This is a genomic window from Chitinophaga tropicalis, assembly GCF_009758205.1.
Classification (GTDB): domain Bacteria; phylum Bacteroidota; class Bacteroidia; order Chitinophagales; family Chitinophagaceae; genus Chitinophaga; species Chitinophaga tropicalis.
Genome location: NZ_WRXN01000001.1, coordinates 1,038,084 through 1,268,769, shown reverse-complemented (window position 1 = coordinate 1,268,769; position 230,686 = coordinate 1,038,084). Strand labels below are relative to the sequence as shown.

General features: G+C 45.9%; 183 protein-coding genes and 3 tRNA genes (1 of these 186 running past the window's edge). 79 read left to right on the top strand and 107 right to left on the bottom strand.

The genetic code is table 11. From position 1 onward, the window contains the following. Positions 1 to 90 precede the first annotated feature (90 nt). Complete coding sequence (locus GO493_RS05360) at positions 91 to 327, top strand: helix-turn-helix domain-containing protein (protein WP_157305062.1); 237 nt, start codon at positions 91 to 93, stop codon at positions 325 to 327. 54 nt (positions 328 to 381) lie between these two features. Here the strand turns inward: GO493_RS05360 and GO493_RS05355 are convergent, their stop codons facing one another. Then, positions 382 to 633: a hypothetical protein gene (locus tag GO493_RS05355; protein ID WP_157305061.1), complete on the bottom strand. Its 252-nt coding sequence runs from the start codon at positions 631 to 633 to the stop codon at positions 382 to 384. 154 nt (positions 634 to 787) lie between these two features. Between GO493_RS05355 and GO493_RS05350 the strand changes: the two genes are divergently transcribed. The 4 genes from GO493_RS05350 to GO493_RS05335 all read left to right on the top strand — a co-directional run bounded on the left by GO493_RS05350 (position 788) and on the right by GO493_RS05335 (position 7,407). Continuing rightward, positions 788 to 1,315 (top strand): RNA polymerase sigma factor, encoded by a 528-nt coding sequence (locus tag GO493_RS05350; RefSeq protein ID WP_157305060.1) that lies wholly within the window; start codon positions 788 to 790, stop codon positions 1,313 to 1,315. Positions 1,316 to 1,391: 76 nt separating this feature from the next. Further along, positions 1,392 to 2,585, top strand: a complete 1,194-nt coding sequence (locus GO493_RS05345; RefSeq protein WP_157305059.1) for a FecR family protein — start codon at positions 1,392 to 1,394, stop codon at positions 2,583 to 2,585. 145 nt (positions 2,586 to 2,730) lie between these two features. Further along, positions 2,731 to 6,018, top strand: a complete 3,288-nt coding sequence (locus GO493_RS05340; RefSeq protein WP_157305058.1) for a SusC/RagA family TonB-linked outer membrane protein — start codon at positions 2,731 to 2,733, stop codon at positions 6,016 to 6,018. Positions 6,019 to 6,024: 6 nt separating this feature from the next. After that, on the top strand, positions 6,025 to 7,407 hold the full coding sequence (locus GO493_RS05335) for a RagB/SusD family nutrient uptake outer membrane protein (RefSeq protein WP_157305057.1): 1,383 nt from the start codon (positions 6,025 to 6,027) through the stop codon (positions 7,405 to 7,407). 33 nt (positions 7,408 to 7,440) lie between these two features. On the opposite strand, the gene GO493_RS05330 is transcribed toward GO493_RS05335, so the two are convergent. The 4 genes from GO493_RS05330 to GO493_RS05315 form a co-directional block, all read right to left on the bottom strand. Further along, positions 7,441 to 8,493: a hypothetical protein gene (locus GO493_RS05330; protein WP_157305056.1), complete on the bottom strand. Its 1,053-nt coding sequence runs from the start codon at positions 8,491 to 8,493 to the stop codon at positions 7,441 to 7,443. A 47-nt stretch (positions 8,494 to 8,540) separates the two neighbouring features. Beyond that, positions 8,541 to 8,786: a hypothetical protein gene (locus GO493_RS05325; RefSeq protein ID WP_157305055.1), complete on the bottom strand. Its 246-nt coding sequence runs from the start codon at positions 8,784 to 8,786 to the stop codon at positions 8,541 to 8,543. A gap of 36 nt (positions 8,787 to 8,822) precedes the next feature. Next, positions 8,823 to 9,266 carry a MauE/DoxX family redox-associated membrane protein gene (locus tag GO493_RS05320; RefSeq protein ID WP_157305054.1) on the bottom strand — a complete coding sequence of 148 codons (444 nt, stop codon included), beginning with the start codon at positions 9,264 to 9,266 and terminating at the stop codon, positions 8,823 to 8,825. 299 nt (positions 9,267 to 9,565) lie between these two features. Beyond that, complete coding sequence (locus GO493_RS05315) at positions 9,566 to 10,570, bottom strand: helix-turn-helix domain-containing protein (protein ID WP_157305053.1); 1,005 nt, start codon at positions 10,568 to 10,570, stop codon at positions 9,566 to 9,568. A 579-nt stretch (positions 10,571 to 11,149) separates the two neighbouring features. Here GO493_RS05315 and GO493_RS05310 point away from each other — a divergent pair. The 5 genes from GO493_RS05310 (at position 11,150) to GO493_RS05290 (ending at position 16,986) form a co-directional block, all read left to right on the top strand. Next, complete coding sequence (locus tag GO493_RS05310; RefSeq protein WP_157305052.1) at positions 11,150 to 11,911, top strand: hypothetical protein; 762 nt, start codon at positions 11,150 to 11,152, stop codon at positions 11,909 to 11,911. Next, positions 11,908 to 13,209 (top strand): glycosyltransferase family protein, encoded by a 1,302-nt coding sequence (locus GO493_RS05305; RefSeq protein ID WP_157305051.1) that lies wholly within the window; start codon positions 11,908 to 11,910, stop codon positions 13,207 to 13,209. Before GO493_RS05310 ends, GO493_RS05305 begins: the two co-directional genes overlap by 4 nt. Then, complete coding sequence (locus tag GO493_RS05300; RefSeq protein WP_157305050.1) at positions 13,199 to 15,805, top strand: protein kinase domain-containing protein; 2,607 nt, start codon at positions 13,199 to 13,201, stop codon at positions 15,803 to 15,805. The genes GO493_RS05305 and GO493_RS05300 overlap by 11 nt, the downstream gene beginning before the upstream one ends. Positions 15,806 to 15,814: 9 nt before the next feature. Further along, positions 15,815 to 16,258: a MauE/DoxX family redox-associated membrane protein gene (locus tag GO493_RS05295; protein WP_157305049.1), complete on the top strand. Its 444-nt coding sequence runs from the start codon at positions 15,815 to 15,817 to the stop codon at positions 16,256 to 16,258. Positions 16,259 to 16,692: 434 nt separating this feature from the next. Further along, complete coding sequence (locus GO493_RS05290; RefSeq protein WP_157305048.1) at positions 16,693 to 16,986, top strand: hypothetical protein; 294 nt, start codon at positions 16,693 to 16,695, stop codon at positions 16,984 to 16,986. Between the two features lie 56 nt (positions 16,987 to 17,042). Here GO493_RS05290 and GO493_RS05285 read toward each other — a convergent pair whose 3' ends face one another. From GO493_RS05285 to GO493_RS05245, 9 genes are all read right to left on the bottom strand, one after another. Continuing rightward, positions 17,043 to 18,494, bottom strand: coding sequence for a TlpA family protein disulfide reductase (locus GO493_RS05285; RefSeq protein ID WP_157305047.1), 1,452 nt, complete (start codon positions 18,492 to 18,494; stop codon positions 17,043 to 17,045). A 449-nt stretch (positions 18,495 to 18,943) separates the two neighbouring features. Then, positions 18,944 to 20,401 carry a RagB/SusD family nutrient uptake outer membrane protein gene (locus tag GO493_RS05280; protein WP_157305046.1) on the bottom strand — a complete coding sequence of 486 codons (1,458 nt, stop codon included), beginning with the start codon at positions 20,399 to 20,401 and terminating at the stop codon, positions 18,944 to 18,946. Between the two features lie 118 nt (positions 20,402 to 20,519). Then, the gene (locus tag GO493_RS05275) at positions 20,520 to 24,083 is read right to left on the bottom strand and encodes a SusC/RagA family TonB-linked outer membrane protein (protein ID WP_157305045.1); all 3,564 of its coding nucleotides are present in this window, start codon (positions 24,081 to 24,083) and stop codon (positions 20,520 to 20,522) included. 381 nt (positions 24,084 to 24,464) lie between these two features. Continuing rightward, positions 24,465 to 25,625 carry a FecR family protein gene (locus GO493_RS05270; protein WP_157305044.1) on the bottom strand — a complete coding sequence of 387 codons (1,161 nt, stop codon included), beginning with the start codon at positions 25,623 to 25,625 and terminating at the stop codon, positions 24,465 to 24,467. 133 nt (positions 25,626 to 25,758) lie between these two features. Continuing rightward, the gene (locus tag GO493_RS05265; protein ID WP_157305043.1) at positions 25,759 to 26,364 is read right to left on the bottom strand and encodes an RNA polymerase sigma factor; all 606 of its coding nucleotides are present in this window, start codon (positions 26,362 to 26,364) and stop codon (positions 25,759 to 25,761) included. A 388-nt stretch (positions 26,365 to 26,752) separates the two neighbouring features. Further along, a complete protein-coding gene (locus GO493_RS05260) occupies positions 26,753 to 27,190 on the bottom strand; it encodes a hypothetical protein (protein WP_157305042.1) in 438 nt (145 codons plus the stop codon). A 68-nt stretch (positions 27,191 to 27,258) separates the two neighbouring features. Beyond that, positions 27,259 to 27,657, bottom strand: coding sequence for a hypothetical protein (locus GO493_RS05255; RefSeq protein WP_157305041.1), 399 nt, complete (start codon positions 27,655 to 27,657; stop codon positions 27,259 to 27,261). A 143-nt stretch (positions 27,658 to 27,800) separates the two neighbouring features. After that, a tRNA-Ala gene (locus GO493_RS05250) sits at positions 27,801 to 27,874 on the bottom strand. Positions 27,875 to 28,018: 144 nt separating this feature from the next. Next, a tRNA-Ala gene (locus GO493_RS05245) sits at positions 28,019 to 28,092 on the bottom strand. Between the two features lie 391 nt (positions 28,093 to 28,483). On the opposite strand from GO493_RS05245, the gene GO493_RS05240 reads away from it, so the two are divergent. Beyond that, positions 28,484 to 31,705 (top strand): TonB-dependent receptor, encoded by a 3,222-nt coding sequence (locus GO493_RS05240; protein ID WP_232538740.1) that lies wholly within the window; start codon positions 28,484 to 28,486, stop codon positions 31,703 to 31,705. 85 nt (positions 31,706 to 31,790) lie between these two features. Here the strand turns inward: GO493_RS05240 and GO493_RS05235 are convergent, their stop codons facing one another. Further along, a complete protein-coding gene (locus tag GO493_RS05235) occupies positions 31,791 to 33,722 on the bottom strand; it encodes a gamma-glutamyltransferase family protein (protein ID WP_157305039.1) in 1,932 nt (643 codons plus the stop codon). Positions 33,723 to 33,882: 160 nt separating this feature from the next. On the opposite strand from GO493_RS05235, the gene GO493_RS05230 reads away from it, so the two are divergent. Then, positions 33,883 to 34,365, top strand: coding sequence for a DUF4240 domain-containing protein (locus GO493_RS05230; protein ID WP_157305038.1), 483 nt, complete (start codon positions 33,883 to 33,885; stop codon positions 34,363 to 34,365). Between the two features lie 283 nt (positions 34,366 to 34,648). Beyond that, the gene (locus GO493_RS05225; protein ID WP_157305037.1) at positions 34,649 to 35,218 is read left to right on the top strand and encodes a hypothetical protein; all 570 of its coding nucleotides are present in this window, start codon (positions 34,649 to 34,651) and stop codon (positions 35,216 to 35,218) included. A 225-nt stretch (positions 35,219 to 35,443) separates the two neighbouring features. On the opposite strand, the gene GO493_RS05220 is transcribed toward GO493_RS05225, so the two are convergent. Next, complete coding sequence (locus GO493_RS05220) at positions 35,444 to 35,710, bottom strand: hypothetical protein (RefSeq protein ID WP_157305036.1); 267 nt, start codon at positions 35,708 to 35,710, stop codon at positions 35,444 to 35,446. 280 nt (positions 35,711 to 35,990) lie between these two features. On the opposite strand from GO493_RS05220, the gene GO493_RS05215 reads away from it, so the two are divergent. Beyond that, positions 35,991 to 36,923, top strand: coding sequence for a TolB family protein (locus GO493_RS05215; protein WP_157305035.1), 933 nt, complete (start codon positions 35,991 to 35,993; stop codon positions 36,921 to 36,923). 3 nt (positions 36,924 to 36,926) lie between these two features. Here GO493_RS05215 and GO493_RS05210 read toward each other — a convergent pair whose 3' ends face one another. Next, positions 36,927 to 37,286, bottom strand: coding sequence for a nuclear transport factor 2 family protein (locus tag GO493_RS05210; RefSeq protein WP_157305034.1), 360 nt, complete (start codon positions 37,284 to 37,286; stop codon positions 36,927 to 36,929). A 186-nt stretch (positions 37,287 to 37,472) separates the two neighbouring features. Here GO493_RS05210 and GO493_RS05205 point away from each other — a divergent pair, with 186 nt between their 5' ends. The 6 genes from GO493_RS05205 (at position 37,473) to GO493_RS05180 (ending at position 43,962) form a co-directional block, all read left to right on the top strand. Next, positions 37,473 to 38,477 (top strand): helix-turn-helix domain-containing protein, encoded by a 1,005-nt coding sequence (locus GO493_RS05205; RefSeq protein ID WP_157305033.1) that lies wholly within the window; start codon positions 37,473 to 37,475, stop codon positions 38,475 to 38,477. 16 nt (positions 38,478 to 38,493) lie between these two features. Beyond that, the gene (locus GO493_RS05200; protein ID WP_157305032.1) at positions 38,494 to 39,663 is read left to right on the top strand and encodes a M20 metallopeptidase family protein; all 1,170 of its coding nucleotides are present in this window, start codon (positions 38,494 to 38,496) and stop codon (positions 39,661 to 39,663) included. Between the two features lie 45 nt (positions 39,664 to 39,708). Beyond that, the gene (locus GO493_RS05195; protein WP_198315490.1) at positions 39,709 to 40,902 is read left to right on the top strand and encodes an MFS transporter; all 1,194 of its coding nucleotides are present in this window, start codon (positions 39,709 to 39,711) and stop codon (positions 40,900 to 40,902) included. Positions 40,903 to 40,921: 19 nt separating this feature from the next. Continuing rightward, on the top strand, positions 40,922 to 41,833 hold the full coding sequence (locus tag GO493_RS05190) for an arginase family protein (protein ID WP_157305031.1): 912 nt from the start codon (positions 40,922 to 40,924) through the stop codon (positions 41,831 to 41,833). Positions 41,834 to 41,893: 60 nt separating this feature from the next. Further along, positions 41,894 to 41,975: transfer RNA gene (locus GO493_RS05185), tRNA-Leu, on the top strand. Positions 41,976 to 42,240: 265 nt separating this feature from the next. After that, positions 42,241 to 43,962: a beta-L-arabinofuranosidase domain-containing protein gene (locus tag GO493_RS05180; protein WP_198315488.1), complete on the top strand. Its 1,722-nt coding sequence runs from the start codon at positions 42,241 to 42,243 to the stop codon at positions 43,960 to 43,962. A 228-nt stretch (positions 43,963 to 44,190) separates the two neighbouring features. Here GO493_RS05180 and GO493_RS05175 read toward each other — a convergent pair whose 3' ends face one another. The 5 genes from GO493_RS05175 to GO493_RS05155 form a co-directional block, all read right to left on the bottom strand. Next, positions 44,191 to 47,439 (bottom strand): efflux RND transporter permease subunit, encoded by a 3,249-nt coding sequence (locus GO493_RS05175; protein WP_157305029.1) that lies wholly within the window; start codon positions 47,437 to 47,439, stop codon positions 44,191 to 44,193. Next, positions 47,436 to 50,696, bottom strand: a complete 3,261-nt coding sequence (locus tag GO493_RS05170) for an efflux RND transporter permease subunit (RefSeq protein ID WP_157305028.1) — start codon at positions 50,694 to 50,696, stop codon at positions 47,436 to 47,438. Before GO493_RS05170 ends, GO493_RS05175 begins: the two co-directional genes overlap by 4 nt. A gap of 45 nt (positions 50,697 to 50,741) precedes the next feature. Continuing rightward, positions 50,742 to 51,896 carry an efflux RND transporter periplasmic adaptor subunit gene (locus GO493_RS05165; protein WP_157305027.1) on the bottom strand — a complete coding sequence of 385 codons (1,155 nt, stop codon included), beginning with the start codon at positions 51,894 to 51,896 and terminating at the stop codon, positions 50,742 to 50,744. A gap of 28 nt (positions 51,897 to 51,924) precedes the next feature. Continuing rightward, complete coding sequence (locus GO493_RS05160) at positions 51,925 to 53,265, bottom strand: TolC family protein (protein ID WP_157305026.1); 1,341 nt, start codon at positions 53,263 to 53,265, stop codon at positions 51,925 to 51,927. A gap of 279 nt (positions 53,266 to 53,544) precedes the next feature. Continuing rightward, the gene (locus GO493_RS05155; RefSeq protein ID WP_157305025.1) at positions 53,545 to 54,804 is read right to left on the bottom strand and encodes an ATP-binding protein; all 1,260 of its coding nucleotides are present in this window, start codon (positions 54,802 to 54,804) and stop codon (positions 53,545 to 53,547) included. A 299-nt stretch (positions 54,805 to 55,103) separates the two neighbouring features. Between GO493_RS05155 and GO493_RS05150 the strand changes: the two genes are divergently transcribed. The 9 genes from GO493_RS05150 (at position 55,104) to clpX (ending at position 72,946) form a co-directional block, all read left to right on the top strand. After that, positions 55,104 to 56,465 carry an EndoS/ChiA family endoglycosidase gene (locus tag GO493_RS05150; RefSeq protein ID WP_157305024.1) on the top strand — a complete coding sequence of 454 codons (1,362 nt, stop codon included), beginning with the start codon at positions 55,104 to 55,106 and terminating at the stop codon, positions 56,463 to 56,465. Positions 56,466 to 56,763: 298 nt separating this feature from the next. Next, positions 56,764 to 57,279 (top strand): DUF4402 domain-containing protein, encoded by a 516-nt coding sequence (locus GO493_RS05145; protein WP_157305023.1) that lies wholly within the window; start codon positions 56,764 to 56,766, stop codon positions 57,277 to 57,279. A 26-nt stretch (positions 57,280 to 57,305) separates the two neighbouring features. Next, positions 57,306 to 58,148 (top strand): fimbrial biogenesis chaperone, encoded by an 843-nt coding sequence (locus GO493_RS05140; RefSeq protein WP_157305022.1) that lies wholly within the window; start codon positions 57,306 to 57,308, stop codon positions 58,146 to 58,148. Positions 58,149 to 58,158: 10 nt separating this feature from the next. Continuing rightward, complete coding sequence (locus GO493_RS05135; RefSeq protein ID WP_157305021.1) at positions 58,159 to 66,108, top strand: T9SS type A sorting domain-containing protein; 7,950 nt, start codon at positions 58,159 to 58,161, stop codon at positions 66,106 to 66,108. Then, positions 66,101 to 66,607, top strand: coding sequence for a DUF4402 domain-containing protein (locus GO493_RS05130; RefSeq protein WP_157305020.1), 507 nt, complete (start codon positions 66,101 to 66,103; stop codon positions 66,605 to 66,607). Before GO493_RS05135 ends, GO493_RS05130 begins: the two co-directional genes overlap by 8 nt. Before the next feature lie 6 nt (positions 66,608 to 66,613). Further along, positions 66,614 to 69,235 (top strand): hypothetical protein, encoded by a 2,622-nt coding sequence (locus GO493_RS05125; RefSeq protein WP_157305019.1) that lies wholly within the window; start codon positions 66,614 to 66,616, stop codon positions 69,233 to 69,235. A gap of 302 nt (positions 69,236 to 69,537) precedes the next feature. Next, on the top strand, positions 69,538 to 70,914 hold the full coding sequence (tig, locus tag GO493_RS05120; RefSeq protein WP_157305018.1) for a trigger factor: 1,377 nt from the start codon (positions 69,538 to 69,540) through the stop codon (positions 70,912 to 70,914). Then, positions 70,904 to 71,608, top strand: a complete 705-nt coding sequence (clpP, locus tag GO493_RS05115) for an ATP-dependent Clp endopeptidase proteolytic subunit ClpP (protein WP_157305017.1) — start codon at positions 70,904 to 70,906, stop codon at positions 71,606 to 71,608. The genes tig and clpP overlap by 11 nt, the downstream gene beginning before the upstream one ends. Positions 71,609 to 71,710: 102 nt before the next feature. Continuing rightward, positions 71,711 to 72,946: an ATP-dependent Clp protease ATP-binding subunit ClpX gene (gene clpX / locus GO493_RS05110; RefSeq protein ID WP_157305016.1), complete on the top strand. Its 1,236-nt coding sequence runs from the start codon at positions 71,711 to 71,713 to the stop codon at positions 72,944 to 72,946. A gap of 27 nt (positions 72,947 to 72,973) precedes the next feature. Here clpX and GO493_RS05105 read toward each other — a convergent pair whose 3' ends face one another. Beyond that, on the bottom strand, positions 72,974 to 73,933 hold the full coding sequence (locus GO493_RS05105) for a hypothetical protein (RefSeq protein ID WP_157305015.1): 960 nt from the start codon (positions 73,931 to 73,933) through the stop codon (positions 72,974 to 72,976). Positions 73,934 to 74,033: 100 nt separating this feature from the next. On the opposite strand from GO493_RS05105, the gene GO493_RS05100 reads away from it, so the two are divergent. Then, the gene (locus GO493_RS05100; RefSeq protein WP_157305014.1) at positions 74,034 to 74,234 is read left to right on the top strand and encodes a hypothetical protein; all 201 of its coding nucleotides are present in this window, start codon (positions 74,034 to 74,036) and stop codon (positions 74,232 to 74,234) included. A gap of 354 nt (positions 74,235 to 74,588) precedes the next feature. Here the strand turns inward: GO493_RS05100 and GO493_RS05095 are convergent, their stop codons facing one another. The 6 genes from GO493_RS05095 to porX form a co-directional block, all read right to left on the bottom strand. Beyond that, positions 74,589 to 76,214 carry an NADP-dependent glyceraldehyde-3-phosphate dehydrogenase gene (locus GO493_RS05095; RefSeq protein ID WP_157305013.1) on the bottom strand — a complete coding sequence of 542 codons (1,626 nt, stop codon included), beginning with the start codon at positions 76,212 to 76,214 and terminating at the stop codon, positions 74,589 to 74,591. A 137-nt stretch (positions 76,215 to 76,351) separates the two neighbouring features. Further along, positions 76,352 to 77,491: an acyl-CoA dehydrogenase family protein gene (locus tag GO493_RS05090; RefSeq protein WP_157305012.1), complete on the bottom strand. Its 1,140-nt coding sequence runs from the start codon at positions 77,489 to 77,491 to the stop codon at positions 76,352 to 76,354. Continuing rightward, a complete protein-coding gene (locus tag GO493_RS05085) occupies positions 77,488 to 78,123 on the bottom strand; it encodes a ComEA family DNA-binding protein (RefSeq protein ID WP_157305011.1) in 636 nt (211 codons plus the stop codon). The genes GO493_RS05090 and GO493_RS05085 overlap by 4 nt, the downstream gene beginning before the upstream one ends. 26 nt (positions 78,124 to 78,149) lie before the next feature. Continuing rightward, positions 78,150 to 78,917: an MBL fold metallo-hydrolase gene (locus GO493_RS05080; RefSeq protein ID WP_157305010.1), complete on the bottom strand. Its 768-nt coding sequence runs from the start codon at positions 78,915 to 78,917 to the stop codon at positions 78,150 to 78,152. Continuing rightward, the gene (locus GO493_RS05075) at positions 78,914 to 79,246 is read right to left on the bottom strand and encodes a hypothetical protein (RefSeq protein ID WP_157305009.1); all 333 of its coding nucleotides are present in this window, start codon (positions 79,244 to 79,246) and stop codon (positions 78,914 to 78,916) included. Before GO493_RS05075 ends, GO493_RS05080 begins: the two co-directional genes overlap by 4 nt. Before the next feature lie 17 nt (positions 79,247 to 79,263). Further along, positions 79,264 to 80,817: a T9SS response regulator signal transducer PorX gene (porX, locus tag GO493_RS05070; protein ID WP_157305008.1), complete on the bottom strand. Its 1,554-nt coding sequence runs from the start codon at positions 80,815 to 80,817 to the stop codon at positions 79,264 to 79,266. Positions 80,818 to 81,122: 305 nt separating this feature from the next. Between porX and GO493_RS05065 the strand changes: the two genes are divergently transcribed. The 10 genes from GO493_RS05065 (at position 81,123) to GO493_RS05020 (ending at position 91,682) form a co-directional block, all read left to right on the top strand. Continuing rightward, positions 81,123 to 82,349: an HD domain-containing protein gene (locus tag GO493_RS05065; protein WP_157305007.1), complete on the top strand. Its 1,227-nt coding sequence runs from the start codon at positions 81,123 to 81,125 to the stop codon at positions 82,347 to 82,349. 103 nt (positions 82,350 to 82,452) lie between these two features. Then, positions 82,453 to 83,502 (top strand): UDP-3-O-(3-hydroxymyristoyl)glucosamine N-acyltransferase, encoded by a 1,050-nt coding sequence (gene lpxD, locus GO493_RS05060; RefSeq protein ID WP_157305006.1) that lies wholly within the window; start codon positions 82,453 to 82,455, stop codon positions 83,500 to 83,502. A gap of 33 nt (positions 83,503 to 83,535) precedes the next feature. Next, on the top strand, positions 83,536 to 84,960 hold the full coding sequence (locus GO493_RS05055; RefSeq protein WP_232538739.1) for a bifunctional UDP-3-O-[3-hydroxymyristoyl] N-acetylglucosamine deacetylase/3-hydroxyacyl-ACP dehydratase: 1,425 nt from the start codon (positions 83,536 to 83,538) through the stop codon (positions 84,958 to 84,960). Between the two features lie 2 nt (positions 84,961 to 84,962). Next, positions 84,963 to 85,757: an acyl-ACP--UDP-N-acetylglucosamine O-acyltransferase gene (gene lpxA / locus GO493_RS05050; RefSeq protein ID WP_157305005.1), complete on the top strand. Its 795-nt coding sequence runs from the start codon at positions 84,963 to 84,965 to the stop codon at positions 85,755 to 85,757. After that, positions 85,754 to 86,374: an ABC transporter ATP-binding protein gene (locus GO493_RS05045; RefSeq protein WP_157305004.1), complete on the top strand. Its 621-nt coding sequence runs from the start codon at positions 85,754 to 85,756 to the stop codon at positions 86,372 to 86,374. The genes lpxA and GO493_RS05045 overlap by 4 nt, the downstream gene beginning before the upstream one ends. 19 nt (positions 86,375 to 86,393) lie before the next feature. Next, positions 86,394 to 87,683 carry an MFS transporter gene (locus GO493_RS05040; RefSeq protein WP_157305003.1) on the top strand — a complete coding sequence of 430 codons (1,290 nt, stop codon included), beginning with the start codon at positions 86,394 to 86,396 and terminating at the stop codon, positions 87,681 to 87,683. 23 nt (positions 87,684 to 87,706) lie between these two features. Continuing rightward, a complete protein-coding gene (locus GO493_RS05035) occupies positions 87,707 to 88,546 on the top strand; it encodes an MBL fold metallo-hydrolase (RefSeq protein ID WP_157305002.1) in 840 nt (279 codons plus the stop codon). Positions 88,547 to 88,646: 100 nt separating this feature from the next. Beyond that, positions 88,647 to 88,997, top strand: a complete 351-nt coding sequence (locus GO493_RS05030) for a co-chaperone GroES (protein ID WP_232538738.1) — start codon at positions 88,647 to 88,649, stop codon at positions 88,995 to 88,997. Between the two features lie 52 nt (positions 88,998 to 89,049). Continuing rightward, positions 89,050 to 90,609 carry a helicase HerA-like domain-containing protein gene (locus GO493_RS05025; RefSeq protein ID WP_157305000.1) on the top strand — a complete coding sequence of 520 codons (1,560 nt, stop codon included), beginning with the start codon at positions 89,050 to 89,052 and terminating at the stop codon, positions 90,607 to 90,609. A gap of 20 nt (positions 90,610 to 90,629) precedes the next feature. Continuing rightward, complete coding sequence (locus GO493_RS05020; RefSeq protein WP_157304999.1) at positions 90,630 to 91,682, top strand: Gfo/Idh/MocA family oxidoreductase; 1,053 nt, start codon at positions 90,630 to 90,632, stop codon at positions 91,680 to 91,682. Positions 91,683 to 91,716: 34 nt separating this feature from the next. On the opposite strand, the gene GO493_RS05015 is transcribed toward GO493_RS05020, so the two are convergent. Next, positions 91,717 to 93,627, bottom strand: a complete 1,911-nt coding sequence (locus GO493_RS05015; RefSeq protein ID WP_157304998.1) for a RecQ family ATP-dependent DNA helicase — start codon at positions 93,625 to 93,627, stop codon at positions 91,717 to 91,719. Positions 93,628 to 93,760: 133 nt separating this feature from the next. Next, a complete protein-coding gene (locus GO493_RS05010; RefSeq protein WP_157304997.1) occupies positions 93,761 to 95,866 on the bottom strand; it encodes a heavy metal translocating P-type ATPase in 2,106 nt (701 codons plus the stop codon). 221 nt (positions 95,867 to 96,087) lie between these two features. On the opposite strand from GO493_RS05010, the gene tsaE reads away from it, so the two are divergent. Both tsaE and GO493_RS05000 read left to right on the top strand, forming a co-directional pair. After that, positions 96,088 to 96,510, top strand: a complete 423-nt coding sequence (gene tsaE / locus GO493_RS05005; protein WP_157304996.1) for a tRNA (adenosine(37)-N6)-threonylcarbamoyltransferase complex ATPase subunit type 1 TsaE — start codon at positions 96,088 to 96,090, stop codon at positions 96,508 to 96,510. A gap of 67 nt (positions 96,511 to 96,577) precedes the next feature. Then, the gene (locus tag GO493_RS05000) at positions 96,578 to 97,795 is read left to right on the top strand and encodes an alanine dehydrogenase (protein WP_157304995.1); all 1,218 of its coding nucleotides are present in this window, start codon (positions 96,578 to 96,580) and stop codon (positions 97,793 to 97,795) included. Here the strand turns inward: GO493_RS05000 and GO493_RS04995 are convergent. The 4 genes from GO493_RS04995 to GO493_RS04980 all read right to left on the bottom strand — a co-directional run bounded on the left by GO493_RS04995 (position 97,792) and on the right by GO493_RS04980 (position 101,110). Next, positions 97,792 to 99,030, bottom strand: coding sequence for a porin family protein (locus tag GO493_RS04995; RefSeq protein WP_157304994.1), 1,239 nt, complete (start codon positions 99,028 to 99,030; stop codon positions 97,792 to 97,794). The two genes, GO493_RS05000 and GO493_RS04995, sit on opposite strands and share 4 nt — an antisense overlap. Positions 99,031 to 99,049: 19 nt before the next feature. After that, positions 99,050 to 99,850, bottom strand: a complete 801-nt coding sequence (locus GO493_RS04990; RefSeq protein ID WP_157304993.1) for an undecaprenyl-diphosphate phosphatase — start codon at positions 99,848 to 99,850, stop codon at positions 99,050 to 99,052. 102 nt (positions 99,851 to 99,952) lie between these two features. Beyond that, entirely contained in the window at positions 99,953 to 100,213 is a 261-nt protein-coding gene (locus GO493_RS04985; RefSeq protein ID WP_157304992.1) for a DUF3098 domain-containing protein, read from the bottom strand. Positions 100,214 to 100,234: 21 nt separating this feature from the next. After that, positions 100,235 to 101,110: a cell division protein FtsX gene (locus tag GO493_RS04980; protein WP_157304991.1), complete on the bottom strand. Its 876-nt coding sequence runs from the start codon at positions 101,108 to 101,110 to the stop codon at positions 100,235 to 100,237. A gap of 102 nt (positions 101,111 to 101,212) precedes the next feature. Here GO493_RS04980 and leuS point away from each other — a divergent pair, with 102 nt between their 5' ends. Both leuS and GO493_RS04970 read left to right on the top strand, forming a co-directional pair. After that, positions 101,213 to 103,981 (top strand): leucine--tRNA ligase, encoded by a 2,769-nt coding sequence (gene leuS, locus GO493_RS04975; RefSeq protein WP_157304990.1) that lies wholly within the window; start codon positions 101,213 to 101,215, stop codon positions 103,979 to 103,981. Positions 103,982 to 104,041: 60 nt separating this feature from the next. After that, a complete protein-coding gene (locus GO493_RS04970) occupies positions 104,042 to 104,716 on the top strand; it encodes a peptidoglycan DD-metalloendopeptidase family protein (protein ID WP_157304989.1) in 675 nt (224 codons plus the stop codon). A gap of 119 nt (positions 104,717 to 104,835) precedes the next feature. On the opposite strand, the gene GO493_RS04965 is transcribed toward GO493_RS04970, so the two are convergent. After that, positions 104,836 to 106,134 (bottom strand): M28 family metallopeptidase, encoded by a 1,299-nt coding sequence (locus GO493_RS04965; protein WP_157304988.1) that lies wholly within the window; start codon positions 106,132 to 106,134, stop codon positions 104,836 to 104,838. A gap of 116 nt (positions 106,135 to 106,250) precedes the next feature. On the opposite strand from GO493_RS04965, the gene ruvB reads away from it, so the two are divergent. Then, positions 106,251 to 107,276, top strand: a complete 1,026-nt coding sequence (gene ruvB / locus GO493_RS04960; RefSeq protein ID WP_157304987.1) for a Holliday junction branch migration DNA helicase RuvB — start codon at positions 106,251 to 106,253, stop codon at positions 107,274 to 107,276. Positions 107,277 to 107,541: 265 nt separating this feature from the next. Here the strand turns inward: ruvB and GO493_RS04955 are convergent, their stop codons facing one another. The 7 genes from GO493_RS04955 to GO493_RS04925 form a co-directional block, all read right to left on the bottom strand. Continuing rightward, the gene (locus GO493_RS04955; RefSeq protein WP_157304986.1) at positions 107,542 to 108,453 is read right to left on the bottom strand and encodes a bestrophin family protein; all 912 of its coding nucleotides are present in this window, start codon (positions 108,451 to 108,453) and stop codon (positions 107,542 to 107,544) included. Between the two features lie 21 nt (positions 108,454 to 108,474). After that, on the bottom strand, positions 108,475 to 108,954 hold the full coding sequence (locus GO493_RS04950; protein WP_157304985.1) for a hypothetical protein: 480 nt from the start codon (positions 108,952 to 108,954) through the stop codon (positions 108,475 to 108,477). 156 nt (positions 108,955 to 109,110) lie between these two features. Next, positions 109,111 to 110,493 (bottom strand): sensor histidine kinase, encoded by a 1,383-nt coding sequence (locus GO493_RS04945; RefSeq protein ID WP_157304984.1) that lies wholly within the window; start codon positions 110,491 to 110,493, stop codon positions 109,111 to 109,113. Continuing rightward, on the bottom strand, positions 110,490 to 111,197 hold the full coding sequence (locus GO493_RS04940; protein ID WP_157304983.1) for a response regulator transcription factor: 708 nt from the start codon (positions 111,195 to 111,197) through the stop codon (positions 110,490 to 110,492). The genes GO493_RS04945 and GO493_RS04940 overlap by 4 nt, the downstream gene beginning before the upstream one ends. Positions 111,198 to 111,318: 121 nt before the next feature. Further along, positions 111,319 to 112,020, bottom strand: a complete 702-nt coding sequence (locus GO493_RS04935) for a response regulator transcription factor (protein ID WP_157304982.1) — start codon at positions 112,018 to 112,020, stop codon at positions 111,319 to 111,321. A 107-nt stretch (positions 112,021 to 112,127) separates the two neighbouring features. Continuing rightward, complete coding sequence (locus GO493_RS04930) at positions 112,128 to 112,916, bottom strand: DUF3108 domain-containing protein (protein ID WP_157304981.1); 789 nt, start codon at positions 112,914 to 112,916, stop codon at positions 112,128 to 112,130. A gap of 7 nt (positions 112,917 to 112,923) precedes the next feature. Continuing rightward, entirely contained in the window at positions 112,924 to 113,880 is a 957-nt protein-coding gene (locus GO493_RS04925) for a lysylphosphatidylglycerol synthase domain-containing protein (RefSeq protein WP_232538773.1), read from the bottom strand. A gap of 67 nt (positions 113,881 to 113,947) precedes the next feature. Here GO493_RS04925 and ruvC point away from each other — a divergent pair, with 67 nt between their 5' ends. Then, positions 113,948 to 114,508 (top strand): crossover junction endodeoxyribonuclease RuvC, encoded by a 561-nt coding sequence (gene ruvC / locus GO493_RS04920; RefSeq protein ID WP_232538737.1) that lies wholly within the window; start codon positions 113,948 to 113,950, stop codon positions 114,506 to 114,508. Positions 114,509 to 114,653: 145 nt separating this feature from the next. Continuing rightward, positions 114,654 to 115,361: a response regulator transcription factor gene (locus GO493_RS04915; protein WP_157304978.1), complete on the top strand. Its 708-nt coding sequence runs from the start codon at positions 114,654 to 114,656 to the stop codon at positions 115,359 to 115,361. Here the strand turns inward: GO493_RS04915 and GO493_RS04910 are convergent. The 4 genes from GO493_RS04910 to rsmA form a co-directional block, all read right to left on the bottom strand. Continuing rightward, positions 115,339 to 115,734, bottom strand: coding sequence for an HIT family protein (locus GO493_RS04910; RefSeq protein WP_157304977.1), 396 nt, complete (start codon positions 115,732 to 115,734; stop codon positions 115,339 to 115,341). The two genes, GO493_RS04915 and GO493_RS04910, sit on opposite strands and share 23 nt — an antisense overlap. Before the next feature lie 153 nt (positions 115,735 to 115,887). Beyond that, positions 115,888 to 116,361, bottom strand: coding sequence for a transcription elongation factor GreA (gene greA, locus GO493_RS04905; RefSeq protein ID WP_157304976.1), 474 nt, complete (start codon positions 116,359 to 116,361; stop codon positions 115,888 to 115,890). 172 nt (positions 116,362 to 116,533) lie between these two features. Continuing rightward, the gene (locus tag GO493_RS04900) at positions 116,534 to 117,463 is read right to left on the bottom strand and encodes an NAD(P)-dependent oxidoreductase (RefSeq protein WP_157304975.1); all 930 of its coding nucleotides are present in this window, start codon (positions 117,461 to 117,463) and stop codon (positions 116,534 to 116,536) included. Next, positions 117,460 to 118,209: a 16S rRNA (adenine(1518)-N(6)/adenine(1519)-N(6))-dimethyltransferase RsmA gene (rsmA, locus tag GO493_RS04895; RefSeq protein ID WP_157304974.1), complete on the bottom strand. Its 750-nt coding sequence runs from the start codon at positions 118,207 to 118,209 to the stop codon at positions 117,460 to 117,462. The genes GO493_RS04900 and rsmA overlap by 4 nt, the downstream gene beginning before the upstream one ends. A 126-nt stretch (positions 118,210 to 118,335) precedes the next feature. On the opposite strand from rsmA, the gene pdxA reads away from it, so the two are divergent. Next, positions 118,336 to 119,400, top strand: coding sequence for a 4-hydroxythreonine-4-phosphate dehydrogenase PdxA (gene pdxA, locus GO493_RS04890; RefSeq protein ID WP_157304973.1), 1,065 nt, complete (start codon positions 118,336 to 118,338; stop codon positions 119,398 to 119,400). 34 nt (positions 119,401 to 119,434) lie between these two features. On the opposite strand, the gene GO493_RS04885 is transcribed toward pdxA, so the two are convergent. The 10 genes from GO493_RS04885 to GO493_RS04840 all read right to left on the bottom strand — a co-directional run bounded on the left by GO493_RS04885 (position 119,435) and on the right by GO493_RS04840 (position 132,033). Then, on the bottom strand, positions 119,435 to 120,280 hold the full coding sequence (locus GO493_RS04885) for a class I SAM-dependent methyltransferase (RefSeq protein WP_157304972.1): 846 nt from the start codon (positions 120,278 to 120,280) through the stop codon (positions 119,435 to 119,437). A gap of 159 nt (positions 120,281 to 120,439) precedes the next feature. Continuing rightward, positions 120,440 to 121,090 carry a hypothetical protein gene (locus GO493_RS04880; protein WP_157304971.1) on the bottom strand — a complete coding sequence of 217 codons (651 nt, stop codon included), beginning with the start codon at positions 121,088 to 121,090 and terminating at the stop codon, positions 120,440 to 120,442. 31 nt (positions 121,091 to 121,121) lie between these two features. After that, a complete protein-coding gene (locus GO493_RS04875) occupies positions 121,122 to 123,278 on the bottom strand; it encodes a TonB-dependent receptor (RefSeq protein WP_157304970.1) in 2,157 nt (718 codons plus the stop codon). 184 nt (positions 123,279 to 123,462) lie between these two features. After that, positions 123,463 to 125,040 carry a F0F1 ATP synthase subunit alpha gene (gene atpA, locus GO493_RS04870; protein ID WP_157304969.1) on the bottom strand — a complete coding sequence of 526 codons (1,578 nt, stop codon included), beginning with the start codon at positions 125,038 to 125,040 and terminating at the stop codon, positions 123,463 to 123,465. A gap of 86 nt (positions 125,041 to 125,126) precedes the next feature. Further along, positions 125,127 to 125,687, bottom strand: coding sequence for an ATP synthase F1 subunit delta (gene atpH, locus GO493_RS04865; RefSeq protein ID WP_157304968.1), 561 nt, complete (start codon positions 125,685 to 125,687; stop codon positions 125,127 to 125,129). A gap of 34 nt (positions 125,688 to 125,721) precedes the next feature. Further along, positions 125,722 to 126,216, bottom strand: a complete 495-nt coding sequence (gene atpF / locus GO493_RS04860) for a F0F1 ATP synthase subunit B (RefSeq protein ID WP_157304967.1) — start codon at positions 126,214 to 126,216, stop codon at positions 125,722 to 125,724. 115 nt (positions 126,217 to 126,331) lie between these two features. Then, positions 126,332 to 126,613 carry an ATP synthase F0 subunit C gene (atpE, locus tag GO493_RS04855; protein ID WP_198315482.1) on the bottom strand — a complete coding sequence of 94 codons (282 nt, stop codon included), beginning with the start codon at positions 126,611 to 126,613 and terminating at the stop codon, positions 126,332 to 126,334. A 64-nt stretch (positions 126,614 to 126,677) separates the two neighbouring features. Further along, positions 126,678 to 127,859 carry a F0F1 ATP synthase subunit A gene (gene atpB, locus GO493_RS04850; protein ID WP_157304966.1) on the bottom strand — a complete coding sequence of 394 codons (1,182 nt, stop codon included), beginning with the start codon at positions 127,857 to 127,859 and terminating at the stop codon, positions 126,678 to 126,680. A gap of 110 nt (positions 127,860 to 127,969) precedes the next feature. Further along, a complete protein-coding gene (locus tag GO493_RS04845; protein WP_232538736.1) occupies positions 127,970 to 129,637 on the bottom strand; it encodes an ABC transporter ATP-binding protein in 1,668 nt (555 codons plus the stop codon). A gap of 194 nt (positions 129,638 to 129,831) precedes the next feature. Continuing rightward, a complete protein-coding gene (locus GO493_RS04840) occupies positions 129,832 to 132,033 on the bottom strand; it encodes a hypothetical protein (RefSeq protein WP_157304965.1) in 2,202 nt (733 codons plus the stop codon). Between the two features lie 124 nt (positions 132,034 to 132,157). On the opposite strand from GO493_RS04840, the gene GO493_RS04835 reads away from it, so the two are divergent. From GO493_RS04835 to GO493_RS04825, 3 genes are all read left to right on the top strand, one after another. Then, complete coding sequence (locus tag GO493_RS04835; RefSeq protein ID WP_157304964.1) at positions 132,158 to 132,907, top strand: DUF1003 domain-containing protein; 750 nt, start codon at positions 132,158 to 132,160, stop codon at positions 132,905 to 132,907. Between the two features lie 225 nt (positions 132,908 to 133,132). Next, complete coding sequence (locus tag GO493_RS04830; protein WP_157304963.1) at positions 133,133 to 133,816, top strand: response regulator transcription factor; 684 nt, start codon at positions 133,133 to 133,135, stop codon at positions 133,814 to 133,816. 171 nt (positions 133,817 to 133,987) lie between these two features. Then, the gene (locus GO493_RS04825) at positions 133,988 to 135,034 is read left to right on the top strand and encodes a sensor histidine kinase (protein ID WP_232538735.1); all 1,047 of its coding nucleotides are present in this window, start codon (positions 133,988 to 133,990) and stop codon (positions 135,032 to 135,034) included. Here the strand turns inward: GO493_RS04825 and GO493_RS04820 are convergent, their stop codons facing one another. The 16 genes from GO493_RS04820 to GO493_RS31470 form a co-directional block, all read right to left on the bottom strand. Beyond that, positions 135,035 to 136,357 carry a porin gene (locus GO493_RS04820; RefSeq protein ID WP_232538734.1) on the bottom strand — a complete coding sequence of 441 codons (1,323 nt, stop codon included), beginning with the start codon at positions 136,355 to 136,357 and terminating at the stop codon, positions 135,035 to 135,037. A gap of 49 nt (positions 136,358 to 136,406) precedes the next feature. Further along, positions 136,407 to 136,586, bottom strand: a complete 180-nt coding sequence (locus GO493_RS04815) for a hypothetical protein (protein ID WP_157304961.1) — start codon at positions 136,584 to 136,586, stop codon at positions 136,407 to 136,409. Then, positions 136,586 to 138,070 (bottom strand): MBOAT family O-acyltransferase, encoded by a 1,485-nt coding sequence (locus GO493_RS04810; RefSeq protein ID WP_157304960.1) that lies wholly within the window; start codon positions 138,068 to 138,070, stop codon positions 136,586 to 136,588. The genes GO493_RS04815 and GO493_RS04810 overlap by 1 nt, the downstream gene beginning before the upstream one ends. Continuing rightward, complete coding sequence (locus tag GO493_RS04805) at positions 138,067 to 139,335, bottom strand: GDSL-type esterase/lipase family protein (protein WP_157304959.1); 1,269 nt, start codon at positions 139,333 to 139,335, stop codon at positions 138,067 to 138,069. The genes GO493_RS04810 and GO493_RS04805 overlap by 4 nt, the downstream gene beginning before the upstream one ends. Next, the gene (locus GO493_RS04800) at positions 139,307 to 140,680 is read right to left on the bottom strand and encodes an SGNH/GDSL hydrolase family protein (protein WP_157304958.1); all 1,374 of its coding nucleotides are present in this window, start codon (positions 140,678 to 140,680) and stop codon (positions 139,307 to 139,309) included. The genes GO493_RS04805 and GO493_RS04800 overlap by 29 nt, the downstream gene beginning before the upstream one ends. 96 nt (positions 140,681 to 140,776) lie before the next feature. Then, positions 140,777 to 141,307 (bottom strand): glucosaminidase domain-containing protein, encoded by a 531-nt coding sequence (locus GO493_RS04795; RefSeq protein WP_157304957.1) that lies wholly within the window; start codon positions 141,305 to 141,307, stop codon positions 140,777 to 140,779. Between the two features lie 206 nt (positions 141,308 to 141,513). Beyond that, complete coding sequence (aspS, locus tag GO493_RS04790) at positions 141,514 to 143,262, bottom strand: aspartate--tRNA ligase (RefSeq protein ID WP_157304956.1); 1,749 nt, start codon at positions 143,260 to 143,262, stop codon at positions 141,514 to 141,516. 83 nt (positions 143,263 to 143,345) lie between these two features. Next, complete coding sequence (locus GO493_RS04785) at positions 143,346 to 144,401, bottom strand: NAD(P)/FAD-dependent oxidoreductase (protein ID WP_157304955.1); 1,056 nt, start codon at positions 144,399 to 144,401, stop codon at positions 143,346 to 143,348. A 21-nt stretch (positions 144,402 to 144,422) separates the two neighbouring features. Continuing rightward, positions 144,423 to 146,801, bottom strand: a complete 2,379-nt coding sequence (locus GO493_RS04780; RefSeq protein ID WP_157304954.1) for an ABC transporter permease — start codon at positions 146,799 to 146,801, stop codon at positions 144,423 to 144,425. A gap of 7 nt (positions 146,802 to 146,808) precedes the next feature. Beyond that, entirely contained in the window at positions 146,809 to 148,188 is a 1,380-nt protein-coding gene (locus tag GO493_RS04775; protein WP_157304953.1) for an alpha/beta hydrolase-fold protein, read from the bottom strand. A gap of 148 nt (positions 148,189 to 148,336) precedes the next feature. Then, on the bottom strand, positions 148,337 to 154,411 hold the full coding sequence (locus tag GO493_RS04770) for an alpha-2-macroglobulin family protein (RefSeq protein WP_232538733.1): 6,075 nt from the start codon (positions 154,409 to 154,411) through the stop codon (positions 148,337 to 148,339). 221 nt (positions 154,412 to 154,632) lie between these two features. After that, on the bottom strand, positions 154,633 to 155,514 hold the full coding sequence (gene sucD / locus GO493_RS04765) for a succinate--CoA ligase subunit alpha (protein WP_157304951.1): 882 nt from the start codon (positions 155,512 to 155,514) through the stop codon (positions 154,633 to 154,635). 139 nt (positions 155,515 to 155,653) lie between these two features. Next, positions 155,654 to 156,457, bottom strand: coding sequence for an ABC transporter ATP-binding protein (locus tag GO493_RS04760; RefSeq protein WP_157304950.1), 804 nt, complete (start codon positions 156,455 to 156,457; stop codon positions 155,654 to 155,656). Positions 156,458 to 156,476: 19 nt separating this feature from the next. Continuing rightward, on the bottom strand, positions 156,477 to 157,220 hold the full coding sequence (locus GO493_RS04755; protein ID WP_157304949.1) for an MlaE family ABC transporter permease: 744 nt from the start codon (positions 157,218 to 157,220) through the stop codon (positions 156,477 to 156,479). A gap of 56 nt (positions 157,221 to 157,276) precedes the next feature. Then, entirely contained in the window at positions 157,277 to 158,308 is a 1,032-nt protein-coding gene (locus tag GO493_RS04750) for a hypothetical protein (RefSeq protein WP_157304948.1), read from the bottom strand. An 83-nt stretch (positions 158,309 to 158,391) separates the two neighbouring features. Beyond that, positions 158,392 to 160,704, bottom strand: a complete 2,313-nt coding sequence (locus GO493_RS31470; RefSeq protein ID WP_157304947.1) for an NADP-dependent malic enzyme — start codon at positions 160,702 to 160,704, stop codon at positions 158,392 to 158,394. Between the two features lie 123 nt (positions 160,705 to 160,827). On the opposite strand from GO493_RS31470, the gene GO493_RS04740 reads away from it, so the two are divergent. After that, positions 160,828 to 161,268 carry a DUF4293 domain-containing protein gene (locus GO493_RS04740; protein WP_157304946.1) on the top strand — a complete coding sequence of 147 codons (441 nt, stop codon included), beginning with the start codon at positions 160,828 to 160,830 and terminating at the stop codon, positions 161,266 to 161,268. A 123-nt stretch (positions 161,269 to 161,391) separates the two neighbouring features. Here GO493_RS04740 and uvrA read toward each other — a convergent pair whose 3' ends face one another. Then, entirely contained in the window at positions 161,392 to 164,208 is a 2,817-nt protein-coding gene (gene uvrA, locus GO493_RS04735) for an excinuclease ABC subunit UvrA (RefSeq protein ID WP_157304945.1), read from the bottom strand. A gap of 320 nt (positions 164,209 to 164,528) precedes the next feature. Between uvrA and GO493_RS04730 the strand changes: the two genes are divergently transcribed. Continuing rightward, positions 164,529 to 165,101 (top strand): RNA polymerase sigma factor, encoded by a 573-nt coding sequence (locus GO493_RS04730; protein ID WP_157304944.1) that lies wholly within the window; start codon positions 164,529 to 164,531, stop codon positions 165,099 to 165,101. Positions 165,102 to 165,267: 166 nt separating this feature from the next. Here GO493_RS04730 and GO493_RS04725 read toward each other — a convergent pair whose 3' ends face one another. Further along, positions 165,268 to 166,467 carry a thiolase family protein gene (locus GO493_RS04725; protein WP_157304943.1) on the bottom strand — a complete coding sequence of 400 codons (1,200 nt, stop codon included), beginning with the start codon at positions 166,465 to 166,467 and terminating at the stop codon, positions 165,268 to 165,270. A 270-nt stretch (positions 166,468 to 166,737) separates the two neighbouring features. Here GO493_RS04725 and rlmN point away from each other — a divergent pair, with 270 nt between their 5' ends. From rlmN to GO493_RS04710, 3 genes are read left to right on the top strand one after another with little or no spacing between them, the layout of a single operon-like run. Continuing rightward, positions 166,738 to 167,781, top strand: coding sequence for a 23S rRNA (adenine(2503)-C(2))-methyltransferase RlmN (rlmN, locus tag GO493_RS04720; RefSeq protein WP_157304942.1), 1,044 nt, complete (start codon positions 166,738 to 166,740; stop codon positions 167,779 to 167,781). A 39-nt stretch (positions 167,782 to 167,820) separates the two neighbouring features. Further along, positions 167,821 to 169,068, top strand: coding sequence for a pseudouridine synthase (locus GO493_RS30990; protein ID WP_232538732.1), 1,248 nt, complete (start codon positions 167,821 to 167,823; stop codon positions 169,066 to 169,068). Positions 169,069 to 169,071: 3 nt separating this feature from the next. Beyond that, entirely contained in the window at positions 169,072 to 169,815 is a 744-nt protein-coding gene (locus tag GO493_RS04710; protein WP_157304941.1) for an RluA family pseudouridine synthase, read from the top strand. Positions 169,816 to 170,020: 205 nt separating this feature from the next. Here the strand turns inward: GO493_RS04710 and GO493_RS04705 are convergent, their stop codons facing one another. Then, entirely contained in the window at positions 170,021 to 170,656 is a 636-nt protein-coding gene (locus tag GO493_RS04705; protein ID WP_157304940.1) for a peroxiredoxin, read from the bottom strand. 311 nt (positions 170,657 to 170,967) lie between these two features. Further along, a complete protein-coding gene (locus tag GO493_RS04700) occupies positions 170,968 to 171,543 on the bottom strand; it encodes a hypothetical protein (protein WP_157304939.1) in 576 nt (191 codons plus the stop codon). Between the two features lie 98 nt (positions 171,544 to 171,641). On the opposite strand from GO493_RS04700, the gene GO493_RS04695 reads away from it, so the two are divergent. Together GO493_RS04695 and ade are read left to right on the top strand one after the other, a co-directional pair. Further along, a complete protein-coding gene (locus GO493_RS04695; RefSeq protein ID WP_157304938.1) occupies positions 171,642 to 172,643 on the top strand; it encodes a helix-turn-helix transcriptional regulator in 1,002 nt (333 codons plus the stop codon). A gap of 22 nt (positions 172,644 to 172,665) precedes the next feature. Next, positions 172,666 to 174,300 (top strand): adenine deaminase, encoded by a 1,635-nt coding sequence (ade, locus tag GO493_RS04690; RefSeq protein ID WP_157304937.1) that lies wholly within the window; start codon positions 172,666 to 172,668, stop codon positions 174,298 to 174,300. 49 nt (positions 174,301 to 174,349) lie between these two features. Here ade and GO493_RS04685 read toward each other — a convergent pair whose 3' ends face one another. Beyond that, on the bottom strand, positions 174,350 to 175,441 hold the full coding sequence (locus GO493_RS04685; RefSeq protein WP_157304936.1) for an anhydro-N-acetylmuramic acid kinase: 1,092 nt from the start codon (positions 175,439 to 175,441) through the stop codon (positions 174,350 to 174,352). Between the two features lie 115 nt (positions 175,442 to 175,556). On the opposite strand from GO493_RS04685, the gene GO493_RS04680 reads away from it, so the two are divergent. The 5 genes from GO493_RS04680 (at position 175,557) to GO493_RS04660 (ending at position 181,131) form a co-directional block, all read left to right on the top strand. After that, a complete protein-coding gene (locus GO493_RS04680; protein WP_157304935.1) occupies positions 175,557 to 177,446 on the top strand; it encodes a YfbK domain-containing protein in 1,890 nt (629 codons plus the stop codon). 186 nt (positions 177,447 to 177,632) lie between these two features. Continuing rightward, positions 177,633 to 178,286, top strand: a complete 654-nt coding sequence (gene upp, locus GO493_RS04675; RefSeq protein WP_157304934.1) for a uracil phosphoribosyltransferase — start codon at positions 177,633 to 177,635, stop codon at positions 178,284 to 178,286. 202 nt (positions 178,287 to 178,488) lie between these two features. After that, positions 178,489 to 179,505: a PorP/SprF family type IX secretion system membrane protein gene (locus GO493_RS04670; protein WP_157304933.1), complete on the top strand. Its 1,017-nt coding sequence runs from the start codon at positions 178,489 to 178,491 to the stop codon at positions 179,503 to 179,505. A 158-nt stretch (positions 179,506 to 179,663) separates the two neighbouring features. Beyond that, the gene (locus GO493_RS04665) at positions 179,664 to 180,443 is read left to right on the top strand and encodes an EI24 domain-containing protein (protein WP_157304932.1); all 780 of its coding nucleotides are present in this window, start codon (positions 179,664 to 179,666) and stop codon (positions 180,441 to 180,443) included. Further along, the gene (locus GO493_RS04660; protein WP_157304931.1) at positions 180,427 to 181,131 is read left to right on the top strand and encodes an SAM-dependent methyltransferase; all 705 of its coding nucleotides are present in this window, start codon (positions 180,427 to 180,429) and stop codon (positions 181,129 to 181,131) included. The genes GO493_RS04665 and GO493_RS04660 overlap by 17 nt, the downstream gene beginning before the upstream one ends. Before the next feature lie 38 nt (positions 181,132 to 181,169). Here GO493_RS04660 and GO493_RS04655 read toward each other — a convergent pair whose 3' ends face one another. Next, the gene (locus GO493_RS04655) at positions 181,170 to 181,547 is read right to left on the bottom strand and encodes a hypothetical protein (protein ID WP_157304930.1); all 378 of its coding nucleotides are present in this window, start codon (positions 181,545 to 181,547) and stop codon (positions 181,170 to 181,172) included. Between the two features lie 21 nt (positions 181,548 to 181,568). Further along, the gene (locus GO493_RS04650; protein WP_157304929.1) at positions 181,569 to 182,942 is read right to left on the bottom strand and encodes a M20/M25/M40 family metallo-hydrolase; all 1,374 of its coding nucleotides are present in this window, start codon (positions 182,940 to 182,942) and stop codon (positions 181,569 to 181,571) included. Positions 182,943 to 183,124: 182 nt separating this feature from the next. Between GO493_RS04650 and bshA the strand changes: the two genes are divergently transcribed. Further along, complete coding sequence (gene bshA / locus GO493_RS04645; protein WP_157304928.1) at positions 183,125 to 184,267, top strand: N-acetyl-alpha-D-glucosaminyl L-malate synthase BshA; 1,143 nt, start codon at positions 183,125 to 183,127, stop codon at positions 184,265 to 184,267. Between the two features lie 171 nt (positions 184,268 to 184,438). Here the strand turns inward: bshA and GO493_RS04640 are convergent, their stop codons facing one another. From GO493_RS04640 to porU, 7 genes are all read right to left on the bottom strand, one after another. Further along, complete coding sequence (locus GO493_RS04640) at positions 184,439 to 185,878, bottom strand: murein hydrolase activator EnvC family protein (RefSeq protein WP_157304927.1); 1,440 nt, start codon at positions 185,876 to 185,878, stop codon at positions 184,439 to 184,441. Positions 185,879 to 185,956: 78 nt separating this feature from the next. Next, the gene (locus GO493_RS04635) at positions 185,957 to 186,796 is read right to left on the bottom strand and encodes a DUF4292 domain-containing protein (RefSeq protein ID WP_157304926.1); all 840 of its coding nucleotides are present in this window, start codon (positions 186,794 to 186,796) and stop codon (positions 185,957 to 185,959) included. Between the two features lie 47 nt (positions 186,797 to 186,843). Further along, on the bottom strand, positions 186,844 to 188,670 hold the full coding sequence (locus tag GO493_RS04630) for a tetratricopeptide repeat protein (protein ID WP_157304925.1): 1,827 nt from the start codon (positions 188,668 to 188,670) through the stop codon (positions 186,844 to 186,846). A 3-nt stretch (positions 188,671 to 188,673) separates the two neighbouring features. After that, a complete protein-coding gene (gene dut, locus GO493_RS04625; RefSeq protein ID WP_157304924.1) occupies positions 188,674 to 189,114 on the bottom strand; it encodes a dUTP diphosphatase in 441 nt (146 codons plus the stop codon). Positions 189,115 to 189,178: 64 nt separating this feature from the next. Further along, complete coding sequence (gene ispF, locus GO493_RS04620; RefSeq protein WP_157304923.1) at positions 189,179 to 189,661, bottom strand: 2-C-methyl-D-erythritol 2,4-cyclodiphosphate synthase; 483 nt, start codon at positions 189,659 to 189,661, stop codon at positions 189,179 to 189,181. A 137-nt stretch (positions 189,662 to 189,798) separates the two neighbouring features. After that, positions 189,799 to 190,995: a type IX secretion system outer membrane channel protein PorV gene (gene porV, locus GO493_RS04615; RefSeq protein ID WP_157304922.1), complete on the bottom strand. Its 1,197-nt coding sequence runs from the start codon at positions 190,993 to 190,995 to the stop codon at positions 189,799 to 189,801. A gap of 108 nt (positions 190,996 to 191,103) precedes the next feature. Further along, on the bottom strand, positions 191,104 to 194,451 hold the full coding sequence (porU, locus tag GO493_RS04610) for a type IX secretion system sortase PorU (protein ID WP_157304921.1): 3,348 nt from the start codon (positions 194,449 to 194,451) through the stop codon (positions 191,104 to 191,106). Positions 194,452 to 194,873: 422 nt separating this feature from the next. Between porU and GO493_RS04605 the strand changes: the two genes are divergently transcribed. Then, positions 194,874 to 196,424: an SUMF1/EgtB/PvdO family nonheme iron enzyme gene (locus GO493_RS04605; RefSeq protein ID WP_157304920.1), complete on the top strand. Its 1,551-nt coding sequence runs from the start codon at positions 194,874 to 194,876 to the stop codon at positions 196,422 to 196,424. A gap of 74 nt (positions 196,425 to 196,498) precedes the next feature. On the opposite strand, the gene bcp is transcribed toward GO493_RS04605, so the two are convergent. Beyond that, positions 196,499 to 196,960: a thioredoxin-dependent thiol peroxidase gene (gene bcp / locus GO493_RS04600; RefSeq protein ID WP_157304919.1), complete on the bottom strand. Its 462-nt coding sequence runs from the start codon at positions 196,958 to 196,960 to the stop codon at positions 196,499 to 196,501. A 1-nt stretch (position 196,961) separates the two neighbouring features. Continuing rightward, a complete protein-coding gene (locus GO493_RS04595; protein WP_157304918.1) occupies positions 196,962 to 198,653 on the bottom strand; it encodes a peptidoglycan DD-metalloendopeptidase family protein in 1,692 nt (563 codons plus the stop codon). A 71-nt stretch (positions 198,654 to 198,724) separates the two neighbouring features. Here GO493_RS04595 and GO493_RS04590 point away from each other — a divergent pair, with 71 nt between their 5' ends. Both GO493_RS04590 and GO493_RS04585 read left to right on the top strand, forming a co-directional pair. After that, entirely contained in the window at positions 198,725 to 199,831 is a 1,107-nt protein-coding gene (locus GO493_RS04590) for a sensor histidine kinase (protein WP_157304917.1), read from the top strand. Then, positions 199,828 to 200,514: a LytR/AlgR family response regulator transcription factor gene (locus tag GO493_RS04585; protein WP_157304916.1), complete on the top strand. Its 687-nt coding sequence runs from the start codon at positions 199,828 to 199,830 to the stop codon at positions 200,512 to 200,514. Before GO493_RS04590 ends, GO493_RS04585 begins: the two co-directional genes overlap by 4 nt. 169 nt (positions 200,515 to 200,683) lie before the next feature. Here GO493_RS04585 and GO493_RS04580 read toward each other — a convergent pair whose 3' ends face one another. Genes GO493_RS04580 through GO493_RS04525 form a run of 12 tightly spaced genes read right to left on the bottom strand, consistent with a single transcriptional unit; the run spans position 200,684 to position 210,524 of the window. Continuing rightward, complete coding sequence (locus GO493_RS04580) at positions 200,684 to 201,493, bottom strand: TerC family protein (protein WP_157304915.1); 810 nt, start codon at positions 201,491 to 201,493, stop codon at positions 200,684 to 200,686. Between the two features lie 34 nt (positions 201,494 to 201,527). Next, positions 201,528 to 203,045, bottom strand: coding sequence for a helix-hairpin-helix domain-containing protein (locus GO493_RS04575; RefSeq protein WP_157304914.1), 1,518 nt, complete (start codon positions 203,043 to 203,045; stop codon positions 201,528 to 201,530). Positions 203,046 to 203,057: 12 nt separating this feature from the next. Further along, positions 203,058 to 204,467, bottom strand: a complete 1,410-nt coding sequence (locus GO493_RS04570; protein WP_157304913.1) for a PP2C family serine/threonine-protein phosphatase — start codon at positions 204,465 to 204,467, stop codon at positions 203,058 to 203,060. A 5-nt stretch (positions 204,468 to 204,472) separates the two neighbouring features. Next, positions 204,473 to 205,534, bottom strand: a complete 1,062-nt coding sequence (locus tag GO493_RS04565) for a TerY-C metal binding domain-containing protein (protein ID WP_157304912.1) — start codon at positions 205,532 to 205,534, stop codon at positions 204,473 to 204,475. Further along, positions 205,534 to 205,794 carry a hypothetical protein gene (locus GO493_RS04560; protein ID WP_157304911.1) on the bottom strand — a complete coding sequence of 87 codons (261 nt, stop codon included), beginning with the start codon at positions 205,792 to 205,794 and terminating at the stop codon, positions 205,534 to 205,536. The genes GO493_RS04565 and GO493_RS04560 overlap by 1 nt, the downstream gene beginning before the upstream one ends. Positions 205,795 to 205,823: 29 nt before the next feature. Then, positions 205,824 to 206,459 (bottom strand): vWA domain-containing protein, encoded by a 636-nt coding sequence (locus tag GO493_RS04555; RefSeq protein WP_157304910.1) that lies wholly within the window; start codon positions 206,457 to 206,459, stop codon positions 205,824 to 205,826. Between the two features lie 45 nt (positions 206,460 to 206,504). Then, the gene (locus GO493_RS04550; RefSeq protein WP_157304909.1) at positions 206,505 to 207,059 is read right to left on the bottom strand and encodes a TerD family protein; all 555 of its coding nucleotides are present in this window, start codon (positions 207,057 to 207,059) and stop codon (positions 206,505 to 206,507) included. After that, a complete protein-coding gene (locus GO493_RS04545) occupies positions 206,993 to 207,883 on the bottom strand; it encodes a phosphoribosyltransferase family protein (protein ID WP_157304908.1) in 891 nt (296 codons plus the stop codon). Before GO493_RS04545 ends, GO493_RS04550 begins: the two co-directional genes overlap by 67 nt. Next, positions 207,858 to 208,568 (bottom strand): HAD family hydrolase, encoded by a 711-nt coding sequence (locus GO493_RS04540; RefSeq protein ID WP_157304907.1) that lies wholly within the window; start codon positions 208,566 to 208,568, stop codon positions 207,858 to 207,860. Before GO493_RS04540 ends, GO493_RS04545 begins: the two co-directional genes overlap by 26 nt. Position 208,569: 1 nt before the next feature. Then, positions 208,570 to 209,208, bottom strand: a complete 639-nt coding sequence (locus GO493_RS04535; protein ID WP_157304906.1) for a vWA domain-containing protein — start codon at positions 209,206 to 209,208, stop codon at positions 208,570 to 208,572. Between the two features lie 24 nt (positions 209,209 to 209,232). After that, positions 209,233 to 209,901 carry a TerD family protein gene (locus GO493_RS04530; RefSeq protein ID WP_157304905.1) on the bottom strand — a complete coding sequence of 223 codons (669 nt, stop codon included), beginning with the start codon at positions 209,899 to 209,901 and terminating at the stop codon, positions 209,233 to 209,235. A gap of 47 nt (positions 209,902 to 209,948) precedes the next feature. Beyond that, on the bottom strand, positions 209,949 to 210,524 hold the full coding sequence (locus GO493_RS04525) for a TerD family protein (RefSeq protein WP_157304904.1): 576 nt from the start codon (positions 210,522 to 210,524) through the stop codon (positions 209,949 to 209,951). 286 nt (positions 210,525 to 210,810) lie between these two features. Here GO493_RS04525 and gldA point away from each other — a divergent pair, with 286 nt between their 5' ends. The 7 genes from gldA to GO493_RS04490 all read left to right on the top strand — a co-directional run bounded on the left by gldA (position 210,811) and on the right by GO493_RS04490 (position 217,322). Continuing rightward, entirely contained in the window at positions 210,811 to 211,734 is a 924-nt protein-coding gene (gene gldA / locus GO493_RS04520) for a gliding motility-associated ABC transporter ATP-binding subunit GldA (protein ID WP_157304903.1), read from the top strand. A 65-nt stretch (positions 211,735 to 211,799) separates the two neighbouring features. Continuing rightward, complete coding sequence (gene eno / locus GO493_RS04515) at positions 211,800 to 213,092, top strand: phosphopyruvate hydratase (protein ID WP_157304902.1); 1,293 nt, start codon at positions 211,800 to 211,802, stop codon at positions 213,090 to 213,092. Between the two features lie 166 nt (positions 213,093 to 213,258). Then, complete coding sequence (locus tag GO493_RS04510) at positions 213,259 to 213,528, top strand: FtsB family cell division protein (protein WP_317165402.1); 270 nt, start codon at positions 213,259 to 213,261, stop codon at positions 213,526 to 213,528. A gap of 187 nt (positions 213,529 to 213,715) precedes the next feature. After that, positions 213,716 to 213,934, top strand: coding sequence for a hypothetical protein (locus GO493_RS04505; RefSeq protein ID WP_157304900.1), 219 nt, complete (start codon positions 213,716 to 213,718; stop codon positions 213,932 to 213,934). 55 nt (positions 213,935 to 213,989) lie between these two features. Beyond that, the gene (gene nth, locus GO493_RS04500; RefSeq protein WP_157304899.1) at positions 213,990 to 214,637 is read left to right on the top strand and encodes an endonuclease III; all 648 of its coding nucleotides are present in this window, start codon (positions 213,990 to 213,992) and stop codon (positions 214,635 to 214,637) included. Positions 214,638 to 214,762: 125 nt separating this feature from the next. Beyond that, the gene (locus GO493_RS04495; protein ID WP_157304898.1) at positions 214,763 to 216,013 is read left to right on the top strand and encodes a nucleoside permease; all 1,251 of its coding nucleotides are present in this window, start codon (positions 214,763 to 214,765) and stop codon (positions 216,011 to 216,013) included. A gap of 118 nt (positions 216,014 to 216,131) precedes the next feature. Further along, positions 216,132 to 217,322 (top strand): Gfo/Idh/MocA family protein, encoded by a 1,191-nt coding sequence (locus GO493_RS04490; protein ID WP_157304897.1) that lies wholly within the window; start codon positions 216,132 to 216,134, stop codon positions 217,320 to 217,322. A gap of 132 nt (positions 217,323 to 217,454) precedes the next feature. Here the strand turns inward: GO493_RS04490 and GO493_RS04485 are convergent, their stop codons facing one another. Both GO493_RS04485 and GO493_RS04480 read right to left on the bottom strand, forming a co-directional pair. After that, the gene (locus GO493_RS04485; RefSeq protein ID WP_157304896.1) at positions 217,455 to 218,048 is read right to left on the bottom strand and encodes a DUF6134 family protein; all 594 of its coding nucleotides are present in this window, start codon (positions 218,046 to 218,048) and stop codon (positions 217,455 to 217,457) included. A gap of 143 nt (positions 218,049 to 218,191) precedes the next feature. Next, positions 218,192 to 220,045, bottom strand: a complete 1,854-nt coding sequence (locus GO493_RS04480; protein ID WP_157304895.1) for a 2-oxoacid:acceptor oxidoreductase subunit alpha — start codon at positions 220,043 to 220,045, stop codon at positions 218,192 to 218,194. A 257-nt stretch (positions 220,046 to 220,302) separates the two neighbouring features. Here GO493_RS04480 and GO493_RS04475 point away from each other — a divergent pair, with 257 nt between their 5' ends. The 5 genes from GO493_RS04475 to GO493_RS04455 all read left to right on the top strand — a co-directional run bounded on the left by GO493_RS04475 (position 220,303) and on the right by GO493_RS04455 (position 223,636). Further along, positions 220,303 to 221,043: a Bax inhibitor-1/YccA family protein gene (locus GO493_RS04475; RefSeq protein WP_157304894.1), complete on the top strand. Its 741-nt coding sequence runs from the start codon at positions 220,303 to 220,305 to the stop codon at positions 221,041 to 221,043. Positions 221,044 to 221,312: 269 nt separating this feature from the next. Then, a complete protein-coding gene (locus tag GO493_RS04470; protein WP_157304893.1) occupies positions 221,313 to 221,630 on the top strand; it encodes a peptidase associated/transthyretin-like domain-containing protein in 318 nt (105 codons plus the stop codon). A 151-nt stretch (positions 221,631 to 221,781) separates the two neighbouring features. Continuing rightward, positions 221,782 to 221,946: a hypothetical protein gene (locus GO493_RS04465; protein WP_157304892.1), complete on the top strand. Its 165-nt coding sequence runs from the start codon at positions 221,782 to 221,784 to the stop codon at positions 221,944 to 221,946. Positions 221,947 to 221,975: 29 nt separating this feature from the next. Beyond that, positions 221,976 to 222,644 (top strand): RNA polymerase sigma factor, encoded by a 669-nt coding sequence (locus GO493_RS04460; RefSeq protein ID WP_232538772.1) that lies wholly within the window; start codon positions 221,976 to 221,978, stop codon positions 222,642 to 222,644. A gap of 5 nt (positions 222,645 to 222,649) precedes the next feature. Beyond that, a complete protein-coding gene (locus GO493_RS04455; protein WP_157304890.1) occupies positions 222,650 to 223,636 on the top strand; it encodes a FecR family protein in 987 nt (328 codons plus the stop codon). 99 nt (positions 223,637 to 223,735) lie between these two features. Here the strand turns inward: GO493_RS04455 and GO493_RS30985 are convergent, their stop codons facing one another. The 4 genes from GO493_RS30985 to GO493_RS04430 form a co-directional block, all read right to left on the bottom strand. After that, a complete protein-coding gene (locus tag GO493_RS30985) occupies positions 223,736 to 225,040 on the bottom strand; it encodes a 2'-5' RNA ligase family protein (RefSeq protein WP_232538731.1) in 1,305 nt (434 codons plus the stop codon). 9 nt (positions 225,041 to 225,049) lie between these two features. Further along, entirely contained in the window at positions 225,050 to 226,315 is a 1,266-nt protein-coding gene (gene kynU, locus GO493_RS04440) for a kynureninase (protein ID WP_157304889.1), read from the bottom strand. Positions 226,316 to 226,435: 120 nt separating this feature from the next. Then, positions 226,436 to 227,221 (bottom strand): TIGR00266 family protein, encoded by a 786-nt coding sequence (locus tag GO493_RS04435; protein ID WP_157304888.1) that lies wholly within the window; start codon positions 227,219 to 227,221, stop codon positions 226,436 to 226,438. Between the two features lie 169 nt (positions 227,222 to 227,390). Beyond that, a protein-coding gene (locus GO493_RS04430) for an efflux RND transporter permease subunit (protein WP_157304887.1) crosses the window boundary here: on the bottom strand, positions 227,391 to 230,686 show its 3' portion. The gene runs 235 nt beyond the window's last position; the window shows 3,296 of its 3,531 coding nt (coding positions 236-3,531); the start codon falls outside the window, past its right edge; its stop codon occupies positions 227,391 to 227,393.

Sequence of the window (230,686 nt, the reverse complement as noted above, 5' to 3'; positions counted from 1 at the left end):
ACTTTTATTGTTTCAAACTATACTTTTTTTGTATCGTTTGAACATAAACTATTCTCGCAATAGTCTGTTTTTCGTATTCCTAATTTATATATGTGTAACGAGAATGAAGAGCTGGCACTTTTCCTGAAAATACTCGGAGAGAATATCCGGCAATTAAGGCTTCGGGCAGGCAAGGACATCAGAACAGTAGCAACGGAAACAGATATACCGATACAGGATTTGATTGAGATTGAGGCGGGAAGATCGGCCCGCCAAAACGCCCGGTATCTGGTGATTTTCTGCAAATACTATGGTGTTGAATTTCCCAGCCTGTTTAAAGGATGGTGATTAAGCAACTTAAAAAAACGGATAGTTGCGCAAGGGACATCTGCCGGCAGATCACTATGACTGGATAATCGCTGCTTCAAACTCATTCTCTAACTCAAGAATATGAGCCGGTACCTGGTCTTTAGCCGCGATTTCAAACCGCCCCTGGTCATTTTTCTGCATATGAATCCGGTATGGCTTACCGGCAAGGGGAATATAAATCTGGTATAGCTGTTTATAGGCGGTATTAACAGGATGAAACTCGACGAGTTGTTCCGTCTCTTCAATGATAAACGATTTGGAGAAGCGGGTTACCTTTGGGCTCATTTATCGAAGATAAAAAATATTCATCCTTCATCGGCAGAGATAACGTTCTTGCTCAGGCGGGATACTAAGTGAGTCTGAGATTAAAATTAGAATGGCTTTCAACGGCAATATGTTTTTCTTTGTAAATTGAGTATACAACCAAAAAGGTGCAACCTTGTCCCCATCTCAGCAACTAAATTCGGTCTTTAAGGAGATTTATAGAAAGTATTATCCCCGGGTCTATGCGACCGCATACTCTCTGCTGCGACAACATGAAAAAGCCCAGGACATCTCACAATCTGTATTCCTTCGGTTGTGGGAAGGCTGGGATACGATCACACCGGAAAACCTTGAAAGCTACCTGGTGACCATGGCCAAACACGCCGTATTGAATGAATTTCGCAAAAATGCTGTACAGGCCAGGTACAAGACCTATTTAAAGGAACGTTTCCAGGAATCTACTGACAATGTAGAAGAACAGGCAATACTGCGGCAACAACTCTCCTTATTGGAAGAAGCTGTACAACAATTACCTACACGCCAACAGGAAGCATGGCGGCTTTCAAGAGAGAAAGGAATGACCTACAAGGAAATAGGAGAAGCCATGCATATTTCAAAAACTTCTGTAAAGGAACTTTTACAAAAAGCGGTGCAGGCATTAAAGTCTGCTTTACAATCTTTTCGGTCCTACCTGCTTGTTTAATAAACTTTTTTTTCGAGGCCCACCCTCCCTCCGCCTGTACAAAAGTGTCTACTTTATCTGAAAGTCACCCAAAGTCATGACAACCGAAAAGTTCCAGTTGTTGCTGGAAGGGTATTTGAATGGACAATTATCCAACCATGAATTGGACAGGTTCCTCTCTGCCCTTGACGAGCCAGTACATCAGGAACAGGTGCTGCAATTTCTGGAATCAAAACTGCGGGAAACCACCACCATGTCAAACCCGGAATTTATAGACAGGGGTTATGAAGGACTGATAGAATTGATCAGCCATGGGACAAATGATCCAGGTTCCAGCGTTTTACCATTGCCTCCAGCAAGGCGTCTCGGTAGGCAGTTATTAAAATACGCAGCAATAGTTATTACCAGCACCCTTATTATCAGCGGAATATGGTATCAGCTGGCCAATAGGCAGCGCCGTTCTGCACCACCGGACGGGAAAGCAAAGGCGACACAACAGGTAGACGCTCTCCACCATCCATATATAGCTTTTGCAGATGGGGATATCATTGTGTTAGATAGCCTTGCAGAAAAAAGCGAACGCTTGCGGCAGTTGGGAGCGGCTATTGATTTAAAGAACAGGAGGGTCACCCTCCCAACTCACGGCCAGCCTTCTGGTACCACATCTGAGCCCGCAACACTGGTTACTCCACGGGGATGCCAATATAGCATTACACTTTCTGACGGTAGTACAGTGTGGTTGAATGCGTTATCCAAATTGCAGTTTCCCCTTCAATTCCCTAACAGTGGGCGTCAGGTGGCTTTAATCGGGGAAGGGTTCTTTGATATAAGCCCCAATCCTACCCTCCCATTCCGAGTGGGCATTGGATCCGTTGCCATAACTGTGTTGGGCACCCAATTTAACATCCAGGCTTATACTGGCAATTCCGCCTTGCGGACCACGTTATTGCAGGGGAAGGTGAAGGTGTCAGACGAAAAAAGGCATTTTGCACTTGCTGCCGGCCAGGTACTGCTGATCTCGGGCGCCAAATGGAATGTGTCCCGCGCGGTTGATACCTCACAGGTAGTGGCATGGAAACAGCAGCTTTTTGATTTCAGGAAAGCAGACCTGCGAACAATCCTCCCTGAACTGGCAAGGTGGTATGATATTACTTATGAAATTCCTCCGAAGGTCAAAAAAACCTTCAGTGGCAGAATACCCAGGACGGCGGATATTTCAACTGTCCTGCAGATCCTGAAAGAAAGTGATATCCGTTACCGTCAGGAAGGGAAAAAAATCGTATTTTACTGATAATAGGTTAACTCCGGTCCGTCCTCTTTCTATTCTCCTTTCACATCGACAAGTACCCAAAAAATGGCGGAAACTGTCATTACCAGCCTCCGCCTTTCGACTACAAAAGATGGCTCATTTGTAGATCAGGCACAAAATTATGAATATGCGTCCTGGCTGCAAAACATTTATCCTATACACGGCAAACCTTTTGCTATGTACGAAACACTATGGCGTTCTTACGGGGAAGCACTTTTTTATCGTGATCACGATATCACTTTTTTGTAATGCTGCATCTGCGCAGCATCGTGTCTCCCTCTCTGCCCGGCAAATCACCATTGAGGAAGCTCTGCGTAAAATTGAAGCACAAACCGGCTATCACGCGTGGACGGAAGATGGTGTACTGGAGAAAGCGCACAAAATAGATATCGACGTAAATAACTTAGGGCTTGAACAGGTATTGGAGATTGTTTTCCGTAATCAGCCGCTGGCTTATAAAGTGATCGGACAGACGATTGTTGTTAAACTGAATAAAGAAAATCCGGCTTTACTCTACATCAAGGGCATAGTGGTTTCAGAAGGCCAACCGGTGGAAAGCGCTTCAGTGCAGCTCAAGGGATCTGCGAGAGGAGTTATCACTGGAACGAAAGGAGAATTCTCGTTAGCCAGAATTCCCACCGACACAATACTGATCGTTTCCTATGTCGGCTATCAAACTCGCGAAGTAATTGTTGGCGATGAAAAAGTATTGCAGATTGAATTATTCAAAGCAGCCCAACAGTTAGACGAACCCGTTGTAATAGGTTATGGCACAACGTCCAAAAGAACCAATCCCGGGTCAGTGGGGATTTTGGATAGCAGGCAAATTGGCATCCAACCTGTCACAAATCCATTATTAGCTCTTCAAGGGCGAATACCTGGATTATTTATCCAACAAGCAACTGGTGTAACAGATGGTGAAGTTAAAGTTAGCATCGGTGGTCAAAATAGTATTGCCAGCGGCAATGAACCATTTTATGTTATTGATGGGGTTCCCTTTCCTTCGGCAACACTGATACAGGCTGGTGGTAGAATTCTTGTCAATGGTAGTCCACTCGTTTATCTAAACCCACAGGATATTGAAAGTATTTCAATATTAAAGGATGCTGATGCCACAGCTATCTATGGATCCCGTGGAGCAAATGGCGTGATATTGATTACAACAAAAAAAGGAAATTTTGGGAATACCAAAATTACAGGATACTCTGTAATAGGCATCGCCCGTGTAGCATCTAAAATGAAATTGCTTTCCACTCCTGAATACCTAACGATGCGTCGAGAAGCTTTTAAAAATGATCAGACGGAACCTGATCCTACTGTAGACTATGATCTGTTATCTTGGGATACTACTCGAAATATTGACTGGCAAAAGGAGCTCATCGGCAGAACCGCTTATATTTTCCAGGAAAGATTGTCAATTTCTGGTAGAAACAAGCAGACAACCTATTATGTGTCTGGTGGATACCGCAGAGAGACTACGGTTTTTCCAGGAACCTTTTATAACAGCAAAGGTTCTTTACATGCCAGTTTTAACACCATAGGGGAAAACAGGAAATTAGCTTTAAATTTGAGTGTAAATGCAGCATTGGATACAAAAACGTTACCAGCTCTAGAACCTACGGCCAAGTCATTAACACTTCCACCCAATGCACCTTCTGGCTATAATACTGATGGAACTTTCAACTGGGCGCCTGGCTATGATAATCCTAATGCAAAATTGCACCAGTTATATAAAGCCTGTGGCAATAACTTAATTGCAGACGTAAATCTAGCATATAACCCTCTAAAAGGCTTAAAGGTTAAGGCGAACTTTGGAATTACCTCTACAGTTTTAAAAGAAATAACTCCTGTACCCGTAAATACAATTAATCCGGTTTTAGGCATCACAACCAGCTCTAGCCTCTTTGCCAATAAAGTGGTTCGATCCTGGATTGCAGAACCTCAGTTCGAGTATATTTATTATCTGGGGCCAGGAAAACTGACTTTGCTTACGGGTTTTACATTTCAGGACATATCTACCAATAATGATAACCTAGTTGCCTCAGGATATATCGATCCCTCACAGTTGGAGACAACGAATGGCGCAGCCAATATAGATATACTAGATAAAAACTCTTCTCAGTACCGATATTTTGGCGCTTTTACCCGTCTAAGATACGATCTTAAAAACAGGTACATTATGGAAGTAACTGGCCGGCGGGACGGAAGTAGCAGATTTGCGCCAAATCGCCAGTTTGCAACTTTTGGTGCTTTGGGTTTTGCCTGGCTTATGATGGAAGAACCTTGGTTGAAAAGTAAATTATCAAAGGTTTTTAATTTTGCTAAGTTACGATCTAGCTATGGTATCACTGGCAACGATCAAATAGGAGATTACCAATTTGTTGATACCTGGCAGCCTACAACTTACCCATATGACAATCGTATAGGCCTAAATCCGCTTAGACTTTACAATAGTGAGTATGGCTGGGAAAGTAATAGAAAGTTAAATGTTGGTTTTGACGCAGCTCTTTTGAAAAATAGAATTCAATTTGTGATCAGCTATTACCTTTCTCATTCTTCTAATCAACTTATAGAATATCCCCTTTCTGGTATCACGGGCTTTCCCTACGTTCAAGGTAATCTAGGGGTAATTGTAATGAATAGGGCCGTTGAGTGGGAGATTAATACGCTGAATATTAAGTCAGCCTCTACTAAATGGACAACAAGCCTTAATTTGACAATACCTCGAAACAAGTTGAGAGCATTTCCCAAACTGTTAGGTAGTAACTATGCCTATCAATATATTATCGGAAGAAGCTTAAATGTGTTTAAGGCGTTTCATTTTTTAGGGGTAAATGGGAATACAGGGATATATATCTTTGAAGATGTCGATAAGGATGGCCATATTTCATTTCCCAATGACCTAGCAGCTAATAAAAATGTAGGTCAGAAGTTCTATGGAGGTATGCTAAATACTGTTTCTTATAAGCAGTTAAGCATGGACATTTTTATCCAGTTTATCAAGCAAACTGGTTATAACTATCTATATGGCATTAGCTCAATGCCTGGTATGCTAGCAAATCAACCTAAATACGTATTATCCCGTTGGCAAAATCTACAAAGCCCTGGAGACGTGGAACGATTTAGTCAGCAAGTAAATGGTGTTACCTACACCGCCTATAGTAATTTAATTGCAAGTGACGCAGTTGTTAGTGATGCTTCTTACATACGTGTTAAAAATATTTCGCTTGCCTACTGCTTCTCAGGAAGGATACTAAGAAGAATAAGAACTACACAGGCCAAGTTATTTCTCCAGGGTCAAAACGTATTTACTATTAGCAGTTACAAGGGAGTAGACCCTGAGAATCAGAGCATAAACAATACCCTTCCTCCTCTCCGAATATACATTTTTGGAGTAGAAATCACCTTTAATTAAAAGTCTATGTTTCGAAGAATCGTGCATTTTGCTTTTGTCATCTCACTTATTTTCCTAACAAATACTAGTTGCAAGAAATTTTTATCTGTACGACCACCGAACGGACAACTTACAACTTCAGCTATTTTTGCAAACGATTCCACTGCAACAGCCGCAATTCTAGGTATATATGAAGGATTGTCTTCCGAAAGTGAAGCTTTTCCATCTGGCAGAAAGAGTCTTTCCGTCCTATGCGGACTCAGTGCTGATGAATTAGATAACTATTCAGGCATCCCAGATGCAAAGCAATTTTACTTCAATGATATAAGTCCTGATAATGGTTTGAATAGCGGTATCTGGGATCAGCTTTATGAATCGATATATCGTTGCAACAGCTTGCTGGACGGGCTTAGTGCTTCTTCCAAAATTACATTTCAGGTTCGTCAACAACTATCAGGAGAAGCACTCTTTTTAAGAGCATATTTTTATTTCTACCTGATTAATCTATATGGATCTGTACCTTTATCCACAACGACGACTTATCAAGAGAACGATAAGCTTCAGCGCAGTCCGATTAAAACTGTTTACAATTATATAAAAAATGATCTTATAACGGCTCGTCAATTATTAACAGAGGAATACGCATCTGGCAGAGAGCGGATTCGGGCCAATCGGTCTGCTGTGAATGCGCTGCTTGCTAGAATATACCTTTATACCCATAATTGGGAACAATGTATAACAAGTGCTACAGCAATTATAGGTCGTAAAAATCAATACCAACTCTGCGGCAACTTGACTGATGTTTTTTTAAAAAATAGTTCAGAGGCTATACTACAACTTCAACCTACTGTACCAAGGTATAATACTTTTGATGCAGAGGTGTTCATTCTAAATTCTATTCCAACAGTTGTCGCTTTTCGTCCTGAATTTCTGTCCGTATTCGAGACTGCCGACAAACGCATGACATCATGGATTAGTAGTATTTCGATTGACAATACTACCTTTTATTTTCCATATAAGTATAAAGCCAAATCGGGCGAATCTATCAAGGAGTACCTAATGATGCTCCGGCTGAGTGAACAGTATTTGATACGAGCAGAAGCTTATGCTCAGTTAGGAAGAGTTGATAATGCCAATACCGATATAAATACAATAAGAGAAAGAGCAGGACTATCCCCACTATCGTTAACATCCATTGATAGCACTTTGCAGGCTATTTATAAAGAACGACAAGTAGAGCTTTTCACAGAATGGGCACACCGGTGGCTAGACCTCAAAAGAACATGTCGGGCAGACTATACACTAGGATTTCTTAAATCACCGGGATGGAGATCGGAAGATACCTTATACCCCATACCGCGATCAGAAATAACCCTGAATCCAAACTTGACCCAGAATGCGGGATACTAAAGTTTCCCGACATTGTTTTGTTATGCAGTTTCTTTAGCGACCAATTAAGGGGCTTAAATGCAAGTTATAGACGGACATCTCACGCCCTCTTAAGGCGACAAGTTTATCGTTCCAAACTGCCATATCCCCAATACCATTACCGTCATAATTGGGTACATAAAAACTACCCAAGTATTTAAAGTCATTTACTCTGTATATATCAATTGGAGAAGAGTTAAATGCCAGTTTTCCTTTTTCATTATCTCCCCGTAGTCCACTGTAAACAAATAGCATTCCATTAGATGCACAAGCACGCTTATTTACCTTCAATGGGGGAGCAGAAAATTTAATACTATGCTCACTCTTAACAGCATGTATTTCAATTTTTGAATGGGTTATTGTATCTATTGTCTTGCCATACAATTCATTCTTAAGATTCTTATCGAATGAAATTAATTGATTGCGATAGTAATAGACATATATTAATCTTTCAGTAAGACTATCAAAAAGCAACATGCCATCTGTTGAAAAGACACCATCCTGCTGGTCTTTTAGCAAAGTTGGTCGACTAATGGCCTCCTGGCCATATCTGGCAACTGCCAGGTAATTTCTGTGCATGATGGTATCATAAGTCCGGAAAACAAACATGCTGTCCAGCGGAATGATAAGGTTAAAGTGACATTGCTTGGAGCTCAATGCTATTCCCTTCTTATCTGCTTGTGAAAATGCGAAAATGTTTGGCGTCACTCCTTCGGCTAAGTAGAACCGATCACCATGTTTATAAATTGTAGCGGCCCCCCACCCAAACCGGATTGAATCTGACAGACTCAACCACGAAGTATCTACTTTATCTACATTGTATGATAATTCCAGTATTCGCCCGGATTGAGAATGGTCGCCTAAATAAACCCGATCAACAGAGATACCAATGATATAACAAGATCTTGTACCCAAGTTTTTAATTGCCAGCGGCTCAATATTTTTTTTTAATACTGTTCTGGTAAATCCGTTAGGCGTTCGTTCTCGATGGCTGGCATACTGCAGTAAGAAGGCAACCGATAAAATCCCGGTAAATAACGTCCAGAAAATTTTCATACCTGTTTTCATGTATGATGAGCTTTTAAAGGACCGGATTTACCGGCCCTTTATATGGTTCAACTACCCGGTTTAGCATATCTGATACTTAAATACTGCGTAGTACAATTGATAAGAGCATAATATTTACCGTCATCAGAACCCACAGTACAAATGTTGCTCACTGTTGTTCCACAAAGAGCCTGACATTGCCCCTGCACTTTACCGTAAATATAATCACCGATAGGACGATATCCCTTCATAGAAAAAGCAGCAATACCGGTCATAACTAACAAGCCCGTCATCGCAATTTTTTGAACCTTCATAAAGATTGGATTTTTGATGTATAACTATGCCCACATTCAGGTTGCAGGCGTTACCTTTTTATTAATTGCAGATGGAATAGTCTCAGCGAAAAGCACGCCTAAAAGTGCCAGCCCCGTATATACAATATTAAAGGCCAAGTGTTGTTGCCAATTCATTTCTGAAAGTATGCCACCGCAAGAACATGGCACATATGATGCAAAGCGTATTATAGCAATGACATAGGCCGTAAAAGCGGTCATTAAAAAGAGACTGAGATACAATCCCAGAAGTCTTGTTGCCTCAAAATACAAGAGGGCAACAATACCTAGTTCAAACGCTGGCACACCAATTGATACAGGCTGGACGAAATATGTAAGTACGGGAGACTGCCCAACTTCCGTTCGGAATTTCTCCATATCAGACACTTTGCTCACGGCAGCATATAGAAATAGAACTTGCAGCAGCACTGCAATTATAAACACAATTCGATCCTTTTTCATAACACGTCAATACATGGAAGTTGTGGCTAAAAGTTGGTAAGATTGTTTCCCCCTGAAAGATCATGCTTTATATAACAAAGGCAAACATTAATATGCAACCAGGACTTGACTCCATTTCATAGAAGGGGAAAAGGCATTTCCTTCTACTCCTGAATGCGGATGGCTTTAATCTACAAGATTAAAACCTTTCTAACAAAGTTAGATTCCTTTCTTATAGTTTCAGTTAGGAGTAAATGCTGTAATAGTTGTGATCAATCGTATGAAAACTTAGGAACGGTCGTAATTCGGTGCGTAAAACATTAGCAGCTATTCTGTAACATAAACAGACCATTACGGAGATCCCTCGGGCCTCTCCCCCACTTCCTTTTCACTGCAGCAGAAAATGTCGAATAGTCCTCATAATTAAAGCCATCCGCAATATCACGTAGACACTTATTCCGATCATGCAGCGCCCGGTATATCGCCTCCATTCGAGCTTCATGGTAAAAATCCAACATGCTGGTATTACAATACTGCTTGAAAATAGTTTCCAACTTCCTTGTGTTCATGCCAACCATTCTCGATAGCCCTTCCAAAGATGGAAGCCGTCCTTCATGCAGATGGGTTAGTATCACTGACCTTGCGACTTGCACGGCAGCTTTATAATTAGAAGGCATCCAGATTTCGCTGAAGAATGGAAAGAGCTGGTCCAAGGCTGCAATAATGAGTTTCTCCACCAGCATGTTAGATTGATCTTCTCCCATCACTACTCCTGCCAGGACAAGTTGTGCTATCAATTGATTAACCCGGCCATCATCTTGTATGTCGCGCTCATTGAGTGCAACCAAATCCTGTTCATTAGTCCACGACAATAATGGGGAAATCACCGGGAAAGTATGTTTGTAGCCATTTAACATTTCCACCGGGATGAAAAGAAAAAACAACTCGCTGTTTTCTCTTATGAGGAACTCATGGTCAATTGCTGGGAGTAAATTTATATTACCACGAGCTGCCGCGATATGTTGCATTCTGTTGCGGTACTCGATACTCCCCTGCATTACATAATAAAATATTATACACCTTTCTTTGGATTTAACAAAGCAGTTGTAAGGTTTCCCTCCAGTTAAGAAATGATTAATCCATGCCAGTGTCTGGTTTCGAAATAACTGCCTAGCGACTACATGCGCAGTACGATTTAACCCGAGATAATAGGTGGATTGGTTGGGGAGCCTATAACTAGTTAATGCTTCGGGTAAACTTTTTCCCCATACTGCCGGAGGCGATTTTTTTGATAGAGAGATTTCAATTGGCAAAACGCTGTTCATAGAAATTCACTTTTAAAACCAAAATATGCCAAAAGGCTTTTTGTAGGAACTAAAAAAGTGAGGGCTCTAAGACAAGCAAGCACCTTAAAATTAAGCAATTGTTTTTAAAAAAAGTACTTTAAACCATGGCATATTCATGTTAATGCGATAAACAATATTGCAATATTTTTATCTGATAGGCTACCTTAATCCCCTTTCTGCTTTGTTATTTTTTTCCTGTACTACCCTCCCTCTACTAGTACAATGGTGTCTATTTATAAGAAAGCCATCCAATATCAAGGCAACTGATAAGTCTGGCAGTTACCGGAAAACATTAAATAGACGGTTATGCAGTCAAAAATTGAACAGATTTTCTGCAAACCGAACACAAAGGCTATAACCGAACTTGTTGGGGTCCCGGTTTCCCTTTGCAGATTTAATAATGATAGAATAGCCTTTCTTTGTCGAATGACAGATCCATTCATGACTGATTAATAATAATATTAGCTATTTGCGGAATTTCACAAACGTCCGCCCTACTGGAATCAGAATATACTAGAAAGATATATACCCTAATATTTATAACCTTAGTATTATTTTATGGAACCACTAGTCACTGCAGATACCTTATCTGACGGCATCGTTCAACTTACGCCTGAACAACTTCCTGTACTGACCAATTTTATGACCAGGGCAGACGCATTAGCCATTAACGCAAAACTATTGGAAGAAACTTCCTTTCAGCAATTTCTTACGCTTTGGAACCAACTCCATTGTAAAACAGCTAACCAACAATCACTTATTTCTCTATATGGAGGATATTATTGCCAACAGGCGGCGGAATATTGTGAAAATGGAATAAGCCGGCAAGATTTGCTAATTCATGCGCAGGATCACTATATGACCTTCCTGGAAGATGACAAAATGGAAAAGGAAGTCAGATACTTCGCCCAGTGGCAGCTTGGACTCACCAAAGAGCTGCAAGGAAAAGATTGGGGAGAAGTAGAGGAAACACTCCTAAGTGCCAGTAACTACCACAATGGCCGTGGAGAAGCCATGCGACATGTAATTCAATATTATCGTAACTCTAAGCAATACGGGCTCGGGTATATCTACTCATCTATAGCGAAAGAACAATATCTCGGAAAGGTGCCCGAAGAAATAGGATGGTTCGGAGACGTTCTGTTCTATCAGTGGAAAATATTGTACTATCATACCTCCATTTGCGGTCATATTAAATTTTCCAAGGAGGCAGAAGATACCTTCTACGAGTTATGGAGAATATCTCAGATACATCCTGAATATTTCACTTCTGAACAACTACAGTCTCTCTTCCAAAACATGAAATCTTATAAGTCATGAACAAAGTTGCGCTCAATTTTATTTGCAAAAATGAAGCACACATAATCGGTAGAATGCTTACATCTTCACTTCCAATTATTGAAATGATTGTGGGAGTAGATACAGGCTCAAGTGATGATACAATCAGTATCATTAGTCAATTTGGCATGAATCACAATATACCCACTTTTATTTTTCAAAGGCCATTTGACAATTTTTGCAATTCAAGGAATTATGCCCTAAAAATGCTAAAAGAGAAGGCTAGTGAACTCGGCTGGGATTTGAATACTTCATGGGGTTTTACGGTTGATTGTGACGAACTTGTAAAAATCGAGCCTTCCTTTAAAAAAGATGACCTCACAGCGGACTACTATGCAGTACGTCAACGGATTGGCAGAGAAACATTCACCAGACACGGCTTATACCGATTATCCAAAGATATCTATTGGGAAAGCCCGATTCATGAAACATTAGTTTATACCGATCCTAAAATTGTAAAGCAGTACGAGTTTAAAATTGAAATCATTGAGGAACCCCTTGGCGCCTCCTGGAAGGGTGATGTAGTTGGTAAATTTCTGGGCTACGCAAGTATGCTTGATAAGCACATTAGAGAGGGACACCGAAACTTCCGCGCCGTTTACTTCTTGGGGGACAGCTATAACGCAGCAGCATATTATTGCAAAGACCAGTTGGAGGCTACCAGGCTATATAAGTTGGCCGAAAAACATTTCAATGAAGCACTAACTCTTGAAGCCAAAAATCCAGAGGTCCGATTCATGCTCTTTAAAAAGATAGCAGAAAACAAACAAGCATTGCATTACCCCTGGCATAATGTAAAACGAGAATACATTAATGCGTTTCTTGAGTATCCATTAAAGGCAGAATCCTTAGCTCCTGTAATAGAGCACTACATTGATTATAAAGAGTGGGAACTAGCATATTATTATAGTCGGTTTTGCTATAAATATTTTGTTCAAAACCCCAAGCCGGACATTCGTGTTCATTATAACGATGAATCATTGTATCAATGGCGCTTATTATTCTGTTACTATTTTACCGCCTATAAAAGTGGCAGGATTAAAGAGGCGCAGATGCTATTCTCGCATCTTTTAAATATAAAGAAAGAACATCCTGAATACTTTTCAGATGAAGACCTTATACTAATAAAGCTTCATACTCCCATAGCACTAAAGATTACAGGAGTGCGACAAAGGATTCGAGCGATGTTACAAAGCTTGAATCTCTTGAATAACGAAAACACGAAATTCAGTGCTTCCCCTTTAACAGAAAAGTCAAAAAAGATCCATTATGCTGCGTGAGATTGTAAATAAAAAATCGCCTGCTGGTATTCCAAGCGTCTTAAAATTGGAAACTCAAAACATGCAATATGCGGATATTCTGGATGAGTTCGACCTAAAGTACGAGTACGACGAACCATACCTCCAGGTAGGAGAAAGTAATACTGAAGGCTGGATCTTGGATATATCAATTATGTTTTTTGATATATCCTATGTCCTTAAAAAATTGGTTCCTGTCTTAAAAAAAGAACACATACCTTTTAAAGTTGCAATTGATCAAGAAACTGCTATTCAACTTTATTCTGCCACTTATGGTTATGAGCAGTTGGGAAAAATAATTTGTATTTACCCCATCTCAGAAAAACAAGCACAAGAACTTGCTACAACAATAATAGAATTCACAAGTGGCTTGCGTGGAGCTGCTATTCCAACCGATGCCTACCTTGGTGGTACCTTATACACCAGGTATGGAAATCAAATTAATATTCCATTTAAATATCCTAAAGGGGGGAAATGGCCATTTGCGGGCATTAAAAAGCCACAAAAGAATCGTCGAATATTAAACGGTAGCTACCTGAAAATTGATATGCTTAAAAGTGACATAAAAGGTAATGTCTACCTGGGAATTAACATTAAAAATTGGTGGAAATTCAAATTTGAGCTTTGCGTCATAAAGGAAGGGAAAAAAGATATGTACTTCGATCCTTCAGGACGTACAGTTAAGGATAGGATTGCATTTCAATATAGAATTCAAACCAAATTGCAAAGCCATGTTCCGGTTGCCTCAATCATTGATCACTTTGACCAGGATGACAATGCCTACCTCGTTATGGAGTATATTAATGGAATTCAATTGCAGCAATACAGAGGCGAGCTTTCCCAGTGTCGGTGCTGGTGGGACTTAAACCTTGAAATACAATTGAAGATACTAGGATATCTCCAACAAATTATCACAATTATAGATCTGCTTCACAAGATGGGGTACATTCATCGGGATATTACGCCAGTTAATTTTTTGATACAGAAATCGGGAGAGATAAGAATGATAGACCTGGAATTATGTTACTCAAAGGTTGATTTTAAGGAGGATCCACCATTTAATTTCGGCACCCCAGGATTTATGTCGCCAGAACAGGTAAAAACCAACGACCCAACAATCAAAGAGGATATCTTCGCCATCGGGGCTTTGATGATAACGTTAATCCCTGGATTACACCCCACTCGATTCAGTACAAAATCGTTAAATACACTATCGGAAAGAATAAAATTCTTTACTAAAGATGATTACATAGGAAATTTGATTGCTACCTGTCTGAATTCGGATCCAAATAAACGTCCGACTTTAACTGAAGTACAAAACGATGTTCAAAAGTATATCACCTTCCTTACCAAACATCGCACGCCTCCGGTAGAATCCATTGAAAATCCAATCCCAAGCACCTATATCCAGCGTCACATTCATGCCTATTGTTCCGGCAAGCTTGCAAACTCCCTCGGATTGTGGTATTCACCTAACGTAGACAAACCAACATATGTGGCGAACCGATCAGCAGTCTGCGAGATTAATAGCGGGTGGTATAGAGGAATTGCAGGAGTACAATACGTATTATGTCTCCTAAAAGAAAACGGCTATGACACTTCCTTATTAAAGAAAGAAATCGAAGCGGGCTGGGACTGGTTGCAGATGGAATATCTTGACCAACCCTCGCGGATATCACCAGGATTATATCACGGAAGCTACGGGCTGGCGGTTAGTCTTGCTATCGGCATACGTACCGGATCAATTATTCATGGTGAAAAAGTGCTTGGATATATCCATGCGCTGTTAAGTCAAACCACAAAAGAATTAAGCCTTGGGAAAGGTATAGCTGGGTTAGGATTAACAACAATGTTTGTGGGAAATTATCTGGACACCTCCTTTAAAAATAAAATTCTAGAATACTGTTCCAATGAAATCATATCTCGCCAACAGAAAGATGGATCCTGGAACTTTCCAAAAGAGGGAAGTCCAAGTCAAACACGTTCCTATACAGGATTTTCATGGGGAGCTGCGGGCATAATATTCTTTCTCTGCGAGTATTATCACTATTCAAAGAATGTACGGGTAAAAGAATCCGCTATTAAGGGCATGGATTGGCTAATCACTACAAGTTTTAGGGTTGGTGAAAGAATAGAATGGCCAATGCATCCGAAATCAAAAACAACGGATTACTTTTTAGACTTAGGCAATACCGGCATCATACTATGCCTTCTGAAAGCATATGAAAGATTCAAAATTTCCAGATTTATTGAATTAGCTGAAGCATCTCTGGAAGCATTTCCAAAATATATTATCTCTGAACAACTTAGTTTAGGCAGTGGCTTACCTGGCATTGGATTAACATATCTCCATGCTTATCGCCTCACCCAAAAATCAATATGGCACGATAGAGCAAAGCACATTTGCCAAGTAATTCTTAACACGTACGCAGAAGAAGAGGACGGAGATTCCATAAAATGGTACACGATCAACTCCAGTATGCCAAGTGCAGACTTTCTTGCCGGAAATGCAGGTATAGATTATTTCCTACTCCATTATGAAAAACCACATCTACTAAATGAATCCTTCATTTTATAAACCTTAAATATGAAAAAAGAAACAGTTATTACTATATGTAGAGGCTTACTTATATTACTGTTTATCTACGCGAGCTTTAGCAAAATTTTTGACCCTGCCCTTTCTAAAAGGCAAATGATGGCGCAACCATTTCCAACATTTTTGTCATGGGGATTACTTTTTCTAATACCAGCCTCAGAAATAGTACTATCAGTTCTGTTAATGATTGAGTCAAAAAGTAAAAAGGCATTGTTAGCATCTGTCATTCTAATGGGAATGTTCACAGTATATATTACAACGATCTTACTAAATTTCTTCAACCGTGTGCCCTGCTCCTGTGGCGGAGTAATAGAAAAACTTACCTGGGGTCAGCACTTGGTATTCAATTTATTCTTCTTGGGGGTCGCTTTAACAGGGTATTTGATGTCGAAATCTAAAACGATCAGAAGCAACCTTCCGCAGCATTATACATGAAACAAAGTAAGATCAGACTGTTGGTGTCTATATGTAATTATAAAAACTATTAAACTCAATTTATGAAAACGTTTAAAAATATGCTTATTTACCCTTTGTAATATTTTAGGATTTGCCACGTCCTATTCAAATATCTCACAAAAGAGTCTTGGCCAGACCTGGTAAGTAGTAACAGACCTTACTTGTGGATACTGTTACAGGGCTGATTGTAGGAAATACAGTATGCCGAACACCAAGACTATGTAGTACGTCACCTTATTGAACAGTTCAAACAGTCGGAGGATATGCGCCTCAATGGAATACACCTATCCCAGCAAATAAAACAACGTCTTTTACCCAGGCTGGAAAAATGTATAGATAACTTATTTCACGCGTGAATGATATCCTATAAAAACCTTTAAGTATTATTATTTGTTAATCAAAAACATTAAAAAATGAAAAACGCAAAATTAGGATTCTTTGCATTACTTGGCTTGGTTGGGCTTGCCAGTGCATTTTCAAATGCTCCGAACAAATCTCTAGGATCTACTTACTATGTAATAACAGATGGAGCAAATGGCTATACCTATACCCTTTCTACCAGTTTGCTCTGCAGGGCACCCAAAGCAGGTGTAACCTCTCCCTATTGTACAGTGCAAACAACAGGAGGGTATACACCGATTGCTAACACGCCTATTCCACCTGCCAATGTTGCATCATTCACTCATCCTAACGATATTCATCGCTAGGTCGTTTTAGTGGATTATTGATTTTACAAGTGCCAGATATACTTGGCACTTGTATATTACTTATCCTTTTTCTCCTTCAACGCGAGATTGATCATCGAAATCATCCCAACACCATTATCCAATCTCGGATCCCTAGGTGTTCCCATAACTTTTCCATCTTTGTCAATTAATAATAAAGTTGGATAAGCATTTATGTTAAAAAAAGTAATGATCGGATCCAACTGCCCATTACCACTAGTATAAAGATTAATATTTTCCGGCGATGTATATTTTCCCTTTTTTAAACTTTCCAACCAAATACTTCTATTTTTATCCACACTAATGCTCACAACCTTAAATGGCAATCCTTTATATAAATCGCGTATACTATCTAATAACGGGTGAATTTCTCTACAGCCACCACATGAAGTAAACCAAAAGTCTAATAATAAAACTGTCCCTCTTAGTTGCGACAACCTAATAGCTCTGCCACTTGATCCGGTCAAGTAAAACTCGGGCAATTTTCCCCCTGGTAACTTTGCCTTTAGCATCTTTCTAAAATATTCCAATATAATTTCATCTCTTAAATATGTATGAGCATCATTAGACAAGGCAACAAGTTCATCCGCAACAATATACAACTCGTACTCGCTCAATAAAGCTGCAATTAACTTCTCTCTTACTTCACCAGTGAAATGTTCTGTTACATATTTGTAGCAGCTAAACACAGAAAAGTCTTTACCAATGAAGGTACAAGAATCAAATCGATACTTTTCAATAACATATTTTACGAAATACTCAGAACTAATCAAGCAAGGATCCCCTAATGATGCCTCCTCTATTGTCCGTCGGCCACCATAATAATACTTATTTAACAGCGCTATTCGATTCTCATAATTTAAATTCTTACGAGAGGTTGAAAGATTTAACAACAAATAAATATTTGTCTTAGATGTCAAAATGCTTTGGGCTTTATAGTAGTCTGCAACATTTTGTGGAATAGCACTATGAAGCGAGTCAATAATCTCTAGCTTTTTCTTTCTGACAGTCTCTTCCTTTTTAAATAACTCGTCCAAGTTATTATCATTTAAAATAAAACGCCCTTTAATCTGATTCGAAATCTCCTTTAGCCTATTTGCCAAATAAAATTTCGTTGCACCTGTCCCTTTGAAAGAATACATTGCATCCTCCTCTTTTATTATAACATTATCTCCAGGAGTAACAAGATAAACTAACGAGCTTTTGTCATAGTGAGAAGGAAACCGTATACAGATAGTCGCGGATTTCCTTTGTATTGGCAGATTAATTTGGAAATTTCCATTTTGTGTTCGAATAACATGCTCTTTATACGAAATATCCGACAAGGCATAACCTAAAGGATATTCATAAATAATTACAGTGTCAACTTTCTTTAAAAATGAAAACAGTCCCGAAATCCTGACTGAATCAAGCCCTGTAATTGTGCTCCCCTTGATTTGAAAAGGAATTAAAAATAGCCCAATAAAAATCTTTACTGCAAGAGTTTGCATATGTTTTACTTTTTAGAAATAACTAGTTTATTGAAAGCGAGGTTTCAAATCTTCGCACTTCTTTTTGCAATCCATTTCCTAATAAATTGCTCTCAATGAATTTTAAAAATCGAGGCTAACGTGATTAACATTATTAGCAAGTAAATGAAAACTAGAATAGCTCAAATAATTCTTTAGTTAATTCTAACTACAATGAAATATCGGAAAATGGCAACGAAACAAAAACCCCAGATTACAACAATGATGTCTATTATTCGGCGCAGCACTATTGAACATGCTAATAGCTAAGCAATCCAACTTCATAGAATCCTAACTTTTTCGTCATCCAGCGTTAGTTGATACTATATCCATTAGAAACACCTCGTTGCTTAAGCATTACAACTACACTCTAACTCTCATAAATTAAGAATCAATCGCCAGTTTTAATCTCAAACATATTCATATTTGAATTACCTGGGGTTTTGTTCCAAACCGCTTATTTGGATTTCTTGATCAGGAATAGCAAAAGTATATCTAGGATCATTGGGAGGCAAAGTATAGACTTGGCCATTAATCTTCCTAGTCAAGGTCACGGCGAACCTGGGATCTTTATTCAACCTTCTTAAATCGGTCCAACGTACACCTCTAAAAAATAATTCCTTCTTCCTTTCTAATAGCACCAATTTTAGAGCTTCATCTGCGTCAACGGCGGTAAATTTTACAAAGGTCCCCGCTTTCCACCGCTTTTCAAGTAATGTATTTAAGTCATTCATTGCTGAAGAATAGTCCCCCCTTCTGGCATAAATTTCAGCTCTAATTAAGAAGAGCTCATCAATTGCTACACCATCAAATAGATATCCAGGCTTTAGCAATTGGTAATTTCCCTTAAATCTTGGAACATCTGATGATTCGTAAAAGAAAGATGTTTTACGTAGATCGTTAGAACCATATGAATTATACAATACAGAATCTACCGCTGCAACTGTGCGGAAATTAAAATAATAGTTCACCATCGTAGTTAAATATAGCATCTCTGGAAGTGGAAATTGGCTTCCGGAGGTCAAACGAGTAGGATCTGGCAGTAAGTTATTGTAGTCAAAAAGTGAATTCTTCTTAGCCAAGACTAAGTTAGCGTATACAAAAGCACTGTCAAATCGCCCCATTGTAAGATAAACCCTGGCAAGCAAAGCCTGGGCAGCAAAAATACTCGGCATTTCAATATTAACGGCTTCAATCGGCAGCAACTGAATTGCTTCAACTAAATCATTTATCACTTGGTCATAACATTGTTGGACAGTGGCTCTAGTTGATTTTTTTACAAGATCAGCCGTAAGCCTCAATGGGACACCAAGGTCTGTTTGTGCAGTTGCACTATCATATTGTTTAGCAAAATGCTGCAGCAAGTTGTAGTGCGACAAAGCACGAAAAAAAAGCGCAGATCCCTTTACGGCATTTGCTTGAGAAATATCAGATGGTGATATATTAATTACTTCCAATGCATCTAAAATAACATTCGCATTATAAATTTCCGCATATGGATAATTCCAGTCATTTATTCTTTGCGTTGCCGGATAAATATCTTTTGCCCAGATATACACATTCTGATCCAAACCAGGATTATCTATAAAATCAAAATCAGAAACATAGAATTCATCAGTTGATGCTTGTCCAATTCCAGGATTGGTCTGATTAAATATAGCATCGTTTTGAAGCAATTTCTGGAGATCCCCTAAGGACCTTGGGATTACCAAGGCATCATTTGGTACTTCCCGTAAGAACTCATTCTGCTTTTTACAACTAACCATCGTAACAGAAGCTGCAAACACTGTGGATACTGCAATTCCAACAACCAAAACACTTCTTGTGCTTTTTGATACTTGCCATTGTTTCGTCTTCCGACAAACAATTTCTAAAAAACTTGACTTCATAATATCTTTTTATAATATATTTTGATGAAATATATTGTACCAATTGAGATGCTATTGGCACTGTTTTACGTTCGTTCCTATTCTCGAATATTGATACGAAAATTGATCTCAATCCGTGTTAAAACGATGCCTTAAATCCAATTGAATAGCTCCTTGGAGATGCATAATCACCGGCAAAAACATCTGGATCAACACGGTGATTACTTGCCTTCCAAATAATACCTACGTTGCTTACATATCCGTATATTGTAAGTGTGCGAAAACCCTTAACGATTTTGTTATTTAATTCATAACTTAATGAAATATCCTGAAGCCGAATATGATCGCCTTTTTCAACTAAACTTTCCGAAAATCGGTAAAACGCATCTCTTGAGGCATTCAAATTTGATACGTTTACTGGCATCGACGGCACAGTTGTTGTCCGTTCATCTCCAGGGTTCACCCATCTCCGGAAATAGTCTTCATGACCAGTCCATTGAGTAAATAGGCTGTTATAAAAAATCGAAGATCGTCGGAAATAGTATTTTAATTTATAAACAACGTTAAATGATAGCGATAAAGACCTGAAGTAAATTGAATTTCTTAGGGATCCAAAATAAACAGGTCTTGAAGAACCCATATACTTGAGACTATCTACCGACTTCATAGCTGAAATAATAGCATTGTAATTGGTGCTTAATTTCCCATTTAAATATCCTTGAGGATCACCGGCTTCGTTCGATAGTGGGCCAGTCTTATAACTATATATAGAAAAAATCGGTTTCCCAACGCTTGGTGTGATTGATGCACCGTCTGCCGATGCAAACAGGTATTGGCTTGGTGTAGATTTAACATCATAGCTGGCAACCTTATCGATTGCGTAGCTTGGAAGGAAGTTCAATTTCCACTTGAAACATTTGCTATTAATAATAGAAAAGTTCAATGTAATGTCAAAACCATGACCTTTCGTGCTTGCTGTATTTCCAAAAAAAGTTGAATTGCCGGTTGATGGTGCCAACGGAGATGATCCAAAAAGGTCAAGTCCTCTCTTAAAATAAAACTCTATACTCCCAGCAACTAAATTCCGTTTAGTCGCAAAGTCAACACCTAAATTGACAATGCGAATTTTTTCCCATTTTAAAAAACGATTTCCGGGACTTGCCACAAAGTTATATGGGATACCTAAAAACTGATTGTTACTAGCTTGCCTAATTGTTGTAACAGCTGTAGCAATTTTATTAATATTTCCGTTGTAACCATAACTTCCTCTTAAACTGAGAATTTGAAGCCAGGAAACATTATAAAAATGCTCCTTTGTCACATCCCACAAAAGTCCTAAAGAATAAAGAGGGACAGATTGTTGGTTAGTTTTCACCCCAAATAAATTAGATTTATCTATTCGACCGCTTGCGTATATCGTATATTTCTTGGCAAGCGTATAAGCGGCATTTCCAAAATATGAGACAAACCTGTCTGTAGTCCTACCAATCGACAAAGCATTGGGAATCAAATTATAATTACCACTCGGGAAGTTAACATAATAATCTACAAAATTCACAAGTTGCGAACTTCCACTCGCCTTATTGTAACCATATACCGTACTCGGATTTTCGTATTTATTTACTGTCTGATTTATTTCAGCACCTATAATTGTGGTTAAATTGTTCACTTCATTCCACGTTGCATTATAATCCATTTCTGCACGAAGACGATGAGAGTAAATTTCATTATTACTCTGATTCATAATTCCACCAATTGGTATAGGATAAACGGTACGTTGTGGATTTGAACGCCTAAAATCCGTATACCTATTTATTAAATTACGGGCATAATATGTAGAGTCGCTAAAATATTTCTCGGAAGAAGAAACAACCTTTTCGTATTGGTATTTAGCTTGAACAACAAATCCCCAAGGCAATTTATAGGCAAGACCTATATTCAATCGGTTATCTAACAATTGAGATGTATTATCTGCGAATTTTAATTCATCTAAGGGTCTATATTTCCAATCTAATAATCCGTTTTGGGCTAAAGGGTCCGTAATCCATGAATAATTGTAATCTTTAACAATAGATAAAGCATCACCACTAGAACTAACCAACTTGGCATAGGGATAAATTGACGAATTATACTGCCCACCAGTCGAGATATTTCCTATCGGACTATTTGAGGTAACATGTGTTTGGCTGAAATTATACCCGGTATAAATTGACAAATTCTTAATCGGATAAAAACTAAGATTTGAGTTAAGTGTAACCCGATCACTTTTGTTACCAACCAGCCCTAATTTATTATTATCATAGCCAACAGACAATGCATATTCATTATTATTGCCCCCCCCTCTAACACCAATCGAATATTGCTGAGCAAATGATTTTCGATAAAAAAAATCAGATATATCACTTCTTACATCAATATCCCTAAAAGCATCGATTCGATTTCTAGCTTCTGCTTGTGAAATTAATCCCTTCCTTAGATCATCTAAAATTTGAACGACAGGAGAGACCGGCGGCTTTAACGTACTTGATAATTGTGCATCATAAAAGTGCTGATCAAAAAGTCTTTGCTCGATATCTATAAATGCTGAAGCAGGTAGAAAATTAGGTGTAAAAATATTTATCTTCTGAGCAATGGAGGTATTGGCGTTCACCTCAATTAGTGGTGCCTGGTTCTTTCTTCCCTTCTTTGTCGTTATTACAATAACTCCGTTCCCTGATTTCACTCCCCAAATTGACGCCGCAGCTGCATCCTTCAAGACAGTTACAGATTCGATGTCATTCGGATTCAAACTGTTGATATCGCCGTCGTATGGAAAGTTATCAACTACAATTAAAGGACTTGCATCAGAAAACAATGTACTGTGTCCCCGGATCGTTATTTCGTTTGTGGAAGTGTTCCTGTTAAAAAGCATGCCTGAAACGTTTCCCTCTAAGCGGCTGATGATATCTCCACTGACCCGCTTATTAAATAACTCATTATTTACGATGCTAAAAGAACCAGTCACCCTTTCCTTCGGCAATTTTTGATAACCAGTGGAAACGGAAATCACGGCCTCTCCGAGTTGAGCAATCTTCAATTTAAGTCGAACAAGCAATTCTGTCCTTCCACCTAAATGTAATGTTGTATCATTGAATCCAATACTTCGAACAGTTATAGTAGCATCAGGACTTACTCCTTTAAGTGTAAATTGACCGTTTTCATCCGCTGTGGTCATTTTCTTCGTCCCATTGACGAAAACTGATGCACCTGGAACAGGTTCGTTTTTTTCGTTCAGAATCTGACCATTGATATCTACTGACGGCGGAAGAAAAGGAGTGCCAGGTGAGGGAGACCTGGCTGGTTCCTTTGTTTTGATCAGGATGGTGTGGGTTTTCTTGGATACGGTGAACGTCAGTGGTTGGTTTTTAAAGCATTCAGCTAAAACATCTTCCAAGCTGGCCCCACGCATATTAATAGTTACTTTGCGCGTTAACTGTTTGCTATTATCATAATACATATAGTTAAACCCCGATTGGCGCGACACCTCTGCGAGTACGTCTTCCAGATTGGCATTTGTAAAAGTAATGGTAATCTTATCCTGGCTTAGGACTCGGGCATTTACCTGGAGACAGGCAATAAGGAGAATAATGGACAATTTCATACCAAGTAGTTTTGGTGTTGCGCTCGGTGCAAAGAACATTTGCACCAGTTGGTTGATTTGCATAACTTTAACTCGTGTTTGTTGAGGTTCTGAAATGAAGCAGTGTCAAGCAGTTTTTGCCGTTACATTGTAGTCCTCACAACATAATAGCCGGCCCGCCGCCCCACGCGAGGGCCGGTTTTTGTCATGAAGCCATAAATACATTTGTTTTATTGTTGGGAATAATTCGCTACAAAGAATGATCCTCTCATTTGACAATGATTATATACTCTTAGAATCGGTATAATATGGAAGTCATACTACCCCGTTACTACCATCCGAAAAAGATAAAACGTAAATTAAAATAACAATCAGAAGGGAAGAACAATCTGCCGCATCACTAACAGCCAGACAGTGAGGACTTTCCGTTAATTTTGAAATTCCAATGTAATCGCCCAACCATTGTCACGGCAATACAGTAATAGTTCTGTTTTCTACTTTTAAATTAACACCACTCATTTTAAGTAATTCCAGCAGGTCATCCGCATTTTTCATCCGGCTGACCCTAGCGGATAATTGCTTTTCAGGTATAGCGCCTTCGTACTTTACTTCTAAATCATACCAACGGGAAATATCAGCCATAACGCGGCGAATGTCTGCATGTTTGTATTCAAAATAACCCGCCTTCCAGGCCATCACCTGGGCTGTATCTGCTGTCGTAACTGATATGGTCCTTCCTATTTCCGCCTGTTGTCCTGGTCTGAGTAGGATGGCGCCGGCAGGAGAGCTGACTTTCACAGCTCCCTGCATCAGCGTCGTGCTTGCAGGCTCTGAGCCCTCGTAAAAGTTTATATTAAATCGCGTACCCAATACTTGTATCTGGCTGTTACCAAAATCCACCATGAAGGGTTTGGTTTGATCTTTTGCCACTTCAAAATATGCTTCTCCAGTTACCCTTACCTGGCGGGAGGATCCTGGAAATGTGGTGGGAAACCTGATGGAAGATGCCGCATTGAGCCACACTCCTGTTCCATCGCTGAGCATGATGTGGTATTGTCCCCCAGCTGGTGTCACCACTGTATTAAATATGGTCCGGCCCTCCCTGCCAGCAGCTGGCTTGTAATCCAGCCTGCCTTGATCCGATTTTATCAACTGTGCACCACCTTGCGAAACCAAGTTACCATTGGGTGCTTTTTCCAGGTCCAGATGGCTACCATCATTGAGGACAACATATGCCCTATTGCCACCAGGAGAGAGCACCACCTGGGAGGAAGCAGGCGATAGCTTTTTATCATCGAATTGCCGATGATAAAAAAGGAAGATGATAGCCGCAGCAGATATAGCGACAGCTGCTACGGCGTACCACCTGATTTTAATGGTCGACCTAAAGACTGATGTATTTATATTTAAGCGCTCAAAAGCTGCCTGTTGCAACTGTTCTCCACGCTCTAACATTTCAACCGCACTGAGAATGCTTTCGGCATTTGTTCTTTTTTCAAAGGCAGCCATATGCGTAGGCTCCTCCAACCACCTGTCCAATTCCAACTGTTCGTCAGCGGTAATGGTACCAGCAGTATGTTTGATCATGAGATCTCTTATCCTAAGTAACAATTTATCTTCCTCCATGTTAGGATCTGATGTGCATCATTTAATAAGAACAAATGCTTTTACCGTTTATACAGTATTAAAACGCCTCAGCGAAAAAAAAGTAGACACCAAATCCCAACTTTTTTTGTTTTTTTTTGGATTGTGTATGGAGTCAGGTAAAATAGAGGCTGACAATGTAAGGGACCAGTGTTAGCCCTTCAATAAAGGAGGACGACTTTAAAATTTCCCGTAAACGATGCAGGGCACGGTGTCGGTGTTGTTTAATGGCGCTAACTGTGACGGACATTTTATCTGCTACTTCCTGCAGACTATGATCTTGTATGAATAATAGGTCAATAACCTCCTGCTGTTTTTCGGGCAATTGCTTCAGGTAATTATGTAACAATGTGCGCAGCGCCTCATAATAGAGACCATCCAGAATATCTTCTGTGGTTTGTTCGACAGGTAGCGTTGGCAGTATCTTCATCTTATGTGTATGCGCCCGCTTGGATTTTCGGAAATAACTCATGCAACTATTCCGGGCAGAGATGTAAAGAAAAGCACGGATCGCATACACGGATGTAAAGTCTTTTCGCTTTTGATACAGCTTGAACATTGTATCAGATGCAATGTCCTCTGCTTCCTGCTCATTTTCCAGCAGGTTCTTACAAAAGCGGAAAAGTTCGGGGAAAAATACCTTATGTAGCTGTTGAAAGGCCTCTTTGTCACCCTGCCGAAAGGCAGTTACTACTTCTTCAAGATCCAACTTTGCACACATACTTCAAATTTTAGGTGGCGGATGGTAAGGACTATTTAAATTGTTTCGTAACGTTCTATCGTTTATTATCCAATACTTCCAGGGAAGCAATTCTGCCAATGCTTCGTCTTATAACTAATAAGAATATTTTGAAGGAAAAAACTTATCAGAAAAGAGATATGAAGGTCAATTGTAATGAGGATGAAAGACAGAATATCACCTTAATTCCAAAGTTAAAGCTTTTTTGGCATCATGTCCAAAAGGGGAGTTGTCACTGACATGAATCCACCGCTATTTCATTCGTGGCATAATTTCTCTTTAGCATCTATGGCTTGCCTTTCCCACTCTTGGATATGTTTTTACTAACTCCTAAATACATGCGCAACTGGGTGATACAAGCAGTATTAAATTATCCTTTTTTATCAACTATTGAAATTGCCACGCCATAACTTAAACATCCAGCACGAACACTGTTATCGGTAACGCCTCGCTCAAATATAAGTTTAACACCGGAAATGTCTATGAGCGGATAACCTGCAGGTATGATATCGTACCATTCTTCAGGGAATAAATAGAGGTGTTTATCGGTGCCTGTATGCAACGCGACTTTCTCCTTGTGCTTGTGATATATTTCCGGTAGCGTATCATAACATATGAATCCAAACCCTTCGAGGATATGGGGTGGCGCAGCCAATAAAAAGGTGCGAAACTCTTCCTCGCTTTCTGGTCGCCATTCATAGGAAAGCTCCTGCATTCTTGATAATGGTAGCAGCGCATTTTCCTCATCAGCTAATAGGGTTGTTTTTAAAAATCTATGCCAGTCGTGATCATTGTCAATGAAAGTCATATTATCGCTTTGGTGTAAAAAAAGGATTGTTCAGACGCCATTGATTAAAACAGCTATTGGACACCTTCTTATATATAGGAGTAAATGGTGCGTTCCACGATCACCACATAAACCGGTTCATCCGGTGTGAAATCACTTTCCTGGATATCCTTCGGGTGAAAATGGCCCGAGGCTTCATCGGGCAATAAGTCCTGTAGCCCGTGTATGAACTGATAGGCTTCATCGATGCCATTCACCAGGAAAGGCAGGATCTGCACCTGGTCACCGAATTGTTGCTGGATCCGGAATTTAAAGTCTCTAAAGGCGCCGTAATCATACTGAGGGTTGCCGGACACAAAATGCAAAGACCACTCGTGGTGGAGGACGGTCGGCTTTTGCTCAAAAATAGGGTTAGACCGTAGTTCTATATGGGCGTCGGCCTCCTCGATCTTTTTCTTTAGCAACGCAGTATAACGGGGTATATCCATATGGCGGTTTAAAGTTCCAAATGTAAAGGAATTCGGCGCGCAATCTGGTTCGAGCAAGCAGGGATTTTTCCGGTAAATAATACGTCGAATATTCTTTGCAATTGTGCCTATGCAGTAATGGACAGGTATTAAGAGAGAAAAAGTGGAGCATATCGGAGTCGAACCGATGACCTCTACCATGCCATGGTAGCGCTCTAGCCAGCTGAGCTAATGCCCCGGATTTGTTAGTAACGAAAAAGGAAAAGAGCTGACAAATGTAACCCAAATTGGATCAGATTGGCTTTGTTAGTTTTTTGTTAGTGAAAACAAAAAACGCCCACATTATATTTAATCATACAATGTAAGCGTTAGAATGTCAGCGTGGAGAATACCGGAGTCGAACCGGTGACCTCTTGCATGCCATGCAAGCGCTCTAGCCAACTGAGCTAATCCCCCTTATTGCAGGGGCTCCTGCCTTTAGCGAGGTGCAAATTTATACTTTTTCCGGTAATTGCAAATATTTTTTTGGGAGGGGGGAGTCTTTCCCAAAGTCTGTTTAAAGGCCCACCTACTATAACAAGGAATCCAATCTTAAAATCAGCTTAATCTGCCTCCTGCCGCCGACATACTTTCTTATTTCGCAGATTACTCATATAAGCATTAAAAACTATGAGTACCTTCGCCGTTTAACATCCCATAGATGCTTATCTGTCAAGCAAAATCTAAATAATTTGTTAACGTAACAAAATGACTTTTGTGCGTTTTTTTTAGCTATTTCGAACCAAATTCTAAATACATGTTTTTAAAGCAATGTCTGTCATTCCTGACCGGATTGATATGTCTCCCTATGTTTCTACTCGCCCAGGAAACCACTTCCGAAATTCACGGGCAAGTTACAGACGGAACTACCGGCATACCCGGCGCAGCCATCATCGCACTCCACACTCCTACAGGGACAAAGTACATGACCACCACCCGTAAAGACGGGCGCTACAACGTTCCCAACGTACGCGTTGGCGGCCCTTACACAATCACTGTTTCCTACATCGGGTACAAAGAACAAAAGATCGAGAACATAGTTCTCTCCCTGGGACAAGAGTTTACCGGCGACTTCAACCTGGTGCCAGACACCAAACAACTCCATGAGATAGTTGTAAAATCCGGCAAACAGGACAAAACATTCAACAACAACCGCACGGGCGCACAGGAGATCATCAGCCGTGATCAACTGGAAAAACTGCCTACCATCAACCGCTCCGCCCAGGACTTCACCAGGCTGGAACCTACTGCCAGCAGCACAATAGGCGGACAAAGCTTTGGTGGCCGCAGCAACCAGTACAACAACTTTACCGTAGACGGCGCCAACTTCAACAACTCATTTGGTTTGTCAGGTAGTCTCGGCGGACAAACAAGCGCCCAGCCTATCAGCCTTGACGCGATAGACCAGATCCAGGTGAACGTATCTCCCTATGACGTACGCCAGGGCGGCTTTTCCGGTGCAGGTATCAATACCGTGACCAAAAGCGGTACCAACCAGCTGAAAGCTACTGTGTACACCTACTTCAAAAATGAAAACACCCAGGGGTACAGAGTAGGTACCACAGAAGTAGCCAAGACCGACCTTTCATTCAACATCCGCGGTGCATCTATAGGCGGTCCCATCATCAAAAACAAAGTATTCTTCTTTGTAAACGGTGAAACCTCCCGTCAAACTGCACCTGCTACCAGCTGGCAACCATCCAGCAGCAGCCAGGCCCCAAACAGTGCAGGTGGTGTTTCCCTGGCTAATGCCGATACCCTGGCAGCACTTGCCACCTTCCTGAAAGATCATTTCAATTATGATCCGGGCGCTTACTCAGGTTATTCCTTTAAGACCAACAGTGATAAGATCACTGCCAAAATAGACTGGAACATCAACTCCAGCAACACCCTGACCCTGAAATACAACTACCTGAGATCGTTCTCAGACCAGTTTGCCAGCACCAGCAGGCCAGCAGGCATCACCGGCGGTCAGCCCGGTTACAACTCCATGCCCTTCTATGGCAGCGGTTATGTGATCAATAACGACTTCAACATCTTCATTGCAGAGCTGAACACCCGTTTTGGCAACTCAGCATCCAATAAACTGCAGGTAGGTTATACCGCCCTGCGCGACTACCGTACTACACACTCTACTTCCAGCACTTTCCCGCTGGTAGATATCCTGTATAACGGTAACATCTATACTTCTTTCGGATATGAGCCTTACACTTATAACAACAAGCTCAACACCGACGTATTCCAGTTCTCTGATATCTTCACCTTCTATAAAGGTGCACACGAGATAACTGCAGGTACACAGAACTATTACAGGAAGTATCAGAACGCATTTGCTCCGGGTTACCAGGGCGCTTACCAGTTCAACAGCCTGTCAGATTTCTACAGCAGCGTAACTAACGGTACAGCTAATGCCAGGAACTACTATCTGCAGTATTCTGCGCTGAAAGACGGCAGCTTCCCATGGGCTAATGCAGGATCGACAGAACTGGGCGTTTTTGCACAGGATAAATGGCGCGTTACCAACAACTTTACCCTGACCTACGGTCTGCGCCTGGATATGACCATCTATAAACAGGATTTCCAGGATAACCCTGATTTCAACGCTCTCAAGTTCAAAGACGGCGTTAGCTATAACATCGGAAAGGCTCCGGGCAATGCACTGCTGATCTCTCCGCGTATTGGATTTAACTGGGACGTGCTGGGCGATCATACCTTACAGGTACGTGGTGGTGCAGGCATATTCTCTGGTCCGCCGCCATTTGTATGGATCAGCAACCAGGCATCCAACAACGGTGTGCAATGGGGTTCTTTCACCAGGAACAACGTAGCTTTCAGTGCAGATCCTAACACTTACCGTCCAACAGAAGGCGCTGCCAACACAGCTTACAGCGTAGCGCTGACTGACAAGAACTTTAAATATCCTTCCGTTATCAAATCCGGACTGGCGGTTGATAAGAAAGTAGATGACTGGGTATTTACCGTTGAAGGTTCTTATTCAAAAGATGTTAATGCAGTATACTACTCCAACATCAACCTGAATGAGACCAATGCCTATGCGCTGACAAACGGTTCAGATCATCGTCTGCGTTATAATACATCGCTGACCACTTCCCTGAACACCAGCAATAAATACTATTACGGCGGTACTTCCCTGGCAGATCCGAACATTGGTACGGGTATCCTGATGAAAAATACCAGCAAAGGATATTCCTACTACCTGACAGGAAGGATACAGAAAACCATCGGCAACCTGTATATGAGTGTTGCCTATACACATGCTGACGCCCGCAACACGGCTGAAACCGGCAGTACTGCCTCTTCTCTGTGGAGTGCACGTGCAGTAAGCGCAGATCCTAATTCACCGAACCTGGCATATGCTTCTTACAGAACGCCAAACCGTGTGATAGCCATGGCTTCCTACAAAGTTTCTTATGCTAAATACTTCAGCACTACCTTCGGTCTGATCTTTGAAGCACAGCCTGCAGGCGTTACTTCTTACATCTATAATGGCGATCTGAATGGCGATGGATACAGCAATGACCTGATCTATGTTCCAAAAGATGCAACTGATATCTCCCTGGTTAAATCCGGTGCTGCAGATACCAGGACAACTGCACAGATATGGGCACAGCTGAATAACTTCATTAACCAGGACAGCTACCTGTCCAAGCACCGTGGTGAGGTTACCAAAGCGAACGCTGTAGTGTTGCCATTCTACAAAAAAGCAGATGTGAACATTACCCAGGATATCTCTGTAAAGACCGGTGAAAACCGTCATACACTGCGTTTAACTCTGGATGTTATCAACGTAGGGAACCTGCTGAACAGGAACTGGGGTATTGTTAAAGCGGCAAGTGTTAACAACTTCCTGAAGTTTGAGGGTATAGGTTCAGATGGTAAAACGCCTAACTTCTCTTTCCCTTATGCTAACTCAGACGGGCAGATACCTTATACCAACAGCTTCGTGAATAATACAGCTATTACTTCACGCTGGCAGATGCAGTTTGGTGTGAGATATCTGTTTAACTAAGACAGTCTTCACATAAAAAAAACGCTTTCGTCCTGTGACGAAAGCGTTTTTTTTATGTGGCCTGGGGCCGGCTTTTAAAAGTGTATTACCATCCTATACCATAATCCTCACCATGGTTACTGCTTCCACCCCATAAAGAACCATGTTCCCGGTCAAGATAAATGGCATTTACCGGTCCGCTGGTACGCTCGCTGAAGGTGGGGATATATCCCATATTCTTCAGCTCTGTTCTCACTTTCTCTGGTGTATTGCTGTTCAGCAGGACGCTTCCCGGACGTGGTTTACGGTCGTTCATGGAACTACCACCAAGTGATAGCCATAACTGGTTGGAGTTGATGTTGGCAGCCTCGGTGGCCTGTTGAACCGTCATCCCGAATTCTACCATGTTCAGGAAGAACTGTAACAGGTTCTGGTCCTGCGTATCTCCCCCCTGTACGGCGAAGGACAGGTAAGGTTTGCCGTTCTTCAGCGCCATGGAAGGCGTTAATGTTACCCTGGGACGTTTACCTGGTGCAATTACATTAAAGGGGCAAACGGCGGAATCCAGTACAAAGCTTTGTAAGCGCTGGCTCATACCAACACCTGTATGACCTGCAATACATGCCGGCGTCCATCCTCCGCTGGGAGTGATTGATACTACCCATCCGTCTGCATCGGCAGCTTCCACGCTGGTGGTACCTCTCCACAGGCGGTCCATGTAGGCGCTGTCAACATCGTTGGCAGCATACATGTTTGCATCAGGGGTTGATTGCAGGATGCCTGCGGCATCATGTTTAGGTACGAACCGGTCCTGTTTCTTTTCTGCGGCAGTATCAGTCAGTGCGTTATGTTGTTTTAGAAGGGACAGGAAGGGGTTTTTCTTTCCTTCAAAAGGATAAGGATCGCCGGGAGTGGGATTTGGATCATTATGGTCAGGGTTGATCAGCTTTGCGCGCTCTTTTGCGTAGGTTTTGCTGAGTAATCCGTTGATGGGCGACTTGGGCGAGAAGTAAGGATCGCCATAGTAGAAGTCCCTGTCGGCAAAGGCCAGGTTCATGGTCTGGTAGAGGGTGTGGATGTATTTTGTGGAGTTGTACCCCATTGCCTTGAGATCGAAGTTTTCCAGGATGTTCAGGCTTTGCAGCAGCATGGGCCCTTGTGTCCACTGTTGCAGTTTGTATACTTCTATTCCTTTGTAATTAACGTGTAAAGGCTCTTCTTCTATTGGTTTCCAGTTAGCCAGGTCTTCTTTGGTGATCAGTCCTCCCTGTTCCTGGCAGCCCCGTACAAATTCCTGCGCAATATCTCCTTTGTAGAAACGGTCATAAGCGGCCATTATAGCCTCTTTACGGCTCTTTTTGTTGTGCAGGGCCTCTTGCTCTGCCTCCACCATTTTGGTGAGGGTAGCCAGCAGGTCTTTCTGTACGAAGATCTCCCCTGCTTCGGGGGCTTCTCTTTTTTCTCCGGGGTGGGTCAGGAATACCGCTTTGCTGTAGGGCCATTCTTTCAGCCGGTCTTTGCTGCGTTCCATACTGTTGGCAGTCTGTGCTTCAATAGGGTATCCTTCCGCCATTTCCATGGCCGGGGCCAGCACTTCTTTCAGGCTCATGGTGCCATATTCCGCCAGCATGTAGCATAGTCCGCCGGGAGTACCGGGCGTCACTGCCGCCAGCGGGCCGTATTCAGGGGGAAAATTGTATCCTTTGCCTTTGAAGAATGCCGGGGTGGCGCCTGTAGGGGCTACTCCCAATGCATTGATAGCTATTACTTTCCCTGTTTTAGGGTTGTATATGAGCGCCTGGGTTTCGCCGCCCCAGCTCAGCACGTCCCACATGGTGCAGGTAGCTGCCAGCATGGCACAGGCCGCGTCTACGGCATTGCCGCCTTTCTGGAATATCATGGAACCGGCTGTAGCTGCCAGCGGCTTGCCAGTCACTGCCATCCAGTGTTTGCCGTGCAAGGGCGGTTTCTGGGTCTGCTGAGCCCTTGCTGCCGGCAGCAAGGAAATAGATATGGCCAGGAGGATCAAATGTTTCATAAGCGAACGAGAGATTTAGATTCGATTTTTAACAAAATAATGCAGATACTTTTACCAGGAAAGATGAACTTTACCAACGGTTGTTTGTTATAAGAAATTGGTCCACGTACATTCATTTTGTTATTCCCCGTCTTCTTTCATTGCTAAAACAGCTTTTTTTATGAACGCCACTAAGTTCTGGGAGATGATTGAGCTTGCCTGGAAGGCTGACCAGGAGGCATTCAATCTAAGAGAAAGGGCGCTTGCCACCCAAAGCGAAATGCTGTTCCGTACACTGGCCCGTATTATTTCCGGTTCTATCATTGCAAATATCACGAAACAATTGATGTTCCTGGAGCAAAGTGAGCTGACCAAGTTCATACATGTACTGGAAGACAAACTCTTCCATATTGACCGGGAAGATATTCATGAGTATACCGGCGGATCTGATGAAGGCTTCCTTTTCAGCAGGTGTTTCATTGTTGGTATGGGAGAAGTTTATTATAACAGGATAGATAATAATCCGTCTATGGCTACGATGTATGCTACCGTAGGAGCGTTGTCAACTGTAGGGTATGAGGTATATGAATACCGGTTCGGGGAGCATTTTGAGAGGAATTCGATTCATTGTATTGAGTCGGGGTCGAATTCGAGGTGCTGGTAGGGGTTGGGCTGGTTTAGCCGGATAGCTAACGTGCGCAACTACTTACGCTAAGCTACACTTTCCTTTATCCATTTCGCTTTATAAAAATTTCTTACAACAAGATAAAAGCAACTATTTATTAACGGAATTTCGAAATCCGGGATTGAGATAAAATTTGCGTATATCCACCTTCATACGCAAGTTGAAGGGTCTATCAAAATGCCCCAAAAACTTCTTTATTTAATTTAGATTTCATTAATTTTATTATGACCTATAGACTCAGTAACAATGTCAAACATGTTCGATGTTAACCAAATACCGTCCGTTACTTTTTTTAATATTCTTCTTTTTTAGTCAGGGAATTATCGTTGCCCAAGATATCAAACAGGATGCCGACGCCGCCGAAAATCTTCACCGGCTGCTAAAAAGATCTATTGACGAAGTTCGCTATGATAAACAGGAATTGGTTGATAAATCCCGATACCGTCATTATATCTACTCACCGCTTGACAGAAAAGCTTATCGCCTGAATGATGGTGACAGATTTCATTTCTTTGGGATTCCCGTTCGGGAAACACTTCTCCTGACTGACAGCAGTGCACGCGTGATGGCTGTCCTCCTGGCTGTTGACAAGACTCCTAAACTGGATAGCATTATTTACTGTCACCTGGGCGACGAACAACCTCCCACCTGGACCGTATGGACTACGCTATCAAAAGAACCGATCAGGAAGGATGCTTCGCTCCATGTTTGGAAATGGAACAATTGCCTACTTTCTTTCAACGAAAAAACCGTATTCACTTCAATCGACAAGTCTGATAAAGAGCATGAGACGGTAATCGTCATGCTTCGACCTGTATGGGATAATAATTGAGCACAATCTACCAGGAGAGGCCTTATTGGGCCAGTCTCTTTGAGATTGTAACTATGTCATACAAAGAACTGAAATCGCATTCCCCTTATGTTGAAAATTCGAACAAGCAATTCTAATTACAGAAAAGCGGGTTTCCAACATGGAAGTATTATTCATTTTTGAGTCTCTTTTATTTTTCCGAAGCCCCTTCTAAAAGCGTATAAAAAAGACCTGAATCTGTCTTTCCTATTGGCTCTCCGCAAGCAAATATGGCTTATAAATTTTCATCACCGCTTCTGCCAACTGAGTCATTAGCTTGCAGAAGAAGATAGCATCTGCACGTTCTTCTCTGGTCCAGCTGTCTGCCTGCGGACTGGTCATAGCTGTATCAATGATCTCCTGCATAATTCTCCTTACATCCTCCATATCATTATAACAAGCCAGAAATTGATTAATTAAATTAATAGGCGGTTGGGAATAACTGACATTGCTGAACAATTTTACTGTCGACATTTTTATAAATATTATTTGGTTAACAAAAAAAGTGGAACTTTCTGCTGCCGCCAGGAACCTGCTGGAAAAAGGATGAACACGACGAACAAGAAACCCACGCTGTTAAAGCAAAAATAAGATGCTTAATCAGTCTCCTCAAGTGTCATTCTGTTCAGTTCATACACATTATTCACTTTGTTCACGGTATAATTTGCTTCCTATCTTTTTTGATAGCGCAGGTTTGTATTCAACTATTCCAGTTAATAGTAGTAAATTATAGCTATCTAAACCCGTTCACGTTATGGTTAACCTATATTCCACGAAAGAGGTCATCTATCTTTCATGCATCTTTTTGCTTCTTTGTTCACCTTATGCTGTAGCACAGGATACAACCAGTTACATCCAGACATTAAATATCCGGACAGCAAAGATCGATACTGTACTTACTATCAAAGCACTTTTCGAAGCGCCGAACTGGCATCCGGATAATTATCTGATTGTAAACAGCAAAGGGAAGATCTATACGCTGGACCTGGGTTCTAAAAAACTAACAGTACTCAACACAGGATTTGCTACTGAATGCAATAACGACCACGGAATATCCCCCGATAAAAAATGGCTGACCATCAGTCACAATGACAAAAGCGATCCTTCAGAAAAACCCTATAAATCTGCCATTTACATTCTTCCTGTTACAGGCGGGCAGCCCAGAAGGATTACGCCACAGGTACCTTCTTTCTGGCATGGCTGGACCCCGGACGGCAAAACATTGGCCTATTGCGCAGAACGGAACGGTAATTTTGATATTTACACTATCAGCGTAGATGGTGGTACGGAAAAAAGGCTAACGGATAATGAAGGACTGGATGACGGGCCTGATTACTCTCCGGATGGTAAATACATTTATTTCAACTCATACCGAACAGGCCATATGCAGATATGGCGGATGCTGGCAGATGGTTCAAAGCCGGAGCAGTTAACGTTTGATGAAAACTCAAACTGGTTCCCGCATCCTTCACCCGACAATAAGTGGATTGTTTACATTGCTTATACATCGGATGAAGGGCAGAACCATTTGTTTGGCAAGGACGTTAAATTACGGTTGATGAATACTGCCACCAAAGTTGTTAAGGACATCACACCTGTGTTCTATGGTGGCCAGGGCACTATTAACGTTCCTTCCTGGAGTCCGGACAGTCAGAAAATAGCCTTTGTCAGCTATTCTGTTGACTGAAAATTACATGAAGAACTGCTCAGAAACGATCTTACCGTCTTTCACCACATACACACATAGTTCACTCATGTTCATCCGTCCTCTTTCTTTCATGGTCATATCCATGTTCAATACCATGGCAATGGCATTACCACCTATAAGTGGCTCAGAAACGCTGATGTTGTGCACTTCTTCTACCATAGAATCGAATTTCTTTCCTTTTTCGATAATGGCAGTCAGTCCTTTCGTTTCTTTGGCAAATGCAGGTGATTCTTCCGGTTCTATGCTGATAGCATCCTCAGCATATAATTCTCTCTGAGCTTTTTCCCAGTCGCCTTTAGCACAAAATCCGGCCAGGCGGGTAGCGATTTCTTGTGTAGTCATGACAATGGGGATTTGGTGGAGATGTAATTTACGAGAAATCAGATTGAGAAATTCAGGGATAAGTATATGATTTTCATAATAACCGGCAGGAAGTACTGTCGCAGTATCAGGGCATAAATTAGCAATACTAACTCAAAACGAAGCAACCAGAATAATTTTACCAGTCACCGGTTTAAATGCCTGAACATGACGTCCAGCCAACATCCCCCTGTGCTGCACTTTGGGATCCCTGAAAAAATGCAGTCACTCATCAGGGTATCTGCCAACCTACCAGACAACTACCTGCAATACCGCCTTGCACATTCCTCGGCAACCACGTTTGTAGAAGCGCCTTTTGGCCAGTTTATCACCCAGGAGATCAGGGACCCCGGATGGGTGATCTGCTGGCAGCAGTATTTTGTCAACGAGAAGATCCGGTTACGGCCTACTTCCAATCAGCCTATGCTGGCCATGTATTGCGTATTACAGGGCAATGTATCCTGCCGCCTGCAGGGCCAGGGCAAGCTGATGCTGATAGAGAAAGAGTTTGGGCTTTACTATATCCCTTCTCATTCACAAAATACAGCAGACCTCCGTGCGGGCAATTATGAGATGCTGTACATTTCCTTCTCTGCTTCCTACCTCCGGCAATTCCTGTCCCGGCATCCTTCTTTTGAGGACATTTACCTTCAGCAGCAGCGGCAGTCCCGCAAGGGCGCGACCCTGCCGGCTATCCGTATGGATGTGGCAGATCTGAAAGTGCTGAACGATATCCGTACTTCCCTTCTCCCGGAAGAAGAAAGGAAAGCGTTTATAGAGGCCCGGCTCAACGACCTGCTTACCCTTTACTTCAATGCCCTTACTCCCAAATACCTGCAGAACGGGGAACAGGCACAGAAGCTTCGCCAGGTGTGTATCTACATCCAAAGTCATTATCACCTGCCACTCAGCATTGCCGAACTGAGCAAAAGAGCAGGCATGCATATCAATACTTTTGAGCGGGCTTTTAAAGAGCTGCTGCATGTTTCTCCACGGGGATATATTGAACATCTGCGGATGAAAAAAGCCGCCTCCCTCCTATCCCAGACCAGCCTCAGTATTAAGGAGATCAGTTTCAGCACAGGCTATCGCGGCGCCAACTACTTTACTGCTGTTTTCAGGAAGCGTTACCGTTGTTCTCCCAGAGAATATCGGAAAAACCGCTTAACTTGATGGCAAATGCAGAGAGATGGACAATAAACTGGCAGAAAGGCTTGTCAACATCAGAAGACAGATACATGCCTGCCCTGAATTAGGATATGAGGAAGAGAACACTTCAGGACTGGTACGCGGGGAACTTGATCAACTGGGTATAGATTATATCTCCCATATAGCCGGCACCGGCGTTATTGCAACACTATCCAAAGGTACAGGTCCTACCGTAGCCATACGGGCAGATATGGACGCATTGCCCATGCAGGAAGAAACAGGACTGCCCTTTGCTTCAGCAGTAAAAGGGAAGATGCACGCCTGCGGACATGATGTTCATACCACCATGCTCATAGGCGCGGCTCACCTGCTCAGGGACATGCCTTTCCAGGGTACTGTCAAATTCCTCTTTCAGCCATCAGAAGAAGGGCCTAACAAAGACCCTGACCGTAAAACAGGCGCCCGCCGCTTTGTGGAGGATGGTCACCTGGATGACGTTTCAGCCGCGCTGGGACTTCATGTAGATCCTTCCCTGCCCGTAGGCAATATCACCTATGCCCTGGGACCAGCACTTGCCTGTACCGGCTTCTTCAAAATAGAAATACTGGGGAAGGCCGCTCATGCAGGCGCCGCCCCGCAGCTGGGCATAGATGCTATCATTGTAGCCACACAGCTTGTACAGTCTGCACAGACCATCATATCAAGACATACCCCTCCGCTGGAGACGGCAGTCCTTTCCTTTACGAAGATCAACGGAGGTGTAGCGCCTAATGTTATTGCAGATAAAGTAGTGCTGGAAGGTACTATCCGGTCTCTCAGCCTGGAAACCTATGAAGAGGTGATAAGCAGGCTGAACAGGATCATCGATGGACTTAAGCTCACTCACGGCGCGGTTATCACCTTCGATCTCTACTTCGACATACCCAGTGTGCTGAACAACCCGCAGGTACATACCAAACTGGAGCAACCGCTGGCAGAAGTGTTTGGGCAACCTGCCGTAAAAGAGGTTATTCCCCTGCTGGCGGGAGAAGATTTTTCCTACTACTCAAGGAAGGTGCCATCCATGTTTTACCTGCTGGGGGCACAGGACCCGACATCCCCCGGCTACTATCTTCATCATCCTAAAGTGATCTTTAATGAAAGCTGCATTCCTTATGGCGCCACTTTCCTTGCCAAAGGAGCAGTGTCCCTGCTGGAAGGCTACCGCTAAAAGTAAATGCTTTAACTTTGCGGCGTCATAGACTAATCAGGGATTATGGAAAGGAAACAACTGGGAAAAGGTGACACTGCCTTTATGGCTGCCTGTACGGGATTGATCGTTGCCAACATTTACTACTGCCAACCACTTATCGTATTAATAGGAAAAGAGTTTGGATTGCATGAAAGCATAGCCGGACGGGTAACCTACCTGACACAGATAGGTTATGCACTGGGATTATTACTCCTGGTGCCCCTGGGAGATATCCTGGAACGCCGTAAACAGATCATTGTCACTACCGCCATATCTGTTCTGGCATTGCTACTGGCAGCCAAAGCGCCGTCTTTCCTGGTATTGCAGATTGCCAGCGTACTTATAGGTATCTCTTCTGTTGTTCCACAGCTTATATTGCCGCTGGCTGCCAGTCTGACGGCCGACAATAAACGGGGCTCTACCATTGGCACCATTATGGGCGGCCTGCTGGTAGGTATCCTTGCTTCCCGATCGCTTAGCGGAGCTGTAGGCTCCCTTTACGGCTGGCGGGAAATGTATCTCATCGCTGCCGGTATATGTGTGGTATTATTAGGGTTGATGTGGTGGCGCTTCCCTAAAAGCGAACCTGCCTTTAATGGCAACTATGGTCAGCTGATGCGTTCTGTAGCTCACTATGCCGTTACCCAGCCTGCATTACGGCAGGCGGCTATCACCAATGCACTTTCCTTTGCTGTAGTCAGCGCGTTCTGGGTAACTATGGTGCTGTTTCTTTCTGCAGCGCCTTTCAACTATGAATCTTTTGAGATAGGCTTCTTTGCCCTGGCCGGCGCTGCCGGTGCTCTTGCCGCTCCGCTGGTAGGTAAGATCAGCGACGGACGGGATACTTCCAATAATATCATTATCGGCCTGGCGCTGGAGCTGATCAGCTTTATAGGCTTTTACTTCACAGGGAGCGGCATCTTCCTCCTTCTGGCAGGGATCATTACCCTGGATGTTGGTCATCAGTCAGTACAGGTCACTAATCAGACCATTATCTATTCCATTTTACCGGAAGCCAGGAACCGTTTCAATACTGTTTTCATGACATCTACTTTCATTGGCGGCGCTACCGGTTCTGCACTGGGGCTTTTTCTCTGGAGTGTAGGTAACTGGGCAGGCGTTTGTGCAGGATGTTCTGTAGTAGTGCTGATCAATATTTTTCTTTTCTTCAGGAACAGGTCTAAAATTGCGAAACTGGGCCTGCGACCGGTTAAATAATTGACTATATTTCCATTGTATGCATAACTTCATCCTCATAGAAGCCCCTACCAACCTGGGTCTGAAACAACTGCAACCTGACAGGGAGCCTGGCGTTAATCTCCTGCCGCAGGCGCTCCGGGAAACGGGACTGGCAGAACAGGCGGGTATCAGCCGGAGCATTAATATTCCTGCTCCCCCTTACAGTATGGAACTGGACCCTGAAAGTCATGTACGCAATGCTGACGCCATTGCAGCGTATAGCCGTACCTTAGGCGCCAGGGTAAAAGAGGCCGTAGAACGCGGTACAGTGCCTGTAGTAATTGGCGGCGATTGCAGTATCATCGTCGGAAATATGCTGGGGCTGAAAAGTACCGGTGGAAAGTATGCCTTGTTCTCTATGGATGGGCATACAGATTATGTGCCTCCGGGGAAGTCAGGCACTGCCGGCGCCGCAGGTATGGGCCTGGCGCTGATAACAGGACACGGGCATCCCAAACTAACGGATATAGATAACCTGGGGCCATACATACAGGAAGAACATATTTATTCCTTCGGCAACCGTGAGCTGTATTATGAAGATTATGTAGAACTGATCCTGGATAGTGCTGTCAATTATTATGACCTGCCTTCTATCCGCGAACAGGGCATTGATACTATCACTGCCAGCTTCCTGAATATGATAAAGGCAGAGCAGCTGGATGGCTTCTGGATACACCTGGATGTAGATATACTGGATAATGAGGTGATGCCTTGTGTAGATTCTCCTAATGAAGGAGGGCTTTCTTATGATGAGTGGAGGCAGACATTGACTCCGCTGCTGGCATCGCCTTATTTCAGAGGTATAAATATTACTATACTGGATCCTACTATGGATCCGGATAGAAGGTATACAAAGGAATTTTCCCGGCAGCTGGTTGCTGTATTAAGGCCATTATCTGCTGAAGTATAAAGATTTGTTTCTTTGATAAAAAAGAATACCTTTGCAGTCCTCTTTTACAATATGTAAAAAGCGGGTGTGGTGAAATTGGTAGACACGCCAGACTTAGGATCTGGTGCTTCACGGCATGGGGGTTCGAGTCCCTCCACCCGCACTCTGACGGGAGCTTTTGCTCCCGTTTTTATTTTATCCAATTCTAACCATCCTTTTTCTTTTATAATCTATTTGTTGCGGGTGAACGGTTCCATTATCCACGGGGGCCATTACGATCAAAATTCAATACTTATAAAATGCAACCCAAGCTGTTACTGGTATTCTTAATGCTGTGTTTTGCTGATTGCAGCGTATTTGGCCAGAATGAACCTTACAGGCTTACGAACGCAAAAGTTTCACCGTTTCCTGATCAATCAGTTATATTAATGCCGTCCTGGATAAAACAAAGGGAAGAGTTGAATACGGTGTATTTGTTATCACTCGATCCGGACAGGTTACTGCACAACTTCCGGGTTAATGCAGGGTTGCCTTCGGCGGCCAGGCCGTTAGCCGGATGGGAAGCTCCGGATGTTGGTATCAGGGGACATTTTGCCGGGCATTACCTGTCTGCCGTTTCAATGCTGGTGGAAAGGAACAGGGATACTGCATTAACGCGCCGTCTTATCTACATTACAGACGAGTTGTATAAATGCCAGCAGGCCCTGGGCAATGGTTATCTCAGTGCGTTTCCTGAAAAAGATTTTGATACGCTGGAAGTAAAGTTTGGAGGTGTCTGGGCGCCTTATTATACTTTTCATAAGCTCATGCAGGGGCTTTTGGATGTTTACGTCCGTACAGGCAATGTAAGAGCATATAAAATGGTGAATGATATGGCGTCATACGTAGAGAAAAGGATGAACAGGCTGAGCCCTGAAACCATTGAAAAAGTACTTTATACACCAGACGCTAACCCGGCAAACGAAGCGGGCGCAATGAACGAGGTATTGTACAAGCTTTACCAGGTTTCGCATAATCCGAAACACCTTGCTCTTGCCAGGATTTTTGACCGGGATTGGTTTCTCATTCCTTTATCAAACAACAAGGACATTCTTTCAGGCCTGCATTCAAACACGCACCTGGTGCTGGTGAACGGGTTTGCGCAAAGGTATGCCATCACCAGGGAAGCGCTTTATTATCATGCTGTGCAGAACTTCTGGAATATGCTTACCTGTCATCATGCATATGCCAATGGATCCAGCAGCGGTCCACGGCCCAATGTCGTTACACCAACTTCTCTTACTTCAGAACACTGGGGTGTGCCCGACCATCTGAGCAGTACGATGACGAAAGAGATTGCAGAGTCATGTGTTTCGCATAATACGCAGAAACTGGCAGCAGCGCTATTTTGCTGGGAGGGTGATCCCAGGTATGCCGACGCCTATATGAACACTTTTTACAATTCGACGATGGCATTGCAAAATGCTAATACCGGGGCTGTTGTTTATCATTTGCCATTGGGCTCGCCACAGACCAAAAAGTTTTTAAAAGAGGATGATTTCCGTTGCTGCAATGGGACTTCCATTGAAGCATTTGCCGCTTTGAATACCGGTATCTATTACCATAACGATTCAACCTTATGGGTGAATATGTATATTCCGTCTAAAGTAAACTGGCAGGCAAAGTCACTCTCTCTGGAACAAGTGGGAAACTTTCCTGCTGATTCTGTTGTTGAATTTACGCTGAAGACGGCGAAAAAGTCCGGAATGACCCTGAACTTCCTGATACCTGATTGGTCGAACAAAAGTGAAGTATATGTAAATAACCAGAAACAAGCGCTGGATACCCGACCTGGCTCTTATTTGTCTCTTCGCCGTGAGTGGAAGGACAATGACAGGATCAGGTTAGTTTTTCACTATGATTTTTATTTCAAGGCAATGCCGGACGATGAAAATGTCTTCGCCATCTTTTACGGCCCGGTAATGCTGGCGGCTGAAACTGATTCAGAATTTATATTAAAAGGGCAGCGGGATGAAATTTTAAAAAACCTGACTGTTAGCGGCAGCAATGTATTCCAGTTAAAGAACGGAGGAAAAACGTTTGTTCTGCGGCCTCTGTATGATATAAACGCGCAATCGTATGGTGTGTATGCGACGATCAGGGATTATTAACTATTAATAAATGTACTTTAAGCCATAATGATAATCTCATTATGGCTTTTTTGTTTTTACACTTCACGATCCATCCTCCTATTTACATTTATCAACGCTTTTTTTGCCAACTAATAAATTCATGTCTTTTTATTGTTGCTTCTTACATGCTTTTTGCTGATTTTATAATTCTTGCTACCTTTATAGTACCCACATGGCTTAGTAACTCCTCTTACATTTGTAATGAAACTAAGCTTTTTTTATTTTCGCCTGTGCTATATCATATTCCAACTCCGGATCAATGCTCTGGGATTCCACCTTTCTTTCCTTTTCCATTAACAGTTCATGATTTGCCCGGAGCCACGCTAATTTCTTTTTGCCATAGCTTACTCTCGTAAATAATACAAACAACACAGGTACAATGAAGATAGCAATGCAGGATGACGCTACCATGCCTCCCTGTACTGTAACGCCGATGGTTTTGCGGGATTGGGCGCCGGCGCCTGATGCAAGCACCATAGGCATTACACCAAATATAAAGGCAAGAGAGGTCATGATAATAGGCCGTAACCGCAACCTCACGGCTTCAAGGGTAGACTGGATCAGATCTTCTCCCCTGTCCACGCGGACCTTGGCAAATTCCACGATCAGTATGGCATTCTTTGCAGACAGGCCTATCAATGTGATCAACCCTATCTGGGCATACACATTATTGGATAATGACGGCATAGTAGTAAGGGCAAAAATAGCCCCGAAAGCGCTGATAGGAACAGCAAGCATTACAGAGAACGGTACCGACCAGCTTTCATACAACGCTGCCAGGAAAAGGAAAACGAAGATGATGGAAAAGAGAAAAATATAGACTGTCATTGATCCCGCCTTTATTTCCTGGTAGCTTAATCCTGAAAACTCATAAGTATACCCCCGTGGCAAAACCTTTGCTGCCACCCGTTTCAGCGTTTCAATACTTTGCCCGGTGCTGTAGCCTGCCGGCGTAGAGCCATCTACCTCTGCCGACCGGAAGATATTGAAATGCGTAATTAATGGCGCTGTGGAAATAGGTTTATAATTGACAAGGGTGCTCAAAGGAAGCATTTGTCCGCCGGTGTTCCGTACATAATATTTTTCCAGGTCGGAGATCAGGGCGCGGGTAGAAGTGTCTGACTGCACTATTGCCCGGTAAGTGCGGTTGTACAGGGTAAAATTACCTACCAGCCTGCTGCTCATATACCCCTGTAATGTGCTGAACACATCTGCCACATTTACGCCCTGCTTCTGGCATTTCTCCCTGTCAAGCCAAAGTTCAAACGCAGGCGTATGCGCCGCATAATTGCAATATGCTGTTGAAGTAGCGGGTTCTTTTTTCAATGCTGCCACAAACCTGTTCATCACTGCTTCGAATTCATGAATATCGTCGCTGGTGCTGCCCTGTTCTACCTGCATGCTGAAGCCTGAAGCGGTTCCCAAGCCTCTTATAGCCGGCGAGGCGTTTACGGTTATGCCTGCATTCTTAATTCCTGCAGCGGCTATTCTCTTTTTGATCACGCCCATTATACCCGGTATCTGTGTTTCGGGTGTGGTACGCTCATCCCAGGGTTTCAGCATGCAGAAGATGCTGGCGCCGTTGGAAGTAGCGCCACCGCTCAGTACATTCATCCCTGAAATGGCGTTATAGTGTAGTACTCCGGGCGTTTCATCCACTATCTTCATGATCTTGCGCAATACCTCTTCTGTCTGGATGGTAGCGGTACCTTCAGGCAACTGGATGCCGATCAGCACCCTTCCACCGTCTTCTGAAGGAATAAAACCGGAAGGCTTTTGTTTGAAAAGGAATACAGCGCCAAAACATATGCAAACAAGCAGGACTACAACAAGCTTTGACTTTTTAATACAGTTCCTTACACCATCAGAATACCTGCCTGTAACTTTCTCAAACCAGGTATTGAAACAAAAGAAAAAGCGGTTTATGTTTTTCGACTTCTTATCAATATGCGAAGGCCGCAGTAATAAGGTACATAATGCCGGCGTAAGAGACAGGGCAACGAAGGCAGACAGGATCACCGATATAGCAATGGTAATAGCAAACTGCTGGTACAGCTTCCCGGTAATCCCTGGAATGAAGCCAACGGGGATAAATACGGATGCAAGAATAAGCGCGATAGTCACCACCGGCGCTGATATTTCTTTCATGGCGTAATAAGTGGCCTCTTTGGGCGACATATGCTCATGGTCAATAAAATGCTGTACTGCCTCCACAACAATAATAGCATCATCCACCACTATACCTATTGCCAGGACAAAACCGAACAACGTCAGTGTATTGATAGTAAAGCCAAGAGGAATAAATAAAATAAATGTGCTGATGATAGATACAGGTATGGCAATAACGGGAATAAGCGTAGAACGCCAGTTTTGCAGGAACAGGAATACGACTATAACCACCAGCGCCAGCGCTTCGAACAAAGTTTTTATCACCTCGCTAACAGATACCCTGATGATGGTTACGTTCTCAAAAGGTACTGTATAATCCACATCCGGGGGAAAGGACTTCTTCAGCTCTGCCAGCGCCGCATAGACATTTTCTGCCGTCTGCATGGCATTGCTGGTGGGCGACTGGTAAACCATCACCGTAGTGGCCAGCTTCCCATCTGCATAACTTTTATTGCCATAGTTGAACTTGCCCAGTTCCACCCTGGCAATATCTTTCAGGTAAACCAGCTGGCCGGTGGCCGGTATAGATTTGACAATTACTTTTTCGTATTCTGCAGGCTTGCTTAACAGGCTGTTTACAACGATGGTATATTCATTGGCCTGTGTTGAAGGCTGTGGCGGAGCGCCCACTGCACCACCCGCTATATACATGTTTTGTCTCTGCAGAGCGGTTATTACATCTGATGGCATTAAACCATAAGACGCCATCTTCTTCGGGTCCATCCAGATACGCATGCTGAATGGATTACCGCGGGACTGTACATCTCCCACCCCCGGCACACGCAGCAGGGCATCTACAATAAATGTGTTGGTATAGTTGTCCAGGAAGGTAATATCGTGCGTTCCTTTGGGCGAATAAATAGCCAGGTTCATCAGCTGGTCGGGGTTGCGCGCGCGCACTGTTACGCCCAGCTGTCCTACAACAGAAGGCAATACGGGCGATGCCAGTCCTACCCTGTTCTGCACATTCAACGTAGCCACATTTACATTGGTACCTACGTCAAACGTAACACTGATACCTGCCGAGCCGGTCTGGGTATTGGTGCTTTGCATATACATCATTCCCGGCACACCATTTACCTGCTCTTCTATGGGAATGGTCACTGTCTGTTCTACCGTTTGCGCATCGGCACCGGTGTAGTTTGCGGAGATGCTGACACCTGGCGGGGTGATTTTTGGGAACTGGTCCAGCGGAAGATTAACCATGCAGATAAGGCCTGAGATTGTAAGTACTATAGATACTACAATGGCAGTAACAGGCCTCTTTATGAATGTGCTGGCAATCATCCGTTATCGTGTTTGTTAAAATCGCGGGACCGCTGTATCTCAAATTCCAGTTCCGGATCAATATTCTGCTGTTCTATTTTCTCTGCCTTCTTCATCAGGCTTTCATGATGTTCTTTCAACCAGGCCAGTTTCTCTTTACCATAGGATAATTTTGTAATGACCACGAACAATACGGGTACAATAAAAATGGCTATGGTAGAAGCGGCTATCATCCCCCCAAGCACCGTAAAGCCAATGGTCCTTCTTGACACTGCGCCGGCGCCGGTTGCCAGTACCAATGGCAGGACTCCCAGGATGAAGGCCATGGAGGTCATGACGATAGGGCGCAGACGTAACTTCACGGCTTCCAAAGTGGATTGTACAAGGTCTTCTCCCCTGTCTACACGTACCTTGGCAAATTCCACAATGAGGATAGCATTCTTGGCAGCAAGCCCTACAAGCGTTATCATTCCTATCTGCGCATAAACGTTATTAGTGAGAGAGGGCACAAAAAATAAAGTGAGTATAGCTCCAAAAACACCTATGGGAACGGCAAACAAGACCGAAAAAGGTACTGACCAGCTCTCGTATAATGCTGATAAAAAGAGGAAAACGAAAGTAATGGAAAAGATAAAAATGTAAGCAGTTGTAGATCCGGCCTTTATCTCCTCATAACTAAGTCCAGAAAATTCATAGGCATAACCCTGCGGTAATACTTTTGCAGCAACATCTTCCAACGCGCTGATGGTTTGTGCAGAGCTGTATCCTGTACCGGAAGTACCGTCTATTTCTGCCGACCGGAAAATATTGAAATGTGAAATAAGAGGAGATGTTTCTACCGGCTTATAGCTTATCAATGTACCCAGCGGCAGCATCTGCCCCGCCTGGTTACGGACATAGTATTTGTTCATGTCGGTAATAACATTGCGGTAAGCCGTATCAGCCTGTACTACCACATGGAAAGTGCGGTTATAGGTGGTAAAATCGTTGATGTACATACTGCCCATAAACGCCTGTATGGTTGTAAATACATCACCGGGATCGACACCCATCTTTCCACACTTTTCACGGTCTACCGTAACACTGAAGCTGGGCGTATGCGCATTATAAAAACTATAGGCGCCTGATATGGCTGGGTTTTTATTGGCCTCTGTTACAAACCTGTTTACAACGTTTTCGAACGCATGCAGGTCGTCATTTGTATTACGTTGCTCTATCTGGAAGCTAAAGCCCACAGTAGCCCCTACCCCCGGCAATGGTGATGGCTGTACCACTTCCACGTTTGCATCGTTAATACCTGCCGCTGCTATCCTGTTACGCAATTCTGTAATGATGCCGGGCACCTGTTCGCTTTCCCTGTTCCGCTCATCCCATGGGTTAAGCTGTAAGTAGATAGTGCCGCAGTTGGAGTTGGAAGCATTGCTGATCACGTTCAATCCGGACAATGCGGCATAATGCCCTACGCCCGGTGTTTCTGCCACTACTTTCATCAGCCTGTTCATTACCTGTACAGAGCGCGTGGTAGAAGCTGCCGGCGGCAACTGGAAGGTAACGTACAGGTTGCCGTCATCTTCCGAAGGAATAAAGCCTGTTGGCTTTTTCATGAATAAACCTATTGCGGTAACGCATATAATGACCAGCAGTATGATCATATATCTTGCTGCGTTAATACTCTTATCTACTCCCTTTACATACCTTCCGGTAATACGGTCAAACCAGGCATTGAACTTTGTGAATATCCTGTTTATACCTTTTTCTTTCTTAGTATGGTCTGTTGGCTTTAAGAGCAGGGTACAAAGAGCAGGCGTCAGTGACAAGGCAACGAATGCGGAAATAATTACTGAGATGGCAATGGTAATTGCAAACTGCTGATATAGCCGGCCTATAATACCTGGAATAAATCCTACCGGAACAAATACTGCTGCAAGGATGAGTGCAATGGCAACTACCGGTGCAGAAATATCTTTCATGGCATAGTAGGTCGCTTCCCTGGGCGACATGCCCTTCTCATCCATATAATGTTGTACCGCCTCTACTACAATGATGGCATCATCCACCACGATGCCTATTGCCAGCACAAAGCCAAACATGGTAAGTGTATTGATAGTAAAGCCCAGCGGTATAAAAAAGCAGAAGGTGCCAAAAATGGAAACGGGTATGGCCAGCACGGGAATAAGTGTGGAGCGGAAGTTCTGGAGGAACACAAATACCACCACCGCTACCAGCGCAAGGGTCATTAATAAGGTTACTACCACATCGCTCATGGAAACCTTTACCACCGTAACAGATTCAAACGGCACTTTATATGCTACGTCAGAAGGGAAAAATTGCTTTAGCTGTGCCAGTTCTTTATAAATACCCTCAGCGGTTTTCAGGGCATTGCTGCCCGGCGCCTGGTAAATGCGCAGGTATGATGCACGATGACCGTCTACGAAGGAGTTGCTGGAAAAGCTGAATTTACCCAGCTCAACTCTCGCTACGTCTTTCAGGTAAACCAGTGCGCCGGTTGACGGCATTGCTTTTATAATGATGTTTTCAAACTCCGACACCTTACTTAGTCTTCCATTTACCAGTATGCCCAGTTCAAAGGTCTGTTGCCTGGATTGTGGCGGCACACCGGCAGAACCTGCTGCCACCTGAACGTTCTGTGCATTTAACGCGTTGATGATATCCTGCGGGGTAAGGCCGTATGAAGCCATTTTATCCGGGTTCATCCAGACGCGCATGCTGAAATTATCGGCAAAGCTATTGATGGTGCCTACACCGGGTACGCGAAGCAGGGCGTCCTGTATGAATATGTTGGTGTAGTTGTCAAGGAAAGTAATATCGTGTGTGTCATGGGGCGAGTAGATAGCCACCATCATCAGCATACTCGGGTTTACAGCGCGGACGGTCACTCCAAGGCGGGTAGCGGCGCCTGGCACCAATGGAGCAGCAATGCTTACACGGTTCTGCACATCCAGCGTTGCAATGTCAATATCTGTTCCGATGTTATAGGTAACATTTGTCTGCATGCCGCCATTGCTGGTGCTGTTGCTTTGCATGTACTCCATACCGGGAGTACCATTTACCTGTTCTTCTATAGGGGTGGCAACGGTCTGCTCTACTGTCTGCGCATCAGCGCCAATAAACTGTCCGTTTATCTGTACAACGGGAGGGGTGATATCCGGGTATTGATCAACAGGTAAATTGAGAATGCAAACACTGCCCGTTAATATCAATACAATAGATATTACTATTGCGGTTACGGGTCTTTTAATAAATGTATTTGCAATCATGCCATCTTTATATTGAATAAATATGAATTCCGGAAAGCCGGGTTATCATCTCATATCCTTATGCTTCCCTGACTTTTTATTTCCTGTGGAAACAGCAGAGCCGTCATGAATAGACTGTATGCCATCTACTATTATGTGGTCTCCATCATTAACGCCAGACAATACAATAACATCGCCCCCGATGGTTTGTCCCAGGTGTACTTTTCTTTGCACAGCGTGCAGCGATGGGGTATTACTATTTATTACCGTGTCTTTCGCCACGTAGAGGAAATACTCTCCCATCTGCTCTACCACGGCTTTGCCTGGCACAACCATTTGTGGAGTATTATCCTGGTTACGCACACGCACAACGCAGCTCATACCTACCTTCAGCATATTCCGGGAATTAGGAAAAACAAGACGTACGCGGATAGTTCCTGTTTGTGGGTCTACCGCACGGTCTATTGCTGCGATCTTCCCCGGAAAAGGGTAAAGAGAGTTATCCGGCAGCTGCAGGGTGAACAACGAATCTGGCATGGCCTTGTTATCATCTTTGAACCGTTCAAATGCAAGCATTTGTTTTTCGTTCACCAGGAAATCGACCGCTATCGGGTCGTTGGTGGAAATAGTATTCAGTACGGTCTGGCCTGCAACTACTACAGTTCCCAGCTTTACGGCGCTGAAGCCTATTGTACCGTCAAAGGGTGCATAAATGCGGGAGAAGCCCAGGTTGGCCTTTGCTGTTTTTAAAGTTTCCTGTGCTGCCTTCGTCTGGCTTTTCGCTGTTTCCAGGGCGATCACCGCATGGTCGTACGCCTGTTTTGCAACGGCATGGTACTGGTTCAGGTATACGTAACGGTCGGCATCCTGTTGTTGCTGCAGCTGGTTATCTTCTGCTGCTTTAACGTTTGCCGCCGCCTGGTCGTACGCAGCCTGGTAGATCCTTTTATCTATTTCATACAGCAGTTGTCCTTTGTGCACCTGACTTCCGTCAGGAGCAAAGATGCCGGTCACATATCCCTGAACGTTGGCAGGAATAATATCTACCTGGTTCAGCGCCTGTGTTGTTGAAGGGTACTGATCGTAATACTTTACATCCCTGCTTTCTACCGTATATAGATTTACAGGTATGGACTCCTGCTTGTCAGGCGGTTTCTGTTTGCAGGAAAAAAATGTCATTCCTGCTGTTATTGAAACAATGTATTTTGTTACTCTATTCATAGAGCCGGTTCTTTTTTCAGAGATGATCTTAATAGGGAATAGCCCCCATTGATTGTTGCCAGTCAATTTTGCTGGAAAGCGTCTGAAATAATGCATTCAGATATGTCAGTTCAGCCGTTCTCAGGTTTGACTCGGCAGTAATTACGTTCAGGTAGGGAATTAAGCCCTGCTTATATTGCAGGTCAACAACAAAATACACGCGCCTTGCCATCGCTGCATTGTCTTTCGTCTGGTGCATGTTGTATATATTGCTTCTATAGCTTGCCAGGGCTGTAGCGTATTGTGAATAAATAGCAGACTTCAGATTGGTTTCACTTCTGTCAAGCACCTGTTCCTGGAGCTTTGAACGGCGCACATTCTGTACACGTGAAAACCCTGTAAATACCGGCAGGCTTACCGTCAATCCTATGATAGAGTTTGGATAAACAGTATTGTACAGTTTCGAGAATTCATTATTCTGATAAGCGTAATTGTAATTATAGAAGGCAGATAATGATGGCAGGAAATAAAGCTTCTGATAATAGTTGGTCAGCCGATGCTGCATGTCTTTTTGTACAAGCAATTGCTTCAGCTCTATGCGGTTTTCGTATTGCAATTGTCTGGTAGTATCTATCTCAATGTCTTTCAACATTTCTGTACTGTCGTAGCTGACATTGAATTGCTGTTCCTGCGGATATCCCATCAATTGCTTTAACGCTGCATACTGCGGCCATACACTTTCGTTTGCCTGTACCAGTTGTACCTTAGATGTATTAAGCGTGATAGTTGCCTGTTCATAATCGGTTTCGTCCACAATACCTCCTACATACTGGTGATAGGCAGTACGCATGCTTTCTCCCAGCCGGGCAGTATCTTCCTTAAGTACATCGATCTGCTGTAATGTAAGCAGCAAGCTGTAGAATGATTTGCTTACATTGGCCACCAGTTCGATCTTAGTGCTGTCCCTGCTTTGCCGGGCAGACTTTAAGTTAAGCGGTGCAATCCTGGCAGCATATACAAGACCGGGATTAAAAATAGCCTGCGTAACACCTATACCAGGCGTGGAAGTATTGGTAACGCTTGTTTTTACAGGCGTTTCAACACCGTTTATATTAGAGAGGGAAGTGGGTCGTTGAATGTAGTGATTAAGGTTACCTGTAACAGCTGCCTGCGGATACCATCCTGACAGGTTAACAGCATTGGTGGCTTTGGCAATGTCTGTTCTCAGCTGCGATTGTTGTAATGCAGGCTGGTTCTGTAGTGCATAACTGATACATTGCTCAAGCGATAAAGATGAGATTGTGTTATGCTCATTCTGACTGTAAGCCGGGAGAACCGCAGTAAGACAGAACAGGAATATGACCGATATATAACTTTTATGGGCTACCACTCTGTTTATTTATTGACCAAGGAAGTTTTTTTCACACTTCAACCATATGTTTCTTTGGACAACAGAGTAAGCAATAAGTTTAAATGAATTTGAGAAAATTTAGTGGCCAAACCCGGTTCCATCAAGGGAAGAGCGTAATTTACCGGCTATCATTCCACAGGTCCTCTGAACAATTTTAATGGTTTTTTAAGCTTCTTCTGTACATCTTCCGACGTTGATTTGCCGAACCTTGTAATGGCTGAAAGCCTTTAAGCTTTACACGAATTGGTCAGATTGAATTTATTGCCATAATATGTGAAAGGGAACAGCCCAGAGATTTTTGCCAAAGGGCACAACTTCTTTTCCTGAATACAAAACTATCCCACCAATAAATTCTTTCTCTGTAAGCTCTGCAAGTGTTTTAATGCCTTTGAAATCCTGAATATTGACTGATTCCGATTTTTTGATTTCTATAGCAAATACTGATCCGTCCGGTCTTTCCAGCACAAAATCCACTTCCTTACCATCACTTGTCCTGAAATGTAAAAGTTTTGCTCTTGTTTCGCTAAAAGTTAACAACTTAGTGAGTTCCGTGGCAATATAATTTTCCAGGATATGCCCGAAAAGATCTGGTTTGTTTTTTTCAATATCCTCCAGGTTCAAATCCAGTACATGACAGAGCAGCAATGTATCGGTCAGATAACCTTTGGGCGCTTTCACCAGACGCTTGCCTATGTTGCGATACCAGGGTTCAACATCGAAATTCAGGAACATCATCTTTAGAATGTTGCGGTAAAATTTCGAGGTTACAGGATTAAGGCCAAGATCACGGGCAATGTCCGCATCATTCAACAAGTTGCCGGCACGTGTTGCCAGAACACGCAGTAGATTAGGTAAGACAGATATTTTTTCGAGTTCTGCCAAAAGCCGCACATCACGTTGCAGGATAGTTGCTAAATACCCGTCGAACCAGATCCCACGCTCTGCCGCACTTTTATCAGCAATCTCAGGAAAGGTAGCAAGTTTCATGGCATCAACAACCCGTAACCCGCGATTACTGATATTAGTAAAATCAAAATTAAAAAGTCGGTCCAGACCATTGCCTTTACCCTGGGAAGCTTCCGCAGTGGAGAATGGGTAAAGTGTAAGCACTGTCATACGGCCAACAAGGGGATCGGATAATTTAGGTAAGGCCAAAATATTAGCGGACCCTGTTAATAAGTAACGACCATTTGCATTTGCCTTATCCTGTAGGCGTAATTCATCAACAACAACCTTAAGCGCACGGAATAATTCGGGGACAAGCTGCACCTCATCGATAATTAAGGTTTCTTTATAAGAGGATAAGAAATTTTCCGGCTCAGATGAAGCTGCTGCCATTTGTGTAGGACGGTCAAATGATACATAAGCTGCCGGTTCATCCTTGCTGCCGATTTGCTCCCGCAGCTTTTGGACAAGGGTGCTTTTGCCGGATTGTCTTGCTCCATTCATGAAAACCACAGGGCTGACTTTTAAAGCCTGTAGTAATCGGGGAGTGATATGGCGAGGCAATGTTTTCATAATTGCAAAAATAAAGACAACATTTATAATTTCAAAAGGCAATCTTTATCTTTGCAAGAAATAACGCAAAAGCTTTCCCCCCTCGGTCGACAGCGTCCTGTCTCATTTTGTATTTATAAGATTTGCCCTTACTTTGCACTTAATCTTTTTGTAATATTATAACTGTACACTAAACCTGGATTTATTACAGCAAACTGTCGCCATCAACAACCTGGCATTTAGATAAGCACTAAGATATCCTCCCCTCTTCTTTTTTCAGTTGAACAAAAACTCATTTTCCAAGCTCAAACGCAATTGTTATGAAGATCCAGTATTATGCCTTTTTAATATCTGTCACTTTAATGGGAGCATTAAACTCCTGTACCAAAAAAGAGAACCAGGTTATTCCGTTAGCATTACAGGACAGGCTGACTGCCGATGTTGTTGCAGCAGCTTTACCTGCCACGGGACAAAACCGGGTAGCCTACTATGCCTTTGATGCCACCCCGGTAAACCAGGGCATTCTGCCGCTCACCACTTTTACAGATAAAGCCAACATTGTAGTTGTTTTTGAAGGTACCTTATGGGAACTGGCCGATACCGTACATTATAACACGGGCTGGATGCAGAATGCCTACTACAAGAATAAAAAGCAGGTCCTGGATGACATCCAGACGCTCCGCTCCCGCGGCATAAAAGTACTGATGAACGTAGATGATGCCGCCTCATGGAGCACCGCTACTCCATTTACCACTTACAATGGAACTGCTTACAACTATGTGCAGTTTGCCTCCTTTATTAATACCTGTGTTAATACGGTGGGGTTTGACGGTATTTCACTGGATGTAGAGCATGGGGCTACTGACAATACAAACTACAGGAACCTGATAAAAGAGCTGGGAAAGTATTTCGGTCCGCTGTCGTCCGCCAGTGATTCGAAGATCTATACAGGCGCCTTTTATTCGGGGGGAGCGCCGGGCCCTATCTTCAGGGAGACCGCCCTTAGCCAGTACCTGAATTTTGTAATGGACATGGCCTATTTCAGTGATAATATGACCCGGTTCAATTACTGGGCGGCAACCCTTGGTAATTCGAAGGTCATGGATGGTATGTCTTATCAATACAACAGTCAAAGCAGCGCGGTTTCGCATGCCCAGTGGCACCCATCGCCAGATAAGGCAGGGATCATGGTATTTGCTGCCAATGTCAACAAAGCATATACCGATGCTATTTTTGATGCCCTGGGTACTGGTACCGGCGGGTCAGCAGATATTACCGACAATGGTGGCAGCATATTATCACAGTACACAGACTGGCCGGCCGGAGAAGATATTGCCAAACTTATTGACAACAGCACAAGTACAAAATACCTGACCTCCCATTCGGCAGCATGGGTACAGTTTCATGCCAACAGCGCTGCTGTAGCAAAAAGTTATACCATCACATCTGCCAATGATGTGCCTAACCGGGACCCAAGGAACTGGACGCTGCAGGGTTCAAATAACGGTACGTCCTGGACTACACTGGATACCCGTACAGGTCAAAGCTTTGCCAGCAGGTTCCTGAAAAAGACCTATACGTTCACCAATTCAACTGCATATTCCTATTACCGCCTGAATGTTACTGCGGTTCAAAGCGGGTCTGTTATGCAGATGTCTGAATGGGAATTACTGACAAATTAGGTAAGTAAAAGGGGGAGATATAATAAACAATTGAAATACAATAGTTTCAAAATAAGAGGGCCGCAAATAATTGCGGCCTTCCCTGTTTCAGGGTCAAAATGTAATTATTGTTGATATTGGCCAATTTTTGTATTTTTATGGCGCTGATTCTGCCCTATAGCTATAAAAATAATATTAATATATTCCAAAAGCAGATTTAGCCACAACATAACCTATCCATCTTCTGCAGTTAACATAACCTATCTCATCGTAAAGAGCCGGACTTTTTCCAATCCCATTACTATTAAATAATAGTGTCATGAAAAAAATGCTTATCACCTTCGGTGTTACGATGGTATTCTCAGTTTGCCTGAACAGGGCCTTTGCGCAGGAAACAGCTACAGCCACGGCTACAGCTACCATTGTAACCCCCATTGCCATTACCAAAACGGCAGACATGAACTTTGGGAACGTAGCTGTACAGTCAACTACCGGAGGAACTGTAGTATTACCCCCTTCAGCTACCCCAACCCGTACTACTACAAGTGGTGTTACACTTCCTGCCACAGTGGGAACAGTGACTGCTGCTGCTTTTGATGTAACAGGGGAAGATGGCTATACTTACAGTATAACTCTTCCTTCTTCCGTTACAATCACCAGCAATTCCAACAGCATGACTGTAAACGCTTTTACAAGCAGCCCTTCAGGCACCGGTACACTGACATCAGGCGCTCAAACCCTGTATGTAGGAGCCACCCTTGTTGTAGGTGCAGCACAGGCGGCAGGCACATATGTTTCCACCACGCCTTTTAATGTGACTGTCAATTACAACTGAGAACCGCACCCGTTAAATTGTCAACTATGAGAATAGCATCACTGCTGATGTACAATCTGTGCATCATCCAGGGATTATTTGTCCTTACCTGCCAGCCGGCAACGGCTCAGGGTAACCTGCTTATTACCCCCAGAAGAGTAGTATTTGACGGTTCGCAGCGTACCCAGGAACTGAACCTTGCCAATACAGGACAGGATACTGCCCGTTACCTTATTTCATTGATAGAGATCAGGATGAAGGAAGATGGCACTTTTGAGAACATTACCCAACCGGACTCAGGTCAGCGCTTTGCCAGCGGGCATATCCGCTTCTTTCCGCGGAGCGTGGTCCTGGGTCCCGGAGAAGCACAAATGGTTAAAGTACAAATAGAGAAAGCCGGAGAACTGCAACCTGGAGAATACCGTTCGCATATCTATTTCAGAGCAGCGCCGGATGAAAAACCGCTTGGAGAAGAGGCCCCTAAAGATGCGGTAGCTATTGCGGTTAAGCTTATTCCGCTATTTGGCATCAGTATACCGGTCATTATACAGGTAGGAGCTTCCAATGCAAAAGTACAGGTAACAGATCTCTCACTCTCCCACTCTAACGATACTATATCTAAACTCAGTTTAAACCTGCAACGGGAAGGAGATATGTCTGTGTATGGAGATATTACCGTCCGCTCTATTTCCGATCAGGGAAAAGCCATGCAGGTAGGATATGTAAAAGGAGTAGCCGTATATACACCCTGCCGGGTAAGACAGCTGAACATTCCTCTTTCAACAGGAAAGAAAGCGGATTACCGCAACGGAAAGCTACAGGTTACCTACACAGCAATGGTAAAAGGCAAACCGGTTGTTTTATCTGAAGCAGAACTGATGTTGCATTAACTGTATACTTATGAAGTCCGGAAGTAACAAAGGCCCCCTCATAACAGCAGTGATCTCTCTCCTGCTGTGGACCTTTGCTGCGCAGGCACAGACCAGCTGGAAAGGCACTGTCAGCACTGCCTGGAGTAATGCCGACAACTGGACAGCGGGGGTGCCCACTTCCTCCATAGATGCAGTTATAGGCGATGCCAGTTTTACCGGTGCTTTTCAACCTACCGTTAACCACTCAGCCGCCTGCAAGTCGCTCACCATCAGTGCTACAGGCTCACCAACGTTAACGATCAGCAAGAGCCTGACGGTGAACGGAGATGTTACCATTAATACCGGTGGCACTATTTCTCACAGGGGGGTGTCACTTACGGTTAAAGGTAACTGGAACAATGCAGGAACTTATACCACCAACTCTACCAATGCGAGGGTAAACTTTGCCGGCGTTACCCAAAGCATTAACGGTTCCGGCGCCAATCCTTTCCGGAAGGTTGCTATTAATGCGGGCAGTACGGTAACGTTAAACACGAATATTTCTGCTACCACTTCCGTTACGGTAGACGGTACTTTCATTCCTGCAGAAAGCGGTACTCCACCACAGGTATCAGGCAACGGAACCCTGAGTGTGGGAGCCAATGCCATACTGAAAGTGAATGCCTCTACTTTCAGCGCCAATTACAGTCTTTCAGGAGCAATAACACTCAGTGCAGGCAGCAGGGTGGAATACAGCGCCACGCTGGTAAACCAGACCATCCGCGAAAACCTCACCTATTCAACTCTTGCAATCAGCGGTTCGGGGACAAAAACTCCTGCCGGTAACCTGAATGCACTCAACTCCACCACGGCAAATACCGGCAATATCATTGTCAGTGCAGGTACGCTGGACCTGTCCACTTTCACTGCCAGCAGAGGTACAACAGTAGCCGGAGGTGCTCTTTCCGTCGCAAACGGCGCCACAATGAAAATCGGAGGTACCAACACCTTCCCGGCCAACTATGCTACACGCTCTCTCAGCCTGACCAGTACAGTAGAATATTCGGGTACCAACCAGACTGTTTCTGCGCAGACCTACGGTAATCTTACCCTTTCCAGCAGCAGCGGCGCAGCTGTAAAAACCATGCCCGGCACAGACTTTACCGTAGCAGGTAACCTGAGCAGCACTATAGGCGCCGGTACGTCTGTCAGTTATACTGCTGCTTCCAATATCACAGTAAGCGGAAATGTAAGCATAGGTGCTTCCACCACATTTAACGGCAGCAGCTTCACACATAATATTGCGGGCAACTGGGTCAATAACGGCACTTTTACCGGTAGTACAAGTAGTATCAACATGACCGGCGGTGGTTCGTCTATCAGTGGTACCGGTACACATAATTTCAATAATCTTTCCATACAGGCTTCCAATATTACCGCTGCAGCTACCAGCAGTCTTACAATAGGCGGCAACCTGGCTACCAGCGGCCCGGGAACTTTCACACACTCTTCAGGAGGCACCACTACTTTATCCGGCAGCACAAAGACCATTACAGGCTCGGGGATAGTATTCGATAATCTGACCGTTTCCGGCTCTGTCAGCACCAGCACCAGCTTTAATATTACCGGCAACCTGTCTGTAAGCGGTAGTTTAACCGCCAGCGGCGGACAGATCACCATGAGCGGAACATCCAAAACCATTTCAGGAGCGGGTACTATCAGTTTCAGCGGACTATCATTGACGGGAAGCATTACCACTACTGCTAATTTCTCTATAGCCTCATCTCTTGACGTGAGCGGCAGCTTCAGCGCATCTGCCGGTACCGCTACCTTTACAGGAACAAGTACGCTGAATGGTACCGCCAACCTGTTCAATGTAACATTGAACGGCACATCATTGCAACTGTCTACCAATGCTGTATTAGGCATTGCCGGTGCATATACCATTACCAGCGGCTCATTGAACGTTACGGCCACCACGCCGAATACCGTCAATTTCAACGGCACCGGAGCGCAAACTGTTACCAGCAGTTCTTATGGTCACCTGATCCTGTCTAACGGCAATACCAAAACTGCCGGTGGCGCCATTACCGTGAACGGAGATATTACCATTGCATCCTCCACAACATTCAACGCCTCTACCTTTACACATACTGTTCTGGGCAACTGGATCAATTCCGGCACTTTTACCGCTTCGTCCGGCACTATTGCATTTACCGGTACAAATAATGTTTCCATCAGCGGCGCCACCACATTCAATAACCTGACCATTAACAAATCTTCTTCCAGCGCTGAGGTAAGCCTGCTGAGCAATGTAAGCGTGGGTACGGTGAATATGACCACCGGCACCATCACTACAGGAAGCAATACACTGACTATGACCGTAACCCGCACAGGTAACGGCATCATCCTGGGTAATATACAACGCTCTCATAATTTCGGGATTGGCAGCTATGCTTTCGAAAGCCCGAATAATACCATTAACATTACCGGAATTGGCCTGGCTACGGGCTCTATCACCGTATCGGTCACCAAAGGTTCTATCAGTGATTTTCCCCGTCAGGCTTCTATCAACAGGCAGTATACCATAACCACCGGAGGGCTCCTGGTAATCCTCGGCGCTACATTACGTTTACACTATGAGGATGATGAACTGAATGGTAACAATGAAACAACTATGCAGCTATGGCGCAATACCAGTGGTAGCTGGAGCGCTACCAGCGGAAATACCAACAACGCAACATCCAACTATGTTGAGGTGGGTGTAGTGGGTAATGTTGACGGCCGGTGGACAATATCAGACGCCTCAAATGTAGCCAGGTGGAATGGTTCTGTAAGCAGTGACTGGTTCAATGCCGCCAACTGGACCAGCGTAACGGGAGCCCCTTCCCTGCCCCCCGGAACAAACGATATAGTGGAAATAGGCACTGCCGCCTTTACCAACGCACCGGTTATTAACAACAGCGCTACTGTAAAGAGTATCCTGTTCGGAAGCGCACAGGCAGCAACCCTTTCCCTGACCACAGGCGGCTCTCTCACCGTACGGGGAAACGTGAACGGCACGTGGAGCGGCAACGCTGCGCATACCATACAACTGAATGGCCTGCCCCTTACCGTTAACGGAGATATAGCACTGAGCGATGGCACCAGTGGCCATACCATCGGCCTCAACGCGGGCAGCAGCACTGTAAACATAACAGGATCACTTACACAAACAGGAGGCGCCAATATTACTTTCAGCGGAACAGGCGCACTCAATATAGGCAGCAACTTCAATTATACCAGCGGCACTTTTACTGCCGGCAATAGTACGGTTACTTACAATGGTACAGGCGCACAAACAGTTGCCGGATTGAGTTATTATAATCTTACTGTCAACAAAGCCACTGGTATTGCCGCTATCAACAGCAGCGCCACTATAAACGGACAAGCTGCAGTAACCGCCGGAGAGCTGGATATTAATGCTGCTACAACCATAACCGGAGATGTGACCATCAGTTCCGGGGCCATTCTGAATGGGGATGGAGTTGTTACCACAGTAGGCGGTAACTGGAACAACAGCGGGTCTTTCATTTCCCTGAGCGGTACTGTAGCTTTAAATGGTACAGGTACTCAGAATGTGTCAGCCACCACGTTCAATAACCTGACTGTCAATAAAACTTCGGGCAACGCTGTTCTTACCGGCAATGTGACTATCAATGGTAACCTGACAATTACCGCCGGTACGCTGAACCTGGCCTCATTTACGGCCAACCGCAGCTCTACAGGAGGTACACTTTCCCTGGCCAGCGGCACTACCCTCCTGGCAGGAGGAAGCAATAATTTCCCGTCTAACTATGTTACGTACACGCTAAACACAGGCAGTACAGTAAATTATAATAGCGCCGGGGCACAGTCTGTTGCAGGGGTGTCTTACGGACAGCTTATTCTCAGCAACGGCAATACCAAAACACTGGCTGCATCCGCTACGGTTAACGGAGATCTTACTATCGGCAGCGGGACTACATTCAGCGCTTCCAGCTTTACCATTAACCTGGGCGGCAACTGGTCTAACAGCGGCACCTTTGCCCCTGGCACCGGAACCCTTGTTCTGAACGGCAGTAGTAAAACCATCAGCGGCGCTACTACCTTTAACAAAGTAACTGTATATGGCAGCTATGCCGTAAGCGGCAGTGATATTATTTATAATGGTTTGCTGCTCGTTACCCCGTCAGGCTCTTATGATGGTGGGTCCGGACTGGCAACGCTGAACGGAGATCTTACCAACCAGGGAGTGCTGGTCAGTAACGGCACCACCACTTTTTCCGGCACTGCCGTACAGACCATCCGTTTTATCAATGCTGTAACATCAAATTCCAGCGGTATTATTAACTTCAACGGTACTGTTGCACCGGTACTTAATTCTACCAGCACCCCCACCTATGCGACCCTTAACATCAACAATACCGGGGGCGTGACCGCCAGTGTGAACTGGATTGTAGGGGTAGCTTTCAACATCAGCAGCGGCGCCACTTTTAACGGGGGGCCTTCAACACATACCATTTTCGGAAGTTTTACCAACAATGGTACCGTTACCAGCAGCGGCACACTCAACTTTACTCCTTTTACCCCTAAAACCATTCAACTGGCAGGCACCTCCTTTTCCAGTACAGGTACAGTAAATTTCGGTGGCACAGGAGCTATTACCGTTACCGGTACTCCGGCCACGCTCACCAATGTCTTCATTACCAACAGCAGTGGCGTTACACCTGGCGCCAACTGGAACATCGGGGGTAATTTCGTTATAAGCAGTATTGGTATTTTCAATGCAGGCAGCAATACATTTACCGTAGGCGGCGATCTTACTTCCGATGGTATGCTGAACGGAGGCACATCCTCCTTTACCATGAGCAGCGCTACAGGACAGTTGTCCGGCAGCGCCGGTACCACCTTTTATGATTTCATTGTAACAGGCACTATTACCGTCAACTCAGACTTCAATATCTCTCATAATTTTACCAACAATAATGCGATCGACGCCTCTATCGGCGCACCCAATTTTACCGGCAGCACTTCTTCCACCATTACCGGCAGCGCTTCATCTTTCACGCTGGCGCAGTTCACCATTACTAAAACCAATGCTACCGCTACACTGGCTAAGAGTATTACGGGCGTTACAGATATGCATCTTGAAAGCGGTACGCTGGACGATGGAGCACAGGTCATTACCCAGGATGCAGGCGGAGGCACACTTACAATAGAGGATAATGCTACTTTCAGGGTAACAGGCACCAACTCTTTGCCGGCGTTCGACGCTTACGCACTGGATACCCTCAGTACGGTTGAATACGCAGGTAGTACGCAGGCAATATCCACAGCCACAGCTTATGGCAATCTTACTGTTTCTACCACGGGCACCAAATCTGCCAGCGCTATCCTTCGCATCCTTAATAACTTTACACTCAGCAATGGTACTTTCTCTCCCGGCAGTTTTGCAGATACATTAGGCGGTAACTGGAGCATGACCAGCGGTACATTTACCAATACCGGTAATACCATTGTACTGGCAGGCGCCGGCACACAAACGATCACATCTACAGGAGCATTCAATAACCTTACGCTGAACAAAACTACAGGAACAACCACACTGTCTTCCAATATAACGGTGAACGGTATACTGAATTTTCTTAAAGGTGTTATTCAAACCAGCAGCAATACGGTGATATTGCCCTCCAGCGGTTCAGTGAGCGGCGCATCGCAATCAACAGGATGGGTGAACGGACGGCTGCAAAAGAACGTAGTCACAGGCACCAACGTAAGCCGTACTTTTGAAACCGGTGATGCTACCAACTATACGCCAGCTACATTGCTGTTTGCCAGTGTAAGCACTGCCGGCAATGTACTGACCAATGTAACAGCAACAGATCATCCCAGCGTGACATCATCCGGGATAGATGCAAGTAAAAGTGTGAACAGGTACTGGTCTTTCACTAACAGCGCTACTGTTTTCACCACTACAAGTATCACTGTCAACTGGAAAGCTGCAGATGTAGATGCAGGAGCTAATACTGCCAATTTCAAGGTAGGTGTTTATAATGGCAGCACATGGTCACTGCCTTCAGTAACTTCGCCGTTATCTACTTCTATACAGGCAACAGGCGTTGCTGTGCTGGGCGATGTTGCCATTGGCGAGTTACAAAATGTGGCTGTGTGGACCGGAGCAGTAAGCAGCAACTGGTATGTAGGAGGCAACTGGTCAACCGGCGCCGCTCCTCTCACATCCACCTCCGTGACCATTCCTTCTTCCCTTTCAACCTATCCTATTATTTCAACAGGCACGGCAGCCTGCAACAATATCACCATACAGTCCGGCGCTTCTGTTACAGTCAGCAATGCCACCCTGCAGATAGGCGGTGTTATTACCAATAGCGGCAGTATGGCTTCCGGCAGTGGTACTATAGAAATGAATGGTACGGTAGCGCAGACCATTCCTGCCGCATTGTTTACCGGCAACAGTATTCTCAATCTTACAATCAATAACAGCGCAGGTGTTACGCTGAGCGGCACGCTGTCTCTCAGTGGCATACTTTCCCCGCTTAGCGGCAGTTTCAATACAGGCGGTAATCTTACATTACTCTCTACCGCAAGTCAGACAGCATTGATCAGTGGTAGCGGTACAGGCAGTGTGCTGGGAAATGTGACCATGCAACGTTACCTGCCCAGCGCATTCGGCTACCGTTATATCAGCTCTCCTTTCCAGGCTGCTACTGTGAACCAGCTGGCTAATGACATTAATCTGAGCGCTACTTTTCCCACGCTTTATTACTATGATGAGAACCTGACCTCGCTGGGCTGGGTGCGTTATACCACCACTACCAATGTACTGAACCCCATGCAGGGGTATGCCGCCAATTTCGGATCATCTGCCGTTGTAAAAACAATGGATATTACCGGCGTGGTTAACAATGGTAACCAGTCTGCTACATTATATAACCGCAACCGTACCTATACGCTGGGCTTTAACCTGGTGGGAAATCCTTATCCGTCGCCGGTGGACTGGGACGCTGCCACCGGCTGGAGCCGCACCAATATTGACAATGCAGTATACTACTTCAATCCGGGTACTACAGATCAATATACTGGTACTTACAGTACCTACATCAATGGTGTTTCCAGCGATGGTGTTGCCAATAACATTATACCTGCCATGCAGGGCTTCTTTGTGCATGTAACGAATGGGACTTTCCCGGTAACAGGCACACTGGCTGTCAATAACAATGCACGGGTCAATAACCTGGGCCCCTCCTACCACCGTATGCCCGGCGCCGATGCACCGCTACTGCGGCTGGAAGCAGGTCTTAACGATGACGGTTATGCACCGGACCCTATGGTGGTCTACTTCCAGGAAACAGCCAGCAAGGGGTTTGAAGAGCATCTGGATGCCCTGAAGCTGATGAACACTGACCAGGTAACACCAGATCTATATACGGCGGCTGATGACGGGCAGCCGCTTTCCATCAATGCCCTGCCTTATCTGCAGGATAGCAGTACGGTCATCACCCTCTTTCTGAACAATAAAAAAAGAGGATGGATCACCTTTTATGCCCGCAGTATAGCCAGGCTACCGGATGGCTGGCATATTTACCTGAAAGACGATGTTGCCGGTGTACAACAGGACATACAGCACAATGCCAGGTACCGGGTATATCTGGATGCAGGTAAATATGATCAGCGGTTCAAGCTGGTATTCAGCCGTTATCCGTCAGAGCCACCTGCCGGCGCTGATGCCTTCCGCGCCTATAGCGCAGGTGGCAGACTGCATGTATACCTGCCGCTGCCCCCGGGAGAAAAAGGACAGGTTTCTGTCACCAACCTGCTGGGACAGGTATTATACCAGCAAACATTTACCACAGGCGGGAACTATGAGCTGGCGACAGGCTGGAGCAGCGGTATCTATATGGTAAACTATTTCTCAAAACAGGGCGTGCGCTCCAAAAAATTGCTGATAACAAATGAATAGATATTACCAGGGAATATTGTGCTGTTGCTTATCGCTGTTGTTATACGGGCATGCAGCCGCCCAGTCGCCGCCGCAACCGCCACGACCCATTGCCATTTATGTCAACCCCTCCCAGGGGTTGATATTCGGTGCATTTTTCCAGGGCATTGCAGGAGGTACGGTGATCGTTTATCCTGATGGCTCACGTTCAGTTACCGGCGATATTGTGCAGGCTAATCTTGGAATGCCTTATTCTCCTGCCATTTTCGAAATAGAGGCTCAGTCCGGCACCCTCATATCTATATTGAACGGTCCGGACGTGACCCTGCATGGCAGCAACGGAGGCGCTATTATCCTGCATGTAGGCACTTCCAGTACAGGGTCACCTTTCATCACAACTGTTGCTCCACCGGGACGCACCCAGGTCCGGGTGGGCGGAACACTTACCATAGGAAGTCCGCTGGCTAACCCTCCCGGCGCCTATAGCGGTACATTCTCTGTAACGTTTATACAGGAATAGAACGGAATGGAGAGACAGAATGCACATATTACCCATAGGGCTATACGCTACCTGTTATGCATGCTCATCTGTGTAATGGCAATGGCATCCGTTTCCCGGGCAGGCCCGGAAGATCCTGAGTACGATGAAACTTCCATTTACCTGATGGTGCAGGATATAGGCGGTATTGAGGTGACCGCCCTTATTAACGGAGAGAATTTATATCTGCCTGTTGCAGATCTCTTTGAGTTCCTGAAAATAAGAAATACGCTTTCTGTAAACCGGGATTCTGTGACCGGCACTTTCATCCGGCAGGAAGCCGCCTACCTGGTTGACTATACACAGCAACGTATACTTTATGAGGGAAAGGTATTTAAATTACAACCCCAGGATATTATCCGTACCAATTCCAACCTGTACCTGAAGCTGCCTTATTTTGACCAGGTATTTGGCCTTAGCGGCAAATTCAATTTCCGCAGCCTTTCTGCTACTATCACCTCCAAAGTGGAATTGCCAGCCATACGGGAACGGCGGCTGGAAGAAATGCGGCGCAACATCAGCCGGTTGAAAGGGGAGTTAAAGGCCGATACCAGCTTTGGAAGCAAACGGCCGCTATTCCATTTTGGTATGGCTGACTGGTCGGTGATAGCCACACAACGCATTAACAGTACCAACGATACCCGTGTTAACCTTTCTTTGGGTGGTATAGTAGCAGGGGGAGAAACTACCGTATCATTGAATTATAACAATTACTACAGCAGCAGCAATCTGCCCGATATTTATAAAGAAAGCGGTATCAGCCATCCGTTTGATGAAAGATTACAGTTCTACCGCTGGCGCTATGTAAACAATGACTGGAAAGCAGTGAGGCAGATACTGGCAGGGAAAATATATGCTAATTCCACCTCCACCATTTATGCCCCGATAGTAGGTATGCAGCTCACCAATACGCCCAGTACCTTCCGCCGCTCCTACGGGTCCTATACGCTGAGCAATTACACCAATCCCGGGTGGACGGTAGAGCTTTACATCAACGGTATACTGGTAGACTATACAGTAGCCGATGCTGCCGGTTTTTATACCTTCCAGGTGCCGCTGGTATATGGCAATACCCAGGTCCGCCTGCGGTTTTATAGTCCCTGGGGAGAAGAGCGCAGCAGCGAAATGCTGATGAATGTCCCCTTTAATTTCCTGCCCGCAGGTACTTTCGAATATACCGTCAGCGGAGGCATTGTCCAGGACGGGCATCAGACCAAATTTGCAAGAACGGAGGGCAACTATGGCGTGAACCGCTACCTGGCCCTGGGTGCAGGTACAGAATACCTTTCCTCTATTGTACGGGACAATCATATGCCATTTGTGACCGCTTCCCTCCGCCTGGCCAATAATCTGCTGCTAAGCGGAGAATATACCCATGGGGTACGGGGAAATGGTATTTTCAGTTACCGGCACCGCTCACAACTGGAGGTGGAAGCCCGTTACACCCGTTATAAAAGAGGGCAGCAGGCCATTAACTTCAATTACCTGGAAGAGCGGAGGCTAACGCTTGCAAGGCCTTTTACTACTAAAACCTTCTCCCTGTTCACCCGGGTTATGCTGAACCAGATAATTTTACCCGGCACCAGGTATACGACAGCAGAGGGTATGGTATCCGGCGCATTGGGAGGCATTGGCGCCAATTTCTCTACCTATGGTCTTTTTGCGAAGGACCAGCGTCCTTATGTTTACAGCACTCTTTCCCTTTCCATTCCTGTGCCGTCACAGCGGGCGCTGATAACGCCTCAGGTACAGTATGAATACAATAAATCACGTGTTATCTCGATAAGATGTGAGATAGGCAAATACATATTTTACCGTGGTTACCTGAACCTCTTCTACGAGCAGAATTACCGTAGTGATATAAATAACATAGGGCTCAGCCTGCGTTATGACCTCTCATTCGGCCAGATTGCCATTTCTGCCCTGCGGGGCAACAGGAACAGCACCCTGGTACAGGCTGTCCGGGGCGGGTTCATATATGATGCCGGCACTCATTTCTTTACCGCCAATAACCGGATCAATACGGGTACCGGCGGGATAGTGCTGCAACCTTTCCTGGACCTGAACAGTAACGGGCGCTGGGATAAGGGGGAGATAAAAGTATCCGGTATAAAAGTAAATATTAATACCGGCCGTATTATAACGGACGACCGGGACACTACCGTCCGGATACTGGAACTTACTCCCTATACTACTTATTATGTAGACCTGGGCCGCAGTAATTTTGACAATATTGCATGGAAACTGGCCTGGAGCTCAATGAATGTGACTATAGATCCACACCGGTTAAAGCCTATCCAGGTACCTGTACTGGTAATGGGAGAAGTATCGGGTAAGGTATACCTGCAGACTAAAGACGAACGGAAGGAGATGGCCCGTGTTACTGTCTGTTTTTACCGGAAAAACGGCAGTCTGGCGGCCAAAACGCTGAGCCAGGCAGATGGGTATTTCAGTTTCCTGGGCCTGGCCCCTGGTAGATATACCGCCCGTATAGATGCCGATCAGTTGCAGAAACTGCGTCTGAAAGCAGAGCCGGCAAGCATACCTTTTAGTATAAAGCCCAAAATGGACGGAGACATAGTAGAAGGGCTTGAGTTTGTGCTGCATTGACCCGCTATTCTGCAAACAATTAATTACCAGTTTGAAAGTTACAGATTCCCAAATTAATAAATATGTTGGCTTGCGGCCAAACTTCAGCTGTTTTTTCAAAATATACATTACCTTTGCCGTCCTTAAACTTTTTGGAAACCAATTCTAAAAAGCTTAAGGGCTGAAAGATTGCCATTAAGGCGCTAAGTCACCAAGCAACCTCCTCAACAACTGCCATTCCTTCGTGCCTTTGTGACTTCATGGCAGAAATTCAAACAAGGAATTATTATTGCTTCATACAAGAAATTTTATTTTAAACTATTATGGCAACCGTTACCAGAGAAAACATCGGTTTATTGAATGATAAGATCACTGTGAAAGTGAGCCAGGAAGATTACCTTCCCAATTTTGACAAAGCAGTAAAGCAGCTCAGTAAAACCGCCAATATACCAGGCTTCCGTAAAGGAATGGTACCTGCGGGCATGGTAAAGAAAATGCACGGTCAGGCCATTTTTGCTGATGAGATACTGAAAACTGTGGAGAAAGAGCTCATGGGATACATTCAGAATGAAAAACTGGAGATCTTTGCACAGCCGCTTTCCCTGGATAAAGAGGCCAAAAACTTTGACCACAACAGCCCTGCTGAATATGACTTCGCTTTCGAAGTAGGTTTAAAACCAAATTTCAGCGTTACTCCCCTGGAGGATGGTAAAACATCCCTGGTCCGTTACAGGATCAAAGCTACCCCTGAAATGGTAAACGAAGAAGTTGAGCGTTTACAGCTGAGAGGCGGTAAATCCAACGAAGTTGAGGCTGTTACCGAAGATGACAACGTTCTGTATCTGACAGCTGAAGAAGCAGATGCTCAGGGTAATGTGATTGAAGGTGGCCATACAAAAGAAACTTCTTTCCTGTTTAAGAACTTTACTGCTGCTGCTCAGGCACAGCTGAAAGGCAAGAAAAAGGATGACAGCATCGTGATCAAAGCTGCGGATGCGGTAGATGCTGACAAACTGAACTGGTTCCTGCATGATGTACTGGGCCTGCATGGTGATTCAGCTGAGAAATACTTTAAGCTGACCATCACTAAAATAGAACTGATAGAAAAAAGAGAACTGAACGAAGAGTTCTTCAAGGAAGTATTCCCTGCTGAAACTATTGCTACGGAAGAAGCTTTCCGTGACAAACTCCGTTCTGAAATAGAAAAATCCTGGGACGCAGAAAGCCGTAACCACCTGCACAACGAATTATTTGAAGTGCTGGTTCACGAGACACCTATTGAACTGCCCAAAGATTTTCTGAAACGTTGGCTGCAGACCGGCGGTGAGAAACCAAAGACTGCTGAAGAAGCTGACAAAGAATATCCTGGTTTTGATCATCAGTTACGCTGGACACTGATCAGCGATAAACTGATCCGCGAAAATAAGCTGGACGTATCTTTCGAAGAAGTGAAAGAGAGCGCCAAACAGAAAGTAATGGGCTATTTTGGTGGCGCTGCCGCTACAGATGGTGCAGACTGGCTGGACAGCTACCTGGAGCGCCTGCTGCAGGACGAGAAATTTGTGGACCAGACCTACCGCGAGATGGTGACCCAGAAACTGTTTGATTGGGCAGAAAATAAGGTAAATGTGAAGGAAGAGGAAATTACAGCCGAAGAATTTGCTAAATTACCTAATAAACATCACCATCATGAACATTAATAACGAATTCAGGAAATATGCCATCCAGCATAGAGGGATCAGCAGCCTGGTAGTAGATAGCTATACCCGTCATCAGATCAATGCCTTAACGCCCAATATCATCGAGGAACGCCCGATGAACATGGCGATAATGGACGTGTTTTCCCGTTTAATGATGGACCGCATCATTTTTATGGGAGATCCTGTAAATGACTACGTAGCTAATATTATCACAGCCCAGCTGTTGTTCCTTGAATCTACAGACCGTACCCGTGATATCCAGATGTATATCAACAGCCCCGGTGGTAGTGTTTATGCAGGTTTAGGTATATACGACACCATGCAGATCATCGCTCCTGATGTAGCTACTATCTGTACCGGTATGGCAGCCTCTTTCGGCGCTGTACTGCTGGTAGCTGGTACAAAAGGTAAGCGTACTGCCCTGAAACATGCCAGGGTAATGATACACCAGCCTCATGGTGGCGCTGAAGGCCAGACCTCCGATATCGAAATCACTGCACGTGAGTTCGTTAAGCTGAAAAAAGAGCTGAACGAGATCATTGCCGGCCATTGCGGTCAGCCAGTGAAGAAAGTAGAAAAAGATTCTGACCGTGACTACTGGATGACTGCCGATGAAGCTAAAGAATATGGTATCATTGACGACGTTCTTACCAGGAATCCGAGAAAACAGGATAATACTACCCCTCAGCAGTAACAAGAGGGATGTTTTTTAAATTTATATACTACTGAAAACGTAGTAGTAAGGAAAAGGGTGCAAACAACAACTTTGCACCCTTTTTACGTACCTTTGTAAGCTATGAAAGAGTCCAAAATACGTTGCTCATTCTGCAACCGTTCCAAAGAAGAAGTGCAGATACTGATTGCTGGTGCAGATGGCCATATTTGTGAGAACTGTGTAGCCAACGCACAGGAGATCATAGAACAGGAGCTGTTCCATCAGCAGGGCAAAAAAACGCCTTCTCACTTCGTGCCTAAAGTGGCAAAACCGGTAGAGATCAAGAAATTCCTGGACGAATATGTGATTGGACAGGATGATGCAAAGAAAATACTGGCTGTGGCCGTTTATAACCACTATAAACGCCTCAACCAACAGGTAGGAGATGATGATGTGGAGATCGAGAAATCAAACATTATCATGGTAGGTGAAACCGGTACCGGCAAAACCCTGCTGGCCAAGTCAATTGCCCGCCTTCTCAATGTACCCTTTACCATTGTAGACGCTACCGTATTTACGGAAGCCGGCTATGTAGGTGAAGACGTTGAAAGCATACTGACCCGCCTGCTGCAGGTATGTAACTATGATGTAGAGGCCGCTGAACGCGGAATCGTGTACATAGATGAGATCGATAAAATTGCCCGTAAAAGCGATAATCCTTCCATCACCCGCGACGTTAGCGGCGAAGGCGTACAACAGGGCCTCCTGAAGCTCCTGGAAGGTACAGAAGCGCTGGTTCCCCCACAGGGCGGCCGTAAACACCCTGAACAGAAACTGATCAAGGTAAATACCCAGAACATCCTGTTCATCTGTGGTGGTGCTTTTGATGGTGTTGATAAGATCATCAGCCGCAGGGTACAGACACATTCTATCGGCTTCACTGTCAACAAAGAAAAAGAAGAAGAGAACAAGAAACACATACTTCGCTACATCAATTCACAGGACCTGAAAGCATTTGGCCTCATTCCAGAATTGCTGGGACGTTTGCCGGTAGTAACCTACCTCAACTCCCTGGATAATGAAGCGCTGAAAGCGATCCTGACAGAACCGAAGAACGCACTGGTAAAACAATACAAGAAACTCTTCAAAGTAGAAGGAATTGACCTGGTAGTAGAAGATGACGCTGTGGATTATATCGTTGAAAAAGCAATGGAATATAAACTGGGCGCGCGTGGTCTCCGTTCTATCTGTGAAGTGGTACTCAGCGATGCTATGTTTAACCTGCCTTCTTCCGATGCAAGTACATTTGTACTGTCAAGGGCCTATGCCGAAGAAAAGCTTGATAAGTCTACCCTGGTAACACTGAAAGTTGCCTAAGGGAATTATCGATATTAAAAAGGCGGATCAGTGATGATCCGCCTTTTTTATTGATTCGTTAACCCTGTATGTAAATTTCTTACCGGCAATATCCTCACAGAACAGGTCAAACCTGTAGCTACTCTCAGCATCATCCCCTTTTACCTGAAATAAAGCGATTCCCCCTCTTCCCAGTATAATAGGAAATGGCTCAGAGAATTTAATATTATGAAGGCTGTCATTCATATCAAGGATCTTTACCGAGTTTTTAGTACACACCTTGTAAAGTATATATCCAGGTCCATATCCTTCTGTTTTGACAGATAGGTAATGTTTTAACTCTCCTCCTGTAACAGTCATTATTTCCTCAAGCCATTTACTCTCTTCACCCTTCAGCATCCCCTTCAGCTTTTGTTTGCTGAACCATAAGGAATCTCTCTCCGCAGCAGGCTCTGCAAACTCAGTCAGGACATCGGCCGTATCAGGCCTTTCCGGAAAAAAATTCCTCATTACAGAAAGCCGTAGTGAATCACCCTTTATGGCAATTACTTTTGCAGCTTTCCGCCCATCCCAAAAGAGCATATAATAGTCATTCAGCGTAGCATGCTGAATACGTTCCCATTTCTGGTCACGTTCCTCTTCCTTCTGCTTATCACTCAGGTAACGTGAATAACTTTCTTCGATCTTCACAACGATCATATTAATTATAACAACCATCATGGCCGCTATCAATATCAATGACCCTGTATACGCCCATAGAGACATTTTCGGATTACCGCCAATCCGCACCAGCTCTGCCTCCCTCTGTGGAGAAACATGATATAACTTGTCATCCTTCTTCCTCACATACCATCCTTTGTCAGTACCAATAAAGGGGATCCAGAAAAGGTGAAAATACTCCTGAATAAACTCGAAATATTTTATGTCCGGGTTGGGTGGGTTGATACCAAGCTCCTGCTGGGTTACAATCTTCCGGGCAAAATTTCCTCTGCCGTAAACGATAAACATAGATATAGGTATAGGTATTGAAACGAAGCTCAAATTACCATTATTTACAATATCTCTTACTGCAATATTTTCTCTTTACCTTTAAACAAAGTAAATAAATATGGACCTCTTAAAAGAACTAAAAGAAAAAGCAGGACTTACCAATGAGCAGGCATTAAAAACCTTCGAGATCCTGAAAGAATATGTAAGTGGTAAAGTGCCTGTCTTTCTTGCAGGTACTGTAGAGAAATGGTTTAACGATATTGAGAAAAGAGCCGGACAGGCAGAAGATAAGAAAGAAGATGATTTCCTGGAACACTAACGGTGTGAACAAACAAATAATTCAAAAGCCGCTCCGGTCAACTGACTGAAGCGGCTTTTCCATTTCAACTTACAGAAGAAAAAAAGCATCCGCTGATAGCGGATGCCCTTTCCTTGGGTTGCGTAAAGTTGTTTCGATTGTCTTTCTTTTTTGTTGAAGGTTGATAAATGGTAAAGAGTGATGAATTAACCCAAATTTAACGTTCTTAATTCACAATTCCATCACCCTAATATGCTAATACTCATTTTTTTGCAAAATAATTTGAGCACTTATCACACATTACCATTTTATCACATAACTAAACAACTCGCTTTTAACACGGTAACCGTCTTTTTGTCAGTAATACGATTTTGTTTAGAATATATATTTTGTTGACAAAAAATTTGAAGTCTGCTCTGTTACTATCTGATTTATCAGTTTTTTATTCTCTTCCGTCTGTTTTGTTGCCACCATTGTGCGGATAGAAAATGCACGCAGCGCATCCGGGATGCTCAATGTACCTTCTGCAGAATCCTTGCGTCCTGTAAACGGATATACATCCGGACCACGCTGACACTGACAGTTGATATTTACCCGGCTTACCTGGTTCACCAGCGGATCTATCAGGGAAGCAAGCTCTCCGGCGTCGTTAGAGAAGAGACTTACCTGCTGACCATGATCTGATTCTATCAGGTATTCTATCGGCGTTTCAATATCGTCAAACGGTAATACCGGGATCAACGGACCAAACTGTTCTTCCCTGTACAGCTTCATCTTCTCATTTACCGGGTATAACACCGCCGGGTAAACGAACGATTCAAAGGCAGCACCTCCGTTCTCATTAACGATCTTAGCGCCGTTAGCCAGCGCATCCTCTATACATTCTTTCAGATAGGCCGGCTTCTGAGGCTCAGGCAGCGGGGTCAGGAACACATCCTTCTCCCATGGCATACCCACTTTCAGCTTGCTGATAGCGTCGCTGAGCTTCTGCAGGAAAGCATCCGCCACTTTACTGTGCACAAACAGTATCTTCAATGCGGTACAACGCTGGCCGTTGAAAGAAAGAGAGCCTAATACACATTCCTTCACTGCCAGGTCCAGGTCTGCCTTGTCTGTGATGATAGCTGCATTCTTTGCGTCCAGCCCAAGTATTGCTCTCAGCCTGTTCACTTTCGGATGGCTCTTCTTCAGCTGGTTAGCTACCTTGCTGCTGCCTATCAGGGTCAATACGTTGATCTTGCCTGATTCCATCAGTGGCGCCACTATTACATTGCCACGGCCGTAAATGGTATTTACCACTCCTTTCGGGAAACAGCTGCCAAATGCTTCCAGCAGCGGGTAGTGTAATAAGGTACCGTGTTTCGGAGGTTTGAACAGCAGGGTATTACCCATGATCAGGGCAGGAATAAGCGTGGTGAAGGTCTCATTCAGCGGATAGTTGAACGGTCCCATACAGAGCACCACTCCCAGCGGGGAACGGCGTATCTGCCCTATAATGCCCTGTTCTATTTCAAAACGGCTGGAGTTACGGTCCAGGTCTTTCAGTGCATCTATAGTAGCGTTGATGTATTCTACAGTGCGGTCAAACTCTTTTATGGAATCTGCCCAGGACTTTCCTATCTCCCACATGATGAGCTTCACGATCTCATCTTTCCTGGCTATCATTTTGCCGGTGAACTTCTCCATACAGGCAATCCTTTCTGATACCGGCATGGTAGGCCATTCTCCCCTGCCGTCATCATATGCTTCTACGGCGGCGTTCAGGGCGGCTATCGCTTCTGCCTGTCCGCAGAGAGGGTAAGACCCTATCACTTTCCTTTCCAGTCCGTTTGGGGTCTGTATACAGATGGGCGACAGCACCGTATGTACGTCTCCGTTCCAGGGTTTCATTTCACCGTCTGAGAGATATTCCCGCTGATGCAGCTCTCCTTCCAGCTGGTACTGGGCGGGAATAGCGTCTGCGGTGGGGAATATCTGGTGTAGTTTTTCTTCGAAATTCATGACATAGTTAATTTGGAGACTGAAGTTAATAAAAGGGAAGGATAGCTTTATTAAATAAAAAAATCCCTTTTGCCTTCGGCAAAAGGGATTTTTTTTGCGGGGCCTGCGGCCGCTTAAAAAGAGAAGTATTTCTGTTTTTATTTCAATGCCTCACGCGCTATTACCATTTTCTGTATTTCAGAAGTACCTTCTCCTATAGTACACAGCTTCGCATCACGATAGAATTTCTCTACAGGAAAATCTTTGGTATAACCATAACCGCCAAACACCTGTACTGCTTCATTAGCTGTTTTCACCGCTACTTCAGAAGCATAGTATTTAGCCATTGCCGCCTGCTTTGTCACTACTTGACCACGGGTCTTGCCATCTGCAGCCTGCATGGTAAGCAGCTCTGCCGCCATGATCTCGGTAGCCATATCTGCCAGTTTAAAGGAAATACCCTGGAAGCTGGCAATAGGCTTATCAAACTGATGACGTTCCTGTGCGTATTTCAGCGCCGCTTCATAAGCGCCTTTGGCAATACCGAGAGATAGTGCGGCAATAGAGATCCTTCCGCCATCCAGCACTTTCATGGACTGGATAAATCCTTCTCCCGGCTGTCCAAGTATATTGGAGGCTGGGATACGGCAATTGTCGAAGATCATCTCCGCTGTTTCTGAAGCCCGCATGCCCAGCTTATTCTCTTTCTTTCCTCCGCTGAAACCCGGAGTACCTCTTTCCACTACAAAAGCCGTCATACCATGACTATCGCGCACATTTCCGGTACGGGCTATCACTACAGCCACGTCTCCGCTTTTACCATGGGTGATCCAGCATTTGGTACCGTTAATGACCCATTCGTCACCATCCTGCTGTGCTACACATTTCATGTTCATAGCATCAGAACCGGTGTTGGGCTCTGTCAGTCCCCATGCACCTATCCATTCTCCACTGGCAAGACGGGGTAAATAACGTTGTTTCTGCTCTTCTGATCCAAACTGGAGGATATGCCCGGTACAAAGAGAATTGTGTGCTGCCAGGCTCAGGCCGATAGCGCCGCAGAATCTGGCTACTTCGCTGATAACGGTCACGTATTCCAGGTACCCCAGTCCGCTGCCGCCATACTGTTGAGGTACCAGCACTCCCATGAGGCCCAGCTCTCCCATTTGTTTAAACAGATGAGCGGGGAAGGTCTGGTTTTCGTCCCACTCCAGGACATGGGGCTGAATGTTTGTTTTTCCAAAGTTGCGAATCATTTCCGTAATCTGCTGCTGCATTTCGGTAGGCTCAAAGTTCATAATGGGGAATTTTCTGTTTTGATGTAATGTTCAAGTTTACGATAAATACTGTCATCTACCAATGGTAGCTCCAGAAGCTGCTCCGGCAGCCTGAAAGGCCCGTTGTTACTACGATACAGCACAATTACCCTGGCCAGTTTATAACGTATGTACGGGTGTTGGGCCAAAGTTTTTTCATCTGTCTGGTTGATATCCAGTTTTTTTAGTGAAACCTTATGCAATTGCAGGGAAGCTTGAATTTTTTTAAATGTGCTATCTGGTAAACCATAAGTTTCTCCTACCTGGGCAATAGAGTAAAAGCCTCCCAGTTTGTCCCGGAAGCGTACGATACGCGCCGCCAGTACCGGCCCTATTCCCGGCAATGCTTCCCAGGCAGCTGAATCAGCCTTGTTAATATCTAAAGTATAGACTTTACGCACATACGCAGGTGCTGCCTTCTTTTTAACGGGCTCTCTGAAAGTCTTCATTTCCTTCAGTGAAGCCGGCGCCTGTGTTATTACAGCGGGATGGTATTGCGGCCGGGATACAGGCAGGGCAAAGCATACTACTGATAAAAGTAGCAGTATAAGGATGCCTGATCTTTCTTTCCGTGAAAAGCGGAAGTATTCCTTCCATACTGGATGCTGGGTCATGGGTCAACAAATCAATTACCCGGAAGTTACGACAAATCTACTTCCAATCCGTCATAGGCGAGTGACATTCCCGGGGGCAGTTCCCGGATCACGTCAGCATGCTTTCCCATCTGGTGACTGATATGCGTGAAGTACACCTGTGGCACTTTCAGCTCCTGTGCTACTGCAATGGCTTCATCCAGCGTAAAATGAGAAATATGTTTCTCCCGGCGCAGCGCATTCAGCACCAGTACTTTGGAGCCTCTGATCTTTTCTTTCTCCTCGTCTGCAATGAAATTGGCGTCGGTTATATAGGTAAAATCCCCCACGCGGAAGCCCAGTACGGGCATCTGGTGGTGCATGACATTGATGGGCACAACGTTTTGTCCGTTCACCTCAAATGGTTCACTATGAATGGTACGGAGGTTCAGTTCAGGTATGCCGGGATATTTATGTTCGGTAAAGGCATAGGAAAACTCCCGTTTTATCACCTGCTGGGTAAACTCTGTGGCAAAGATGTCTATAGCTCTTTGCTGGAAGTAGTTGAAGGCGCGGATATCGTCCATGCCGGCAATATGATCTTTATGGGAATGGGTTACCAGTACGGCCTCCATATGTTTTACGTTGGCTCTCAGCATCTGTGAACGGAAGTCAGGCGTGGTATCTACCACTATGTTGCCGGCGGGGATACCGGTAAACATGATGCTGCTGCGCAACCGCTTGTCCCGCGGGTCGGCAGAGGTACATACTTCACAGCCGCATGCAATAACCGGTACGCCTTGCGAAGTGCCTGTTCCAAGAAAGGTTACTTTCAATTTTCTGTAGGTTGTTCTGGTGAAGGTGGTAATGGTTCCTCTCCTGCATCTGCTGCAGTGGCGGCCTTGTTGCTGACGATCTGTTTATACAGCTTCAGCGATTCCGGCGTAAGCACCGATTCATCCAGCTGCATGGAAGCAAGGATATCCAGCAGGGTGTTGATGCGGCCTTCAAGGTTCAGGAATTTATTGACTACAACCACCTTTTTGTGTTCCAGTACACAATAGCCGGAGTTGAACGTTCCTTTTTCGAAACGCAACTCATACTTTGCCTCTCCGAAGATCTTTTCGAGACGGGTCAGGTTATTGGGCGTAACTTTAAAATTCATGCGGCAAAAATAAGGATTTACTTACTCACCAGCCTCGCTACGGGCACAATCACTTCTTCCAGTGAAATTCCCCCATGCTGGAAAGTATTCCTGTAAAAGTTTACGAAGTAATTATAATTGTTAGGATAACACAGGTAACCGTCCTCTTTCGCAAAAATATAGGAAGAGTTCACATTTGGCTTGGGTAAACCGGCCTCTCTCGGGTCACGGAAAGCCAGCACTTCCTTCGTGTCATAATTCAGGTTACGGCCGTGTTTGTAACGCAGGTTAGTAGTGGTCTGCTTATCCCCTATTACTTTTACCGGCGTTTTCACCCTTACGTTACCATGGTCTGTAGCCACGATCAGGTTGATCTTCTTTTCGGAAAGCTTTCTCAGCGCCTGGTGCAGGGGAGAATGTTCAAACCAGCTGGCCGTGATAGACCTGTAGGAGGTCTCATCTCCTGCCAGTTCTTTCAGCACTTCCATTTCTGTGCGGGCATGGCTGAGCATATCCACAAAGTTGTAAACGATGACGTTCAGCGGATAATCCATCAGGTTATGGATATTGTTAACAAGATGCTGTCCGTCGTGATGGGTAGTTATCTTGGTATATGAAAAGCGGGAGTCCATTTTGAGCCGGTACAGCTGATCTGCCAGGAAGGTCTCTTCATAGAGGTTCTTCCCGCCTTCTTCATCATCGTTCTTCCATTCTTCCGGGAACCGGTGCTCAATATCTACCGGCAGCATCCCTGCAAAGATGGCATTGCGGCTGTACTGTGTGGAAGTGGGCAGAATACTGTAGAAAGTGTCTTCCTGCACCAGCCTGAAAGATTCCAGGAAAATGGGCAGTATTGCTTTCCACTGGTCAAACCGCAGGTTATCTATTATTATAACGAAGTTGGATACTTCACTGTCCAGGGCTGGTACTATCTTTTCCCTGAACAGGGTATGTGACATAATGGGGGCATCCTTTGCTTTGGGATGCACCCAGCTGGCATAGTTCCGGCTGATGAACTTGGCAAACTCCGTATTGGCTTCTGCTTTCTGTGTATTTAATACTTCCAGCATTTCCGGGCTGTTGGTCTTGGCCATTTCCATTTCCCAGTACACCAGTTTCTTATAGATATCCATCCATTCATTATGGTCCGGGTTGGAATTGAGGGCCATAAACAGTTCCCTGAACTGCTGCTGGTAGGCGATGGTGGTCTTTTCGGCCACCAGCCGTTTATTGTCAATGATCTTTTTCAGGGATAGCAGCACCTGGTTCGGATTTACCGGTTTGATCAGGTAATCTGTGATCTGGGAGCCGATGGCGTCGTCCATTACATTTTCCGCTTCGTTCTTTGTGATCATCACCACCGGTATCTGCTGATCTATCTCTTTTATTTTACTGAGTGTTTCAAGTCCTGTTATACCGGGCATGGATTCATCCAGCAGCACCACGTCCACCACCTGGTCTTTCAGAAATTCCAGGGCATCATAGCCGTTTGTAAGTGCTGATACTTTATATCCTTTGTTTTCAAGGAATATGATCTGCGATTTCAGCGATTCGATCTCATCATCAACCCAAAGTATATTTATTTGACTCATTCAAATATATTATTATATGTTTTACAGAAATAGTTTACTGTGGCAACTATCTTTCTCAAGGTAAGATTCTATTTTGTCAAAAACCGTTCCCTGTATTGGCTGTGCCCCCAATAAATTGTTAAAAAACAGGCAGTTCCATTTAATATCGTCCAGATATTAATTATTTTAGTCATAAAAATAGAAAAAACGTGTTAAACCGGTGTGTTGCAGTAGGGGGAAAACCGGCTTTCCACGTCTATACATTAGAAAAAGTTACAGATAATAATTCCTTAACGTAGCTTTGTCTAGCTAAAGGATAACGGTAAATGGCAGAACGCAAGCGTAAAATTGTAAACGATCCGGTATATGGCTTCATTACGATAGATCATCCGCTGATCTTTGCACTGATTTCCCATCCTTACTACCAGAGGCTGCGCAGGATCCATCAGATGGCTTTGGCCCACCTGGTCTACCCGGGAGCCATGCATACCCGTTTTCACCACAGTATGGGCGCGTATCACCTGATGAGCTGTGCTTTACAGGAACTGAAGAGCAAGGGGGTAGATATTACCGCAGAGGAAGAGGTTGCTGCAAAGATGGCCATACTTTTGCATGATGTGGGACATGGGCCCTATTCTCATGCACTGGAGAATGGCATCATAGAAGGGGTATCCCACGAAAAGATCAGTCACTGGCTGATGGAGGAGCTGAATAAGGAGATGAAGGGCGCCCTGACGCTGACAATAGAAATCTTTAACGGCCGTTATCATAAGACGTTCCTGCATCAGCTGGTTTCCAGCCAGCTGGATGTAGACAGGATGGATTACCTTAACCGTGACAGCTTCTATACCGGCGTTTCGGAAGGGGTAATAGGATATGACAGGATCATAAAAATGCTCACCGTGCACCGTGGAGAGCTGATGGTAGAAGAGAAAGGCATCTATTCAATAGAAAAATTCATTGTAGCGCGCCGCCTCATGTACTGGCAGGTATACCTGCATAAAACAGTGCTGAGCGCGGAGAATATGCTTGTGAAAATACTACGCAGAGCTAAAGAGCTGGCATTAAAGGGTGTTTCCCTCTACGCCTCTCCTGCCCTGGAGTATTTCCTTTATCATAAGATATCTGACGCCAACTTTGAACAGGAGCCAGCCTGTTTGCAACAGTTCTGTCTGCTGGATGACTATGACATACTGAGCGCTATCAAGGTATGGGCCCAACACTCTGACAAAGTGCTGGCACTTCTGTGTAAGTGGCTCACTAACAGGGAGTTATTCAAATGCGTATTGAGCAACGAATCGTTTGATATGGTGAGTATCAACACGTTAAGAGAAAAGGTGCAAAAACAATACGGCATTACCGGAAAGGAACTGGACTACTTTGTTTTTACGGGAACAGCCAGTCTCAGTACCTATAATGACCAGGATGAAAAGATTAATATTCTTTTCAAAGACGGAACTGTAAAAGACATTTCGTCTATTGATAATGCACTGGTAAGTCACACACTGGCTATACCCGTAAAAAAATTCTACATTTGTCATCCAAAAATCTAAGCAACACTGTATTACAAATGATTACTTGTAAATTATGTCATATGTTTTATAATAATCGTTTGTTGGTTAGTATCGCCTTGGATAACATCATTAATTATTAACTATGCAGTTTAGCGCATTACAATTGGCTACCATGCTGGATGGTAAGCTGGAAGGCAACCCGGACGTAAAAGTGAGCAACATCGCCAAGATTGAGGAGGCCGGTGAAGGGATGCTCAGTTTCATTGCCAATCCAAAATATGAAGAGTTCATCTATACAACCAATGCTTCCATACTGATAGTGAATGAGAGCCTTGTAACAGAGCGGCCTGTAAAGTCCACCCTCATCAGGGTAAAAGACGCTTACAGCAGCTTTGCACTTCTCCTGGAGAAATACAAGCAGATGGTAGGCAACAAAACAGGCATACAACAACCTTCACATATACCTGACTCTGTAACAAAAGGCCAGAACATCTTTATAGGCGCTTTTGCCTACCTGGGAGAGAATGTGGTACTTGGCAACAACGTTAAGATCTATCCCGGCGTATATCTGGGAGACAATGTTACCGTTGGCGATGACAGCGTTATTTATCCAGGAGTGAAAGTATATGACAACTGTATACTGGGTAAGCGTGTTATACTGCATGCCGGCTGTGTAATAGGTGGAGATGGCTTCGGATTTGCCCCTCAGCCGGATGGCACCTACAAAAAGGTACCCCAGATCGGTAACGTTATCATTCATGATGATGTAGAGATCGGAGCAAACACAACAATAGACCGCGCTACCATGGGCTCTACAGTGATACGCCAGGGCGTTAAACTGGATAACCTGATCCAGGTGGCACACAACGTAGATGTAGATACCAATACAGTGATCGCTGCACAGACCGGGGTTTCCGGCAGTACCAAAATAGGTAAGAACTGTGTGATAGGCGGACAGGTAGGGCTTGTAGGACATATTCAACTGGCAGACGGCACCAAGATCAATGCCCAGAGCGGTTTGTCCAAATCTATTACAGAACCTAATACAGCCCTGATGGGTTCACCGGCTTTTGATTATAAAAGTTCATTAAAAAGTCAGGCAATTTTTAGAAATTTGCCCGACCTCGAAAAACGTGTTAAGGAACTGGAAGATATGGTTAAACAACTGCTTTCCATACGGGAAGGGGTTTGAGAAGATTAAAGTTGGACAAACAGTTATAAAAATATGATGGATAATCAACAGTCGTCGAACCAACACACGATCAAAGCCCCTGTTACAATATCAGGTGTTGGTTTGCACACAGGTGCTCATGTGAATATGACGCTGAAACCGGCTATCCCCGGTTACGGTATCAAATTTCAACGTGTAGATCTGCCTGAACAACCTGTAGTTAAAGCCGATGTGGATTTCGTAGTAGACACTGCACGTAGTACTACCCTTGAATACAACGGCGCCCGTGTAAGCACTATTGAGCATATTATGGCAGCCCTGGTAGGTACCGGCGTAGATAATGTGCATATTGAAGTAGACGGACCTGAAATTCCTATTATGGATGGCAGCTCCTACCCTTTTATCGAGATCATAGAAAAAGCCGGTATAGAAGAACAGGATGCAAAAAAGATCTACTATTCTATAGATACCAACATCAGTTTTTATGACGATAAGAAAAATGTGGAAATGGTAGCCCTGCCTGCGGTAGACTACAGGATCACCTGCCTTATCGACTTCAACTCACCGGTTTTAGGTACCCAGCACGCTAATCTTAACAGCATCGCAGATTTCAGGAAAGAAGTGGCTTCCTGCCGTACTTTCGTGTTCCTGCATGAACTTGAATACCTCATCTCCAACAACCTGATCAAAGGCGGCGATATCAACAACGCCATCGTAATAGTAGACAGAGTAGTAAGCGAAGAACAGCTGACCCACCTGGCAAAAGTATTTGAACGCGATAACATCAGCGTACAACAGCGGGAAGGCATTCTGAACAATATCCAGCTGCATTTCCCTAACGAACCGGCACGTCACAAACTGCTGGACGTAGTGGGAGACCTGGCCCTGGTAGGTGTGCCCATCAAGGCGCATATCATTGCCAACCGCCCCGGTCATGCTTCCAACGTGGAGTTTGCCCGCAAGATCAAACAATATATCAAGAAGAATAAACACATTAAAGATGTACCCGTTTATGATCCTAATAAACCGGCCATCTTTGATCTGCCGCGTATAGAAAGAACGCTGCCTCACCGCTACCCGATGCTGCTGGTAGATAAGATCATCGATCTTGCAGACACACAGGTAGTGGGTATTAAAAACGTCACCTACAACGAACATTTCTTCCAGGGGCACTTTCCCCAGAACCCGGTAATGCCCGGCGTATTGCAGGTTGAAGCCCTGGCTCAATGCGGCGGTATACTGGCCCTGAACACTGTGCCCGATCCCGAAAATTACGATACCTATTTTATTAAGATCGATAACTGTAAGTTCAAGCAAAAAGTAGTTCCCGGAGACACTATGATACTGAAGATGGAATTGCTGAGCCCTATCAGAAGAGGCATAGTAGAAATGAGAGGGACCGTATTTGTAGGTAACAAGGTCATGACAGAAGGTGATTTCACCGCACAAATAATTAAAACCAGAGACGCTAAACAATAGCAATGATCCATCCGCTTACTTACATTCACCCGGACGCCAAAGTAGCGCCAAATGTGAAGATCGATCCTTTCACTGTAATTCACAAAAATGTTGAGATAGGAGATGGCACCTGGATCGGTTCCAACGTTACTATCATGGAAGGCGCCCGTATCGGCAAGAACTGCCGTATCTTCCCGGGCGCTGTAATATCCGCCATTCCGCAGGACCTTAAATTTGCGGGAGAGGATACCCTTACAGAAATAGGCGACAACACCACCATCAGGGAATATGTAACCATCAACAGAGGTACCAAGGACAAGTGGAAAACCAGCATCGGCAGCAACTGCCTGATCATGGCCTACAGCCATATTGCGCATGATTGCGAAGTAGGTAACTACTGCGTATTCTCCAACAGCACCACCCTGGCAGGCCATATACACGTGGGAGATCACGTAGTACTGGCAGGCATGGTAGCCGTTCAGCAGTTCTGTAAAATAGGCGCCCACGCCTTTGTAACCGGTGGTTCCCTGGTAAGAAAAGACGTTCCTCCCTATGTGAAAGCTGCCCGCGAACCCCTGTCTTACGTTGGCGTCAATTCCATAGGACTGAAAAGAAGAGGCTTCTCTCTCGAAAAGATCAATCACATACTGGACATATACCGCGTGATATTTGTAAAAGGATACAAGCTGTCAAAAGCTATCAGTATCATTGAAGCGGAATATCCTGCCACCGACGAAAGGGACGAAATACTGTCCTTTATCCGTGAATCCGGCAGAGGTATCATGAAAGGGTATACGTCCCTGGCCGGAGACGAATGAAAATAACGTTACACCAAACAGGCAAACGCTTTAACTACGACTGGATATTCCGTCGGGTGTCAGCCACCTTCTCAGAAGGCGGGCGTTATGCCATTCTTGGCCCTAACGGGTCCGGCAAATCCACACTATTACAGGTTATCAGCGGTCACCTTCATCACAATGAAGGGACCGTTACCTATAGCACAATGCCGGAAGAACTGCTCCCTCCTGACCAGTTCTTCCGGCATTGTGCCATCGCCGCTCCCTACCTGGAGCTGGTAGAAGAATTCACACTGGCAGAGAGCATACAGTTCCATCTGCAATTCAAAAGATTCATTCCCGAAATTTCTCCGCAGGAAGCTATAGCCCTGGTTGGCCTGGAAAAGTCTATGGACAAACAGATCCGCTATTTCTCCTCCGGTATGAAACAGCGCCTCAAACTGGCCCTGTCTATCTTCTCTGACGTGCCCGTGCTCTTACTGGACGAGCCCTGCACCAATCTTGACACTGCAGGCATAAAACTGTATCAGCAGCTGATCACCAATTATGGAGGCAACCGCCTGATCATTGTTAGTTCCAACGATGAACAGGAATACTTTATGTGCCCCAACCGTATCAGCATACAGGATTACAAATAAATCAACTTACTATCTCAATATGCAAACTGCCGGTAAAAAAGTAATTAATGGCTGGGCAATGTATGACTGGGCAAACTCTGTCTACAACCTCGTGATCACCACTACTTTCTTTCCCATTTATTTTACAAGCGCTACAAAGACCGAAGCCAATGGCAATAACATTTCCTTCTTCGGCAAAACCTTTGTGAACAGCGCATTGTATGATTACTCAATGGCCGTTGCCTTTCTTTTTGCAGCGCTGCTATCCCCCATACTCTCTTCTATTGCAGATACCAGGGGTAATAAAAAACGCTACCTGATGATGTTCACCTGGCTGGGTGGCATCAGCTGCTCGGCATTATATTTCTTCAACGGCCAGAACGTTGAATATGGCGTTATCTTCTTCGTGCTGGCTACGCTCGGCTATTGCGGCGGACTGGTATTCTATAACTCTTACCTGCCTGAAATTGCCGCTCCGGAAGACAGGGACCGCATAAGCGCCCGCGGATTTGCCATGGGTTATATAGGCGGCGTACTCCTGCAGCTGGTAGGCTTTGCCCTGGTTGTTATCCGCCCCTTTGGCATTACCGAAGGCCATGCCGTACTGCTCACATTCCTGCTTACAGGTATCTGGTGGATAGGGTTTGCCCAGATCACCTTCCTGCGCTTACCCGCCTCAAAAGCCTCTATACAGGAACATACCGCCAGCGCTCTGGCAGAAGGATTCCGGGAAATCAGGAAAGTATATGCACAGGTAAAACAAATGCCTGTACTGAAAAGGTTCCTTCGCGGCTTTTTCTTTTACAGCATGGGCGTACAGACCGTTATGATGGCGGCAACCGTTTTTGGCAGCCAGGAACTGGGACTGCCATCCAGCACTCTTATTATCACCGTAGTGGTTATACAACTGGTAGCTATACTTGGCGCATGGAGCATAGCAAGGCTTTCCGGCCGCTATGGCAACCTGCCGGTACTGATGGTAGTTGTAATACTCTGGATGGGTATCTGCATGGCAGGATATAAAATGCAGACCGCTACACATTTCTATATGCTGGCTACAGCCGTAGGCCTGGTTATGGGTGGTGTGCAATCCCTCAGTCGCTCTACATACGCCAAGCTGATGCCCGAAACAGAAGACACCGCTTCCTTCTTCAGCTACTACGATGTAGTGGAGAAGTTGTCTATTTTCATTGGCCTCCTTACATTTGGTTATATACATGAGTTGACCGGCAGTATGCGCAACTCTGTTATTGCCCTGGTGTTTTTCTTCGTGACAGGTCTTATATGGCTGATCTCTGCAAGGAAAAAACAGCTGTCAGGCGCAAAGTAAATACCCTTAAAAGAAGCATAACCATGAAACTATACAGCATTGAGACAGGCTTTTTCAAACTGGACGGCGGCGCTATGTTTGGCGTAGTGCCCAAAAGCATATGGAACAAACTCAACCCTGCAGATGAGAACAATCTCTGCACCTGGGCCATGCGCTGCCTGCTGATAGAAGACGGCAACCGCCTCATCCTGGTAGATAACGGCATAGGAGATAAACAGGATGAAAAATTCTTTCGCCACTATTACCTGCATGGCAACGATACCCTGGATGGTTCGCTGGCAAAACTCGGCTTTCACCGGGATGACATCACAGATGTTTTCCTTACACACCTTCACTTCGATCATTGCGGCGGCTGTATTGTAAGAGAAGGAGATAAACTGGTGCCTGCATTTAAGAACGCAAAATTCTGGAGTAACGCAGATCACTGGAAATGGGCCACACAACCTAATGAACGTGAAAAAGCCTCTTTCCTGAAAGAAAATATACTTCCCATCCAGGAAAGCGGTCAGCTGGAATTCATTGGAAAAAAAGAAGGCATTACCTTCATCGATAACTTCAATGTGCGCTTCGTTCATGGCCATACAGACGCCATGATGCTGCCGCAGCTGCGTTATAAGGACAAGACCATTATCTACATGGCAGACCTGCTGCCCAGCACAGGCCATATTCCCATTCCATACGTAATGGCTTACGATATGTTCCCTCTTACAACACTGCAGGAGAAGAAAGGTTTCCTGCAGGAAGCAGTGGACAATCAATACATTCTTTTCTTCGAACATGATCCTGCTGTAGAATGCTGCACCCTTCAGCAGACGGAAAAAGGTATCCGCGCAGGCAACACTTTCCGGTTGGCTGATGTATAATGACATATTGGCACCGTTTGCCCTTGCTGCACACATTTTGTAATACCTTCCCAAGAAGGATTTTTTTATCATGGCGGTACATCTGACACAAGACAATAAATTGAAGAAGCTAATAGTAGTAGGAGACCGTGTGCTGATCAAACCAGCCACTCCAAATGAACGCACAGAAAGCGGTCTTTATCTTCCTCCCGGCTTACAGGAAAGAGAGAAGGTACAACAGGGCTATGTTATCAAAACAGGCCCGGGATACGCTCTTCCTCTTCCATCAGAAGAAGATGAAGCATGGAAACCGGAAGAAGAAAAAGTGAAATACATTCCCCTCCAGGCTAAAGAAGGCGATCTTGCCATCTTCCTGGTAAGCGGGTCTACAGAAGTATCCTACCAGGGAGAAAAGTATTTCATTGTGCCACAGGGAGCTATCCTGATGCTGGAACGGGAAGAAGAACTATAACGTTTCTACATGGTGCATTTTTGCCTATATTGGTGGCAAAAACAGATATACCATGGCTACTAAAGAAGCGTTCCTGGAATACATCAAAAGCGGCTATACATTTAAAGGTGAACATCTGAAGCTGGGATGCGCCATGCTGGACGGTGAAGTAGTGACCGGCGCAGATGTGCTGCTGCCACTGAAAACGCTGAACCGTCACGGGCTTATTGCCGGCGCCACAGGTACCGGTAAAACCAAGACCCTGCAGGTTATTGCCGAAGGCCTCAGCGATGCCAGTGTACCTGTACTGCTGATGGACATCAAAGGAGACCTTAGCGGTATTGCCGCTGCAGGTGTCAGCAATGCAAAGATCGAAGAACGCTATCAGAAAATAGGCGGTACATGGTCACCCGCTGCCTATCCTACAGAATTACTTTCCCTGAGCAATGAAAAAGGCGTCCGCCTGCGCGCTACCGTAAGCGAATTTGGCCCTGTACTGCTCTCCAAGATACTTGAGCTGAACGATACCCAGGAAGGCCTGGTATCTATGATATTCAAATACTGCGACGATCAGAAACTGCCCCTCCTTGACCTGAAAGACTTCAAGAAAGTACTTCAGTATGTAAGCGATGAAGGCAAGGCAGAACTGGAGAAAGACTACGGTAAGATCTCTACCACATCAGCAGGCACCATCCTCCGTAAAGTAATAGCACTGGAACAACAGGGCGCAGACATCTTCTTCGGAGAAACCTCCTTCCAGGTAGAGGATCTCATGCGCATCAGCGACGATGGCAGAGGCATGATATCTATAGTAAGGGTGGCTGACATACAGGACAGGCCCAAGCTATTTTCCACTTTCATGTTAAGCCTGCTGGCAGAGCTCTATGCAACATTACCTGAAGAAGGAGATCTGGAGAAACCCAAGCTCATCATGTTCATAGATGAGGCGCATCTCATTTTCCAGGAAGCCAGCTCCGCCCTGCTGCAACAGATAGAGACCATCATAAAACTGATCCGCTCCAAAGGCGTAGGCATTTTCTTCTGTACCCAGAACCCTATGGATATTCCTCCTTCCGTACTGGGACAATTAGGCCTGAAAGTACAGCATGCCCTGCGCGCCTTTACAGCAAACGATCGTAAAGCCATCAAACAGACGGCGGAAAACTATCCTCTTTCTGAATACTATAAAACTGAAGACCTGCTTACACAGATCGGTATCGGTGAAGCCCTGGTAACATGCCTGAACGAAAAAGGCAGTCCCACTCCGCTGGCAGCCACCATGCTGACATCTCCGCGCTCCCGCATGGATATCCTCACTGCCGCAGAACTCGATGCTATTGTCAACGCTTCAAAACTTGTAAAGAAATACAACCAGGAAATAGATAGTAACAGTGCTTACGAGATACTGACAGCAAAACTGGAAGAAGCGGCTGAAAAAACAGCGAAAGAAGAAGAAGAAAAACCTGCAGCAAAAGGTGGCAGGCAGAAAGAAGAAAAGAGTATGCTTGAAACAGTGCTGAGCAGCTCTGCTGCCCGCCAGGTAGGACGTACAGCTGCCAATATCATTACCCGCAGCCTGCTCGGCGCATTAGGCCTGGGAGGTAAAAGCAGTAAAAAGAGTAGTTGGTTTTAGTAATATTTTAAAACGCACTTATGGAAAAAATAATTAAAACAGGCATCTGCTCTTACGGCATGTCCGGCCATATCTTCCACGCACCCTTTATACACGTACATCCCGGCTTTGCCTTCACCGCTGTAGTAGAAAGAAGCAAACACTCAGCACAGCAACGCTACCCTGATGTAAAAGTATATGCCAGCGTTGAAGAGATGTTACAGGATGCCTCACTTGAACTGGTTGTCGTTAACACACCCAATTACACCCACTACGAATATGCCAAAGCCGCATTACAGGCAGGCAAACATGTGATAGTGGAAAAGCCCTTTACCGTAGCTTCCGCAGAAGGAGAAGAACTCACTGCCCTGGCTAAGTCAAAAGGACTTGTGCTGAGCGTATATCACAACAGGCGCTTTGACAGCGACTTCAAAATAGTAAGACAGGTAATACAGAGCGGCGACCTGGGAGACCTGCTGGAAGCAGAGATCCATTATGACCGCTTCAAGGAAGAACTGAGCTATAAAAAACATAAAGAGACCTCTCTGCCAGGTACTGGCTGCCTGTATGACCTGGGCTCACACCTGGTAGACCAGGCCCTGCAACTGTTCGGTATGCCGGACGCTGTATGGGCAGACATCCGCATTATCAGGAAAGAATCTGTAGTGGATGACTACTTCGAACTGGTCATGTATTATGATAAACTTCGCGTAAGACTGAAAAGCAACTACCTGGTAAGAGAACCTTTACCTTCCTACCAGTTCCACGGCCGTAAAGGCTCTTTCATTAAAACGAAAGCAGATACCCAGGAGAATATGCTGCTGCAGGGGCTCATGCCCGGCGCTCCGGGATGGGGTGAAGAAGGTATACATGAATGGGGATTGCTGCACACAGAGAAAGATGGAAAAGTGATCAGGCAATACCTGCCTTCTCCTAAAGGCAACTATCTTGAATATTTTGACGGGGTACATAAAGCTATTGCAACAGGCGCGCCTGTACCGGTACAACCGGCAGATGCTGTCAATGTGATCCGTATTATTGAAACTGCCTTTGCCAGCAGTAAAGCAGGCCAGGTAATACCAGTAAAGAAATAACTGTTACAGTTAACCGGGAAGCACTGCTTCCTGGTTAACCTTTCCCTTTAAACACCCTGCCGTCTTTATCACGGCCGGCCCTCCCCTCAGCAATTAAATATTGCATCACCTCCAGCAAATGACTCTCCTTTTCATCGGCTAACTGCTCATACACCTGGTTCCAGTGCTTGGGCTCCATATCCAGCTGTTCAAACAACAACTCTGCCAGTCGCGCCATAGCGATTCCATCCAGCGGCTTTTCCTTTTTCTGCAAACAGACATCGCATTTCCCACAGGCTGGCGTATCCTTCTCTCCGAAGTACTTTACCAGCGCCTGCGTCCTGCAGATATCCGTATTCCTTGCATAGTTTATCACAGCATCCAGCCGCAGCTTATATACTTTCATCCTTGCCTTCACACGTTCCATATCTATACGCAGCTGCCGGGCAGAAAGCCTTTCCTGCAGGAAACATAGCTGTGGCTCATCTTTACGCTGACTATACCTGATAATACGTTGCTGATGCAGTAACAGCAACGCCTCTACCACAGCAGATTCCTTCCATCTTATTAAACGCGCTATCTGCTTCTCATAAATTACAGTAGGTGTATCAAAGATGCCTTCATAGGTACGCAGTAAACAGCTGATAAGCGGCTCCATTGCAGGCTGCATGCTTTCATAGTCATACAGCGTTTCCTTATTGGTCACAAACTCCACACGGGAAGGCAGGAATACACTTTCACTGAGCTGCAGGATACCTTCCTGTTCCATTATTCTCAGTGAGCTATAGGCGGTAGTAATATTCAGTTTGAACCTGCTTACAAAATCGTTGATATCGAAATCAAAGTACACCCCTTCTGCGCTGCCTACAGGTACCTGCAGGTAATTGACAAGCGCCTGGTAAACGTCCCTGATCTCTTCCAGCTCAGGAAATTGCAAGGCAATGTTGTCTGTCATTCCCTCCAGTTCTGCTTCCTGGTACAGCAATACAGCATATGCTTTCTGCTCGTCCCTGCCGGCGCGCCCGGCCTCCTGGTAGTAAGCTTCCAGTCCGTCGGGTACGTCATAATGTATTACCAGTCTTACATCCGGTTTATCTATACCCATGCCGAATGCGTTGGTACAGGCCATTACCCTTATCCTGCCTTTCAGCCACAGGTCCTGTCTTGTACTCCGTTCATCTCCCGTAAGCCCGGCATGATAATAAGTAGCAGCAATGCCGTTCTGCTCCAGCATATCGGCTATTTCCCGGGTACGCTTGCGGTTGCGGCAGTAAACAATAGCAGTGCCGGGCACCCGCTGTATGATGTGCAGCAGCTTCTCCGGTTTATTATCTTCTTTTATAACGCTGTAGGAAAGATTATGACGGGCAAAACTCTTTGTAAAGACCGCCGGTTGCTGCATCAGCAACTTCCCGCAGATGTCCCGCTGTACCCGCGGAGTAGCGGATGCTGTCAGCGCCAGTACAGGCACCCCGGGAAAATAACTGCGGATATTGGCTATTTCAAGATAGGCAGGCCTGAAATCATACCCCCATTGGGAAATACAGTGCGCCTCGTCTATAGCCAGCAGGTTGACAGGCATGCCGTCGCAATATTCAAGAAAGCGTTTGCTCTGCAAACGTTCGGGTGAGATGTAAAGGAATTTGTATTTACCCCTGCGCACTTCCTCCAGCAACCGTTCCACATCCTGGTAGAACATACCGGCATAGATAGCTACAGCGGGTATGTCACGGCGCTTCAGGTTAGCTACCTGGTCTTTCATCAGGGCTATCAGCGGCGTTACCACCACACATACTCCCGGCTTCATGAGCGCCGGCACCTGGAAGCAGACTGACTTTCCCCCTCCTGTTGGCAGGAGGGCGAGAGTGTCCTGCCCGTTGCTTACAGAACGGATAATGTCTTCCTGTAAGGGCCGGAATTGGTCATAACCCCAGTATTGTTTGAGTATTGTTGTTGGACTGGACATATCTGGTGCAGCTGTAAAAGTAAAGAAAGGATTTGTATAACAGCTTTAAGCCGGCTGCAGGCCACTTTCTTCTTCATCAAAAATCCCTTTCGTCTTCGGCGAAAGGGATTTTTGATGAGCAATTCTTTTACGCTTAATTTACTTTCTTATACCGCAATCTCACAGAGTTCACAGCCAGCACGATGTCAGATAATGCCATAATACCTGCTCCGGTAACAGGGCTCAATACACCGGATACTGCAAAAGGAATAGCAATAATATTGTACAGGAATGCCCAGAAAAGGTTCTGCTTAATGGTCAGATAAGTATGTTTACCCAATCCCAGTGCCAGCGGCAGGTTGGATAAGCGGCTGTTCAGCAGGATCACATTGGCGCTCTGCATAGCAACATGGGTAGCATCGCTCAGGGAAATACCGATATTGGCCTTAGCCAGCGCAGGAGCATCATTGATCCCATCTCCCACCATCGCCACTGCCCCTTTCTGCATCAGTACATCTATCTGTTGCAGCTTCTGTTCCGGCGTCTGCCCGGAAAAGACTTCCGTGATACCTACCTGCTGCGCCAGTTCCCGGCATTTGCGTTCAGTATCCCCGCTCAGCAATACCGGCACAATACCTCTCTGCTTTAGCTGCTGCACCATTTGTACGGCATCAGGCCTGATCTCATCGCTGAAATCAACCCAACCTGCCAGTACGCCGTTCTTCAGGAGGTAGATATTGTGACTGTCATCTGTAGTAGCCTCTGTTGCCATGGCATAAGATCCCAGCTTCCATTCATTGCCTTCTTTATCTTTTGCCTGCATTCCCCTGCCTTTTATTTCCCTTACCTGTTGCAAAGACACTTCCCCCTCTCCTTTCCATAACCCGGAAAGGGAGCGGGCAATAGGATGGGAAGAATATTTCTCCAGGCTGTATACGGTAGCTTTGAATACCTGTTCAGACATGCCTTCTGCATGGAAATTTCCCACTTTAAGCTTGCCGGTGGTAAGTGTACCGGTTTTATCCAGCACCACGTATTTAATGTCTTTAAATGCTTCCAGTGTGTTGGCTCCTTTGATCAGGATGCCATTATGAGCTGCACGCCCCAATCCTACCATTACGGCTGCAGGAGTAGCCAGTCCCATGGCGCAGGGACAGGCAATTACCAGAACGGCAATGCTGCGCATAATAGCGCCGCCGGTACTTACATTGCCAAACAACAGCCAGCCCAGGAAAGTGCAGATGGAAATGCCCAGTACCAGCGGTACAAAAATGGCGCTGATACGGTCTGCCAGTTTCTGCATGGGAGGTTTGTTGCCCTGGGCCTGTTTTACCAGTTCAATGATATAAGATAATATGGTGTCTTTGCCGGTAGCGGTAATGAACATTTTGATGCTGCCGTCTTCCATGATGGTGCCCCCGATGGCTTTGTCTTTCTCTCTCTTGGCAACAGGCTCACTTTCCCCGGTTATCATGGATTCATTGATATGTCCGCTCCCCCAGTAAATGGTACCGTCCATCGGGACCTGATCTCCTGTGTTCACCAGCACTTTATCGCCCGGTTTGAGGGTACGGTTATCTACTATGTGAATATGTTCATGTCCGCCATGATCGTCAGCTATAAGACGGGCGGTGGTCACCTGCATTTTAGCCAGTGCGGTAATGGCAGTGGTGGTTTGTTTAACGGAACGTTCTTCCAGCAGGTTGCCCAGGAATACCAGTGTGATGATAGCGGCGGCTGTTTCGTAGAACATATAGTCGCTCCCCATATTTCCCAGGGTGCCGGTAAGGCTGTAACCATAGGCAGCTACAGCTCCCAGTGTGATCAGGACATCCATATTGGCCATCCTGTTTACGAGCGATCTCCATGCGCTGCGGCCAAAATGCCAGAGCCCTGTCAGGAATACGGGAGTGGCTAATGCAAGCTGAACATATGGATTGTGCAGCCATGCCCAGTTTACCCACATATGTAAAAGCAACGGGGCGGTAAAGATGGCGCAGAAAATGAATTTAAAGAGAAGGGTATTGAGGAAGGCCAGTTTGGGAGGAGCTTCATCAGGTTGCAATACCTGGTAGCCCAGCTGGTTAATGCCATTCAGCATTTCTCTGGCAGAACCGCCGGCAGGTAGTGTAAAGCTCAGGTCGCCCGTAGCAAAGCTTACATTCACATCCTGCATTCCCTTATTTTCCAGGAAGCGGGATACTGTTTGTGCACAATTGGTACAATGCAGGCCTATCACTTTACAACTGATCGTTTCCATCTTTCAATGATTATGATTAATATCAAAATACCTATACAAAGGTATCATGCGGGTATTTATGTGAATAAAATATTATTGCAACCGGGTTTCCCATCATACATCTATATTACACATTATCAATCAGTTCTGAAGGATCTCATTATTAATGCAACTCCGTATGAATTTTCAGCCGGCTGCCGTCCCTCCCTCATTTAAAAAATCAAATTCTTTAAATTTACCGCATGGAATGGACCTTTTCTGAAAACGAGCTGGAAGTAACCGCTAAAAGCTTCTGGCAGCATTATAACGCACAACACATATTTACACTGGAAGGCCCCATGGGCGCAGGTAAAACCACCTTCGTAAAGGCTTTATGCGCTGCAAAAGGCGTAGAAGATGCTACTGCCAGCCCTACATTTTCTATTATTAACGAATACGCTTACAGGCAGAATGGCGCATTGCACAGCATCTATCACCTGGACCTGTACCGCCTGCGTGATGAAGACGAAGCTATTGCTGCTGGTGTAGAAGACACCATCTACAAAGAGAACGCCATCTGTTTTGTGGAATGGCCTGACATCGTTGCTCATCTTCTGCCACCTGACACGGTCAGGCTGCAACTATCTGTTCTGCCGGATAAAAAAAGGCTATTACGCGCCGGATAAAGCTTTGAACAAATGACGTATCTTTGGATACCCGGAAAAATTCACCCGGACCAATCTTGATAATCATATGGAGCAAAGGCAAAAACCTGTTGTGAGTGCTGGTTTTACATATTCACCGCTGGAAGAGACGCTGGATATTCCACAAAAAAATTCCCGTTTATTTATCGGTATTCCCAAAGAAACTTCTTTCCAGGAAAACCGTATCGCATTAACACCGGATGCGGTAAGCATCCTGGCCAGCAACGGGCACCATATCGTGGTAGAACACAAAGCAGGCGATGGCTCTCATTTCTATGATACAGATTTCTCAGAGGCCGGTGCTGAAATACTCTATGATAAAAAGGAAGTATATAAGGCGGAGATCATTGTAAAATCAGCTCCGCTGAGCGACGAAGAAATAGAGCTCCTGCATCCCCATCAGATAGTGATCTCCCCTATTCACCTGGCTGCCCTTAAAATAGAACAGGTACAGAAAATGATGGAGAAGCGGATCACCCTCCTTTCTTTCGAGAACCTGAAAGATGATGCAGGCACTTACCCTATTGTAAGAGCGATGAGTGAAATTGCCGGTGGCGCAGTAATGCTCCTGGCGGGCCAGTACCTCAGCAACAGCAACCGCGGTAAAGGCATTCTGCTGGGTGGCGTAACAGGTATCCCCCCTACCAAAGTAGTGATCATAGGCGCCGGTATAGTAGGTGAATTTGCCGCACGTACGGCAATGGCGCTGGGCGCCTCCGTAAAAGTGTTCGACAATAACATCTATAAGCTGAAAAGGCTGCAGAATAATATCGGCGTGCGTGTGTTCACTTCCGTTATACAGCCAAAAGTACTGGCAGAACAGTTAAAGAATGCAGATGTAGCTGTAGGAGCGCTTTCATCACAGAGCGGACGTACTCCCATTGTAGTAACAGAAGCAATGGTAAGTAACATGAAAGCAGGTTCCGTAATAGTAGATGTAAGTATAGACAGGGGCGGCTGCTTCGAAACCTCAGAGATCACCAGCCACGAAAACCCTGTGTTCAAGAAATATGATGTAGTGCATTACTGTGTGCCTAATATACCTTCAGGCTTTGCCCGCACAGCATCAGAAGCTATCAGTAATGTACTGATGCCCCTGTTGCTGGAAGCGGCGGATGATGGCGGCTTTGAAAACCTGGTATGGATCAAGCGCGGTGTACGCAATGGTATCTATCTCTACAAAGGCGCGCTCACCAATTATCATCTGAGTGAGAAATTCAAACTGAAATATACTGACCTGGAGCTGCTGCTGGCAGTGAAAGGTTAAAGACGGCAGGTAGCTATGAGCTGAAAGCTTCTTATTCCAATGCCGGAACCTCCATATGGAGAGAACCCGGTGCTGCCCACGTACCTGCATTCAATTCCCAACCGGCTTGCAGTAGCGCCAATACCGGCTATTATTGATTGTTCATGCTTACGCGGCCCATCTATCGCTTCTGACCAGTTAGCACCACCATTAGTGGATTTCTCATTCTGCTTGATCTTTATCATAAAGGCATTTCCCATACCAATATTGGCATATGGCCTGATAAATCCTTTCGGATAAGTATACCTGGCCATCACGTTCACCTGCACATAATCAAAGGCAAATCTCGTCAGTATACCATTGTACAGGTCTATCTTTCCATTGGTCTTTACACCTTTATAATGTGCCTCTATGGGAATAGAAAAACGTCTTCTGTTCCTTCCCGTAGGGATATCCACCCAAACACCCCAGATAGACGATACAGAACCATCGTATTTACTGTTCTTAAAGTACGATGCTTCACCACCGGGGTGATAGCTGCTGGATGATATGCCGGCCATTACGCCAAAGTATACCTTGTACTTTGTTCGCTTATTCTCTTCTACAGCTACAAAAGAAGGGTCCTTATAACTGTTATAGGCGATGAAGATATTCTTCAGCGGCCTCTCTTCATAAGCAGCAGAACGGCCTTTCCTGCTTATCCCGGAATTGTCTGCAAACAATTCCTCCAGCTGCCGCTGATACGCTTTATCTTCAAATACACCACTTCCCCTGCTGTTGGTAACATATGCCTTTTGCATAAGCAGCTCCTGTGGAGTCTCTCCCTCCTTTTCATAAACGTAATGTACCCTGCTGTTAATGTCTGTATAGTCATACAGGGTATAATAACCTTTCACAAGACGGGACAGGAAAACAACAGAGTCCTGCAGGTCTCTTGCGGAAGTTTCCATCAGGTTGGAGAGAGTATGACGGGTTATGTCCAGCAACACCTGCTTGCTTACATATACTTCCTCTTCCTGCGGTAAACTGATCACAAACCCGTTAACATCAGCCGGTTTGTAATGCTCTTCCTCTGCATTTTCAAGTTGTTTCTTAAAACGTATCTCTCCTGGCGAGATACTCCAGTTCTGATAGTCAATAAACCCTTTCAGGGAATCGCTCTGATGTGTGATGACAGTGCCCGGCACATAATTGCGCTGTGCAACAGCAGTACCTGCTACAAGTGCAGCTGAGATTAACAGGGATAAATGTTTCATTTAATGCTACGACAATTTTTTACACTGATAATTTGTACCCCATAGCGATTGCAATAAGAATAGCAATCCCTACTATAATGCGGTAATACCCCCACACCCTGAAGCCATATTTTTTCAGTGCGTTAATGAAGAATTTGATAGCCAGCATGGCTACTACAAAAGCAACGATGTTTCCTATTAATAAAAGCTTAAGGTTATCCATATTAGACATCAGCAGGTCCTTTCCTTTCAGCAGTTTATAGCCGGTAGCCGCCGCCATGGTAGGCACAGCCAGGAAAAAGGAAAATTCTGCCGCTACGTTCCTGGTCAGCTTCTGCTGCATACCGCCAATGATAGTGGCAGCGCTGCGGCTTATCCCTGGTATCATTGCCACACATTGCCAGAAACCAATGCGTAAAGCTTTGAACAGGTTCATCTGCTCATCACTCTCTATCTCAGGTTTTTTAAACCAGTCATCTACAAACAGCAATACAACACCTCCGGCCAGCAGGGTAATGCCCACTACCAGCGGGCTTTCCAGCAGTGCATCTATCTTATCTGCGAACAGCGCGCCAAAGGCAAGTGCAGGAATAACCGCTACGATCAGTTTTATATAAAAGTTGACCCTGTTCTTATCAAACACCAGGAATTTCTTCCAGTATAACACTACTACGGCAAGAATAGCACCCAGCTGTATACATACTTCAAACAGCTTGGTAAACTCATCTTTGTTAATGCCCAGCAAAGCACTTGTGATGATCATATGACCGGTAGAAGATACCGGTAAAAACTCTGTTAACCCTTCAACTATTGCAATAATGATCGCTTCCCAGATGTTCATGTTCTGCTTACTGATTTAATCACGGAGTATTGCTCCCATTCAAAAAAAAGGCGATGAATGCTCATCGCCCGGATTTATAAATTACGTTCCTGATAATTCCGATTATTTAGGCTTACGCATAATGGCATAGATCTCCACTATCAGCCCCAGCACAATAACGATGGGCGCCAGTGTAATACGGCGGAAGCTGTACACTTCTTCAGGTTTGAAAGAGTTGGGATCATTGCTGTTACCACCCAGCATCAGCAAAAATCCTACTACAATGACTGCAAGTCCTGCAATCATAATTTTGGAGTTGTCTTTTGCAAAAACAGCGCGGCTGTCACCCTCATTCTTTTCTACGTGTTTGAATGCTTTACTCATAGTATGGTGAAATTATCAAAATCAATATAGATCGTCCAGTTTTAAACGCAGGTATTTCATCACTGAACGGTGTGTGCTGACCAGTGAGATGCAGATACCTATTACTATCATTCCTACAAACAGCACGGTTATCATCAGGTAGTCCCGCATGCTGCTCAGTTCCGGCAGCAGCTGGTCTGCACCGTAAAGAATGCCTATCAACCCGGCAATAGCAAGGAAAGCGCTCAGGGCGCCATTAATAATGCTCCTGATATCAAATGGTTTGGCAATGAACCAGCGGGTAGCGCCTACCATCTGCATGGTCTTGATCAGGAAACGGTTGCTGAACATGGCCAGACGGATGGTATTGTCTATCAATACTATCACTACAACGGCCAGCAGCACACAGATACCCAGTATAACCAGGCCTATCTTCCTTACATTCTCATTCAGCTTACTTACCAGGCCACGCTGATAAGAGATCTCCCTCACTATATTCTGCTGCGTTAAGCTGGCCTCTATCACCCTCAGGCTGTCAGGGTTCACATAACGCGCATTACCTTTTATATTGATACTGGCATACAAGGGATTATACTGCAGCAGATTAATAAAATCTTCCCCGAACTCTTTCTTGAAACGCTCTGCCGCCATATCCTTGGATACGTACTCGATAGACTTCACATAAGGCCTGCTGGCAATGGAATCTTTCAGGGCTATAGCCTGTTCTTCCTTTACATTGTCCCTCAGAATCACCTGGATCTCAATACTTTCCTTGAAAAACTCACTCAGCTTATTGGCATGGATCACAATAAGGCCCAGGGTTCCCAGCAGGAACAGGACAAGTGCCACCCCAATAATAGAATACAGATAGGAAGGTTTAGACTTTTTCGATGATGATTTCCCGGGTTGCTGCGCCATTAATCTACCGTTTATTGGCGAAAATAATAAAAATTAGGAGTTATGTTTACTTTTGTCATCCTTTAACGTTATTTTAAACAGGATCAGACAGATTATTTTTATATGGAATACAATTTCAGGGCGATTGAGAAAAAGTGGCAGGCACACTGGACAAGCACAAAAGCTTACCGTGTAAGCAATGACAGCTCCAAACCCAAATGTTATGTACTGGATATGTTCCCTTATCCTTCAGGAACGGGTCTTCACGTCGGGCACCCGCTGGGATATATCTCATCAGATATCTATGCGCGTTATAAAAGACTGAAAGGCTTTAATGTACTCCATCCCATGGGATGGGACGCATTCGGCCTGCCGGCAGAACAATATGCACTGGAAACCGGGCAACACCCGGCCATCACCACTGCCCAGAACATCAAAGCTTTCCGTAACCAGCTGGATAACATTGGTTTCTGCTTTGACTGGGAAAGAGAAGTGAACACCAGCGATCCCGGGTATTATAAATGGACCCAATGGATCTTCCTCCAGCTCTTCAACAGCTGGTTCAACCGCTCCCTGCAGAAAGCAGAACATATCGATACCCTCCTGGCCGCTTTCGAAAAGAATGGTAACGCAGGCATTGAATGCCCCGGCGACCGTGCCATTCAATTCACCGCAGAAGAATGGAAACAGTTCTCCGAGATCAGGCAGCGCGAAATACTGATGCACTACCGCCTGGCTTACCTGGCCTATGCCGAAGTGAACTGGTGCCCTGCCCTCGGTACCGTACTGGCCAACGATGAGGTGGTGAATGGCGTTAGTGAACGTGGTGGCCACCCCGTTATCAAAAAGAAAATGAGGCAGTGGTTTCTCCGTATCACAGAATATGCCAACCGCCTGCTGGAAGGCCTGGAAACAGTAGCCTACAGCGATGCCATGAAGGAAATGCAGCGCAACTGGATAGGAAAAAGCCAGGGAGCAGAGATCACCTTTAAAATAGAAGGCAGTGAATTCAAAGCTGTAACCGTTTATACTACCCGCCCCGATACCATCTTCGGTGTAGACTTTATGGTGCTGGCGCCTGAGCATGAACTGGTTAGCAGTATCACCACGGCAGACAAACAGGCTGAAGTGGAAAAATACCTGGATTATGTACAGAGCCGCTCTGAACGGGAACGTATGGCGGAAGTAAAACAGATCACCGGCTGCTTCACCGGCGCTTACGTACTGAACCCTTTCAATGGCAAACGCATTCCAGTATGGATCTCCGAATATGTACTGGCAGGCTACGGCACCGGCGCTATTATGGCTGTGCCCTGTGGCGATCAGCGCGACTATTCCTTTGCTAAACATTTCAACATCCCCATCACCAATATTATTGGGGATGCCTTTAACGGAGAAGAGGCCAATCCTACCAAAGATGCCATACTGCAACACAGCGATTTCCTTGACGGCATAGAAATGAGAGCCGCCATGGACCTGGTGATAGATAAAGTGGAAGCAGCAGGTATCGGCAAAAGGCAGATCAACTATAAAATGAGGGACGCAGGTTTCAGTCGCCAGCGCTACTGGGGAGAACCTTTCCCTATCGTTTATAAGAATGGTGTAGCCTACGCGGCAGACAGCAAAGAACTGCCCGTTACCCTGCCGCATGTTGAAAACTACAAACCAGGAGAAGAAGGTGAAGGCCCGCTGGCCAACATTACAGAATGGGTGAACCTGGATGCAGATACAAAAAGGGAAACCAACACCATGCCCGGCTACGCAGGCAGCAGCTGGTATTTCCTCCGCTATACAGATCCGCAGAATACAGCAGCATTTGCTGACCGTAAAGCAACAGATTACTGGAACCAGGTAGACGTATATATTGGCGGTACAGAACATGCCGTAGGACATCTGCTGTATTCACGCCTGTGGACCAAAGCCCTGTATGACCTCGGTTATATAGGCTTCCAGGAACCTTACAAAAAGCTGATCAACCAGGGCATGATAGGCGGTAATTCCCGCCTGGTGTACCGCGTACGCGGCACCAACACATTTGTTTCTGCCGGTCTGAAAGACAAGTATGAAACTGATGAACTGCATGTTGACGTTAACATAGTAGACGGCGTTGAACTGGATACAGCCGCATTTAAACAGTGGAGACACGACTACATAGACGCTGAGTTCATACTGGAAAACGGGAAATACATCTGCGGCACCCAGCTTGAAAAAATGAGTAAGCGTTTGTTCAACACGGTGAACCCAAATGATGTAGTAGAGAAATTCGGCGCCGATACCTTCCGTATGTACGAAATGTTCCTGGGGCCGGTAGAACAGTCCAAACCCTGGGATACCAAAGGCATAGAAGGCGTACACCGCTTCCTGAAAAAGCTCTGGCGTCTCTTTGCTGATGAACAGAAAGGCCTCATTGTAAAAGAAGGCGATGCTACACCGGAAGAACTGAAAGTATTGCACAAAACTATCCAGAAGATAGATCACGATACAGAGCATTTCTCTTACAATACTGCTGTGAGCCAGTTCATGATCTGCGTAAATGAGCTGAGCACACTGAAGTGTAACAAACGCAGCGTACTGGAACCATTGCTGGTCCTGCTCACGCCATATGCACCGCATATTGCAGAAGAGCTGTGGCACCTGCTGGGCAATACTACCAGCGTACTGGATGCAGCTTATCCTGTGTTTGAAGAGAAGTACACTAAAGAAAGCGCTTTCGCTTACCCTATTGCCGTTAACGGTAAAACGCGTACTGAGATGAGCTTTGCGCTGGATGCCGACAATGCGCTGATAGAAAAAGAAGTGCTGGCCAATGAGCTGGTGCAGAAATGGATGGAAGGCAAAGCGTTGAAGAAAATGGTAATAGTGAAAGGCAGAATGATCAATATTGTAATATAAATTACTTTATCATATCAGGGGCCTGTCAGTGACAGGCCCTTCTTATTTTAACCCGTTTGTATGTTAACAGATCTCTTAAAAAAGTATCAGCCGTTTCAGCCGGTAGTATTACATGATCCGGCTGAAAAATTGCTGCGGATGGACTTCACAGCAGCCAACACCGATCTTACAACCACCATCCTCGACGATATTACGCTGTTCAGTGAATATGTAACCACAACATTACAACAGCATCAATGCCGCCTGGGTATTGGCGGGTATGGGGAACATCGCACCATCTATGCCCGCAGCAGCCATTTTGATACAGAAGGAGAGCCCCGGCGCTTACATCTCGGTATTGATATCTGGGGCCCTGCAGGAACACCGGTATATGCTCCGCTGGACGGGGAAGTGCACAGCTTCCGCTTTAATGATGTGCAGGGAGATTATGGAGCTACTATCATTCTGCGCCATCAGCTGGAAGGACATATCTTTCATACCCTGTACGGACATCTTTCACTAGCTGACCTGGAAGGTTTATACGATAATAAGAAAATTGCTGCCGGACAGATCATCGCCCATTTCGGAAATATCAAAGAGAACGGACAATGGCCGCCACACCTGCATTTCCAGGTTATAGAAGACATGGAAGGTTATATCGGTGACTATCCCGGGGTATGCCGTTACAGCGAAAAGGCCAGGTTCCTGGCTAACTGCCCTGACCCTGACCTTATCCTGCAAATGATCATACAATAAATTGCATTCATCACAAACCAATTTCTCAGCTACGCGCAGCGCAAAAAGCCCTCTCAACAAATCGATTTCGCCTTCGGCAAAATCGATTTGTTGAGCAACTCCGCACTAAATCAAACTACTCAATTCCTTCCCACCCCCTCCTTATCTATCCTCGTCGGCGTATCCACTCCATTCACAATAGAAGTAGCACTTGTAGCTATTGCCTGTATAATACTCGCAATATTCTTCACATCCATACTATCCATTTCATCATCCACACTATGATACCGCTCATCTTTATCAATCTGCGTAGTTGAAATAGTATGCGCAGGCACCCCCAGCCTTGCCAGTGTAGCATTATCTGAACGATAGAACAGCTGCTGCTCCGGATAAGGGTCCGGATGAAAACGGAACACAGACTTCTCCAGGTTCTTCTGCAATATTGTACCGAAGTCAGACCGTTCAAACCCTGTAATAAATGCACTGTTCTGGCCAAATTTAGACTCCTTCCCTATCATCTCAATATTGAACATAGCAACTATCTTCTCAGGGTTCAGCTGCTGTGAGAAGTAACGGGAACCATAACCACCAGATTCTTCCGCTGTAAATGCCACGAACAATAAGGTACGTGCCGGTGGATGCTGTTTAAAATACTTAGCCAGCATAAGCACTGCCGTTACGCCACTTGCATCATCGTCAGCGCCATTGGCAATAGAATCGCCCGCAACGGGCGGTAATATTCCTATGTGATCATAGTGGCCGGAAAAGATCACATATTCATCAGGCTTGCTGCTGCCTTTAATCATGCCTGCAATGTTGCTGAGCGGCATACGCACTACCTCCTGATCTATCTTTACGCCCCATACATCCGGTGTTGACTCCTGTCCTTCTTTCAGGATCAATACTACAGCGGCGCTGCTATCGCGCGATCTCTTGCTGTTTCCCTCATGCAGGCTCTTATAATAGGTCTCGAACTTTTCCCGGTGTATACCATCTACCCATACCAGTGTATTGCGGGAAGCACCTCTCAGTTCTCCCAGCTTTGCATCGAAGTTATCTGTATCACGGAGCTGTTTCACCTCAACAGGTGTTTTTTCATTCCATTCAAGATGTGTTTCCACGCCCATCATCATCACTCTCTGCCCATCTTCCTCTTTGCCGCCGATGGTCAGCTGTTGTTTCTGAGAACGGATATTATAGCGGGCAAAGGTCTGCCTGTAGCTGGCAGCGCCATCCAGGGGTTGTAAACCGGCCTTCTTAAATTCGTCTTCCAGGAATACTGCGGCTTTCTCTATGCCGGGTGTAAAGATCATACGTCCCTGCATATCGTCGGCAGATAGTACCGACAGTATGCGCTTTACTTCTGCTTCTTTTATCTGCGCCTGCGCGGTAAAGGTAAAGAGGCATATCACAGGTAATAAAAAATACGGCTTCTTCATGTAATGGATTTATTCGTTTTTAATGTGCTTACGGGCTAATCTATTGCAACAATATACCAAACAATGTTCAACCTGCCTATCGTAACCGGGGGAATTTTGGTAACTTTCGCCCTGATATGTCCAATCCGCTAAGACCAGAAGAAAACCGCCAGAGTGCGGCAGAAAAAGAGTTTGAGAACAGCATTCGCCCCCGGGAGATCGTGGATTTCTCCGGGCAGGACCAGATCATTGAGAACCTGAAGATCTTTATCAAGGCCGCCAAAATGAGAGGTGAGGCGCTTGACCATATACTGTTCCATGGTCCGCCGGGCCTGGGTAAAACTACTCTCTCCCGTATCGTGGCCAATGAAATGGGCGTGAACATCAAGGAAACTTCCGGCCCGGTCATAGAAAAACCGGGAGACCTTGCCGGCCTGCTTACCAACCTGGAAGACAGGGATGTACTGTTCATCGATGAAATACACCGGCTCAGTACCGTAGTGGAAGAGTATCTGTACTCAGCCATGGAAGACTACCGTATTGATATTATGATAGATACGGGGCCCAGCGCACGTTCTATCCAGATCACCTTACACCCTTTCACCCTGATAGGCGCCACTACCCGTTCAGGCCTGCTTACCGCCCCCCTGCTTTCCAGGTTCGGTATCAAGTCCAGGCTTGAATATTACAGTGCTGCCACATTACAGAAGATCATCTGGCGCGCTGCCGGCTTATTGCAAACAAAGATCACTTCAGATGCCGCCATGGAAATAGCCAGGCGCTCCCGTGGTACTCCCCGTATTGCCAATGGCCTGTTAAGACGTGTAAGAGATTTTGCCCAGGTAGTAGGGAATGGTACTATAGATCTTGATATCGCCAAATTCAGCCTGAAAGCATTGAATGTAGATGAGTACGGGCTGGATGAAATGGATAACCGTATACTCCAGGTCATCATAGAGAACTTTAAAGGCGGCCCCGTAGGTATCACTACTATTGCTACAGCTGTAGGTGAAGAGGCAGGCACACTGGAAGAAGTATATGAGCCTTTCCTGATACAGGAAGGTTTTATTAAACGTACGCCACGGGGAAGAGAAGTGACAGAGAAAGCATATATACATCTGGGCAAAGCTCCCCGCAGCGGCAATCCGGGTATGTTATTCTGATAACTATCCCCCTAAAAATCTCAGGCCGCGCGCAGCGCAAAAACCCTGCAAGAAAATGGGGTTTCGCCAAAGGCGAAACCCCATTTTCTTGTGCAACCATCCGCGCTCAACAACAGTATATAGATTAAAACTCACTCATTAGTATGGATAACGGACTGACGCTTGCTTGTCCCCTTGATTTCCGTCATTAATTTAACCTTTTGTTCCTTTTAGCGCCAGCCCGCCTCCGTCTTCAACCAGGTATCAACCTCGAATCTATGTAGCTTTACATAACGTAATACTGCCGCTCAACAGTTGTATGTTCAGGTACATGATGATCATTGAGCATCTGCTTCAGATCTCTTTCTATATTTCTTGAAATAGCCGTCATAGGCGTATCTGTAGGCTTGTTATCAAACGGGTCCTGCAGGTGTATCGCCATCTTCTCTATCAGCAGGAAAGATGAAGAAATAGCAACTACCATAGGCACTTCAAAGAAACCAAAGTACTCGATCAGCGAGAACGGCAGCAACATAATGAAGAAGTTCATGGCAAAGTGAATATACAGGCTATAAGTAGCAGGGAACACCGTGTTCTTGATCCTTTCACACTTACCCATTGAATCACACAAACGGCTGATCGTTTTATCTATTTCTACCTGCTGATAAGCATTCAGCCATTCATTCTTCAACGCATGGTTAAGATCTCTTGCATGCAGTTCCAGCAACGCCATAGGCACATTCGCATACCTGCATGCAAATGTCACTTCCCTTTTAGGAATAAGCCTTTCCAGTCCTTCCCGCGGGTCTAATCCACGTAACTGCTGGCTCAGGGCATAGCACCATGCTATCTGCCTCCGCACCATTCTTTCTCGGAAATGCTCTATCTCTTCCGAGCCATAGGAATTATCCATGAAAGAAAGTATCTGCCTGGAAAATGTACGGGAGTCATTTACAATAGCTCCCCAGACGGTCCTGGCTTCCCACCACCTGTCATACGCCTGGTTAGAGCGGAATGCCAGCAGCAGGGATATGACAGTTCCCATGATCATGGGCACAGACAATGGAATGACCATATCTTTCAGGTTGAACTTGTCATGCAGCAGCACTATGACGAGCGTATATACCGCTACAAGCAACACCTCATATTTTATTTTCCCAAAAACATATTTGAATGGGATATTTTTTTTCAGCAACATATGCAACGGTTTTAGTTCATCTTATACTTCAAACAGTTCCGACATAGCAGATACCAGGTATCTCTCTTTTCTTGGCGCCAGGGAGATATAGTGCACCGGGTATTTGCTTTTTTTGATCAGCTCCGCCGGGTTAAAGCTGTTCTCTCCCGCTTTACGGAATTCTTCTTTGGCAGCGCATGCTATGGCATCTATATTATGATAGAGCAGGAAATTGCGGAATACGCCGTTGCTGTTACCTACCAGGAACTCAGTTTTAAGTGAGCGTATGGATGAGGCATATTTATTACGGAGTATTTCACATGCATCTTTATAGTCTGTAGTAAGCAGATCATAATGGGAAGATCTCCTGGACAACATCATAAGGTCCATAATGGATGATGGCATCTCTATGGCATGCATCAGGACAATGTTCAGTGGTTCCCCGCCAAAGCGTTCTACAACACCGTGTACCACACGAAGAGACCTGATGGAAAAATCGGTAGGAATCAATACTTGCTTCATATGCTTTGTTTTATAACACAAAACTACCAGCACCGTATTAGCAACAGGTAAGGAGAAGATAAAAGCGGTTTAAAAATGAGGTAAAAATGAGGTAAGAAAATCCTGTTGGGGTAAGACAGCGGTAAAAATGAGGTAAGAAAACGGTAAGAACCGGCACTATTCGGGCTTGGCGGCAATATATGTAGGCAGTGAGATCCTGATCTCTGTTCCCTTATTCTGTTGACTGTTCACAACAATATTCCCCCCGTGCAGGCGTATAATATTACGGGCCAGGGGCAGGCCTATACCATATCCCTTATATCCTTCCGTATTAGAAGCCCGGAAGAAAGGATCATATATGAAGGGCAGGTCCTGAGACGGGATACCAATGCCACTATCCTTGATGATAATAAGATTGTTCTTATCTGTGGCAGCCAGCGCAATAGAGGCCGGCTGATTGTTGGAGTACTTGCAGGCATTCTGTACAATATTGCTCAGCGCCAGTTGCAGGAGCTGCTCATTGCCCAGTACCACCAGTTTATCTTCATCTTCCGGCAGCATGGTATAATCTATTTCTACCTGGTTCTCCGGGTTAATACGGTCTATAGTGTCTTTCACAATAAAGATAAGCTCATCTGTACGGAGCTTCTTCAGCTGCGCCCTCTTGCCGTCAAATCCTGTCTGTGCAAGACTTAACAGGCTTTTGGTAATATGCTCCAGTCTTTCTGCTTCTCTTAATATCACTTCGAGTGATTGTCTGTATTCCTCTTCCGGTCTTTGTTTATTAAGAGCCAGCTCTGCTTCTCCTATAATGGCTGTAAGTGGAGTGCCCAGTTCATGAGACGCATTGCTGACAAAGTTGTTCTGTGTTTCAAAGGCTGTTTCCAGTCGGTCCAGCATATTGTTGAAGGTCTGCGACAGCTCGCTGATCTCGTCCTTGCTGTCACGCGCTCCCAGGCGGAGGTGCAGGTTATGAGCACTGATGTTCTTCACCTGGTAGGTGATATGACGTACGGGCCGGAGTATATACCTGGAGAAGAAAAGACCTGCCGTTACCACTACCACTGCAGCTATAGCCAGGCAGATAAGCAGTATGCGTTTCAGTTCTGCCATGTATTCTGCGCCATAGGCGTTCTGGGCAGATATGATCACTATATGACTTCCCAGCTCACTGTCATAAAGCACGCCTTCATAAAACGTGTTCTTATTGCGGTAAGTAGCCTTGCCATTCAGCTTCACCCTGGAGTAGAAGGTGGCGGGCAGCTCTTTGGGCATCGCCTTCCGGGGTATGTTACCGGTAGAATCTATATGGATAATATATTCCTGTTCAAACGGAAGCCTTTCCAGGTGCGCTCTTCTCAGCTCTGCGTAGGTAGCGCTGTTCTCCTTATCGTTTGTCAGCGTAGCTCTTGCCGCAATGTATGCCCTGATCTCCAGCCGTTTGTAGAAGTCTTCAAAAGAATGACGGCTTATCAGGTAGTAGGCAAAAGCAGACATTAAGACAATGATAGACACTGTCAGCGCTGTAAACAGAATAAGGATCTTCTGGCGTATTTTCATTCTTCCTCTTTAAGCATGTAACCCATTCCCACCACGGTCTGTATCAGGGCGGGCTGCCCCTTGCGGTTGACTTTCTTCCGCAGGTAATTTACATATACGTCCACCACTTTGGTGTTCATATTAAAATCTATTCCCCATACGTTTTCCAGTATTTCCATACGGGAAAGCACCCGGCGGGGGTTTCTCATCATATATTCCAGCAGGCGGTATTCAGTAGCGGTGAGGGTGATGGTTTCTCCTATCCTGCTGGCGCTCCTGGTGTTCAGGTCCAGTTCCAGGTCGGCTACCCGCAGCACATTGCTGTTATTGTTATTACTCTTCAGATCGGCCGTTGTGCCTGCATCCGTTTTCCGGCGCAGCAGAGAGCGGATACGGGCCAGGAGCTCTGCCTGTTTGAATGGCTTTACCAGGTAATCATCCGCTCCGCTATCCAGGCCTGCCACTACGTTCTCTGTCGATCCCAGGGCTGTCAGCATCAGTATGGGAGTGCTGTTCTGCTGTTTGCGCAGCTCTTTACAAACAGCTATCCCGTTCATACCCGGCAGCATTACATCCAGGATGATCAGCTGAAAGGAATTCTCAGTAGCCATTTGCAGGCCTGAATGCCCATCCAGCGCTACACTCACATCATACCCCGCTTCCGTCAGGTAGCGACGGATGAAGGATACTACGGAAGGTTCATCTTCTATGAGTAAAAGTTTCATTTCACTTATGCTGTTTTTTCTTGCACTGCACACAATGCCGGCTATGTCATAACAAACAGAAAGCTCCAGACGGAGCAGCAAACCTCTTCGCCGGGAGCTTTCTTTATGAAGCGTAGCTCAGTTAATCTTTCACTACCAGGCGGAACCCGTTGCCATGGATATTCACGATCTCAATGTTAGGGTCCTCTTTCAGGTATTTACGCAGCTTGGCGATGTATACGTCCATGCTGCGGCCGTTAAAGTAAGTGTCACTGCCCCAGATCTTTTTCAGGGCCAGTTCTCTCGGCAGCAGGTCGTTCTTATGTTCACACAACATGCGCAGCAGCTCGTTCTCCTTAGGAGAAAGCGTGTGAGAATCACCCTCCCTGTTCAGCGTACGGAGGCGGGCATTGAATTCATAACGGCCTATTTTGAATTCATGCTGGTCTTCCTCTTTGCTGTTCAGCTCCTGGTTACGTTTCAGGATAGCTTTGATCTTCAGCAGCAGTAACTCACTGTCAAATGGTTTGGCAATGTAATCGTCTGCGCCCAGTTTATATCCCTGGATAATATCTTCCTTCATTGTTTTGGCAGACAGGAAGAAGAGGGGAATATCCGGATCTACATCACGGATCTCTTCAGCCAGTTTGAAACCATCCATATTGGGCATCATGATGTCCAGCAGGCAGATGTCAAATTTCTCACGCCTGAATGCAGCCAGTGCCAGGATACCGTCCCTGCACAGTTCCACTTCATAATCATTCAGTTCGAGATAATTCTTCAATACCATACCAAGGTTGGTATCGTCTTCTGCCAGCAATATTTTTGGTTTACGTTCTTCCATATTCAATAAAGTATTAATGTACAAACAAATATAGGACTATTACAGAGCAATGATGAGAATCTGCCGCACAGAGAAAGTTAAAATTAGTCTAAAAGACGAGGCCGTTCTTACTTCCTGATAAGGGAAGTAAACGGATAACGAAGGTTTTTATAGGCCACCATATCCACTTTGATGCTGCCTACGGAAATAGGACTGTCTACACGCAGCGGCACTTTATTACCATCGTCGCTCACCCAGACGTTCATCTTTTCTCCTCCTTCAAACATGGTACCTTTAATAAGCAACGGGGCAAATTTGATGGCCCGGAACTTACCAAACTTGGTCTCTACCGTTTCCTTGGCTATATAACGGATATAGATATTGTAGATCTTATCGTCCAGGAACATGTCGAAAGGTATCTTGTCCCCCGGTTTATATTTGTCGAAGTTGATATTGCGCGCGTAGTAGATGGCGCTGATCACGTCCTGGATGCAGGGCGTGGTCTTAAAGGTGCCGTTGGTGCTGGTAGCGGTGTGCTGAGTGTGGTCAAAGCTAACGTTGTTGTATATCTTATAACCGCCTTCATTCACATTACGTACAAAACGGTAGGGTTTGAGGCTGGCGGTATCAATATAGCTTTCATATTTGTCTCTTACCTTGAAGAACCAGTCATAGGTACGGAAGGTTTTCCCATCCCCTGTAACGTGATAAACGTCCTTACCGTTCAACTTTTCCAGTGCGCAGGTAAATACTGCCTCGCCGGCGCCTACATAAAGGCGGCCCAGGTTGTAGTATACTTTGAACGTGATGCTTTCTCCAGCTCTGAAGCTGGTATTGGAGATACCACAAAATTCATTTTGTGCAATTACAGGGCGGATAGCAACCAGACTTAAAAATACGAGTAAAATAAACCTCATCGGTGAGTTATTTTTCCTTAAAAACTTTTATTCCCAGCAACAACACACTTCCAAGTACTGCTGGCAGGATCAGGTTAATTAACCAGATGCCGACAGTTGCGGCGATGATAGCAGGGCTGTTTGAGCTTAACAGCCCCATAAAGTACAGGCTGACCTTTCCTCTTAATCCAAGTTCCGCAATGGCGATAGTAGGGACCAGGGCCATTATAAGGTAGATAACAGCGTTCATCAGAAAACCCTGCCACCACAGCATTTCCACGCCCAATGTATCAAGCAAAATCAAATACTGTGCCGAGAAGACCATATAACGGAGGGCAGAAAGCACCAGTAAACGTTCCAGATCACCGGCGGAGTAACGAACAATGATCTGCACAAATACCCTGGCCTTTCTGAGCATTGGGATCTTTTCAAATATAGCCAGGATGATTTGTAACCGAAAATATAACAATAAGACCAAGGCGCAAATAACCAGGAGCACTCCTACCAGGATTTTCTCCCAGAAATGTGGGGCAAAATAGCCATTTTCCGCCACCAGAGGGAATTTATTGATATAAAAGATCAGGCCACTTAACCCAAAGATAATAGTGATGATCAGCTGACTGAAGCTCCCCACCGCCGTAGCTGCAATCGCTTTCAGCTTGCTCTGGTTATTCCTGATATACAGTACCCGGCCTCCATATTCACCTATCCGGTTGGGAGTATTGACAGAAAAAGAAACCCCTGTCAGTACGGCACTGAACGCACGTAAAAAGGACATTTCCTGCAATGGCCGGATCAGCATCTGCCATTTCCGGGCTTCCAGCCCCCAGTTCAGGAACATGCCAATGAGTACCAGGACCAGGGCTACAACGCCTTTACTCTGTAAAGTGGTGGCCATCTTCCTTAAAGAAGCGCTTAAATCAGGTTGGTGTAGCAATTGTGTATAGATAGAGTAGGCTAACCAGGTAAAAAGCACTGCTCCCAGCAGGTAATTGAGAATTATTTTGGTATTTTTGTTCAGACATCAAGATTTTGGCAAAAATAAACTGTGGTTGGCAAACAAGTCAAAAATAATTCTGGGCATAGACCCCGGCACACTTGTAATGGGTTACGGACTTATACTGGTGGAAAATTCCAAAGCCAGCCTGCTGGAAATGAATGTGCTGAAATTGTCCCGTCACAAAGACCACTACGAAAGGCTGCAACTGATACACGCCCGTGTAAATGAACTGATACAGCTGCACAAACCGGTTTCCTGTGCGATTGAAGCTCCCTTTTTTGGCAAGAATGTGCAGAGTATGCTGAAGCTTGGACGTGCCCAGGGCGTAGCTATTGCTACAGCTATGCAGGCAGGGGTGCCGGTTACTGAGTATTCCCCGAAAAAAGTAAAACAGTCTATTACCGGAAATGGTAATGCTGATAAAGAGCAGATTTGGCAAATGTTGCAAAGAATCTTACATTTCTCTGAACGTCCCGATTTCCTGGATGCTACCGATGCGCTGGCTGTAGCGGTATGCCATTTCTTCCAGGAGTCGAGCATAATACCGGATACACGTAAAAACAAAGGATGGGACCAATTCCTACAACAGCACCCCGAAAGAATTATAGGATAATTACAGGTTTAAGAATAAGGTTTTTCCATAAGTTAATAAATTGTATTTACTTTGAATCAAAATCTTCATTAATGCTCCCGTTTATGGTACCTGGAGCGATACACCATGATGAATTATGGTATTTATATAATCAGCATCACAAGCTATGAAAGCAAGAATCCTATTGGTGGAAGATGATCAGAATGTTGGTGCGGTAACAAAGAAACGATTAGAAGAAGCGGGCTACGACGTTGTACATAGCACAGACGGACAAATGGCCTGGGAACAGTTCCAGTCACGGACCTTCGACATATGTTTGCTGGATGTTGTGATGCCTAAAAAAGATGGTTTCACACTGGCTGAACAAATAAGAAGGAAAAATGACTTCATTCCTATTCTCTTTCTGACCTCAAAAGCACTGGATGAAGATAAGATCAAAGGCTTCAAAACCGGTGCAGATGATTACATTACCAAACCGTTCAGCATGCAGGAACTCCTGCTGCGCATAGAGGTATTCCTGAAAAGGACCAAAGCCGGGTCCAATGCTCCCGCTGAAAAACGTACGCAATATCATATAGGCAAACTCACATTTGACTATAATGACCTCATCCTCCGTGAAAAGAACGGAGAAGTTTCAAGTACGCTCACCCAGAAGGAAGCAGACCTGCTCAAATACCTCTGTGATAATGCAAACAAAACCCTCAAACGCGAAGAAATACTCTTCCATGTATGGGGTAAAGATGATTACTTCCTCGGAAGAAGTATGGACGTATTCATTACTAAACTCAGAAAGCACTTCAAATCTGATCCGGCAATTAAACTAGAAACGCTGCACGGTGTAGGATTCCGGTTCAACGTGCCAGGCCAGCTATAATCTGCCCCTGTATAGCCCTGAATTCCTCCTCAGACAGTTTCAGCTTAGGCCTCGAAAAATTCATATCATCTGCCGTATTAATAGGTATCAGATGCATATGGGCATGCGGCACTTCAAGACCTACAACGCTCACTCCTACACGATTACATGGGAAAGCACGTTCTATTGAGCGCGCAATAGGTTTGGCAAACAACAACCACTCTCCCAGCAGATCATCCGTCACATCAAAAAATTTGTCTACTTCCATTTTGGGAACAATCAATGTATGCCCCTTCACAAGCGGGAAAATGTCAAGGAAAGCATAGAAATCGTCACTTTCTGCAATTTTATAACTGGGAATCTCGCCTTTGATGATCTTCGTGAAAACAGACATGGGTTTGAATTTGTTAGGCGTAAAGGTATAAAAGTACAGGCACAAAAAAACGCCCCTCACCTCTTATTTCCAGCTACCGCAGGCCAGCCCTCCCCTTAAAAGAGAAAGCTTCCGCCAAAGGCGGAAGCTTTCTCTTTTACTCTAATAATATATCTATATAGTAATATTATCTATCTTAAATCTCAGACTGCCATTAGGCGCCTGCACATCCGCAATCTCTCCCACCTGCTTCCCCAGCAACCCCTTACCTATCGGCGAGGTCACAGAGATCTTGTTCAACTTCAGATCAGCTTCCTTTTCCGACACCAGCTGATAAGTAACTGTCTTTTTATTCGCCATATTAGTAATGGTAACTTTACATAATATGGATACTTTAGAGGTATCAATGGAATCAGCTTCCACTACCCGTGCGGTAGCAATGGCAGATTCAAGAGAAGCCAGTTTCGCCTCATGCAGGCCTTGCGCTTCCTTCGCTGCATCATATTCAGCGTTTTCTTTGAGGTCACCTTTCTCTCTCGCCTCAGCAATTGCCCTGGCAATCTCTGCCCGGCCCTTGGTCTTGAGAAAATTGAGCTCCTCCCGCATCTGGTCCAGGGTCTCTTTGGTAACGTAGTTTATACCAGACATAACGTTATGTTTTTGAATAAGAAAAAAAAATCAACGCCTCCGTTTGCACAGAAGCGTTGTAAGAAAATTGGTATACCGCAAATATAATATATTTTCACTTCTCATTCCACACTACGGGAAACAAATATTGTCACATTTACAATATTTATAATACCAGGCTAAGCTATATCACTCAGATCACTTTCAGCTTCTCCAGCACTATCCTCGCCATCTTCACACTGGCCTCATGAGAATACCCTGCTATATGCGGGGTCAGCACCACGTTAGGCAACTGCAGTAACCGCTCCAGCTGTTCCTCCTCCCTCGCATCATAAGTAGCCAGCTTCTCATTTTCCAGCACATCCAGGCAGGCGCCGGAAATAACACCGCTTTCCAATGCCATGATCAGATCAGCAGTATCTACGATCTTCCCCCTGGCCGCATTGATAAACCATACAGGCTTCTGAAAAGACCTGAAAAACTCAGCGTTAGCCAGGTGCCGGGTCTCTTCCGTAAGCGGCAGGTGCACACTCACCACATCTGCTTTCGCAAACAGCTGGTCCATCGTTGCTTCCTGCACATGATCATTACTGAAACCGGTCTTGTACTTATCATATGCCAGTATCTCCACATCAAATCCCCTCAGCTTGCGGGCAAAAGCGCCACCGGTATTACCATAACCAATAATACCAACCGTACGCCCGTTCAGCTCAAAACCACGGTTGGCATCTCTCTCCCACAACCCCTTTCTCAATTCCAGGTTACTTTTCAATACATTGTTCATCAGGCAGAGCAGCATACCCAATGCCTGCTCTCCCACAGCGTCACAGTTACCTTCAGGACTGCTGGCACACTGGATCCCCTTACTTTCTGCATAGGGTACATCTATCAGTTCCATACCACTTCCCAGCCGGCCTATCCATTTCAGCTGTACAGCCTGGTCTATCAGGGCCTTATCTATCTTCATCCTGGTGGTAACTATCAGCCCGGTATACTCATGTATAGTCGCCAATACTTCCTCGTAAGTAACAGCCGGCAGGTAATCTACCTGGAATCCCTTTTCTTCCAGCCTGTCTATCAGATAACGATGCGCTTTAGCGCTAACCAATACTTTCGTACTCATATCATCTTATGGGATAAAGCTGCAAAATCAGCAATACTGAGCTCTTCCGCCCTCTTGTTAAATATGCTGTCCTGCAGATATTCTTTGTCAAATAATGCTTTTAAAGGATTGCGCAGCTGCTTACGGCGCTGGTTGAAAGCTGTTTTTACCAGTACAAGGAATTTACGGTCGCTCGCAATATCGTACGGTTGTTCCAGCCGGTGCAGCCTGATCACGGCAGACTTCACCTTAGGCGGCGGATTAAAGCAGTTCTCATGTACCTCAAACAGGTACTCTACCCGGTAATATGCCTGTATCAGCACGCTCAGGATACCATACTCCTTCCCTTTAGTAGCGGCAATACGCTGCGCTACCTCCTTCTGGAACATACCCACCACTACCGGTACCTGCTGCTTCCACTCCAGCACACGGAACATGATCTGTGAAGAGATATTGTAAGGGAAATTGCCGATAACGCTGAACTGACCTTCATAAGGCACCGGCGTTTCCAGGAAGCTTTCATGTATCAGCTTTCCGCGGATGGCCGGATAAGTATTTTCAAGGTATTGTACCTTTTCAGCATCCAGCTCTACTGCCTTGAACTGAACATCAGGCAGCTCCAGCAGGTACTTCGTAATAGCGCCGGCGCCCGGCCCTACTTCCAGTATCTGTTGCCCTGGCATTACAGGTAATGATTCCACGATCTTCCTGCAGATGTTCTCATCCTTCAGGAAATGCTGACCCAGCGATTTTTTAAGTGTATACATGGTAAGCCTGCAAAATTAAGGAAAACCTGCCGCTTTATATGGTATCACCGTATAAGGAAGAAACTGATCAGCTATAGCTGGTCCCGGCTATTATATGTATATTTGCCCATTATTTCGCAAACAAGCATGAGTATTAACACCCATCCGAATAAACCGGTAATTGGTATCACTGTAGGAGATATCAACAGCATAGGTACCGAAATCATCATAAAAACCTTTGCAGACAACAGGATGCTGGAGTTTTGTACTCCGGTGATATTTGCCAGCAATAAAACCATCAACTTCTACCGGAAGCTGATGAACGAGAATAACTTCAACTACCAGTCCATAAAAGACTTCACCCGTCTGAACCACAAACAGGTGAACGTCTTCAACTGCTGGGAAGAAGAAGTACAGATCACTCCCGGCGTACTGAACGATGCCGGTGGCAAATATGCAGCCCGCTCCCTCTCCGCCGCAATAGAATGCCTGAAAGAAGGTCACATACAAGGCCTGATCACCGCTCCTATCCACAAAAAGAACATACAAAGCGAACAATTCAGCTATACCGGCCATACCCCCTACCTCCGGGACGCCTTCAACGCAAAAGATGTACTGATGTTCATGACAGCAGATAACATGCGCGTAGGGCTGCTCACAGAACATGTACCGGTGGCAGAAGTATCACAGTATGTGAAAAAAGACAATATCCTCGCTAAACTTCAGATGATGAGGGAAAGCCTGGTGAAAGACTTTGGCATAGATAGCCCACGCATCGCCGTACTGGGACTTAACCCCCACGCCGGAGATGAAGGCCTGATAGGTGAAGAAGAGATCACAGAGATCATCCCTGCCATTAATCAGGCTAAAAGCAATGGCCTGCTTTGCTTTGGCCCCTACAGCGCAGATGCCTTCTTTGCCCGTCATATGTATAGCAACTTTGATGGTGTACTGGCCATGTATCATGACCAGGGACTGATACCCTTCAAATCCCTGGCATCAGGTGAAGGTATCAATTACACCGCAGGATTACCCGTAGTACGCACCTCTCCCGATCACGGAACCGCATTCGATATAGCCGGTAAAAACCTGGCAGATCCTGCTTCTTTCCGTCAGGCTATCTTTACCTGTTTAGAGATACTTGAAAAACGTGAGATATATGCAGAGAATACACGCAATCCGCTGAAGAAAACGGAACTGGCTTCTGAATAACTTATTCCGGGCTGGCCGTTGGCCAGCCCTCTTTTTAAATATGGAACGCAATCAACTCTACAGCCCCATCCCCATGATTGTGAAAATGCCTGTTCTGCCCATTCAATAAATATTCCGCAGTAGGAAGATCATACGCCCCCTCAATTTCCGCTTCCAGTAAAGACAACAGATTAAGCATCTTCTTACGGCTATACTGCCTCACACGGGTACCAATATTCTTCTCCATGATCTCCTGCATCCTTTCCATTACCGGATGAAAAGCCACAGGAATATCATCATTATGGATCAGGTACTCCATCACCACCGCATTATTCCTTATACGTGAGCAAAACACCCGCATAGTACGCAGGAACTGCTCCTCCTGGATATAGTGTATGATCCCTTCAAAGACGATCAGCGTTGGCAACTGCGGATCATATCCTGCACTCATCAACGCCTCCATAAGCTGTTGCGTATTGGTAACATCCGCCTCTACATGCTGCAACCGCTTATCGTTATAAGATATCAGTTTGTAGATCTCCCTCTTCTCCTTCATATGCGCATTATCCACTTCATAGATACCCTTCAGCTGTTCAGGATAATTCTCAGCTATCTGCAATCCCAGCGGGTCCAGCCCCGCTGCCAGGATACATACCTGCTGATAGGAACGCTGCATCATCAGCTGGCGCACCAGGTACCTGATCATCTTTTTCCTGAGCAATAATATATCGCCGAACAAAGGGCCGGCACTCCCCATTTCTGCCGACATCTTCTCTACCTGGCTGAAATCAATATGTGAAAGATACTCGCGTCCCCAGCCCGCTTCAAACAAACTTCTGGTATTTAATAACACAAGCGCTGACGTAGATGCCACGCTTAACTTATTTACCACGGTTTTCATGGAATCTGATTTACAAGGTTAACGTATAATGGGTCAGATCGTTTCAGTGCCTGTTAAAGGTAAATGTAACAACTGACACTGCATAGCAGGGCCGGGAAAACAGAAAACCCGGGCAACAATGCCCGGGTCCCTGAAATATATGTATGAAAAAAGCGTCTCTTATTTCAACTCTGCCAGCATCTGCTTTGTACGGTACTCACCCCAGTGCGGCGCTATATTGCTGGTTGGCTTGAAGCTCCCGAACTTATCCAGGGCTTTCTGGAACATTTCCTTTGCCTTTGTTTTACTGCCGCCAAACTGCTCCGGAGTATAATACAATGATTGTCCTATCAGGAAATACACACGCGGGTTCTCCCCATTGATCTTGTTTGCCTCTGCCAGTAACTTGGCAGACTCCATGCCATACTGCATACCACGGGAAGGAGGATCTACTGCAATACGGGAAGTAGCTATCAGTGATCTTATACAGTTGATCTCATCGTTATCCGGGCTCAATGCCGCTGCCTGCTCTGCATTCAATGCAGCCCTGTCTGCAATCACATCTTTCTTGCTGTTATCCTTTTCCATAAAAGCCGTCATCACATAACAATAACCTGCATAATAGAAAGGCAGCCACTGGGACTTCTCTGCCGCTGCAATACGCTCAAAAGTATTGGCAAGCTCCTGCAGCTTTTGCGGGTTATAACTGCTTGAATCGTCCAGCAGGGCCACATTCTTAGTCATTACATTTTCATACTGGGCGCTCTGTGCCATGGTTAATGATGTGAGGCCACAAACAAAACTCAAAAGAAAGAAGATACGTTTCATCATGTAAGGTTTTAAAGATTATTGCATGTTAGTTTTACAGGTTGTTAAGAATATCCTGGCGGCGGTCAGTTCCAAAGTTCATGAACATTCCCACAAATACAAACCGGGGAATATTAGGCACGATCTCCTCCCTGCGCAGCTTGTCTGAAGAATACCTGTAGCCATATACCTGCTTGAAATCAGGTGCATTGGATACAGACAAAACAAAGATGGTAAAAGCCTTGCGGATAGAGGTCAGGTAACTGGCGCTGAACCCGAGGGAATTATAGTTCATGGTACGCTGCGTCATGAACTTGCTTTCCGGCAGATTAGGATTGTAGAACGGACGGCCTGTTGAAAAGCTGTACGTCAGACCCAGATTGGTAGAAATAGCCGTGATACTGTATTTGTATACAACACTGAAAGTATGTTTGGCCGCAAAGTCAGGCTGCACCTCAAAAGGATAGTTCAGGTAGTTGCGCTTTGTATCCAGGTAGGAATAAGAGATCCAGTAATCCATATTCCTGAATGTCTTACGGTCCCTCCAGAACACTTCCACACCTTTTGCATAACCGGTACCGCCATTGGTAGTATCCACGCCTGTTTTCACCAGGTCATGATATTTCTTATAGAATGCTTCTACCCTGAAAGTATTGTTAGGCGCTACACGCTGAAAGCTGGCAATATAGTGAGTGGCCTTCATGTACTCCATATCATGATGAAAACGGATGTATTGAGGCTCCGGCTTCTGGTAGTAGTCGCCATAAGCGAGCGAGAACTGGGTATAACTATCCAGCTTATAAGCCAGAGAAGCCCTGGGCGCAAGGTTTGCCTTAGACAGGACAGAAGAATATTCCATCCTGCCGCCTACACGGCCCACAAACCGGGGAGTGAAATAGATATCTCCTTCCAGGAAAGCAGCAGCATAGTTATCTGTATAATTAACATGCCAGTCATTGAATGCAGATCTCTCCACACCATACTGGTATTCTGCGCCCATACGCAACGCAGAGTAAAGCCCCAGTCCTTTTGACAGCATAAACTTCGCCTGCCCTAACTGCGATTGCCCTTTTACTCTTGATGACGCGCCTTTATTGATAGTGTCCAGGTCTATTTTATCTGTGTTGGCACTGAAAGAAATACCTGCATTCAACCGCCAGTCATTCCCCAGGCTTTCCCTGTAAGACAGGTTGGTATAGAAGTTCTGGTTCTTCAGCTCATACAACTCCCGGTACCCGGCATATTCCAGGCTGGGACGGTAAGAGCCCATATGTGTCCAGTTGCCGTAACCATAAAACTTCAGCATCCCGGTAGCAGACGTCTTTCTTCTGAAGTTGGCGGAAGTACCGACGATCTGCGGATTTACACTTGGCTCAAACCTGGACTTCACCACATCCAGGTATGGACCCAGGTTGGTATAATCTGCTTCAATACCGTATGATCCTTTTTTATCTGCTGATAATTGCTCCAGTCCACCGCTTACTCCCAGTACAGAAACACCGATAGTAGAAGATGAGCGCTGCGGCAGGTCTGTAGATTCCAGGATCAGGGCTGAAGACAGTCCCTGTCCGTATTGTGCGGAGTAACCGCCGCTGCTGAAAGTGGTGCCCTTAAAAAGGAAAGGGGAAAAGCGGCCCCTGCCCGGCATATCAGGCAATCCTGAATAGAAAGGATTACGTACCAGCAATCCATCTATAAAGGTCTGGGTTTCGTAGCCGGTGCCACCACGTACAAACAGGCCTTCCCTGTCGTTCGTTTGCTGGGTGCCAGGCAACGTTTTCAGGGCATTCACGATATCTGCACCAGCGCCGGCGGTGGTAACTATATCCAGTGGTTTCAATACTGTATTCTTACCCTGGTCTCCGCTGGCTTCAAAACTGCCGGCAGAAATGGTCACTACTTTCAGCTCGTTGATAGAGCTCTTCAGTACAATGTTCAGTTCCTGCGGACCAGTAATAAATATCTTCTGTTCCTGTGGAGCGTATCCCAGCAGGTTGGCAATGATGAACTGTTCTCCTTTGGCATCTGTAGTGAAAGAGAAGGTACCGTCAGCGGCGGTGGTGCCACCATCATAAGAATCTTTAATGGATATATTGACGCCTTGCAAAGGACGTTTTTTACTATCAGTGATCTTCCCGCTGATGCGCTGCTGAGCCCAGAGACAAGCAGGCAGAGCGACAAATGCTAACAGAAGAAGGTTGATCCGAAACATAGGGGGTGTTTATTTTTTCAACAAAACTAATGGAGACATAGCCACTCTTCAATCCCTAAAAGGCAAATACAGGGGCGTTTGCCGGTAAAAACAGGAGAATCACCGGTGAAGTTAGAAAGGTTATGGGGAATAAAAAAGCTCACCGGCAAAACCGGTGAGCTTCAGGATAAGTTTATGCCAAAAATTAAGCGAACCTTGGTTTCAGCTCGTTTACCAGCGTAACCATACGTTTGATACCGTCATCAGGCAGATTACCTTTTTTGAATTCACCCAGAACTTCCGGCAGGCGAACTTCCATTTCGTTCAGGAACGCGTCTTCGAATGCTTTTACATTCTTAACAGGAACATCACGCAGCAGACCGTTAGTACCCAGGTAGATCATTGCCACCTGTTTTTCTACGGCATATGGAGTGAACTGAGGTTGTTTCAGGATCTCAACGTTACGTGCACCTTTATCCAGTACTACTTTGGTAGCAGCATCCAGGTCACCGCCAAATTTGGAGAAAGCCTCCATTTCACGGTATTGAGCCTGGTCCAGTTTCAGGGTACCGGATACTTTCTTCATGGATTTGATCTGAGCGTTACCACCTACGCGGCTTACAGAGATACCCACGTTGATAGCCGGACGGATACCAGCGTTGAACAGGTTGGATTCCAGGAAGATCTGGCCATCGGTGATGGAGATCACGTTTGTAGGAATGTAAGCAGATACGTCACCAGCCTGTGTTTCGATGATAGGCAGAGCGGTCAGGGAACCACCACCTTTCACCAGGTGTTTGATAGACTCAGGCAGGTCGTTCATCTGGGCAGCGATCTCATCCTTGCTGATGATCTTAGCCGCACGTTCCAGCAAACGGGAGTGCAGGTAGAATACGTCACCAGGATAAGCTTCACGTCCGGGAGGACGACGCAGCAGCAGGGACACCTCACGGTAAGAAACAGCCTGTTTGGACAGATCATCATAGATGATCAGCGCCGGACGGCCGGTGTCACGGAAGAATTCACCGATAGCAGCACCTGCAAACGGAGCGTAGAACTGCAGTGGAGCGGGTTCTGCGGCAGAAGCAGCTACGATGGTAGTGTAAGCCATAGCCCCGGCTTCCTGCAGGGTTTTCATTACACCTGCAATAGTGGATGCTTTCTGACCTACCGCTACATAGATACAATAAACCGGTTTGCCGGCATCAAAGAACTCTTTCTGGTTGATGATGGTGTCAATACAGATGGCAGTTTTACCGGTCTGACGGTCACCGATCACCAGCTCACGCTGTCCGCGGCCAATAGGGATCATAGCATCTATCGCTTTGATACCCGTCTGCAGCGGTTCTTTTACCGGTTCACGGAACAGAACGCCCGGAGCTTTACGTTCCAGCGGCATTTCATACAGTTCACCTGTAATAGGGCCTTTACCATCTATAGCCTGGCCCAGTGTATTTACAACACGGCCTACCATGCCTTCGCCCACTTTAATGGAAGCGATCTGGCCGGTACGGCGCACTTTGTTACCTTCTTTGATCTCTCCCGATTCACCCATCAATACCACACCCACGTTATCTTCCTCCAGGTTCAGGGCTATAGCTTTAACGCCATTTTCGAACTCAACCAGCTCACCGTAGCGAACGTTGTTAAGACCATATATACGAGCAATACCGTCACCTACCTGCAATACGGTGCCTACTTCTTCCAGGTCGGCAGCAGCATTGAAGTTGCTAAGTTGCTGGCGTAATATCGCCGAAATTTCATCAGGTTTTATCTCCACCATAATGTATAACTTTTTGTAAGAGTCGTTAAAAAGAATGAATATAACGACAACAGCTTTGCGTGTACGCAGCGGCTGCTGTTAATTGTTTATCTGATTGCAGGAACGAAAATGTTCTCTGTAAATTGTTTCCTGATATCTTTCAGGTCGCGCAGAATGGAAGCGTCAAACAGTTTGTCTTCCGTTTCCAGTACAAAACCACCTATCAGTTCAGCGTTTACCGCTGTTTCCAGCTCCACCTGCTTTGCTGAGCCGGCCTGAACTTTCTTTTTGATCACTTCCAGGGTAGCCGCATCCATCGGAACAGCCGTAGTGATCTTCACTTTGGTGATATTCTTAATTACGTTGTACTGTTTCAGGAATTCTACTGCTATCTCCGGCAGGTTACTTTCCCTTCCTTTGCTTACCAGCAGCTTCACGAAAGCGGCAGTGAGCGCATTCACCCTTCCTTCCAGGATAGCAGCCAGGATCTGCTGCTTCTTTTCAGGCTTGATGATAGGGCTCTTCAACAGCGCCACCACATCAGGATTGGTTTTGGAAAGTTGTTGCACAAAAAGCATATCTGCCTGTACAGCTTCCAGCTGTCCTTTTTCGGAGGACAGATCTACCAGAGATTTTGCATACCGGCTTGCTAAACGGGGATTCTGCATATTTTATATCTTTTGGCTATCCTTAAGCCTTATCTTAGTTTAATTTGATTTCTTCTGCCAGGCCTTTGATATGGCTTTCCTGTGCAGTTTTATCAGACAGTTCTTTACGCAGTACCTTTTCAGCTACTTCGATCACCAGTTTACCTACCTGGTTCTTAACGTCTGTAAGAGCAGCCATCTTCTGATTATCAATAGCAGTATATGCTTCGTTGATGATCTTTTTAGCTTCTGCCTGAGCCTGAGCTTTAGCCTCGCTGATAATATGATCTTTCGCCTCTTTCGCTTCCTTCAGGATCTTGCTTCTCTCAGCTTTGGCTTCTGCCAGTACGTGTTCATGTTCTGCTTTCATCTGGGCCATTTCTTCTTTTACCCTTTCAGCAGCAGCAATTGAATCAGCAATAGAAGTTTCCCTTTCTTTCAGGGTAGAAAGAATGGGCTTCCATGCAAACTTTTTCAGGATAATGAAAACGAGAATGAAGATGAGTAATGAGATGGTAAACAAGCCTAACGCTGGCTGTAACAGATCCATGATTATAAAGATTTATTTGGTTCGCAAGTAATTAATAGCAAATCCGTGTACACATTCTTTTAAAGCATTACTGCATCCTTTGCCCTGTGCGCGGGATGCAGTAATAAGTTTAGCCTTACAGCACTACTGCCAGCAGACCAGCGATAACGCCGAACAGAGCAACACCCTCAACCAGGGCCGCTGCCAGGATCATGTTAGCGCGGATGTCGTTTGCAGCCTCAGGCTGACGAGCGATAGATTCCAGTGCGCTCTTACCGATGTTACCTACACCGATACCAGCTGCGATAGCAGCAATACCAGCACCAATAGCACCACCAGCTTTAGCCAGGCCGGAAGCAGCAGCAGCGGCAGCAGCAGCTTCAGGAGCAGCCTGCAACAGAACAGTTAAAATTGCCATAATGAATGTGTATTTATAATTGATTACTAATATGTCCGATAAATTAATTAAGTAACATCACTTATTAATGATGTTTGTGGTCATCCCCATGATGGTCATGATGATCATCATGCGCTACTTCCATAGCCTGGCCAATAAACACAGCAGTCAGGTTAGCAAAGATGAACGCCTGGATAAAGGCCACCAGCAACTCCAGCATCATCATCACAATGTTAAACAGTACTGTGATTGGCAGGAAACCATAACCGGCGCCACTGTTCAGGGAACCAAAAATAAACACCAGGGAAATGATACTCAGGATGATAATGTGACCCGCCAGGATATTGGCAAAAAGTCGGATCATCAGGGATACAGGCTTGGTGAAGATACCAATGATCTCAACCGGTACCAGGATCGGCTTTACCCATCCCGGAACAGGAGGGTTCAGCGTATGCGCCCAGAAATGCTTGTTGGAAGCAAACATGGTAGACAGGAAACTGATCAGGGCCAGCGCAGCTGTAACAGCAATATTACCGGTTACGTTAGCAGAACCCGGAACCAGGCCTAACAGGTTGTTAATCAGTATAAAGAAAAAGATAGTCAGGATAAAGGGAGTGTAACGCTCTGCAGCCACACCCGGAATGTTCGGCTTTACTACCTCGTCACGGATAAAGATGATCACAGGCTCCAGAAGGCTCTGGAAACCTTTAGGCGCTTTCTTGGAGCCCCTGGTAGTATAGGCCTTGGCTACGCTTAACATGATCCAGATCAGCAGAATAGCCGCAATGATCATGGAAGTGATGTTCTTGGTGATAGACAGATCGTAGATCTTTGCACCGGTAGGCATATCATTTGCATCCACTGCAATGATCTTACCATCAGTATATTCAGCAGGGTTCAGCCCCTTCTCATGCAGATAGTGCTCATTTACAAGACGGTATCCCGCATAAGACGCATGCCCGTGATGGAAATTAGAGGAAGAGAACGAGGTTACGCCTTTTCCCTCTTCATACACAATAACAGGTAAAGGGATAGTAACAGGGGTACCTGCAATATCCAGTAAATGCCAGTCATGCGCATCTTTCACGTGACCAAGGATAACCTCTTTGGCATTAAAACCCTTTTTTTCCTCATGTTTCTCCTCATGCTGGGATTCATGCGGGTTTGCAAAGGAAGAAAAACCACTTATGCTGAGTACAGCAATAAGGGCTACCAGTCTATGTTTGAACAGATTGAAGGAAATCACCGCGTCTGAAATTTTGCGCAAAGATAGTAGTTTTATTATCAAAAAGGCAGGCGATCCGGAAAAATCTGCCCAGTATCAGTCATATACTGATATTTCCTTAAATGATAATGATTTATGTCAGAATACAGGGCCTATGCCACTCCCGTTTGCTTAAACTGCATACTATGCAGTTTGTAATAAAAACCCTCCTGTTTCAGGAGCTCCTCATGGGTTCCCATTTCCCGGATCTCTCCCTTGTCCAGCACAATGATCCGGTCTGCCTTACTGATGGTAGACAGCCTGTGGGCAATCACAATGGAAGTACGGTCTGAGATCAGCTTGTCAATGGCATTTTGTATAAGCATTTCAGACTCAGTATCTACAGAAGAAGTGGCCTCGTCCAGGATCAGGATAGCCGGGTTATACAGCAACGCCCTTACAAAGGAAATAAGCTGCCGCTGCCCGAGAGACAAAGTACTGCCCCTTTCCATTACCTGGTAATCATAGCCCCCCGGCAACTGCATAATGAAATCATGCAGGCCAATCAGACGGGCAGCCTTCTCTACTTCCTCCCTGCTTATGTTAGCGTTACGAAGCGTAATATTCTCATACACAGAACCGGCAAACAGGAATACGTCCTGCAGCACCACCCCTATCCTGCTCCTCAGAGCCGGCAGGGAATAATCCCTGATATCAACCTCATCTATAAGTATACGGCCCTTCTGTATCTCATACAAACGGTTCAGGATACTGATAATGGTGGTCTTACCCGAGCCGGTATGCCCCACAATAGCGATCGTTTCCCCCTGCTTAGCCTGGAAATCAATGTCTTTCAACACATATTCGGCATCCTTATAGGCAAAATATACATGGTCAAACGAAATAGCTCCTTTTATAGCCCGGGCATCCTTTGTACCCTGGTCAGCTATATGATCATCACTGTCCAGTATCCTGAACACCCTTTCACTGGCCACCATCCCCATCTGCAGAGTGTTAAACTTATCGGCCAGCATACGCAGCGGCCGGAATAACATGTTCAGATACATGATAAAAGCAATCATCACCCCCTCCGTTACCTCGTAGTTCAGCACCTTATTAGCCCCCCACCATACCATCAGCCCCAGGGAAATAGCCAGTATGATCTCCACCACCGGGAAAAAGACGGAATAAGCGAATATAGCGTCGATGTTGGCGGAACGATGTTCTTTGTTGATATTCTTAAACCGGGCGTACTCCCTCTTTTCTGCAGAGAACGCCTGTACAATAGCCACCCCGGTCAGGTGCTCCTGCACAAAAGCATTCAGGGCAGATACCGCATTCCTCACCCGGTAAAAAGATTTGTTGACGCTTTCCTTGAAGATATAGGTGGCAACGATCAGCACCGGGAAGGGCGACAAACTTATCAATGTCAGCCGCCAGTCTTCCATAAACATCACCACCAGTATAGCCATGATCATCAGCATATCTGCTATGATAGAAATAAGACCTTCAGAAAATACGTCGTTGATAGCTTCAATGTCATTAATAGTACGGGTAGTAAGCGTACCAATAGGCGTTCTGTCAAAGAAAGACAGGTTCAGATGGATGATCTTCCGGTAAACGGTAACACGCAGGTCCTTTACAACAGATTGCCCCAGCCAGTTGGTGAGATAAGAGAAATAGAAACGCATCACCGTTTCCAGTAACAATAACAATATCTGGATAATAGTGATCGTGATCAGCATCTGCAAGAACTGACCGGCAATATATTTATCTACAGTTAGCTGTATCAGGTAAGGCCTCATGGGAGATATTACAGCGAGTAATACCGTGAGGAACATGGATAGGTAAAAAGAGCGCCTGTATGGAACTGCAAAAGTGAATATCCTCCTTAATAAGCTAATATCAAAAACCTTTTTGACCGCTGAATTTTCCACGGTACAAAAGTATAGATTTTTTAGGGTGGATAACCGCTCAAAACAAAAACGCCTCTGCCTGAGGCAGAAGCGTTTTTGTCAAGATAAGAAAACAGTAATTATTTATCCTCTTTCATGATCTGTTTGTATGCTTTGATAAATATAGCGCCCAGGTTCTTATGCGGCGGCACATAATCACTGAACAGCTCCCTGTTACGCGCATCCCCTGCAAACTTCTTCCCTAAAGCCGCCCACATCTGCACCCAATCAACATTCTTCCCGCTCCGGATAGTCTCATCCAGCGTACGGATAATCGGCTCATTCACAAAACGGGTACCTACCTGCTTCGAAGAAATGATATGCGCCTCGGGCGATTTCTGCAGCACAATTGCCAGGTTATGATAACCACCACAGGATCCCAGCACTACTATCTTGGCAGAGCTCTGCAGGTTATCCAGCGTAGTGTTCACGTGATAGCTATGCCCCCTGTGAATGAACACGGTAGGATGAATATCATTTTCATCCAAATATTCACTCAGCTTCTGAATAGCGGTCTTATCTTCCGGCTCTTCCAGCGGCAAGTTGGCAAAAATAGTAATAGGCTTGCCTTTCAGTGAAGTGATGGTTGTCCAGTACTTGTTCTTTGTCACCTTCCATTCACCTGCCGGGAAATTCCCCATAAAACTTACATAAGAATCATGACCGTCCTTATCACCATAGAAGAACACCTGCTGATAGATCATTCCGCTATCGCTCACCAAAGTATTGAACTCAACAAAATTGATAGGAGGCAGCTGGAACTTGGCAGCCATATCAGTTGCCTTGGCAGAATCAGAACCTTTGTCTGAAGTTTCAGTATCAAAGAGACTTCCCAGCAATTCATAGATAACCGTACCCCTCTTCTCTTTCTTACGGGATACGAACGCATAGTTCTTCCTTACTTCTTCTCTCAGGAAAGCCAGCAGTTTAGGATCACGTATACTGCCAAAAGAGTTGGCCACATCTACTGCATCTTCCAGGTCTTCCGTTTTCTCCAGGCTGCTCACATACTTCTTCATCAGGTAGTTGGCATTTTCCGGCGCCATAGATTTCAGGAAGTTGTCCAGGGTATTGAAACCAGCCGCCATAGCAATGAATTTCTTGAACCTGTCAAACTCCACCAGCATCAGCAGGCTATCCCCGCGGGGTGGCTTCATCCGCGCCATCATCTGGTCATACAGGCCTGCATTGTTATGATTGGTATAACTGGAAGTATATAATTCTTCCTGCCCGTTTACGATCAGGTAATACAGCTCCTCCGGTGCAAAATCCTTTACCACTCGGAAACGTACAGGCGCCGGCTCCTCATGCAGGTCATTCACCTCGCGGATATATCTGAGTGATTTTGCCTGCATATTCTCCATCATGGCTTTCAGACCAATGATATTCTCTCCATTGTTCCTGCGGTGCTGCAGAGTTATAGCGCTTTTCACCATCTGGCGGAAGTACTGGTCGTCATTGTTTACAATAGCGCTCAGCTTCTCTACCGTAGTTGTACCGGCCATCAGTTCGTCAATAAAAGGCAGTATCAGGGTAGACTGACCTGAATTGCCTATCTGAACGATCTGCTGTACAATAGGGTCCTGGTTGCGTTTAATAGCAGTAGCTACCGGAGTGTAGGAAGTAGCATAGGTCAGCACCTGGTTAGGATACTTCTTTGCTACCGCGGCTATTACCGAATCGGTAACCGGGTATTCCAGGTAATTACCTATCTCAGTCATCACCGTTTCCAGGTGATTGAAAGCATATTTGGCAAACAGTACGCCCTTGGCGTCTTTATAACCGGGATTGGAACTGAAAGGCTGGATCAGTTTTTCTCCTGCATCAAAAGAAACGTCCTGCACATAAGGCAGGATACTTTCTCCTTTAATGTCTGCCTTCATCATGTTCCTGAAAGCTTTTACAATAACAGGCGCTTCTTCCGGATCTATTTTACGGTAGCTGCGCTTTACATTATAATCATGGATCATAACATAAAGAGCAGAGAGGTATTTTATTTTCAGGCGATGGTCCAGCGTAGAATCCAGCTCTATTTGGTTCTGCATATCATCCACCTGTTTAATGAGTGCATCTGTTACCTGCAGGTTAATGGTTTCATCGTCAGATACCTTCACCAGGTTATCTGCCTTACCATCAAATTTCAGTGCTGCTGCCTGCTCTTTGTCAATGTTGTCATGGAAACCAATACGTCCGATAGGTATATCTATTTTCTGTGCTGTTTGCGCATGGGTCAGGCCGCTCACCAGAACAGCCCACAATAAAATAGTTATAAATTTTTTCATTAATGTAAATGTGCTTTACTATTACTTATAAAGCCAGTATAGCAAATTTACTACCAAAATACAACAGCACCGCATTTGGGACCAGAAGCGTTACTTTTATAACATCAAATCACTCTCTTATTTTATGCAGACATTTATCAGTGATCTGTCCGGCAAGGAATACCCCGCTTCAGAGAAAGTATCCTGCCGCACTCTCCGGAAACCACTGCTGGACACCATTCGCAGGGAACATCCGCACCTGGGCGCTAAATCCCATATTGCAGACGCAGAACTGAACGCCTTCCGCCAGAAGTACTTTGAACATCTTTTTGCCAAAGAGATAGGCGAACTAACAGAAATGGAGAAAACAGTGATGGAGAAACTGCGTGACCATCAGACACTTACAGACAAACTGGAAGATGGAGATGACGGCACACCGCTTTCGGCCGGTCAACGCATAGCAGATAAAATAGCTACCTTCGGCGGCAGCTGGACCTTCATTATCTCTTTCCTGGTATTCATCCTGCTCTGGATGGCAGCTAACATCTATATCCTGGCCAACAAGGGCTTCGATCCTTACCCCTTTATCCTGCTCAATCTCATATTGTCCTGCCTTGCCGCGCTCCAGGCGCCTGTTATCATGATGAGCCAGAACCGCCAGGAGGAAAAAGACAGGATAAGAGCTAAGAACGACTATATGATCAACCTCAAATCTGAGCTGGAAGTCAGGATCTTACATGAAAAAATAGACCATCTCCTCATTCATCAGCAGCAGGATATGATGGAAATGCAGCAAACCCAGCTGGAAATGCTGGAAGAACTGTCAAAAGCACTAAAGAAATTAGCCGGAAACAATCATAATCATACCAGTACAAATAAAGGCGAGACCTCATAAACTGAACGTTCCCTGCCAAAAAAGCCGTAATTTTGCCATGTGTGATGCAGTTTTAACCCATTGAGAGCATTTTCAGTAAACACATTCACTCTCAATGCTTTTGTATCTTCTTTATCCCTGCCAATGTTTTGCAGAACGACCGAATTAACAATTAGATAATGTTAATTTTCCATTAATAGCGGAGACGGCGATATAATTTTGTGCCGTCTTTAAAAGTCAAAGTATATGATAGACCAAGCGGTAGCAGGAAAGGTCCTTGTGGTAGATGATGAAATTGACATTCTGGAAATTATCAGCTACAATCTCAAATCAGCCGGCTATGATACTGTCACAGCCAAAGATGGCAATGAAGCTGTGCAGAAAGCTAAAGTTTTCCGCCCCGATCTCATCATGCTGGATATTATGATGCCCAATAAGAACGGTATCGACACCTGCCGGGAGATCAGGAAGATCCCCGAGTTTAAAGATACCATGGTGCTTTTCCTCACAGCGCTCAATGATGAAAAATCAGAAATTGACGGATTAAATATGGGCGCTGACGACTACATCGCCAAACCCATTAAACCTAAATTACTGGTAAGCCGAATCAATGCCCTCTTCCGCCGCCTGCACAAACCGGAAGATATGCAGGTACAACTGGGCGATCTGATCATAGACCGTGAAAAATTCACCGTAACATATAAAGGCCAGGAAATCATACTGGCTAAAAAGGAATTTGAACTGCTGCAGCTGCTGGCATCCAAACCCGGCCGCGTATTCCTGCGCAACGAGATCCTTAACCAGGTATGGGGTACAGAAGTAATTGTGGGCGACCGTACCATTGACGTTCATATCCGGAAAATACGCCAGAAAATAGGTATAGACCTTATCACCACCGTAAAAGGCGTAGGATATAAGTTCGAGATGTAATCCTCCTTTTAATCTTTATTCGTTCAGTAGCAACCGTTCCCTTCGGATCAACGGACCTTTTATTGTCTCAGCTTAGTCTCTAACTGATACACTACTGAGGTATTGTGTGTTATGTCAAGTGAAAAATTTGGTTTAATTTCCAGCTATTATAACAATTACTCACTCTGGAGTATGTTTAAAGCCAAGAATCTTTCTCCGCAAAAACTGGCAGGATTTACTGCCCTGATACTTTCAGCAATTATTACCCTGGGTACCCTGTTGATAGACGGTAACTGGAAAATAGTATTGACTGCATTTATCCTTACTTTCCTGGTATCTTATTATCTGTACCTGTACACGCTGCAGAACTTCATCTACAGGAAAATAAAACTCATTTACAAATTCATCTACCAGACCAAAGCGTCTAAACGGGAGGAATTCTTCAACAAGAACATCCTGCCCTTAAAGACCATTGAAGAAGTAAGCGAAGACGTTGAAAAATGGGCCAGCCAGAAAAAAGAAGAACTGGACATGCTGCGCCGTAACGAAGAGTTCCGCAAAGAATTCCTGCTCAACCTCAGCCATGAGCTGAAAACGCCCATCTTCGCAGTACAGGGCTATATCCACACCCTGCTGGACGGAGCCCTGGAAGATCCGAACGTGAACAAACTGTTCCTGAAAAACGCTACCAAGAACATTGACAGGCTTTGCCGGCTGATAGACGACCTGGATGAAATATCCAAACTGGAAAGCGGTGAAATGACCATCAATAGCGAGAACTTCACTATCCAGGACCTCATTAAAGATGTCTTTGACACACTCTCCCTGAAAGCCAATACCAAAGGCATTAAGTTCAGTGTAAAGAAAGGTTGCGAAGCCCCCATCCATGTACTGGCAGATAAAGAGAAAGTACGGCAGGTGCTGATCAACCTGGTAGATAACTCCATCAAGTACGGCCGCCAGGATGGACACACTGTTGCCAGTATCTATACTATGGATGATAAACGCGTGCTGATAGAAATATCAGACGATGGTATAGGCATTGCCGAAGAACACCTGCCACGCGTGTTTGAACGTTTCTACCGCACAGACCGGGCACGTAGCCGGGACATAGGCGGCACCGGCCTGGGACTGGCTATCGTAAAGCATATTGTAGAAGCCCATGGCCAGACCATCAACATCCGCAGTAAACCGGAAATCGGCTCTACCTTCGGGTTTACATTAGGCTCAGGAGATTGATCAGAAACGGAATTGCAGTCTGCAGGTGAATACATTATCATCTATATCTGAAGTATACCCCTCCAGGGAAGTAGACTCATTCTTCACCATATCATAGTATAACATCACTTTTGTATTGGGATTGAAATAATGCACATATCCCACTCCAAACGTATTATACCGGATATCTGCGCCAGTAGCGCCTCTGTCATCTTCTCCTATCTCCTTTCCCTTCAGTTTCTTATTGGGATCATACCAGTCATATTTTAATACGACCAGGTCTCTCGGGTTCCCCAGGTTTTGCATAAAGTACAGGTAAGCCCCGTCAAAACGGCGAATATACAGGGGAGCATTCACCCCTCCGCTTACCGGTATCGTACCCGGTGTCTCTGTTGTAGAGGCAGTAGCCGTCTGGGTACCTTCCAGGTATTCCAGCCTGATCTCCGTAGCGCCCTTATCCTTTCCATTAGGTATCCTGAACTGTACATCAGCACCATAATAATGCCTGGGCGCTATCTTTCCCACATTACTGCGGGAAGAATCCACTCTGAACACTTCCTTACCATTGCTGACATCCATCCTGTAGATGTATGGTGTGAACTGCTCCATACCTCCGTACAACATAGATACCGCGGCAGATAAGCGCCAGTTACGGTCATTCAGCTTAATAGGCTTTATAGCCCAGCGGGTAATGATATCCTTATGACTGTCAAAATCACTTGTGGCGGTAAGGCCCTGACCATTAAACAGACCTGCATCTATCTTGAAAAAACGTAATGGATGATTCTTGCGCCTGGGTTCAAAAGTGACCATGGCGCCAATGTCCCGCTCCGTTCTCATCAGTATCTGCGACATGCGCCCGCGTTCCGGTGTTTCACGGTCGCCGGAAGAAAGGTTCACCTCATAGCTGATAGGACGGGCAAACATCCCGGCCGTTATGGAGAAAACATCCCATTTATTCTCGAAAACACGCCCAAAGAAATCGCGTATGAAAACACCCCTCTCTGTACCGTCAAACTGAAAAGCAAACTGTACCACCGGCATATGCTCTTCATCATAGCGGGCATAGTCCAGGCGAAAACGGCCACGGCGCAGGGTAAAGCGATTATCTACCTGGGCCGGGAAATTACCGCCGGCATAACTGCTTATTCCCTTCCCGGTAGCATACTGGAACTGCGGTTGTATATAGCCGCTGAAACGCACCGCGTCATACTTCTGGTATAATGAAAACATTCCCTTACCAACACTGGTGGTGGTATCAATCATATCCATCAGGAACTGTGCATTGGAGATTGCCGGCAATGACAACAGCAGAGAGACGGCCGCAAGAAGCTTTAGTCGCATTCAGGAAAATTTGCGCAAAGCAACACAAAATCAGGGGGATAACAAAAACTTAACATGGGGAAAAGCTCCAAACCTCAATCCTTAGCTGGCCTGCGGCCAGCCTCCTCCCCTCAAAAAGAAGGATTTCGCCTTTTATCTCCGGCTGGTCGCAGACCGGCCTCCTCTCAAAAAGAAAGGTTCCACCAAAGGCGAAACCTTTCTTTTTGAGCAGTTTTTCCGCTTTACACATCAAAACTGCAAATATATAGGCATCATCGGCTGTGAAGATTTCACCTGCACCAGCAACCAGATAAAAATAACCATCACCACAACACTAGCCACCACAGGCATTTTCGCCAGCATCCCCTCAGTAAGGTCTTCACTCTTCCTTGGCAGGAAATGCAGTACAAAGCCCAGCAGCATTACCCAGAACACCGCAGTATAACCATTATACAGCTCCAGCCATACACCAGGCTGAAAATCATAGAATACCTGGTGTAACAGCGCCCACGAATCATGGAAAGTAGCTGCTTTAAAGAACACCCAGCAGAAACATACAAAGTGGAAAGTGAACAGAACGCCGAAGAACTTCAGCAACCCACCTCCCAAACCACCAACACCACCGCCTTTTTTCTTCAGCCAGTCTATCCTCACCTTATCTATAGCCAGTGCAGTCCCATGTAAACCTCCCCAGAAAATGAAATTCCAGCTGGCGCCATGCCAGAAACCACCTATCAGCATGGTCAGTCCCAGGTTAATATACTGGCGTACCTTGCCTTTGCGGTTACCTCCCAGGGGGATATACAGGTAATCCCTCAGCCAGGACGACAAAGAAATATGCCAGCGGCGCCAGAACTCTGTGATATTGGAGCTCTGATAAGGAGAATCGAAGTTGGGAGGTATCTTAAAACCTGTCCACCGGGCAATACCCAGGGCCATATCAGAATAACCGGAAAAGTCGCAGTAAATGATCATGGCATAACCATACACGCCCAGCAAACATTCCAGGCCGGTATGCTTGGAGGGATCATCAAAGATATACTGCACAAAGTTCTGGTTAATGAAATCCGAGATCACCACTTTCTTGAACAACCCCGCCATGATCAGGTATAACCCCTTTCCTATATCTTCCGAATTAAGCTCATAGGGTTTTGCTATCTGCGGAATGAAATCTGCAGCCCTTACAATAGGCCCCATCATCAGCTTCGGGAAGAAAGACAGGAAGAAAAGATAGTCCATGAAATTATTCACCGGCGGAAACTCTTTCCTGTACACATCTATCGTATAACTCAGGTTCTCGAAAGTATAGAAGGAAATACCTATAGGCAGCAGGAGATGCAGGGGTTGGATCTTGCCCAGCTGCATGTCATTGATCATGCCTATAAAGAAATCAGTGTATTTGAAGTAGAAGAGCAGCCCCAGGTTAAGCACTATGCTTAGTGCCAGCAGGCCCTTTCGCCGGGTATTGTTTTCCGTATTATATATCCACCGGGAAAGGTTAAAATCTACAATAGCAGATAGTATTACCAGACCTACATAATAGCCGCAGGCTTTATAAAAGAAATAAAGGGAGAACACAGTGAACACCCATACCCTTCCTTCCTTACTCCGGCCAACTGCCAGGTAAAAGAGCAGGAAGATGGCAAAGAAGTAAAAGAAAAAGGCGCTGTTGAAAAGTATAGGATCGTCTTTCTGATAGGTGAGCAGATCCAACAGCTTATTCACGTCAATCATTCCTGTATTTTTTTGGATGTCTTTGGTTGTGTTTTCAGATACTTTTCATAGCTGGTATGCAATGCTTCATACAGCAATTTCCCCTGCAGCTGGTACCCGCGTACATTGAAGTGGATATGGTCCTGCGACCATCCCCCTGCAAAACTGCCGGCCATCGCCTTGTTCACACTGTTGAAGTTCCAGCAAGCCAGTCCGTTTTCCCTGCAATAGCTCATGATCTGTTGTGTAACAACACCAATGTAGGGATTGGGATAATATGAAACTTTATAATAGGTCCTGTATTTCTTGCCCACTTTCTTCCTCAATGTCCGCCTGCTCATCCGCTTGCATTCCGGCGGAGTGGTCAGCAGGATGGTTGCCTGCGGCTGCCGCCGCCGTATCAGCTGAACAGTACTGTCTATCTGCGTACGGAAAGCCTGTGCATTCAGGCTGCTGTAAGCCTCATTGGTACCCAGAGAGATGATCACCAGCTGTGGTTTCATCACCTCCATTTCAGCTACCAATGTTGCATTGTTATCATTGTAATGCTGGTACATTGCTCCGTTAATACCTACAGCGCTGTACAATATCCCATTATGACCATTCAGCAGCATAGCCCCAAAGAACCGGAAAGGTTGTGCATTCTGCCTGTCCCAGCGTACCTGGAAGGACTGCACTGGCTCGGCGAAAGTAATGGATGCTTTCCTCAATGTGGAACTGCCGGGAAAAGGCAGACCAGAAACATCTATACCTGCACCGGGTACACTGATAGAAGAATCGTCCGTTCCGGGATCATAAAATAATTCCGCCTGGCGCACATCGTTGGCTGCACCCTCTTCTTTTCCGTTAAATGCCAGTGTAGGCGCATCGTACTGGGAGGAGATCACAATAGCGCCTGGGCCCAGTATATCGGAAGATTTATTCCTGTCAATGATTTTATCTGTCTGCCACCTTACAGTGCTGTTCCAGCGGTAATCTGAAGGACCGTTGGTATTGGCCAGGTTATACGGGAAAACCCATCCCCTGCCTGCACTGCCAAAATCATACTGCAGGTGATTTCCCGTGGTACCGGAAAAGAATCCTGCCTGGATATGTGAATCTCCCAGATGCAGTATAGATACTACATTGCTGTCTGCTTTCTGCAAAGCTGCAAAGAAGCGGTAAAGTGCCGTATCCTGTGCTATGGTGTTCTGCTGGGCAACAGCCAGGTGGCTTATTCCCATCAACGCACCTGTCAATAAACCGATTATTCCTTTTTTATTGTTGTTCCACCTGCTTATATTCATCCATCATCGCTTTATACAGCAGCGCCCCTACCCTGGCCGCTCCCTGCCTGTTAAAGTGTGTGTAATCCTTATTGGCAAGCACTGTATCTCCTTCCACCCAGTGGATCATGGAGTTATGTCCGCCCATAGCGGCATACAGGTTCCAGTAAGCAGCACCATGCTCCCGCGCAATATCATGCTGTACTTTCAGCAATGCGGTAACACCTGGCGCCGTAATATAACTTCCGTTTTTCTTATATGATTTGTCAGCTGTAGTTATAACCAGGAAAGAGGTATTGGGCAGGTCATTGCGGAGAGAGTCCATTACTTTCCGCATGGGGTTACCGTACCAGTTATTATATTCAGTTAATTCAGGTTTCCAGAGCACATTGGCGCCGTAATGCAGTACAACAAGATCATAAGGATGTTCCGTCTGCATCTGCTGTAACAGCCTGCCTGACAGCTTACCCAATTCTATCCCGCTGATGCCGCGGAAAGAGTAGTTATCTACAAACACGCCGCTGTCGCTTTCAAAACATACCCCATAAAAAGGAGCGGCTGGTCCGCCGGCCCATTTAATGGTAAGAGCCTGTTTCTGCTGAGCAGAATCCAGCTTCCAGGATATCTTATTCACCGGCAGCTGACCAGACAATGTATATGACCTGTCGTTTACAGAAATATTGGCTGATGAAGAAGGACCGTATAACAGGCTTACTTCCTGGAATTTGTCCATCCGCTGTTTCCTTACAGGAGCATACCTGGTCCAGCTGGATTCTCCGGGAACGAAAGTATGTCCGGATATACCCAGGAACAGGTTGGACGGGGGTAATGCTTTATAACTGTAATCTTTCCAGTCCTTGGAGAAAGTATGGGTGATGGTGGTCCTGAAACCGGCTACAACAGAAGTGATGGGAACAAACCCAACGCCTGCGCCGCCAAACACCAGCTGCAGACTGTCCCGCAGGTCTTCCGTAATAAGGTCTCCCTCGATCATGGAATCTCCAAAGTAAGCAATACGTACTTTCTTCCTTTGGCCGGTTTTCAGACCGGCAAGAGCATCCAGGAAATGTTGCAGGCCGGCAGTAACAGTAGCATCGCCTGCACTGGCTGGCAGGTGATAATTGATAATACCAGTATATGTATTGAAATCGTGTAAGTGATCGGGATCAGGAATACCAGGCAGCTGGCTGGCAGAATCCTGCGGATTGGTGGTTACCGTATCTGTTGCTGCGGCCAGTAAAGCACTGTCCTGTTTCTGAGGTTCCGTGGCTTCCTTCCGGATATCTGCCAGAAGGTCCAGCGGACGGCTGGTAAAGTCCTTGTAAGAGAAACTGTTGTTAGCCAGTGAAAGAGCTAACAAACACACTAAAGTCCCCGCTATAATTAGGAAAGGATAGGCAGATTTATTTTTGCCGGACATAGATGCTGATCAGAATTTGCGTATAAAACTACAAACTATAAATTAACTTCCTGCATATGCCATGTGCTCATCCAGTTTATATAATTTATAGCGATTTATCATCCCGGTAACCCGTCTCACCCATTCCTGTCCGGCTGTAGAATATCCACCGTGATTCATATGTTTGAGCCAGAGCTTATATTCCGTCTGTCCTTTCAGACCTGGGTACCATTTCTTCCGGGCCAGTAACCGGGCAAAGTAATTAAAGGATTCTTCCGCATGGACAAACTCTTTATACCTTGAACGGTAGGTTACCCCTTTTTTCTTATGAAGAGTATTACGCCCTACAATACCGAAGTGGTTGTTCAGCAGTTTTGCATTCCTGCTTGTTCCCATCCCCGATTCCAGCATTGCCACTCCCAATATCACACTTGCCGGTATTCCCGTTTCATTCATGATACGGATAGCTGTAGGCTTGTACTTGTCCACATATCTGGTAGCAGAACGCTGTGAAAAAGCCATGTTAGCCGTCAGCAAAAGTATACCCAGCATTGCACAAAACCATCCCCTGCGAAACATTTTATTAGATGTCATGGCAGATCTGTTTTTTGTCCTGGCAATATAGTTGAAATATTTGTACAATATGTCTATAACTTATAAAAATTTGATAATCTGTTCTTAGTTAAAATCCTGTTAATTAGATACGTCCTTTAGTTTGCACCAATCCCCCTTGGCACCGTTTTAACAGCATCAAGGGGGATTTAAATTTTAGTTACCTGCCTTTGTCAAATACCGTGCCACTATTGCACAAGCGAGATGTTCAGTTCCTTTAACTGGGACTGATCTATCGTGCTTGGGGCATCCATCATCACGTCACGGCCGGAGTTATTCTTAGGGAAGGCAATAAAGTCGCGGATCGTTTCACTGCCACCCAGTAAAGAGCAGAGGCGGTCAAATCCAAACGCAATACCACCATGCGGAGGCGCGCCATACTCGAATGCACCCAGCAGGAAGCCAAACTTATGATTGGCCTCTTCCGGGGTCATACCCAGCGCAGCAAACATTTTCTCCTGCAGGTCCCTCTGGAAGATACGGATAGAGCCGCCGCCCACTTCCGTACCGTTCAACACTATATCGTATGCATTAGCCTTGATGTCAGCATATTTGCTCAGGTCGTTCATCCATTCAATATGCTCGGGCTTCGGAGCAGTGAACGGATGGTGACGCGCTACCCAGCGGTTCTCTTCCTCTGCATATTCAAACAGGGGGAAGTCTATTACCCACAGCGGTTTGAACACGTTCTTGTCACGCAGGCCCAGGCGCTCGCCCATCTCAAGGCGAAGCTCGCTCATCGCCTTACGGGTGCGCTCTTCTTTTCCTGCCAGCACCAGGATCAGGTCTCCCGGCTCAGCCTGGCATTTCTCTGCCCAGGTTTTCAGTTTACCCTCATCAAAGAACTTATCAACAGAGCTTTTTATTGTTCCATCAGTGCCGTAACGCGCATAAATCAGTCCGTTCATGCCTATCTGCGGGCGTTTTACCCACTCGGTCAGCTCATCCAGCTGTTTACGGGTATATTCAGCACATCCTTTTGCACAGATAGCCACTACCAGCTCAGCTTCATCAAAAACCTTAAAGCCATTGCCTTTTACAGTTTCAGAAAGGTTTACCAGCTTCATCTCAAAACGGATGTCCGGCTTGTCATTTCCGTAAAACTCCATAGCATCGTCCCAGGTCATACGGGGGAATGGCTCATTAAAGGTGATACCTTTTATTTCAACGAAGATATGTTTGAGCATCTCTTCAAAGTTATTCAGGATATCTTCCTGCTCAACAAAGCTCATCTCACAGTCTATCTGGGTGAATTCCGGCTGACGGTCTGCCCTCAGATCTTCATCGCGGAAGCATTTAACGATCTGGTAATACCTGTCATACCCGCTTACCATCAGCAGCTGCTTGAAGGTCTGGGGCGACTGAGGCAGGGCGTAGAACTCATTAGGGTTCATACGGCTGGGTACCACGAAATCTCGCGCTCCTTCCGGAGTGGATTTGATCAGGAAAGGCGTTTCAATATCCATGAACCCTCTGCTGTCCAGGAAGTTCCTGGCTGATCTATTAACACGGTAACGCAGCTCAAGGTTCTGTTTTACAATATTTCTGCGAAGGTCCAGGTAACGGTATTTCATGCGGAGCTCGTCACCGCCGTCAGTATCGTCCTGTACAGTAAAAGGAGGCGTTTTAGCGCCGTTCAGTATAGCAAAGTCACTGACAGTGATCTCAATATCACCGGTAGGAATGTTGGGATTCTTATTTGTACGTTCGGTTACAGTACCGCTTACCTGGATTACAAATTCACGGCCCAGGGGTTGCTGGTCCAGTTGCTGGTTTAAGGATTCTCCTAACAGCAGCTGCGTGATACCATAACGGTCCCGGAGGTCCACGAAGGTGATACTTCCGAATTTCCTGATTCTCTGTACCCAGCCAGCCAATGTTACTTTTTTGCCATTGTGCTCCAGTCTAAGTTCGCCACAAGTGTGCGTTCTGTACATATCTTTATATTATATAGTTCAGTGTTATGCCCGGGAGTTGCTGCCCGAACGGTCGGCAAAGATACATTTTGCCGCCTGCATTTCTATCCCCGGGTCCTGTTAAAAAACCGTTTAATATCTGTATCCGGCTGTAGTGGGGCGTTTTCAAGGATATGGGCCGCAAATTGGGCCGCCATAGCTGGCGCCAGGGAAGTACCTTTAGTTCCCAGCCCGTTAAATATACCTATAGCGGGGTGATCCGGGTGCATTCCCACTATCGGGCGGCGGTCTGTACCGGACGGCCTGACTGCCGCCAGCTGACCCGTCACCTGGTAAGGCACCTTCAGCAACTGCTGTAACCCCTCCTCCAGGAAGGCCCGCTTTTCAGCAGTAGGGGCCTCATCCGGGTAATCCCACGCAAAAGTGGAACCTACCCAGTAGTTATCTTCTCCCTGGGGCACCAGGGTTATGCTTCTCTTAATAATATCAGGAGTGGAAAAACCAGGTATACGTATCTGCAACACCTCTCCTTTGTTGAGCAGGAAAGGAATATTCTTAAACCAGGGATTAGTAGTCGTGGCCGCCCCTTCACAGAAAACCAGGTAGCGGGCACTGACATCCCCATATTGCACACCTTTTTCATTGATAATGAGCCTGGAAAGATCAAAGACCGCTTCCAGCAGGCTGTTCTTTTCAATAAGATATTGCCTCCAGGCAGGCAGTAAGGCCGACAGCCTGACAGTAGCGCCTTTTACTATAGCTGCTCCAAAAGGCTGGTCCAGCCACTGGCCATATTCTGCTATCCGCCGGTCGGAAGGCTCTTCCATATAGGCCAGGCCCTGGGTCCTTTCCATGAAAGCCGTTCTTAGTTGCTCCGAAGGCAGAACAGTATAAATATCCCGTTCTGTAAATACCTCTACGCCCAGCAATTGCTCCATATGCCGGTAAGTGTCTCTGGCCAGGGGATAGATCTCATCATATTGCCAGGCTACCGTAAACCGGCGGCCGGAAACAGGATTGATCACTCCTGCCGCCACACGGGAAGAACTGTTAGGTTTAGGATCGTCTATGACCAGCACGGAATGTCCGGCCTGCATCAGCGTATAACTTAGCACTGTCCCGGCAGTGCCCTGGCCCACAATGAGAAAATCTGCATTCATTTGGGCTGCAAATTACAACACTTATTCAGCCTTCAGACTTTTCACCGGGTTCATTACAGCAGCTTTGATAGCCTGGAAGCTGACAGTGAATAATGAAATGAGTAGAGCTGCAGCACCGGTCATTACAAACACCCACCAGTGAATAGATACCCGGTAAGCATACCCCTGCAGCCATACAGACATGGCCCACCACGCCAGCGGAAACCCGATGATGCAGGAAATACCTACCAGCCGCAGAAAATCGCGGGACAACAACGCAGTGATACCCGTTACACTGGCGCCCAGCACCTTGCGTATCCCTATTTCCCTGGTCCTTCGTTCCGCAGTATAAGCAGCCAGGCCAAATAACCCCAGGCAGGAAATAATAATGGCCAGCAACGCAAATACCCTCGATAACCTGCCTACCAGCATTTCTGCCTGGAACATATTATTGAACTGGTCATTGACAAATGTATATTCAAACGGATAACCGGGATTATCCCTCACCATCACTTTCTCAACGGCAGATAACGCCGCCGCCGGATCAGTTGCCGGTTTCAGCTTCACATACATGAGAGCGGCAGCATTAGGATAACAGAAGAAAACCACAGGATCAGATCTTTTTGAATACATATCCCCATACACATAATCCTTTAATACTCCCACTACATTCAGCACAAGCAATTTATCCCGACCGTAAGGTGATGGTATTTCCAGGGTCTTGCCTATTGCACTTCCCTCTCCCATCAGTTTGGCAAGAGATGCTGTAATGATCACATTGGAACTATCTCCATTCTGATAAAAGTCACGCCCTTCAATCAGCTGCATACCCGATGTTTTGATGAATTCCGGGCTCACCAGGCGTTGTGATATCAGCACATTCTCATTCTCAGGCTTTCCCTTCCATCTCATGGAATTGGTATTATTACCGCCATAGATCGTAACATGATCTGTAAGCGCTGCATTCTCTACCACCCCTGTATTTAAGAGGTCCTGTTTAATAGCATTAAAATGCTGTACCATGTTCCCCTGTATACTCATGCTTAACAGCAGATCTTTATTAAATCCAAGATCTCTAGTTTTTACATGCTGTATCTGCTGATAGATGATCACCGTGCTGATGATCAGCATAATGGATACTGTAAATTGTAATATCACCAGGCCTTTGCGTATAAAAGCTGCGCCCCCTTCTTTAATACCGAATCCTTTCAGCACCGCTACCGGGTGAAAAGAAGAAAGATAAAAAGACGGGTAACTGCCGGCCACCAATCCACAGATAAAGATGATCATTACCAGCGCCATAATATGTACCGGGTTGCCTAATCCCAGTGTAAGATTTTTATCCATCAAAGCATTGCAGGCAGGTAATATCAGCATAATGATGATCAAAGCCATTATACAGGCCAGTGTTGCCATCAGCAAAGCTTCTCCTATGAACTGGACTATCAGTCCTCCTCTGTTGGCGCCCATCACTTTCCTTACACCTACTTCCCTTGCCCTCTTCTCACTACGGGCAGTAGCCAGGTTCATGAAGTTGATACAGGCTATAAGAAGAATGATCCAGGCAATAATAGAGAACATGCGTACATACTGTATACGTCCACCGGACTGCTTACCATTCACAAAATTCCCATGCAACCGCCAGTCATTCATATTGAACAGGAATATGTGATTGATAGCTTCCGGCGCTCTTTGCTGAATGAAGTTGTACAGCTTCTTATCAATAGCTGCGGGGTTTGCGGCAGGCTCCAGTTCTACATATGTGTCAATACCATTGTTGGTCCAGTTATTCAGCCAGTCATTCTGCTGATAGTATAACTGGAAAGGAGCTACCCATTCAAACTGAATACTGGAATTTTCCGGGATATCCCTGATCACACCACTGATGGTATATTCCTGCTTATTATCCACTTTCACCCTTCTGCCCACTACACCTTTATCAACACCAAAAAACTTCCTTGCGGTCTTCTGGGTTACGACTATCGAATACAGGTCCTTAAAAGCTGTTGCACTATTGCCTTCAGTAAAGGGCAGTGTAAATATGTCAAAGAGCGAAGGATCAGCATACCTGCCACTGGCATACATAGATTTCTCTCCTATGCTGAACAGGAAAGGCGGGGTAAAGCCTGTTATACGGCAGGACTCTTTGATACCGGGAATATCACGTTTCACTTCAGGCCCTGCCAATCCAGGCATAGAAGAAAATGTAGGGATATAACCACTATAGTCCCAATTGGCCATTAAAGCATAGATCCTGTCTCTCTTTTGATGGGTATGATCAAACGTCATCTCATCTTCCACCCATAAGAAGATAATACCAGCACAAACAATACCTATTGCTAATCCGGAAATATTCAGAAAGTTGTATGCCTTATTCCTGAAAAGATTGCGTATTGCAGCTTTGAGATAGCTTTCAAACATGACACTGTTATTTATGATATTGTAAAGCGGCAGGAATAACCTCCGGTTCATCTTTTCCAGGTACTATATACCTGAATTCCGGAGCATTCTTTCCTGCTGTATATGTGATATGCAAAGGATAAAACCCTTTTTCCAGCGGCAACATGTAAGATACATCATCCCTTTCCTTTGCAGGTACAAAATCAAACATCTGCTGATCGCCGATTGAGACCTTTGTTTCCTGGTCCGGATGCATCAATGCAAACAGGTAATACCCTGGTTCTTTTATTTCAATAAAGCCGTCTATATGTCCGGCTAAAGTATCCAGTCCGCCGGGTTTTGCATTCTTTAGCTTAGGTAATGCGCGCAGTGTTTCACCTATCACAAAATTCCCTTTTGTTGTTTTATCATATTCATCTCGTACAGAAAATGCTTTGACAATAAGTTGTGATGATACGGTTACCGGGCTGACACCTCTGTTGATGGCGGGAGACGTGAGGACTGGCTCTGTACCATCTGTAGTATATCTCACGTTGTTCAGTTGTTCTTCCGGGTAACAAAATAAATTAAACGGTTTATCCTTCAATACAATGCCTCCCATAGGATGGAATTTTATCGCATCTCTGGCAAAACCCTCATAGGTGTATATAAATCCGTCATAAACGGTTTTAAAGAGCATAGAATTATGTGTTTCCCCCGTATAAACAAGTGTCTTCCAGTGCAGGGTAGCTGGTGCCTTTGCACGGAAAACAGAATCCATGTCTTTCACCATCATATACTTCATAGGCTCTCCTTCCCTCCCGGTAATCAACAATGTTCTTCCGGCATTAGGCAACACCGGCAAACTATCTGCTGCCATCTTTATCAGATACTTATTATCCCACCAGAAAGCAGGATCTGCCAGCATATATGACTGGAATAAAAAAGGTTCTTTAAAGAAAGTATACAGTCCAAACACGCCACCTAAAGAACCGCCATACAATGTTCTTAACCCTTTAATCGGGTATTTCTTTTCTACATAAGGGATCAGCTCATCCTTCAGAAATGTAATGAATTTATCCGCTCCGCCTTCATATCTCAGGTCATTCGCCTTTGTCGGTGTAAAATCTCTTCCCCTCATATTTTCACCATTCACATAAGTGTTAGGCAAACTCACAATTACATTCGGCGGCATCCGCTGTATCTGTACAAACCGTTGCAGCTGCGCCACAATTTTTGTGTTCCACTCGCCATCCGTAACATACGTTGCCTCATACCTCTCTCCTGAACCAGGCTTATAATTATCCGGTAGCACAATCTCTATTTTCCGTTGTTCCTTTAACACCTCTGAATAAATAGAATCTTTAATGATCTCCTGGGCAAAGCCTCCCAATGGAAGGAGCAGGAAGACTAATACTGTACTTTTCATATGGCATGTTTATGAGCGTGAGCTAAAAAACCAAAAGGATGCCTAAAGACATCCTTTTGTAAATCAACAGATTGAATAAATATTTTGTTGCAAAATTGTCCGCTTTTGAAACAGGGGTGTCCGGTTTTACTAAACGGGGTTATGCAAACTACTCCACTACCTTCACCCTTATCCCTTCACTATGCGCACTGAATTCAGGCGCATACATACACTGTGCAGTACTGATACCATTACTGAAATCCCCCTCATGCGTTACGAACATAGGATATTCAAACACATAAGTCCCTTTAGGCAAACGGCTGAAGAAGAAATTAGTGGAAGCATCCTTAGTGCTTTCATAATAACTCACCCCATTCTGCCACTTACTTTCACTGATCACATTAGTTGGTTCAAAACACGCAGCACGCATATCTCTCAGGTGAATGTATTCCATATCACGATCTACTTTCATCACAACACGTACTTTAACTTTATCACCTACCTTCAGCCTGTTACCATCTTCTATTGCTGTCAGCACCGGCCCTTTATCTGTATTCTTTTCTATGAAAAGAGTCTTCTCCAGTTTCAGCGGTGTGGCAGCAGGCGTGATCTTATCCAGTTGCTCAAAGTATTGCCAGTAAACTGCGCCCCATGATGGCTGCCCTTTACTTCCCTGCACACTCACTTCTATTTTACCCATAGCAGGTTTCACTTCGTCTTTATCAAAACGTTGCTTGAAATAACCGGTACCTGCTTCCGTTTTCTGTGTTGTACTGCTGATCACTTCATTACCTGCCTTGATATTTACTACAGGAGTAGCGCTCAACCAGTTACTGCCACCCAGCAACATAGCATAACAGGCATCGGCAGTAGCCTTGGTGGTATGCCAGTTATTAGTCTGTTTGTTTTTCAGCAGCCATGTTTTCATATCGCCGATAGCAGTAGTATCGTTAGTCACTTCCGTGAACGCTTCGATCAGCATTGCCTGCGATTCTATTGGTGCCTGATACCACCAGTAGCCGCCATGCAACGTTTTCCAGTACATACCCATTTCTTCATTCACAGAAGCATGCTCTTTCAATGAACGGATAATACTACTGGCAGTAACGGCATCTCCGCTTCTCTTCAATGCTACCGCTAACATTGCCTGTGCATAAACGTCCTGTTGCAGCCAGTACTGTTTAGCCTGTGAAAGATAATACTGGTAAGATACTTTATACTTATCAGCAAGAGGAACATTCTTCAGCAGGCTACGGGTATACAGGTAATGCGCCTCAATATAACCGATATGCTGATCTGTCATTTTAATCTTATTCTTCTTCAGCTCATAATAGCTTTTATCGATCTCTCTGTCAAGATAATCCACGCCTTTGCTGAGAATAGATTGTACGGCGTCCATATCCTTGCCCTGCAATGCGCCGACCTGCTGCAGGCGACCAATACCCGCTACAATATACTGTGTGATGAAACGGTCTTCCCACATCATATTAAACCAGGGGAAGGCACCACTGGGCAGTTGACGTTGCTGTAACTGACCAATAGCTTTAGATTGCTCTCCACTCATACGGTGCAGATCAAACAACAAAGCAATCCTCTTTTTCTGCTCCGTTTCACTTTCAGCTTCCATTACCCATGGCGTTTCCTGGAGCAATACAGATTTCAGCTCCTGGTTTTTCTGCAGGTTGCTCTGCAATGCAGCAGTATCTGAAGTACGCCATTCATCAAAAATATTCTTCACTCCCGGTATTGCATTAGCTACATGAGTAGCCAGTGTATTTGCATAATATCTGTTAAATATCTGCTCTGAACATTCATGCGGATATTCCATCAGGTATGGTAACGCCTGCACAGCATACCAGGCAGGATTAGCAGAAAACTCAACAGTATATGCATACTGCATTAAAGTCTCTGACGTACCGCTGCTCTGCAGTTTAGGCATTGTGAAAGTACGTGTGCCATCACCACGCATGGCCAGCGGCAATGTTTCTGTTACCAGCATATTGTTGGTAAGCACAGGCAGCGCATTTTCTTCTCCGTCACTGAAGGCGCCTGACTTGGCTACAATACGGTATAACAGGGAAGAACCGAAGTTATAAGGAATATCTACCGGGAAAACTACAGCTGTACTCTGTCCTTTCTGTACAGTAAAATGTTGTACAGGGAAGACATTCTGGAACCACCCATCTACCGGTTTCATAGTAGCTGCATCCAGCAATTCAAGACGGGCCTCTCCTGTCAACGCGCTATCCGCCATATTGCTGATCTTGGCAGAGAACCGGATCTTATCACCTTCCCTCATGAACCGCGGAGCGTTAGGCTGCACCATAAGCGGTTTCTGTGTAACTACACTGCTTTCCACAGCGCCGAATGCAGCATCCTTTGTATGTGCAAGCCCCAGGAAACGCCAGCGTGTTAACGCTTCAGGAACAGTAAAGTTAAAACTGATATCCCCGTTTTCATCGGTACGAAGTTCCGGCAGGAAGAATGCTGTTTCGTTGAAGTTCTTACGAGGCTGTACGCTTTCGTCCTGAGCTTTGGGCTTCTCAGCGGCTCCCGGCACACCGCCGGCAGCGGCAGAATCCATCTCTTCAGCTTTCACTCCGGCAACCTTTCCTTCCACAACGCTCATGGCAGCCACTGGCGCAGCCGGTACTGCATCATCCAATCTTGCTCGTTCCTTCATCAGGTATCTTCTTTTTTCCCTTGCTCTTTCACTTTCCCTGATCTCAAGGCGGCCGTCTTTATCTATCACCAGGTATACGGCGCCACCAAGGTAGTTGTCCTGCATATTCAGCTCATCGTAAGTGAATGGCTCTGCATTCTCTCTTGACGCAGTTTTTCTGTCATACCTGTCAATGCTGATAACATCCTTGAAGTTCTCTTTTATATTCCAGTAACGGGGTGAGCTTATAGTCGGATAAATAGATGGCGTATACCATGTCTGTTGCCTGAAAGCATCCAGGGATGCGTCGTACATGGCGGCCACCATTTCTGCCGCAGTTTTCGCTCCCTTATATCCTTTAACAGTTACCTTCCACTCTTCTTTTGCACCAGGCAACAACTTATCACGGTGCGATGCAACCGTTACTTCAAGTTGTTTATTGGTCCACGGTACATTAACCATCTGGCTGATAGTAAATGCCCTGTTATCTTTTACAAAGGCGTACTGGAAATGAACACCGCCACGATCACTCTCCACAGCTGTATAATCCCTGTTCTCAATACCATTGCTGATATCAAAGGTGCTTACAGTCTCTTTATCATCAGGCTGTAATAAGATCTGTATCACATGCACATCTTCCGCTGAAGATCCTATCAGCAGTTGCTGTTTTTCTCCCGGCTCAACCTTATCGCTTCCTGCATAGAGCCAGCTGTAAGATGGATAAGATAATTTCTTTGACCCCGGATCTACTATCTCAAACAATTTCTTCTGCACCACTTCTTCTCCGTACTTATCTTTTGAACTTACTTTCAGTTCATACCATCCGGGCTGCAGTTGTTTGCTGTCCAGTGCTACAGCTTCTCCCTGTTTTGTAACAAAGGCTTTGGTCTGTACAGCAGCTTTCCTTTCCCAGCTCTCCTTCTCATCTTCATCTTTGTAGATATCATGCGGAAAATCCTTTTCATACTCTTCCTGTGGAATGATGAACTGGTCAGGTTTAGACCAGTATCTTTCACGCAGCAGTCTTGCCGGCGGCCGCACAGGACTTAATGTCATTACTACTTCTGCCGGTTCGAAAGTACCGCTCAGGTTCTGCGTCTGCACAGTTATTTTTTCAAGATCTTTCGCCTGCAAACGGTCATTCAGGGTCAGTTTTATTTCGAGCGACTGATACCCTGCGCTTACCGTCTCTTCACCGCTGCGGGTCTCGCCGTTGAGGTCTGTTACATCTGCCGTAACAATATAGGAGAATACCGGTTTTGTTGCAGCAGGCACAGACAGGTCAGGCAATGCCGGGAATGTAACGTTGAACGTACCATCAGCGCCGGTTTCTGTTTCACCATGTATGATCTCCCGTGGCTCGCTATGATAAGGTATTCTCCACATCAGCCATGGATAAGGGAAGCGGGCCTGCCTTACCACACGGTATTTCACTTTGGCGCCATCAACATTGTTTCCTGCATATGCCAGGGCTTTACCGGTTATTTTAACAGAATCATTTACACGGTAACTGCCTTTCACAGAATCAAACTCCACATAAAATTTAGGTCGTTTATATTCTTCTACAGCAAAGGATATACTTCCATGTCCGGCATTTTCCTCCAGGCGGAACTCTCCGTTCAGACGCCCTTCCGGCAAACGGAATTTCCCTGAGAAAGTGCCGTATTCATTTGAGGTAAGGCTCTGTGATGCTACTTCTTCATTGTTGGCATCATAAAGTGTCACGTTTGTAACCAGGTCAGAAACTACTTTGCTCTTACCAACTGCAGGGTCAACACCAACCACTATACCTTTAAAGTAAACGGTCTGCCCGGGGCGGTAAATGGCCCTGTCTGTAAAGAAGAAAGTAGTGTTCCGCACCGGCTCTTCCTCTTTACCGCTACCATAAGTATACACGTACTTATAATCGTCAATAAACAGGGTGTCAGCACCATCTATCCATTGCAGCCTTATGCTGCCACGGCTGCCATAATTCAGGCTGAGAGAACCATCCTTACCGGATACCATTGATTCAGTCATTTTCAGCCTGTCTTCGTTACCGTTTCCGGATTGCCAGATGTTCAGCTTAATACCCGCCAGCGGCTTTCCCGTTTTCCTGTGCAAGGCGTAATACCTGCTGGCTACTTCATCATTGTAACTATCCTGCTGTATATAACTGATGTTGGATACATGGATAAACTGTACCGCCAGCAGGTTATCGTTCAGTGAAAAGTCCTGGCCGGCACTGGCAACAAGCATATACAATCCCAGTGGCAGCGCATCGATCTTTATCTCTGCAGCATGTTCACGAAAATCTTCTGTACCTGTAAGAGATTGCTCCCAGGTTTTCAGTGGCCGTTTGCCCACCATTAACTTCCAATAGCGGTTCTCGGTATCCCGGTAATCCTCCCTGGCTCTCCTCAGCATCTTGCGGAAATTCTCATCTATAGGTACTACACGCAGGTAGATCTTTTTCAGGTTCCGGTAAGTAACAAGAGAACGGAATGGCTCTGCAGGCAGGTTCACCAGCTCTGTCTGTAATTTCAGGTCCTCCCGGGCTATTGACTGCAGCAGTAACGTACAGTTGGCCCCTCCGGGTGAAGTGGGCGCAAGTTTCTCACCTCTTTCAGCATAAGACTTTGCCAATAGCATCGCTGCAGAAGGCGTCATGCCAAGAGCTGCATTCTCTGTTTTTTTATTGCCTTCGTTATAATAGTAAACAGCCAGTAAGTAGATCACTCTCGTAACATCCTTCTCTCCCTCATATTCTTTTTCCTGTTGTTTCAGCAACTTGAGGTACAAAGCGTCTTTCCCCTGCATTACACCTACCTGGTTCATATAAGCGGTCCTTTCAAGGTCCAGGTCCAGCAATGCACTCTTATCCTTTGCATGGAAGCGCATCAGGTCCTGTAATAACAGGATGGCTTTATATTGTAATGCGGCACTATCTGTTGCAGCAAAATGATGGGACATAAACTCAGCAGCCGGAGCAAAAGCCGTTACATCGGTAAGCTCAAACTGGCTGGCAGGATTATTTAAACGGCTCTCTCCGCTCTTATAATAATCCAGTGCCCGGTGAGCCAGCAGATCGTACAGGGTAGGTCGCAGCTGCCGGGTATTAACACCTTTTGTAAGAACATCATCAAATTTTGAGATCTCAACAAGTTTCAGGGCTGCTGCATCTTCCAAAGAAGCTTCATAAGCAGCAGAGATCTCCTCATGCAGCCTGGTTACATTCCAGGTATCCACATTGGTGGAAGTATCGCTCGCCACTGTTGTCCGGCCATACATATCATACCTGTGATTCTGCAGGTATTGCATCAGCAATTCTGCACGGATGCTGTGCGTCAGTGCTTTTACAGGCGCTGACAATGAAAGCAGGCGGGCATCCAGCTGCAGCTGCTTCTGCCGGTCCGGGCTTTCGCCGGTAGCTCCTATCAGTTTAAGACGATACAGGAGCGTCTTTATTAACTGGGCTTCCTGCTTTTGTTTCAGGGCATTTTCATAAATCAGGTTCACTTCCTCCAACGCAGATTTAGGTAATCCTTTCGTCTCTAACTCTGTTACTTTCTTCCACTGTGTTTCATAGTTCATCTGAGCCATAATGGTTTTACAACTGACGGTTAAAAAAATACATAGTGCTACTATAAGGCGCATATGGGATTGCTTTTTAAAAATTTACAGTATCAGGGAAAGGATGCTTTTTGCAACATCTTTCCATAAGGGTTTCAATATAAAAGTCAGGAAAATAAAATGCGGGGCAAAAAAAATCCTCCTGCGGAAATGGCCCGGAGGAGGATTTTATATACTTAACGTATTGATTATTATGCTTTCACAGTTTTCAGAACTTCTGCCATTGTCTTACCAATGTTAGCAGGGCTTTCTACTACGTGTACACCACATTCTGCCATGATCTTCATTTTAGCAGCTGCAGTATCGTCAGCACCACCAATGATAGCGCCGGCGTGACCCATACGGCGGCCCGGAGGAGCAGTCTGGCCAGCAATGAAACCTACAACAGGCTTGGTACCGTGTTCTTTGATCCATTTTGCAGCTTCAGCTTCCATGCTACCACCAATCTCGCCGATCATGATGATACCAACAGTTTCAGGATCGTTCATCAGCAGTTCTACCGCATCTTTGGTAGGAGTACCGATGATAGGGTCTCCACCAATACCAATAGCGGTAGAAACACCCAGACCAGCTTTAACTACCTGGTCAGCAGCTTCATATGTTAAGGTACCGGATTTGGATACGATACCGATATTACCTTTCTTAAAGATGAAACCTGGCATGATGCCTACTTTAGCTTCTTCAGCAGTGATCACACCCGGGCAGTTTGGCCCTATCAGACGGGTCTGACGGCCTACCAGGAAGTTTTTAGCTCTCACCATATCCTGTACGGGGATACCTTCAGTGATACATACTACCAGCTCTATACCAGCTTCTGCAGCTTCCATGATAGCGTCTGCAGCAAATCCGGGTGGTACGAAGATGATTGAAACGTCAGCGCCGGTAGCGTCTACAGCATCTTTTACTGTATTGAATACCGGACGATCCAGGTGCTTGGTGCCGCCTTTACCCGGCGTAACGCCGCCTACTACCTGCGTGCCATACTCTATCATCTGTGTGGCATGGAATGTGCCTTCTGTACCGGTAAAGCCCTGTACAATCACTTTGCTGTTCTTATTAACTAAAACACTCATCGCGCTTGGTTTATTGTTTTATAAAAGATATCGGCAAAATTAACCTCCTAATCCCAAATAACAAATGATCTTTTTCCATTAGGAGCAGTTTGTCTGCCTGCAGCAGGACAAACAGAAAGATTATCTTTTCCCCCGAAAATCAACCTTTCTTCAGTTTATCCCTCCAGTTGCTCTCCTGGAACATCTCCAGCTGCCTCATTTCCTTGGCATCCCGGAGGAAGTCAGACGCGAAAATAAAGTCATTAAGCTTCTCATCCTTACTGAAAATAATGTCCTTATTACTTCCCTCCCACTGTTTACGCCCCTGGTACATATACACAATATGGTCCCCGCTTTCCATTACAGTGTTCATATCATGGGTATTGATCACCGTCGTAATATTATACTCCAGCGTCAGCTCCTTAATAAGCTTATCTATAAGAAGGGAAGTCTGAGGGTCCAGGCCGGAATTGGGTTCATCACAGAACAAATACTTGGGATTCAGTACTATAGCCCGCGCAATCCCTACCCTTTTCTTCATACCACCACTTATTTCTGCCGGAAATTTTTTTGCCGCATCCTTTAATTGTACCCTTTCCAGGCACTCCATCACACGCTTTTTCTTATCCCTGAGCGTTCCCTTACCAAACATATGCAGCGGGAACATCACATTCTCCTCTACCGTCATGCTGTCAAACAGGGCCGATCCCTGGAAAAGCATACCTATCTGCTGGCGGATCTCTTTCTTTTCATGGTCACTCATATTGGTAAAATCCTGACCATCATAAAGGACCTTTCCCTGATCTACAGGCATCAATCCCACCATACACTTCATCATAACCGTTTTACCGCTGCCGCTGGAACCAATGATCAGGTTCACTTTACCGGTCTCCATAACCGCCGACACGTCAGGCAAAATGATCTTTTCTCCAAAGCCTTTCTTAATATTAACCAATTCTATCATACAGTGTATATATGCTTGATTACAGCAACAATGCCGCCAGGAGGTAATCCATGAATAAAATTAAAATGCAGGTAACAACTACCGCACTGGTACTGGCCTTTCCAATCTCCAATGCACCACCCTGTACATTATACCCATAGTAAGAAGGGACACTGGCTATAATGAAGGCAAAGATGAAGGATTTGATAAGGGCAAAAAAGATATTAAAGGGTTTAAAATCAGACCTCAGGCCCTGCCAGTACTGTTCAGCAGAAAGAATGCCGGACAGCTCGCCCACCTTCTGGCCACCCCATACCCCCAGGAAACCGGCAATACAGATCAGGCAGGGGATCATCAGCATTGCTGCCATGATCTTTGGACGGATCAGGTAACCTTTGGTATTGATACCCATGATCTCCTGCGCGTCTATCTGCTCAGATACCCGCATATTTCCCAGTTCTGATGCTATTTTTGACCCTACCACACCTGCCAGTACTATACAGGTAAGCGTAGGCGCAAACTCAAGAATGATAGTGTCTCTTACTATCTGGGCAATAGTAGCTTTGGGAATGATAGGGCTTACCAACTGATATGCAATCTGCAATGTGGTTACCCCTCCCATGAATAATGAAATGATAAATACAATGCCAAACGAACCTATACCTATATCCACACACTGACGCATAAACTCCCGCCAGAACATCTTCATGTTTTCCGGTCTGGAAAACATGCCTTTGAGCATAAGCAGGTAGCTTCCGAAATGATGAAAGAATCTAAATTCCATAACTGGTCAAAGATAGCGAAATTTAGACCATAGTACATAGCCCCGCGCAGCAGTATCTACTTCAGGCTCTTTACCAGCAACCGTTTAAGGCTCCTTTCTATGATCTCTCCCATAGTCCGGCAACGCGCAAATACCGGATCTTCATAATATTGCGCTAATTCATGCCCCAGCTGGGTGATCTTCTCCGGGAAAGAAACCCTGTCTGTCATGATCACGTCCCTCAGGTCCTTGATCCGGTGCCTCTGCGTTTTAATACGCCTGGCAATCAGTGAACGCTCCTCCTGCTGATACTGTTTTACCACCTCTGCATTCAGATGCTTCATGGCCAGCTCCACAAAGACCCTGTTCTCCTTGAAGAACTGCGGCATATACAGGGTACGCTTCCCTTCATAGAACTGCTGATCAAAATCAATAGCCCTGATACGGAACTGCACATCATCAAAATCCTGGGTAATATCAAACACAAAATTATAGGAACGCATATCCCCCAACAGACGCACAAAACAGCGCTCATTGAACTTTACAAACTCTTTGGCTATGCGTTTAGGGTTAAACTCTGGCCTGTGCAGGTAATGCAGGATGAACTGATCGCCCGGTACGCCGGCAATATGCTCTTCTACCAGCGTATTGCCGTCTACGAGAAAGTTCATCCAGTAAGGCGATAGTATATGCTCCAGCTCCAGCCCGTAAATACGGGAAGCATCGGCAATCTTAACATAGAAGTAATCATACACCTCATTGTAAGTATTCACTATCCTGATCCGGAAAGGATGGGAATTACCAAATGTACAGTAGTCTATACGCTCTACTTCCAGGTGCTCTTCCGCAGTCTGGTCGCCGCCGGCCTTCAGGATGGAATAGATCCTCTTCAACCCCGCCTGCAGCTGCGGGTACATACTCTGCGGATAGAACACAGATTCCCACAGGGTATCCTTCCCCTCCTTATCATACACGGGAATACTGCTGTCGAAATAACGCAGCTCTTCATACGATACCGGCAAACGTACTTCTCTTTCATATAACTTCAGGTATTTCCTGAATGCCGGGTTCAGGGGAAAGAATGCTTTTTTCCGGGAGATATTCTGCATCTGTCAAAGATCGGGAAAAAGTATAAACGTAAAACGGCCTGTATTGACAATCAATACAGACCGTTTCAATAATATACAGATACCTATTTTGACTTTTTAACAGCCACTTTAGTCTTGTTACCTTCACAGCATTTATGCTGGGCATCCACCACAGCAATATTCACCATGTTAACGATAGATCTTACTGTACTTCCCAATTGCAGGATATGCACCGGCTTCTTCATACCCAGCAGGATAGGCCCGATAGCATCAAAACCAGCTACTTCCTGCAGAAGGTTATAAGCAATATTACCGGCAGAAAGGTTCGGGAAGATCAGCGTGTTCACTTCCTGTCCCAGCAGCTCACTGAAAGGATAACTATCTTTCAGTATCTCCTGGTTGAACGCCATAGCCGCCTGTATCTCACCATCTACTATCAATGTAGGATCTTTCTGTTTCACGATATCACGTGCACGGCTTACCAGCTGCGCTTCCGGTGTAGGGCTGGAACCGAAGCTGGAATAAGATACCATCGCTATACGCGGAACAATATTGAACAGCCTCACCTCATTAGCTACCAGCAAAGTGATCTCCGCCAGTTCCTCCGCCGTAGGATTGAAATTTACAGTAGTATCTGCCAGGAACAGCGGGCCACGTTTGGTATTGATGATATACATACCGGCCACACGCTTCGCATTTTCCTCCATACCTATCACCTGCAGCGCAGGACGGATAGTATCAGGATAATTACGGGTAAGCCCGGATATCAACGCATCAGCCTCTCCCGTCTCCACCATCATACAGCCAAAGTAGTTACGCTCACGCATCACTTTTTTAGCTTCATACTGGTTAAAGCCTTTACGCTGGCGCTTTTTGAAGAACAACTCACCAAACTTGTGACGCTTGTCATGCATTTCATCACTCTTCGGATCAACGATCACAGTATCATCCAGCTCAATACCATTGTCTGCGGCCAGCTGACGTATACGCAGCTCATTACCCAGCAGTATAGGATACGCAATACCTTCTTCCCTCACTACCTGTGAAGCCTTCAGTACTTTCAGGTTGTCTGCCTCCGCAAATACAACTTTACGCGGGTCCTGGCGGGCTTTGGTACCAATCACGCGGAACAGCTGGTTGTCCAGTCCCAGACGCTTGTTCAGCACTTCCACATACTCTTCCCAGTTGGTAATAGGATGCTGCGCCACACCGCTGTCCATCGCTGCCTTAGCTACCGCCGGCGCCACATGGCTGAGCAACCGGGGATCCAGTGGCTTTGGAATGATATATCTTGGTCCGAAGAAAAGGTTCCTTTCATTATAAGCCAGGTTCACAATATCCGGCACTGATTCCTTCGCCAGTTCTGCCAACGCATGTACCGCTGCCAGCTTCATTTCCTCATTGATCTGGGTAGCGCGAACATCCAGCGCTCCACGGAAAATATAAGGGAAACCCAGTACATTGTTCACCTGGTTAGGATGATCAGAACGGCCCGTAGCCATGATCACGTCAGGACGGGAACCAATGGCCAGGTCATAAGCAATCTCCGGATCAGGGTTAGCCATAGCAAACACAACCGGCTGCTTAGCCATACTCTTGATCATATCCGGCGTTACCACATTACCTACAGAAAGCCCCACAAATACGTCCGCCCCTTTCAGCGCTTCCGCCAGGGTGGTTACTTTAGATGTAGTAGCAAACTGTTTATGCATGTCTGAAAGCCCCGGGCGACTAACATTAATCACCCCGTCCTTATCAAACATGATGATGTTCTCTCTCTTCACACCCAATGCCACATACAGCTTCACACAAGCCATAGCCGCCGCTCCGGCGCCATTCACCACTATCTTTATCTTCTCTATTTTCTTTTTTACAAGCTCTGTAGCATTGAGCAGCGCTGCACTGGAAATGATAGCCGTACCATGCTGATCGTCGTGCATGATAGGTATTTTCAGCTCTTTCTTCAGCCTTTCTTCAATAGCAAAGCATTCAGGACTTTTAATATCTTCCAGGTTAATACCGCCAAAGGTTGGCTCCATGGCTTTCACCACCTTCACAAATTCATCTACATCCTTGGTATTCAATTCTATATCGAACACATCAATATCTGCAAATATCTTAAACAGCACCGCTTTACCTTCCATTACAGGTTTGCCCGCTTCCGGGCCAATATCCCCCAGGCCCAGTACTGCCGTACCGTTGCTGATCACCGCCACCAGGTTGCCCTTAGCAGTGTATTTGTATACGTTCTCTACGTCTTTGTGAATCTCCTTACATGGCTCTGCTACCCCGGGAGAATAAGCCAGTGAAAGGTCCCATTGTGTTTTGGTGTTCTTTGTAGGTATAACTTCGATCTTGCCAGGCCGCCCCAACGCGTGGTAGTCCAACGCGTCCTGCTTATTCTGTTTTCTTGCCATAATTCAAAATGAGATTGTTCTTGGGCGTGCAATATACAAAGTATTCAAGGAACGGGGAGTACCACGAAAGAGTAGGTTCATAATATTTACTTAAATTTACCGCGATTAACTTCTCTGAATAACATGATACAACGCATTCAAAGTCTTTACCTTTTGTTAGCTGCAGCGGCTGGTGTCGCTACCTGGTTCTTTAATATCTGGAAAGCTACCCTCAGCGATGGCAGTATCCGGTATTTCAATGCCCAGTCAAATTATTTAGTGTTTATAGTTTTTATGTTGATAATATTACTGTCCTTGTTCTGCATCTTCCTGTTCAGGAACCGGAAACTGCAGTTCAGGCTGACAGTGCTGAATATATTCCTGTCTATCGGCGCTATTGTATTGCAATATCTCAAAGTATCCGATACAGCCAACGCACTGCAGACAGGGCCTGTCAGCATCACTTCCGCTTCCTACCTGCCCGGGGCGTTTTTTCCCATCGTCATCCTGATCTTCCTGATCCTGGCGGCAAGAGGAATTTATAAAGATGAAAAGCTGATCAAATCACTTGACAGATTAAGATAGCGTTAGCTGGTCACAACCCAGCCTCCTTTCTAAAAAAAACAGGTTTCGCCCAAAGCGAAACCTGTTTTTTTTATCAGTTCTTTACTAATATTTAAATTGATCCACTCTCTGAAAAACCTACTACTATAAGTACCTCCCCGTATAACTCTCTTTCACCTTCTTCAACCCTTCCGGCAACCCCGTATACAACAACTGTCCGCCACCAGCACCACCTTCAGGCCCCAGATCTATCACCCAGTCAGCACTTTTGATCACATCTGTATTATGCTCTATCACCAGTATACTATGCCCCTGATCTATCAACGCATTAAAAGATGCCAGCAATTTCTTGATATCATGAAAGTGCAGACCAGTAGTAGGCTCATCAAAAATGAACAGGATATGCCCCTGCGCTTTGCCTTTCCCCAGGAAAGAAGCCAGCTTCACACGCTGCGCCTCTCCACCGCTAAGGGTATCACTGCTTTGCCCCAGCTTCACATACCCCAATCCCACATCACTCAAAGGACGGATCTTATTACATACGTCCTTCTCATCTTTAAAGAAATCCAGTGATTCTTCCACACTCATCTCCAACACATCATAAATGCTCTTTCCTTTGTAGGTCACTTCCAGCACTTCTTCCTTAAACCTTTTACCACCACAGCTTTCACAAAGCAGGTGTACATCCGCCAGGAACTGCATCTCTACTATCACTTCCCCTTCTCCCTTACATGCATCACAACGGCCACCATCCACGTTGAACGAGAAATGCTTGGGCTGGAAGCCCCTCATTTTACTCAGCGGTTGTTTGGCATAGAGGTCCCTTATCTCGTCATATGCTTTGATATAGGTAACCGGGTTGGAACGGGAAGATTTACCTATCGGGTTCTGGTCAACCATTTCAATCTGGGTGATATCATCCATATCCCCCTTCAATGCTCTATGCTGCCCTACTTTTTCAGCAAACTCACCTTTCAGCTTCATCAGCGCCGGGTAAAGTATCTGTTTTACCAGCGTTGTTTTCCCGGAACCGCTCACACCACTTACCACGCAAAGCACGTTAAGCGGGAATTCCACATCAATATTCTTCAGGTTATGCTGACGACACCCTTCCAGGGAGATAGACCTTTTCCATTTACGCGCTTTGGCAGGCGGCTCAATGCTCATCTCTCCGCTGAGGTACTTGCCTGTCAGGCTTTTCCCGTCTTTTAATATCTGTTGATAATTACCGGCAAAGATCACTTCCCCTCCCAGGTGACTGGCCAGCGGCCCCATATCAATGATATAGTCAGCCTCCTGCATCATCTGTTCATCATGTTCTACTACCACAACGGTGTTACCCAGGTCCCTCAGCTCCTTCAGCACACCTATCAAACGGTGGGTATCACGGGCATGCAGTCCTATACTGGGTTCATCCAGGATATACATGGAATTGGTGAGGTTGCTGCCAAGTGAACGGGTCAGCTGTATACGCTGACTTTCACCACCACTGAGAGTATTAGCTACACGGTTCAGGGTGAGATAACCAAGACCTACGTCCAGCAACGTCTTCAGACGATGGTTGATCTCTATCAATATCCTTTTCGCTACCTGCTGATCATACTCGCTCAACTCCAGATTATTGAACCATTCCGTCAGGTCGCTCACCGGCATATCCACCAGCTTCGCGATGTTGGCCCCTCCTACTTTGATATACAACGCCTCTTTGCGCAAACGGCCACCACCGCATTCTGTACAGGCTGTACGGCCACGGTAGCGGGATTGCAGCACGCGGTATTGAACTTTGTAGAGGTTCTGCTCTACCATTTTAAAGAACTCATTGAGTCCATAGAAATGCTCATTCCCCGTCCACAGTAACTGCTGCTGCTCATCCGTCAGATCTGCAACAGGTTTGTGAATAGGGAAATTGAACTTCCTCGAAGCCTTGATCAGCGCCTCTTTGTACTCTCCCATTTTCTCGCCTCTCCAGGGAGCGATAGCGTTTTCATATACACTCAGCCGTTTGTCAGGAATCACCAGGTCTGCATCTATGCCCAGGACCTGGCCAAAGCCCTCACATACCGGGCAGGCGCCATATGGATTGTTGAAGGAGAACAGGTTGGGAACAGGTTCCTCAAACTGTAGTCCATCCAGCTCAAAGCGATTGGAAAAATGTGCCAGCTCTCCGTTATTCACTTCCACCAGGCAGTCCCCTTCACTTTCGTAGAAGGCCGTCTGCACGCTGTCTGCAATACGGTGCAGGTCATCTTCTTCAAAGTCTTTTGCCACCAGACGGTCTACCAGCAGGTAAACGTCTTTCGGAAGCGCAGGCTTCTTTTCCTCCAGCAGTTCTTCTATACGCAGCAGAGCACCACCGTTCTTATCCTTTGCATATAAACGGGAGAAACCTTTCTGCATAAGTATCTGCAGCTCTTCCTTCACATCTCTTTTGGCATGACGGCGAAAGGTGACAAGCAGCTGTATCTTGGCGCCGGCAGGTAGATTTTTGATATAGTCTACCACGTCGCTCACTTCATGCTTCTTCACCAACTGTCCTGAAATGGGGGAATATGTTTTGCCTATACGGGCAAAGAGGAGCCTGAGATAATCGTAGATCTCCGTCATAGAGCCTACGGTAGAACGGGGCGTGCGGGTGATCACCTTCTGTTCTATAGCAATGGCCGGACAGATGCCCTTAATGTAATCAACGTCCGGCTTGTTCATACGCATCAGAAACTGCCTGGCATAAGAGCTGAGACTTTCCGCATAACGGCGCTGCCCTTCTGCATACAGGGTATCCATTGTCAGAGAGGATTTACCGGAGCCCGATACACCGGTAACTACCACCAGCTTGCTGCGGGGTATTCCAACACTCACATTTTTCAGGTTATGAACGCGTGCTCCTTTTATGAATATCTGATCTGGCGAAACAACTGCCTGATCATCAAGTACTGTTTCCGTTTTCTTCACTTTAGTGGCCATGATAGTTACAAAAATACCGAAAGTAAGTTAATCGGGGACTAATTCTGTTGACCTGGAAAAGCTTATGCAGCCAACCGGCGCAAATAGCCTGCGCAAGCGATTACGCACTGTATTATTTATGTTGGGATTTGGGAAAAAAGGGTTGTTTTATTCAACTATTCCATTATATTTGCATTAGATCAGAATCTAAGTCCAAGGGACGATTAAAATCACCAAACTAAAACTTACTTCTTATAGCATAAACTCTACACACTTTACCTACGACTGTCATAAGTCCTATTTTTATTTTAAACCCGCTATTGTAGATGTTTATGCAAATAATGTACAAACTAAGTGATGAGCAATTAATTACCCTTTTCAAGAAAGGGCATGCTTCAGCATTGGAAGAATTAGTGCACAGGCATAAAGATAAGCTCTATACCTCTATCGTATTACTTGTGAAAGACGGATTCCTGGCAGAAGATATTTTCCAGGATACCTTTATAAAAATTATCGATACAATCAGAGCAGAGCGATATACTGAGAAAGGAAAGTTCCTTCCCTGGGCCATGAGGATCGCACACAACCTTTGTGTGGACCACTTCCGGAAAATTAAACGGACGCCCATCATCAAAACCAGCGACGACAAAGACATTTTTAATGTACTGAACTTCAGTGAAAGCAGTGCAGAAGAGAAAATGATCACGCAACAAAGTCATGACAGGGTTCGGCGAATGCTGGACATGCTGCCGGAAGAACAGCGTGAAGTGATCATACTCCGCCACTATGCTGATCTGAGCTTTAAAGAGATTGCCGATCTCACCCAGGTGAGTATCAATACAGCATTAGGTCGTATGAGATATGGCCTGATCAATCTCCGGAAGATGATGACGGAGAAGCAGATTTGTTTGTAATCCTTTTTTGCTTGCCATCAACGGGCGGCCGGTGTACTCCGACCGCCCGTTCTTTATTTTATTGCTGTTGATCAAGTCCGCATCATCTCCGGAACAACAGCACAGATAAAGGTTCCATCCCTGCTTGTTCTCCTAAGTATCCTATAAGGATACCCCCCGGAAGCCATTACATCTTCTCAAATACCATCGCAGCTCCCTGCCCTACTCCCACACACATGGTAGCCAGCCCATATCTGGCGCCGGCCCTGCGTTGCAATTCATGCATCAGTGTCGTAGTGATACGCGCTCCGCTACATCCCAACGGATGACCAATAGCTATAGAACCGCCATTTACATTGATACGCGCCGCATCCAGCTGAAGGTCACGGATACAGGCCAGCGACTGTGCAGCAAAAGCCTCATTCAATTCTATCAGGTCCAGCTGCTGAGCTGTAATACCCGCCCTGCGCAAGGCCTTCTGAGTAGCCGGTACCGGTCCTATACCCATGACAGAGGGATCTACCCCCGCAACAGCCATAGCACGGACCTGCATCAGCGGCTTAAGATTATATTGCTTCAATGCGTTTTCAGAAACTACCAGTACCACAGAAGCACCATCGTTAATACCGGAGGAATTCCCTGCCGTTACACTGCCATCCTTTGCAAAGGCGGGTTTCAGTCCGGCCAGCTTTTCCAGGGTAGTTTCCCGGGGAGGTTCGTCCGCGTTGACTATCACCTGGTCTTGTTTATTGGGAGTAACCGGCACCGGCACTATTTCAGCTGTCCATTTACCCGCCAGCAGGGCTTCTTTATATTTCAACTGGCTCTGATAGGCAAAATAATCCTGGTCTTCCCGGCTAATGCTCCACTGCCGGGCCACATTTTCCGCCGTTTCTCCCATGGAATAGGGGTAGTACATATCCGCCAGCTTCTTATTGGTAAAGCGCCAGCCTATGGTTGAATCATAGATCTCTGTTTTACGGCTGAAAGGCCCGTCCGCCTTCGGCATTACCAGCGGAGCGCGGGTCATGCTCTCTACCCCGCCCGCCAGGAATACATCTCCGTCTCCGCACATTACCGCCCTGGCAGCGTCCATAATGGCCTGCATGCCTGAGGCACAAAGCCGGTTCACAGTATTGCCCGCCACTGTTACCGGTAAACCGGCCAGCAGGGCAGCCATCCTGGCTACATCACGATTGTCCTCCCCGGCCTGGTTAGTGGCCCCGGCAATAACGTCTTCTATACCGGCAGGGTCCAGTCCAGGATTGCGTTCCAGCAGTGTTTTAATCAGAAGTGCCAGCATATCGTCCGGCCTGATGGTGCTGAGAGCCCCACCGTAACGGCCTATGGGCGTTCTCACTGCATCCACTATGTAAGCAGCTTGCATTGCTTTGATTGCTTTGGTTAATAAAAGGTTGTAAATGTAGGGAAATTAGTACACCTGTTTAAATTCTTAGCTGGCCACAGCCCAAATCCCCATCATTAAAAAAAGTTCAGCCACGCGCAGCGTCAAAAAGTCCTCTCTCAAAAAATTCCCTTAACCCGGCCTTGCACTACCCCAAAAGGGGCATTTTGAGCGTATCCCCCAAAATTCATTACCTTTGCATCTTACTACCGACTGCCGTAAGGCAGACATTATCTCATTTAAAGGTCAGGAATGAAATCGGGCAAACAGAATATCCGGCACCTCAGCTTACCGGAATTACAGGAATACTTCGGGTCAATAGGCGAAAAAGCCTTCCGCGCCAAACAGGTCTACGAATGGCTCTGGCTGAAACACGCCACCACATTTGACGCGATGACCAACCTCTCCAGAGAGCTGCGCAGCAAACTGGAACAACACTTTACTTTACCGGCAATCAGCGTGGATACCACCCAGCACAGCGACGACGGCACTATTAAAAGCCGCTTCCGCCTGCATGACGGCCACCTGGTAGAAGGCGTACTCATCCCTACTGATACCAGGCAGACCGCCTGTGTATCCTCTCAGGTTGGATGCAGCCTCAGCTGTAAATTCTGCGCCACCGGGTACATGGACCGTAAACGTAACCTGGATTACGACGAAATATATGATGAAGTAGCCCTGCTTAACCAGCAGGCAATGGAAGCCTACGGTAAAAAACTCAGCAATATTGTATATATGGGCATGGGAGAACCCCTGCTCAACTATAAGAATGTGCTGCAGTCCATTGAACGCATCACCTCTCCCGACGGACTGGGCATGTCTCCCAAGCGTATCACAGTATCCACTGCAGGAGTAGCAAAGATGATCAGACAACTGGGGGATGATAAGGTGAAATTCAACCTGGCCCTTTCCCTGCACGCCGCCAACGATCAGAAACGTAGTGAGATCATGCCTATCAACGATTCCAACAATCTCAAAGTGTTGATAGAAGCCCTGAACTACTTCTATAAAGCTACCCAGAGCCAGATCTCATTCGAGTACATCCTTTTCAAGGACTTCAACGATTCCTTCAAAGATGCCGATGAACTGATACGTATCTACCGGCAGGTACCTGCAGATCTCGTTAACATTATCGAATACAATCCTATTTCCAACGCCCGCTTCCAGAAACCGGAAGAAGATGTGGCCGAGGCATTCATGCAATACTTAAGCAGACATAAGGTCAATGCACGCCTGCGCCGCAGCCGCGGAAAGGATATTGACGCCGCCTGCGGACAGCTAGCCAATAAAGGATGATCTGCACCCTGCAACAAATTAAATTACTAACAAACTACAATGAAGAAAAATACTCCTGCCAGAAAAGGATTCTCTCCTTTTAAAGAAAATAAAAGTGCACAGCGCCCTGCTGCTCCTGCAGGCCGCAAAAGCGGAGAAGAAAAAACCTTCAGGCCAGGGAAAGGCGCCGGCCCTAAACCGGAGTCCTTCCGCAAAAAGAACGAAGACGAAAAAGCCGATGCTCCCGCACCGGCCAAAAAAACTCCTACAAGAGATAAAGAAGGCCGCAGGCCACGCATAGAACCGGTGAAAAAGACTGCCAATGGCAGAACTCCTTTCAAACCACGTGCAGATAAGGACGACAGCGCCTTCCACAGCCCCGGCGCCAAAATCCGGACTGCCAAAGGTGGCAAAAAGGAAGAACGCCCTACTCCCAGTGGCTTTAACCGCAAAAAATACTTTGATACCGCCAACGAACGTTTTGCCGGTAAACAGGAACGCAGAACGAATAACAAAAAAGCCCGCCAGGCCGAAGAAAGTACTGCAGACGGTAAACCCGTTATCAGAAGAGAAGAAAACAACAACGCCTCCGGCGAGATGCCGCTGAATAAATACCTGGCGCATTGCGGCCTTTGCTCCCGCCGCAAAGCAGTTGATTTTGTGAAAGAAGGTAAAGTGACCGTAAATGGCGCCACCATCACAGAACCAGCATTCAAAGTAACTGCAAAAGACGACGTTCGCGTAAGCAACAAAAAAGTATATATCCAGAAAAACCTGGTATACATACTGCTCAACAAACCTAAAGGATACATCACCACCACAGAAGACCCCGAAGGAAGAAAGACCGTTATGGAACTGATCCAGGACGCTACCGACTCAGAAAGGGTATTCCCCGTAGGGCGACTGGACCGCAACACCTCCGGCCTGCTCCTGCTCACTAACGACGGAGAACTGGCGCAGAAACTGGCCCATCCTAAACACAACATCAAAAAGATCTACCACGTAGGACTGGACAAACCCTTAACCAAAGCAGATTTTGAAAAGATCCTGCACGGCGTGACGCTGGAAGACGGAGTGGCACACGTAGATGCCCTGGGATACGTGGAAAGTAATGATAAAACACAGGTAGGTATTGAAATTCACAGTGGTAAGAACCGCATTGTACGCCGCATCTTCGAACACCTTGAATACCAGGTGGAAAAACTGGACCGCGTTACCTATGCCGGCCTTACCAAGAAGAATATCAACCGCGGCAGATGGCGGTTCCTCACAGAAAAAGAAGTGATACTCCTGAAGCATTTTAAATAATTTATGCGGATAAACGACCTTATAATAAAAGAAACGCCTGACTTTGTAGTGCTGAACAAGCCCGCCGGGATGCTCACCATTCCTGACAGGCATGACAACCAGCTGCAATCCTTACAGGGACTGCTGAAAAAACACTATGGCGAGATATTCACCGTACACAGGCTGGATAAAGACACCAGCGGTATCATCCTCTTTGCTAAGAATGAGACCGCACACAAATACTACTCCCAGCTGTTTGAATCCCGCCATGTAAAGAAATTCTACATGGGCCTGGTAAACGGTCAGCTACTCACTCCTTCCGGCAGCGTGGATGAACCTATTATGGAACATCCTGTACAGAAAGGAAAGATGGTGACCAATAAAAAAGGGAAAGCATCCCTGACAGATTATGAAGTAGTGGAAGCCTTTGGCCTTTATAGCCTGGTGAAATTACAGATCCATACCGGCCGTACCCACCAGATCAGGGTACATATGAAGCATATAGGCCACCCTATTGCCGTAGACGAGCTGTATGGCACCAATGCCCCTATCTTCCTTTCCGCTATCAAGAAAAACTATAAACTGGGAAAGAATACAGAGGAAGAACGCCCCCTGCTCAGCAGACTGGCATTACATGCCTGGCAGCTGCATTTCGCTGATCAGCAGGGAGTTGAGTACGTGATAGAGGCGCCTTTGCCTAAAGATATACAGGCCGTGGTAACACAGTTGAGGAAAAATAGCGGCCGCAGCTCTGAGCTGGTACTATAAAACGCCGTATCATATAATTAAGTGAAAAAGCGGTTCCGTTCTTTGCGGAATCGCTTTTTTATTGGCATAAAAAAAACGGGGAAAAATCCCCGTTTCGTAAAAATCAAAAACCAACCATTAAAAACTCTTATGAATAAAAACCTGACACATATTACTGTGCAGGTTCATTACAGTTAATATTTCTGCCTTATTGATACAACAGCCATTACTTATTAGGCTGCGGTGTTGTTCTCAGATAAGGCTTGATAATTTTGTGGCCTTTAGGGAAGCGGGCAGGAATATCTTCCGTTTTCACCGCTGCCGTAACGATCACATCTTCCCCGTCTACCCAGTTAGCTGGCGTTGCTACGCTATAATTGGCGGTCAGCTGCAGGGAGTCGATCACACGCAATACTTCATGGAAGTTCCTTCCTGTAGAAGCAGGGTATGTGATTGTCAGCTTCACTTTCTTGTCCGGCCCTATGATAAACAGAGACCTTACAGTGAAAGTTTCTGAAGCATTCGGGTGGATCATATCATAAAGATCAGACACTTTCCTGTCATCATCAGCTATGATAGGGAAGTTAACGTCTGCATTCTGTGTTTCGTTAATGTCGTTGATCCAGCCTTTGTGCTTGTCCAGCGGATCTACGCTCAGCGCCAGTACTTTCACATTGCGCTTTGCAAATTCATCTTTTAACTGGGCAGTTTTACCCAGTTCAGTAGTACATACCGGCGTATAATCTGCCGGATGGGAGAACAGTACTCCCCAGCTATCACCCAGATATTCGTAAAAATCTATCTCTCCTAAAGTCGTTTTTGCCTGAAAGTTTGGCGCTATATCTCCTAATCTTAAGCTCATATGTACACTATTTTACAATTTCAAAAATAGGGATTTCCTACAAATATTATAGACTTTGGAACTATTTTTTGAAAAAAAATCCCTGCCTGGTAACCAGGCAGGGTGGAGTTGAAACAAACAATTGGGAATAAAGGTATTAGGGATAGCGCTTCACTAAGCGGCTTGCAGCATAACACCGTTAGGGGGCCGGGGTCATTTCAAGGGATATAAAGGGGTTTTTCAGGGGTTCCATGGGACAGGTCAGCGCTCCGGAAAGCGCGCCAAAATGTCTTCCAAGCAGGACTAACTGCGGGGTTAACCGGGTCTGGGCCCTACATTTTCCAGGCATAATATGCCAGAGTATATTTCAGATCGTCTGCCAGGTCAGCTTTCTGCCGGGCAGTATCTTCTTCAAAATCAAGTTCCAGGTAGCCCAGGTAAAGCTCATAGCTCTTACGAAGCATATCCATACAGTGATCTATCTTTTTCACATACTGTTGCTCCCTGGCAGCAGGCATGGGCAATACATCATCAATGTAATAACACTCGCCATCCGTGTATTCTATCCAGGCGCCCTCTTCACGGTAACCCGGGCGGGTCAGGCGGAAATACATGTTATCGAACAATACGGGAGAGCCAAGCTCAGCTTCCAGGTCTATCAGATCAGGATTCTGGCCCATATGTTCCAGCTTCTGAACAATAGTCATCTGTACAGCATCACTCCTGTCCTGCACATAACGCAACATGGTGTTCAACGTTTCATATGTGGTTACAAAATCGCAACGGTGCCAGCCATCATCCTTCTTTACCTGGCCCCAGAGCGTTAGGAAGTTAGATTCATCAAGGATGATCTGGCTCACTGAAATAGCCTGTGTTGATGTTACGGTAGCGGTGTTTGTTTTGTTCATACCGGTTAATTATTGATAACGATACAAAGGTATAAGGCCAAAACGCAGGGGATTTGCGTAGCGAATTTTAACTATTTTTAACCTCTAAAATTCTATGCATGCCTAAGAATAAGGATGCTGTTTCGCGTTACCGGTGGATAGACGAACGGCTACGCAACAAACGCTTGAGAAAACCCACCCTCGAAGACCTCATTGAATATGTTTCCGCTAAAATGGACGCAACAATCTCCGTACGTACCATACAGAAAGACATACAGGACATGAGGCATGACCCGGACCTTAACTATAAGGCCCCTATTCTTTATGACCGTAGTTCAAAGACATACCGTTACGAAGATGAAACTTACTCCATCAACAGCCTGCCTATTGATGAAGCAGATCTTGAAGGACTGGAAATTGCCATTGGCATCCTCGAACAGTTCCGCAGCCTGCCTGTAATAGAACAGTTTGAAGATACCATTCTGAAAATTGCACATAGCCTCAAAAAGAACAGGGAAGTGCTTGAGCACAAAGGCCTGATCCGCTTTGCACGCGCTACACAATACAAAGGCGCTTCACACATCCCTTTTATTGTAGATGCCATCAAAGGCCTGGAAGTAATCCGCATTTCCTACCAGAGCTTTGACAGGAACGAACCTAAAGAACACTGGGTAGAACCCTATCACCTGCGGGAATATCAATACCGTTTTTACCTGATAGGCAAAAGCCAGAAAGCCAAAGGCGGGACCCTGCTCACCTTTGCGCTGGACAGGATAGTAGATATCTGGCCTACAGGCAAAACATTCGACCAGAAAAACTTTGATGATGCCAGCTATTACCAGCATGCAATAGGCGTAACCGTGCCACAGGGAGAACCGGAAAAAGTTGTGCTTTCCTTCACACCCTTACAGGGCAAATACATCAAATCACAACCTATCCATCCCTCTCAGCAGATAGAATCAGACAACGACAAGGAATGCCGTGTATCACTGCATCTTGTCATTAATCATGAACTGCAGATGTTACTGCTCAGCTATGGGGCCAACGTAAAAGTATTACAGCCTGAACACCTTGCCTCAAAGATCGCTGAAGAGGCCAGGGCGATGGTACAGCGCTATTGATCATCTTAAAAACATTCCCGACATGACAGATACTTTCAGCATTTCCGGCAACCTGATAGACATACTGCAACAAAGGATCTATCCCGCTACTGTAGTGGTTGAGAACGGCCGTATCAGCAGCATCACCGAAGATGCAGCCACCTACAATCAGTATCTCCTGCCCGGGTTCATTGACGCGCATGTGCATGTGGAAAGCTCTATGCTTACGCCTTCCCAGTTTGCACGCCTGGCAGTAGTACATGGTACGGTAGCAACGGTTTCCGACCCTCACGAAATTGCGAACGTACTGGGTGTACAGGGAGTGGAATACATGCTGGAGAATGGCAAAACAGTTCCTTTCCGCTTCTGCTTCGGCGCTCCCTCCTGCGTGCCTGCCACCACCTTCGAAACAGCAGGCGCCACCGTTACAGTAGAAGATGTGGAAGCACTACTGCAGAAACCCGAAGTGCTCTACCTGACAGAAATGATGAACTTTCCCGGCGTACTGCACCAGCAACCGGATGTAATGGCTAAAATAGCGGCATCAAAAAAAGCAGGTAAACCGGTGGATGGCCACGCTCCCGGCCTCCGTGGCGATGCCGCAAAACAATATATTGATGCAGGCATCAGCACAGATCATGAATGCTTTACCGCAGAAGAAGCAATGGACAAACTGCAGCACGGTATGCACATCCTTATCCGTGAAGGTAGTGCAGCACGCAACTTCAATGCCCTGATACACCTGCTGAACGACCATCCTGAAAAGATCATGTTCTGCAGTGATGACAAACATCCTGACAACCTCGTGGAAGGGCATATCAACGTGCTTGTAAAAAGAGCGCTGGCCCTCAACATTGATCTCTTCAAAGTGCTGCGCGCTGCATGTGTGAACCCCGTACTGCATTACAGGATACCAACAGGGCTACTCAGAACCGGAGATCCGGCAGATTTCATTGTGATAGATAACACCACCTCTTTCAATATCCTCACTACCTACATCAACGGAAAGGCTGTAGCCCGCAATGGTAAAACATTGATCGATTCAGTCATAGCGCCTGTTATCAACAACTTTGACTGCGCGCCGATAAATGCTGACAGCCTTCGTATACCCGCTGGCGGAAACAGCGTTACAGTGAAAGTTATTGAAGCACTGGACGGACAGCTCATCACCAACAGCCTGCAGGAAACATTATCTGTCACCAACGGTGAAATACGTTCCTCTGTAGAAAAAGATATCCTGAAACTGGCTGTAGTGAACCGTTACAGACAGGCTCCCGCAGCACTTGCATTCATTAAGAACTTCGGATTTAAACAAGGCGCCATCGCGTCTTCCGTAGCACATGACAGTCATAATATTATTGCCGTTGGTGCAGACGATGAAAGCATCAGCCTTGCCATCAATGCTGTGATAGCACATAAAGGCGGGGTAAGCGTAGTAAGTAACGGGAAAGCAGATGTATTGCCATTGCCTGTAGCAGGCCTGATGAGCAATCTTGACGGCTATGAAGTAGCAGCACGTTATTCTGAACTGGACAAAGCGGCAAAAGCCCTGGGAAGTAAACTGGACGCACCTTTCATGACATTATCATTTATGGCGCTGCTGGTTATTCCACACCTGAAGCTGAGCGATCTGGGGTTGTTTGACGGAGATAATTTTAGTTTTACTTCAGTTGTATAAGAACATTTTATCAGGGCATTTTAATAAATGCCCTGATAAAAACTTTTAATCAGATAGCCCATAAAGCCCCGCCCACACTGTCTTTCTCAGCTCCTGTCACAGATGCAAAAGCATTTGTTTCCTGCCTCCAGCGTAATGCGCCCAGCAAAGCCACCATCAATGGCGTACGGAATTTACTGGTTGGTTCTTCAGGTATTGTAATAGTAATATTCAAAGGTTGTAATGCTTCCTGTATACTTTTTATAAGGAAACCATTAAAGATCCCGCCACCTGTCAACAGCAGCGTTGCAGGCGCCTCCTGCGTTTTATCCTGCTGAAGGCTGCCAAGCGTACCCGCTATCTGTGCTGCAATATGCTTTACATAGGTATTCAGCTTACCCTGCGTAGAAAGCTGATGCTTCTGTATAAGTGGTAATACTGTCCCCGTACCAAATTTTGAAGCTATTGTACGCGGATAACTTTCTCTGTAAAATGCCAGCCCGTTTAGTGATTCCAGCAACGGAGCGTCTGTAACGCCGCCTGCAGCCAGTTGCCCGTCTTCATCATATGCACGGCCCAGGGTAGCTGCCAGTGAATCCAGTATATAATTGCAGGGGCAGATATCAAAGGCTGCGAAAGCTCCATTCAGCTGAGCTGCCAGCGTTGCATTTTCCCCCAGGTTTAACCGGTAAGTGAAATCCGGGAAAAGCAATTGTTCTGCCAGTGGAAAAAGTGGTGCTCCTTTCCCTCCCAGTGCTACGTCCATAGCCCGCAGGTCACTGATCACAGAAAGACCGGTCACAGCAGCAATGGCGGCGCCATCTCCCAGTTGTGCGGTCATTTTCTGAGAAGGCACATGGAATATAGTATGTCCATGGGTTACTATGAAGTGGACCTGGTGGTCCAGTTGATTATCGTGAATGAACGACTTTATGGCATGTCCTGTAAAATGCCCGTACTCACTGTGCAGCAACATATAGTCCCTTGCAGGAAGATCTGCAGCTCCACTCAGTTTTTCTTCCCATTCAGGGGTGTATGGCAGTCGCACTGCCGCCCTGATCTCGTATTCCCATTTGCCCCTTACTTCCGTCAGGGCAGTAAAAACCAGGTCCAAGCCGGCCAGAGAACTGCCTGAGGATACACCTATTACATTATATACCATGCCGTAAAATTTGTGCAAAAGTAAATAATGTGGATTAACCCCAATTTTTTTTGCTGCCTTTTATGGAATCAGGAGCATGATATGCATCATACAGGCAGATTAAAATTAACGCGCTATGCAAAAATATCTCTTCCTTATACTCGCAGCATTTATCAGCCTGGAAGTACAGGCCCAGCGCAGCATTGAGGGTACAGTTAAAGACAACAGGTCCCATTCTCCGCTAACAGGGGCCGTGGTAGCCCTCCGCACAGGGAACAATACAAAAGCAGTCACAAATGCAAAGGGGCAGTTCAAACTGGCAGTCCCCACAGAAAAAACAATGATCTATATCAGCTGCAATGGTTACCTGCCGGATTCCGTACAGCTAAACCCGGCCGATAAGACGCTGCAGCTCACTCTTAAACGGGACCTGAGGCTCAAAGAGGTAAAGCAGCGCACTATCATGGATGCTAAAGGTGACCCGGCTCCTATGCAGGAAATAGTGGTAACCGGTTATGCGCCCATGCAAAAGCAGGCAATAACAGGTGCTCTGGCAGGCAGGGCTTCCGGCGTTGCTATCCGCGGATACAGGACCCTTCCCCCCAACACGAACTATAACACGGAAGATTACAGTCCTATCAACGAGAACATCTTCCATACCGCTAAAGATCAGCCGCTCAGCACTTTCTCTATAGACGTAGACCGTGCTTCCTACAGCAATGTAAGACGCTATCTGAACAACGGGAACCTTCCTCCTGCTGATGCTGTGAGAGTGGAAGAAATGATCAACTACTTCGATTATGAGTATAAAAATCCCACCGGGAAAGATCCTGTAGCCATCTATGCAGATATGGCCAGCTGCCCCTGGGCTCTGGCCCATCAGCTGGTACGCATTGCACTGAAAGGAAAGACTGTTGAAAAAGAATCCCTGCCGGCGTCTAACCTGGTCTTCCTGATCGATGTGTCCGGTTCTATGAGCGATCCTAACAAGCTGCCGCTGGTAAAGCAGGCGCTGAAAGCCCTGGTAGCTCAATTAAGAGAAGAAGATAAAGTAGCGATAGCGGTGTATGCCGGTGCTGCCGGGTTGGTACTGCCATCAACTTCAGGTAAAGATAAAACCGCCATCCTCGATGCTTTGGACAAACTGGAAGCAGGCGGCTCCACAGCCGGCGGAGCAGGTATCCTGCTGGCCTATAAGACCGCCGCAGAAAACCTGCTGAAGAATGGAAATAACAGGGTGATACTGGCTACAGATGGCGACTTTAACGTAGGGGTTTCCAGCGATGGCGACCTCCAGCGTATCATTGAAACAGAGCGGGAAAAAGGCATCTTCCTGTCAGTCCTCGGCTTTGGTATGGGTAACTACAAGGACAATAAACTGGAGCTGCTGGCAGATAAGGGAAATGGTAACTATGCCTATATAGACAATTTCGAAGAAGCCCGCCGTACATTCGTCACCGAATTTGGCGGCACGCTGTTCACGGTAGCGAAAGATGTAAAACTGCAGATAGAGTTCAACCCTAAGTATGTGAAGTCTTACCGCCTCGTGGGTTATGAAAACAGGATGCTGAACAATGAAGACTTCAACGACGATAAAAAGGACGCCGGCGATATGGGCGCGGGTCACACCGTGACCGCCCTCTATGAGATCATCCCCGCCGGTGCCGGCAATGAAGGACAACCCGCAGTAGATCCGCTGAAATATCAGCAGAACCTCCCTGTCAAAACCTTCTCTCCAGAAGCGCTTACCATTAAGCTCCGGTATAAAGATCCCCGGGAAGCTAAGAGCCAGCTGCTCACCAAAGTGCTGAACTGGCAGATACAGGATATAACACAGACACCGGAAGATTTCCGTATGGCCGCCGCAGTTGCAGGATTCGGATTACTGCTCCGCAACTCCACACATAAAGGCAATGCCAGCTACGAACAGGTGCTGAGCCTTGCTCAGAATGCCAGAGGTACCGATACTGAAGGTTACCGGGCAGAATTTATACAGTTGGTCAAAAAGGCGCAGATCATCCATTAACCGGCCTTCTTCCATTATTCCGGCTGACCAGTGGTCAGCCATCCCAAAACCTTTTATTCAGGGCCGGCCGCTGGCCGGCCCTTCTTTTTCCCGCCGGGTTTTAATAATCTGCCAACACCCGTTATGTTTCGTTACTTTATTGTTATTTCCTGCCTACAGCTCTGAAAAAATTGGTATTTTGCGCATATGATTATTAATCTTAGTAGCACCAATTCGTTAGTAGGAGACTGGTTAAGTGAGATCCGGAGTATGGAAATCCAGACAGACCGTATGCGCTTCAGGCGGAATATGGAAAGATTGGGTGAGATAGCCGCTTATGAAATAAGTAAAACGTTGGAATACGAAGAGAAAGAAGTCCAGACCCCGCTGGGCATCGCCAACTGCAGGGTCCTCAAACAACAACCTGTGCTGGCTACCATCCTGAGAGCAGGACTAGCCCTCCATCAGGGACTATTGCATTATTTTGACAAAGCAGATCATGCGTTTATTTCGGCTTACCGCAAGCATAACCATGACGGCTCATTTGATATCAGCCTGGAATATGTATCCAGCCCTTCAATAGAAGACCAGGTTGTCATATTATCTGACCCTATGCTGGCCACAGGCGCTTCCCTGGTAAAAACCATAGAGCACCTGCAAAGCATCGGCAAACCCAGACATATTCACCTTGTAGTGGCTATCGCCTGTACCGTAGGAATTGAATATGTTCAAAGACATGCAGGCAATAACCTCAGCATCTGGGCGGGTGATATTGACGACGAACTGACCGCAAAAGGATACATTGTTCCCGGATTAGGTGACGCCGGCGATCTTGCTTTCGGTAACAAACTTCAACAGTAAAAAACCAAAATCCGACAGAAAGGGCCGTCAGGCAACAGCGAATGAAAGTCAACCAAATAAAACTGATCTGATTAGTTATTCATTCATAACACTTTAGGGATTTCTCACCTGTGCCCTTATATATTTTAATTTGGAATATGAGGAGCATTGTGTACCTTCACACGGAACCATGAGAAACCCTATACTATATAAGTATTGTTTTATGAAAAAAGTGTTGCTGTTTTTCACTATTGCCCTTTATCTGATGAACCCGGCGAAGGCCCAGGACCCGCATTTTTCGCAGTTCTTTGCTTCGCCTCTCACTCTTAATCCGGCATTCACGGGTCTTTTTTCCGGCGATTTCCGCGTTTCCGGTAACTATCGTTCACAATGGAGAAGCATCTCCACTCCCTTCACCACAGGAACAGCTGCTGTAGATTTTCAGATACTGAAAAATGTAATTTCATATACAGACATCTGGGGCGTAGGCGTAATGGCGATGTACGACAGGACCGGCGGCGGTGCACTCACTTCTACCTACCTGAGCTTCAGTACCGCTTACCATAAAGGTCTCGACCCGGAAGGAAATCATACCCTGGCTATTGGCCTGCAGGCTACATACGTGTCGAAACGCCTCGATCAGACCAAACTGGTATTCGAGAACCAGATAGATAACGACGGATATAACCCTGCTATTCCCAGTGGCGAAACCTTCGTAAATCCTACCATCTCTTACCTGGATCCGAACATCGGTATCCTCTATAACGGCCTTGTAGGCGAAGCTTCCAACATCTATGCGGGCGCTTCCTTCTATCATATCACACAGCCTACAGAGACCTTCATGGCAAAGAATAACAACAGGCTCACCGCCAGGTATACTGCCCACGGCGGAGGCTCGTTCCCTGTAAACGGCAGCAACCGCATTCACGTAAGCGCCCTGTACATGAAACAAAGCACCGCATCTGAAGTTGCTTTTGGCGGCGCTTATGGCTTTAACCTGAACGGCGATGACGACAATCCCACTACCTTCTACCTGGGTAGCTGGTACCGCCTGAAAGATGCGATCAACCCTTACGTTGGCCTTGAAATAAACGGCTTCCAGATGGGATTATCTTACGATATGAACGTTTCTTCCCTGAAACCCGCTTCTAACTACCGTGGTGGCGTAGAATTATCACTGATCTACATCAGGAAACGCAACGACGGCAACAAATACAGGACCTTGTGTCCACGCTTCTGATAAAACAGATCATCAATTAAAGAACCTGCCAGTTACAATGACTGGCAGGTTTTTTATTTATACCGTCACATTTTTTTCTATTGTTCCGCCGTTTTTTAGTTACTTACAATCCGGATCAATGCTTATTGCGAATAACTAAACACTAAAATTCCAGGATCTTGTTTTCATTCAGAGAAGTTCTGGCAGCCATACAGGCTTACGGAAAAGCACATCAATTCATCATGCAGCACAAGTTATGGAAGTGGATACTTGTGCCAGGTATCCTATATTGCCTGCTTTTCATGACAGGCAGCTATTTCGTGTGGGGCTATTCAGGTGAAGTAGTAGAATATCTTTTCAATCTCCTCCCCGTAAAAATATGGATACAGGACCTGGAAAGCAGCTGGGTAAGCTTCCTGTTCATCCTGCTGGGATTCTCCATCAGGATCATGATACTGCTATTGTATTTTTCGTACTATAAATATCTCTTTCTCATACTGGGCTCACCACTCTTTGCCTACCTTTCAGAAAAGACGGAAGCTATCCTCGAACGCCGTGACTTCCCCTTCAGCGCACAGCAGTTCCTGAAAGACATGGCAAGAGGCGTCAGCATATCACTGCGCAATATGCTGTATCAGACCATTTGCATGCTCCTGCTCATCATACTGTCATTCATACCCATAGTAGGATGGATTACACCACTGGGCGCCTTCTTCATGGAATGCTACTTTTACGGCTTCTCTATGGTAGATTACAGCTGCGAACGCCACCGTCTCAGTACCCGGCAGAGCATAGCATTCATTAAAGCACACAGAGGCATCGCATTAGGCAACGGTATCGTTTTCTACCTGGCCATGTTCATTCCTGTTGTAGGATGGATAATGGCTCCTTCCTACGCTGTAATAGCCGCAACCATTCACTTGTCAGATAAACGTTTACTGCATGGCGCAACCTGGTAAAGTATACCTGATCCCCACTGTGCTCAGCCCGGATGCATTGCACACCATCCCGGCCTATATCACTGCTGCAGTACAGCAGATCAGCATTTTCTTCGTGGAGAATGAAAGAACGGCCAGGCGCTATCTCAAAGCTCTTGATAAAAGCATCAACATAGATACCCTTCAGTTGCTGCTCATGCACGAGCATAACCCACCAGATACGGCGCTGGCAAAAAAACTGCTGCTGGAAGGAAAAGATATAGGCATTATGAGTGAGGCAGGCTGTCCTGCTATCGCCGATCCCGGGCACCTGGTAGTAAGAGCGGCACACAGCATAGACGCCCCCGTGATTCCCATGGTAGGCCCCAACTCCATGCTGCTGGCACTGATGGCTTCAGGCATGAACGGCCAGAATTTCCAGTTTATTGGCTACCTCCCTGTAAAACCACCTGAAAGGGTAAAAGCTATACGCGACCTGGAATTACAATCACAGAAAAAACAACAAACACAGCTCTTTATTGAAACGCCTTACCGCAACAACCAGCTGCTGAAAGATATACTGGCTAACTGTAAAGACACTACGCAGATTTGTATAGCGGCAGATATTACGGGGCCGGAAGAATTTATACATACAAGATCAGTGAAGGAATGGAAACATTCTATACCGGAACTGCATAAGAAGCCGGCCATATTCCTGATGCTGGCCTGAAAATAAAGAGGTCCTGCCTAAGGCAGGACCTCTTTATTTTAATATACCGGGTTCTCCACAGATATCACGCTATCCACTATAAAATTGCTGAACCCGCGCCAGGGAACCGCTCCCAGGTATTCCTTGTAATGCAGCTGCACAAACTTCCCGCTACTGTTCATCAGCTGTTGCGCCACTTTCTCATCTGTTACAGAGAACTGGAACTCGTTTGACTGAAGCGCACCCGGTTGTTTGGAACGGTAACCGGTCTGTATTAACCGGCCTTCATATGTTTTGAAAACATATCCTTTCTCTACAAAATAGTTCAGCTCACCGGCTTTCACGCCACGGCCAAACACGAAATAGAACTTGTAAAAGAAAAATCCAACCAGCAGCACTATTACTATCCCGATCACGGAAAAAAGAAATCTGCGCATATTTATTATTTAAGTCAGGGATTACAATCCATATTTATCTACCAGGTAGATCAATGCTGCCATGCTGAAAGCGCCCAGTTCCAGCTCCCTTTTATTCACCGCTTCAAACACATCATTGGCAGCATGATGCAGATCAAAATAACGTTGGGAATCGGGTAAAAGTTCACCTATAGGAGTACCCATTGCTGCAGCCAGCTGTCCTACATCCACACCACCGCCTACAGCTTCAAATTCATATACGTCATAGGGCTTGAATAAAGGCGCCCATGAAAGGATTTTGGCCCTTTTCTCTGCCGGCATCTCAAAAGAGAAACCACGGGGCGTAAAACCGCCAGCATCGCTTTCCAGGGCAAACAGGTGCTGCTCTCCTTTCGCCTTTGCCACATCTGCATATTTCCTGCCGCCACGGGTGCCATTCTCCTCATTCGCAAACAGCACTACGCGGATAGTATGTTTAGGCCTGATACCCCGTGCTTTAAAAGCACGGATGATCTCAATAGACTGTACACAGCCGGTACCATCATCATGTGCTCCCTCATTCACGTCCCACGAGTCGAGATGACCACCTACGGTAATGATCTGCTCAGGGTGTTCCGTACCACGCAGCTCTGCTATGACATTATGCCCTGTAGTATCCGGCAGCATCCGGCAGCTGGTACGCAGGTACAGCTTCATGTCAGATTCTCCTTTCAGGCGGTTGCTCAGCATATCTGCATCTTCCAGACCTATAGCCACAGCAGGGATCCTGGGGAAGGAATCATTATAAGCCATAGCTCCTGTATGCGGTAAATTATTGGCCCCATGGGTCATGGACCTTACCACTACCGCCAGCGCTCCGTATTTGGCAGCCTGGCTGGCGCCACGGCCGCGGTATTTTACGGCGTCTCCGTAAGACTCAAATGTACGGATGAATTCCGGGTTGAACGGGTAGTTGTAAAAGACGATCTTTCCCTTCACCTGGTCCTTCTTGGCTTCCAGGTCTTCAAATGAAGATACCTCCAGCACCGGCGCCGTAACACCGGTAGCGCCGCTGCCTACAGAGTTACCCAGGGCCAGTACGTTTAAAGGCGGAATAAAGTCACGGCGGCGGGAAATGATCCGTACCTCCTCCTTTTCCCCTCTTACCCAGTGAGGTACCTGGCATTCCTGCAGGTATACAGTGTCTGCATTGGCAGCTTTCAGCGCTTTCTCTCCCCATTGCTCCGCCTTCACCATTTGCGGGGAACCGGCCAGACGGCCGCCCACCTCCTGTGTCAGCACTTTCAGGTCTGAATAAGCTTTGCTGTGTCTTAATATTTCTGAAGCCAGATGGCGTAATTGCAGTGAATCATTCTCTTGTTGGGCACTCACCGACAGTGAACAGGCTAAAAAAGCCGGCAGCAGGTATTTTCTCATAATGGCAGTCGATTTAAACGCTAAAACTATAAAATTAATGGTAACATTACCATTAATCCATTTAAAAGGCATATCATTTTAAAATGTTATAATTTTGTAGCCTGTAATAACGTAAAAACTGTGTTCTGCGGGCTAACCTTCCGGCATAAGTGTTTAGCGTTTCAAGTTTTAAACAATAACAAATGCGTATTGGAATAGTATGTTACCCTACTTATGGGGGTAGTGGCGTACTGGCAACTGAACTGGGCAAGGCCCTGGCTGATAAGGGTCATATGGTGCATTTCATTACTTATCAGCAACCTGTAAGATTGAATGCCTTTCATGCCAACATATATTATCATGAAGTGCAGGTGCCTACTTACCCGCTGTTTGATTTTCCTCCTTATGAATCAGCCCTGAGCAGCACAATGGTAGATGTGATAGTGAACCAGCAGCTGGACCTGTTGCACGTACACTATGCCATTCCCCACGCTTCTACAGCCTATATGGCTAAACAGATAGTGAGCAAACAGGGCCGGATAGTACCATTCATCACCACCCTGCACGGTACTGATATTACCCTGGTAGGTAAAGATAAGACCTATGCACCGGTAGTTACCTTCTCCATCAATGAATCTGACGCCATCACGGCGGTATCCAATAACTTGCGGGAAGAAACCTACAAGTCATTCCAGATTGAGAAAGATATAGAGGTGATCTATAACTTCGTGGACACTGAACGTTTCAAACGCCGTGAAGGAGAACTGCTGCATTTCCGGAATGCCATTGCACCCAATGGTGAACGGATATTGCTGCATGTATCCAACTTCCGTAAAGTCAAACGCGTGCCTGATGTGATCAAGGTATTCAGCAAAGTAAGAGAGCAGGTCCCGGCCAAACTGTTGCTGGTAGGTGATGGCCCTGACAGGCCTACTATTGAGAGCATGTGCCGTGAAATGGACCTTTGCGGAGACGTTCGCTTTGTAGGTAAACAGGAACAGCTGGAAGATGTAATGTCTATCGCAGATCTTTTCCTGCTGCCTTCAGATTATGAGAGCTTTGGTCTCGCTGCGCTTGAAGCAATGGCCGCACAGGTACCTGTTATTTCTTCCAATGCAGGCGGTTTGCCGGAAGTGAATATTCACGGACAGACAGGCTTCCTCAGCCCCGTAGGAGATGTGAACAGCATGGCGGAACATGCAACAAGGCTGTTGCTGGATGAACATCTCATGGCAGAGATGAGGAAAGGAGCGCTTGAACAGGCGCAACGGTTCCATATCAGTAATATCATTCCTCAGTATGAGGCTTTATATGAAGAAGTGATCAATAAAGCGCTCGTATCTTAACTATTAACAACCATTTTAGCCTGCGGCAGGCCAGATAAATCCCTTCTCAAAAAAGAAGTTTCGCCTTTATCCAGCGGCCGCAGACCAATAAACCTCCTCGCAAAAAAATTGGGTTCGCCAAAGGCGAACCCAATTTTTTTGCGCAATTCCGCTTATTCTAAAAAAACAATATCATTTCCTTCTGATCCAGAACTCAGGATTCTGCTTCTGAATACCTTTATAGATCTGCAATTCCACTTCACCAAGATTCTCCAGCTCATTAGTACCCGCAGTACCTATCACCTGCCCCGTACTAACCCTTTCACCCGTCCTTACATTCACCGACTGCAAACGCGCATAGTTGGTAAAGTACTGCCCATGCCTGATAATAACCAACGAGCCACCACCAGGTATAACCGCTACCGTTCTCACCTCACCCTGGAAAATAGCCTTTACCGGAGCGCCTCTGCCTGTACCTATAATCACACCGTCGTTCTCCACTGTGATACGTTCCATTACAGCATGCTGCTGACGGCCAAAATGCCCTATAATATGCCCTGAAGCCACAGGCCATGGCAGCTTACCACGGTTAGACTCAAAGCTTTCAGATAATGCCAGCGCTTCCGGGGTAGCTTCCAGTACGTTCTCTGTACGTGCTGGTTTCTCTACCTCTGCAGGCTTAGGCGCAGGCGGCTCTGCTACAGGTTTTGTTTCCGGTTTATCAGCAGTTGCATTACCCGGGTTATTCGCTTTTGCAGCATTGGCAGCGGCTGTAGCAGCAGCAGCGGCGGCAGCCTTTCTCGCAGCTTCTTCTTTTTTACGTTTCTCTTCAGCAGCAACAGCAGCCCTCCGTTTGGCAGCAGCTTCCTCTTCTGCCTGCTTACGGGCAATTTCAATTTCACGGCGTATTACAGCCTGTATAGCTGCCTGCACTTTCTGTGCATCTTTCTTATTCTTGTTGATATCTGCCAGCAACTCTTTCTCACGCCCCTTCAGCTTGCTCAGTACCTCATCCTTCTCTTTCCTGTCTACTTCCAGTACAGAACGCTGCTCCTGTTCCTGCTTCAGCGTGCTGGAACGGTTCTGTTTCTGATCACGGAGACTTTCAATTTTCTTGTTCAGCAATACCTGTGTTTCCAGGATATTCTCTGCCTGCCTGCGACGGTAATCGCGATATTGCTTAAGATACTGGTAACGCCTGATAGCATCATTGAAGGTCTGTGCCGAAAAGATAAAGTTCAGCATGTCATAAGTGCTGCGGTTCTTATAGGCATAAACTACCAGCTGTGCATACTGCGATTTCAGTGTGTCCAGGTCTTTTTCCAGTGTCTTGATATCACGGTAAGCGGAATTGATATCTCCGTTAATGAAGTTGATCTCTTCGTTTATATTGTTGATGAGACGGGTACGGAGAGCTATTTTATCACGCAGTACTCTCAGCTGTCCAAGGCTTTCACGTCTGGATTTCTTGGTATCCTTCAGGGCGTTGTTCGCTTCATCAATTTCTCTCTGCAGCTCTCTTTTTCTATGTTCGAGTTCCTCCCGCGACAACTGGGGCGCCTGCGCATGAAGCAAGGCAGGTAATAAACCTAAGATGAATATCAGTGGGAAAAACTTCTTCAGATTCGGCATGATACTTTTAAAGATAGCTGCAATATAGCAATTTACAAATTTAAATGTCCCGGTCAGGCGCACAGGGGCTGGCTCCTGCTATTCTTTTGAATAACCGGAAGGCACTGTAAAGGGGAACGTAACCGGCTGATCAAAATCTACTTTATTAAAATCCATGTTCACCTTTGTATAACTCTTCTCTTCCACAAATACCCTTCGGCGGGTAGCAAACTTAATCTTCCCCTGAGATTTGTATTCTCCGTATGTCAGCTCTATCGAACGTTTATGCGTCTCATCCTTATCCATCACCTTACTCTGCTGCAGGCCATAATCATCTGCAAATACATTGAAGATGCTGGTAAAGAAAGTACTGTCACATGTAAAGGAAATAACAGCCGGAGTTTTCACAACCTGGTAAATAGAATCTGTCAGGTAGATAGGGTTCCCTATTATCATGTCCTGCAATGTCCTGAAATCGAACGGGATATTAAGAATGTCTTTTGCATCTTTCAACGCACGCAGATATACTTTTTTATGAAACTTATCCACTGCTTTGAGACTGTCCGGCGTGATCACCACCCTGGCAACTTCCCCTATAATAGGGGCAGATACAGAGATCCAGATCAGGCTGTCTTTCTGCATACGCATATTGGCATTGATACCGGACATCTGCTTTGACTCAGTCTCAAAGTCTATCTTCAGCTTGGCAGAGAAAGTGTTGAAAGAGATATAGTTATTCCGGATACCGGCAAGAAGTTCTTTGTTATAGGCAGTTGCTGCTGCCGCTGAAGCGCTGTCTGCGCTGTTATTGTTCTCTATATGCTTGCTGCTGTCAGCTACAGGAAAAGAAACGCGTGAGATCTGGCGGCTATGTCTGCATGAAAACAGTCCTGTGCTTATAATACCCAATACTATCAGTGCTAATGTTTGCTTCATCATGATCTTTAATTCAATACATTCCGATATTCACGGAGATATGGTCCCCTCTATTCCCGCTCGGTTGCCAGTATGTAACGTTTTTCTGCAATTTTACGGGCCAATCCTACAGAATTAGCGCCATTATCTTTGGCCAGCTGCCAGTATTCAAGTGCTTTATCTACTTCATGAAGGTTAAAGAGGATATCACCATAATGTTCCAGCATGTTAGGATTCTGCCTGGCCTCGGTCGACTGCAGGGCCTTCTCCATCCAGGTCCTGGCCTGTTCATATCTGCCCATACGGAACAGTACCCACGCATATGTGTCCATGAAATTAGTACTTTCCGGCTCCAGTTCCAGCGAATGCCTGGACATACCCTCCGCTTTTTCAAGCTGTTCCCCCCGGAGGGAAAGATAATAACTGTAATTGTTCAATACCAGCGCATCGTCAGGCTCAAGGGCCAGCGCTCGGTCATAGTTACTGTCTGACTGCTGATGCTGTCCGGTAGCATGATAGGCATCTCCCAGCAGCGAATAAACGTCCGCCCGGGTGCCTTTATCATTACTGCCCGACTGCAATGCCGTATTCAGTGATTCTATAGACGCCGGATAATTTTGCAGCAAAAAGTTGGCCACCCCTTTAAAATAATGGCCCATAAATTCTTTGGGGAACCGCTCTGACACTATGGTACTCACTTTCAGCAACTGCTCATTATTCTCCAGCCGGGAATAGATCCACATCAGCTGGTACCAGACAGTAAAACGTGTGGAATCCAGCGTAACAGATTTGTTATAGTCCACCAGGGCGCTATCCAGCATGTTTGCCTGCGAGTACATATCTGCCTGCAAAGCATAGGCTTTGGCCTCTTCAGGATGTGCTTCTATGACCAGCTGGGACAGCAGCAGTCCCTCCCGCAGCTTGGATGTGTCCACTTCCTGCATTTGCAGGTAAGGATATACAAAAGCTACCTTCTCATCAATACTGTAATCAGGATTGGCAAAGGCGCGTGTCAGATATGACCAGTAAAGTGCGTTATTTCCTTCTTTTTTGGCATAACCGGAAAGTGCTATCAATGCCCTCGGGTTGGTTGAATCGTAAGACAGGGCAGTACGGTAAGACTCCTTGGCTTCCTGGGTCCGGTCGTTAGAGCTATAGATGTCTCCCAGCACCAGGTAATATTTTATTTCTGCCGGGTTTATGCTGATCAGCTTCTTCACCTCGTTGGCAGCATCTTCCACCTTGTCCAGTTTCAGGAAAAGACGTTGTTTCTGGAAGACCAGCTCTTCTATCACCCCTGTCTTCTGCTCCAGCTGATCAAACACTGTCAGCGCAGCCTGGGGCTTATCTGCTTTAGACAGAAACATTCCTTTATTGTACAGGTATTCATCATTCTCCGGGTACCTGTCTGCCAGGCGGCCATATACGGCAGCTGCGCTATCAAACTGGCCATTAACGCCAAAAGCATCTGCCAGCGTGATCTCAAACCATTTATTGGAAGTATCCATACCTACTGCGCGCCGGGCAAATCCCAGCGCATAAGCGGGATTGCGTACCTCTATGAAAAGACGGGCCAGTTCGTAATAAACGGTGGGATTGTCCTTCTTCAGGCGCAGGTAGTCTGAAAACTGGGTGATGGCGGTGCGATAGTCGCCCAGTATCTTGGAGCGCTGGGCGGTGAAGAACAGGCTGTCTGCCCGCTGCTCCAGCAATGCCGGATCTTTGATCACTGTTTGCCGGGGCTTCTGTTGTACTGATCTGGCAGGACGGCAGGCAGTTTCCAGCAAAAGGCAGCACCCCAGCAGTAAAAAGGATACTCCTCTGGCCAGACTTCTGAAGTTTGGCAGGAAAGCATCTTTTACAGGCGGGTAATTACTGTTTTGCTGAGACCTGTACATTTATTACGATTTTCCCGTGTGCCCGAAACCTCCGGCGCCACGATCTGTTTCTGTTAGCAGTTCCACAGCTTCCAGCTGCGCCTGCACAAATGGAGCAACTACCATCTGGGCTATTCTTTCTCCCGGAGCAATGGTCTGTGGCTCATTGGAAAGATTGATCATAATGATCTTCAGCTCCCCCCTGTAATCAGCATCGATAGTACCGGGCGTGTTCAGCAGGGTTAACCCTTGTTTGATTGCAAGCCCGCTGCGAGGCCTGATCTGAGCTTCATAACCGGAGGGCAGTTCTATGAACAGACCGGTAGGTATAAGCGCCCTTTCAAGCGGCTGTAGGGTCACTGCTGTTTCCAGGCTGGCCCGGAGGTCCATCCCGGCCGCTTCTGCGGTTGCATACGCAGGTAACGGATTGGCAGATTTATTAATGATCTTTACGGTAATAGCCATTTATACAAAGGTATTTTAAATAGTCCGATAATAAGTAATTTTTAGCCGGCCACAGGACCGGCTCCTATTCCTTTTCAAGCAACACGGTAGCATATGCAACTACCCCCTCTTCCCTGCCCACAAAACCCAGTTTTTCCGTTGTAGTAGCCTTGATAGATACCTCTTCAACAGTCAGCTTCAGGATGCCGGCAATAGTTTCCTGCATATGCGGCACATAAGGCTTTATTTTAGGCGCCTGCAGGCAAAGCGTACTGTCTACATTCACCACATGGTAGCCCTTGGCGCTGATCAGCTCCAGTGAACGCTGCAGCAGTATCTTACTGTCAATCCCCTTATAACTGTTATCTGTATCAGGAAAATGTACCCCTATATCTCCCAGGCTGGCTGCACCTAACATGGCATCGCAGATGGCATGCAGCAATACATCCGCATCACTGTGCCCAAGAGCGCCTTTATGATGGGGCACTAATACACCGCCAAGCCAAAAATCCCTTCCTTCTGTTAACTGGTGAAAATCTACTCCCAGGCCAATACGCAATTTACTCATGATGAATATATGATCTTTAAAATATATACTGAAACGGATAGATCAGCGTGCGAAATTACCGCAAATTAAAAATCCTCCGGGAATAACCGGAGGATTCTTATATTTTAAAAAAATATTAACTATTTAGCTATCAGCAATTACCATGTGTTGCTGTTATCTTCCTCTTTGTGGTCCAGGTCAAAGATGAGGGAGAAACGCAGGGTATTTGACAGCGGATTACGCTGTATACCGTTGCCTGAAGGCACCAGATAAGAGAAATTCAGGCCAAACATGTTGTATTTCACACCCACGCCGGCAGTCACATATTTACGGTTACCCTTCATTTTGTTCTCGTAGAAATAACCCGCACGTACAAAGAACTGATCATTATAGCTGTACTCACTACCCAGGGAAAGAGTGATCTCCTTCAGTTCTTCGCTCATACCTCCGGGAGCGTCGCCAAAAGAGGAAAACACACCGGCAAGTACGCCCTTCTGACGGTAAGCACCCGTACTGTCCGGAGTAGGCACCAGCAGTTTGTTCAGGTCCAGTGTGAACATGATCTTGCTGCTCTGGTCCATCCCGATGGTATAGGCTGTACCCAGGCCCATATTGGTAGGAATAAAGTCTTTATTGGTGGCAGACTCCGTATAGGAGATCTTGGTACCGATATTAGTGAACGCAGCACCTATGTTCCAGGTATTTATGGCGCCATTGGCCTTCTCATAGTTCTTTGTATAGAACAGGGAAAGGTCAGCCGCAAAAGCCTTACCCGGTTTGATCACACGGCCGCCTATGTCGCCGCTTGCCAGGTTGGAATAGATGAAACGTCCGGCCAGAGCTACAGAGAAATTGTCTGACAGCTTACGGGCATAACCGGCATCAAAAGCAAATTCACGGGGACGGTAGTCATATGTGGGAGTACCGGTAACATCGGTAAAGTTGATGGTACCCAGTGAGAAATAACGTAATGAACCAGATACGGTCTGATATTCGTCCATCTGGTAATAACCGGCTACACTGGCAAGGAAAACGTCGTTCACCAGCTCTTTCAGCCAGGGTGTATACGTAACAGAGACGTTGGAACGGGAGGTGGCAAACGGCACCTTTGCTAAGTTCCAGTAAATAGAGTTGGCGTCCGGGGATGTTGCTACACCGGCATCGCCCATAGCTCCTGCCCTTGCGTCAGGGGAAATACGCAGAAAAGGAACAGCGGTATTAATAGTGTTCGTACGGCCGTCAAGGCTACCGGTGCCAAGAGTATCCTGCGCGGAAGCTTGCGGAGTTAGAGTTAATAGGACGCAACAAATGAAGACAAGGCTTACAGTTACCTTTCGGATCATGCAATTATACATGCAATAGTGTTTAGAACGAGTTGTAAAAATAGTTCGAAAATTAATATAATCAATAACAGGGGTCTGGTCAGGGACTTGTGGCAGTTGACGATTTGCTTGATGCATAGGTTATAATAAGATTACTTTTCCGCCTAAAACCTTTGTTTTACCATTCGCTGTTACCATCATGTTGTAGATGTAAATTCCAGGCAGCACTTTGGATCCGGCATCGTTGGTTCCATTCCAGTATGCCCCTACATAACGACTCCCTGCCGCATTTATTGTATGATGTATAGTTTTTATTTGTTGCCCCATAACCGTGAATATTCTGATAGTAATGTCAAGTGCCTGTCCCTGCTGATTATGACTGAATGCAAACCAGGTCCTGTCACTGAAAGGATTAGGATAACAGCTCACCCTTTCCACAGCCAGCTGTGATGAGCCTGCTACATTGAAATCCAGTGTGGCCGTGTTGGAATTATTATACGTATCCCACGCTTTGATTGTCAGCCGGTGCAGCCCCTCAGACAACCCGGAGAACGGAAAACTCACAGAGCCATTTCTGTAATCGTCAGCTGCAGCCTCAAAAAAGTTATTCAGGATATAGTATTGCCCGCTATCCAGCGTCGCTACCAGGTCATGCCCTATCCCATAACCGGAGGTATTAATACCATGTTCATCGTACAGACGCAGGAACAGGACTGTATTCTCTCCCGTCATTCCCCCGTTCCGGAAGTATTCATTGTCCATATATCCTTTTATAACAGGCCCCCGCGTATCTTGTTCAATAGTCCCGGCAGTTCCCCCTACCTGGATATCAGAAAAAGCCCCTCCTGCAGTAGTGCTGCCATCGGTGGCATAATAGTCTATACTGCCCGCCCCTGCCTGGTAATCAATATCTGCAGGCACTACAAAGCTGCAGGAAAAATGCCCGTTCTTTATAGTCTGGCTACCGCGAAACAGGATGTTCTGTTGCTGGTAGAACTCCGTCTGGCTGCTGCCGGCATCATTCCCCCTGGTATACAGCAATACAGGCTTATCATAGACCGTTGTGTATAACATACCGTTATATTGGTCCAGCCGCCGCCCCTGTTCATCTTCCAGGTGCCCTTTAATGGTACAGGCGCCCATTGCTTTCAGGGTATCCGGTATATCTCCCATAGCTTTTCCGTTCAGGGAATCTGTCACCACATGATAACGGGGAAATGCCAGTGTCAGCGCCGGATCTCCCAGGAGCTGGAATTTCCGGTTATTAGGAATATCCGTATAAGTGATATAGGTCTGGTTTTTGGCCTCCATGGCTGCCTGCCCCAGGGTAAGCATTCTTCCGTCCGGCCCGGGCGTCAGCAACTGCTGCAGGTAATTGGCATTCAGCACCTTATTGGAGGCGGAAAATACCGCCCTGGTGGTAGTCATCAGCGCAATACCACCCCCATTCTCTTTCAGCAGCACTTTCTCCCCCAGAGACGTATAGGCAGGGTTATCAAACGGAGCAAAGTCGCACGTTGCAGTAATGAACAACGGTAGCTTGCCGGCATTCTTCCAGGTAGAAAGAGAGCTCTCTTCCATGATCACCTCCTCAGCCAGCCGGGTATAGCTGCCATGACCAGTATAATTCCAGATAAGTGTTCCGTTATAAATATCCTCTGCAATAGCGGCATTCACAGCCGGATAACGGCTGCCGCCGGCATCCGCTACTTTAGGATAAGCATCAAGGTATATTTTATTGATATTTCCGGCCGGCCATTGCTGCGCCGCAATAGTACTCATGCTTTCCGCATCCTGCAGGTGAAGGTTAGCATCGCCATCATCGGCTACAAATGTGATATGTTGCTGCCAGCGGCCAAATGAAGCAGGATCATGATAGCGGATGATCTTATTTACTGCGATATTGGCATCTGCGGCAGACTGTACCGGCAAACGGCCAATGGCAATATCCAGCAGGTTCTGCCGCCCGTTATCATTGATATCGTCCGCATCGTCCAGGAAGCCAAAGAAATCGTCTGAAGGATAGGCGTAAATAGGATCTGTGGATACAGCGCTCTGCCAGGTGGGCACCATATTCGTATTATTGCTGAGCCTGTGCTTATAATCATATGAAGCATCTCCGAACAACAGCAGGTATTTCAGTCCGCCCCTGTCATAACACATCTTCACAAAATCCCTGATAGCTACCGGATCAGGAGAGCCGGAAGCAAATTCTGTATAGATATCTCCTGCATTCACTACCCTGGTGGTCAGCCCGTCATGCGAGGAATGCCATGCCGCCAGCCTGCTGGCTGCACTCTGAAGGGCGGGAGTGGTGATGATCAGCATATCAGCAGCTTCTATACCATGCAGGTCCTGGTTGGCTACAGGCCCTGTATAACGCGGCGCCTGGTACCCCTGGCCTGCAAAGGCGGCATATTCATGCAGCACAGAACAATCCCTCGAAAAAGACAAGGTACTGCCAGTCAGCTTAGTAGTTATTCTTACCGGCTGCAAAGGATCTGTAATATCCCATACAACCGTCTGACTGTTAGCGTTGGCCAGGGTGAACAGCGCCGTCTGATTGGCATTGACAGATGCGGCATCCCTGAAAAAAAGCGGTTCCTGCGCAGGCAGCTGCAATGGACAGCGACCGCTGACAACCAGGTAATCCAGCCAGCCCTGCCCCCCACTCCCACCGGGAGTGAACCGGAGAGTAACCGGTATGCTGGTGCCGGAAGGGGTAGCTGTAAAACTCCCGCTGGCTACCGAGGCATAAGATTCGAAAATATTACCGCTTACAGCAGAAAGGCTCAGCGTCCCCGCATTACTACCGTTAACGTCTACAGCAAAACTGCTGTTGCCGAACCCGCGGGCAGCTACCCTGGCATCCACTTTCAGGGAAGCCGGCGTAACAGGCAACGTAAAATCTATCCTGCGCAACGGCTGAGCGCTGTTAAACACTGTTCCCCACCATTGCTTGCCGCTGGCAAGGAAATTCAGACTGTCATTCTCATAAAAGTTGCGATAGTCAAATGAACTGACAGCCAGCGTATTGGCAGGAACGCCCTGATCAGTGCTAATACGCCTGCCACCGGCGCCGGTACGCAGAAAGTAATAGGAAGTATCACTGTAAAGATTGGCTGAATGGAAAAAACTACCCGTCCTGTAAGACCAGCTATGAGGGCCCGGTGCATAAAACAACAGGTAATCCCCCTCTTCCATTAACGCCACTTCGGGAAGATCATCATAACGGGCGGCGGCATTACTCTCCGGCAGCATTTGCCCACCGGTACCATACAACCTGATAGTATTCAGCCCCCCGCTAATGCCCATACTGCTAAGCAATGCCTTATCTATTTTGTAAATGCCCTCTCTGGTCACAGCCAGCTTGAACCAGGTTCCCTCTGCCAGCACGGAGTGAGCGGCATAAGGACCTCCCCCGCCATTACCTGCCAGGACTAACCGGCAGGAACTCAGCATCAGGCAACACAGAAAGTAAGTTCTCAAATAGGGCATAGTTACAAACATAACAAATATTAGTATACCTAACTTGACAAATCGCTGGGTTTGATATTATCTGCTTTTTAAGGTTGTCAAAAAGATAGACGAACATATACTATACAGTGGTCATACAGCGTTTTTGTATAAGACTGCAGTATAATAAACGGATAACAAATCCTATATTTATGCGGGAAATGCCACATCAAACCGTATCTGGCTACAATACCCGGAGAGTCCCGTGGAAACGGAATACAGATAATATTAACATAATACGTATCCCGGAATACACACTGAAATCTAAATCATTGATTTAAAATACCATACGTCTAATTACCCGGCAAACGCTTACAGATTAATTATTTTTACTATAAAATAAATTATGCTACATTTGCGTTTACCATAAACATCAAATAAAAAAGCTGAATCGCATGCATAGATTAACCTCTGTCTCAATGCTCTTAGGCGCCAGCATAATGCTGTCCATGTCTGCCTGCAACAAGAATGGCGGCGGGGTTTTCGGCAAGAAAAAGGAGAAATCCTCCGCCACCGGTTGGAACTACAATGATCCGAAGATGGGTGGTTTCAGCGTTGCCAAAAGTAAAGACCAACAGACTGGTCCCGGTCTTGTTTTCGTGCAAGGCGGTACCTTCGCCATGGGAGCGACCGAACAGGACGTGATGGCCGACTGGAACAACATTCCAAGGCGTATTACTGTTTCTTCATTCTATATCGATGAAACGGAAGTTGCCAACGTACATTACCGCGAATACCTGTACTGGCTGCGCCGTATGTACGGAGAATCCTTCCCCGATGTTTTCCGCCAGGCCTTACCCGATACCCTGGTATGGCGTAGCGAACTGGCTTACAACGAGCCACTGGTTGAGTACTACTTCCGTCACCCCGCCTATAACGATTATCCGGTAGTAGGTGTTAACTGGAAACAAGCAGTTGACTACGCCAAATGGCGCTCCAACCGTGTAAACGAAAAAATGCTGATCGATAAAGGTCTGCTGTCTAAAACAGACATGAACAACCAGGCCGACGATAATACATTCGATACCAAAGCATATACCGCCGGCCTTTACGAAGGTATCCCCGGTAATATGTCCAAAAGTACCAAAGCCCAGTTCAGGAACGCTGACGGCTCTCCCCGTACCGCACAGTTCGAAGACGGCGTAATGCTGCCTAACTATCGTCTCCCCACAGAAGCTGAATGGGAATACGCTGCACTCGGTTACATCGGTCAGAACCCCGGCCCTTCCAAGAAAGAAGGTAAACGTGGTGAAGAGTTGATCATGAACAAACAGGTTTATTCCTGGGGTACCAACACCAGCGGTCTGAGAGACATCCGCCGCGGTGCATGGCAGGGTCAGTTCCTGGCTAACTTCAAACGTGGTTCAGGTGATAACATGGGTATGGCTGGTGGTCTGAATGACCGTGCTTCCATCCCTGGCCCGGTAATCGCATTCTTCCCGAACACATTCGGTATCTATAACATGTCAGGTAACGTAAGCGAATGGGTACTGGACGTTTACCGTCCGCTCAACCCGATAGATGGCGATGACTTCAACTACTTCCGTGGTAACAAGTTCCAGACCACCTACATGAACGCTGAAAACGAACCTGAAAAAGATAGCCTCGGTCACCTGAAAATGCGTGATGTTACTGACGAAGAAAGCGCTAACCGCCTGAACTACCAGAAAGGTGATGTGATCAACTACCTGGATGGTGACAGCCTCTCTAACGTAGAATACGGTTATGGCATCACTTCCCTGATCAACGATAAATCTCACGTAGTAAAAGGTGGTAGCTGGAATGACCGCGCTTACTGGCTGTCACCAGGCGCCCGCCGTTACATGCAGGAAGATATGGCTACTAACACTGTAGGTTTCCGTTGTGCAATGGACCGCGTAGGTAGCCCGGAAGGTAACAAATTCAAAACTGGCCAGCTGTTCAAAAAACAACGTCAGAAGAGATAAGCCAATTTATAGAGCATAAAAGAAAGCCCTTCCGCTAATCACGGAAGGGCTTTTTAGTTGGAGTAATTCTCAGATTATTTCCAGATCTCCAGGATCTCTTCTGTATGATTCTTCGTATCCGGCTTGATGATGATCTTATCTATCTTACCCGCCTCATTGATCAGGAAAGTAGTACGGTGAGTGCCATCAAAAATCCTCCCCATAAACTTCTTCTCCCCCCATACACCATACTGCGTCACTATAGTCCTGTCCTCATCTGCCAGTAAAGGGAAAGGCAGATCATATTTGTCTGCAAACTTCTTATGGCTCTTTTCACCATCTGTACTTACCCCTACCACTGCATATCCTTTATTCAGCAATGCACCGTAATTATCTCTCAGGTTACAGGCCTGCGCTGTGCAACCTGGAGTACTGTCTCTTGGATAAAAATACAGGATCACCTTCTTCCCTTTCAGATCTGCCAGCAATACTTTATTCCCGTGCTGGTCCACGCCCTTAAAAACAGGCGCTTTATCTCCTTCTTTCAAATGTGTCATATTATCTTGTAAAAGTGATTGTCTGCTCTGCAACATTACCCGCAATATCCGTCACACTGAGTTTCAGCGTATGTTTCCCCTTCGGGCAATGCTCATCAAAAGTATAAGTGATCACGTTACTCTTACGGGAAAACAACAGCCATTTACCATCCAGCTCAGCGCGGTAACTCTTGATCCCGCTGGCATCACTGAAAGCAAAAGATAGCTTGGAAGCCCTCGAAAGTACAGCGCCATTCCTTACACCTCCTAACGCTGTGATCTTTGGCGCCAGTGTATCTGCAACAAGACGGAAATTACCCAGTTCCCGGAACTCAGCCGCATACCAGCCATTCTCCTTCCTTGCAGCTGCAACAGTTTCACCCAACCCCTCGCGCACCATTACTATCTTGTTCTCTAACCTTGCCGGAATTTCACGGTTAGGCTTAATATGTAGGGAGAAGTTGTTATGTACAGGCACCAGCGGCGTATGCAGCTTATAGGTAGCTGAATAAGCGCCAGCCGCTGCAGGCAGCTCTGCATAGTTAAAGCAGATCTGATCATACAGGGAATTCTCTTCAAGGAAAAACTCTACCTGGTTATTTTCAAAAATATTGCTGGATTCTGCATACATAGTATTGGCGCAAACAGGCTCCGGCGTTGTTTCTCCTTTATGCTGCAGGGAAAGCTTCACAGTGCTGGAATTACCATAGGCGTCCTTCACCAGCAGCTTTACCGGGTGCAGCTGTCCGTCAGAAAGATCTATCACCCCATCCCCCTGTACATCTTTGTAGATATTAAGCTTATTGCCCGGTACAGCAAATATCAGCTGTAACCAGGGGCCACCGCTCTTCTTCGTCTTATAGTCCGTATGTGCATTGATATAACGGCTTTCATCAAAACCAATATCATCTATCTGGAAACCGGTATTAGGTACATCACGGTCAAACATCACCACTTCATAAATACCGTATGAATTAGGAGCATTACTCATCCTGTCTACCGCATTCAGCGCCAATCCCACCTGTGAAGCTTTTAAACTAACCACCGGTTGCGTAGTCACATATTCTCCGTTCACCTTCTTTACAGGAAGAATGATCGGAGCCTGATCATAAACGCTTTTCTCCATATCGTAAAATGCTATACGATATACTTCCGGTGCTTTTGTATCAGGTATGTCAAAACCAAACAACAGCGGATTAAGCGGATGCTCAGTCTTTGTGCTCCGGATCTCAAAGTGTACATGCGGACCAGCAGAGCCGCCTGTATTACCACTCCAGGCAACAAAGTCTCCTTTCTTAACAGGAAATTTATCAGGGGGTATCTGCAGGTCTATGGCCCAGCTTTCTTTGGCATATTGCTGCTGCTTCACATATTGCTCAAGAGCAGGAAAAAAACGGTTGAGATGGCCGTAGGTAGTAGTATAACCATTGGGATGGGTAATGTAAAGTATATTACCGTACCCTGTATGGGAAACGCCTATGCGGCTTACATATCCATCTGCCGCAGCATGTACCGGCAGGTTCTCCTGTTGCTGGGTCTTAATGTCCAGTCCAGCATGAAAGTGGTTGGGCCTAAGCTCTCCATAATTACCGGCCAGCTGGATAGGCACATTCATTGGATTCCGGAAATAGCCCTGAGGATATTTTTTTTCCGGCAGCTGAGCGTGTAACAGTTGAGGTAATAAGATGCATAACCCGAATATTCGTTTCATCATTTTACAAAAATAAGGATTACGAAACAGGGAGTTACGAAAATCGTAATTTCATTATAGCAAGACAGATCATTATGATGGGGAAATTCAGCAGATTACTTATACATATAACCGGCTGCGCAGCTTTTCTTGCGCTGCCTATCGTCTTTTCCCCGGACGCCCATAACCTTGCAGATCTCTGGCAACACCCTCCCGCTGTCAGGGATTTCCTGGTATACCTGGCTCTCCTGCTCTTTTTCTATTTCAATTTCTTCTGGCTCATCCCCAGCTTCTATTTCAAAAGGAAATATGGCGGGTTCTTTCTCATTGCCTTCCTCTGTTTTGTAGCCATCGTGATATTACCAGGACTGCTTTCTGCCGTTACAGACGGACAACCGCCACAACGCTACCAATGGCCTGCTAATAACCCGATGCCCATCCCCCGGGAAGACCAGCCGCCACCACCACCGCCCGGCAGGTTCCATGAAGGCCCTTACCAGCAGCCGCCTTCATCACACTACAACCTGATACTGGATGTTGGTCACCGGCTATTCCTCTTCCTGGCTATCTTCTTCTTCCCCCTCATCCTCAGGATCAGGGACCGCTGGAAACAAACAGAACGGGAAAAACTGAATGCTGAACTGTCTTACCTGAAAGCACAGATCAATCCTCACTTCCTGTTCAATACCCTGAACACGATCTATTCCCTTGCCGTAGAAAAATCTGACCAGACACCCACCGCCGTAATAGAACTCTCTGACATGATGCGCTATGTACTCAGCGATGCCGGCCAGCAGATGGTACCTTTGCAAAAAGAGATCAGCTATATCCATAACTACATTGCGTTACAGCAACTCCGCTTCGGCACAGGCATCCCCGTATCCTTTACCGTGAACGGGAAAACAGAAGGCAAACAGATACCTCCGCTGATCCTTATATCCTTTGTCGAAAATGCTTTTAAACATGGTGTCAATGCTGCTGAAAATTCCAACATCAGCATCAATGTTCATATTACCGGACACGAACTGCATTTCACTGCTTTCAATAATAAGGTAACCACGCCTGCCGCCCCGGAAGAAGGAGGATTGGGCATAGAGAATACCAGGCGCCGCCTGCAGCTTATATATCCCGGCAGACATATACTGGATATCAGGGATGAAACCGGAAGTTTTACAGTATCATTAGTATTGCAATTGTTATGATCTTAGAAACTATCGCCATTGATGACGAACTACCAGCCCTCCGCCTGCTGGAAAACTTCTGCGCCCGCGTGGATTTCATCCACCTGCAGAAAACATTTAACCAGCCGGAAGAAGCCGTCAGATACCTTAAAAAAGAACCTGTAAATCTCCTCTTCCTGGATATCAATATGCCGTCATTTAAAGGCACAGACTTGTACAGGTCTCTCCCACAACCGCTGATGGTGATCTTTACCACCGCTCATAGTGAATATGCAGTGGAAGGGTTTAACCTGAATGCAGTGGATTATCTGCTGAAACCCTTCACTTTCGAACGTTTCCATACCGCCGTACAAAAAGCACAGACACAGTTCGCGCTCCGGCAGGCTGCTGCTATTCCCCCACTGATGTTCAAAGTTGATTACGGGCTAACTAAGGTGAACAGCGCTGATATTCTTTTCATCGAAGGACTGGACGATTATCTCAAAATACACCTGCACCAGCAACAGCCACTGATAGTGCGGATGACCATGAAAGCCCTGCTGGAAAAACTACCTCCCGGCGCTTTCATCCGCGTACACCGGTCATATATAGTACCATTTGACCGTATAGAACTGGTACGCAATAAAACCATCCTGATAGCCGGGCAGGAAATTCCTATCGGGAACAGCTACGAAGCAGCCTTCTTCAGTCAGTTCAAACAATAATTCATTGATTTACCGCAGAAAAAGGCCCCTTTGCCGCATTCTTTCATTCCATTTCGCGGATAACAAGATATTTGTAGTGCGATTAAAACATAACTCTTTCACGGGTGACTCAAAACAAAAGGACCGGCATGTAATGAGCCGGTCCTTTTAATTTTAAACCAATTTAATACTATTCCGCATTCGCCTCTTCTACTTTATGCTTCTTAGGGAAATTGAACAGTATACTGGTAATAATAGGTATCAGGAAGATAGATACTGTTATGATGGAAGTAGCCCAGTCAGCTTCATGGCTTTCCAGGAATTTTGTAGTAGCTGTCTCCGGGAAGAAATGCTCATACACTGCCAGCATCAGTTTAATACCCAGTACACCTATCACCAGGAAAGCTGCAGTTTCCAGGAAAGGATATTTTTCCATCAATCTTACAAAGCCCTGCGCTACAAAACGCATAGCCAGGATACCGATAAATACACCGGTCCAGATCAACACAATATTTTCACTGAAAGCTACTGCCGCAAAAACGTTATCGATAGAGAATGCAAGGTCCATCAGCTCCACCAGCGCTACTGTAGCCCAGAATTGTCCCATCCAGCCAATAGTTGACTTGTACAGCCAGTTCTTGCTTTTATCTATTTCTTCTGCTTCATCCTCAGCAACCAGCGCTCTTTTTTTGGCAGCCTGCTTTTTAAAATAATCAAATGTCAGGTACAGGAGATAAAGACCGCCCACAGGTTTCAGCCACCATACCTTGATAAGCAGGGAAGCAAACAGGAGACAGATACCACGGAAAACATAGGCGCCGATAATACCGTATTTCAGAGCCTTGTTCCTTTGTTCCTTAGGCAGGTCCATTACCATGGTTGCCAATACGGCCGCATTGTCTACCGACAAAAGACTTTCAATAATAATCAGGTTTCCGACGATCAGCAACGCGGGTATCGGGTTGTTTACGATCTCTTGAAACATTTCAGCGATCTGCATAGTTGTGTTGTATTTTCTTGTTTTTGTTGATACTTTAATTACTTACCAGCTGTATGATCACAAGGCGCCCCCCTTCTTCGGCAGACAATAACAACTGTTTGTTATCCGTCAGTTCCACCATACTATTAACAGGCACCTCTTTTCCCTCCGTAACATCTCTTAGAGATGTAAGCGTCTGGTTTACCAGCTGCCATTTGTTGTTATGGAACACAAAATAGCCTACCGGTTTCTTCTGCTGCTCTGTCAGCCTTTCATTCGGATAAATATTCCGGTTCACATGCCAGGGGTAAAGATACTGGTTATGATATACCATCAAACGATGATTTTCCGGTGTAAAGCTGCCAGGCTTTCTTGACCAGTACAAATTCAGTACCGGCAACTGCCCCCTGTAAGGTGTATTACAGAACGGACAGCAGGGACTGGTAGTGTTATCAAAGACAAACCATTTCTGATCACAGCTCTTATTCTGACAGGGCTGTAACAGATCTACCGTTTTCACCAGCGCCTGTTCCCATTCATCTGCCGTTGGGCGAAGGGAAGGATTGTGCAGCCCGTCAATAAATGCTTTATCAAACAGCTCTTTCAGATAAGGCCCGCATACAGTATAAGGTATCTTATCCACATCCGCCCAGGGCAGGTGTGTAGCCTTTACCTGGTCCAGCCGTGGCCGGTTGGACTTGTCTGTAGGATGCTCTATGAAAAGCGCTTTCTCACCCATAGACAATTCCTCGTCCCTCTGTGCATCAGTATCATTGATCTTACCTCCGCGCAATGGATGACGGTACAACAGGTACATATAGATCATCACCGCCAGGGCATGCCTGTCAGTCGCAATGCTGGGCAGCTTCCTTTTGGGATCATCTTTAGCCAGGTGTTTGGTGGCCATTACCTCCGGCGCAATAAAGTCCGGCGTACCTATCACATCAGGCGGGAATTTGCCGGGCACTACCAGCCCGTCAATATCAATGATGGCGGCGCTGCCCGTACGCGGATCTATCAGTACGTTCTTATAGGAGAGATCGGAATGCGCAAGACCAGCTGCGTGCATACGCCTCACAGCACGGGCAATATTGATACAAATGAGGAAGAATTTGAACCAGTCTCCCAGCTCGCTTTCATCCAGGTGCAGCTTAAACTGCCGGCTCCTGAACTGCGGTGAAGCAAACCAGCGGCCTTCTTTCTCCTTGCCCACAATAGATACCATCTGCGCGGCGCCGGGATTATATCCTTTCGTGAAAAAGAATTTCTGTTGATAGACAGGCACAATAATACCGGTCTTTCCGTCGCGTTCCACAATGTTATTAGGCCAGCAGAACAGGTTCTTCCAGTAATCTCCCCCAGGCTGGTTAAAGATCCTTTCCCTGAAGATGTTCACTATGTTATGCAGCCGCTCTTTGGAATTGAAGTCCTGCTTATCCCTGAAGAATGCCACCACGTAAGACTTATCGGGAGAAAAATACACATCTTTCATTCCTCCCTGCATCGGGTCCCCGTTATCCACATATTGATAGGATTTCCCGTCCTGCGCTGTTACTGTAATTATGTTGCTCATGTGGTCTACTGATCAGTATAAAATAGCTATGGTACGATCATCGTGATTGCCCGGCGACCAGAAATCCAACCAGCTCAGCAATGCGTTCTGTACTTCCGCCGGTGCAGCATTAAAATCTACCTTGCAGCTGTCATCATTGCTTCCTCCCAGGTCATTCCAGAGCTGTTGCCAGATCTCAGCTTTCTGCAGGTTGGCATCCGTCTGGAACTTAGGATCTGTAAGACCGTCTGTCATCAGTATAAGGGCGGTAAAATCCGGCACCACCTTGAAACGGATACGGTTTACATAAGCGCTGTTGGCAAAAATATCTGCCATGGTCAGGAAGCGGGTCTGGCCGGCAAATTCGCCGCTGTCTGGTGTACCCAGTACAATAGCCTCACCGGAGGCCGCCTGGTAAATACCTATGCCCCCATCTCCCACCCAGAACGAACTGATCACATACCCCTCTGCATATTTCTTTACCAGCGCAAAAATAAGCGTAGTTGCAAAATCTTTTATGTCTGTGCCATTTTCCTGAGCCTCCTGCCTGATCCTGCCCTGGGCAGAAAAAGCCAGTTTCCCAAGCTGTTCTATGAACTGGGCGCTTACTTTTTTCTGGTTCTCTTCATCCTGGCTGGCAAGATATCCCTTAATGGTCTCTTCCAGGGCTGCCAGTTTTTCTCCCGCCAGCAATTCCTTAAAGCTGTCTACCGCCGCGCTGCAGGCAATATTGGCCCCTTTACGGCTGTATTTTGCTGATCCTGCGCCATCTGCCACCGCTATAATGCCCCAACCCTTCTCCTCGTCAAAAAAGCCTCCGAAGCTATCATCCCTGAACTTCCCTTCATGGGCATGACTGCGGCCACGTTTGGAAGCAATCACCAGCTTTTTATTGCCGAAAGGCAGCGTCAGCGCCGCCTGGTCCGGCTGCCAGTATTTATCCGTCTCATCAGACGGCAGATTCTGCCACAATGATTTAGGATCGGGGTTCACTACCAGGTGGACCTTCTTCTCCGTAAAAGGCTTGTCTGCCGCGTGCATATTCAACCGGAACAGCAGGGTAAGCTGATGTTCTCCCTGCACCTGCGGCGTTCCTGAAAGAGTACCGGTACTTTCATCGTAAGCAATGCCCAGCCCTTCAGGGATGCCCCATTCATAATCTCCTAATTCCTGCAGGCCCAGTGCGTCTTTGTCAAGACGGAACTGGTACGGTTTATTCACCTTGCCGTTTGGCAACACAATATGCTTTTGCAGTATATCATCAATCAATGATCTTTCTTTCCAGGATTCCACTATAATCGTTTGTGAATGATAAATCTGTTCTACGGCCTGGCGGATATGCTCTTCTTCAACAAAAGCGTCGAACAGGGAACGCTGCCTGCCCGGCACAGGTTCCCACTTATGGGTCAGCAACGCTTCAATATATTCATGCGGTTTCTTCATGCCCATTATCCCTGCGTTCTGTCTATGTTCAGCGTACCACCGCCAGAGCCATACCTACCCTTGGTATTACAGCTGGGACATGTGCTTTCATCCTCTGTTCCCACACAATGCACTTTACCACATCCGCACAACGCAAAACCATACTGGTTACCGCAACAGGGACAGGTAGGAAAACCATCCAGCTCATCTGAACCTACCTTGCTGGAAGGCATGCCTCCTTCGGCCGAAAGTTCAAAATACGCATTATCCACCGGAAATGCACCTACAAGGCGGTATCCCATAGACTGCATGGTCATCCCGCTGATGTTGACAGGACGTAATGCTTTTTTATATTTTATCAGGTAAGGCTTCTTTGTCTGCTGACATTGTGCTGAGAAGATGGCAAAGTTCATGTCTACATAACCTGACTTTGGTGGCGGTATCTTATCCAGGTTCACCTTCTCCAGGATAGCGTCATCACTGAGCTTTGCCAGTTCCATATCAGCGCCGTTGTTGCTCACACTGACGCTGCTGGATTTGATGGAAGCAGTGATCCATCTGAAAAATTCCTTGTACGCCTGCGGCGTTGTATTCTTGAACAGCAGCACAGTGTCTGTCAGTTCTTTCAGCACTCCCAGGTTATTTTCGTCTCCGAAGGAAACGGCAATGAGGTTGGCTTTATTCTTCCAGTTCTGCTTCCATTCATTGATAGCAGCGCTGGTATCATCTGTAGGCGTACCATCAGTAAAGAGGAAAACGATCGGTTTCCAGTCTCCTTTCTGTGTAGCCGTAGTAGTTACTATATTTCTTCTCAGTTCAAACATGAGATGCCCTAATCCCTTGCTCAGAGATGTTCCGCCTCCTATGGGGAACTTTGGCGGATAGAAACTGATCACCTCCTGCAATGGCACAATGGTCTTTGCCTGTCCGGCAAATACAAGGATGGAGATCCAGGCTGTTTCCAGGGCATAAGGATCTGATTTCAGCTCCTTGATGATAGTGGCCAGCCCCTCTTCAACATATTGGATCTGTTCTCCTACCATAGATTCGGAAACATCTATGAGGAAGTATATGGGAAGTCTTCTCATTAGTAAAAGTAATTAAGCACCAGTAAAATGATCAGTAATAAGATCTGTGTCATATCCACAGCAAGCCCCGTTCCCACCTGGAACGGCTTGATACCGCTAAACAGGCTGAGCACAGGTTTGAAGATGCTGCTGAAGAAATTGAACGTCTGCCTGTATTGCCCTGTCAGACGGTCCTGGTAAGGCAGCAGTTTGGAATACAGGAACAGCCCGACTATCAGGATGTTAATAGCAAGATGAATGAGAAAATAGAATAGCGACATATAATGTTGATAGTATATAGGAATGATTGTTAAATGATCACGTGCACCTCTGCCGGTGGTGGCGGCAGCTGTATCTCTTCCGTGGTGCCAACACTCTTGTTGCCGGTGCCGATGGAAGCTGATACCCATTTAAAGAATGACATCAGCGTAGAACTGTCTGCCGTATCAAGATGCACAACAGTATCAGTCAGCTCCTTCAGGAAGCTGTCCTGCGCTTCTGCTCCGGCAGCACAGGCTATCAGCCCTGCCAGGTTCTTACCCTTGATCTTAGGCACAACTTCACGGAAAGCCGCCAGGTCTGAAGGCTTGCCATCTGTCATCAGGAACAGCAGCGGACGCCAGTCGCCCTTCTGGGTATCATTCCCCTTTATTACTTCTGTATCCAGTTTAGTGCACAGCAGTTCCAGCGCCGCTCCCATATTGGTTGGACCGGATTCCGGTGTCGTAATTTCCGGCAGCTGCAAAGATTCCAGCGCTGTTAACGGCAGCACCTGCTTTACTTCCCTGTCAAAAGTGATAATGCTGATCCATACTGATTCCAGTGCAAAAGGGTCCTGTCTTAATTTAGACACCAATACCTGCAGGCCGTTTTTCACTGCTTCTATACGTTCACCCCGCATGGAGCCGGAAGTGTCCAGCAGCAGGTATACCGGGAGTCGTCTCATGATATAAAAAAGTTTTTGAAGGAGCCCGCCGGCCCCCTGTTCAGTTTATGCATATTTTCCGAGGAACTGTTCCAGTCCGCCGCTCTGTCCAACACCAACCGCCTCAAAGCGCCATTGATTATCACGTTTGTAGATCCTTCCAAATTCCACGGCTGTTTCAATAGAGAAATCTTCTCCCAGCTCATACTTCACCAGCTCCACATTTTTGGCCGCATCATACACGCGGATAAAAGAGTTACGTACCTGGCCAAAGTTCTGTTTCCTGGCAGCAGCTTCGTGAATGGTCACTACTATGCAGATCTCTTTTACAGCAGGATTGATCACAGACAGGTCTACATGGATGGATTCATCATCCCCTTCACCTGCGCCGGTGCGGTTATCTCCGGAGTGTTTCACTGCCTTGTCAGGCGATTCAAGATTGTTGTAGAAAACGAAATACTCATCAGAAATGATCTTCCTGTTCTCTCCCAGTATAAATATGGAAGCATCCAGGTCAAACTCGCCTCCGGTATGCGATTCGTTCACGTCCCAACCTAAGCCAATAGTGAATTTTGGTATTTCAAGATTGGCTCTTTCTCCTTTTTGCAGATTGATTGCCATGATGGTATGATTTTTTGAAGATGATCTAATAAAAAGTTTGCGTTACGCCTGTATTCTTCCATCTGATGATAACCGTTGCTGATCATATTGTCTGCCAGCTCTTCAAGGAAAGCAGGCGTTTGCCTCAGCAGCAGTTGTTCATACTCTTCCGCCGGCGCATTCAGCAGGTATTTCACTACCCGCGTATTAAAGCGGAATGATGGTGCGCACAATACCGCTTCCAGGTGGCGGAGCGAGTGTACGCTATGGTAATTCAGCTTGTTCTCTATGTTGGGATGTATCTCTTTATTCTGCAGTTGTGCATAATAAAGAAAATAAGCTTCGTTATCCAGTTCAAACCTTTTCAGCAGGTTGCGGATGATTAGCTCATGGCTGCCGGTAATACGTATATCATCTGTACAGATCAGTGTTTTCCCCAGCAGGAATTCCCTGTCAAGATGATATCTGTCGTTGATAATAAGCGCCTGCCTGCTTTGCATGTCCAATGCTCCGTAATCTATGCTGTAAGTTTTGTAGCGGTGTATTTTAGCATACTCCACAGGTTTACAGTCATGAATACACAGGTAACGGTTCAGCGTTTTTGCAAAGGCAAGCGTCATGTAATAAGAAGCAGTAGGAATGCTGGTATAAGGACTGGGCAGTATTACCAGTTGTTCCCTGCTCAGTAACTGTTCACCATAGGCAGTAATGAAACCTGTAGCCAGTGCTGCACCGAATGTATCTGCGGCATCACAGTCCCCGAATTTGAACCTGCTGTATGCAGCCGGGTCAAACGGGAAGCTGTCGGCGTCCACAATGCTATGTAAGGCAAATACATCTTTCATTCAACAACTTGTTTAAGGGGTTATTAACAATATCTGTGAGCGTTGCCTGAAAACCTGCCCTGAGGGCGCCCTCCACATCTGCCACGCTGTTATCTCCCAGGTGCCATATCTGTGTGGGCATAAGGTTCTGATGCAACCCCGAGGCCTGTTCCATTACTCTCCGGAACATTTGTTCATCCGGTTTGGAATATCCGGTCTCGTCAGAATACAATTGAAAAGAAAAGTGGGTGTCCCATCCCAATCCGTTCATCAGCCTGCGCAATGTACGCCCTTGAATGAACCCTGTATTACTGAGCAGGCCAAGGGTTATTCCCTGCGCCCTCATCATGGTAAACAACGCCGTCAGGTCTGCGTAAAGCGGCAGCGGGGCATAGCTGAAAAAAAGAGATTCGGACAGGCTGTAAAATTCTTCCAGCCTGTCCGTTTCCACTTTTTTAATATCTGCACCCAGCAGGTGAAGGCATAACAGGTACATCTCGAATGTATGTACGTTACGTCCTGTTATTTCATTCATACTGTTAACCAGCAGGTCCGTTTCCCTGAATACAGCGGCCACTCTTTCTGCAGGATAGCTTTCCAGGCGGAAGAAAGACCGGAACAGGTCTGCCCGTTTCTCTTTAAAAGACGGGTGTGAACGGATAAGCGTCATCCACAGGTCAAACGACACATGCCTTATACCTTCCATGTTACACTACGATGTTCACCTCCGGTGGCGGTGGTGGCAGTTCGTTCAATCCGGCTACTTCTTTACCGCCGCTTTCAATTTTCTGGCTGCCTGTGCTTACGGAAGCAGACACCCATTTAAAGAATGCTTTGATAGTAGCTGCATCTGCAGTATCGAGTGCAACAACGGTGTTTGTGATCTGTTTCAGCAGGCTCACATCAGCGCCGCTACCGGCGGCACATGCTACGGTGATACCTATCTTACTGTTTTGAAAAGCATTCAGGCCACTCTGCCACTGATCGGTTGGAATACCGTCTGTCATCAGGAACACCAGGGGTTTCCAGTCGCCCTTCACATCCGGGGTAGACTTGGCCACTTCCCTGCTTATACTGTCTGCCACCAGTTGTAAAGCCGCACCGAAAGAAGTACCTCCGGCGGCTTTAATTTCCGGCATCTGGAACGAGGAAAGATCAGTGAGAGGCACCAGCTGGCGCGCATCACTGTCAAAGGTGATCAGACTGATAAATGCTGTTTCCAATGCATACGGGTCCTGTCTTAAGGTTGATATCAGCACCTGCACACCATTTTTTACTGCTTCTATGGGCTCGCCGCTCATAGAGCCTGACGTATCCAACACTAAGTAAACCGGTAATCTTCTCATGAATGACTTATGAAATGGGGTGAATTAATAAACGTAGCTTCTCAGTATCTCCACGAAGCTGTCGCTCGGTTTTGGATCTCCCAGCGCCCTGAACTTCCAGGAGCCGTCTTTACGGTATACTTCAGCAAATACCATAGAGCACATATTGTTGTATGCAGCCTCTCCGGAGAGGTTGAATTTCGCGATCTCTTTTCCTTTGTTGTCTACCGCACGGATGAACGCATTTTCCACACCACCGAAGTGCTGGTTATTCTGACGGCCCTGGTAGATAGATACGATGAAAAGGATCTTATCATATTTCGCATCCAGGCTGTCCAGCTTCACAATGATCTGTTCGTCATCGCCATCGCCGGCGCCGGTACGGTTATCGCCTGTCAGCCAGATGTTGCCTGAAGGATGCCTCATACTGTTGAAGAAGATCACATCTCCCTGGTAAAGGCTGAGGTTACGGCCATCATTTGTCTGTACGGTCTTGCCGAGGTCTGCTACCTTGCCATTGCTGTCCAGCAGGAATGCAATAGCATCCAGGTCAAACTCTTCCTCTTTGCTGCCCAGCAGCTTTCCGAAAAAGCCACCGCTTTTTTTTCGGATATCCCAACCAAGACCAATAGTTACAGTTGAAAGGTCGAAGCTTTCTCCTTTATCATTTTTACGGAGGTCAATGGTTTGTCCCTTAACTAAATTGATTGCCATAAGATTTATTTCAATGATGATGTATAGAATAGGTTATATGGAGCAGTTTATTTGATGATCTGTCCTTTATAGTATTTACCTAAGAAGAATGCCAGATCTTCCTTGTATCCGATACCGGAAGCCTCGAAACGCCATTTGCCGTCACGTGAGTACAGGCGGCCAAATTCAACACCGGTTTCTACTGAGAAGTCTTCTCCCAGCTCATATTTGGCAATCTCCTCACCGTTGGCATCGTTAACAATACGGATATACGAATTTCTTACCTGGCCAAAGTTCTGCCTTCTGCCTCCGGCATCATGAATGGTTACAACAAACAGTATCTCCTTGATGTCTGATTGTACTTTTGAAAGATCCACCTTGATCGTTTCATCATCACCATCTGCACTGTTGCCGCCTGTAGGATCATCCCCGGTATGATGCAGCGCGCCGTCAGGTGAAGTGGTGTTGCCATAAAACACAAAATAGCCCTCTGCAGGAATTAACCTGCCATCATTGATCATGAACGCAGATGCGTCCAGATCAAAATCATTGCCAGTCCCTTCATTCGGATTCCAGCCCAGACCCACGCTGATATTGGAAAGACCGATGTCTATTTTTTGTCCCTTCTGTAAATTAATTGCCATTTAGATCTAAAATTTGTCAGGGTTTATAAATTATTGTTGGTTAATGATTAACAACTTAATATGTATCAGCAATCTCGCTCTATAGGTGTATAAATATAATTATAAAATTCGATTGCATCTGATAACAGGTTATGCCTGGATTCCCCCTAGTTTAATGTCAGGTTAAGATTTGTGAATATATTTAAAATTATATATTATACCGGAATTTTTAAATAAAACTTGTGTTAATACTCCTTTTACTGTCTGAAGGATTCCGTACTTTAGCCCCGCCAAAGCGGAAAACCTAATGTCAATTACAGTTACACAGTTAAGTAAGGTATACGGGGAGCAGCGAGCAGTCAATGATATTTCCTTTTCACTGAATAAGGGCGAGGTTGTAGGCTTCCTCGGACCAAACGGAGCCGGCAAGAGCACCACCATGAAGATGATCACCGGTTATCTGCCGCCCAGCGGCGGACAGGCCACCGTATGCGGCTTTGACGTAGCTGCACAGCCAATGGAAGTACGCCGGCGGGTAGGATACCTGCCGGAAGCCAATCCCCTCTACTTTGACATGTACGTCAGGGAATTCCTTGGCTTTATAGCCCAGGTGCACCAGCTTGGCAGGAATACTGAACACCGGATATCAGAGGTTATCGGTATGACCGGCCTGCAGCCGGAAAGTAAAAAAAAGATAGGCGCCCTTTCCAAAGGGTACAAACAACGCGTAGGACTTGCCCAGGCACTGCTGCATAACCCCGAAGTGCTGATCCTGGACGAACCTACTTCCGGCCTGGACCCCAATCAGCTGGCAGATATCCGTAAGCTGATCAGTGATCTCGGACGTGATAAGACAGTAGTGCTCAGCACCCATATCATGCAGGAAGTAGAAGCCATGTGCAGCAGGGTCATCATTATCAACAAAGGTAATATCATAGCAGACGATTCCCTGGAGCACCTGCAACAAGGTGGTACAGAAAACGGTTATATACAGGTATCTTTCGGAGAACCACTCCCTTCAACAGAAGAATTGCAGCAACTGACCGGTGTCACAAGGGTAAAACAACAGGACGCCCGGACCTGGCAGCTATTTGCCGGCAATCTGGAAGAGGTACGGAAAAACCTGTTACAATTTGCTTTGATAAGTAACCGGAACATACTTTCTTTGCAAAGCAATTCGCAAAGCCTGGAGAGTATCTTCAGAGAACTGACGAAACAGCCAGCAGAATAATTAAAGATAGTTCACAGACCCTGTCCGTGAACGGTGGACTAAAAATTTAAAACAACTAAACAACAATGAGTACCATTTCAGCAATTCATGCAAGGCAAATCCTTGATAGCCGCGGCAATCCTACTGTAGAGGTAGATGTAACCACAGAAGACGGTCACTTTGGCCGTGCAGCCGTACCATCCGGCGCTTCTACGGGTAAGCACGAAGCTGTTGAGCTGCGTGACAACGACAAATCCGTATACATGGGTAAAGGCGTGATCCAGGCTGTAAACAACGTGAACGATATCATAGCAGAAGAACTGATTGGCTGGGACGTAAAAGACCAGGCCGGTATCGACAAATACCTGATTGAACTGGATGGTACCGAAAATAAAGGCAAACTGGGCGCTAACGCTACCCTGGCTGTTAGTATGGCTGTTGCAAAAGCTGCTGCAGACGAAGCTAACCTGCCCCTGTACCGCTACCTGGGCGGCGTAAACGCTACCACCCTGCCCGTTCCTTTAATGAACATCATCAACGGTGGCGTTCACGCTGACAACAAAATTGATTTCCAGGAGTTTATGATCGTTCCTGTAGGCGCTCCCACCTTCTCTGAAGGCCTGCGCTGGGGCGTGGAAGTATTCCACCACCTGAAATCCGTGCTGAAAAAGAAAGGTTACAGCACCAACGTAGGTGACGAAGGCGGCTTCGCTCCTGAGATCCAGAGCAACGAAGAAGCTATCGAAACTGTACTGCAGGCTATCGAAGCAGCCGGTTACAAACCAGGCGAACAGATCGGTATCGCCCTGGATGCTGCCAGCAGCGAAATGTTCAACGATGCTGACAAAACCTACAAATTCTACAAAAGCTCCGGTAAAGTGATCAGCAGCGACGAAATGGTTGCTTACTGGGCTGAATGGTGCAAAAAATATCCTATCGTTTCTATCGAAGACGGTATGGCTGAAGACGACTGGGAAGGCTGGAAAAAACTGACCGAAGCTGTAGGTGCTAACGTACAGCTGGTTGGTGACGACCTGTTCGTAACCAACGTTAAACGCCTGAAAACCGGTATCGACCAGCAGATCGGTAACAGCATCCTGATCAAAGTAAACCAGATCGGTACTGTAACTGAAACTATCGATGCAGTTAACATGGCACACAAAGCCGGTTATACCTCCATCATGAGCCACCGCTCCGGCGAAACTGAAGATACTACCATCGCAGACCTGGCAGTAGCCCTGAACTGCGGCCAGATCAAAACCGGTTCCGCTTCCCGTACTGACCGTATGGCGAAATACAACCAGTTGCTGCGCATAGAGGAAGAACTGGATAACGTAGCTTATTATCCCGGTAAATCCATTAAATTTGGTAAAAGATAAAAACTCACAATTGAGTTTCGTGCGTCGAATTTCGGGAAATGATGTTTGATGACGAATATTTTAATTAGTGGTCCATATTTTCCGGGTTTTGATTTACTTCAAAACCCGGATTTTTTTTACCTTTATCGAAATGCCAGGGTTAAAGTCCATAAAAGTGCCAGCGTACGTGCGGAATAAATATTTCGTATCAGCCGTAGCATTCGTTATCTGGCTGGCATTTATAGATAGTAAGAACCTTCTCTCCCAATACGAACTACAGTCAGAAGTAAATAAACTGGAAGGCCAGAAGACGTTTTTCCAGGAAGAGATCAATAAAACAAAGAAAGAACAGCAGGAACTGCTGTCCAGCCCCGAAAAACTGGAGAAATTCGCCCGGGAAAAATACCTGATGAAAAAAGATGATGAAGACCTGTTCATTATTACTGAGAAAGAATGACCAGTATTTTATTGAATTTCTTTGCTTTTGAAATCCCACCCTCATTTTCTCCCCGAAAAAACCCTGTTGCACCGATAAATACCCCTTATTTTTACTTCCGAAATATTTCAATTAATATTGACAATACATTCCGCACAATCTCCGTTATAGTATTAGGAACTAATCATTTGTATTAAAACTATTTTGCATGGGCAATTCTACACACCTTTTCTCTACCTTATATTCTGTAACCAATAGCGCAACTAAACTACAAAAGATGACAGACCAGGACCCGGAATTATCCCGTGAAGAGGAAATTTGTCTGAATCAGACAAGAAAAGCGCTGGATACTATCCATTTTTCGCCCAGACCAGAAACACTGCAGGCTATATCCGACTACGCAAAAAAAGCCCAGCCGGCTAAGTAGCCCTCACTGTCATACGTCAGCGGTAATTACTGTTTCTTGACATATCTTTACAGGTATGACAAAGAAAGAGCGCTTTGCCTTCGTTATCAGATATTTCGAAGAACATGCTCCCAATGCGGAGACAGAACTGATCTACGACAATCCTTATCAACTGCTGGTGGCAGTTATCCTGTCGGCCCAATGTACCGATAAACGGGTTAACATGACCACTCCCGCCATCTTTGAACGATATCCTGATATGGAGGCGCTCAGCCACGCCACATATGATGAGCTGTTCCCTCTTATACGCAGCATCAGCTACCCGGGCAATAAGACAAAACACCTTATCGGAATGGCACAGATGGTAATGGAGAACTTTAACGGAGAAATCCCTTCCACAGTACCCGAACTGGTCACCCTTCCCGGCGTAGGACGTAAAACAGCCAACGTAATCACCTCTGTAGTGCATCAGCAACCCAACATGGCTGTAGATACACACGTATTCCGCGTATCAGCCCGCATAGGACTGACCACAAACGCCACCACTCCCCTGCAAACAGAAAAACAACTGCTGAAATATATCCCGGAAGAAAAAGTATATATCGCCCATCACTGGCTGATATTACATGGCCGTTATATCTGCGTGGCACGCACTCCCAAATGCGGAGAATGCGGCTTGCGCCCTGCATGTAAATATTACCATACTGCCATACGCGGTAATTGATCTGCCCCCCCGGCGGGTCTGCTGCCAACCCTTCCGCTCAAATATTTCCATTGGAATTTCGATCAGATTTTACTTATCTTTTGCCGTTAAAGTTTTTACAGAGTTTATAAAGCTGAAATGTCGTTATGAAGTTAAATACGCGAATACAACTATCCGTGATGATGTTCCTCGAATTCTTCGTTTGGGGAGCATGGTTTGTTACTTTAGGTACCTTCCTGGCAAAAAATCTGAACGCCACTGGCCTGGAAACAGCCAGTGTATTTTCCACACAATCTTACGGCGCTATCATCGCCCCATTCATTGTAGGTCTGATAGCTGACAAATACTTCAACGCAGAAAGAATACTTGGTGTTCTGCACCTGCTGGGAGCATTCCTGATGTACCAGATGTACAACGCAGAAAGCGTAAGCGTATTCTATCCTTATGTGTTTGGCTATATGGTGGGATACATGCCAACACTGGCATTAGTGAACTCTGTATCCTTCCGTCAGATGAACAACCCGGAAAAAGAATTCTCCTCTATCCGTGTATGGGGAACCATCGGCTGGATCGTCGCCGGCCTGACCATCAGCTATGTCTTCAAATGGGACTCTGAAGCAAACATTGGCGCAGGCATGCTGAAAAATACCTTCGCAATGGCCGGTATTGCTTCACTCCTGCTGGGACTGTTCAGCTTCACACTGCCTAAAACACCTCCGGTAAAAGACAAGAACCAGAAAGACAGCATAGGCTCTATCCTTGGCCTGGAAGCTATAAGCCTGTTAAAGAGCAAAAACTTCCTGATATTCTTCATCTCTTCTATCCTCATCTGTATCCCGCTGGCATTCTACTATCAGAACGCACACCCATTCCTGGAACAGACAGGACTGGAGAATCCTACCGGTAAAATGACTATCGGACAAATATCTGAAGCAGCCTTTATCCTGCTGCTGCCAGTCTTCTTCAGCAAATTCGGCTTCAAGAAAACCATTATGGTAGGTATGCTGGCATGGGCAGTACGCTATACCCTCTTTGCCTACGGTAATGCAGATACCCTGAGCTTCATGCTGCTACTCGGTATTGCACTGCATGGCATCTGCTATGACTTCTTCTTCGTGTCCGGTCAGATCTACACCGATGCACAGGCAGGAGAAAAATATAAAAGCGCTGCACAAGGCCTGGTTACCCTCGCTACTTATGGCGTCGGTATGCTGATAGGTTTCTGGGTAGCAGGCTTTATTTCCGATTACTACAAAGCCAACCCGGTTGAAAATATCTGGCGTATGATATGGCTGATCCCTGCAGGTATCGCAGTAGTAGTATGGCTGCTGTTCATGGCACTGTTCCGCGACAGCAAAAAAGAAGCCGCACCAGGCAGCATTAAGCACGCAGCATAATAAAAGTTATCTTCTATACACTCCGCAGTACACTACCTATACAAACCGGTTTTTTACTGCGGAGTTTTTCATTATACAGGGCTTTAACTCTTATCACTATAAATCCAATCAGATAATTATGCAACGTATTTCCATGTTAGGCTCAGGCTTCATTGGCCGCTTCTATGCAGACTCTCTCCAGGGACAAAGAAGCCGGGACAAGATTGTCAGCATTTACTCCCGCAGGGAAGAAAGCGCCAAAAAATTTGCGGAAGATTACCAGGTAGATCACTGGACAACAGACATGGAGGCATCCATTGCACATCCTGACGTAGATGTGGTTTGCATCTCCCTGCCCAACAATCTCCACGAAGCCGCCGTAGCACTCTGCTGCAAACATAAAAAAGGCGTGATCTGTACCAAACCGCTGGGCAGGAATGCCGAAGAAGCAAAGAGGATGCTGGAAATGGTAGAAACCGCCGGCATCTTCAACGGTTATCTGGAAGACCTTGTATATACTCCCAAATTCCTGAAAGCACTGGAAAGCGTGAAGAACGGCGCATTAGGACGCATTCTCTGGGCCAAATCAAGAGAAACACATCCCGGCCCGCATAGTGAGTGGTTCTGGGATAAAGAACAGGCAGGTGGCGGCTGCATACTCGACCTGGGCTGCCACTGTGTTGAAATAGCCCGCAGCTTTATAGGGAAAGATATCAAACCCGTAGAAGTAATGTGCTGGGCTGATACACAGGTTAAACCTATTGATGCAGAAGATCATGCCATTGGTCTTGTGAAATATGAAAATGGCGCCATCGGCCAGTTTGAAGTAAGCTGGACCTTCCGCGGTGGACTGGACCTCCGTGATGAAGTAATGGGAACAGAAGGTACCATCTGGCTGAACAGTTTCCTGCGTACAGGCTTTGATATGTTCACCACCGGCAAAGGAGCCGACTATGTAGCTGAAAAAGCAGAAAGCAACAGCGGCTGGCTATTCCCCGTAGGCGACGAACTGAACGAACTGGGCTACAATCATATGTTTGCTGACATGTTCCAGGCTAAAGAAACAAACCGCCCGGCAAGAGAAACCTTCTATGACGGATATGTGGTGAATGCCATCCTCGATGCAGCTTACCGCAGCGCCGCCAGCAAACAATGGGAGCCCGTTAAGCTGGATATCTGGCGCGGACAGACAGGCGTAGGGAAAGCTACCACGCTTACAGAATATGATGCGCAATATTACCTGGTAAAGGAAGAAATGACACATTTCGGAGCTAAGAAGCTGATCCTGAAAGATAAAACCAGTGGACAGATCATTGAGCGTACCATATAGGTCCTTTTAAATTCCAGCCGGCCGCAGGCCACAATATACTTGCAAAATCGCTTTCGCCTACAGTGAAAGCGATTTTGCAATGCTTTTTCTTCACGCTGCGCACAGCTAAAGAAAGAAAATATACAGATATATTCAGCTCACTTTTATAATATAGGCTTTCCCCAACGCCTGGTTGATCTCTACCTGCACCAACGCCCCCTTTTCATACTTATAGACGTTCTTTTTCCCCTCAGGCAACACCAGCTCATATAAACCATTTCCAAGGGCATTCAACGTCAGGAAAACTCCCAGTGTTTCTGAAAACACCCTGGTTACCTGCCGCGGTTCAATAAAATACATCTCTCCTACAGAATGCAGGATCTCCGTATTATTCAACACAGATTTCTCACCGTTCTGCACAATAGTGTAATTCTTGCCGTCACGCAGCGTTACAACAGATTTATTATCCGCTTCCTTACCGGAGCTCCGTATCGCTTTTGCCCTGATTAGCACATTATCATCAAACTCACAGGAAATATCAAGATTGAACTTTGCCAGCAGCTTCATTTCCACCTTACTCAGGATAGAAATACTCCGGGCAGTTCCATTCACTTTACAATGCGCTGTAACATTGCCGATTACGTGATTGCTATAGCGTATCTCGTAATTATGGGTCTGGGCAGATACCCTGAAGCCGTTTATCAAAAACAGGCAGATAAAGAATGATGACCAAACGACTCCTTTCATGGATAAAGGTTTTGGCTATGGGAATGATGCTTTCTATAGCAAACGTGCAGGGTGCATTTTTGTTATATCGTTTTAAATATAATAAAAAAATCCTGCCCTTACAGGCAGGATTACATAATTATTTTTTCATATAGCAGCAGCGCTTATGCCTGTAGCATTTCTTTTATCTTAACTACCAGCTCTCCCTTGGTGATAGGCACACCCATGATCTTATTATAACCCTGTGCATCTATCAGGAACTGTTCACGGATAATACGGATCAGCTGACCATTATTGATCTCAGGGATCAGCACTTTGTCATAGCTATGCAGTATCTCAGCCAGGTTCTTAGGAAAAGGACGCAGGTACCTGATATGCGCATGCGCAACTTCATGACCTTCTGCCAGCAATTCCAGCACAGCACTCTTGATAGCGCCGTAGGTAGAACCCCAGCCCAGTACCAGTACTTTACCTTTCTCAGGTCCCAGTTCTATCTTCTGCAGCGGAATATGATCCGCTATCTTATCTACTTTTTCCTGGCGGATACGCACCATCAGCTGGTGGTTTTCCGGATCATAACTTACGTTACCGGTGATGTTCTGTTTCTCCAGGCCGCCAATACGGTGTTCCAGCCCAGGGGTGCCAGGTACTGCCCACGGACGTACCAGGTTCTCATCACGATGGTAAGGCAGGAACTGCTCTTCTCCTTCCTCCAGTCCCTTCTTGAACTTCACAGGAATAGCCGGCAGGTCTGCACTCTTAGGGAAACGCCATGGCTCAGCACCATTGGCTATGTACCCGTCACTCAGGTAAATAACCGGTGTCATATGCGCCACAGAGATGCGGAAGGCTTCAAAAATGCTTTCAAAACAGTCTGAAGGTGTTGCTGCAGATATTACCGGCATAGGACACTCCCCGTTACGGCCATAATAAGCCTGCAGCAGATCAGATTGCTCTGTTTTGGTAGGCAGGCCCGTAGATGGACCGCCACGCTGTATATTCACTATCAGCAGGGGAATTTCCAGCATTACCGCCAGGCCCATAGCTTCGCCTTTCAGCGCCATACCCGGACCGGAAGTAGTGGTAACACCCATATGACCACCATAAGATGCACCAATGGCAGAGGTAATACCCGCTATTTCATCTTCCGCCTGGAAAGTACGGATACCGAAGTTCTTATATTTACTCAGCTCATGCAGGATATCAGATGCCGGAGTAATAGGATATGTACCCAGGAACAGCGGCAGGTTAGCTTTCTGGCTGGCGGCTATAAGACCGTATGCCAGAGCAGTATTACCGGTAATGCTACGGTAAGTACCCGGTTCCATTCGGGCTTTCTCCACCTTGTAACGGGTGCTGAACGCCTCTACTGTATCTCCGAAATTATAACCTGCATGAAGGGCCTTTAAGTTACTCTCCAGTATCTCAGGCTTTTTACTGAATTTCTCATTGAGGAAATTCTCTGAGCTTTCCAGGCTACGGTCATACAGCCAGTACAGGAAGCCCAGTACAAACATGTTCTTTGCACGGTCCTTTTCCTTCATACCCAGGTTGATGTCCTTCAGCGCTTCACGCGTCATCTTGGTCACATCCATGGTATGGAGCTGGTAAGCCGCCAGAGAACCATCCTCCAGCGGATTGATACCGTCAGGATAGTTAGCCAGACGAAGGTTCTTGGAATCAAAACCGTCCGTATTAGCTATGATAATGCCACCTTTCTTGAGAGATTTCAGGTTGGCCTTCAACGCGGCCGCATTCATGGCTACCAGTACATCACAGGCATCGCCCGGAGTAAAAATGCGGTTCGAAGAAAAATGCAGCTGGAAACCACTCACACCAGCCAGGGTACCCTGCGGAGCACGGATTTCAGCGGGGAAGTCAGGGAAAGTGCTCAGGTCATTACCAACCAGTGCCGTATTATTAGAGAACTGTGTTCCGGTAAGCTGCATACCGTCTCCACTATCTCCGGCAAACTTTATCACTACGTTCTCTATCTGTTGTACCGAAATATTTGACATTGAATATCTTATTTAACTGACCTATATATTTAAGGCTGTAAATTTAACAATTCGGGAGGTAAGTATCCATTGTTATATTAAAAGAATAGCCAGTAGAACAAAAGTACACAAACCTTGTAGACTTTGAGCGGTTAACCTATAGCTATATGTTATGGGTCATAACTTTAAGTAATCAATGGTTAAAAAAAATCTGTTATACAACACTCCTTTAACACATGAATTTGTAATTTAGTGTACTAAAATCAAATACTGATACCATGGCATTATTTCAATCCAATAACCCTGTATTAAACGAAAAGGCCCTTCAAAAGGCCGGTAGCTCCTCATCAGAAGGTGTAATGACCATAAATGGCACCATTGGTAAAATGGGCTTTTTATTGCTGATGGTTATGGCTGCCGCTGTTTATGCATGGGGCGTGCCTGCAAGACAACAAAACCCTGTCCCTTTCCTGATAGGCGGTTCCCTAACCGGTTTCATACTGGCAATAGTAATGGTCTTTAAAAAAGAATGGTCCCCTTACCTGGCGCCTGCATACGCACTGGCAGAAGGTCTTTTCCTGGGTGTGATCTCTGTACTGTACAGCAACCTTTATGAGGGTATCGTACTGCAGGCAGTAGTACTGACCTTCGGCACTTTTGCAGCTATGCTGGTACTTTATAAAACACGCGTTATCCGCGCAACAGAAAGGTTCAGATCTATTATTATCACCGCTACAATGGGTATTGCCTTCTTCTACCTGATCGCATTTGTACTGGGTATGTTCAACATTCATATCCCTTTCCTGCATGAAGGCAGCGCAGTAGGCATTATTTTCTCCCTGGTAGTGGTAGCTATTGCCGCTCTCAACCTGATCCTGGATTTTGACCTGGTAGAAACCGGCGCAGCCCAGGGCGCTCCTAAATATTTTGAATGGTACGCATCCTTCGGCATGCTGGTTACCCTGGTTTGGTTATACCTGGAAATACTCCGCTTATTATCCAAACTGAACAGAAGATAATTTTATTCTCATAACAGATACAGATAGCCTTCACATAAGTGAAGGCTATTTTTTTGTAGTTCGGATGCGACAAAATGTTGCACCGCTTCTACTGACATGACATGTCATGACAGCCAGCTCTTCAGCAATCGTTTTTAACAGATAAACCCTCTACTGTTAAAGGTTTCGTAAAGTAATGTTAACATCTGCCCCTATATCTTTATTCTTCCGCTATGGCATGGTAATTGAATTTATCTGTACATAGTTCTTTTGATGAAATTCAGGACATTATGAACAAAGCAAATACAGTCATAATAGCTCTTGCAACAACGGCCATGACGGCATTCGGATTCCGCACCAGGGAAGGTGGTACCATATCAGGCAAAGTAACGCCTATGGATGGGGCCAGCAAAACCTGGGCAATACAGGGTACGGATACGTTGAATGTGGCCATTGCCGACGGTACGTTCACCTTCCAGGGAATAAAGAATGGTACATATACGGTAACAGTAGAGGCAAAACAGCCTTTCAGAAACGTTACCATTAACAATGTACTGGTAGAGGAAGGAAAGATCACCGATCTGGGCAACATCAAACTGGAACAATAAATACGCAAGCAATAGTTGGTTTTCATAGGGGTTAATCAAAAAGCCGGTTCCATACGTCCGTATGGCCGGCTCTTTTTTTGGGATTATACCCAACCTGCCTAGGGGTAACGGTCCCTGCTGCCGTTTTAATTCTATAGCAACCCCTTTGATCATGACAGATTCATTCACAGGAAAGCGGGAGAGCAGTCGGCGACTGGCTACATGTATTGAATTGATACTGCTGGCATTATTCTGCCTGGTATTGTCTTCCTGTAGCAGCAACGTGGAATATAAGAACTGTGAAAGTATCTGTTCAGAGATAAAGGACGTCAGGTAGGATATCAAACCAATTAGAAAGTGTCACACATGCAAGCTACTTCCATAGCCGCATTTTCAGGAACTGCCAGCAGTTATATGGACAGGAATAAGGACAAAACCTATTTTTGTACCATGCCGGAAAATGCACAACTACAAAAGCAGTTACAGGAAGATGAACAGGCATTTATGGAAACCTTGTTCAAAACCTATTTTTCGTTCGTCTGCAAAACGATCTGCCGTATAGTACAGGATAGTGCTACAGCGGAAGACCTGGCGCAGGACGTGTTTATAAAGATATGGAACCGCCGCAGTGAACTGCAGCAGGTCTATTTTAAAGCATATTTACAGCGTGCTGCTATTAATATGGCACTGGACCACATAGATAAGAACAAGAGACGGGGCGTACATATGCCGCTTGAGGAGCATATAGAACCGGTGCAGGCTGCCCCTGCAGGCCAAAGCCTGCAGCAGACCACCAGGCATATACAGCAGGCCATTGACAAGCTTCCTGCCAAATGCAGGGAGATCTTTATCCTTAGCCGGTACGAAGAGCTGTCCTATAAAGAGATAGCTACTACCCTCAATATATCTGTTAAAACAGTAGAAAACCAGATGATAACCGCCTTAAAAAAGCTCAGAGTATCATTGCAGGACTACCTGCAGATCATCCTGTTCGTTGCAGGCGCCTCTCTTTATCCTTTACTTTTACAACTATAAACGGTATGTCAGACACCTTTGAGCATATAGAACTGTTGATCATACGGGCACTGGAAAACAGCCTGGACAAAGCCGGCACGCAGGAGCTGCAGACCTGGCTGGAAGAGGATGAATCGCACCGCAGATATTATGAAGAGATCCGTAAAACCTGGGAAGTGACCGGTAGTGCAGATGTTGAACATGAACCTGATGTTGACGCCAACTGGAATCGGTTTACCAGCCGCTTACAGGCAGAAACCGCTACTTCCACTCCCGTAATACGCAGCATGAAATGGTATGCGCTCCGGGCCGCTGCTGCAGTACTGCTGCTGGGCGGAGCTGCCACCCTTTACTTTACCACCAGGAGCCGGGAAGTTGAAATTGACATACGTACAGCCGCTGCCCAAAAGACAGTGATCCAGCTCCCTGACGGTACCAAAGTATTCCTGAACGAACAAAGCCATCTGCGTTACGCCCAACAGTTTGAAGGAGAAGAACGCACCGTCTACCTGGAAGGAGAAGCTTTCTTTGATGTTGCACAGGAAGAACAACGCCCGTTTATAGTGTATACTGATCATACCAGGACACAGGTACTCGGTACTACTTTCGACGTAAGAGCATATAAAATAGAACCGGTAACAGTATCTGTAGTAAGTGGTAAAGTAGCAGTGTCAGATAAAAAAGAAGAAAAGAAAGTGATCCTTACCCCGGGACGCCGGGCCACATTCAGAGACGGCAGCCAGATAGAAGAAAGCGCTATAGATGCAAAAGCAACTGCATGGAAAAAGAATATGCTGTACTTTGATGATGCACCGTTCAACAATGTAGTGGAAATGCTGGAAGCATATTATGGCATAAAGATAAAAATAGAAGATCCTAAGGCCGCTAACTACCAGTTCCAGGGGCATTTTGAAAATGATGCAAAACTGGAAGACGTATTACAGGTGCTTACAGAAAGTGCTAACCTTACACTGAGCAGAGAACAGGACGTATATATCTTAAAAGCTAAATAACTACAACTGTTTCATTAAAAGAAAAAGCTTTTGCCATATGGCAAAAGCTTTTTCTTTTAATGAAAGGCTGGCCAATGGCCAGCCTGATGTTCTGATTTATCAGGCCCCTCCCAGTTTGCATTTCTGCAATACTTCCCAGGATTTGCCATTGTGACGAAGGAAATACAGGTTATTCACCTTAAAGGTGGCTTTATATTCCTTGTTCTCATATTCAGGCCATGCCTTTTCAAACTGGGCATCTTCCAGGTCTTTGAACGCAACCGTTACGTGCGGAGTAAAGCCTGTACGCGCCAGCATGGTACTGAAACCAAATTCCTTACGCAGGAAGTTGATCAGCTGTCTGTGCAGTGCACCCATAGTTTCGCTCTTCTCTACATTAATGAACAGAACGCGGTTCTGCTTATTAGGGAAGGTGCCGAAACCATTCAGAGACACTTCGAACGGAGCCTGTGCTTTTGCAAACTCAGCCAGTTCATCACAGAATGCTTTTTCCAGTGCAGGATCTGCAGTGAAAGGTACCTGGAGAGTAATATGCGGCAATACTTTCAGCGCATACAACGGACCATACTTTTCAGCAAACTCCTGTTTTATTTTAATTATCTCCTTACCTACTTCAGCAGTAGGAAGCAGGGCGATAAAGTATATCTTGTTATCTGGTTTCGGAGGCATAGGACGTCTGTTGCCACCAAAGCTTGGACGGCCGCCACCACGGTTGAAGCCACCACCACCGCCACCGCGGTTGAAGCCACCACCACCGCCGCCGCGATTGTAACCACCGCCGCCGCCGCCGCGATCGTAACCACCGCCGCCACCGCCGCGATTGTAACCACCGCCGCCACCGCCACGATCGTAACCACCGCCGCCACCGCCGCGATTGTAACCACCACCGCCGCCGCCGCGATCATAACCACCGCCGCCACCGCCGCGATCGTAACCACCGCCGCCACCGCCGCGATTGTAACCACCACCGCCGCCGCCACGGTCGTAACCGCCACCGCCGCCGCGATCATAGCCGCCTCCGCCACCACCGCGATTGTAGCCTCCGCCACCTTCGCGATCGCCGCCATAGCCACCACCATAACCACCGCCACCACGGTTGTAACCGCCACCACCGCCTTCACGGTCGCCGCCATAGCCACTACCGCCGCCGTAGCCACCATTATCACGCGGACGGTATCCACCGCCGCCGCCATCACGATCCCCACGATTATAACCACCGCCACCTTCACGGTCTACATTAAATGGTCTGTCATTGTCCCGGTTGAAATTACCAGGTCTGCCCTCCCTTTCGCTATTAAAATCGGGTTTGAAGTAACCGCCTGGTCTCTCCTTATTGGGATCTTGGTCTTTGTCTGTACCAGGAGAGTAGGGCCTGCGGGGGCGTTCGTTTCTCTCAAAAGTCATCTTACTTAATTAAGCGTTTGAATCAATATTAGCTATGATTTCATAAAAATGAAATACGTCTCCATAAGAGTTATATAAGGGCGCCGGAGAAACTCTAATTACTCCAGGTTCCCGCCAGTCGACGATTATACCGGCGTCTGTCATCTTTTGTTGGATATGCTTCCCTCCATCATGGAAAAGCAAAGATAACTGAGCACCGCGTTCCTTACAATTTTTTGGCGTAATTATTTCAAATTTTATGTTTTCTATATGTTTTAACAGGAATTCAAGATAATTGGTGAGTTTTATGCTCTTATCTCGTAAAGCTGCTATCCCGGCGGACTCAAATAGTTCCAGCGAGGCTTTTAATGCTACCATGTTAAATACCTGTGCCGTGCTCAATTGCCAGCCTTCTGCACGGCTTTTGGGTTTAAAACCCTTCTCCATTTTAAAACGGGTACTTTCTTCGTTGCCCCACCAGCCGCCTAACCTTTGCTGGTCAATATTACGGGCATGTCTTTCATGTACAAATGCTCCACCTACAGCGCCTGGGCCTCCATTCAGGTATTTATAGGAGCACCACACAGCAAAATCTACATTCCAATCATGTAACTTCAAAGGTACGTTTCCTACTACGTGCGCCAGGTCGAACCCAGCTACAGCCCCTACTCTATGGGCCGCTTCCGTAATGGACTGCATATTAAACAATTGGCCGGTATAATAGTTTATTCCCCCCAATAATATTAATGCTAAGCTACTACTTTCCTGCGCAATTATTTCAAAAATATCTTCCTCCCTTATCAAATGTTCACCTTGCCGGGGGGCAATCTCCACTATCGCTGTGGCCGGATCATATCCATGCATCTTAACCTGTGTTTCCACAGCGTACTGGTCACTGGGAAAAGCTCCTGCCTCCATCAACACCTTAAAACGTTCCTTTGTAGGCCTGTAAAAACTTAACATCATCAGATGCAGATTTACAGTAAGCGTGTTCATTACAGTCAACTCGTCCTGACTGGCGCCAACCAGATCAGTCAATGGTTTACTGCAATATTGCTGGTAATAAAGCCAGGGATTCTTTGCGCCCCAATATCCTTCCACCGCGTAATCTTTCCAGTCCTGCAGTTCTTGTTCTATGGCCGGTTTTATGTTCTTTGCCTGCAGCCCCAGCGAATTCCCGCAGAAATAGATCGCATCTCTGCCATTCCTCTGAGGAAAATAAAATTGCTCCCTGTATGTCTTTAATGGGTCCAGTTGGTCCTGCTCCTTAGCAAACTCCCTTGTTAAGTCAAACATAATTCAAAATTCCAGGTTTCTCTTACCAGATTTCACATATTATTGAACTCTACTTAAAAAAATGAGTACTGTCATGCCTTTTAAAGCATTAAACCGGAAATCTGTTATAACGTGTATAAATCAATCACCGTCTATTAAATTACCTAATCCCCCAAGAATACTGCCTTCTTCCTTTCTCTTTCCTGTACCGTAAGAAACCAGCCTGCCGGCCAGCCTGCTGATAGGCAATGATTGTATCCATACTTTACCCGGACCTCTTAACGTGGCAAAGAACAAACCTTCACCACCAAATACCATATTCCGGATCCCTTTTACAAATTCAACGTCAAAATGTACTCCCGCAGTATACGCAACCACACATCCCGTATCTATTTTGAGTACCTGCCCTGGCAATAACTCTCTTTGTATCACCATACCTCCTGCATGCACAAATGCCATACCATCTCCTTCCAGCTTCTCCATAATAAAACCCTCTCCACCAAAAATACCCGTCCCTAACCGTCTCTGCCATTCAATACCAATACTCACACCCTTGGCAGCACAGAGGAAAGCATCTTTCTGACAGATCACCTTACCACCCATCTGCGAAAGGTCCATCGGAATGATCTTTCCCGGGTAAGGAGCCGCAAAACTGATACGCTTCTTGCCCTGCCCGATATTTGTAAATGCTGTCATGAACAGGCTTTCTCCTGTTAATATACGTTTGCCGGCCGAGACCAGCTTCCCGAAAAGGCCTTGATTTGACTGCGAACCATCCCCAAACATTGTTTGCATCTGAATCTCCTGGTCCATCATCATAAAACTGCCGCTTTCAGCAACAACAGTCTCTTGTGGATCCAGTTCTATCTCGACAATCTGTATTTCCTCGCCATAGATATGGTAGTCTATTTCATGGTTGCGTCGCATAAGCGTTGATTATTATAAGGGCAACAAAAATGGTTTGTTTGCCAAATGTAAGTATTTGCTCCGGCAGTCAATTGTTAAAATTTGTTAAGGTGTAAAAAAAAGAAACCGTCCCGTTGAAACGGGACGGTACCTGTTAAACCTACAACTGTTACACTGTATATAGTGTGAACTAAAAATCTTTATGTATCTCCGTCTCATTTTCCTCCTCATCCTTATCAAAAAACCGGTAAGGTTTCGGGGAAACATAAGCAGGATCATGCATCTCTTTTACTACATCTTTCTTCGTCAGCCATTTGAGTATAAGTACCAGGAAAGGCACATACTTCAGACTACGCGGCCAGCCATAATGGTCCAGTACATCAATGGATCGCTTGTTCATCGCATACATAACCGGCACCAGTATCAATGTCAGGAAAGTCGCAAAGATCAAACCGTATACCATTGTCCATGCAAGAGGTCCCCAGAATGCCACGTTGTCACCACCAAAGAAAATATGTGGGTTGAATTCTGAGAATAACAGCGCAAAGTCAATGTTCAGGCCCACTGCCAGCGGTATCAGACCCAATATGGCAGCAATGGCCGTCAGCAACACCGGCGTCATACGCGTACGGCCTGCTTCAACTACCGCTTCATATACCGGCATCTTCTGCTGCACCAGCAGGTCTGTAAACTCCACCAGTACTATACCGTTCCTCACTACTATACCCGCCAGCGCCATAATACCAACACCTGTCATCACAATGGAAATATCCATTCCGGAAATGGCAAAACCCAGGAATACACCAATGATAGAGAACAATATCTCCATAAGTATCACCAGCGGCCTTCCCACAGAGTTGAACTGCGTTACCATGATCATGAAGATCAGGCCAAAAGCTCCCAGCATGGCCAGTCCAAGGAAGTTAGACGTCTCTGCCTGATCTTCCTGCTCCCCTGTCATTTTAACAGTAATGCCCTGTGTTCTCGGGAAATCCTGTATGGCCGTCTGTATCTGCTGCACCACTTCATTCGTATTGTAACCGGTAAGCACATTTGAATACAACGTTACAACACGCTTCTGATCTATACGCTTGATGCTTGCATAAGTGTTGGAATACCTGATATCTGCTACCGCAGATAATGGCACCTGACGTATAGCACCACCCATATTCATATCCCTGTACACAATATTCAGGTTCATCAGCGTATTGATATTGTTACGCTGCGATTCCTGGAACCTTACCATGATCGGATAATCATCTTCAGGATCACGGAACTTCGATACTTCCTGTCCGTACAGGGCAGTACGCAAAGCCATACCAATAGTACGGGTAGAAATACCCTCGCTGTTAGCCCTTTCCCTGTCAATGTTTACAAGTATCTCAGGCTTGTTGCTCTGAAAATCTGACTTCAGCTCTTCCACACCTCCTATCTGCAGTGAATCAAGATAACGCTTCATCTTATCTGCTGTAGCCGTTAACGCCTCAAACTCATCACCTGCTATTTCAATGTTGATAGGCTTACCTGTTGGAGGACCACCCTGCTCCTGCTCTACGGTTATATCCACACCAGGAATCCCCCTGGCCACCTTACGTATTTTATCAAGATACTGTACCGTAGAATGTCCGTTACGTTTTCCAAATTCTACGAAAGCAACGGTCACCTTACCTTTATGAGGCTGTACGCTCATATCCATCTGCGAAGGATCTCCCGCACCTACTGCCACATTGGAAATGATAGATTCTACTATAGGGTTATTCTTACCCACCACTGCCGTGATCCTGTCTTCAATAATATGCGTAATAGAATCTGTATACTTCTGGTCAGTACCCATCGGCAGCTCTATATAAGCATAGATAAAGTTGGGGTCCGCCTGCGGGAAGAACACCACTTTAGGGCTGCGTATCACCGTCAGTATCAGACTGAAGATGAGCAAAAAGAAAGTACCTACAAGTATCCATACAGGTCTCCAGCCAATCAGACACCATTTCAGTATACGCTTATAACGCTCCTGTACCCTGGGCCAGAAGTTATGTTGAAAACGACGGGCAACGCCACCTAACCAGAAACGCTCTAATACTATCATCAGGTATACGAACACCACAAAATTCCCTGCACCGAAACTGAACAGGTAACTTATCAGCGCTATTCCTATAAACACAGCCGTAAATACTGCAAACTTTTTGTCCATCGCAGGCCTGGGATGATTCTCCCCTTCATGCCTGTCCATGAAATCTACCGCAAATACCGGGTTGATAATATATGCTACTATCAGTGAAGCCCCCAGTGTAGTGATCAGCGTTACTGGCAGGAAGAACATGAAACTACCTATGATACCCGGCCAGAAAAGAAGCGGAAAGAAAGGCGCCAGTACCGTCATAGTACCCGAGAACACCGGCAGGAACACCTCTCCTGCAGCTACTTTCGCCGCTTTTACAATACCAAGATCTTTACGTTCATAAAAGATACGATGCACGTTCTCTATCACCACAATGGCATCGTCCACCACTATCCCCAACGCCAGCAGGAAAGAGAACAACACCATCATGTTCAGCGTGAAATCAAATGCCGGCATCAGCAGGAACGCAATGAACATGGAGATAGGTACAGACAACGCCACAAAGATGGCATTCACCGCTCCCATGAAGAACATAAGGATAATAGTTACCAGCAGGAAGCCAATGATGATCGTATTGATCAGGTCATGCAGCGTTACCCTGGTGGAATCAGACTGGTCTGCCGTAATAGTTACATCAAGACCTTTAGGCAGATAATCTTCCTTCATCTCTTTCACGATCTCCCTGATCTTATCAGAAGCATCGATCAGGTTCTTACCGCTTTGTTTTATCACGTTCAGCGTGATCACATTCTTGCCATCCAGGCGGGCATAGCTTTCCTGCTCCTTAAAACCGTCTACCACCTCCGCAATGTCCCGCAGATATACAGTAGCGCCGGATTGTCCGCGCACCACAATATTGCGGATCTTCGATGCATCTTTATATTCGCCTTTTACACTCAGTGTACGCTTCTGACCATCTACAGATACCAGGCCCCCGGAAATGGTCATGTTCTCTGCAGCAATGGCCTGTCCAATATCATCAAAGCTTACCTTAGACGCATCCGCCTTATACTTGTCAACATTGATCTGTATTTCACGCTCCAGCGCACCAACAATATCAACACGGGTGATCTCATTCAATGCCTCAATACGGTCCTGCATTTCATCCGCATACTTCTTCAGGGATTGCAGGTCAAAATCGCCTGACAGGTTCACGTTCATTATAGGTATCTGCGACACATCTATCTTGATGATCTGTGGCTCCTGGTCCAGGTTGTTAGGCAGGTCTTTCTTTGCATCATCTACCTTTTCACGGACTTCCTGCCTGGCCGTTTCCATATTCTCACTCGCATCGAACTCTATCGTAATGGCAGAATAATCCTGCATAGAAGTACTCTTGATAGACTTCACACCTGATATACCACCCA

Coding starts and splice junctions, on each gene's coding strand:
- GO493_RS05360 (WP_157305062.1), top strand. CDS start 91: ATGTGTAACGAGAATGAAGAGCTGGCACTTTTCCTGAAAATACTCGGA.
- GO493_RS05355 (WP_157305061.1), bottom strand. CDS start 633: ATGAGCCCAAAGGTAACCCGCTTCTCCAAATCGTTTATCATTGAAGAG.
- GO493_RS05345 (WP_157305059.1), top strand. CDS start 1,392: ATGACAACCGAAAAGTTCCAGTTGTTGCTGGAAGGGTATTTGAATGGA.
- GO493_RS05340 (WP_157305058.1), top strand. CDS start 2,731: ATGCGTCCTGGCTGCAAAACATTTATCCTATACACGGCAAACCTTTTG.
- GO493_RS05335 (WP_157305057.1), top strand. CDS start 6,025: ATGTTTCGAAGAATCGTGCATTTTGCTTTTGTCATCTCACTTATTTTC.
- GO493_RS05330 (WP_157305056.1), bottom strand. CDS start 8,493: ATGAAAACAGGTATGAAAATTTTCTGGACGTTATTTACCGGGATTTTA.
- GO493_RS05325 (WP_157305055.1), bottom strand. CDS start 8,786: ATGAAGGTTCAAAAAATTGCGATGACGGGCTTGTTAGTTATGACCGGT.
- GO493_RS05320 (WP_157305054.1), bottom strand. CDS start 9,266: ATGAAAAAGGATCGAATTGTGTTTATAATTGCAGTGCTGCTGCAAGTT.
- GO493_RS05315 (WP_157305053.1), bottom strand. CDS start 10,570: ATGAACAGCGTTTTGCCAATTGAAATCTCTCTATCAAAAAAATCGCCT.
- GO493_RS05310 (WP_157305052.1), top strand. CDS start 11,150: ATGGAACCACTAGTCACTGCAGATACCTTATCTGACGGCATCGTTCAA.
- GO493_RS05305 (WP_157305051.1), top strand. CDS start 11,908: ATGAACAAAGTTGCGCTCAATTTTATTTGCAAAAATGAAGCACACATA.
- GO493_RS05300 (WP_157305050.1), top strand. CDS start 13,199: ATGCTGCGTGAGATTGTAAATAAAAAATCGCCTGCTGGTATTCCAAGC.
- GO493_RS05295 (WP_157305049.1), top strand. CDS start 15,815: ATGAAAAAAGAAACAGTTATTACTATATGTAGAGGCTTACTTATATTA.
- GO493_RS05290 (WP_157305048.1), top strand. CDS start 16,693: ATGAAAAACGCAAAATTAGGATTCTTTGCATTACTTGGCTTGGTTGGG.
- GO493_RS05285 (WP_157305047.1), bottom strand. CDS start 18,494: ATGCAAACTCTTGCAGTAAAGATTTTTATTGGGCTATTTTTAATTCCT.
- GO493_RS05280 (WP_157305046.1), bottom strand. CDS start 20,401: ATGAAGTCAAGTTTTTTAGAAATTGTTTGTCGGAAGACGAAACAATGG.
- GO493_RS05275 (WP_157305045.1), bottom strand. CDS start 24,083: ATGCAAATCAACCAACTGGTGCAAATGTTCTTTGCACCGAGCGCAACA.
- GO493_RS05270 (WP_157305044.1), bottom strand. CDS start 25,625: ATGGAGGAAGATAAATTGTTACTTAGGATAAGAGATCTCATGATCAAA.
- GO493_RS05265 (WP_157305043.1), bottom strand. CDS start 26,364: ATGTGTGCAAAGTTGGATCTTGAAGAAGTAGTAACTGCCTTTCGGCAG.
- GO493_RS05260 (WP_157305042.1), bottom strand. CDS start 27,190: ATGACTTTCATTGACAATGATCACGACTGGCATAGATTTTTAAAAACA.
- GO493_RS05255 (WP_157305041.1), bottom strand. CDS start 27,657: ATGGATATACCCCGTTATACTGCGTTGCTAAAGAAAAAGATCGAGGAG.
- GO493_RS05240 (WP_232538740.1), top strand. CDS start 28,484: ATGTTTCTACTCGCCCAGGAAACCACTTCCGAAATTCACGGGCAAGTT.
- GO493_RS05235 (WP_157305039.1), bottom strand. CDS start 33,722: ATGAAACATTTGATCCTCCTGGCCATATCTATTTCCTTGCTGCCGGCA.
- GO493_RS05230 (WP_157305038.1), top strand. CDS start 33,883: ATGAACGCCACTAAGTTCTGGGAGATGATTGAGCTTGCCTGGAAGGCT.
- GO493_RS05225 (WP_157305037.1), top strand. CDS start 34,649: ATGTTAACCAAATACCGTCCGTTACTTTTTTTAATATTCTTCTTTTTT.
- GO493_RS05220 (WP_157305036.1), bottom strand. CDS start 35,710: ATGTCGACAGTAAAATTGTTCAGCAATGTCAGTTATTCCCAACCGCCT.
- GO493_RS05215 (WP_157305035.1), top strand. CDS start 35,991: ATGGTTAACCTATATTCCACGAAAGAGGTCATCTATCTTTCATGCATC.
- GO493_RS05210 (WP_157305034.1), bottom strand. CDS start 37,286: ATGACTACACAAGAAATCGCTACCCGCCTGGCCGGATTTTGTGCTAAA.
- GO493_RS05205 (WP_157305033.1), top strand. CDS start 37,473: ATGACGTCCAGCCAACATCCCCCTGTGCTGCACTTTGGGATCCCTGAA.
- GO493_RS05200 (WP_157305032.1), top strand. CDS start 38,494: ATGGACAATAAACTGGCAGAAAGGCTTGTCAACATCAGAAGACAGATA.
- GO493_RS05195 (WP_198315490.1), top strand. CDS start 39,709: ATGGAAAGGAAACAACTGGGAAAAGGTGACACTGCCTTTATGGCTGCC.
- GO493_RS05190 (WP_157305031.1), top strand. CDS start 40,922: ATGCATAACTTCATCCTCATAGAAGCCCCTACCAACCTGGGTCTGAAA.
- GO493_RS05180 (WP_198315488.1), top strand. CDS start 42,241: ATGCCGTCCTGGATAAAACAAAGGGAAGAGTTGAATACGGTGTATTTG.
- GO493_RS05175 (WP_157305029.1), bottom strand. CDS start 47,439: ATGATTGCCAGCACATTCATAAAGAGGCCTGTTACTGCCATTGTAGTA.
- GO493_RS05170 (WP_157305028.1), bottom strand. CDS start 50,696: ATGATTGCAAATACATTTATTAAAAGACCCGTAACCGCAATAGTAATA.
- GO493_RS05165 (WP_157305027.1), bottom strand. CDS start 51,896: ATGAATAGAGTAACAAAATACATTGTTTCAATAACAGCAGGAATGACA.
- GO493_RS05155 (WP_157305025.1), bottom strand. CDS start 54,804: ATGAAAACATTGCCTCGCCATATCACTCCCCGATTACTACAGGCTTTA.
- GO493_RS05150 (WP_157305024.1), top strand. CDS start 55,104: ATGAAGATCCAGTATTATGCCTTTTTAATATCTGTCACTTTAATGGGA.
- GO493_RS05145 (WP_157305023.1), top strand. CDS start 56,764: ATGAAAAAAATGCTTATCACCTTCGGTGTTACGATGGTATTCTCAGTT.
- GO493_RS05140 (WP_157305022.1), top strand. CDS start 57,306: ATGAGAATAGCATCACTGCTGATGTACAATCTGTGCATCATCCAGGGA.
- GO493_RS05135 (WP_157305021.1), top strand. CDS start 58,159: ATGAAGTCCGGAAGTAACAAAGGCCCCCTCATAACAGCAGTGATCTCT.
- GO493_RS05130 (WP_157305020.1), top strand. CDS start 66,101: ATGAATAGATATTACCAGGGAATATTGTGCTGTTGCTTATCGCTGTTG.
- GO493_RS05125 (WP_157305019.1), top strand. CDS start 66,614: ATGGAGAGACAGAATGCACATATTACCCATAGGGCTATACGCTACCTG.
- tig (WP_157305018.1), top strand. CDS start 69,538: ATGGCAACCGTTACCAGAGAAAACATCGGTTTATTGAATGATAAGATC.
- clpP (WP_157305017.1), top strand. CDS start 70,904: ATGAACATTAATAACGAATTCAGGAAATATGCCATCCAGCATAGAGGG.
- clpX (WP_157305016.1), top strand. CDS start 71,711: ATGAAAGAGTCCAAAATACGTTGCTCATTCTGCAACCGTTCCAAAGAA.
- GO493_RS05105 (WP_157305015.1), bottom strand. CDS start 73,933: ATGTTTATCGTTTACGGCAGAGGAAATTTTGCCCGGAAGATTGTAACC.
- GO493_RS05100 (WP_157305014.1), top strand. CDS start 74,034: ATGGACCTCTTAAAAGAACTAAAAGAAAAAGCAGGACTTACCAATGAG.
- GO493_RS05095 (WP_157305013.1), bottom strand. CDS start 76,214: ATGAATTTCGAAGAAAAACTACACCAGATATTCCCCACCGCAGACGCT.
- GO493_RS05090 (WP_157305012.1), bottom strand. CDS start 77,491: ATGAACTTTGAGCCTACCGAAATGCAGCAGCAGATTACGGAAATGATT.
- GO493_RS05085 (WP_157305011.1), bottom strand. CDS start 78,123: ATGACCCAGCATCCAGTATGGAAGGAATACTTCCGCTTTTCACGGAAA.
- GO493_RS05075 (WP_157305009.1), bottom strand. CDS start 79,246: ATGAATTTTAAAGTTACGCCCAATAACCTGACCCGTCTCGAAAAGATC.
- porX (WP_157305008.1), bottom strand. CDS start 80,817: ATGAGTCAAATAAATATACTTTGGGTTGATGATGAGATCGAATCGCTG.
- GO493_RS05065 (WP_157305007.1), top strand. CDS start 81,123: ATGGCAGAACGCAAGCGTAAAATTGTAAACGATCCGGTATATGGCTTC.
- lpxD (WP_157305006.1), top strand. CDS start 82,453: ATGCAGTTTAGCGCATTACAATTGGCTACCATGCTGGATGGTAAGCTG.
- GO493_RS05055 (WP_232538739.1), top strand. CDS start 83,536: ATGATGGATAATCAACAGTCGTCGAACCAACACACGATCAAAGCCCCT.
- lpxA (WP_157305005.1), top strand. CDS start 84,963: ATGATCCATCCGCTTACTTACATTCACCCGGACGCCAAAGTAGCGCCA.
- GO493_RS05045 (WP_157305004.1), top strand. CDS start 85,754: ATGAAAATAACGTTACACCAAACAGGCAAACGCTTTAACTACGACTGG.
- GO493_RS05040 (WP_157305003.1), top strand. CDS start 86,394: ATGCAAACTGCCGGTAAAAAAGTAATTAATGGCTGGGCAATGTATGAC.
- GO493_RS05035 (WP_157305002.1), top strand. CDS start 87,707: ATGAAACTATACAGCATTGAGACAGGCTTTTTCAAACTGGACGGCGGC.
- GO493_RS05025 (WP_157305000.1), top strand. CDS start 89,050: ATGGCTACTAAAGAAGCGTTCCTGGAATACATCAAAAGCGGCTATACA.
- GO493_RS05020 (WP_157304999.1), top strand. CDS start 90,630: ATGGAAAAAATAATTAAAACAGGCATCTGCTCTTACGGCATGTCCGGC.
- GO493_RS05015 (WP_157304998.1), bottom strand. CDS start 93,627: ATGTCCAGTCCAACAACAATACTCAAACAATACTGGGGTTATGACCAA.
- GO493_RS05010 (WP_157304997.1), bottom strand. CDS start 95,866: ATGGAAACGATCAGTTGTAAAGTGATAGGCCTGCATTGTACCAATTGT.
- tsaE (WP_157304996.1), top strand. CDS start 96,088: ATGGAATGGACCTTTTCTGAAAACGAGCTGGAAGTAACCGCTAAAAGC.
- GO493_RS05000 (WP_157304995.1), top strand. CDS start 96,578: ATGGAGCAAAGGCAAAAACCTGTTGTGAGTGCTGGTTTTACATATTCA.
- GO493_RS04995 (WP_157304994.1), bottom strand. CDS start 99,030: ATGAAACATTTATCCCTGTTAATCTCAGCTGCACTTGTAGCAGGTACT.
- GO493_RS04990 (WP_157304993.1), bottom strand. CDS start 99,850: ATGAACATCTGGGAAGCGATCATTATTGCAATAGTTGAAGGGTTAACA.
- GO493_RS04985 (WP_157304992.1), bottom strand. CDS start 100,213: ATGAGTAAAGCATTCAAACACGTAGAAAAGAATGAGGGTGACAGCCGC.
- GO493_RS04980 (WP_157304991.1), bottom strand. CDS start 101,110: ATGGCGCAGCAACCCGGGAAATCATCATCGAAAAAGTCTAAACCTTCC.
- leuS (WP_157304990.1), top strand. CDS start 101,213: ATGGAATACAATTTCAGGGCGATTGAGAAAAAGTGGCAGGCACACTGG.
- GO493_RS04970 (WP_157304989.1), top strand. CDS start 104,042: ATGTTAACAGATCTCTTAAAAAAGTATCAGCCGTTTCAGCCGGTAGTA.
- GO493_RS04965 (WP_157304988.1), bottom strand. CDS start 106,134: ATGAAGAAGCCGTATTTTTTATTACCTGTGATATGCCTCTTTACCTTT.
- ruvB (WP_157304987.1), top strand. CDS start 106,251: ATGTCCAATCCGCTAAGACCAGAAGAAAACCGCCAGAGTGCGGCAGAA.
- GO493_RS04955 (WP_157304986.1), bottom strand. CDS start 108,453: ATGTTGCTGAAAAAAAATATCCCATTCAAATATGTTTTTGGGAAAATA.
- GO493_RS04950 (WP_157304985.1), bottom strand. CDS start 108,954: ATGAAGCAAGTATTGATTCCTACCGATTTTTCCATCAGGTCTCTTCGT.
- GO493_RS04945 (WP_157304984.1), bottom strand. CDS start 110,493: ATGAAAATACGCCAGAAGATCCTTATTCTGTTTACAGCGCTGACAGTG.
- GO493_RS04940 (WP_157304983.1), bottom strand. CDS start 111,197: ATGAAACTTTTACTCATAGAAGATGAACCTTCCGTAGTATCCTTCATC.
- GO493_RS04935 (WP_157304982.1), bottom strand. CDS start 112,020: ATGGAAGAACGTAAACCAAAAATATTGCTGGCAGAAGACGATACCAAC.
- GO493_RS04930 (WP_157304981.1), bottom strand. CDS start 112,916: ATGAGGTTTATTTTACTCGTATTTTTAAGTCTGGTTGCTATCCGCCCT.
- GO493_RS04915 (WP_157304978.1), top strand. CDS start 114,654: ATGAAAGCAAGAATCCTATTGGTGGAAGATGATCAGAATGTTGGTGCG.
- GO493_RS04910 (WP_157304977.1), bottom strand. CDS start 115,734: ATGTCTGTTTTCACGAAGATCATCAAAGGCGAGATTCCCAGTTATAAA.
- greA (WP_157304976.1), bottom strand. CDS start 116,361: ATGTCTGGTATAAACTACGTTACCAAAGAGACCCTGGACCAGATGCGG.
- GO493_RS04900 (WP_157304975.1), bottom strand. CDS start 117,463: ATGAGTACGAAAGTATTGGTTAGCGCTAAAGCGCATCGTTATCTGATA.
- rsmA (WP_157304974.1), bottom strand. CDS start 118,209: ATGTATACACTTAAAAAATCGCTGGGTCAGCATTTCCTGAAGGATGAG.
- pdxA (WP_157304973.1), top strand. CDS start 118,336: ATGAGTATTAACACCCATCCGAATAAACCGGTAATTGGTATCACTGTA.
- GO493_RS04885 (WP_157304972.1), bottom strand. CDS start 120,280: ATGAAAACCGTGGTAAATAAGTTAAGCGTGGCATCTACGTCAGCGCTT.
- GO493_RS04880 (WP_157304971.1), bottom strand. CDS start 121,090: ATGATGAAACGTATCTTCTTTCTTTTGAGTTTTGTTTGTGGCCTCACA.
- GO493_RS04875 (WP_157304970.1), bottom strand. CDS start 123,278: ATGTTTCGGATCAACCTTCTTCTGTTAGCATTTGTCGCTCTGCCTGCT.
- atpA (WP_157304969.1), bottom strand. CDS start 125,040: ATGGTGGAGATAAAACCTGATGAAATTTCGGCGATATTACGCCAGCAA.
- atpH (WP_157304968.1), bottom strand. CDS start 125,687: ATGCAGAATCCCCGTTTAGCAAGCCGGTATGCAAAATCTCTGGTAGAT.
- atpF (WP_157304967.1), bottom strand. CDS start 126,216: ATGGATCTGTTACAGCCAGCGTTAGGCTTGTTTACCATCTCATTACTC.
- atpE (WP_198315482.1), bottom strand. CDS start 126,613: ATGGCAATTTTAACTGTTCTGTTGCAGGCTGCTCCTGAAGCTGCTGCT.
- GO493_RS04845 (WP_232538736.1), bottom strand. CDS start 129,637: ATGTTCCTCACGGTATTACTCGCTGTAATATCTCCCATGAGGCCTTAC.
- GO493_RS04840 (WP_157304965.1), bottom strand. CDS start 132,033: ATGAAAAAATTTATAACTATTTTATTGTGGGCTGTTCTGGTGAGCGGC.
- GO493_RS04835 (WP_157304964.1), top strand. CDS start 132,158: ATGCAGACATTTATCAGTGATCTGTCCGGCAAGGAATACCCCGCTTCA.
- GO493_RS04830 (WP_157304963.1), top strand. CDS start 133,133: ATGATAGACCAAGCGGTAGCAGGAAAGGTCCTTGTGGTAGATGATGAA.
- GO493_RS04825 (WP_232538735.1), top strand. CDS start 133,988: ATGTTTAAAGCCAAGAATCTTTCTCCGCAAAAACTGGCAGGATTTACT.
- GO493_RS04820 (WP_232538734.1), bottom strand. CDS start 136,357: ATGCGACTAAAGCTTCTTGCGGCCGTCTCTCTGCTGTTGTCATTGCCG.
- GO493_RS04815 (WP_157304961.1), bottom strand. CDS start 136,586: ATGTGTAAAGCGGAAAAACTGCTCAAAAAGAAAGGTTTCGCCTTTGGT.
- GO493_RS04810 (WP_157304960.1), bottom strand. CDS start 138,070: ATGATTGACGTGAATAAGCTGTTGGATCTGCTCACCTATCAGAAAGAC.
- GO493_RS04805 (WP_157304959.1), bottom strand. CDS start 139,335: ATGAATATAAGCAGGTGGAACAACAATAAAAAAGGAATAATCGGTTTA.
- GO493_RS04795 (WP_157304957.1), bottom strand. CDS start 141,307: ATGACATCTAATAAAATGTTTCGCAGGGGATGGTTTTGTGCAATGCTG.
- aspS (WP_157304956.1), bottom strand. CDS start 143,262: ATGTACAGAACGCACACTTGTGGCGAACTTAGACTGGAGCACAATGGC.
- GO493_RS04785 (WP_157304955.1), bottom strand. CDS start 144,401: ATGAATGCAGATTTTCTCATTGTGGGCCAGGGCACTGCCGGGACAGTG.
- GO493_RS04780 (WP_157304954.1), bottom strand. CDS start 146,801: ATGTTTGAAAGCTATCTCAAAGCTGCAATACGCAATCTTTTCAGGAAT.
- GO493_RS04775 (WP_157304953.1), bottom strand. CDS start 148,188: ATGAAAAGTACAGTATTAGTCTTCCTGCTCCTTCCATTGGGAGGCTTT.
- GO493_RS04770 (WP_232538733.1), bottom strand. CDS start 154,411: ATGGCTCAGATGAACTATGAAACACAGTGGAAGAAAGTAACAGAGTTA.
- sucD (WP_157304951.1), bottom strand. CDS start 155,514: ATGAGTGTTTTAGTTAATAAGAACAGCAAAGTGATTGTACAGGGCTTT.
- GO493_RS04760 (WP_157304950.1), bottom strand. CDS start 156,457: ATGATAGAATTGGTTAATATTAAGAAAGGCTTTGGAGAAAAGATCATT.
- GO493_RS04755 (WP_157304949.1), bottom strand. CDS start 157,220: ATGGAATTTAGATTCTTTCATCATTTCGGAAGCTACCTGCTTATGCTC.
- GO493_RS04750 (WP_157304948.1), bottom strand. CDS start 158,308: ATGCAGAATATCTCCCGGAAAAAAGCATTCTTTCCCCTGAACCCGGCA.
- GO493_RS31470 (WP_157304947.1), bottom strand. CDS start 160,704: ATGGCAAGAAAACAGAATAAGCAGGACGCGTTGGACTACCACGCGTTG.
- GO493_RS04740 (WP_157304946.1), top strand. CDS start 160,828: ATGATACAACGCATTCAAAGTCTTTACCTTTTGTTAGCTGCAGCGGCT.
- uvrA (WP_157304945.1), bottom strand. CDS start 164,208: ATGGCCACTAAAGTGAAGAAAACGGAAACAGTACTTGATGATCAGGCA.
- GO493_RS04730 (WP_157304944.1), top strand. CDS start 164,529: ATGTACAAACTAAGTGATGAGCAATTAATTACCCTTTTCAAGAAAGGG.
- GO493_RS04725 (WP_157304943.1), bottom strand. CDS start 166,467: ATGCAAGCTGCTTACATAGTGGATGCAGTGAGAACGCCCATAGGCCGT.
- rlmN (WP_157304942.1), top strand. CDS start 166,738: ATGAAATCGGGCAAACAGAATATCCGGCACCTCAGCTTACCGGAATTA.
- GO493_RS30990 (WP_232538732.1), top strand. CDS start 167,821: ATGAAGAAAAATACTCCTGCCAGAAAAGGATTCTCTCCTTTTAAAGAA.
- GO493_RS04710 (WP_157304941.1), top strand. CDS start 169,072: ATGCGGATAAACGACCTTATAATAAAAGAAACGCCTGACTTTGTAGTG.
- GO493_RS04705 (WP_157304940.1), bottom strand. CDS start 170,656: ATGAGCTTAAGATTAGGAGATATAGCGCCAAACTTTCAGGCAAAAACG.
- GO493_RS04700 (WP_157304939.1), bottom strand. CDS start 171,543: ATGAACAAAACAAACACCGCTACCGTAACATCAACACAGGCTATTTCA.
- GO493_RS04695 (WP_157304938.1), top strand. CDS start 171,642: ATGCCTAAGAATAAGGATGCTGTTTCGCGTTACCGGTGGATAGACGAA.
- ade (WP_157304937.1), top strand. CDS start 172,666: ATGACAGATACTTTCAGCATTTCCGGCAACCTGATAGACATACTGCAA.
- GO493_RS04685 (WP_157304936.1), bottom strand. CDS start 175,441: ATGGTATATAATGTAATAGGTGTATCCTCAGGCAGTTCTCTGGCCGGC.
- GO493_RS04680 (WP_157304935.1), top strand. CDS start 175,557: ATGCAAAAATATCTCTTCCTTATACTCGCAGCATTTATCAGCCTGGAA.
- upp (WP_157304934.1), top strand. CDS start 177,633: ATGATTATTAATCTTAGTAGCACCAATTCGTTAGTAGGAGACTGGTTA.
- GO493_RS04670 (WP_157304933.1), top strand. CDS start 178,489: ATGAAAAAAGTGTTGCTGTTTTTCACTATTGCCCTTTATCTGATGAAC.
- GO493_RS04660 (WP_157304931.1), top strand. CDS start 180,427: ATGGCGCAACCTGGTAAAGTATACCTGATCCCCACTGTGCTCAGCCCG.
- GO493_RS04655 (WP_157304930.1), bottom strand. CDS start 181,547: ATGCGCAGATTTCTTTTTTCCGTGATCGGGATAGTAATAGTGCTGCTG.
- GO493_RS04650 (WP_157304929.1), bottom strand. CDS start 182,942: ATGAGAAAATACCTGCTGCCGGCTTTTTTAGCCTGTTCACTGTCGGTG.
- bshA (WP_157304928.1), top strand. CDS start 183,125: ATGCGTATTGGAATAGTATGTTACCCTACTTATGGGGGTAGTGGCGTA.
- GO493_RS04640 (WP_157304927.1), bottom strand. CDS start 185,878: ATGCCGAATCTGAAGAAGTTTTTCCCACTGATATTCATCTTAGGTTTA.
- GO493_RS04635 (WP_157304926.1), bottom strand. CDS start 186,796: ATGATGAAGCAAACATTAGCACTGATAGTATTGGGTATTATAAGCACA.
- GO493_RS04630 (WP_157304925.1), bottom strand. CDS start 188,670: ATGTACAGGTCTCAGCAAAACAGTAATTACCCGCCTGTAAAAGATGCT.
- dut (WP_157304924.1), bottom strand. CDS start 189,114: ATGGCTATTACCGTAAAGATCATTAATAAATCTGCCAATCCGTTACCT.
- ispF (WP_157304923.1), bottom strand. CDS start 189,661: ATGAGTAAATTGCGTATTGGCCTGGGAGTAGATTTTCACCAGTTAACA.
- porV (WP_157304922.1), bottom strand. CDS start 190,995: ATGTATAATTGCATGATCCGAAAGGTAACTGTAAGCCTTGTCTTCATT.
- GO493_RS04605 (WP_157304920.1), top strand. CDS start 194,874: ATGCATAGATTAACCTCTGTCTCAATGCTCTTAGGCGCCAGCATAATG.
- bcp (WP_157304919.1), bottom strand. CDS start 196,960: ATGACACATTTGAAAGAAGGAGATAAAGCGCCTGTTTTTAAGGGCGTG.
- GO493_RS04595 (WP_157304918.1), bottom strand. CDS start 198,653: ATGATGAAACGAATATTCGGGTTATGCATCTTATTACCTCAACTGTTA.
- GO493_RS04590 (WP_157304917.1), top strand. CDS start 198,725: ATGATGGGGAAATTCAGCAGATTACTTATACATATAACCGGCTGCGCA.
- GO493_RS04585 (WP_157304916.1), top strand. CDS start 199,828: ATGATCTTAGAAACTATCGCCATTGATGACGAACTACCAGCCCTCCGC.
- GO493_RS04580 (WP_157304915.1), bottom strand. CDS start 201,493: ATGCAGATCGCTGAAATGTTTCAAGAGATCGTAAACAACCCGATACCC.
- GO493_RS04575 (WP_157304914.1), bottom strand. CDS start 203,045: ATGAGCAACATAATTACAGTAACAGCGCAGGACGGGAAATCCTATCAA.
- GO493_RS04570 (WP_157304913.1), bottom strand. CDS start 204,467: ATGAAGAAACCGCATGAATATATTGAAGCGTTGCTGACCCATAAGTGG.
- GO493_RS04565 (WP_157304912.1), bottom strand. CDS start 205,534: ATGAGAAGACTTCCCATATACTTCCTCATAGATGTTTCCGAATCTATG.
- GO493_RS04560 (WP_157304911.1), bottom strand. CDS start 205,794: ATGTCGCTATTCTATTTTCTCATTCATCTTGCTATTAACATCCTGATA.
- GO493_RS04555 (WP_157304910.1), bottom strand. CDS start 206,459: ATGAGACGACTCCCGGTATACCTGCTGCTGGACACTTCCGGCTCCATG.
- GO493_RS04550 (WP_157304909.1), bottom strand. CDS start 207,059: ATGGCAATCAATCTGCAAAAAGGAGAAAGAGCCAATCTTGAAATACCA.
- GO493_RS04545 (WP_157304908.1), bottom strand. CDS start 207,883: ATGAAAGATGTATTTGCCTTACATAGCATTGTGGACGCCGACAGCTTC.
- GO493_RS04540 (WP_157304907.1), bottom strand. CDS start 208,568: ATGGAAGGTATAAGGCATGTGTCGTTTGACCTGTGGATGACGCTTATC.
- GO493_RS04535 (WP_157304906.1), bottom strand. CDS start 209,208: ATGAGAAGATTACCGGTTTACTTAGTGTTGGATACGTCAGGCTCTATG.
- GO493_RS04530 (WP_157304905.1), bottom strand. CDS start 209,901: ATGGCAATCAATTTAGTTAAGGGACAAACCATTGACCTCCGTAAAAAT.
- GO493_RS04525 (WP_157304904.1), bottom strand. CDS start 210,524: ATGGCAATTAATTTACAGAAGGGACAAAAAATAGACATCGGTCTTTCC.
- gldA (WP_157304903.1), top strand. CDS start 210,811: ATGTCAATTACAGTTACACAGTTAAGTAAGGTATACGGGGAGCAGCGA.
- eno (WP_157304902.1), top strand. CDS start 211,800: ATGAGTACCATTTCAGCAATTCATGCAAGGCAAATCCTTGATAGCCGC.
- GO493_RS04505 (WP_157304900.1), top strand. CDS start 213,716: ATGGGCAATTCTACACACCTTTTCTCTACCTTATATTCTGTAACCAAT.
- nth (WP_157304899.1), top strand. CDS start 213,990: ATGACAAAGAAAGAGCGCTTTGCCTTCGTTATCAGATATTTCGAAGAA.
- GO493_RS04495 (WP_157304898.1), top strand. CDS start 214,763: ATGAAGTTAAATACGCGAATACAACTATCCGTGATGATGTTCCTCGAA.
- GO493_RS04490 (WP_157304897.1), top strand. CDS start 216,132: ATGCAACGTATTTCCATGTTAGGCTCAGGCTTCATTGGCCGCTTCTAT.
- GO493_RS04485 (WP_157304896.1), bottom strand. CDS start 218,048: ATGAAAGGAGTCGTTTGGTCATCATTCTTTATCTGCCTGTTTTTGATA.
- GO493_RS04480 (WP_157304895.1), bottom strand. CDS start 220,045: ATGTCAAATATTTCGGTACAACAGATAGAGAACGTAGTGATAAAGTTT.
- GO493_RS04475 (WP_157304894.1), top strand. CDS start 220,303: ATGGCATTATTTCAATCCAATAACCCTGTATTAAACGAAAAGGCCCTT.
- GO493_RS04470 (WP_157304893.1), top strand. CDS start 221,313: ATGAACAAAGCAAATACAGTCATAATAGCTCTTGCAACAACGGCCATG.
- GO493_RS04465 (WP_157304892.1), top strand. CDS start 221,782: ATGACAGATTCATTCACAGGAAAGCGGGAGAGCAGTCGGCGACTGGCT.
- GO493_RS04460 (WP_232538772.1), top strand. CDS start 221,976: ATGCAAGCTACTTCCATAGCCGCATTTTCAGGAACTGCCAGCAGTTAT.
- GO493_RS04455 (WP_157304890.1), top strand. CDS start 222,650: ATGTCAGACACCTTTGAGCATATAGAACTGTTGATCATACGGGCACTG.
- GO493_RS30985 (WP_232538731.1), bottom strand. CDS start 225,040: ATGACTTTTGAGAGAAACGAACGCCCCCGCAGGCCCTACTCTCCTGGT.
- kynU (WP_157304889.1), bottom strand. CDS start 226,315: ATGTTTGACTTAACAAGGGAGTTTGCTAAGGAGCAGGACCAACTGGAC.
- GO493_RS04435 (WP_157304888.1), bottom strand. CDS start 227,221: ATGCGACGCAACCATGAAATAGACTACCATATCTATGGCGAGGAAATA.